169 protein-coding genes, 8 tRNA genes, 4 pseudogenes, 1 CRISPR repeat array and 1 riboswitch are annotated in these 208,875 nt (G+C 66.1%); of the genes and pseudogenes, 77 read left to right on the forward strand and 104 right to left on the reverse strand.

The annotated features are described in order from the left end of the window. Positions 1-106 precede the first annotated feature (106 nt). The 6 genes and pseudogenes from JDV75_RS02380 (at position 107) to JDV75_RS02400 (ending at position 6,292) form a co-directional block, all read left to right on the forward strand. The gene (locus JDV75_RS02380; protein WP_198737670.1) at positions 107-1,531 is read left to right on the forward strand and encodes a CHAT domain-containing protein; all 1,425 of its coding nucleotides are present in this window, start codon (positions 107-109) and stop codon (positions 1,529-1,531) included. A gap of 1,082 nt (positions 1,532-2,613) precedes the next feature. Continuing rightward, positions 2,614-3,009, forward strand: a complete 396-nt coding sequence (locus tag JDV75_RS11880; protein ID WP_232958122.1) for a 6-carboxyhexanoate--CoA ligase — start codon at positions 2,614-2,616, stop codon at positions 3,007-3,009. A 174-nt stretch (positions 3,010-3,183) separates the two neighbouring features. Beyond that, positions 3,184-3,675, forward strand: a pseudogene (locus JDV75_RS12085) (aminotransferase class I/II-fold pyridoxal phosphate-dependent enzyme); the annotation flags it as partial. An 82-nt stretch (positions 3,676-3,757) separates the two neighbouring features. Beyond that, positions 3,758-4,165 (forward strand): aminotransferase class I/II-fold pyridoxal phosphate-dependent enzyme, encoded by a 408-nt coding sequence (locus JDV75_RS12090; protein WP_336244275.1) that lies wholly within the window; start codon positions 3,758-3,760, stop codon positions 4,163-4,165. Positions 4,166-4,260: 95 nt separating this feature from the next. Then, complete coding sequence (locus tag JDV75_RS02395; RefSeq protein ID WP_232958123.1) at positions 4,261-5,277, forward strand: sugar-binding transcriptional regulator; 1,017 nt, start codon at positions 4,261-4,263, stop codon at positions 5,275-5,277. A gap of 91 nt (positions 5,278-5,368) precedes the next feature. After that, positions 5,369-6,292, forward strand: coding sequence for a YPDG domain-containing protein (locus JDV75_RS02400; protein WP_198737672.1), 924 nt, complete (start codon positions 5,369-5,371; stop codon positions 6,290-6,292). Between the two features lie 67 nt (positions 6,293-6,359). On the opposite strand, the gene JDV75_RS02405 is transcribed toward JDV75_RS02400, so the two are convergent. Both JDV75_RS02405 and JDV75_RS02410 read right to left on the reverse strand, forming a co-directional pair. Then, positions 6,360-7,574 carry a NupC/NupG family nucleoside CNT transporter gene (locus tag JDV75_RS02405; RefSeq protein ID WP_198737673.1) on the reverse strand — a complete coding sequence of 405 codons (1,215 nt, stop codon included), beginning with the start codon at positions 7,572-7,574 and terminating at the stop codon, positions 6,360-6,362. 54 nt (positions 7,575-7,628) lie between these two features. Further along, positions 7,629-8,042, reverse strand: a complete 414-nt coding sequence (locus JDV75_RS02410; protein WP_198737674.1) for a cytidine deaminase — start codon at positions 8,040-8,042, stop codon at positions 7,629-7,631. A gap of 173 nt (positions 8,043-8,215) precedes the next feature. Here JDV75_RS02410 and JDV75_RS02415 point away from each other — a divergent pair, with 173 nt between their 5' ends. From JDV75_RS02415 to JDV75_RS02460, 10 genes are all read left to right on the forward strand, one after another. After that, a complete protein-coding gene (locus JDV75_RS02415) occupies positions 8,216-9,508 on the forward strand; it encodes a thymidine phosphorylase (protein WP_198737675.1) in 1,293 nt (430 codons plus the stop codon). A 24-nt stretch (positions 9,509-9,532) separates the two neighbouring features. Continuing rightward, complete coding sequence (gene deoC, locus JDV75_RS02420) at positions 9,533-10,195, forward strand: deoxyribose-phosphate aldolase (protein ID WP_198737676.1); 663 nt, start codon at positions 9,533-9,535, stop codon at positions 10,193-10,195. A gap of 39 nt (positions 10,196-10,234) precedes the next feature. After that, positions 10,235-11,944: a phospho-sugar mutase gene (locus tag JDV75_RS02425; protein ID WP_198737677.1), complete on the forward strand. Its 1,710-nt coding sequence runs from the start codon at positions 10,235-10,237 to the stop codon at positions 11,942-11,944. A gap of 186 nt (positions 11,945-12,130) precedes the next feature. After that, on the forward strand, positions 12,131-12,805 hold the full coding sequence (locus JDV75_RS02430; RefSeq protein ID WP_198737678.1) for a hypothetical protein: 675 nt from the start codon (positions 12,131-12,133) through the stop codon (positions 12,803-12,805). Further along, positions 12,802-13,299 (forward strand): hypothetical protein, encoded by a 498-nt coding sequence (locus JDV75_RS02435; protein WP_198737679.1) that lies wholly within the window; start codon positions 12,802-12,804, stop codon positions 13,297-13,299. Before JDV75_RS02430 ends, JDV75_RS02435 begins: the two co-directional genes overlap by 4 nt. Before the next feature lie 755 nt (positions 13,300-14,054). Further along, on the forward strand, positions 14,055-15,461 hold the full coding sequence (locus JDV75_RS02440) for a SpaA isopeptide-forming pilin-related protein (RefSeq protein ID WP_198737680.1): 1,407 nt from the start codon (positions 14,055-14,057) through the stop codon (positions 15,459-15,461). Positions 15,462-15,505: 44 nt separating this feature from the next. Next, entirely contained in the window at positions 15,506-16,414 is a 909-nt protein-coding gene (locus JDV75_RS02445) for a fumarylacetoacetate hydrolase family protein (protein ID WP_198737681.1), read from the forward strand. 55 nt (positions 16,415-16,469) lie between these two features. Continuing rightward, positions 16,470-16,820, forward strand: a complete 351-nt coding sequence (locus tag JDV75_RS02450) for a DoxX family protein (protein WP_198737682.1) — start codon at positions 16,470-16,472, stop codon at positions 16,818-16,820. Between the two features lie 22 nt (positions 16,821-16,842). Next, positions 16,843-17,358 (forward strand): hypothetical protein, encoded by a 516-nt coding sequence (locus tag JDV75_RS02455; RefSeq protein WP_198737683.1) that lies wholly within the window; start codon positions 16,843-16,845, stop codon positions 17,356-17,358. Between the two features lie 158 nt (positions 17,359-17,516). After that, positions 17,517-18,443, forward strand: coding sequence for a ribokinase (locus JDV75_RS02460; RefSeq protein WP_198737684.1), 927 nt, complete (start codon positions 17,517-17,519; stop codon positions 18,441-18,443). On the opposite strand, the gene JDV75_RS02465 is transcribed toward JDV75_RS02460, so the two are convergent. Further along, the gene (locus JDV75_RS02465; protein ID WP_198737685.1) at positions 18,434-18,589 is read right to left on the reverse strand and encodes a hypothetical protein; all 156 of its coding nucleotides are present in this window, start codon (positions 18,587-18,589) and stop codon (positions 18,434-18,436) included. The genes JDV75_RS02460 and JDV75_RS02465 overlap by 10 nt on opposite strands. Before the next feature lie 115 nt (positions 18,590-18,704). Further along, positions 18,705-20,000, reverse strand: a complete 1,296-nt coding sequence (locus JDV75_RS02470) for an alpha/beta fold hydrolase (protein ID WP_198737686.1) — start codon at positions 19,998-20,000, stop codon at positions 18,705-18,707. Between the two features lie 53 nt (positions 20,001-20,053). On the opposite strand from JDV75_RS02470, the gene JDV75_RS02475 reads away from it, so the two are divergent. Together JDV75_RS02475 and JDV75_RS02480 are read left to right on the forward strand one after the other, a co-directional pair. Continuing rightward, complete coding sequence (locus JDV75_RS02475) at positions 20,054-20,839, forward strand: aldose epimerase family protein (protein ID WP_198737687.1); 786 nt, start codon at positions 20,054-20,056, stop codon at positions 20,837-20,839. An 86-nt stretch (positions 20,840-20,925) separates the two neighbouring features. Continuing rightward, the gene (locus JDV75_RS02480; protein WP_198737688.1) at positions 20,926-22,098 is read left to right on the forward strand and encodes a DUF418 domain-containing protein; all 1,173 of its coding nucleotides are present in this window, start codon (positions 20,926-20,928) and stop codon (positions 22,096-22,098) included. Here JDV75_RS02480 and JDV75_RS02485 read toward each other — a convergent pair. From JDV75_RS02485 to JDV75_RS02495, 3 genes are all read right to left on the reverse strand, one after another. Then, positions 22,079-23,770, reverse strand: a complete 1,692-nt coding sequence (locus JDV75_RS02485) for an ATP-binding cassette domain-containing protein (RefSeq protein WP_198737689.1) — start codon at positions 23,768-23,770, stop codon at positions 22,079-22,081. The two genes, JDV75_RS02480 and JDV75_RS02485, sit on opposite strands and share 20 nt — an antisense overlap. Next, complete coding sequence (locus JDV75_RS02490) at positions 23,767-26,259, reverse strand: ABC transporter ATP-binding protein/permease (protein WP_198737690.1); 2,493 nt, start codon at positions 26,257-26,259, stop codon at positions 23,767-23,769. Before JDV75_RS02490 ends, JDV75_RS02485 begins: the two co-directional genes overlap by 4 nt. A gap of 145 nt (positions 26,260-26,404) precedes the next feature. Further along, the gene (locus tag JDV75_RS02495) at positions 26,405-27,799 is read right to left on the reverse strand and encodes a YeeE/YedE thiosulfate transporter family protein (protein WP_198737691.1); all 1,395 of its coding nucleotides are present in this window, start codon (positions 27,797-27,799) and stop codon (positions 26,405-26,407) included. A 289-nt stretch (positions 27,800-28,088) separates the two neighbouring features. Here JDV75_RS02495 and JDV75_RS02500 point away from each other — a divergent pair, with 289 nt between their 5' ends. Then, a complete protein-coding gene (locus JDV75_RS02500) occupies positions 28,089-28,679 on the forward strand; it encodes a neocarzinostatin apoprotein domain-containing protein (protein ID WP_198737692.1) in 591 nt (196 codons plus the stop codon). Between the two features lie 73 nt (positions 28,680-28,752). Here the strand turns inward: JDV75_RS02500 and JDV75_RS02505 are convergent, their stop codons facing one another. The 7 genes from JDV75_RS02505 to JDV75_RS02535 form a co-directional block, all read right to left on the reverse strand. Beyond that, entirely contained in the window at positions 28,753-30,231 is a 1,479-nt protein-coding gene (locus tag JDV75_RS02505) for an NAD-dependent succinate-semialdehyde dehydrogenase (protein WP_198737693.1), read from the reverse strand. A 3-nt stretch (positions 30,232-30,234) separates the two neighbouring features. After that, the gene (locus JDV75_RS02510; RefSeq protein WP_198737694.1) at positions 30,235-31,020 is read right to left on the reverse strand and encodes an HpcH/HpaI aldolase family protein; all 786 of its coding nucleotides are present in this window, start codon (positions 31,018-31,020) and stop codon (positions 30,235-30,237) included. Beyond that, positions 31,005-31,790 (reverse strand): 2-oxo-hept-4-ene-1,7-dioate hydratase, encoded by a 786-nt coding sequence (gene hpaH, locus JDV75_RS02515; RefSeq protein ID WP_198737695.1) that lies wholly within the window; start codon positions 31,788-31,790, stop codon positions 31,005-31,007. Before hpaH ends, JDV75_RS02510 begins: the two co-directional genes overlap by 16 nt. 44 nt (positions 31,791-31,834) lie before the next feature. After that, positions 31,835-32,926 carry a 3,4-dihydroxyphenylacetate 2,3-dioxygenase gene (gene hpaD / locus JDV75_RS02520; protein WP_336244276.1) on the reverse strand — a complete coding sequence of 364 codons (1,092 nt, stop codon included), beginning with the start codon at positions 32,924-32,926 and terminating at the stop codon, positions 31,835-31,837. Between the two features lie 102 nt (positions 32,927-33,028). Continuing rightward, a complete protein-coding gene (hpaE, locus tag JDV75_RS02525) occupies positions 33,029-34,528 on the reverse strand; it encodes a 5-carboxymethyl-2-hydroxymuconate semialdehyde dehydrogenase (RefSeq protein ID WP_198737696.1) in 1,500 nt (499 codons plus the stop codon). Beyond that, positions 34,525-35,223, reverse strand: coding sequence for a GntR family transcriptional regulator (locus tag JDV75_RS02530; RefSeq protein ID WP_198737697.1), 699 nt, complete (start codon positions 35,221-35,223; stop codon positions 34,525-34,527). Before JDV75_RS02530 ends, hpaE begins: the two co-directional genes overlap by 4 nt. Continuing rightward, positions 35,220-36,719: a fumarylacetoacetate hydrolase family protein gene (locus JDV75_RS02535; protein ID WP_198737698.1), complete on the reverse strand. Its 1,500-nt coding sequence runs from the start codon at positions 36,717-36,719 to the stop codon at positions 35,220-35,222. Before JDV75_RS02535 ends, JDV75_RS02530 begins: the two co-directional genes overlap by 4 nt. Before the next feature lie 130 nt (positions 36,720-36,849). On the opposite strand from JDV75_RS02535, the gene JDV75_RS02540 reads away from it, so the two are divergent. The 5 genes from JDV75_RS02540 to JDV75_RS02560 all read left to right on the forward strand — a co-directional run bounded on the left by JDV75_RS02540 (position 36,850) and on the right by JDV75_RS02560 (position 43,971). Beyond that, on the forward strand, positions 36,850-38,223 hold the full coding sequence (locus JDV75_RS02540) for an MFS transporter (RefSeq protein ID WP_248095545.1): 1,374 nt from the start codon (positions 36,850-36,852) through the stop codon (positions 38,221-38,223). A gap of 129 nt (positions 38,224-38,352) precedes the next feature. Next, positions 38,353-40,248: an FAD-binding monooxygenase gene (locus JDV75_RS02545; RefSeq protein WP_198737700.1), complete on the forward strand. Its 1,896-nt coding sequence runs from the start codon at positions 38,353-38,355 to the stop codon at positions 40,246-40,248. A 188-nt stretch (positions 40,249-40,436) separates the two neighbouring features. Further along, positions 40,437-41,600, forward strand: a complete 1,164-nt coding sequence (locus tag JDV75_RS02550) for an imelysin family protein (RefSeq protein ID WP_198737701.1) — start codon at positions 40,437-40,439, stop codon at positions 41,598-41,600. Further along, the gene (gene efeB / locus JDV75_RS02555) at positions 41,597-42,886 is read left to right on the forward strand and encodes an iron uptake transporter deferrochelatase/peroxidase subunit (RefSeq protein ID WP_198737702.1); all 1,290 of its coding nucleotides are present in this window, start codon (positions 41,597-41,599) and stop codon (positions 42,884-42,886) included. The genes JDV75_RS02550 and efeB overlap by 4 nt, the downstream gene beginning before the upstream one ends. Positions 42,887-42,960: 74 nt before the next feature. Then, positions 42,961-43,971, forward strand: a complete 1,011-nt coding sequence (locus tag JDV75_RS02560; RefSeq protein WP_198737703.1) for a YeiH family protein — start codon at positions 42,961-42,963, stop codon at positions 43,969-43,971. A gap of 431 nt (positions 43,972-44,402) precedes the next feature. Here the strand turns inward: JDV75_RS02560 and JDV75_RS02565 are convergent, their stop codons facing one another. The 3 genes from JDV75_RS02565 to JDV75_RS02575 form a co-directional block, all read right to left on the reverse strand. Then, positions 44,403-45,734, reverse strand: a complete 1,332-nt coding sequence (locus JDV75_RS02565) for an MFS transporter (RefSeq protein ID WP_198737704.1) — start codon at positions 45,732-45,734, stop codon at positions 44,403-44,405. 63 nt (positions 45,735-45,797) lie between these two features. After that, positions 45,798-47,111: an AMP-binding protein gene (locus tag JDV75_RS02570; protein ID WP_198737820.1), complete on the reverse strand. Its 1,314-nt coding sequence runs from the start codon at positions 47,109-47,111 to the stop codon at positions 45,798-45,800. Between the two features lie 390 nt (positions 47,112-47,501). Continuing rightward, positions 47,502-48,116, reverse strand: a complete 615-nt coding sequence (locus JDV75_RS02575; protein WP_198737705.1) for a TetR/AcrR family transcriptional regulator — start codon at positions 48,114-48,116, stop codon at positions 47,502-47,504. Between the two features lie 329 nt (positions 48,117-48,445). Here JDV75_RS02575 and paaA point away from each other — a divergent pair, with 329 nt between their 5' ends. From paaA to JDV75_RS02620, 9 genes are all read left to right on the forward strand, one after another. Continuing rightward, on the forward strand, positions 48,446-49,447 hold the full coding sequence (gene paaA, locus JDV75_RS02580; protein WP_198737706.1) for a 1,2-phenylacetyl-CoA epoxidase subunit PaaA: 1,002 nt from the start codon (positions 48,446-48,448) through the stop codon (positions 49,445-49,447). Between the two features lie 83 nt (positions 49,448-49,530). After that, positions 49,531-49,821 carry a 1,2-phenylacetyl-CoA epoxidase subunit PaaB gene (paaB, locus tag JDV75_RS02585; RefSeq protein WP_198737707.1) on the forward strand — a complete coding sequence of 97 codons (291 nt, stop codon included), beginning with the start codon at positions 49,531-49,533 and terminating at the stop codon, positions 49,819-49,821. An 11-nt stretch (positions 49,822-49,832) separates the two neighbouring features. Next, positions 49,833-50,645, forward strand: a complete 813-nt coding sequence (gene paaC, locus JDV75_RS02590) for a 1,2-phenylacetyl-CoA epoxidase subunit PaaC (RefSeq protein WP_198737821.1) — start codon at positions 49,833-49,835, stop codon at positions 50,643-50,645. Between the two features lie 5 nt (positions 50,646-50,650). Continuing rightward, complete coding sequence (paaD, locus tag JDV75_RS02595; protein ID WP_198737708.1) at positions 50,651-51,178, forward strand: 1,2-phenylacetyl-CoA epoxidase subunit PaaD; 528 nt, start codon at positions 50,651-50,653, stop codon at positions 51,176-51,178. 1 nt (position 51,179) lies between these two features. Then, on the forward strand, positions 51,180-52,358 hold the full coding sequence (gene paaE, locus JDV75_RS02600) for a 1,2-phenylacetyl-CoA epoxidase subunit PaaE (protein WP_198737709.1): 1,179 nt from the start codon (positions 51,180-51,182) through the stop codon (positions 52,356-52,358). A 17-nt stretch (positions 52,359-52,375) separates the two neighbouring features. Continuing rightward, positions 52,376-53,158: an enoyl-CoA hydratase/isomerase family protein gene (locus JDV75_RS02605; protein WP_198737710.1), complete on the forward strand. Its 783-nt coding sequence runs from the start codon at positions 52,376-52,378 to the stop codon at positions 53,156-53,158. A gap of 51 nt (positions 53,159-53,209) precedes the next feature. Next, on the forward strand, positions 53,210-54,451 hold the full coding sequence (locus tag JDV75_RS02610) for a thiolase family protein (RefSeq protein ID WP_198737711.1): 1,242 nt from the start codon (positions 53,210-53,212) through the stop codon (positions 54,449-54,451). Next, positions 54,448-55,206, forward strand: a complete 759-nt coding sequence (locus JDV75_RS02615; RefSeq protein ID WP_198737712.1) for an enoyl-CoA hydratase/isomerase family protein — start codon at positions 54,448-54,450, stop codon at positions 55,204-55,206. The genes JDV75_RS02610 and JDV75_RS02615 overlap by 4 nt, the downstream gene beginning before the upstream one ends. 16 nt (positions 55,207-55,222) lie before the next feature. After that, the gene (locus tag JDV75_RS02620) at positions 55,223-56,083 is read left to right on the forward strand and encodes a 3-hydroxyacyl-CoA dehydrogenase family protein (RefSeq protein ID WP_198737713.1); all 861 of its coding nucleotides are present in this window, start codon (positions 55,223-55,225) and stop codon (positions 56,081-56,083) included. On the opposite strand, the gene JDV75_RS02625 is transcribed toward JDV75_RS02620, so the two are convergent. Further along, positions 56,080-56,433, reverse strand: coding sequence for a PaaI family thioesterase (locus JDV75_RS02625; protein WP_198737822.1), 354 nt, complete (start codon positions 56,431-56,433; stop codon positions 56,080-56,082). The genes JDV75_RS02620 and JDV75_RS02625 overlap by 4 nt on opposite strands. A gap of 221 nt (positions 56,434-56,654) precedes the next feature. Between JDV75_RS02625 and paaZ the strand changes: the two genes are divergently transcribed. Beyond that, the gene (gene paaZ, locus JDV75_RS02630; RefSeq protein WP_198737714.1) at positions 56,655-58,727 is read left to right on the forward strand and encodes a phenylacetic acid degradation bifunctional protein PaaZ; all 2,073 of its coding nucleotides are present in this window, start codon (positions 56,655-56,657) and stop codon (positions 58,725-58,727) included. Here paaZ and JDV75_RS12095 read toward each other — a convergent pair. Continuing rightward, a complete protein-coding gene (locus JDV75_RS12095) occupies positions 58,702-59,334 on the reverse strand; it encodes an MGMT family protein (protein WP_198737715.1) in 633 nt (210 codons plus the stop codon). The genes paaZ and JDV75_RS12095 overlap by 26 nt on opposite strands. Next, positions 59,335-59,452: riboswitch (SAM riboswitch) on the forward strand. 16 nt (positions 59,453-59,468) lie between these two features. On the opposite strand from JDV75_RS12095, the gene JDV75_RS02640 reads away from it, so the two are divergent. The 3 genes from JDV75_RS02640 to JDV75_RS02650 all read left to right on the forward strand — a co-directional run bounded on the left by JDV75_RS02640 (position 59,469) and on the right by JDV75_RS02650 (position 64,741). Next, on the forward strand, positions 59,469-59,873 hold the full coding sequence (locus JDV75_RS02640; protein WP_198737716.1) for a hypothetical protein: 405 nt from the start codon (positions 59,469-59,471) through the stop codon (positions 59,871-59,873). A gap of 421 nt (positions 59,874-60,294) precedes the next feature. Then, complete coding sequence (locus JDV75_RS02645) at positions 60,295-61,974, forward strand: alpha-keto acid decarboxylase family protein (protein ID WP_198737717.1); 1,680 nt, start codon at positions 60,295-60,297, stop codon at positions 61,972-61,974. 862 nt (positions 61,975-62,836) lie between these two features. After that, a complete protein-coding gene (locus JDV75_RS02650) occupies positions 62,837-64,741 on the forward strand; it encodes a protein-arginine deiminase family protein (RefSeq protein WP_198737718.1) in 1,905 nt (634 codons plus the stop codon). Between the two features lie 160 nt (positions 64,742-64,901). On the opposite strand, the gene JDV75_RS02655 is transcribed toward JDV75_RS02650, so the two are convergent. The 4 genes from JDV75_RS02655 to lepA all read right to left on the reverse strand — a co-directional run bounded on the left by JDV75_RS02655 (position 64,902) and on the right by lepA (position 70,148). Beyond that, entirely contained in the window at positions 64,902-65,567 is a 666-nt protein-coding gene (locus JDV75_RS02655; RefSeq protein WP_198737719.1) for a hypothetical protein, read from the reverse strand. 643 nt (positions 65,568-66,210) lie between these two features. Next, entirely contained in the window at positions 66,211-67,182 is a 972-nt protein-coding gene (locus JDV75_RS02660; RefSeq protein ID WP_232958124.1) for a diacylglycerol kinase, read from the reverse strand. A gap of 334 nt (positions 67,183-67,516) precedes the next feature. After that, positions 67,517-68,176, reverse strand: a complete 660-nt coding sequence (locus tag JDV75_RS02665; protein ID WP_198737720.1) for a hypothetical protein — start codon at positions 68,174-68,176, stop codon at positions 67,517-67,519. A gap of 124 nt (positions 68,177-68,300) precedes the next feature. After that, a complete protein-coding gene (lepA, locus tag JDV75_RS02670; protein ID WP_198737721.1) occupies positions 68,301-70,148 on the reverse strand; it encodes a translation elongation factor 4 in 1,848 nt (615 codons plus the stop codon). Between the two features lie 166 nt (positions 70,149-70,314). Here lepA and JDV75_RS02675 point away from each other — a divergent pair, with 166 nt between their 5' ends. The 4 genes from JDV75_RS02675 (at position 70,315) to JDV75_RS02690 (ending at position 73,139) form a co-directional block, all read left to right on the forward strand. Next, positions 70,315-70,878, forward strand: coding sequence for a type II toxin-antitoxin system PemK/MazF family toxin (locus JDV75_RS02675; RefSeq protein ID WP_336244277.1), 564 nt, complete (start codon positions 70,315-70,317; stop codon positions 70,876-70,878). A gap of 212 nt (positions 70,879-71,090) precedes the next feature. Further along, on the forward strand, positions 71,091-71,354 hold the full coding sequence (gene rpsT / locus JDV75_RS02680) for a 30S ribosomal protein S20 (RefSeq protein WP_198737722.1): 264 nt from the start codon (positions 71,091-71,093) through the stop codon (positions 71,352-71,354). 416 nt (positions 71,355-71,770) lie between these two features. Beyond that, positions 71,771-72,343 carry a hypothetical protein gene (locus JDV75_RS02685; RefSeq protein WP_198737723.1) on the forward strand — a complete coding sequence of 191 codons (573 nt, stop codon included), beginning with the start codon at positions 71,771-71,773 and terminating at the stop codon, positions 72,341-72,343. Between the two features lie 55 nt (positions 72,344-72,398). Beyond that, a complete protein-coding gene (locus tag JDV75_RS02690; RefSeq protein WP_198737724.1) occupies positions 72,399-73,139 on the forward strand; it encodes a hypothetical protein in 741 nt (246 codons plus the stop codon). Positions 73,140-73,157: 18 nt separating this feature from the next. On the opposite strand, the gene holA is transcribed toward JDV75_RS02690, so the two are convergent. From holA to JDV75_RS02730, 8 genes are all read right to left on the reverse strand, one after another. Then, positions 73,158-74,132: a DNA polymerase III subunit delta gene (gene holA / locus JDV75_RS02695; RefSeq protein WP_198737725.1), complete on the reverse strand. Its 975-nt coding sequence runs from the start codon at positions 74,130-74,132 to the stop codon at positions 73,158-73,160. After that, positions 74,120-75,637 carry a ComEC/Rec2 family competence protein gene (locus tag JDV75_RS12185; RefSeq protein ID WP_198737726.1) on the reverse strand — a complete coding sequence of 506 codons (1,518 nt, stop codon included), beginning with the start codon at positions 75,635-75,637 and terminating at the stop codon, positions 74,120-74,122. Before JDV75_RS12185 ends, holA begins: the two co-directional genes overlap by 13 nt. After that, positions 75,634-76,314, reverse strand: coding sequence for a ComEA family DNA-binding protein (locus JDV75_RS02705; protein ID WP_198737727.1), 681 nt, complete (start codon positions 76,312-76,314; stop codon positions 75,634-75,636). Before JDV75_RS02705 ends, JDV75_RS12185 begins: the two co-directional genes overlap by 4 nt. 76 nt (positions 76,315-76,390) lie before the next feature. After that, complete coding sequence (locus tag JDV75_RS02710; protein ID WP_198737728.1) at positions 76,391-77,224, reverse strand: DegV family protein; 834 nt, start codon at positions 77,222-77,224, stop codon at positions 76,391-76,393. Positions 77,225-77,326: 102 nt separating this feature from the next. Then, entirely contained in the window at positions 77,327-78,037 is a 711-nt protein-coding gene (locus JDV75_RS02715; RefSeq protein WP_198737729.1) for a histidine phosphatase family protein, read from the reverse strand. Continuing rightward, positions 78,034-78,501, reverse strand: coding sequence for a ribosome silencing factor (gene rsfS, locus JDV75_RS02720; protein ID WP_198737730.1), 468 nt, complete (start codon positions 78,499-78,501; stop codon positions 78,034-78,036). Before rsfS ends, JDV75_RS02715 begins: the two co-directional genes overlap by 4 nt. Before the next feature lie 202 nt (positions 78,502-78,703). Then, on the reverse strand, positions 78,704-79,387 hold the full coding sequence (gene nadD, locus JDV75_RS02725; RefSeq protein ID WP_198737731.1) for a nicotinate-nucleotide adenylyltransferase: 684 nt from the start codon (positions 79,385-79,387) through the stop codon (positions 78,704-78,706). A gap of 61 nt (positions 79,388-79,448) precedes the next feature. Next, positions 79,449-80,753 (reverse strand): glutamate-5-semialdehyde dehydrogenase, encoded by a 1,305-nt coding sequence (locus JDV75_RS02730; RefSeq protein ID WP_198737732.1) that lies wholly within the window; start codon positions 80,751-80,753, stop codon positions 79,449-79,451. 226 nt (positions 80,754-80,979) lie between these two features. Between JDV75_RS02730 and JDV75_RS02735 the strand changes: the two genes are divergently transcribed. Further along, positions 80,980-83,976, forward strand: a complete 2,997-nt coding sequence (locus tag JDV75_RS02735; RefSeq protein ID WP_198737733.1) for a PD-(D/E)XK nuclease family protein — start codon at positions 80,980-80,982, stop codon at positions 83,974-83,976. Between the two features lie 5 nt (positions 83,977-83,981). Continuing rightward, complete coding sequence (locus tag JDV75_RS02740; RefSeq protein WP_198737734.1) at positions 83,982-87,377, forward strand: UvrD-helicase domain-containing protein; 3,396 nt, start codon at positions 83,982-83,984, stop codon at positions 87,375-87,377. A gap of 18 nt (positions 87,378-87,395) precedes the next feature. Here the strand turns inward: JDV75_RS02740 and JDV75_RS02745 are convergent, their stop codons facing one another. From JDV75_RS02745 to obgE, 3 genes are all read right to left on the reverse strand, one after another. After that, positions 87,396-88,310 (reverse strand): D-isomer specific 2-hydroxyacid dehydrogenase family protein, encoded by a 915-nt coding sequence (locus JDV75_RS02745; RefSeq protein ID WP_198737735.1) that lies wholly within the window; start codon positions 88,308-88,310, stop codon positions 87,396-87,398. Positions 88,311-88,572: 262 nt separating this feature from the next. After that, complete coding sequence (gene proB, locus JDV75_RS02750) at positions 88,573-89,724, reverse strand: glutamate 5-kinase (RefSeq protein WP_198737736.1); 1,152 nt, start codon at positions 89,722-89,724, stop codon at positions 88,573-88,575. A 92-nt stretch (positions 89,725-89,816) separates the two neighbouring features. Continuing rightward, the gene (gene obgE, locus JDV75_RS02755; protein WP_198737737.1) at positions 89,817-91,331 is read right to left on the reverse strand and encodes a GTPase ObgE; all 1,515 of its coding nucleotides are present in this window, start codon (positions 91,329-91,331) and stop codon (positions 89,817-89,819) included. Positions 91,332-91,597: 266 nt separating this feature from the next. Between obgE and JDV75_RS02760 the strand changes: the two genes are divergently transcribed. Beyond that, on the forward strand, positions 91,598-92,476 hold the full coding sequence (locus JDV75_RS02760) for an SDR family oxidoreductase (protein WP_198737738.1): 879 nt from the start codon (positions 91,598-91,600) through the stop codon (positions 92,474-92,476). A 113-nt stretch (positions 92,477-92,589) separates the two neighbouring features. On the opposite strand, the gene JDV75_RS02765 is transcribed toward JDV75_RS02760, so the two are convergent. The 10 genes from JDV75_RS02765 to JDV75_RS02810 all read right to left on the reverse strand — a co-directional run bounded on the left by JDV75_RS02765 (position 92,590) and on the right by JDV75_RS02810 (position 106,475). After that, on the reverse strand, positions 92,590-93,759 hold the full coding sequence (locus JDV75_RS02765; protein WP_198737739.1) for a Fic family protein: 1,170 nt from the start codon (positions 93,757-93,759) through the stop codon (positions 92,590-92,592). A gap of 537 nt (positions 93,760-94,296) precedes the next feature. Beyond that, entirely contained in the window at positions 94,297-94,563 is a 267-nt protein-coding gene (gene rpmA / locus JDV75_RS02770; RefSeq protein WP_198737740.1) for a 50S ribosomal protein L27, read from the reverse strand. Positions 94,564-94,611: 48 nt separating this feature from the next. Then, a complete protein-coding gene (rplU, locus tag JDV75_RS02775) occupies positions 94,612-94,917 on the reverse strand; it encodes a 50S ribosomal protein L21 (protein WP_198737741.1) in 306 nt (101 codons plus the stop codon). A 206-nt stretch (positions 94,918-95,123) separates the two neighbouring features. Next, positions 95,124-98,720, reverse strand: a complete 3,597-nt coding sequence (locus JDV75_RS02780; protein ID WP_418884371.1) for a translation initiation factor IF-2 N-terminal domain-containing protein — start codon at positions 98,718-98,720, stop codon at positions 95,124-95,126. 938 nt (positions 98,721-99,658) lie between these two features. Beyond that, on the reverse strand, positions 99,659-100,069 hold the full coding sequence (gene ndk / locus JDV75_RS02785) for a nucleoside-diphosphate kinase (protein WP_198737743.1): 411 nt from the start codon (positions 100,067-100,069) through the stop codon (positions 99,659-99,661). Positions 100,070-100,118: 49 nt separating this feature from the next. Next, complete coding sequence (locus tag JDV75_RS02790) at positions 100,119-100,640, reverse strand: hypothetical protein (RefSeq protein ID WP_198737744.1); 522 nt, start codon at positions 100,638-100,640, stop codon at positions 100,119-100,121. 20 nt (positions 100,641-100,660) lie between these two features. Next, positions 100,661-101,098: a DUF4233 domain-containing protein gene (locus JDV75_RS02795; protein ID WP_198737745.1), complete on the reverse strand. Its 438-nt coding sequence runs from the start codon at positions 101,096-101,098 to the stop codon at positions 100,661-100,663. Next, entirely contained in the window at positions 101,095-102,672 is a 1,578-nt protein-coding gene (gene folC / locus JDV75_RS02800; protein WP_198737746.1) for a bifunctional tetrahydrofolate synthase/dihydrofolate synthase, read from the reverse strand. Before folC ends, JDV75_RS02795 begins: the two co-directional genes overlap by 4 nt. 2 nt (positions 102,673-102,674) lie before the next feature. Beyond that, positions 102,675-105,398 (reverse strand): valine--tRNA ligase, encoded by a 2,724-nt coding sequence (locus JDV75_RS02805; RefSeq protein WP_198737747.1) that lies wholly within the window; start codon positions 105,396-105,398, stop codon positions 102,675-102,677. Between the two features lie 102 nt (positions 105,399-105,500). Further along, positions 105,501-106,475: a malate dehydrogenase gene (locus JDV75_RS02810; protein ID WP_198737748.1), complete on the reverse strand. Its 975-nt coding sequence runs from the start codon at positions 106,473-106,475 to the stop codon at positions 105,501-105,503. Between the two features lie 559 nt (positions 106,476-107,034). Here JDV75_RS02810 and JDV75_RS02815 point away from each other — a divergent pair. Further along, on the forward strand, positions 107,035-107,772 hold the full coding sequence (locus JDV75_RS02815; RefSeq protein WP_198737749.1) for a TetR/AcrR family transcriptional regulator: 738 nt from the start codon (positions 107,035-107,037) through the stop codon (positions 107,770-107,772). Between the two features lie 91 nt (positions 107,773-107,863). Here JDV75_RS02815 and clpX read toward each other — a convergent pair whose 3' ends face one another. From clpX to JDV75_RS02845, 6 genes are all read right to left on the reverse strand, one after another. After that, complete coding sequence (clpX, locus tag JDV75_RS02820) at positions 107,864-109,138, reverse strand: ATP-dependent Clp protease ATP-binding subunit ClpX (protein WP_198737750.1); 1,275 nt, start codon at positions 109,136-109,138, stop codon at positions 107,864-107,866. 141 nt (positions 109,139-109,279) lie between these two features. Then, complete coding sequence (locus JDV75_RS02825; RefSeq protein WP_198737751.1) at positions 109,280-109,912, reverse strand: ATP-dependent Clp protease proteolytic subunit; 633 nt, start codon at positions 109,910-109,912, stop codon at positions 109,280-109,282. Positions 109,913-109,951: 39 nt separating this feature from the next. Beyond that, positions 109,952-110,551, reverse strand: coding sequence for an ATP-dependent Clp protease proteolytic subunit (locus tag JDV75_RS02830; protein ID WP_198737752.1), 600 nt, complete (start codon positions 110,549-110,551; stop codon positions 109,952-109,954). Positions 110,552-110,817: 266 nt separating this feature from the next. Continuing rightward, complete coding sequence (gene tig, locus JDV75_RS02835; RefSeq protein ID WP_198737753.1) at positions 110,818-112,188, reverse strand: trigger factor; 1,371 nt, start codon at positions 112,186-112,188, stop codon at positions 110,818-110,820. Between the two features lie 141 nt (positions 112,189-112,329). Further along, a tRNA-Pro gene (locus tag JDV75_RS02840) sits at positions 112,330-112,403 on the reverse strand. A 676-nt stretch (positions 112,404-113,079) separates the two neighbouring features. Then, positions 113,080-113,154: transfer RNA gene (locus JDV75_RS02845), tRNA-Gly, on the reverse strand. 608 nt (positions 113,155-113,762) lie between these two features. On the opposite strand from JDV75_RS02845, the gene JDV75_RS02850 reads away from it, so the two are divergent. Together JDV75_RS02850 and JDV75_RS02855 are read left to right on the forward strand one after the other, a co-directional pair. Further along, positions 113,763-114,005 carry a helix-turn-helix transcriptional regulator gene (locus JDV75_RS02850; RefSeq protein WP_198737754.1) on the forward strand — a complete coding sequence of 81 codons (243 nt, stop codon included), beginning with the start codon at positions 113,763-113,765 and terminating at the stop codon, positions 114,003-114,005. Between the two features lie 267 nt (positions 114,006-114,272). Beyond that, positions 114,273-115,076: a DUF1542 domain-containing protein gene (locus tag JDV75_RS02855; RefSeq protein WP_198737825.1), complete on the forward strand. Its 804-nt coding sequence runs from the start codon at positions 114,273-114,275 to the stop codon at positions 115,074-115,076. A 99-nt stretch (positions 115,077-115,175) separates the two neighbouring features. On the opposite strand, the gene JDV75_RS02860 is transcribed toward JDV75_RS02855, so the two are convergent. Continuing rightward, entirely contained in the window at positions 115,176-115,649 is a 474-nt protein-coding gene (locus tag JDV75_RS02860) for a ribose-5-phosphate isomerase (protein ID WP_198737755.1), read from the reverse strand. Between the two features lie 210 nt (positions 115,650-115,859). Between JDV75_RS02860 and JDV75_RS02865 the strand changes: the two genes are divergently transcribed. Then, positions 115,860-116,996 carry a TIGR04053 family radical SAM/SPASM domain-containing protein gene (locus tag JDV75_RS02865; protein WP_198737826.1) on the forward strand — a complete coding sequence of 379 codons (1,137 nt, stop codon included), beginning with the start codon at positions 115,860-115,862 and terminating at the stop codon, positions 116,994-116,996. A gap of 24 nt (positions 116,997-117,020) precedes the next feature. Here JDV75_RS02865 and JDV75_RS02870 read toward each other — a convergent pair whose 3' ends face one another. Then, a complete protein-coding gene (locus JDV75_RS02870; protein ID WP_198737756.1) occupies positions 117,021-117,665 on the reverse strand; it encodes a mycothiol-dependent nitroreductase Rv2466c family protein in 645 nt (214 codons plus the stop codon). 266 nt (positions 117,666-117,931) lie between these two features. Between JDV75_RS02870 and pepN the strand changes: the two genes are divergently transcribed. Together pepN and JDV75_RS02880 are read left to right on the forward strand one after the other, a co-directional pair. After that, on the forward strand, positions 117,932-120,553 hold the full coding sequence (gene pepN, locus JDV75_RS02875) for an aminopeptidase N (protein WP_198737757.1): 2,622 nt from the start codon (positions 117,932-117,934) through the stop codon (positions 120,551-120,553). Positions 120,554-120,579: 26 nt separating this feature from the next. Next, positions 120,580-122,517 carry an FAD/NAD(P)-binding protein gene (locus tag JDV75_RS02880; protein ID WP_198737758.1) on the forward strand — a complete coding sequence of 646 codons (1,938 nt, stop codon included), beginning with the start codon at positions 120,580-120,582 and terminating at the stop codon, positions 122,515-122,517. Here the strand turns inward: JDV75_RS02880 and JDV75_RS02885 are convergent. After that, a complete protein-coding gene (locus tag JDV75_RS02885; protein WP_198737759.1) occupies positions 122,514-123,230 on the reverse strand; it encodes an SDR family oxidoreductase in 717 nt (238 codons plus the stop codon). The two genes, JDV75_RS02880 and JDV75_RS02885, sit on opposite strands and share 4 nt — an antisense overlap. A 47-nt stretch (positions 123,231-123,277) precedes the next feature. Between JDV75_RS02885 and JDV75_RS02890 the strand changes: the two genes are divergently transcribed. Both JDV75_RS02890 and JDV75_RS02895 read left to right on the forward strand, forming a co-directional pair. Continuing rightward, positions 123,278-124,252: a mechanosensitive ion channel family protein gene (locus JDV75_RS02890; RefSeq protein WP_248095625.1), complete on the forward strand. Its 975-nt coding sequence runs from the start codon at positions 123,278-123,280 to the stop codon at positions 124,250-124,252. Continuing rightward, complete coding sequence (locus JDV75_RS02895; RefSeq protein ID WP_198737760.1) at positions 124,245-124,652, forward strand: globin; 408 nt, start codon at positions 124,245-124,247, stop codon at positions 124,650-124,652. Before JDV75_RS02890 ends, JDV75_RS02895 begins: the two co-directional genes overlap by 8 nt. 69 nt (positions 124,653-124,721) lie before the next feature. Here the strand turns inward: JDV75_RS02895 and JDV75_RS02900 are convergent, their stop codons facing one another. From JDV75_RS02900 to JDV75_RS02920, 5 genes are all read right to left on the reverse strand, one after another. After that, positions 124,722-125,369 carry a DUF8185 domain-containing protein gene (locus JDV75_RS02900; RefSeq protein ID WP_198737761.1) on the reverse strand — a complete coding sequence of 216 codons (648 nt, stop codon included), beginning with the start codon at positions 125,367-125,369 and terminating at the stop codon, positions 124,722-124,724. After that, complete coding sequence (locus tag JDV75_RS02905) at positions 125,366-125,851, reverse strand: acyl-CoA thioesterase (RefSeq protein WP_198737762.1); 486 nt, start codon at positions 125,849-125,851, stop codon at positions 125,366-125,368. The genes JDV75_RS02900 and JDV75_RS02905 overlap by 4 nt, the downstream gene beginning before the upstream one ends. Before the next feature lie 228 nt (positions 125,852-126,079). Next, entirely contained in the window at positions 126,080-127,750 is a 1,671-nt protein-coding gene (gene ettA / locus JDV75_RS02910; protein WP_198737763.1) for an energy-dependent translational throttle protein EttA, read from the reverse strand. Positions 127,751-127,877: 127 nt separating this feature from the next. Continuing rightward, complete coding sequence (locus tag JDV75_RS02915) at positions 127,878-128,447, reverse strand: single-stranded DNA-binding protein (protein ID WP_198737764.1); 570 nt, start codon at positions 128,445-128,447, stop codon at positions 127,878-127,880. Between the two features lie 143 nt (positions 128,448-128,590). Then, a complete protein-coding gene (locus JDV75_RS02920; RefSeq protein ID WP_198737765.1) occupies positions 128,591-130,942 on the reverse strand; it encodes a bifunctional copper resistance protein CopD/cytochrome c oxidase assembly protein in 2,352 nt (783 codons plus the stop codon). Positions 130,943-131,080: 138 nt separating this feature from the next. Between JDV75_RS02920 and JDV75_RS02925 the strand changes: the two genes are divergently transcribed. Beyond that, positions 131,081-131,154: transfer RNA gene (locus tag JDV75_RS02925), tRNA-Arg, on the forward strand. 224 nt (positions 131,155-131,378) lie between these two features. Here the strand turns inward: JDV75_RS02925 and JDV75_RS02930 are convergent. Next, complete coding sequence (locus JDV75_RS02930; RefSeq protein WP_198737766.1) at positions 131,379-133,049, reverse strand: hypothetical protein; 1,671 nt, start codon at positions 133,047-133,049, stop codon at positions 131,379-131,381. A gap of 281 nt (positions 133,050-133,330) precedes the next feature. Between JDV75_RS02930 and cmrA the strand changes: the two genes are divergently transcribed. The 4 genes from cmrA to JDV75_RS02950 all read left to right on the forward strand — a co-directional run bounded on the left by cmrA (position 133,331) and on the right by JDV75_RS02950 (position 136,264). After that, positions 133,331-134,131: a mycolate reductase gene (gene cmrA / locus JDV75_RS02935; protein WP_198737767.1), complete on the forward strand. Its 801-nt coding sequence runs from the start codon at positions 133,331-133,333 to the stop codon at positions 134,129-134,131. 78 nt (positions 134,132-134,209) lie between these two features. Then, the gene (gene orn / locus JDV75_RS02940) at positions 134,210-134,791 is read left to right on the forward strand and encodes an oligoribonuclease (protein WP_198737828.1); all 582 of its coding nucleotides are present in this window, start codon (positions 134,210-134,212) and stop codon (positions 134,789-134,791) included. A gap of 69 nt (positions 134,792-134,860) precedes the next feature. Continuing rightward, positions 134,861-134,933, forward strand: a tRNA-His gene (locus tag JDV75_RS02945). A 173-nt stretch (positions 134,934-135,106) separates the two neighbouring features. After that, positions 135,107-136,264, forward strand: a complete 1,158-nt coding sequence (locus JDV75_RS02950) for an FAD-dependent monooxygenase (protein ID WP_198737768.1) — start codon at positions 135,107-135,109, stop codon at positions 136,262-136,264. Between the two features lie 677 nt (positions 136,265-136,941). Here the strand turns inward: JDV75_RS02950 and JDV75_RS02955 are convergent. The 6 genes and pseudogenes from JDV75_RS02955 to JDV75_RS02980 all read right to left on the reverse strand — a co-directional run bounded on the left by JDV75_RS02955 (position 136,942) and on the right by JDV75_RS02980 (position 141,317). Beyond that, complete coding sequence (locus JDV75_RS02955; protein ID WP_198737769.1) at positions 136,942-137,502, reverse strand: isochorismatase family protein; 561 nt, start codon at positions 137,500-137,502, stop codon at positions 136,942-136,944. 147 nt (positions 137,503-137,649) lie between these two features. Continuing rightward, positions 137,650-138,114: a 6,7-dimethyl-8-ribityllumazine synthase gene (gene ribH / locus JDV75_RS02960; protein WP_198737770.1), complete on the reverse strand. Its 465-nt coding sequence runs from the start codon at positions 138,112-138,114 to the stop codon at positions 137,650-137,652. Positions 138,115-138,161: 47 nt separating this feature from the next. Next, a pseudogene (locus tag JDV75_RS02965) lies at positions 138,162-139,371 on the reverse strand (bifunctional 3,4-dihydroxy-2-butanone-4-phosphate synthase/GTP cyclohydrolase II). Next, positions 139,368-139,970 carry a riboflavin synthase gene (locus JDV75_RS02970; protein WP_198737771.1) on the reverse strand — a complete coding sequence of 201 codons (603 nt, stop codon included), beginning with the start codon at positions 139,968-139,970 and terminating at the stop codon, positions 139,368-139,370. Before JDV75_RS02970 ends, JDV75_RS02965 begins: the two are co-directional and overlap by 4 nt. A gap of 29 nt (positions 139,971-139,999) precedes the next feature. Further along, a pseudogene (gene ribD, locus JDV75_RS02975) lies at positions 140,000-141,000 on the reverse strand (bifunctional diaminohydroxyphosphoribosylaminopyrimidine deaminase/5-amino-6-(5-phosphoribosylamino)uracil reductase RibD). Positions 141,001-141,241: 241 nt separating this feature from the next. After that, positions 141,242-141,317: transfer RNA gene (locus JDV75_RS02980), tRNA-Lys, on the reverse strand. A 349-nt stretch (positions 141,318-141,666) separates the two neighbouring features. On the opposite strand from JDV75_RS02980, the gene JDV75_RS02985 reads away from it, so the two are divergent. Continuing rightward, positions 141,667-142,884 (forward strand): L,D-transpeptidase, encoded by a 1,218-nt coding sequence (locus JDV75_RS02985; RefSeq protein ID WP_232958126.1) that lies wholly within the window; start codon positions 141,667-141,669, stop codon positions 142,882-142,884. 77 nt (positions 142,885-142,961) lie between these two features. On the opposite strand, the gene JDV75_RS02990 is transcribed toward JDV75_RS02985, so the two are convergent. Then, positions 142,962-143,243, reverse strand: a complete 282-nt coding sequence (locus tag JDV75_RS02990) for a DUF3618 domain-containing protein (protein ID WP_198737772.1) — start codon at positions 143,241-143,243, stop codon at positions 142,962-142,964. Between the two features lie 170 nt (positions 143,244-143,413). On the opposite strand from JDV75_RS02990, the gene bcp reads away from it, so the two are divergent. Then, entirely contained in the window at positions 143,414-143,914 is a 501-nt protein-coding gene (gene bcp, locus JDV75_RS02995; protein WP_198737773.1) for a thioredoxin-dependent thiol peroxidase, read from the forward strand. Between the two features lie 13 nt (positions 143,915-143,927). After that, positions 143,928-144,593: a TetR/AcrR family transcriptional regulator gene (locus tag JDV75_RS03000; RefSeq protein ID WP_198737774.1), complete on the forward strand. Its 666-nt coding sequence runs from the start codon at positions 143,928-143,930 to the stop codon at positions 144,591-144,593. Positions 144,594-146,781: 2,188 nt separating this feature from the next. Further along, a CRISPR array of direct repeats spans positions 146,782-149,182; the repeat unit is 36 nt; unit sequence ACTGGGGTTCATTTCTCCTTACCCCTGATATACTTC. Positions 149,183-149,233: 51 nt separating this feature from the next. On the opposite strand, the gene cas2 is transcribed toward JDV75_RS03000, so the two are convergent. The 7 genes from cas2 to JDV75_RS03035 all read right to left on the reverse strand — a co-directional run bounded on the left by cas2 (position 149,234) and on the right by JDV75_RS03035 (position 164,343). After that, entirely contained in the window at positions 149,234-149,563 is a 330-nt protein-coding gene (cas2, locus tag JDV75_RS03005) for a CRISPR-associated endonuclease Cas2 (RefSeq protein WP_198737775.1), read from the reverse strand. Next, a complete protein-coding gene (gene cas1 / locus JDV75_RS03010) occupies positions 149,544-150,473 on the reverse strand; it encodes a type II CRISPR-associated endonuclease Cas1 (RefSeq protein ID WP_198737776.1) in 930 nt (309 codons plus the stop codon). The genes cas2 and cas1 overlap by 20 nt, the downstream gene beginning before the upstream one ends. Before the next feature lie 4 nt (positions 150,474-150,477). Continuing rightward, on the reverse strand, positions 150,478-153,795 hold the full coding sequence (gene cas9 / locus JDV75_RS03015) for a type II CRISPR RNA-guided endonuclease Cas9 (RefSeq protein WP_232958128.1): 3,318 nt from the start codon (positions 153,793-153,795) through the stop codon (positions 150,478-150,480). Between the two features lie 207 nt (positions 153,796-154,002). Beyond that, positions 154,003-154,404 carry a holo-ACP synthase AcpS gene (gene acpS, locus JDV75_RS03020; RefSeq protein ID WP_198737831.1) on the reverse strand — a complete coding sequence of 134 codons (402 nt, stop codon included), beginning with the start codon at positions 154,402-154,404 and terminating at the stop codon, positions 154,003-154,005. A 135-nt stretch (positions 154,405-154,539) separates the two neighbouring features. Further along, positions 154,540-163,677, reverse strand: a complete 9,138-nt coding sequence (locus JDV75_RS03025; protein ID WP_336244279.1) for a fatty acid synthase subunit beta domain-containing protein — start codon at positions 163,675-163,677, stop codon at positions 154,540-154,542. 90 nt (positions 163,678-163,767) lie between these two features. Next, the gene (locus JDV75_RS03030; RefSeq protein ID WP_198737777.1) at positions 163,768-164,190 is read right to left on the reverse strand and encodes a hypothetical protein; all 423 of its coding nucleotides are present in this window, start codon (positions 164,188-164,190) and stop codon (positions 163,768-163,770) included. Positions 164,191-164,261: 71 nt separating this feature from the next. Next, a tRNA-Leu gene (locus JDV75_RS03035) sits at positions 164,262-164,343 on the reverse strand. A gap of 126 nt (positions 164,344-164,469) precedes the next feature. On the opposite strand from JDV75_RS03035, the gene JDV75_RS03040 reads away from it, so the two are divergent. Then, on the forward strand, positions 164,470-164,859 hold the full coding sequence (locus tag JDV75_RS03040; RefSeq protein ID WP_198737833.1) for a hypothetical protein: 390 nt from the start codon (positions 164,470-164,472) through the stop codon (positions 164,857-164,859). Positions 164,860-164,873: 14 nt separating this feature from the next. Continuing rightward, the gene (locus JDV75_RS03045) at positions 164,874-165,233 is read left to right on the forward strand and encodes a DUF3817 domain-containing protein (RefSeq protein ID WP_198737778.1); all 360 of its coding nucleotides are present in this window, start codon (positions 164,874-164,876) and stop codon (positions 165,231-165,233) included. A 126-nt stretch (positions 165,234-165,359) separates the two neighbouring features. Here JDV75_RS03045 and JDV75_RS03050 read toward each other — a convergent pair. Further along, a pseudogene (locus JDV75_RS03050) lies at positions 165,360-165,995 on the reverse strand (non-canonical purine NTP pyrophosphatase); the annotation flags it as partial. Between the two features lie 6 nt (positions 165,996-166,001). After that, positions 166,002-166,745, reverse strand: a complete 744-nt coding sequence (gene rph, locus JDV75_RS03055; RefSeq protein WP_198737780.1) for a ribonuclease PH — start codon at positions 166,743-166,745, stop codon at positions 166,002-166,004. 351 nt (positions 166,746-167,096) lie between these two features. Between rph and JDV75_RS03060 the strand changes: the two genes are divergently transcribed. Next, positions 167,097-168,146: a zinc-dependent alcohol dehydrogenase family protein gene (locus JDV75_RS03060; protein ID WP_198737781.1), complete on the forward strand. Its 1,050-nt coding sequence runs from the start codon at positions 167,097-167,099 to the stop codon at positions 168,144-168,146. A 131-nt stretch (positions 168,147-168,277) separates the two neighbouring features. Here JDV75_RS03060 and JDV75_RS03065 read toward each other — a convergent pair whose 3' ends face one another. Beyond that, positions 168,278-168,505 carry a hypothetical protein gene (locus JDV75_RS03065; RefSeq protein ID WP_198737782.1) on the reverse strand — a complete coding sequence of 76 codons (228 nt, stop codon included), beginning with the start codon at positions 168,503-168,505 and terminating at the stop codon, positions 168,278-168,280. A 3-nt stretch (positions 168,506-168,508) separates the two neighbouring features. On the opposite strand from JDV75_RS03065, the gene JDV75_RS03070 reads away from it, so the two are divergent. Next, positions 168,509-169,135: a hypothetical protein gene (locus JDV75_RS03070; protein ID WP_198737783.1), complete on the forward strand. Its 627-nt coding sequence runs from the start codon at positions 168,509-168,511 to the stop codon at positions 169,133-169,135. Positions 169,136-169,215: 80 nt separating this feature from the next. On the opposite strand, the gene JDV75_RS03075 is transcribed toward JDV75_RS03070, so the two are convergent. From JDV75_RS03075 to clpS, 7 genes are all read right to left on the reverse strand, one after another. Further along, the gene (locus JDV75_RS03075) at positions 169,216-169,362 is read right to left on the reverse strand and encodes a hypothetical protein (RefSeq protein ID WP_198737784.1); all 147 of its coding nucleotides are present in this window, start codon (positions 169,360-169,362) and stop codon (positions 169,216-169,218) included. A 397-nt stretch (positions 169,363-169,759) separates the two neighbouring features. After that, entirely contained in the window at positions 169,760-170,527 is a 768-nt protein-coding gene (locus tag JDV75_RS03080; RefSeq protein ID WP_198737785.1) for an MBL fold metallo-hydrolase, read from the reverse strand. A gap of 73 nt (positions 170,528-170,600) precedes the next feature. Beyond that, positions 170,601-171,446 (reverse strand): glutamate racemase, encoded by an 846-nt coding sequence (gene murI, locus JDV75_RS03085; protein ID WP_248095777.1) that lies wholly within the window; start codon positions 171,444-171,446, stop codon positions 170,601-170,603. Positions 171,447-171,728: 282 nt separating this feature from the next. After that, positions 171,729-172,640, reverse strand: a complete 912-nt coding sequence (locus tag JDV75_RS03090; RefSeq protein ID WP_198737786.1) for a serine hydrolase — start codon at positions 172,638-172,640, stop codon at positions 171,729-171,731. Then, positions 172,637-173,332 (reverse strand): rhomboid family intramembrane serine protease, encoded by a 696-nt coding sequence (locus tag JDV75_RS03095; RefSeq protein WP_248095675.1) that lies wholly within the window; start codon positions 173,330-173,332, stop codon positions 172,637-172,639. The genes JDV75_RS03090 and JDV75_RS03095 overlap by 4 nt, the downstream gene beginning before the upstream one ends. A gap of 53 nt (positions 173,333-173,385) precedes the next feature. After that, on the reverse strand, positions 173,386-173,925 hold the full coding sequence (locus JDV75_RS03100) for a DUF2017 domain-containing protein (RefSeq protein ID WP_198737787.1): 540 nt from the start codon (positions 173,923-173,925) through the stop codon (positions 173,386-173,388). A gap of 18 nt (positions 173,926-173,943) precedes the next feature. After that, positions 173,944-174,237 (reverse strand): ATP-dependent Clp protease adapter ClpS, encoded by a 294-nt coding sequence (gene clpS / locus JDV75_RS03105; RefSeq protein WP_198737788.1) that lies wholly within the window; start codon positions 174,235-174,237, stop codon positions 173,944-173,946. Between the two features lie 135 nt (positions 174,238-174,372). On the opposite strand from clpS, the gene JDV75_RS03110 reads away from it, so the two are divergent. From JDV75_RS03110 to JDV75_RS03125, 4 genes are all read left to right on the forward strand, one after another. Beyond that, positions 174,373-175,695, forward strand: a complete 1,323-nt coding sequence (locus JDV75_RS03110; RefSeq protein WP_336244282.1) for a nicotinate phosphoribosyltransferase — start codon at positions 174,373-174,375, stop codon at positions 175,693-175,695. Between the two features lie 265 nt (positions 175,696-175,960). Beyond that, positions 175,961-177,925 carry an ATP-dependent DNA helicase gene (locus tag JDV75_RS03115; RefSeq protein WP_198737790.1) on the forward strand — a complete coding sequence of 655 codons (1,965 nt, stop codon included), beginning with the start codon at positions 175,961-175,963 and terminating at the stop codon, positions 177,923-177,925. Further along, on the forward strand, positions 177,922-179,352 hold the full coding sequence (locus tag JDV75_RS03120; RefSeq protein ID WP_198737791.1) for an AMP-binding protein: 1,431 nt from the start codon (positions 177,922-177,924) through the stop codon (positions 179,350-179,352). Before JDV75_RS03115 ends, JDV75_RS03120 begins: the two co-directional genes overlap by 4 nt. Positions 179,353-179,440: 88 nt before the next feature. Continuing rightward, positions 179,441-179,995, forward strand: coding sequence for a GNAT family N-acetyltransferase (locus tag JDV75_RS03125; RefSeq protein ID WP_198737792.1), 555 nt, complete (start codon positions 179,441-179,443; stop codon positions 179,993-179,995). A 22-nt stretch (positions 179,996-180,017) separates the two neighbouring features. Here JDV75_RS03125 and JDV75_RS03130 read toward each other — a convergent pair whose 3' ends face one another. Then, positions 180,018-180,263: a helix-turn-helix transcriptional regulator gene (locus JDV75_RS03130; RefSeq protein WP_198737793.1), complete on the reverse strand. Its 246-nt coding sequence runs from the start codon at positions 180,261-180,263 to the stop codon at positions 180,018-180,020. Positions 180,264-180,274: 11 nt separating this feature from the next. Further along, positions 180,275-180,721: a hypothetical protein gene (locus tag JDV75_RS03135; RefSeq protein WP_198737794.1), complete on the reverse strand. Its 447-nt coding sequence runs from the start codon at positions 180,719-180,721 to the stop codon at positions 180,275-180,277. Positions 180,722-180,887: 166 nt separating this feature from the next. On the opposite strand from JDV75_RS03135, the gene JDV75_RS03140 reads away from it, so the two are divergent. Beyond that, on the forward strand, positions 180,888-181,061 hold the full coding sequence (locus JDV75_RS03140; RefSeq protein WP_198737795.1) for a hypothetical protein: 174 nt from the start codon (positions 180,888-180,890) through the stop codon (positions 181,059-181,061). A gap of 229 nt (positions 181,062-181,290) precedes the next feature. Here the strand turns inward: JDV75_RS03140 and JDV75_RS03145 are convergent, their stop codons facing one another. The 4 genes from JDV75_RS03145 to nrdF form a co-directional block, all read right to left on the reverse strand. Continuing rightward, on the reverse strand, positions 181,291-182,112 hold the full coding sequence (locus JDV75_RS03145; RefSeq protein WP_198737796.1) for a YwiC-like family protein: 822 nt from the start codon (positions 182,110-182,112) through the stop codon (positions 181,291-181,293). Positions 182,113-182,364: 252 nt separating this feature from the next. Beyond that, positions 182,365-183,657: a phosphoserine phosphatase SerB gene (serB, locus tag JDV75_RS03150; RefSeq protein WP_418884370.1), complete on the reverse strand. Its 1,293-nt coding sequence runs from the start codon at positions 183,655-183,657 to the stop codon at positions 182,365-182,367. Between the two features lie 145 nt (positions 183,658-183,802). Beyond that, positions 183,803-185,530 carry an aa3-type cytochrome oxidase subunit I gene (gene ctaD / locus JDV75_RS03155; protein WP_198737798.1) on the reverse strand — a complete coding sequence of 576 codons (1,728 nt, stop codon included), beginning with the start codon at positions 185,528-185,530 and terminating at the stop codon, positions 183,803-183,805. A gap of 418 nt (positions 185,531-185,948) precedes the next feature. After that, positions 185,949-186,962 carry a class 1b ribonucleoside-diphosphate reductase subunit beta gene (nrdF, locus tag JDV75_RS03160; protein WP_198737799.1) on the reverse strand — a complete coding sequence of 338 codons (1,014 nt, stop codon included), beginning with the start codon at positions 186,960-186,962 and terminating at the stop codon, positions 185,949-185,951. A gap of 621 nt (positions 186,963-187,583) precedes the next feature. Here nrdF and JDV75_RS03165 point away from each other — a divergent pair. Continuing rightward, positions 187,584-188,087 (forward strand): ferritin, encoded by a 504-nt coding sequence (locus JDV75_RS03165; protein ID WP_198737800.1) that lies wholly within the window; start codon positions 187,584-187,586, stop codon positions 188,085-188,087. 72 nt (positions 188,088-188,159) lie between these two features. Here JDV75_RS03165 and JDV75_RS03170 read toward each other — a convergent pair whose 3' ends face one another. Both JDV75_RS03170 and JDV75_RS03175 read right to left on the reverse strand, forming a co-directional pair. Continuing rightward, entirely contained in the window at positions 188,160-188,729 is a 570-nt protein-coding gene (locus tag JDV75_RS03170; protein ID WP_198737801.1) for a gluconokinase, read from the reverse strand. A 10-nt stretch (positions 188,730-188,739) separates the two neighbouring features. Continuing rightward, entirely contained in the window at positions 188,740-190,140 is a 1,401-nt protein-coding gene (locus JDV75_RS03175; protein ID WP_198737802.1) for a GntP family permease, read from the reverse strand. 345 nt (positions 190,141-190,485) lie between these two features. Between JDV75_RS03175 and JDV75_RS03180 the strand changes: the two genes are divergently transcribed. Further along, a complete protein-coding gene (locus JDV75_RS03180; RefSeq protein ID WP_198737803.1) occupies positions 190,486-191,208 on the forward strand; it encodes a FadR/GntR family transcriptional regulator in 723 nt (240 codons plus the stop codon). A gap of 75 nt (positions 191,209-191,283) precedes the next feature. On the opposite strand, the gene nrdE is transcribed toward JDV75_RS03180, so the two are convergent. The 4 genes from nrdE to ykgO form a co-directional block, all read right to left on the reverse strand. Beyond that, positions 191,284-193,440 (reverse strand): class 1b ribonucleoside-diphosphate reductase subunit alpha, encoded by a 2,157-nt coding sequence (gene nrdE / locus JDV75_RS03185; protein ID WP_198737804.1) that lies wholly within the window; start codon positions 193,438-193,440, stop codon positions 191,284-191,286. Between the two features lie 69 nt (positions 193,441-193,509). Then, positions 193,510-193,968: a class Ib ribonucleoside-diphosphate reductase assembly flavoprotein NrdI gene (nrdI, locus tag JDV75_RS03190; RefSeq protein WP_198737805.1), complete on the reverse strand. Its 459-nt coding sequence runs from the start codon at positions 193,966-193,968 to the stop codon at positions 193,510-193,512. A 205-nt stretch (positions 193,969-194,173) separates the two neighbouring features. Continuing rightward, the gene (gene nrdH, locus JDV75_RS03195) at positions 194,174-194,407 is read right to left on the reverse strand and encodes a glutaredoxin-like protein NrdH (protein WP_198737806.1); all 234 of its coding nucleotides are present in this window, start codon (positions 194,405-194,407) and stop codon (positions 194,174-194,176) included. 457 nt (positions 194,408-194,864) lie between these two features. Continuing rightward, complete coding sequence (gene ykgO / locus JDV75_RS03200) at positions 194,865-194,987, reverse strand: type B 50S ribosomal protein L36 (RefSeq protein ID WP_012732041.1); 123 nt, start codon at positions 194,985-194,987, stop codon at positions 194,865-194,867. Positions 194,988-195,247: 260 nt separating this feature from the next. On the opposite strand from ykgO, the gene nadE reads away from it, so the two are divergent. After that, positions 195,248-196,096, forward strand: a complete 849-nt coding sequence (gene nadE / locus JDV75_RS03205; RefSeq protein WP_198737807.1) for an ammonia-dependent NAD(+) synthetase — start codon at positions 195,248-195,250, stop codon at positions 196,094-196,096. A gap of 24 nt (positions 196,097-196,120) precedes the next feature. Here nadE and JDV75_RS03210 read toward each other — a convergent pair whose 3' ends face one another. The 4 genes from JDV75_RS03210 to JDV75_RS03225 form a co-directional block, all read right to left on the reverse strand. Next, on the reverse strand, positions 196,121-196,909 hold the full coding sequence (locus JDV75_RS03210) for a fructosamine kinase family protein (protein ID WP_336244280.1): 789 nt from the start codon (positions 196,907-196,909) through the stop codon (positions 196,121-196,123). Then, positions 196,887-197,309, reverse strand: coding sequence for a pyridoxamine 5'-phosphate oxidase family protein (locus tag JDV75_RS03215; RefSeq protein WP_198737808.1), 423 nt, complete (start codon positions 197,307-197,309; stop codon positions 196,887-196,889). The genes JDV75_RS03210 and JDV75_RS03215 overlap by 23 nt, the downstream gene beginning before the upstream one ends. Positions 197,310-197,462: 153 nt before the next feature. Then, on the reverse strand, positions 197,463-198,470 hold the full coding sequence (locus JDV75_RS03220) for an MDR family oxidoreductase (protein ID WP_198737809.1): 1,008 nt from the start codon (positions 198,468-198,470) through the stop codon (positions 197,463-197,465). Positions 198,471-198,534: 64 nt separating this feature from the next. Continuing rightward, positions 198,535-199,947, reverse strand: coding sequence for an MFS transporter (locus tag JDV75_RS03225; protein ID WP_198737810.1), 1,413 nt, complete (start codon positions 199,945-199,947; stop codon positions 198,535-198,537). 159 nt (positions 199,948-200,106) lie between these two features. On the opposite strand from JDV75_RS03225, the gene JDV75_RS03230 reads away from it, so the two are divergent. After that, positions 200,107-200,763, forward strand: coding sequence for a TetR/AcrR family transcriptional regulator (locus JDV75_RS03230; RefSeq protein ID WP_198737811.1), 657 nt, complete (start codon positions 200,107-200,109; stop codon positions 200,761-200,763). 89 nt (positions 200,764-200,852) lie between these two features. Here JDV75_RS03230 and JDV75_RS03235 read toward each other — a convergent pair. The 5 genes from JDV75_RS03235 to pgm all read right to left on the reverse strand — a co-directional run bounded on the left by JDV75_RS03235 (position 200,853) and on the right by pgm (position 204,448). Then, positions 200,853-200,925 (reverse strand) — tRNA-Ala (locus tag JDV75_RS03235). 79 nt (positions 200,926-201,004) lie between these two features. Next, a tRNA-Ala gene (locus JDV75_RS03240) sits at positions 201,005-201,077 on the reverse strand. 124 nt (positions 201,078-201,201) lie between these two features. After that, positions 201,202-201,963: a thioredoxin domain-containing protein gene (locus JDV75_RS03245; protein WP_198737812.1), complete on the reverse strand. Its 762-nt coding sequence runs from the start codon at positions 201,961-201,963 to the stop codon at positions 201,202-201,204. Positions 201,964-202,107: 144 nt separating this feature from the next. Then, positions 202,108-202,551 (reverse strand): MauE/DoxX family redox-associated membrane protein, encoded by a 444-nt coding sequence (locus tag JDV75_RS03250; protein ID WP_418884372.1) that lies wholly within the window; start codon positions 202,549-202,551, stop codon positions 202,108-202,110. A 238-nt stretch (positions 202,552-202,789) separates the two neighbouring features. Next, positions 202,790-204,448, reverse strand: coding sequence for a phosphoglucomutase (alpha-D-glucose-1,6-bisphosphate-dependent) (pgm, locus tag JDV75_RS03255; protein ID WP_198737813.1), 1,659 nt, complete (start codon positions 204,446-204,448; stop codon positions 202,790-202,792). 261 nt (positions 204,449-204,709) lie between these two features. Between pgm and JDV75_RS03260 the strand changes: the two genes are divergently transcribed. The 4 genes from JDV75_RS03260 to JDV75_RS03275 all read left to right on the forward strand — a co-directional run bounded on the left by JDV75_RS03260 (position 204,710) and on the right by JDV75_RS03275 (position 208,556). Then, positions 204,710-206,128 carry an alanine/glycine:cation symporter family protein gene (locus tag JDV75_RS03260; protein ID WP_198737814.1) on the forward strand — a complete coding sequence of 473 codons (1,419 nt, stop codon included), beginning with the start codon at positions 204,710-204,712 and terminating at the stop codon, positions 206,126-206,128. Positions 206,129-206,378: 250 nt separating this feature from the next. Next, a complete protein-coding gene (locus tag JDV75_RS03265) occupies positions 206,379-207,797 on the forward strand; it encodes an alanine/glycine:cation symporter family protein (RefSeq protein WP_198737815.1) in 1,419 nt (472 codons plus the stop codon). A 61-nt stretch (positions 207,798-207,858) separates the two neighbouring features. Further along, the gene (locus JDV75_RS03270; RefSeq protein ID WP_198737816.1) at positions 207,859-208,212 is read left to right on the forward strand and encodes a fluoride efflux transporter family protein; all 354 of its coding nucleotides are present in this window, start codon (positions 207,859-207,861) and stop codon (positions 208,210-208,212) included. Further along, positions 208,209-208,556: a FluC/FEX family fluoride channel gene (locus JDV75_RS03275; RefSeq protein WP_198737817.1), complete on the forward strand. Its 348-nt coding sequence runs from the start codon at positions 208,209-208,211 to the stop codon at positions 208,554-208,556. The genes JDV75_RS03270 and JDV75_RS03275 overlap by 4 nt, the downstream gene beginning before the upstream one ends. The last annotated feature ends 319 nt before the right edge of the window (positions 208,557-208,875 follow it).

Here is a 208,875-nt window from a genome sequence, read left to right on the forward strand (position 1 = left end):
CCCACAACACCGCACAACACCCGACCAGGCCCCTCCTCGCGGAACTCACCGCTGAACTCACCCCGGCATAACCCCCACCACACAACCACCCCAAGAACGGAAAACCATGAACACCCCCACACAACAAACTCCTTCTGCGCCAGATTCCAACGGCGAACCGACCATCAGCGTGCTGGTTCGGATGGCCGACGCCGGAGACACCTACTTGTCATGGATAGTCATGGAACCTCCGTACACACAACACGCACAGATAATAGATTCCGATTCGATCTCAAGTACCGTAAATGAACTGGACAACTGGCTCACCGCCATTCAACACGCAGATGCTTATAACGACTGGCTCGACAATGGATTGTTTACGAGTTTAGAGCGAGAATCAAGATTCTCGGAAAAGCTCGGCGAGGCCTTGTTACCCGAGGAGCTGTGGCTAAAACTTCTAGAATGGTACCATCAGAAAAGGAAGGTGCAATTACGCATCACGCCAAGTCCACGCCTTGCCAGGGTACCGTGGGAGCTCCTATGGCGCAGGAACCACAACGGATCCGCCGAAAGACGTCTAATTGAACTAGCGACCATCATCAACGATCCCCCGTCTGTTGTCCATGTCGATCGTCCCTGCCGCCCGAAGACGTGGACGGAAATTCGGGATTGCCCTGCGCTACACATAATTGATCCGCGTTTGCCCAATACGTCGGGTCTCGATCAAGCACTTGGCACTCAGACAATCTATCAGCGGGCTTTCAATAATTTTCTTTCGTCGGATGATTTAGCTACCCTAAAGAAGAGAATTCCTAAAACCCCAGTTTTATCTTCTCGGTTTACCCGCCGCGACCTTTCGCAGATCCTGTGCGATAGCGACCACCCTATATCACGTTTGTTCTACTTCGGGCATGTCTCCTCTTCGTTGAATGAGCCCGGTTCAGCCAGCCTCCACCTGTCCGATGAAGAGTGGAACGACGACAACAATCCCACAATGTCCCAGACGTGGGGATATACCAGCCCGATCGGGCATAGGATAAACGGAAATCGACACTTGCCCTTCAGTGCGATGGATTTGCTATCAGGGACGCTCGATTGCCAGGACGAAAAGGCGCGAGTCCTCTACGGAGTAGGTCAGGCAGCCGGTCACGAACTCTGGCCAATGCCGCCCCGGGTGGCTTTGATAGCCTGTGAAGGCGGCATCGACTTCCGCTCGACCGAGACGTTCGGCCTCGTTATCGTGATGCTCAGAAACGGAGCAGACACCGTAACCACGACGAGGTGGCCACTACCGACCGATTATCTCCTACACACGCTCGACGCCACCCTCCCGAAAGACACACTCCCGACGTCAGCCCTGGCCTTCGCCGTAGACAAGGCACACCGTAGCGACGACCCGATACGAACTCTCCGGGGTTGGCAGTTGGAAGAGTTAGCCAGATGGAGAGAAACTAGCGCACTCGAGAATTCACCTGTGCTTTGGGCGTCCCTGTCAACCATTATCGCACCGTGGCGTGACGACATAGAAAACAGCCCGGATGTTCAAGAATAGTGGATTTATCCCTAGCACCATAGATGTCACTAATATAGATCAGGATTGACCTTCCCCCGACGTCTACCGTCGTTCCGGTTTCTGGAAAGCGTCTTGCCGCAGCATTCCTCTACCTCAAAAATCGAATCACCCAAGCAAAACACGGAACAGTCACGTGCCATAGGCATTCCCAGCCAGTTTTTAAAGACTTTTTTGAATTGATAATCATTTCCATTCAGGCGTGCATGCCGGAATGGAAATACCCCCGGATGCGTCACTCTTCCAAGAATCTAGATGCTTTCGATCTACAACCAAAGCCACTGTGCTACCATAGGTTTAAGTTACACAGAAATGAGGTAGGCATGGCTGAAGTAGCATCCCCCCATCGTTCAGGTGAGTACACGGAGCCACACAAATGCAGGAGCTGTGGAAGGGCTTTCTGGGCGAAACTATCATGGAATCGGGTCACCGTAATTTGCCCCCACTGCCATACCGGCAACTGACCGCTATACCGAGATGTGAATAGTTAGTAGAATGTACCACCGCTTAAACGGAAAGTGGTGGTACTTTCCGGAATATCCAAGGCGATTCTTATTTTTTCTATGGATCCAATTTAGTTGTCGCAAGATCACCTAATTTTAGTCAACTTTATCGCGATTGATATCCAGGCTAGGAAGACGGTGGACTTAGTATTCGAAACACATTATGATATTATCTTTCGTAATAGCATTTGCAGCTTCCCCCAAGATTGATCTTTATTTGTGCCATAGCTATCCCTCGCTTATTGACAGTTTCTCCACCTACCACCGGTAGGATCTCCAAATTCCGTAGCATAGATTCAAGACGCCGCGCTTCACCCATTTGCGAGATGGGAGATTTACCGATGGAGTTGCGTTACATATCTACGGTTGATTCTCGGAACGCATCTCAACCGGACATGGGTGATTCAACAAAATCGTGACCACCCGGCATCGATAATAACGCATGCCCCATACGTTTAATCTGCAAACTCTTAGGAAAGAAAAACCTTTTGATGGTTGCTGATGCTTCTTTTCTGAAACTTAGTCAGCTGGAGCTGAAGAGATTGTTCGGTAAATTCGTCAATGCGATCACCAACAACGGGTTCTGTCGTCTTATTTGGCCCGTTGGATTGCACTTTGCTCACGGCGGGGCACGTACCGGGTGCGAAGCGTTCCCGGCCATTTCTCCGTGTCAGCACTACTGTTAATTCCACTACAACGCACCACAGCAAAGCGGTGGTACCGGCCATCAAGGTCACGGCGTATCCGCACATCATCGCCGAGGTCTGCATCTCCGATGACCCCGACTACACCACCGGTTATCTCGCCTGCCGGGGCACGTACACGCGGATCACCGCGATGAAGGAGCCCGGCTCACCGGTGGGCACCAGGGTGTTCCTGTACGACGGTCCGGCATCGGACGTCGCGGAGTGCATCAAATGGCTGGAGAACCGGGTCGTGCTGGTGGAAGGCTTCTAGGTGGGCTCGCTCGACGATCTCGCCGCGGACCGGAACGCCGCCTGGGCGGGTGCGGGTCTGTCCCGTACCCTCCGGGAATTCACGGGGCCACAGGAGCCGGTCACGCGTATCGACGGCCGCAGGCTCCTGCTCTTCGCCTCGTCCAACTACCTGGGGCTGGCCACACACCCCGGTGTGACCGGGGCCGCGCGTGCCGCGCTCGAGGTCTACGGTGCGGGGTCCGGCGGTTCGAGACTCACCACGGGGACAACTGACCTGCACACGGGACTCGAACGTCGGCTGGCGGAGGTTTTCGGCGGCGACGGGCACGAGGACGCGGTGTTCTTCGCCACGGGCTACCAGGCGAATCTGGCGGTGCTGCAGACGATCGCGGGACCGGACGTGACGGTATACTCGGACTCCCTGAATCACCCGAGCATCATCGACGGCTGCAGGTTGGCGCGGGCGGTGGTCCGGGTTTTCCCGCACGACGACCTCGCCGCCCTGGACCGCCTGCTCGGCGAGTGTGCGACCCCACACGCGCTCGTGGTCAGCGACGGGGTGTTCTCGATGGACGGGGATCTGGCTGACTTGCCGGGTCTCGTCGCGGTTGCGGAACGGCACGGGGCATGGACGATGATCGACGACGCCCACGGCGTGGGCACGCTGGGCCCGACGGGACGCGGCAGCGTCGAGCACCACGGGGTGCGCCCGGATCTCCTCGTCGGCACCGCGAGCAAGGCCCTGGGGGGGCGAGGGCGGTTTCGTGGTGTGCTCGTCGACGGTCGGCACGCTGCTGCGCAATCAGGCACGCGGGTTCGTCTACTCCACGGCACCTTCTGCACCGACCGTCGCGGCTGTGTTGGCCGCGGTCGATGTCCTCGACGGGGCACCGGAGTTGGTGGACATGCTCCGCGCCAACGTCCGCGAGTGCGCGATGTGGCTGGGTGTTCGGGGGCAGGTGAGTCCGATCATCCCGGTTCCGGTCGGTGACGAGGTACGTGCCGTGGAGATGTCCGGGGGGCTGCGGAACCGTGGTTTCTTCGTGCCAGCCATCCGGTGGCCCACCGTCGCCCGGGGTGCGGCGATCCTCCGGGTCACCGTCACCGCGGAGCACACCGCACACCAGATCCAGGCACTCGGTCGGGCGCTGCAGGAGCTGACCTCCCCGCGCTGATTCCGTCCCACTGCTCCGGTGCGGCAGAATCGTCAGCCCGGCCGCCACCTGGGTGCGGGATGCGGAAAACGCGGCGGCTACGATGAAGATGCAGCATGATCCCTGCACCCCGACCTGACCCCGAGGAGCTTCCCGTGGACGCACGCGACGAACAGGCACTGACAGCGGTGAAGCTGTATTTCGAGCGCGGTATGTCCCAGGCCGAGGTCGCCGCGGAGCTCGGGGTGTCCCGTCCCACCGCGGCGAAGCTGATCCAGTTGGGGAAGCAGCGTGGTTTCGTCACCATCGAGATCCATGATCCCCGCGAGGTCGACTCCGCCCTGGCGAAGCAGCTCGCCTCCCGGTTCGGCCTCGCCGATGTCCGTCTGGCGCATCTCCCCCGGGACACCGACGCCGATCTGCTCCGCGAACTGGGGAAACTCGGCGCAGCCGCACTGCAGGAGCTCGTCACCGACGGCATGAAGGTGGGGGTTTCCTGGGGCGACACGATGTACTCGGTCTCGGCGCAGTTGGAGCACACCGACCGGCGTGGCGTCGAGATCGTGCAGCTGAAGGGCGGAACCTCGCATTCGGAACGGTCCACCTTCGACCTCGAGACGATCAACTCCTTCTGCCTCGCCTTCAACGCGACCGCCCGGACGCTGCCCCTGCCGGTGATCTTCGATTCCGAGGAGACGAAGCGGATCGTGGAGCGGGACCGGCACATCTCCCGGATCCTCGCCGCCGGCCGGGAGACCGATCTGGTCACGTTCACGGTCGGTGACGTACACAGGGGTTCGCTTCTGCTGAATCTCGGGTACCTCTCGGAGGCTGAGGTCGACACGCTGCTCGAGCGGGCCGCCGGTGATGCGTGCTCCAGGTTCTTCACCGCCGATGGCGGGGTCGCGTTGCCGAGCATCGACGACCGCACGGTCGGTATCACCCTCGATGAGCTCGCGTCCCGGCCGATCCGGTTGCTCGTCGCGGGTGGCGCGGCGAAGACCACGGCTATCGCGACCGCGCTGGACATGGGTCTGGCGACGCATCTGGTGATCGACCGCCCGACGGCGCTGCGGGTGCTGGACATCGCGGGTTCGACCGGATCAGGTCACCCGGCAACTGACGATAAATGAGAATGTTTTCCGGAAGTCTTGTTGGAAACTTATTTCATTAGTAGGCTTACGTCCGTCCCTCATCCACCGAGAAGAACGGAAGTATCCCTCTGTGAACACCTCCCCCAACCGTCGCCGCCGCTCGCTGTGCGCGGCGGGCCTCGCACTCGCCCTCCTCGCACCGATCACCACCTCGGTCGCCGTCGCCGAGGAAGGTGCCGACACCGCACTGACCGACCGCTACGAGCCGCTCTTCGGCGAGGCACGGGCGAAGGTCGGCGCGGACACCACCAGCACGGCTCCGACGTTCGACGACACCACCACCGATCAGCTGGACGAAGCTCCGGTCCCGGAGAATACGACCTTCGCCCTCGGGAACGACGCCCCGAGGAACGCCAGGATCGACGCCGCCACCGGCGCGATCACCTACACCGCCACCCACGATGACGCGGGCAAGGTCATCGCTGTACCGGTCACGGTGACCTACTCCGACAAGTCGACCGACGAGGGTTCCGTGTACTTCGTGGTGACCGACCCCCACGGCGGCACCGCGAAGAAGTACACCGTCAACTACGCCACGACCCACTCCCACACCGGCGAGAAGGCCGTGTCCAAGGCTCCGACGTTCGACGACACCACGACCGAGGCCGTCGAGACCCTGCCCGCACCCGAGGGCGCGGTGTTCAAGCTCAGCAAGAAGGCCCGGAACGCCGAGATCGACGCCGCGACGGGCGTGGTCACGTTCACCGCACCGGAATCGGACGCGAACACCACAGTCAACGTTCCCGTCGTGGTGTTCTACCCGGATGAGAGCCACGCTCACGCCGACGCCCCGTTCGAGGTGTTCCACCACGATCACGGGCATGACGGCGATAAGCCGAAGCCCGTCAAGCCCGCACCGAAGCCCTTCGGGAGCAGCGGCAGCACCGGTAGCGCACTCCTCGGCACCGGTGCACTGGTCGCGCTCGTCGCGGGCATCGTGCACTTCTTCAAGACCCATCCGCTGACCATCCCGGGACTTCCCCTTCCCCGGTAGTGGATGAATGAGTGAGGCCGGGAAGGAGAGTCGATCTCTCCGGCCCGGCCCTTCGTCGTGTTCCGGGTCAGAGCGCGACGACACCGACGATGGCGGCGTTGAGCATGTTGACGGTGAATCCACCGAGCAGAGCCCAGGGGCCGAGCTTGGCGACCTCGCCACGGCGCTCGGGGACGAGACCACCGATCGCGCCGATCTGGATGGCGATGGAGCTGAAGTTCGCGAAGCCGGCGAGGGCGAAAGTCGTGATCATCACGGTCTTCGGGGTGAAGGAGTCGATCTGGGGACCGAAGGAGGAGAATCCGACGAACTCGTTGATCACGGTCTTCTGCCCGATGAAGTTGCCCACATCGAGGGCTTCCGACCAGGGCACGCCGATCAGCCAGGCGACGGGTGCGAAGAGCACCCCGAACACCGCCTCCAGCGACCAGTTGTCCTGGCCGAACCAGCCGCCGATTCCGCCGAGCATCGCGGAGAGCATGGTGATCAGTGCGATGAAGGCGATGAGCAGGCAGCCCACGGCGACGGCGATCTTACCGCCCGCCATCGCCCCGGAGCCGATGGCGTCGATGATGTTCTTGGATTCGGTGTCGCGGACGTCCCGGATGCTGGCGTCGAGGTCGGATTCCTCAGTCTCGGGCATGAATGCCTTGGCAACGATGAGCGAGCCGGGCGCATTCATCAGGGAGGCCGCGAGCAGGTACTCGAGAGGTGCGCCGAGGAGCGAGTATCCGATGAGCGTGGATCCGGCGACCGAGGCGAATCCGCCGGTCATGCAGGCGAAGAGCTCACTGCGGGTCAGTTTCGGGAGGTAGGGGGCGACCACCAGTGGGGCTTCGGACTGGCCGAGGAAGATGACGGTGGAGGCGAAGACGCTCTCTACCTTGGATGTTCCGAGCAGCCACTTGAGTGCGCCGCCGAGAATGTCGACGAAATACTGGATCACCCGGAGGTAGTAGAGGGAACCGATTATCGCGCCGAGGACGATGATGACCGGCAGGACATTCAGCGCGAAGACGAAGCCGTTGTCGCCGCCGAACAGTCCGCCGAACACGAACTGGGTGCCCACGTTGGTGAAGTCGGTGAGCTTCTCGAGTCCGTGGGCCACGGACTTCAGGGCGTTGAAGCCGACGTCCCATTTGAGGACGAGGAGTGCGAAAGAGATCTGGAGAAGCAGGCCGACGCCGAGAGTGCGCCACTTGATGGCGGATCGGTGTCGGGAGAAGAGTATGGCGAGGCCGAAGATGACAGCGATGCCCAGTAGTCCCTGGAAGCGGTCCATGGGGTCTCCTAGTGGTCGAGGTGGTTGATGGGGAGAGGTTTGCGGGGAAGGCGCCTAGAGGGAGTCCGGCCCGAAGGCGTGCGGCAGGAGTTCGGTGAACGCGATGCTGACCGGGTCGCCGGAGGAACCTTCGACGATCACCCGGTCGCAACTGAATTCGCCGAGCACCTGCCGGCACGCGCCGCAGGGATGGCAGGGGGCGGCCTTCAGTCCGACGACGGCGGCGGCGACGATGTGTGGGCGTTCCCCGGGAGGCCCGGACTCCCGCTCGACGATCATCCGGCCCGCGGCGGTACGTTCGGCACAGATCGTCAGACCGTAGGAGGCGTTCTCCACGTTGCAGCCGGTGACGATGCGGCCGTCCTCGAGGAGGAGGGCCGCCCCCACCGGAAAACCGGAGTACGGGGCGTAGGCGCTGTGGGCTGCAGCGCGGGCGCGGTCGAGAAGTTCTGCGTCGGAGGCGGTCATGTCGAATCCTTCGGGGCGGGGACGGAGATCACATGAACAGTTGTCAACTTTTTCATTGACATTTGTTCATGTGCTTATGATAATCGGGCTGTGGACCACCACACAAGGGTTTGCCGGATTTGATCCCGGTCACACCGCGGCCGGCATCCGTGGACAGCACAAAGGAGTACGACATGGCAACGACATTCGACACAGTGGACATCATCCGGACCAAGCGGGACGGAGGTGAACTCAGCGGAGCCGAGATCGACTGGGTCATCGACGCCTACACCAACGGTGGTGTCGGCGACGAGCAGATGGCAGCGCTCGCGATGGCGATCTTCCTCAACGGGATGACCACCGAGGAGACCAGCCGGTGGACCCGGGCGATGATCTCCTCCGGCGAGCGACTGGATTTCTCGGGGCTCGGCAAGCCGACGACGGACAAGCACTCCACGGGCGGTGTGGGCGACAAGATCACGCTCCCGCTCGCTCCCCTCGTCGCGTCGTTCGGAGTCGCCGTACCGCAGCTCTCCGGCCGTGGCCTCGGACACACCGGCGGTACCCTCGACAAGCTCGAGGCGATCCCCGGATGGCAGGCCGACATCTCCACGGAACGCATGATGGAGATCCTCCGGGATCCGGGTTGCATCGTCTGCGCCGCCGGAACCGGCCTCGCCCCGGCAGACCGCAAGCTCTACGCACTGCGCGACATCACCGGTACCGTCGACTCGATCCCGCTGATCGCCAGCTCCATCATGAGCAAGAAGATCGCGGAGGGGACCTCGGCCCTGGTCCTCGACGTCAAGGTCGGCGACGGCGCGTTCATGAAGGACCTGGACACCGCCCACGAGCTCGCCCGGACGATGGTCGAACTGGGCCGTGCCGCGGACGTCGATACCCGCGCCCTGCTCACCGACATGTCCACTCCCCTGGGCCGCACCGTGGGCAACGCCCTTGAGGTGCGGGAATCCCTCGAGGTTCTCGCCGGCGGCGGACCCGCGGATGTCGTCGAGCTCACCGTTGAGCTCGCCCGGGAGATGCTCGACGCCGCCGGCGTCCGGGACGCCGACGTCGAGGCCGCGCTCACCGATGGCCGGGCCATGGACACCTGGCGGAAGATGATCCGCGCCCAGGGGGGCGATCCGGACGCGGAGCTGCCCACGGCCGCCCACACCCACGTGGTCACGGCCGACAGGGACGGCGTCCTGGAGCGTCTCGACGCGCTCCCGGTCGGTGTCGCCAGCTGGCGCCTCGGCGCCGGGCGCGCCCGCAAGGAGGACAGCGTCCAGGCGGGTGCCGGCGTGGAGATCCACGTCGCCCCCGGGGACGCTGTCACCGCCGGCCAGAAACTGTTCACGCTGCACACCGACACCCCCGAGCGCTTCGATCGCGCCATCGAGTCCCTCAACGGGGGCTACAGTCTCGCACCGGCAGGAAGCGATGTCCCGGCACGCGATTCCGCCATCCTCGACCGCATCAACTGACCCATCCAAGGAGACCTGAAAGACATGACCGCACACACCCGCGCAGAGATCGCCCGCATCATCGACCACACCCTGCTCAAGCCGGAGGCCACCGGGGTCCAGGTCGCAGACCTCGTCGCAGAGGCGGCACGACTGAACTGCTACTCCGTCTGCGTCTCCCCCTCCCAGCTGCCCGTCGAGGTACCCGAGGGGCTGCATGTCGCCACCGTCGTCGGATTCCCCTCCGGCGCGGTCAAGCCCGAGATCAAGGCGGCGGAGGCCGCCCGCGCAGTCAGCGACGGCGCCGAAGAGGTCGACATGGTCATCAACATCGCACTGGCGAAGGAGAAGCGCTTCGACGACCTCGAGGCCGAGATCCGCGCCGTTCGAGAGGCCTGTCCCGCACCGGTCGTCCTGAAGGTCATCATCGAGTCCGCCGCACTCGACGACGACGCGATCGTCGCGGCCTGCCGTGCCTCCGAGGCCGCCGGTGCCGACTTCGTCAAGACCTCCACAGGGTTCCACCCGGCGGGCGGCGCCAGCGTGCACGCGGTGAAGCTCATGGCCGACACCGTCGGTGGCCGGCTCGGGGTCAAGGCCTCCGGTGGCATCCGCAACGCCAAGGACGCCGTCGCGATGGTCGAGGCCGGGGCAACCCGTCTCGGACTGTCCTCCTCCGCCGCCGTCCTCGACGGACTCACCGACTGACACGAACAACCCCCATTCCGCCAGAAAGGCGTGATCTGCATGACCATCATCGACCGTGCCCGCGACTGGGCGTCCCACGACCCCGATACCGCGACGCGGGAGGAACTCAACCAACTCATCGACTCGGCGACGAACTCCGCCGCGGACAGCGCCGCCAGGACCGAGCTGGGGTCCCGTTTCACCGGACCCCTGATGTTCGGCACCGCCGGACTCCGGGGAAGGGTCGGAGCCGGGGAGACCCGGATGAACCGTGCGGTGGTCACCCGCGCGACCCACGGGCTGATGTCCTGGTTGAACGATCAGGTCGACGACACTCCCACCGTCGTGATCGGCTGCGACGCCCGCCACGGTTCCGCGGACTTCCGGAAGGCCGCGGCGGGTGTGATCGCCGCGGCGGGGGGACGCGCACTGGTGCTGCCCGCGCAACTGCCCACCCCGATCACCGCGTTCGCGGTCCGGCACCTGGGTGCCGATGCGGGAATCATGGTCACCGCGTCCCACAATCCCCCGGACGACAACGGCTACAAGGTGTACCTGGGTGGCCGGGTCGCCTCGGGGCCCGCGGAAGGTGTCCAGCTGATCAGCCCGGCGGACACCGAAATCGCCGGGGCCATCGCAGCGGCACCACCCGCGGACGAGATCGCTCTGGCCTGGGAGAAGTCGGAGCATGTCGATGTCCTCGACGCCTACCTGTCCCGTGCCGAGGAGATCGGTCGGGCATTCCCGGCGACGGATGCGGCCCGCTCGGGCCTCCGGGTGGTGCTCACCCCGATGCACGGCGTCGGTGGATACACCGCTGTCCGCGCCCTGGAAGCGGCCGGGTTCACGGACGTGCACCTCGTTCCCGGCCAGGCAGAGCCGGACCCCGACTTCCCCACCGTCGCGTTCCCGAACCCGGAGGAACCTGGGGCACTCGATCTGTCGATGGAACTGGCCCGGGAGATAGACGCCGACATCATCATCGCCCTCGACCCCGACGCCGACCGCTGCTCCACCGCCATCCCGGACTCGGACGCGCCCGGCGGGTGGCGTCAGCTCACCGGCGACGAGATCGGGGCCCTGCTCGGCGAATTCCTCGCTTCCCACCGGGAGAACGGTGACACCGCCGAGCCTCCGGTGCTGGCGAACTCCATCGTCTCGGGACGCCTGCTCGCGCGAATCGCCGCGGCCCATGGTCTGCGACACCAGGCGACTCTGACCGGGTTCAAGTGGATCGCCCGGACCCCGGGCATGATCTTCGGCTACGAGGAAGCGATCGGCTACTGCTGCGACCCCACCCGAGTCCGTGACAAGGACGGTGTCACCGCTGCGGTGACGATGTGTTCGTTGGCCGCCGGGCTGAAGGCCACTGGGCGGTCCCTGCAGGACGAGCTGGATGATCTCGCCCGGCGGCACGGTCTGCACGCCACGGCACCCCTGACCTTCCGGGTGGCGGACACCTCGCTCATCGCGGAGGGCATGCGCACCCTGCGTTCCGCTCCGCCGAGCCAGCTCGCGGGATCCCCCGTCGTCGAGTGCGTGGATCTCCTCGATGGCTACCGGGATCTCCCGGCCACGGACGGCATGCTCCTGGTCACCCGTGACGACGATCGCGTCATCGTGCGGCCTTCCGGCACGGAACCGAAGCTCAAATGCTACCTCGAGGTGGTCTTGCCCGTCGCAACCGACGGTGCCATCCCGCGTACGACCGCTGCGGAGCGGTTGGAGCAGATCAGGACGGACATGGCGAAGGCCACCGGAATGGGCTGATCAATCCAACCGCCATACAGGCCCTGACCAGCCTCTTCACAGCCCGGCCCGGATGGGACACAGTCCTGTTCAGGGTCGGGCTTTTCCAGAGGACCTGCCCTATAGTGTCCCGTAGACGAAGTCGGCACCGGGAAGGTCCACAGGCCCGAGCCCCGCGCCCGACGGTGACGAGAGAGGACAGCCGAGATGACGACGCCCCGCGGCCGGCACGCCCGTAGCGATGACGACGCCGTCTCCCCCGCACCCGTCGTCCGGCTGAACACCGAGTCGTTCCGGGTACCCACCGGCGCCGACTTCATCGCGATAAGTCAAGGGGCCCCGGCGCCCTCGACCTGGCCCCCGCGGAGATCTTCCGGGAATTCCGCCGGTACCACCGCCAGCACCCAGGCGGGCACGGAGCCCGCCGAGCTGTTCCGACGGAAGGTGCACTCCCACCGGGCCACCGTGCACGATATGCCGCACCGCCCCGTCGTACCGGAGTCGGTCCCGGAGCCGGACGAACAGCGCACCGCTGACCCCGCCCCAGACCCCGTACGCCCCCGACCGGCGAACCACCGCCAGGAACCACCGGGACACCGCCGCTGGTCGCGTCCCGGTGCGGCGTTCTTCAGCATCTGGAGCCTGCCGTCAGGCACCGAACCCCACCTCCTCCGCCCCACCGCGCAACGGCAGCTGACGTACTGGGTCGTCGCGACATTCCTCTGCTGCGTCGGCCTGGGGATCGGCCTGGCCCTGCTCATCCACGGCCTCTCGGACGGCCTACGGGCAAGCGTGAACAGTGGATGCCTGCTGTCGACGGTGGCACTGTGCCTGTTCTTCGGCACCAACGCCTTTCTCCGGCCCGGGGATGTCCTCCGATGACCGGATACATCGCCGTGGCGGTCTTCGCGATCGGTCTCTCACACGTGCTGGTTACGCTCATCAGCCTCATCGGGACGCGAAGCACCGCGCAGCGGGCATGGGCCGCCGCCTCAAAGCTCCGGCCCGTTGACACGGTGGCAGAGTTCGAGCTGCTGAGCAGGTGCGATTGCCCCCCACTGCGGGACTTTCCCGCACTGGACAACTACATCGCCGGGCGTGATGACGAGACGATCCCGGACGCCGAGTTCGGGATGATCCGTTCGGATCTGCGCCGTCGTGCCCATCTGTGGGGAACCACGGCGAAGGTGTTGTGGACGGTCATGCTCGTGCTCTCCGCGGTCAGCGCGCCCGCACTGATTGCAGGCGCAGCCACCGACCGGGGCGGGATCATCACGTGCCTGATAACCGTCGCCCTCGCCGCCGCAGCGTCCTGGGCGACCACAGCCGCCTCCGTGCTCCGCAGTCACGCGGTCAAGGTTCCTGCGCCGTTCTGAATCAGTCGCCGGGTCACGACGGGCCAGATCCCGGGATTTCTGCCCGGCAGCGCATCATCACCACGTCGAGAAACCCGAGGCAATCCACCGAAAGAACCATTACCTTTACGGACAAAGTAGGTGAGAACGCTCCCAGTAGTTTATCAGCGGAGAATACTCCCGATATTTGAACTCACAGCCAATTTCCAGCGTTCTCCATTTATTTTGACAGCATGGGTTACATCCAACAAATTGTGTGCTTCATATCACATATTTATTTAAGAGAGTATCTTTACCCACCCCCCTCAAATAAAAACGAGTTCATTAATATACTCCCCTGAGCCACCCCCGAAAAACAGGATCGCAAGGCAAAAGTCCGGCGCAAATCTGAATAAATTAGCTACTGGGTAGCGTTTTACACCTTCACATGGCAGCGAAATAGCGGGGGTGGCGACCTCTCACAGCGGACATACAGCTAACGCTAAACACCCGAACCTCAAACAGAGAAAAGGGGGCACAATCATTATTTGCTTGCAAACATATAGTCCTGCAGTTTCCCTCTTAAACCTCTCGGCTTTTTGTTTTTCAACGCTTTCCGTGTTGCTTCTCAATCGTTATTTTCTTTACGATCCACACAGCCCCGGGACAGAATCCACTTAACCCAGATCTTCCCTTGCGATTCCTCCCGGTCGGGCCCAATCCCAGCGAGCCGACCCCGGTCTGCGGCCCTTCGCATGGTCCGGATCAGCTCAGCGACCACAGAAAGCGAGATCCGGATGGCACAAACCACCCGACGCCTCAGTGCCCTGTTCGTGGCACTGGCGGTGATCATGTCGACGGTGGTGGCCCTGGCCACCACCGTAGGCGCTGCCGCAGAACCCACCGACACCCGCACATACGAGGCCTACGCCGACGGACCATACGACGGCCTGTTCAACCTCCGGGTCGCGGACGGCTCCGAGGCCGCCTTCCCCGTCTACTGCTACAACTACGGCTACCCCAGTGCTCCGCGGCTGAGCCCGGGAACCAAGCTCCCCACGTACAAGAAAACCCCGATCACCAGTGCACGGAAACGCTCCCAGGAGGGACAGGAGTTCGGCAACACCGCCGACATCCTGGATTCCCAGAAGGTGGGCCTGATCATCCGTGCCGGATATCCGCGCAACAAGGAGGGGGTCCTGGACAACTATCCGCAGCTCGGCGACGCAGAGAAGAGGGTGGCGACACAGCTCGCCGTGTGGCGCGCAACCAACGGAGTCACAATCGACTGGCTCCCGGTCCTCGACCCATCCGGAGTAGTACAGAACGGGCTGGGGCAGGGTGCGGCCGACGCACTCATCCGCGCCCTACGGGATGAACTCTACGAGAAGGCGGCAAACGGTACGTTCACCGCACCTGCCCAGTTCGAGGTCCACTACTACGCGCTGACCCCCGACACCCAGACGCCTCCCGGCAGCACCGCCCCCTACCAGGATTTCGTCGGCATCAGTGAAGGCGTGATCCCGGAGATCCCGAACGTCGAGTTCTCCAAGGTTGACGCGACCGGCGGCGAGGAACTCGAAGGCGCACACCTGGCCATCACCGACGCCGACGGAGAGACCGTCCACGAATGGGTCTCCGGCACCACACCGACAACCCTCGCGCTCATCCCCGGCACCTACACACTCACCGAGACCGCGACCCCCGACACCACCCTCTACCCGACCCCGGCCGAGTCGATCATCTTCCGTGTCACCGACACCGGCACCGTCGAGGTCAAGACCGGAGACACCTGGGACACCGTCACGACCGTCATCATGAAGAACACCCGCGCCCCCGAAACCCCGGTCGCGTCGTCCACCACCCTCCCCTGGTGGGTACTTTTGCTGATCCCGCTCGGAGTCATCGGAATCACCGGTTGGGCGGCGTCAAGCTCCCCGTCCGGCGGCGCCACCGTGCCCACCGTTCCCGCGTCCACCGGTGGTGGCTCTACCTCGCCGGTGCCCTCGCCCACTCCCGGGGCCCCTGTGAAGGGCATCAGCAGGAAGGTCAACAACGAACAGCCCGAACAGCAGCCGACCGAACAGCCCGTCACCGGGCGCGGACTCGCGAACACCGGTGCCAACGTCACGACGCTCGTACTCGGTGCACTCGTCCTGATGGTCCTCGGCGGAGTATTCCTGATCCGCCGTCGGCGCGACTGACGGACCTTCCCGACACCCGGAACCGGATGCTATAGGATCAGCGCATGCAGCTGCTGACCTTCCGTACCTCTGACGGTGGCACCCTTCCGGGACGCGTCGTCGATCCCGAAACCGCGGAGAGGACCCTCACCGACGCACTGGACTCCGGTGACGTCGCCTCCGCGGTTTTCTCGATTCACCCGATCACGGTAGCCGGGGTGAGGGACGTCGGTGATCTGCTGCGGCACGACGACTGGCGGGAACTGGCGTCCGCGCGACCCGGGGAACCGGTTGAAATCACCGGATCCGACATCGCACCCGTCATCCCGCGCCCCGGAAAGATACTGTGCACCGGCCTCAATTACGCCGATCACATCACGGAGATGGGACATGAGCTGCCTGATGTCCCCACGCTCTTCGCGAAGTTCCCCGATGCACTGACCGGGCCCTTCGATCGGGTGATCGTCCCCACAGCGAACGCCGGAGCCCTTGATTTCGAGGGTGAACTCGCGGTCATCATCGGCCGGCATGTACCACTCGGTGAAGCACCTGACACCGCAACCGCCGAGACCGCGATCGCCGGGTATGCGGTGTTCGACGATTTCACCATGCGGGATCTGCAGTACCGGACCGCCCAGTGGTTACAGGGGAAGAACCTGGCGTCCGCCTCCGGCTTCGGCCCGTGGCTCACCACCGGTGACGAGTTCAACCCATCCGGTGCCACTCTGGTCACGCGGGTCAACGGCGTGGAGAAACAGCACGCGAACATCCGGGAGTTGGTGTTCGATCCGGCGGCCCTGGTGCAGTTCATCACCACCTTCATCGATCTTCACCCCGGTGACGTCATCGCGACGGGAACGTCCGGAGGGGTCGGCTGGGCCCGATCCCCCAGGCAGATGCTCACGGACGGTGACACCGTGACCGTGGAGATCAGCGGACTCGGCGGAATCTCGAACCGTATCGAAATCCGCTGAACCACCGGGGTTCGCCCGGTTCCCCGAAACACCACCGGAGGTAGGCTCGGAACCCATGAGACGTTTCCTGATCGCACTGTTCAGCTTCGCGGGGATCATGCACTTCCTGCGCCCGGAAGGTTTCGACAGGCTCGTTCCCGAGCAGCTGCCCGGCGACCGCCGCGCCTGGACATACGGATCGGGGTACCTCGAACTCGGCACAGCTCTCCTCCTCGCGATTCCGAAGACGCGACGACTCGGGGGACTCGCGACCGCGGTCCTGATGACGGGGGTCTGGCCCGGAAACATGAAGATGGCGTGGGACTTCCGGAACAAGGCACCGTGGCTGCAGGCCATCGCCTACCTTCGTATTCCCCTGCAGATCCCGTTGATCCGCGCCGGACTCAGGATCTGGCGGGAGAAGTAGTCCCCGTGCGGTCGGTGAGCCCATGAGCCGTTACTTCGTCGTCGATGTCGAGGCCACCTCCGCGACCCCGTTCTCCGGTGTCATGATGGAGTTCGCGGTGGTCCACTTCCGGGACGTTCCCGAGATCGATCGATGCCGCGACACCTTCCATGCGGTCCTCGTCGAGACTCTGCCCACCGACGGACCGGTGCCGGTTCCTGATCCGACTGCGCCGACCATCGACCCACTGCCGGTCGCCTGCTCGCTCGAGCGGTGGCTCGTGGCCCGTACAGATGCCCATCCGACCCTCGTCAGCGACAACCCCGCCTTCGACTTCATGTGGATCGCTTGGCTCTTCGACGCCCTCGGCCGGGACAACCCCTTAGGGTTCTCCGCCCGCCGGATCGGGGATTTCCACGCCGGACTGACCGGGGCCTTCGACGACGCCCACCGGTGGAAGAAGCTGCGTAGCACGCCGCACACCCACCATCCGGTGGATGACGCCGTGGGAAATGCGGAGGCCCTGCACGCGCTGCTGCACCAACCGGCCGGAAGCTGACGGAAGCGCGCCCGGTGGGCCGGTCACCGCAGCCGAAACCGGGAGGCATACCCGGGCCAGGTGCCGTCGCGCTGGCACAATGGTCCTCAACGGTTGAGGATCCAACCCCTGCCGGAATCCCCTGATCCGGTCCAGCTCCCGAGGCCCCGAGGAAACACATGAATAAGCAGCCACTATCCATCACCGTGGTCGGTTCGATCAACGCCGACCTCACCGTCTCCGTCACGCGGCGACCGGGGCCCGGCGAGACCGTCATGGCATCCGGTGGTGGCATCTCCCCCGGCGGCAAGGGGGCGAATCAGGCGGTCGCCGCCGCGATGCAGGGCGCGGACGTCCGGTTCGTGGGAGCCGTGGGCGGTGACGCGTACGCTGCACCGGCGACAGCGGTCCTCCGTTCCTCCGGAGTGAATCTGTCCGCGGTGGAGGAGGTTTCCGGCGCGACGGGCCTCGCGGTGATCACCGTGGATGAGACCGGGGAGAATTCGATCATGGTCATTCCCGGCGCGAACGGCGCCGTGGACGCGAATCTCGTCGGCAGGTGGCGGGGGACGGTGGCGGATGCTGGGATCGTTCTGCTGCAGGGCGAGATACCGGCGTCCGGTTTTCTCGCCGCCGTACGGGCGGCCACGGGACGGGTCGTGGTCAATCTCGCTCCCGTGGTGGAGGTCGACCGGGCGGCCCTGCTGCGCGCCGATCCGCTGATGGCGAACGAACACGAGGCCGGACTGATCCTGACGCAGCTGGGGTGCGACGGTGCCGCCGCGGTTGCTGCCGGCCCGGATGCCTGTGCCCGGGCGCTCGTGGAGGCGGGTTTCGCCTCGGTCATTCTGACGCTCGGCGCGGAGGGTGCCCTGGTGGCGACGCCCGGCGGATGTGAGCGGGTCCCGAGTCCGTCGGTCACCCCGGTGGACACCACGGGGGCGGGGGACGCGTTCGCCGGGGCGTGCGTGGCCCGGCTCGCCGCGGGCGATGATCTCGTGACGGCCGCGCGGCACGCGGTGCGGGTCGGTGCGTACGCGGTGACGGGGCACGGGGCCCAGGACTCCTATCCGGGCCCGGGCGCGGTGCTTCCCGGTCAGGAGTAGGCCTGGGGCGGCGCCTCATCGAGGTGGAGCACGTGCTCCTCGTCGACACGGAAGCCGTCGAACAGGCCCTCGAGTTCTTCCGGGATGTCGGCACCGTGGCCGGTGCCGTCGAAAGCCCCGGTGTTGAGGTGGTCCTTGTCACTCACGTGGTGTGTCCTCCGTGACGGTGTCTGTCGTCTCCGAATCGTCCCCGGTGTGCGGGTGCCTCCACCCTAGCGCGTGAAAGCGCCCGCCTATCTCCCCCACGTCTCTCCCGGCGTCTCAGTGGTCGCGGACCAGCTCGATGAGGCGACCGAGGATACCTGCGCCGTCGTGGTGGATACCGTCGTGCTGGAACCGGTTCGTGATGTGCGGCCGGAGGTCCCGGTAGATCTCCGCGGTCTCCAGCGACAGCTGCATCGGGACGTAGATGTCGTCGACGTAGATCGCCGCGGCGGCCACGGACGGTGACGAGGCGATCGCGTCAGCGTCGTAGAGGCTGGACCAGTCGTCCTTCGCCGCGAGATCCTCCGCGACGTTCCGGAACGGAATCAGCGCCGGGTCCTCCTCGAACTGCCAGGGGTAGACGTGTTCGCCGGTGAGGTAGAAGGGCACGGAGCGGTCGCGGGGGTCGGCGTCCTCGGCGAAGCCGTCGACCTCGGTGCGCATACGGTGCGCTGACCACGCGGTCGCACCGGGGACCGTGCCACCGTAGATCGACTCGTGGATCACGGCATAGAGCGGGTGCCGCTCCAGGCTGACGCGGGCGCCGACGTCGTCGAGGAAGTCCCGGCGCAGCCGTTTCTCCCCCTTCACCTCGTGGAAGGGTTGCTCGAAGAGGTAGGACAGGGTGTCGAATCCGGCGCCCCGACCGAGATCGGTGCCGATGAGCCGGAGTCTGCGGGAGCTGAGGCGTTCCCCGGTGGGGAGCCGTTCGTCGGAGTTGTCCAGGTGGTGGCAGACCTCACGGATCCGATCCTCGACCCCGTCAAAGCGCGCGTAGAAGTCCCGGTGGCGGCGGGCGAGTTGCGTGTAGGTCGCGCGGTAGACGTCGTCGATGCCCCGGCTGATCGTCGGCAGCCCACCGGTGAGCAGCGCGGTGTCCACGCGCTCCGGGTGGCGGGAGAGGTACGTGGTGATGCAGAATCCGCCGAAGCTCTGCCCGTAGAGCGACACACGCTCCACCCCGAGGTGCTCGCGGAGCCGCTCGCAGTCCTCGACGATGAGGTCCGCGCGCAGGAGCGTGAGGCGTTCGGTGAGGTCCGTGGCGTCGATGTGCGGGCAAGCCGCGTCGATCCGCCCGGAGCGGCCGGTGCCGCGCTGATCGAGGAGAACGAGTCGGTGGGTCTTCAGGATCTCCGCGATCCAGCCGTTGATTCCGGTGGGTCGGGGTGACGGGTTGCCGGGTCCGCCCTGCAGGAAGATGAGGACGGGGAGGTTCTCCCCACCGTCGGGGATGATCTCGCGGGCGTAGAGATCGAGGGTGCCCTGCCCCGGGTCCGCCGGGTCCCAGGGGACCGGGAGGGTGTGACTGCGGAAGGTGTGTCCGAACCGTCGGCTGGTGGTGGTGACCGTCATAGGGCCCCAGACTACCGGCCGGACCGGTGCCCGGAGGACTACATTCGGGAGGTATGGATGCACATGATCTGATCACCTCGAACGGCCTGACGTTCCACCCCGCCGGCGCCCACCTCGTGTCGGTGGGGACCCCGGGCGGCGAACTGCTCTTCGTCAGCTCCACCACCGGCTGCGGGGTCGGCACCCCGATCCGCGGCGGGGTGCCGCTGCTCGCCCCGTGGTTCGGGACGTTTCTGGGGGAGGAACCCGCCCACGGGTTCGCGCGGCGCATGGCGTGGGACTGCCGGGAGACGGGGACGGGTCTCGCCGCGACCCTGGACCACGACGGCTGGCACCTGTCGTTCAGCGCGGACCCGACGACGAACGGCGTCTTCGTGGAGCTGTCCGCCCGCAATGACACCGACGCCGACCGACAGCTGCAGCTGGGCTTCCACCCCTACTACCTGATCGACGACATCGATCAGGCGACGGTGACCGGTCTCGACGGCTCCCCGGCACTCGACCGCGTCGCCGAACACACCGGCACCGTCGACGGTGCGATCTCCTTCGACGGCCTCTACGACACCATCGTCACCGCGCCCGCCGGCCGGACCGCGACCCTGACCGACGGCACCCGGACGGTGGACGTGACGGGACGGGGCACGGACTCGATCATCGTCTGGAATCCCGGCGCGGAGAACGCCGCGGGCATGCGCGATCTGGGCGAAGGCGAGTGGCGGCGCTTCGTGTGCGTCGAACCCGCCCTCCTTGGCCCGGATCACGCGGGCGTTCCGGTGGCGCCCGGGGAAACGGTGACCATCGGCATGACCGCGCAGCTCACCGTCCCCGAGCTCGACTGAGGGGCACTCTCAGGCGCTGGTAAGGTTCCACTTCGTCGGCCCGCCCGCTGCGTCGAAGCAGGGGAAGCAATCGAAGGAGAACCATCGTGCCCCAGGTCAGCGCCGTGACGCAGTCTGTCCCCGTCCCAACCGGCGGGTCCGGAGCGCGGGTCGCGGGCATCGACGTCGCACGGGCACTCGCGATCTTCGGGATGATGTTCGCCCACATCGGTGCGGCCGCGGACTCCCCCGCCGGTGATGCGGCGCACCTCCTGGCGACGGGTCTGCCGTCCTCCCTCTTCGCGGTGCTCGCCGGCGTCTCCCTGGGTTTCATGGGCAGCGCGGGGGCCGCGGCGGGAGGTCAACGGCTGGCCGCCTCGCGGAGCAGGCTCTACGTCCGGGGCATGCTCGTTGTCGCGATCGGGCTGGGGCTGACGTACGTGCAGTCCCTGATCGCCGTGGTGCTCATGGCCATCGGTATCGAGATCATCCTGCTCGCCCCGGCCGTGCGGTGGCGGACCCGGACCCTCCTGATCTGGTGGGCGGTGCTGTTCCTCGCGGGCGCGGCGGTGACCACCCTGCTGCGACTGGGGGGCTTCTATTCGGTGCTGATCACCCTCGGTTATCCGCTCCCGGCCTGGCTGCTCTACGGGATCACCGGGATCCTGCTGCACCGCCATCTCATCCATGCCGGGCCCCGGATGTGGACGGTCGCCGCGGTGACCGGGGCGGTGGTCGCGGGGGCGGGTGTATGGTGGTGGCGCCTCGACGTGCTCGACATCGGGCACGACTCACCGCCCTTCGACTTCCACGATCCGGATCTCGCCGTCGCCCGGGAGCTGTTCCTCTCCGCGGCCCCGCACAGCGGTGGTCTGGGGGATGTGGTGGTCAGCGTCGGTGCCTCCGTCGCGACCGTCGGGCTCTGTCTGCTGGCGTGCCGCGTCCACTGGGTCGGGGTGCTGCTCTACCCGTTGCGTGCCACGGGTTCGATGGCGCTCACGGTCTATGTCGCGCACGTGCTCACCGCGACGATGCTCACGGGGTTCTCCCTCATGGCGTTGGTCGGGCACTGGGCCCCCTCCCACGGCGCCCCCCTGCCGGAGACCGGGAGCGGGTTCGACCCGGACGGCTTCGCGGTGACTGCCCTCGCGGCGCTGCTGTTGACCTCCCTGTGGCGGTGGCGGTTCCGGCGGGGCCCGCTCGAGGGTCTGCTGCGGTGGATCATCAGGAAGGCGACCCGCACCGATCTTCCGCCCCGGGTCACACCCGCCAGTCCCTGATGTTCCGCCACTGCCGCTCCATCCGGGCGAAGATCCCGCCCGCTGCGCTCAATTCCTCCCGGGTCCCCGACTCGACGATCCGGCCCTCCGACATGACCACCACCCGGTCGGCGATCTCGAGCACGGCGGGCCGGTGGGTGACGACGACGGTGGTGCGCCTCCCCTTCACCCGGGCGAGCGACGAGACGATGGCGCGCTCGTTGAGGGCGTCGAGGTTCGCCGTCGCCTCATCGACGACGAGCAGATCGCCGGGCGCGGCGAGCGCCCGGGCGATACCGACCCGCTGACGCTCACCGCCGGACAACCGGTTCCCCGATTCCCCGACCCGCATGTCGGGCCCGTCGCCGGAGGAGCCGGGCACCGAATCCAGCTGGGCGGCACTGATCACTTCGTCGAGTTCCGGACCGGTGATCCGGAGGTTGTCCCGGATCGTCGCGTTTCCCAGCACGGTGTCCTGGAACACGGCTGTGGTCATTGCTCGCAGGTCGGCGGCGCTGACCGGCCGCTCCCCCACCGACACGGTGCCGGTCGTCGGTTCGACGAGACCCGCCAGCACGTCGAGGAGCGTGGATTTACCGCACCCGGAGGCGCCGACGATGACGGTCATCGTCCCGGGTTCGAGATCCAGGTCCACCCCGGCCACCGCGACGGTGCCGTCCGGGCGGGTGACACCGATTCCGCGGGCGCGGAGTGTCCCGGGTGCGGGATGTCGCCCGGGGACGGTTGCTGGACGCTCGACGAGCTCACGGAGCTGACGCAGCGTCATGCCGACGGTGTGGAGGGAGCTGGCGAGCATGGACACCGCCGTGATCTGTTCGATGACGCGCATGAGGACGATGACCATCACAGCCGCCTCGACGCCGTCCAGTCGTCCGTCGTCGTACGCCAGCCAGGTCGCCGCACCGAATCCGAGAAGAGTCAGCTGCAGGGCGGTGCTGGTGAGCATCTGTCCCGGGATCTGCCAGAGCAGGAGTCTGCGTACCGCGCGAACCCCGCCCGTGACGGCGTCGTCGACACGGGTCGATCCGCGCCCGACCCGTCCCGCGGTGCGCAGCGCCGGCTGGGCGACGGCGAACTCGACGAGCCTCTCGTCGAGTTCGAGGGTGGCCCGGGTGAAGGCATCGTCGGCACCGCGTTCGATCTTCTCGGACATCAGTACCGCACCGAGGAGGAGCACCGCTCCCGCGATGGTGACCGGCGCGAGGCTCCAGTCGATGAACAGTAGCGCGACCGTGAGGAAGCAGGTGAAGGACACGGCGGTCAGGATGGGTGTGATGAGCAGGACGACCATGCTGGTCAATTCGACGCCTCCGCCGCCGATGAGGGAGCGCAGTTCCGATTTCCGTGCCGGTGTGAGCTCATCGAGTGGGGTGTCCCGGATAGCCCGGACCCCGTGCCGCCCCACGGCCCGCATGGCCTGCAGCCCGAGCTCGACACCGGTTCCGGCTGCGCTGCGTTCGATCATCCAGATGGCGGCGGTGACCACGATCAGCGCCGCGGTCCAGGGACCCGCGCCTGCGACGTCGTGGTCGAAGATGTGGTGCAGCAGGGGTATGAGTAGAACGACGGCGGCGACCTGCAGGCCGGAGGAGAGAACGGTCATTGCGGTGAAGCGGCGGAACGCAGTGGTTCCCGCGGTGCCGGTGATGCGGCGGATGTCGGTGACGATCATCGTGTGCTCCCTGCCTTCCAGAGATCGGCGTACGTTCCGTCGGCGGCGATGAGTTGGTCGTGGGTACCGGATTCGGTGATGCGTCCGTCCCTCATGACGACAATCCGGTCGGCACCGGTCACGGTGTGCAACCGATGGGCGATCATGAGTACGGTCTTGCCTGCCAGCAGCCGGTCAAGTCCCCGACGGATCGCCCATTCGCTCTCCGGGTCTGCGGAGGCCGTCGCCTCGTCCAGCACCACGATGTCAGTGTCGGCGAGCAGTGCCCGCGCCACACCGATCCGTTGCCGTTGCCCGCCGGACAGGCGGTTGCCGTCGATGACGGTGTCGTAGCCGTCCGGGAGCGTTTCGATGAAATCGGCGATGCCGACCGCCTCGGCGGCGGCGATGATGCTGTCCCGGTCCGCACCCGGTGCGGCGAGTGCGATATTCTCCGCCACGCTGGTGTGCAGCAGTTGCACGTCCTGCAGCAGTACGCTCACCCTGCCGTAGAGCTCCTTCTGGCTGAGGTCGCGGATGTCGCGGCCGTCGATGCTGACGGATCCGCCGTCGACGTCCCACAGCCTGGCGAGCAGGGAGGCGACGGTGGATTTTCCGGCGCCCGAATCACCGACGACGGCGGTGACCGTTCCGGGTTCGAGGCTCAGCGAGAAATCCGGGAGGACGGGCCGACCGGGCCCGTAGCCGAAGCGGACGTGGTCGAAGACGACGTGGCCTGGACGCCCCGGACGGTCCGCGGGTTCCGCGAGGGTGGGCGTGGCGAGCAGGAGATCGAGTCCGGCTACCGCGTTTAGGCCCTGCTGGAGGGCGCCGATGCTGTGGGAGACCGCGAGCAGCTGACCCGCGAAGGAGGTCCCGAGGATGAGGAAGGGAATCAGGTCCGACGGGTCGATCCATCCGACGAGGAGGAACAGCCACGCCGCGGTGCAGAGTAGGGCGATGACGGTGGCCGGGCGGTTGAGCATGACCATCGTGACCTTCGCCGGGGCGGTGTCGTGTTGCCAGGTGCTGACGAATTCGTCGATCTCGCGCATGGCGCCGTCGACGTCGACGATCGCGTCATCCCCGAATATGCGGGATTCCCGTTGGGTCTCGAGGTGTGTCTGCACCACGGCGTTGGCCTCCGCAACGAGACGTTGGGAGGTCTGGAACCGATCCCTGTCGCGGTTCATCATGCGTGTCATGACCACGATGAAGAGCACGACGGGGATGAGCAGCACGAGGCCGAGTCGCCACTGCACGCTCATGAGGTAGACGAGGACCGCAACGGGTGTTACCGCTGCTGCGACGACCTCCGGGACGGCGTGGGTGACGAGGTGGTGCAGGGCGGCGACGTCGCCACCGATCAGCTTCCGCACACCCGCCGATTCCCGCCGGTTGAACCATCCGAGGGGTAATCGCGTGACCTTCTCCATGAGCCTGAGGCGCAGGGCCGCGGCGAAGTGTGCGTCATAGAAGTGGAGGGCAGTGGTCAGACTCACGGTGCCCAGGCCGCTGAGTCCCATCACCACGAGGGCGATGACTGCGGCTCGGAAGAACTCCTGCTCGGGCGCGCCGTCCAGGAACATCTGCGCGATGTGGGCGAACAGGATCAGCGGGACGATCTGCAGTACCGACAGGCACCCCTGGGCGATCCCGGAGAGAATCAGGGCGGTCTTCGCGCCGGCGAGCACACCCCGTGTCGGTGTCGCGGGTGTCATGGCTGCGTCGTGGGGTGATGCGTACTGTTCCGGTGCGTCGGTGTCGCGGTAGGAACCCATGGCCCGCCCGCGGATCCAGTAGCCCTGCGCGTGGAGCAGCGCCTTCGTCGCCCCGCACTCCCGTCTGAGATATGTCCGGGCGTGCCTGACCGAGGTGGATTCCGCGGTGAGCCAGGTGAACCAGCCGGACCAGGTTCCGCCCAGGATGGCCTGCACGAGCGCCTGTCCGTCGGGGAGGGGGTCGATCCAGGTAGCGGTGATGTTGTCCCCCACCGGAAGCGGGAGCTGTTCGTCCGGGTCGCTGTTCTTCTCCAGGAGGATCACGACGGGCACCGAGGGATCGATCGCGGCGGCGATGTCGCAGATCGCGGGATAACCGGAAGCGTCCCCTAGGAGCAGATAGCCGGGTGGCTGCGGATCGAGTTGGACGAAGGGTTCCTCCGACATCCGCATCGCGCTGATCTCGGCACCGACTTCCGCGTGTCTGGCCCAGTGGGAGGCGGGACCGGCGGGTTCGTGGAGGACGAACTCGAGGGTGAACTCGCCGGTGGCCGGATCTGCGTCCCTGATGGTGTAGCCGCGCTGGAATTCCTTCGCTCCCCCGTCCGGATCCGGGAACCATGCCCGGATCCAGGCACCCGGCTTCTCCCCCTCGGGGTTGAGCAGGGTGTCGGACCGGAGTCGGAGCCGGAGGTAGTTGTCGGTGACCCACTCTCTGTCGATGAGGCGGACCCTGTGGTCCTTCGCCCCCATCGCCTTCATGATCGAACCGGATACGCCTTTGCCCATGGCTGGTCTCCTGTGTGCGCTGCGGAGCTGGATTCACCGCAGATTTCTTGCATTGTGAGTGCAAGAATACACAATAGGCGAGCCTCGCCTCATCTTTCGGGGATTCACGGGGCACCCGCCCGGCGGAGCGGCGGGTGCGGTGCGATCAACCCTTCCGCACCTTGATCCGCCAGCCGGCGTCCCCGGTGGCCCGGAACTCGGTCACCTCGTGCCCCGCCTCGGCGGCCCAGCGCGGAATCGCGTCGGTGGCCTGGGTGCAGTCGAAGTCGATGACCAGCGTCTGACCCGAGCGCAGCTCATCCATCGCCGAGACCGCCTCGATCAGCGGGAACGGGCACACGGCGCCGAGAGTGTCCAGGGCGAACTCCCCCGGCGCGGTCTCGGCGAGTCCCGCCGGAGCGGGCTGCGCCCCCCGGACCTTCAGCGCGACCGGCGCGACGGCGTACGCGGGGACGGCCACGGACGTGGTGGCGGCCTCCGGGTGGGCGGCGCGCCCGTCGACGCTCTCGTCGGTGCTGCAGGTCCCGGCCGTCGTCTTCCGCCCGGAGGGCTTCAGCCAGATCTTCGCGGCGACGCCGACACCGACGGCGAAGAACGCGAGCGCGACCCAGCCCTGGTAGGTGAACAGAGAGGTCTGAACCATGCCGTTGCCGACCGTGCAGCCACCGGCCCAGCTGGCCCCGACGCCCATCCCGATGCCGCCGACCACGGCACGCGACGAGGTCCGGGCGTCGGGCACGCGGACGCGAAACTCACCGGAGACCTTCGCCGCGACGAGCGCCCCGACGAGGATCCCGAGGACGAGGAGCGCACCCCAGTCGAGGAAGGAGCTGTCCCCGGTGACGATGTAGTTGGCGACGTTCTTCGACGGCGTCGTGATACCGAGACCGTCATTGCGGCCGGTCGCGGCGGACAGCGGCCAGGCGATGACGCCGATGATTCCGATGATCACCGCCGCGAGGTACACGTGCAGCGGCCTGCGGTGCAGCGGCTGAGCGAGGGAGACCGGCCGCGGGCCGGAGAACTCCGCCTGGAGGAAGCGCGCCGCAAGGTAGGCGGTCAGCACCCCGAGGCCGATGGCGAACCACCAGGGGGAGAGCCCGAAGGTGGCGGGCACGGTGGTCTGATCGACAGTGAACTGCCGGAGCCAGGCGTTGACCCCGCTCAGCGGGCCTGTCTTCATCGCGGCGGCGGATAGCGCGTACCCGACTAGGGCGAGCCAGGAACCGACCAGCCCCTCCCCCGCGCGGTACCACGTGCCCGAGGCGCAGCCGCCGGCGAGGACGATGCTGACCCCGAAGATGAAGGCGCCGACGATGACGGCGGCAGGCGCGAAGGGCGAGTATTCGGGCGTGATGATCCCGGCCGAAGTGAGGGCCGTCAGCCCGATGGCGTGCACGGAGATGACGATGAGCAGTGCGGTGAACGGGCGCCACGTGCTGCGGGTGAAGATGTCACGGAGCATGCCCGTCACGCAGAACCTCCCGCGCTGCATGACCGCGCCGAGTACGGCGCCGAGGATGAGTCCGGTGATGAGCATGGGAACCTCCTGTGGGTTCTTCTGGTGTGTCTGTTGCCGCGGAGTCCCGTCCGTGGGGAATCCGATACCGGAACCATACAGATCGGTCTATTATTTGTGAACCTTTCTGTTCATTTTTTGTCCCCGGGCGGTCCACCGACGGAGCGTCGCCCGTGCTCGTCGGGAAACCGGCCGGTCCGGTAGACGATAGAATTCGGGCAGAGCCCCGTCGGCGGTACTCGTGCCGCCCCGCGGGTACCGACGGACACCGTCCCCCGGAGTCCGTCCCACCAACGACGAAAGGCATCCCATGTCCAGACTCTTCACCGCGCGAACCGCCGCGTTCGCCGCCGCATCCCTGATCCTCGTCGCCCCCCTCGCGGCCTGCTCGAACTCCGAGACGGAGTCGACCACCGATCCGACCAAGGTCGACGCCAGCATCTCAGAGATGAGCGAATCCGCGTCCGAGGGAATCTCCGAGATCGAGTCGGAGCTGTCCCCGGAGCCGTCCTCGACCTCCGCGGCCGCGCCGTCTGACGTTAAGGTCACCGTCGACAAGGCCGAGGGGATCAAGGCCGGTGACACCCTCACCGTGGAGGTCACCGGACTGAACCCGAAGGCCGGGTACTACGGCGCCATCTGCGCGGCACAGACCCCGGGCGGTGCACCCGTTCCGGTCTGCACGGGCGAGATGGGCGACGTCGAGAGCCAGGCCTGGCTGCAGAACGAGCGCGGCACGGCGAAGATCGCCGAGGACGGGACCGCGTCCTTCACCCTCACCGCCAAGCCCACCGGTGAAGGCGTCGACTGCGCCACCGACGAGTGCGTGCTCAAGGTCTTCGGCGACCACTCCGAGGGCTTCAAGGACGTCGCCGAGGTTCCGGTCACCTTCGCGTCCTGACCCCGGATCGGCACAGACGAACAAGGGGCCGGCCACCGCACGGGTGGCCGGCCCCCTGTTCCGTCGGAGAACCTCAGGCGTAGGGGTCCGCGACACCGATGTACTGGACACTGGTGTACTCGTCGAGCCCCTCGGCGCCACCCTCCCGGCCGAGGCCGGACTGCTTGACCCCGCCGAACGGAGCCGCCGCGTTCGAGATGACCCCGGCGTTGAATCCCATCAGACCGAAGTCGAGGCCGTCGGCCATCCGGTACATCCGTGACGCGTCGGCGGTGAATACGTAGGACGCGAGACCGTACTCGGTGTCGTTCGCCAGGGCCAGCGCCTCCTCCTCGTCACGGAAGGTGATGATCGGCGCGACGGGTCCGAAGATCTCCTCGGTGAGCACCCGCGCACACGCGGGAACGTCGACCAGGACGGTCGGCGGATAGAACCAGCCGGGCCCCGGGACGGGGCTCCCGCCGGTGAGCGCCTTCGCCCCACGCCCGACGGCGTCGTCGACCAGCTCCGCGACCCGGTCCCGGGCCTGACGGGAGACCAACGGACCACAGGTGACGCCGGGCTCCAGCCCGTCGCCGAGCCGGACGGTATTCATCCGCTCGGCGAACAGGGCGGCGAACCGCCCCGCCACGCTCTCGTGGACGATAAACCGGTTCGCGGCCGTGCACGCCTCACCGATGTTGCGCATCTTCGCGGCCATCGCGCCCTCGACCGCGGCGTCGATGTCGGCGTCGTCGAAGACGATGAACGGGGCGTTCCCACCCAGCTCCATGGAGGTGCGCAGCACGCCGTCCGCGGCCTGCCGCAGCAGCAGCTTGCCGACGCGGGTCGACCCGGTGAAGGAGACCTTGCGCAGCCGGTCGTCGGCGAGCAACGGGGCCGACACCGCCGCGGGGTCAGCCCCGGGAAGCACTGCGAGAACACCGGCCGGCAGGCCCGCGTCCATCATCGTCTGTGCGAAGAAATAGCTGGTGAGAGGGGTCAGATCGGCGGGCTTGAGGATCATCGTGCACCCGGCGGCGACCGCGGGGGCGATCTTCCGCGTCGCCATGGCGAGCGGGAAGTTCCACGGGGTGATCAGCAGACACGGGCCGACGGGCTTGCGTCGGGTGAGCATCCGCAGACCGCCCTCGGGTGCGGCGTCGAAACGGCCGTGGTCCCGCACCGCCTCCTCAGCGAACCAGCGCAGGTACTCCGCACCGTAGGTGACCTCGCCGCGGGCCTCGGCCAGTGGTTTGCCCATCTCGAGGGTCATCAGCGTGGCGAAGTCCTCCGCCCGCTCGTGGACCAGCGCGAAGGCCCGGCGGAGGATCTCCGACCGGTGCCGCGCCGGGGTCCGGGCCCAGTCACCCTGGACCCGGCAGGCCACGTCGAGAGCCTCGCGCGCATCGTTCTCCCCCGCCGAGGCGAGCGTCGCGAGGTGTTCCTCCGTCGCCGGGTTGAACACGTCGAAGGTCGCACCGTCGGCTGCGTCGGTGAAGCGCCCGTCGATCAGCAGGCCCGTGGGAACGCTCCGCACCAGGGCGGAGGCACCGGTTCGGTCGATGGCCATGCTTCAGCCCTCCCGGGTGAAGTCGCCGAGCAGCCTGCGTGATGCGGTGGCGGCGAGTTGGACGTCGGCGCCGATGTTGACGAAGTCGGCGCCCGCCTCGAGGTACCGGCGCGCCTGGTCGGTGTCGAAGGCGTTGACGCCGACGAACGTACCCGCGTCCTTCGCCGCCCGCATGGCGCGGGACACCGCGTCGAGGACCTCCGGATGAGACTGCTGACCGATGACCCCCATCGAGGCGGCGAGGTCGGATGGGCCGATGAACACGGCGTCGACGCCGTCGACGGACGCGATCTCGGCGGCGTTCTCCACCGCCTGCAGCGACTCGATCTGCACGACGCAGCTCACGGTGTCCGAGGCGGTGCCGAGGTAGTCCGGTACCGCGTTCCACCGGGAGGATCTGGCCAGCGCGCTGCCGACGCCGCGGACACCCCGGGGCGGGTAGTGCATCGCGGCGACGGCCGTCTCCGCGTCCTGTCTGGTGTGCACCATGGGCACCATGATCGACTGGGCCCCGAGGTCGAGGTACTGCTTGATCAGGGCGGTGTCGAGCACCGGCACCCGCACGACGGGCGTCGCCGGATAGGCGGCCACCGCGCGCAGGAGATCGGCGATCGTCTCCAGTCCGATCGGGGAATGCTCGCCGTCGATGAGCAGCCAATCCGCCCCGCTGCAGGCCATGATCTCGGCCATCGCGGGCGAACCCGAGCAGACCCACAGTCCGGTGAGCGGCGTGCCGGCGGCCGCGAGGCGGCGTCCGAAAGGTTCGGGGAGGTTCACTCGAAACGACATGTCACGCTCCCCAGCTCGCCGTAGTCGGCGTGGACGGTGTCCCCGGGTTCCACCCACATCGGGCGGGTGAAGGAACCCGCGAGGATGATCTCCCCTGCCTCCAGGGCGTCGCCGTGTTCGGCGAGCTTGTTCGCCAGCCAGGCGACACCCGTGGCGGGGTGCCCGAGGATCGCGGCCGCGACGCCGGTCTCCTCGATGGTCTCGTTGCGCTGGAGCAGCGCCGGGATCCAGCGCAGATCCACCGCGTCCGGGGCGACGGGGCGCCCGCCGTAGACCATCGCCCCCATCGCCGCGTTGTCGCTGATGGTGTCGACGATGGTGCGCCCCTCCATCTCGATCCGCGACGAGAGAATCTCCAGAGCCGGCACCACGTACTCGGTGGCGCGCAGCACGTCGAAGATGGTGCAGCCCGGGCCCCGCAGCCCGTCCCTGAGGACGAAGGCGAGTTCGACCTCGATGCGGACGTTGGAGAACTGTCCGTGGTCGATCACCGACCCGGACTCGTGGACCATGTCGGCGAAGATCGCGCCGTAGTCGGGTTCGGTGATGCCGGTGGCGACCTGCATCACCTTGCTGGTCAGCCCGATCTTGCGGCCGACCGGGCGGCGGCCCTCGGCGATGCCGCGGCGTCGCCACTCATTCTGCACGGCGTAGGAGTCCTCCACCGTCATGTCCGGGTGGCGGGCGGTGAGCAGCGGGATCATCGTTCGGTTGTTCTCGGCGTCGCGGAGCTCGTCCGCTATCGCCTCGATGGTTTTCTGGTCGAGCATGGTGCCTCCTGCGTGGGCCGGTCGTTCGGGGAGTCGGTGGGGATCTAGAGCTGGTGCCCCAGCTTGTACTCGCCCTTCTTCCAGTCCGGCATGTCGTCGTCCTCGGGCCGGGTGTAGGAGAATCCGTCGGCGCCGATGGTCTGGGACAGCTCGGAGGCGTCGGTGCGTTCCACGAGGGGAACGAGGTTGCCGTCTAGGTCGAGGACGCGGGAGGCGTCGGTGTACCAGCTCGGGACGACGGGGGTTCCCCACCAGTCGCGGCGCTGGTTGTCGTGGACGTCCCAGGTGACACGGGGGTTATCGGGGTCACCGGTGTAGTAGTCCTGGGTGTAGATCTCCACGCGGTGGCCGTCGGGGTCCCGCAGGTAGAGGTAGAAGGCGTTGGACACGCCGTGGCGTCCGGGACCGCGCTCTATGCGGTCGGACAGTCGCAGGGCGCCCATCTTGTCGCAGATCGCGAGGATGTTGTGCTTCTCGTGGGTGGCGAAGGCGACGTGGTGCATGCGGGGGCCGTCGCCACCGGTCATGGCGGTGTCGTGGACGGTGGGCTTGCGCCGCATCCAGGCCGCGTAGACCGTTCCGTCGCCGTCCTGGATGTCCTCGGTCACCCGGAACCCGAGATCCTCCATGTACTTGACGGCCTTCGGCACGTCCGGGGTGACCTGGTTGAAGTGGTCGAGCCGGACGAGGGCGCCGGGAGTGTAGAGGTCGTAGCGCCAGCAGAGCCGCTCGACGTGTTCGACGTCGAAGAAGAACTCGTAGGGGAATCCCAGCGGGTCCTGGACGCGCACGGAGTCGCCGATGCCGCGGACGAATCCGTCCGGGTTGCGTTCGACCCGGCAGCCGAGCTCCCGGTAGAACGCCTCGGCGCGGTCGAGGTCCTCGGGGCTGCGGACGCGGTAGCTGAAGACGGACACCGCCGCGGTCTCGCCCTTGCGCAGGATGAGGTTGTGGTGGATGAACTCCTCCATGGAGCGGAGGTAGATCGCCTCATCGTCCTCGTAGGTGACCACGAGGTCGAGGACGTCGACGTAGAAGTCGCGGGAGCGCTTCAGGTCGGTGACGACGAGTTCCATGTACGCGCAGCGCAGGACGTCCGGCGGTGGTGAGGTCGGGGTGGTGATCGGGTTGGACACGGTGTTCTCCTTGGTGTCGGGGGCGCCTGTCGACGTCCGTCCCTCCCGCAGCGGGTGCGGTCCGGAGCGGCGTCTGACGGCTGTGGTGGTGGGTGAGTCTGTTCAGTCCTGCTTGCCGAAGACGGGGTTGTGGACCTCGCCGAGGTTGATGTGGACGGCCTGCTGGTCGGTGTAGAAGTCGATGGAGCGGTATCCGCCCTCGTGTCCGAGTCCGGAGGCCTTCACGCCGCCGAACGGGGTGCGCAGGTCGCGGACGTTGTTGGAGTTGAGCCAGACCATTCCGGCCTCGACGTTCTGGGCGAAGTTGTGGGCACGCTTCAGGTCGGCGGTCCAGACGTAGGCGGCCAACCCGTAGCGGGTGTTGTTGGCCAGCTCCAGGGCCTCCTCGTCGGAGTCGAAGGGGGTGATGGCGACGACGGGGCCGAAGATCTCCTCCTGGAAGATGCGGGCGTCGGCGGGTACGTCGGCGAAGACGGTGGGCTGGACGAAGTTGCCGTTCTCGAGGCCCTCGGGGCGGCCGCCACCGGCGACGAGCCTGCCCTCGGACTTGCCGAGCTCGACGTAGGACATGACCTTGTCGAAGTGCTCGGGGTGGACGAGGGCGCCGACCTCGGTGGCAGGGTCGGAGGGCAGGCCGACCTTCACGCGCTTTGCTTGGGCGGCGTAGCGCTCGACGAACTCGTCGTAGATGGAGCGCTCGACGAGGATGCGGGAGCCGGCGGTGCAGCGCTCGCCGTTGAGGGAGAACACGCCGAAGATGGTGGCGTTGATCGCCTCGTCGAGATCGGCGTCGGCGAACACGACGGCGGGGGATTTGCCGCCGAGTTCCATCGACAGTCCCTTGAGGTGGGGCGCGGCGTTGCCGAAGATGATCTGGCCGGTGCGGGACTCACCGGTGAACGAGATCAGGGGAACGTCGGGGTGCTTGACCAGGGCGTCGCCGGCGTACTCGCCGAAGCCGTTGACCAGGTTGAACACTCCGGCCGGCACGCCGGCCTCCTCGAAGATGCCGGGCCAGAGGCTCGCGGAGAGCGGGGTGAACTCGGCGGGTTTGAGCACCACCGTGTTGCCGGTGGCCAGCGCGGGGGCGAGCTTCCAGGACTCCAGCATGAACGGGGTGTTCCAGGGGGTGATCAGCCCGGCGACGCCGATGGGCTTGCGGTTGACGTAGTTGACCTGGCGACCGGGTACCTTGAACGCGTCGTCGGTCTGGGCGACGATGAGGTCCGCGAAGAACCGGAAGTTCTCGGCGGCGCGCCGCGCCTGGCCCTTGGCCTGGGTGATGGGGAGACCGGAGTCGAAGGACTCCATCTCGGCGAGCTCGGCGTCGCGGGACTCGACGATGTCCGCGATGCGCATGAGGACGCGGGCGCGCTCGCGCGGGAGTATCTGCGGCCAGGGCCCCTCGTTGAATGCGGTGGTGGCGGCGTCGACGGCGGCGTCGATGTCGGCCTGCTTGCCGGATGCGGCCCGGATGTAGGTCTCGTTGGTCACGGGATCCAGCACGTCGAAGGTGTCGCCGTCGACGGAGTCGACGAACCGGCCACCTATGTAGTGCTGGATCTTGTCGGGCAGGGTGGCGGGGAGTCGGTCGTTGCTCATCGGTCTGTGTTGTCCTTCTTCTTGTCGGCGTTGAGGTAGTGGTCGAGTGTGTTGAGTCGGTGCTGGCGGACGATTCTCTCGATGTAGTCGGCGTCGGCGCCGGCCTCGATCATGGTGAGGATCCGGTAGTGCTCGGCGACGGATTCCTCGGCACGGTCGGGGACGAAGGCGAAGATCGATTCCCGAAGGTGGTTGAGGCGGCCCCATTCATGGGTGACCAGGTCGACGAGGTGGCAGTTGGGGCACCGTCCGACGAGGGTGCGGTGGAACTTGCGGTTGAGGGTGGTGAACTCGACCGGGTCGAAGTCCCGGAGGGTCGATTCCATCTTCTCGTTGAGTTCCCTGGCCTTGGCCAGTTCCCCGGCGGTGAGGAACGGCGCGGCGAGAGCCGTGGCGGAGCCCTCGAGTACCGCGAGGCTCTGCATGCAGTCGAGGTACTGACGCTGGTCGATCATGCGCACCTTCGCACCGACGTTGCGTTCGAAGGTGACCAGCCCCTCGGCCTCGAGCTGTCGCAGTGCCTCGCGGACCGGTACGACGGACGTCCCCAGGTCCTCGGCGATCGCGGAGAGGATCAGCCGGTGTCCGGGGGCGAACTCCCCGGAGGTGATCTTCGTCCGGATGAGCCGGTGGGCCTGTTCCGTCTTGGACAGTTTGGTCAGGTCGGACCTGTCCGCGGAGGATGAGTCGATCATGGTGCGGTGTTCCCCTCCCGGTTTCCCTCCGGGGCGGCGGTATCGGCGTTGTAGCGCTCGCGCCACTGACCGGTCGGCGGGAACAGGCCGTCCACGGGGTTGCCCTCGGCGACGCGCTCGGCGACCCACCCGTCCTCCCGTTCCTTGGCGAGTGCCGCGTCGGCCACCTCTTCCGCGAGATCCCGGGGGATCACGATCACGCCGTCGTCGTCGCCGACGATGATGTCGCCGGGCAGGACGGTGGCGTTGCCGCAGGCGATCGCGGTGTCGGACTCCCAGGGGACGTGCCTGCGTCCGAGGACCGCGGGGTGTGCGCCGCGGCCGAACACCGGCAGGCCGATCTCCCGGACCGGTTCGTGGTCCCGGATACCGCCGTCGGTGACGATGCCGGCGGCGCCGAGGCATTTCGCGCGGAGGGCGAGCACGTCGCCGAGGGTCCCGGACTCGGGTTCGTTGCGGGCCTCGATGACGAGGACCTGCCCCGGTTTGAGCGCATCGAAGGCGCGTTTCTGGGCGTTGTATCCGCCGCCGTGGGACTTGAACAGGTCCTCGCGACCGGGCAGGAAGCGCAGCGTCTTGGCGACACCGACCATCTTCGTTCCCCGGGTCTGCGGGTGCACCCCCTCGATCACGACCTGGTTCAGGCCACGGGAGCGCAGCTGCGCGGACAGTCCCGCGGTGGGGGCCTCCATCAGCTTCGCGCGGAGTTCCCCACTGATGGCGGTGGGGTCGTCGGGCAGGCCGGCGGCCTCCCTGGACCCCCATGCCTCCTCGCGCTGTTTGTCGTCGATGGCGGGGGTCATGCCGATCTCGGGATCGACGCTCCCCTCCCCCTGCTTCACGGTGGTGCGCAGCTTCCCGGAGGTGGGGTGTCCGGGGGTGTCCGGGGCGTCGACCTCGACCTCGACGACGTCTCCGGGGACGATGACCGTCGAGCCGGCGGGGGTGCCGGTGAGAATGACGTCCCCCTCCTCCAGGGTGAAGTGCTGCGAAAGATCGGCGACGAACTGCGCCAGGGGGAAGATCAGATCGGCTTCCGTGGTGCCGCCCTCCTGGACGAGTTCACCGTTGACCCAGGTCCGGATGCGCAGCGCGGTGGGGTCGACGGAGCGGGCGTCGATGAGGTCGGGCCCGATCGGGGTGAATCCGTCCCGGCTCTTGGACCGGGTGTTGGACCCCTTGTCCTGGGCCCGCCAGTCGTAGACGCCGAGATCGTTGGAGGCGGTGACCGCCGCGACGTGGTCCCACGCCTCATCGAGGCTGACGTTTCGGGCGGGCCGGCCGATGACCAGCGCGATCTCGCCCTCGAAGGCGAGCAGTTCGCACCCGGCGGGCCGGGTCACCACGTCACCGGAGGCCCCCAGGGAGCTGGGGGCCTTGAGGAAGTAGGAGGGGCGGGCGGGACGTCGGCCGCGTTGATCCGCACGGGAGAAGAAAGCGGTGTGCACCGCGATGATCTTGCCGGGTCTGACCGGTACGGGCTGGGGGTGATTCACAGATTCTCCTTAATTGGGTCTTGATCCCTCACACGGATCGTATATGATTCCGTGTCAGAGCAGCAAGTAACCCAGGACACATTTTCCGCGGATCATGGTCCGAGACACTTTCACCCCCGGAGGAGACTCAGTGCAGAATTCACGACCGGAAGAAATCATTCCCCCCGCCAAGGACCCCGAACACAGGCGCGTTGCGGCGGCGACGATCATCGGAACCGCGATCGAGTGGTACGACTATTTCCTCTACGCCATGGCCGCGGCCCTGGTCTTCCGCCAGCTGATGTTCAACGGGCTCAGCCCGGCGGCCTCGACCATCGTCGCCTTCCTCACCGTCGGGATCAGCTTCCTCTTCCGGCCGCTGGGAGCCTTCCTCGCCGGGCACTACGGTGACCGGATCGGACGGCGCAAGGTCCTCATGCTCACCCTGATCGTGATGGGCACCGCGACCGCCCTCATCGGACTGCTCCCCACCTACGACACGATCGGCGTGGCATCGCCGATCCTCCTCATCACCCTCCGCGTCATCCAGGGCATCTCCGCAGGTGGCGAGTGGGGCGGCGCGGTTCTCATGGCCGTCGAGCACGCACCGGTCAAGCAGCGCGGCATCTACGGCGCATGCCCCCAGATCGGCGTCCCGGCCGGCCTGCTGCTCGCCTCCGCGATCCTCGCCGTCATGAGCCAGATCGCACCGGGCGACGCCTTCCTCGCCTGGGGTTGGCGCGTGCCCTTCCTGCTGTCCTTCGTGCTGATCGGCGTCGGCGCGTGGATCCGGCACAGCATCGAGGAATCTCCCGTGTTCGTCGAGATCGCGGAGCTCGCCGAAACCGAGTCCGCACCGGTCAAGGTCCTGTTCCGGGACCACTTCCCGCTGGTCATGGTCGCCGCCCTGATCTTCGCGGGCAACTCCGCGGTGGGCTACATGACGACGGGCGGCTACATCCAGGGCTACGCCACCGACCCCGACGGTCCCGTCGGACTCTCCCGGGACGACGTGCTCTGGGCCGTCACCGGCTCCGCGGTCACCTGGCTGCTGTTCACCCTGCTGGCCGGCTGGTTGAGCGACAAGGTCGGCCGCAGGACCTCCTACATCATCGGATTCATCCTCCAGTTCATCGGTGTCCTGGCGGTGTTCCCGCTGGTCAACACCGGAAGCGTGACGCTGTTCTTCGTCGGCATCGCGTTCCTCACCCTCGGCCTGGGCCTGACGTACGGGCAGCAGGCGGCGCTCTACGCCGAGCTGTTCCCCGCCTCCATCCGGTTCTCCGGTGTCTCGATCTCCTACGCGATCGGCGCGATCATCGGCGGCGCCTTCGCCCCGATGATCGCCGCCTGGCTGGTCCAGGCCACCGGCACCACCTCCGCGGTGACCGTGTACCTGGGCGGCATGACGATCATCGGACTCGCCGCCGTCCTCTCCCTGCGGGACCGGAGTGGCATACCGCTCGGCCCCGATCACGAAGCGGAACAGAGCGTCAGCCCCATCCGTTGGTTGAGCCGCGCCTGACACCCCCTTTCGGGGCTCCACCCCGAAAGCGCAATCTGAACCTCCCAATTGTCGGATCATATCTGATCCAGGCTCCCGGTACTCCCCACACCGACCCACCGGCCCCGTCACCACCACAGGAGAAACACCATGCAGTTCCACCACCACGGATACGTCTCCGGCGATCCCCGCCGACACCCCGCGGCGGGCACCGGCCTCGACCGGCCCACCGAATTGCCCGACACGATGGACGTCCTCGTCGTCGGTGCCGGTCCCGCCGGAATGATCACCGCAGCCCAGCTCTCAATGTTCCCGGACCTGTCCACCAGGATCATCGACCGCCGCCCGCACCGCCTCGAGGTCGGCCAGGCCGACGGCATCCAGGCGCGGAGCGTCGAGACCTTCCAGGCGTTCGGCTTCGCCAGTGAGGTCACCGACGAGGCCTACCGGATCACCGAGATGGCGTTCTGGAAACCCGATCCCGCCAACCCGGACCACATCTACCGCGCCAACCGCGCCATCGACGACGAGGTCGGCATCTCCGAATTTCCCCACCTCATCGTCAACCAGGCCCGCGTCCTCGACTACTTCGCCGAGTTCATGGACAACTCCCCGTCCCGGATGCGCCCGGACTACGGGTGGGAGTTCGTCGACCTCACCGTCGCCGACGATCCCGACGCCACCGACCACCCGGTCGAGGTTCGGCTGCGGCGCACCGGCGACGACAATCCGGACGCCGGCACCGAGCGAACCGTCCGTGCCCGCTACGTCGTCGGCTGTGACGGCGCCCGCTCCGGCGTGCGCCGGTCCATCGGCCGCAAGCTGGAGGGCGACCAGGCGAACCACGCCTGGGGCGTCATGGATGTGCTCGCCAGCACCGACTTCCCCGACATCCGCCTGAAGTGCGCGATCCAGTCCCGCTCCGGCGGCAGCATCCTGCTGATCCCCCGCGAGGGCGGGCACCTGTTCCGCATGTACGTCGACCTCGGCACCGTCACCGAGGAACGCAAGTCCACCATCCGGTCCACGACGATCGAGGAGATCATCGCGAAGGCCAACGAGATCCTCACCCCCTACAGCGTCGATGTCCGGCACGTCGCCTGGCACTCCGTCTACGAGGTCGGCCACCGGCTGACCGACAAGTTCGACGACGTCGACGACCGCGAGCGGACACCGCGCGTCTTCATCACCGGTGACGCCTGCCACACGCACTCCGCGAAGGCCGGCCAGGGCATGAACGTCTCGATGCAGGACGGCTTCAACATCGGATGGAAGCTCGGGGCCGTTCTCTCCGGAACATCCCCCGCCGAACTGCTCCACACGTACTCCGCCGAGCGTCAGGTGGTGGCGAAGGACCTCATCGACTTCGACCGCACCTGGTCCACCCTCATGGCCACACCGCCGGAGGAGTTCGACGACCCGTCCTTCCTCGAGAACTTCTACGTCAAGACCGCCGAGTTCCCGGCGGGCTTCATGACGGAGTATGCCCCCTCCCTCATCACCGGCGACACCGAGCACCAGGAACTGGCCGCGGGCTACCCCGTGGGCAAGCGGTTCAAGTCCGCGATCGTCAGCCGCGTCTGCGACACCAACCCGATCCACCTGGGACACCAGGCGACCGCCGACGGCCGCTGGCGTGTATACGTGTTCGCCGACGGTGCGGCCGCGGGGACACCGGACTCCCCGGTGGCGAAGTGGGCCGAGTGGGTGGCCACCGACCCCGACTCCCCCCTGGTGTGGGGCCCGAAGCCGGGGCCGGACGATGACAGCCTCCTCGATCTCCGGGTGATCTACCAGCAGCTCCACGCGGACATCCTGATCAACGAGGTCCCGGGCGTGTTCTTCCCCGAGGTCGGACCGTTCCGGCTCACCAACATGGAGAAGGTCTTCGGTGTCACCACCACCGACGACATCTTCACCGAACGCGGGATCAGCAGGGACGGTGCGGTCGTCGTCGTGCGGCCCGACCAGTACGTCGCGGCGGTCCTCCCCCTCGACGAACCGGAGGCTCTGGGTGCGTTCTTCCGCCCGGTGTTCGGCGGCTGAAGGGTAGTTCATATCGAGCGGAAGTGCCCGGGTGTTCCGCCCGCCCTGGTGGTCCACGGTGGGTACGCCCGCTCCGTTGATGACCGCCCCGCACCGTGCGGATGACACGCGGAGGTGAGGTGTGCGTAACCTGAGAGGTGTAGAACTTCTTCTGTCGTACCCGAACCTCCGAGAAAGTCCCCGGTCCCATGCATCGACGAGTCATCCGACCGACGACGGTCCTGCTGACGACTGTCCTGTGGTCGGCGGCGGGCTGCTCGGGTGACGATGCCCCCGAACAGGCCGCATCTCCACCACCGGGGGTATTCACCGTCGCGGCGGGCCCCGACAACTGCCGCATCAACGCGGACGCGGCGCAGGCGACCACCGGAGAGCTCACGTTCACGGTCCGCAATGACGGTAGAGAGTCGACCGACTTCACCGTCACCGGGCCGGACGGAACACCCGTGGGAGAGGTCACCGGGATAGATCCGGAGCGGTCCCGCAAACTCATCGTGGTCGCCGCTGTTCCGGGTGACTATGTCCTGGACTGTGCACCGGATTCCGGGTCCAGGGCGACATCGACCACCATCACCGTGACCGGCGACGCCCTGCCGCAGGAGGACACCGATCCCGTCGCCGCGGAGTCCGTCGCCCGCTACCGGGATTACGTCGCCGGGCAGCTCGACAGGTCCGCGGAGGCCGCCGACGAGCTACGGGAAGCCATCCGGGACAGGGATCTCGAACGTGCCCGTGGCCGGTTCCTGGCGGCCCGTGCCCCGTACATGCGGGTCGCACCGGCCATGTCCGCCACGGCGGAGCGGCTGGGTATCTCCGTCGACGCGCGGAGAACGGACCTCGAACCGGGTGACCCGTGGGGCGGCATGCACGAGCTGGAGGAGGATCTGTGGCGACCGGGAGCGGGACTCTCCGACGGGGTATCGGCCACCGCCGCCGGGTTCCGGGATGACATCGCCGCGCTCGCGGAGGCCATCCGGGCAGATTCCCGCATGACGACCGTGGACATCGCGGACCATGCGCAGGACTTGATCGACCGCCTCTCCGATGCCGGGCTCCACGGGGAGATGGACGTGCACAGCCACACCGAACTCGCCGATTTCCAGGCTTCCCTCGACGGGTCACAGGCCGCGATCGAGACCCTCGTACCGCTCATCGAACCTGAATCCCCGGCACTGCTGGACCAACTCGACGCCAGCTACTCGGCCCTGCAGGAGCAACTCGACCTCTTCCGTGATGGGGACGGGTTCATCCCCTTTGACCGGGTCGGGGTCCGACAGCGGCGTGACCTATCGGACGGACTCGATGAACTGACCGCACGGATCGGTTCCGTGCAGGAGGTGGTGGCACGATGAGCGGAGACAAGAAGGACCGGAAGAACACCGGGGGACGCCCGCTGTCCCGGCGAGGTTTCCTCGCCGGTGCCGGGATCGGTGCGGGCCTCGGCGCGGCCGGCGCCGTCGGCGCCGGCAGGTTCCTCGGTGCCCCCGACGGGGAGCCCGCGGGTGGGGAGGACACCCAGATCGTGCCCTTCAACGGCGAACACCAGTCCGGCATCACCACCACGCAGCAGGAACGCATGTACTTCGTCGCGCTCAACGTCGTCACCGACAGCCGCAACGAGCTGCGGGACCTCCTGCGGAGATGGACGGCGATGGCCCGCCGGATGTCACAGGGTCTGGAAGCCGAACCCGACGGGTCGGTCGGGGTGGAGCGGAACGCCGTCGCCACCGACACGGGCGAGGCGGTGGGGCTGCGCCCGGCGCGCCTCACCGTCACCGTCGGTTTCGGCCCGTCACTGTTCGACGACCGCTTCGGGCTCGCCGCGGCCCGGCCGGAGGAACTGGAGGACCTCCCCCACTTCGCCGGCGACCAGATCATCGAGGAGATCTCCCGCGGGGATCTGTGCATCCAGGCGTGCGCGGATGATCCGCAGGTCGCGGTACACGCCGCCCGGGTACTGACGAAGGCCGGCAGCGGGCTCGTGACGGTCAAGTGGGCGCAGCTCGGGTTCGGACGCACGGCGTCGACGTCGATCACCCAGGGCACCCCGCGCAACCTCTTCGGCTTCAAGGACGGCACGGCGAACCTGAAGAACGAGTACACGAACCTCATCAACGAACACGTCTGGGTCCACGACGGCTCCTGGATGGACGGCGGATCGTATCTCTGCGTCCGGCGGATCCGCATGCTGCTGGAGAACTGGGACCGGCAGACCCGCCGCGAACAGGAGGAGGTGTTCGGCAGGACGAAGGACGAGGGCGCCCCCATCGGCCGGGAACGGGAGGAGGACCCGATGCCCTTCAGCGAGTGGCACGGGACCGACGGCCCGCTCATCCCGGCGCACGCCCACTCGCGGCTCGCGAGCGCCCCCGCGAACGACGGTGCCCGCATGCTGCGTCGCGGCTACAACTTCGTCGGCGGTGTCGACGAGTACGGTCACCTCGATGCAGGCCTGTTCTTCCTCGCCTTCGTCGCCTCCCCGTGGGACGACTTCATCGCCGTCCAGTCGAATCTCTCCCACCACGACAACATGAATGAGTTCGTCCGGTACGAGAGCTCGGCGATCTTCGCCTGCCCACCGGGCCTCGCCGACGATGAAGACTGGTGGGGCCGGGGCCTGTTCGAGCGGACCGCCTGAGTCCGCGACGCAGCCGTCCCGCCACGGGTGAGGGAACTGAGGTGCTCCAGCAGCTGAAGCGCTAGGGTTGTCCCATGAATAAAACCCGAGCCGCGGTACCCGGACTGTTGTTCTGTCTCATCGGAGCCGCCGTGTCCTTCGGGGTGGACGCGGTCATCGAGCGGGCCACGGGCATCAGCGTGCTCCTGCTGGTCGCGATCATTCTCGGCAGCGTCGTCGGCAACGTCCGTCCCGTCTCCCCGCGACTGCTCCCCGGGTTCGCCGTCGCGTCACGGACCGTGCTCAAGGTCGGTGTCGCGCTCCTCGGACTCGGTGTCCCGGCCGCCACCGTCCTCGCCCTCGGGTGGCCGGTCCTGGTCGTCGCGGTCCTCACAGTGACTCTCGGGTTCGCCGCGACGGCGCTCTTCGCCCCTGTCTTCGGCCTACGTCGTCAACAGGCGCTCCTGATCGGTGCCGGCTGCTCCATCTGCGGGGCGGCAGCCATCGGTGCGGTCGACGGGGTCCTGACGAAGAAGAAGGAACACGAGTTCGTCACCGCGATCGCGGTCATCGCGCTGCTCGGCACGATCCTGCTGGCACTGGCACCCGTCATCGGTCACCTGGCGGGGTGGGATCCGCGGCAGGAGGGGATCTTCATCGGCATCAGCGTCCACGAGGTCAGCCAGGTGGTCGCGGCCGGCGGTATCGCGGGCGCGGCGGTGCTCCCCATCGCGGTCACCGTGAAACTCGGCCGTATCCTCCTGCTGGCCCCGATGATGATGATCATCGCGGCTCTCGAACGTCGGCACGCGGCACGGGCCGCCGCCGGCGGGGACACCTCGGTGGTGCTCCCTCCGCTCGTTCCGGCGTTCGTCGCGGCCTTCATCGTTCTCGTCGCTGTCCGTACCCTCGTGCCGTTGCCGGAGGGACTGATCGACGGTGTCGGTTCCCTCCAGCACTGGATGTTCGCCGCGGCGATGTTCGCGCAGGGAACGGGTATGACGGCCGCGACGATCAGGAGCGCCGGGGCGAAGCCCTTCCTCTTCGGCCTCGCCGTCACGCTCATCGTCATCACCGCCGGGGTCGCGGGCGCGCTGCTGGCCTGACCGGGGTCCACGTCCCCCATCGGTTGATGTCCCCGACTGCCACGCTTCCGGCCGCGGCTTCGACCCTCGGATCAGGACACCGGACTGGGTTGAAACCACTTCCGCCATGGCGCGTACGCGGAGGGAACTTCTCCCGAGGGGAGACCCGGTTCCGCCCCGGCCCCTCACCGCCCTCCGCGGGCATCACCACCGGCCTGTTGACGGTGCAGCAGGCCGGGCCCGGGGCGCGTCTGCAGTTTTCGTATTCGGTGGCAGTCGTTTCACCCACCCGGAGGGGCAAACGGGACTGTCCGCCGCCGAAATCGCCCGGGTGGGTCGCACGGGGGTCGTCACCGACGCACCGTGCGACCCACCCGACGACACCGAAGCGGTCCGCGAACGGCGGAAACCTCCCACGCGGCTTCGCATGGGAGGTTTCCGGACGGAGGCGATCAGTGCAGGCTGCTCTTCTCGACCTTGGGGTTGACCATCCGGACACCCCACAGGGAGAACAGCGAGATGAGGATCAGATAGACGCCGATGGACATCGACGTCCCCGTCTTATTCAGCAGCAGCTGGGCGATCATCGGGGCGAAGGCACCGCCGATGATCGATCCGATCGCGTATCCGATGGAGATGCCCGACAGCCGGACCTTCGCGGGGAACATCTCGGCGTAGAGCGCGGCCTGCGGTCCGTAGGTGGCACCGAGGAGCTGTCCGAGGATCACGACCGCCAGCCCGAAGAGGAAGACGTTCGCGGTATCGATCATCATCCACATCGGGACGGCGAACAGGGCCATGATGATGTAGCCCCAGGTGAAGACCGTCCGTCGACCGACGCGGTCGGACAGCGCGCCGTAGAAGATCGTGGCCACGGTCCAGGACACCGCACCAGCCAGCGAGATGAACAGCACCGTCGACCGGGGCATGCCCAGTACCTTGGCACCGTAGGAACTGAAGAAGGCGATGGCGAGGTAACCCGCCGCATTGTCGGCCGCGAAGATCATCGCGCAGAGCATGACGGGCTTCTTGTGCCCGGAGAACAGGACCTTGAGTGGTGCCGAGGATTCCTTCTGCAGCTTCTCCAGCTCGGCGAAGACCGGGGATTCCTCGCACATCTTCCGGATCAGGTACCCGATGATGATCATCACGACGGATGAGAGGAACGGGATCCGCCAGCCCCAGTCCTCGAACTGGGCCGGGGTGGTGAGCTTGGTGAGGACCAGCATGAACAGTGTCGCGAGGATCATGCCGCAGGGGACGCCGACCTGGGGGAAGGAACCGAAGTAGCCACGGCGGTTGACCGGGGCGTGTTCGACGGCCAGGAGTGCCGCGCCGCCCCACTCGCCGCCGGCGGAGAATCCCTGGAGCAGTCGCAGCCCGATCAGCAGGAGTGGTGCGGCCATGCCGATCTGTTCGTAGGTGGGCAGGAATCCGATGGCGACCGTGGCCCCGCCCATTCCCAGGAGGGTGAGGGTGAGGACGAACTTTCGCCCCTTACGGTCCCCGATGTGCCCGGCTACAACGGCGCCGAGTGGCCGGACCAGGAAGGACAGTCCGAGGGACGCCCAGGAGATGATCTGTGCGAGAGTCGGTGAGTTGTTTCCCGCGGGGTTGAAGAACTGTGAGGCGAAGATGAGGCCGGCGGCCTGGGCGTAGATGAAGAAGTCGAACCACTCGACGGTCGTTCCGACCATCGAGCCGGCCAGGACCTTCTTGTGTTCCTTCGTCAGGGGACCGGAGAACGAGTTCTTCGGTTCCCTGGTCGTGGTGTTCGTCGTCATGGTGGAGCCTTCCTGGCGGATGGGATTCTCGCGCCCGGGCATCGGCCCGGGCGCGGTGTTCAGTCAGTCTTTCGGACGGTTGTCCACGAGACGCTTGGCTTTTCCTTCTCCACAGTCGACGTGCTCGTGCACCTCGACGATGACGCTGATCCCGATCCGGTTCTTGATCTGCCGGATCAGGTGCTGCCGGGACTGCTCCCGCTCGTCCTCGGTTCGGTCGAGCGATGATTCGACCAGCAGCCGGAGTGCGTCCATGCGACCCTTGCGTTCGAGGACGCACTGGTAGCGGGGTCGGAGGTTGGGGTCCTCGGTAATCAGTTCCTCGAACTGGCTGGGGAAGCAGTTCACGCCGCGGAGGATGATCATGTCGTCGTTTCGGGCGGAGATCCGCTGCAGGCGGCGCATGGAGCGGGCGGTGCCCGGGAGGAGTCGCGTGAGATCGTGGGTGCGGTAGCGGATGACGGGGAACGCCTCCTTGGTCAGCGGCGTGATGATGAGCTCACCGAACTCGCCGTCCGGCACAGGTTCCAGGGTCTCGGGGTTGACGATCTCCGGGTAGAAGTGGTCCTCCCAGAGGGTCAGGCCGTCCTTCGTCTCCACGCATTCCTGGGCGACACCGGGGCCCATGATCTCGGACAGGCCGTAGATGTCGGTGGCCTCGATGCCCAGTCCCTCCTCGAGTTCGCGGCGCATGCCCTCGCTCCAGGGTTCCGCACCGAAGATGCCGTGGGTCAGCGAGGTGGAGGCCGGGTCGATGCCCTCCTTGCGCATCTGGTCGACGACGTTGAGCATGTAGGACGGTGTCGCCATGATCGCGTCGGGCTTGAAGTCCTGGATGATCTGGATCTGCCGCTCGGTCATGCCGCCGGAGGTGGGGATGGCGGTGGCACCGAGTTTCTCGACGCCGTAGTGGGCACCGAGGCCGCCCGTGAAAAGGCCGTAGCCGAACGCGACCTGGACCTTGTCGCCGGGTCGGACTCCACCGGCGCGCAGTGAGCGGGCGACGAGATCGGCCCAGGTCTCGATGTCTCCCCGGGTGTATCCGACGACGGTGGGCAGCCCGGTCGTTCCGGATGAGGCGTGGACGCGGACGAGCTGGTTGCGGCCGACGGCGAACATGCCGAACGGGTACTCGGCGCGGAGGTCGTTCTTGTCGGTGAACGGGAACAGTGCCAGGTCCGACAGCTCGCGGAAGTCATCGGGATGGACGCCCTTGGCGTCGAATTCCCGGCGGTAGTGCGGAACGTTGTAGTAGGCGTGTCGCAGGGTGTTCTTGGCCCGCGCGGTCTGCAGGGCGGTGATCTCGTCGCGGGAGGCGAACTCGATTCCGGTCTCCGGTCCGTGGTGGGCGGAGGTGATGTCGTACAGGGAGGTCACAGTCGCTTCTCTTCTCTGGGCGGGGAACTGCGGCGGCGGTTCGTCGCTGATCGTCAGATGGATTCTGGCCGCACCGGTCGCGGAGTCGGCGGTGGTGGTGCGGGGGTGTGTCGGGTTCCGGGTCACCGCGGGTGTGGACCGTCGCTGACCCTATTTACCGACCAACTGGTCAGTTGGTGTGACCCACGATACATAGGTGGAGTGACCTAGGCCACCGAATCGCGGGAAATCTCTGGAACCTTCAGGAAACCACCCCCAACCGTCACCCGCCCCAGGATCCGAAAAACTCCGTCACGCTGGCGATATCCGGAGAGACGACATAAAGCTCTCCACCCCCACGCACGGCGAAGGAACGTACGCCCAGATGACACGGTTCGACGTCGGTAAAAATCAGGAACGGGGAACGAGCCCGCCGAACGCCATCTTTCCGGTGAGCGCGGCGAGCTCTTCCGCGGACAACTCGCCGTCCGGCCGGTACCACTCGACCAGGGAGTTGACCATGCCGAACAGCAGGCGGCCGACGGTGGCGGGATCGACGTCGGCCCGCAGATCCCCGTCAGCCTGCGCACCGGCCACCAGGCCGGCGACGATGCGCGTGTACTCCCGCCTCCGGTCCATCGCACTCCGCTCGACCTCGGAGTTCCCCCGGAGCCGGAGCAGCAGGGTGACGTACGGAGCCTCCGCACACAGCGCCAGGGTCGTGCCGCGGACGAGGAGACGCAGCCGCTCCATGTCACTGCCTTCCAGGGACCGAACGTCGTCGATCACACCACCGAGCGCACTCAGCGCGCGATCGAGAGCTTCGCGGAGCAGCTCCTCCTTCGAGGAAACATGGTGGTAGAGCGCGGACTTGGTCACACCGAGGCGGACGGCGAGGGCACCCATCGAGGTCGCCTCGTACCCGGCCGCGTTGAAAGCGTCGACGGCCGCCAGGAGGACATCCTCCCGCGCATACCCCGGCCGACCCCGACCCACCCCGGTTTCAGAAGCTCGACCCCGTCGCATCTCACCCATCCTCCACTGCCGCCATCGAATCACTCCGCCCCTGGTCAGGGTATTGAATCGGCGGGCGGATCACCACCGTCCCGGACACTCCGCAGTGAACCGACACCAACGGATGCTGCGGTAATGCTGAAACTGGGGGTAATGGGTGAGTCGCAGATCACATGGGCCATTGACACAGATCACACCGATTCATATACTGACCGAACGATCAGTTTATCTGTGATGAAACCGTCGGGCACCGGCACCAGCCACTTGACCGCCCCGCTCCCGCGGCGAACGCCGCACCGCCGCCCGCGCCCCACCGCGCGGGACTCCCCGAGGAGAACACCGTGACCACCCCAACAACCACCCGCTTCCCGACCACCGCCCCCGTCGCCGATGACGAGGGCCAGCGCCACTTCGACCGCGTCATCGCCGAGGATTCACGCATCGAACCCACCGACTGGATGCCGGACGGCTACCGGCGCACCCTCACCCGGCAGATCTCCCAGCACGCCCACTCCGAGATCATCGGCATGCAGCCCGAGGCCAACTGGATCACCCGCGCGCCCTCGCTCAAGCGGAAGGCCATCCTCATGGCGAAGGTGCAGGACGAGGCCGGTCACGGCCTCTACCTCTACTCCGCCGCGGAGACCCTCGGTACGAACCGCGACGAACTCGTCGACCAACTGCTCACCGGACGGGCCAAGTACTCGTCGATCTTCAACTACCCGGCACGGACCTGGGCCGACATCGGGGCCATCGGCTGGCTCGTCGACGGCGCGGCCATCTGCAACCAGGTCCCCCTCTGCCGCTGCTCCTACGGCCCCTACGCCCGGGCGATGATCCGGGTGTGCAAGGAGGAGTCCTTCCACCAGCGCCAGGGCTGGGAGATCCTCTACTCCCTGTCCCACGGCACCGCCGCCCAGAAACAGATGGCACAGGAGGCGATCAACCGCTTCTACGGTCCCGCGCTGCAGATGTTCGGGCCCCCGGACGAGGATTCCCCGAATTCCCAGCAGTCCATGTCCTGGAACATCAAGCGCTTCTCCAACGACGAGCTGCGCCAGCGGTTCGTCGACATGATCGTCCCCCAGGCCGAGGCACTCGGCCTCCACTTCGAGGACCCGGACCTGAAGTGGAACGAGGAGCGCGGCCACTACGACTTCGGCGAGCTCGACTGGACCGAGTTCAAGGCCGCCATCCGTGGTTCCGGCCCCTGCAACGTCCAGCGCCTGCAGCGCCGCCGCCAGGCATTCGACGACGGTGCCTGGGTCCGCGAGGCCGCCGCCGCCTACGCGGAGAAGACCGCCTCCCGCTCGACGCCGGAACGCGGCCTCCACGTCGCCTGAGATCACCGCCTGAGATCATCGCCACCGCCGGCAGCCACCGGCGAATCTGACCCCCAGCTCAGCCCACCCGAAAGAAGAACACCATGTCCGACTCAACTGTATGGCCCCTCTGGGAAGTCTTCATCCGGTCCTCCCGCGGGCTCTCCCACGTCCACGCGGGATCCCTGCACGCCCCGGACGCCACCATGGCACTGCGCAACGCGCGCGACCTCTACACCCGCCGCAACGAGGGCTCCAGCGTCTGGGTGGTCCCGGCCGACGCGATCACCGCGTCCGACCCGGACGCCAAGGGCGGGTTCTTCCAGTCCGCCCAGGGAAAGAACTACCGGCACGCCACCTACTACACGCGCAGTGAAGGGGTGAAGCACCTGTGAACACCCCGAACATGGAAACCGCCACCCACCACTGGATGGGTGACGCCATCACCGCCGAGGACATCCAGGCCTCCGGCGCGCAAGCCACCGACGCGGTCGCCCGTTACGCCCTGACCCTCGGCGATGACTCACTCATACTCGCCCAACGACTCGGCTGGTGGGTCTCGCGCGCCCCGGAGATGGAGGAGGACATCGCACTGACGAACATCGCCCTCGACCTCCTCGGACACGCCCGCTTCCTCCTGTCCTACGCCGGCACGGCCTGGGACAAAACGGAGGACGACCTCGCCTACTTCCGCAACGAGGAGGAGTTCCGCTCCTGCCGTCTCGTGGAGCAGGAGAACGGGGACTTCGCCCACACCATCGCCCGGCAGCTCCTCTTCTCCTACTACGCCTACGGCCTCTACACCCGCCTGCAGAACTCCACGGACGAGATGCTCTCCGCGATCGCGGAGAAGGCGATCAAGGAGGTCGAGTACCACGTGGATCATGCGAGCCAGTGGCTGCTCCGGCTCGGACACGGTACGGAGGAGTCGCACGAACGGATCCAGATGGGACTGAACTACATGTGGCCCTATCTCGACGAACTGTTCGAGGATCTCCCCGTCCACGCGGAACTCGAGGGCATCGCGGTGGCACCGTCGACACTGCGGCCCGAGTTCGACGAGCGGATCGCACACATCATCGGTGAGGCCGGACTCGAGGTCCCGACCTATCCGCAGGCCCGGTCCGGCCAGCGCTCCGGGCGGTACTCGGAGCACCGTGGCTTCATCCTCGCCGAGATGCAGTGGCTCGCCCGCCGGCACCCCGGCGCGACCTGGTGATCCCGGTGTCCACCACACACCCGGCACACCCACTGCGCCCGACCGATCCGTCAGCCGCGCACCTGTGGGACGTCGCGGCGACCATCCCCGACCCGGAGATCCCCGTGATCTCCATAGCGGATCTGGGAATCCTGCGCGGCGCCCGCTTTGACGGCGACACCCCCGTCATCGTGATCACGCCGACGTACTCGGGGTGCCCCGCGATGGGCACGATCACCGCGGACGTCACCGCCGTGGTCACCGACGCCGGCTACCCCACCCCACGCATCGAGACCGTGCTGCGACCGGCCTGGTCCACGGACTGGATCACCGAACTGGGCAAACAGCAGCTGCGGGAGTACGGCATCGCCCCTCCCGTGGCACGCGAGCGCAGCTCGGGTCCCATCCCGATCACCCTGACCCCCGCGATCCGGTGCCCGCACTGCGGATCAATGAACACCACAGAATCCAGCCACTTCGGTTCCACCTCGTGCAAGGCGCTCTACTCCTGCCGGGACTGTCGGGAGCCGTTCGACTACTTTAAGGGGCACTGACTTGTCCACGAGCACGACCGAAACCAGACGAAAGACGTCCTTCAACCCCCTGGAGGTCACGGAGGTCCGCCGCCTGACCGCGGACTCCGTCGAGGTCACGTTCACCGTGCCCGAGCACCTCGCCGACGACTACAACTACGTACCCGGCCAGTACGTCGCCCTGCGGGCGGACATCGACGGTCGGGAGGTCCGCCGCTCCTACTCCATCTGCGACATCCCGAACCGCGGGGTGATCCGAGTCGCGGTGAAGAAGACACCGGGCGGCGTGTTCTCCACCTGGGCCAACGAGGAACTTCAGCCGGGGACGACGATCGACGTCATGAACCCGCAGGGGGCGTTCACCTCCCGGGTCCACACCACCTCGATGAACAACCCGGCGGACATCGCGGAACGCGCCCGCGACACCGAGCGCACCACCGCGGGCGCCACCCACCTCGTCGCCGTCGCGGCCGGCTCCGGCATCACCCCGATCATGGCCATCGCGCAGACGGTGCTCGCCGCGACCGACGACGCCACCTTCGAACTCGTCTACGCCAACAAGGGCTCGGACGACGTGATGTTCGCCGAGGAACTCGGCGATCTCAAGGACCGCTACCCCACCCGCTTCGCGGTCCACCACGTGTTGTCCCGGGAGAGCCGCGTGAACCCGCTGTTCTCCGGGCGGATCGACGCCGGGAAGCTGGAGGTGCTGCTGGGCCGCGTGCTACAGCCGGAGCACGTCGACGAGTGGTTCCTGTGCGGCCCCTTCGAACTGGTGCAGCTCTGCCGGGACACCCTCACGGACACGGGTGTCGACGCCGCGAAGGTGCGGTTCGAACTGTTCACCACCGGGCAGTCCACCTCCGGGCCGCAGCCGGGTCAGACCGGTCGTGCCGTCGAGGCCGATCCCGACGGCGACAACTACGCCATCGAGTTCCGGCTGGACGGGTTGAGCGGGACCGTCGAGTCCCCGAAGTCGGCACGGGAGACGATCCTGAACGCGGCGCTGCGCAAGCGCCCCGATGTCCCGTTCGCGTGCGCCGGTGGTGTCTGCGGCACCTGCCGCGCGAAGGTCGTCGCGGGCGAGTACGAGATGGACGAGAACTTCGCCCTCGAGCCCGACGAGGTCGCGCGCGGTTACGTGCTGACCTGCCAGACCCGCCCCACCACGGATTCCATCACCGTCGACTACGACGCCTGACCCCGCGAGGACAACCAATGATCGAACTCGATTTCCACGCCGCCGGGGACGCCACCGTCGCCGTGGTCACCCTGAACAACCCGAAGGCGATGAACGCCCTCGACTCCGCGGCGGTCAGTGACCTCTCCGACGCCTACACCCGCGCCGCGGACGAGGGCGTACGCGCGCTCGTGCTCCGCGGGGAGGGCCGGGGGTTCTGCGCCGGCCGCAACATCGCCGGTGTCGACCCCGCCACCGACGACGCCACCGCCTACCTGGACGGGGAGGTCACGCCGCTGCTGAAGCAGATGTCCGCATTCCCCGCGCCGACGTTCACGGCGGTCCAGGGCGCGTGCCTCGGGGTCGGGCTGGGGCTCGCCCTGGCCACCGACATCGTCTACGTCGCCGGGAACGCGAAGATCGGTTCCCCCTTCGCGAACCTCGGCGCGACCCTCGACTCGGGCGGACACTGGCTGTTCGTCGAACGACTGGGGCCGCACCGCGCGATGGATCTCATCGTGACCGGTGACCTGATGAGCGGTGACGAGGCCGTCTCCTCCGGGCTGTTCTCCCGTTCGGTTCCCGCGGAGGAACTCGACTCCTTCACCCGCGCCGCCGCCGAGCGTGCCGCCACCGGCGCGACGCAGGCGTTCCTCGCGTCCCGCGAGCTGGTCCGCGCGATCCGCGACGAGCGGATCGGCCTCTGGGAGTCCGTCCACGCGGAGAACATCGCCCAGGGTGAGCTGTGCTCCTCCGCCGACTACGCCGAGGGATTCGCGGCGTTCAAGGAGAAACGGCGCCCCGTCTTCCACGGACGCTGATCCACCCCGCCCCAGTCACCGCACGACCAGCCCGCCTCTCCAGGAGAAACCATGACGACACCGCACCATGACGACGCCCCCGGCAACTCCGCGTTCATCGTCGCCGGAAAACGCACCCCCGTCGGCCGCTACGGCGGCGCCCTGTCCACCGTGCGCCCCGACGACCTCGCCGCCACCTGCCTCCGCGCAGTCATCGACGACACCGGCATTCCACCGGAAGCCGTCGACGAGGTGATCCTCGGCAACGCCAACGGCGCCGGCGAGGAGAACCGTAACGTCGCCCGCCTCGCGTGGCTGATCGCCGGCTACCCGGACACCGTGCCCGGAATCACCGTCAACCGACTCTGTGCCTCCGGAATGTCCGCCATCACCCTCGCCGCCACCATGATCCGCGCAGGCGACGCCGACATCGTCATCGCCGGCGGCGTCGAATCAATGTCCCGCGCCCCGTGGGTCATGGCGAAACCCGAAAAGCCGTTCGCCAAACCCGGGGAGATCACCGACACATCCATCGGGTGGCGGTTCACCAACCCGGTGCTCGCGGCACGGGACAAGGCGACGTTCTCCATGCCGGAGACCGCCGAGGAGGTCGCCCGGGTCTGCGGGATCAGCCGCGCCGACGCCGACGCGTTCGCCGCGCAGTCACAGCAGCGGGCCACAGCCGCCATCGAGGCGGGACACTTCGACGACGAGATCGTCCCCGTCGAGGTCACCGGGCGCAAGGGAGCGGTGACCGTGGTCGACACCGATGAGGGCCCGCGCCCGGGCACCACCACCGAGGTGCTCGCCCGGCTGAAGCCGGTCGTCGCCGGCGGCGAGGTCGTCACCGCGGGCAACAGTTCCTCGCTCAACGACGGCGCCTCCGCGGTGGTGGTGTGTTCCGAACGCGCCCTGAAACGCTTCGGCCTGACCCCGCGGGCCCGGGTCGTCGGCGGTGCGTCCGCCGGTGTCGCACCGGAGGTCATGGGTCTCGGCCCGGTCCCGGCGACCCGGAAACTCCTCGACCGCATCGGCTGGGGCATCGTGGATCTCGACGCCGTCGAGTTGAATGAGGCGTTCGCCACGCAGTCGCTGGCCTGCATCCGTGATCTCGGCCTGGACCCGGGGATCGTCAACACCTGGGGCGGGGCGATCGCGCTCGGTCACCCGCTCGGCTCCTCCGGGTCCAGGATCGCCATCACCCTGCTGAACCGGATGGAGCACGAGGGTGCCCGGCGCGGCCTGGCGACCATGTGCATCGGCGTCGGACAGGGCGCCGCCCTCGCTCTCGAACTGTGCGGGGAGGACCGATGACCTACTCCACCCTCGACGTCCGGCCCCGTGCCGACCGTCTCGTCGTGGCGATGAACCGCCCCGAGGTCCGCAACGCCATCGACGACCGGATGGTCGCCGAGCTGCACCAGCTGTGCGGGGAACTGGAACGCGAACCGAAGATCCTGATCCTCACGGGCACCCGGCTCGACGGGCGCGGGATCTTCGCCTCCGGCGCGGACATCGGGCAGCTGAAGGAGCGCTCCCGTGACGACGCCCTGCGGGGCATCAACTCGGCGATCTTCAATCGCATCGCCGCGCTCCCCATGCCGGTCATCGCCGCGTTGGACGGTTGGGCGCTGGGCGGGGGCGCGGAGCTCGCGCTCGCCGCCGATTTCCGGATCGCGACCCGGCACCTGAAGTTCGGGCAGCCGGAGACCGGTCTGGGCATCATCGCCGCCGCCGGTGGGCTGTGGCGGCTGAAGGAGATCGTCGGCCCCACCGTGGCCAAGGAGATCCTGCTCGCGGGCCGGATCCTGGACGCCGGGGAGGCACTGGACCTGCATCTGGTCAGCGAGGTCGTCGAGGACCCGGACGGGCTGATCGACGCGGCCGATGCGCTCGCCGACCGGATCGCGGAGCAGGATCCGCTGGCGGTCCGCCTGTCGAAGCAGCTGTTCGACATGCCGGCCTCGGCGCACCCCGCCATCGACAACATCACCCAGGCCATCTGTTTCGAATCCGAGCAGAAGCACGCCCGTATGCAGGCGTTCCTCGATCGCCGGAACAACAAGTAGTCAAAGGAACCCCTGAATGAACACCACACCACGTACCCCGAACCGCGTCGGCGTCCTCGGCGGCGGACGCATGGGCGCGGGAATCGCCCACGCCTTCCTCGCCGCAGGCAGCGACGTCACCGTCGTCGACATCAACGATTCCGCCGCCGAAGCCGCCCGGCAGCGGATCGAGAAGGCCGTGCACGGCTCCATCGAGCGCGGTGCCGAGGGACCGGCGTCGACGTGGCTCGACCGGTTGACGTGCGGCACCGATCACGCCGCCTTCACCGACTGCGACCTCGTCGTCGAGGCGGTCCCCGAGGATCCCGCCCTCAAGGCGGACGCCTTCGCCTCGATCCGGGCGCACGCCCCGGACGCGGTCATCGCGACGAACACCTCGTCGCTGTCCGTGACGGAGCTCGCCGGCGCCGTCGACGGCTCCGGCAACGTCATCGGCCTGCACTTCTTCAACCCGGTCCCGGCGTCGAAGCTCGTCGAGATCGTCGTCGCGGACACGACCGACGATGAACTGGTGGACACCGCCCGCGGGTGGGTCGAGGCCCTGGGCAAGACCCCCGTCGTGGTCCGGGACTCCCCCGGGTTCGCGTCCTCGCGCCTCGGTGTCGCCATCGCGCTCGAGGCGATCCGGATGGTCGAGGAGGGCGTCGCCAGTCCCCGCGACATCGACGCCGCCATGGTGCTGGGCTACAGGTTCCCGGTCGGGCCGCTGGAGCTGACCGACATAGTCGGCCTGGATGTGCGCCTCGGGATCGCGGAGTACCTGCACTCCACGCTCGGGGACCGCTTCTCACCGCCGCAGCTGCTGCGGGACATGGTCGCCCGCGGCGAGTACGGGCGGAAGTCCGGTAAGGGCTTCTACGACTACTCCGGAAGCTAGCCGCGGGGTTCGATGATTGCGTTGGTCACCCGGATGGTAGAGAGCCGTTTGCCCTCGTCGTTGAGCACCACCACCTCGTAGGTGGCCAGGGTCCGGCCCAACCTGATCGCGGTCGCCGTCGCGGTGGCGTAGCCGCTGACACCGGAGCGGTGGTGCGTGGCGTTGATGTCCACGCCCACGGCGGCCCTGCCGAAGGAGGAGGCGTAGATCAGCGCGCCCCATCCGGCCGCCGCCTCCCCCAGGGCGATCATCGCACCGCCGTGGAGGACCCCGTGGGACTGCCGGTTCCCGTCGATCGGGATCCGGGCGACGACCTTCTCGGCGGACTGTTCCAGCACCTCGATACCCATCTTCCGGTCGAACTCGCCCCGCTCAATGGTCCAGATCTCGTACTGCTCGCTCACCAGGTTCTCCTTCAGTTCAGGTGAATCCGGGTCGCGATCCGAACCGGATTGAATGTGATGCACGTTATACTCTAGCCATAAATACCCGACCGTTTGGTCAGTTATTCCGACGTTGTCCCGAGACCGCCCCCGTCACACCCCACCAGCCCGTCAACGAAAGGCCACCCATGTCCCCCACAACACCGCCCCTCGTCCCCAGCTACCTCAACGGCGGGTGGGTGACCCCGGAGAACCCCGCCACCGTACTCACCGCCACGGACCCCTCGACCGGCCGGCCCGTCGCACGCGTCAGCGCGGACGGACTCGACATCGCCGCCGCCGTCGAGTTCGCACGCACCACCGGCCAGCGGAGCCTGCAGCAGCTCACCATCCACGAGCGCGCCCTGAGAATCAAGCAGCTCGCGCTCCACCTCGACGAGCACAAGGCCGAACTGTACGAACTGTCGACCCGCACGGGCGCCACGAAACGGGACAACGGCATCGACATCGACGGCGGCATCGGCACGATGTTCGTCTACTCCTCGAAGTCCCGGCGCGAACTGCCCAACTCGACGGTGATCATCGACGGCCCCACCGAGCAGCTCTCCCGCGACGGGTCCTTCATCGGCGGACACATCTACACCTCCATCCCGGGCGTGGCCGTGCAGATCAACGCCTTCAACTTCCCCGTCTGGGGCATGCTCGAGAAGTTCGCACCCGCATTCATCGCCGGTGTCCCGACGATCGTGAAGCCTGCACCGCAGACCGGCTACGTCACCGAGCGCTGCGTCCGCCTCATGGTGGACTCCGGCCTCCTGCCCGACGGATCCCTGCAGCTGGTCTCCGGCGGGAGCGTCGACCTCCCGGAACACCTGGACTACCGTGACCACCTGGCATTCACCGGCTCCGCCCGGACGGCGAACATCCTGCGTTCCCACGACGCGGTCCTGCACGGCGGGGTCCGGTTCACCGCCGAGGCGGACTCCCTCAACGCAGCGGTCCTCGGGCCCGACGTCACCCCGGACTCCCCCGAGTTCACCGCCTACATCCGCTGCCTGTTCGGGGAGCTCGTCGCCAAGGCCGGCCAGAAGTGCACCGCCGTCCGCCGTGCCATCGTGCCCGCCCCGCTCGTCGGCGTCGTCGCCGACGCACTCGGCGCGATGATCGCCGAGAAGGTCACCGTCGGCGCGCCGGACGCGGAGGGCACCACCATGGGACCGCTGGTCTCCGCGGAACAGTGCGACGCCGTCACCGGCGCCCTGTGCGATCTGATCGCGGCAGGTGCAACGGTCCACACCGGTGGCCCGCAGACCGCGGACGGCGCGTTCCTCGAACCGACGATCCTCACGTTCGATCCCGCGACCGCAGCCGATCCCCAGGCCGCGGTCCACTCGACCGAGGCGTTCGGCCCAGTGGTCTCCATCCTGGGGTACGACACCCTCGACGACGCGGTGAAACTGACCACCTACGGCCGGGGATCGCTGGTGGCCACCCTGTGCGCCCACGAATCCGACACCGTCCGCGACTTCACCCGCGGCATCGCCGCCCACCACGGACGCGTGCACCTGCTCGACCGGGACGACGCCCGCACCTCCACCGGCCACGGCTCCCCCATGCCGCACCTCGTGCACGGCGGACCGGGCCGGGCCGGCGGCGGTGAGGAACTGGGCGGCGTGCGCGGCGTGAAGCACTACATGCAGCGCAGCGCCATCCAGGGCACCCCGAACCATCTCACCGCCGTCACGGGCGTGTGGCACACGGGTGCCGATGTCCGGCGGGTGACCCGCGCGGACGTGGACAACGGGACCGGCATCCACCCGTTCCGCAAGTCCCTCGCGGAGGTCCGCGTCGGTGACCAGTTCGCCTCCGAACTGCGCACCGTCACGCTGGACGACATCACCGCCTTCGCGGAGGAGACCGGTGACAAGTTCTACGCCCACACCGACGAGGAGGCCGCGACGGCCAACCCGTTCTTCCCCCGGCGCGTCGCCCACGGCTACCTGCTGGTCAGCTGGGCCGCCGGACTGTTCGTCGACGCCGCACCGGGCCCGGTCCTGGCGAACTACGGCCTGGAGAACCTCCGGTTCCTCACCCCGGTGACCTACGACGACTCGATCCGAGTGGAGCTGACCGCCAAGCGGATCACGCCGCGGGTCACCGACGATTACGGCGAGGTCTGCTGGGACGCCGTGCTGTACAACCAGAACGACGAGATCGTGGCCACCTACGACGTCCTCACACTCGTGGCGAAGGAGCGCTGATCAGCGCGCGCAGTTCGTCGACCTCCATCCGGCAGATCCGCGCCGCCCGACCCGCACCCGTGAACACCACGCCCTCCGCAGCGAGGAGGGAACGCGGATCCCGGTCGTCACCGTCATCCGCCCACCGGAACCCCTCCGACACCGTTCCGTCGGCCCGGAGGATCCGGTGGGCGCCCGTGAAACCGGAACCGGTGGCGAGCATGGTCCCGACCGCCCTGGCGCCCGTCCCGATCGCGGCGGCGACATCACCGTAGGACGCCCACATCCCCTCCGGGATCGATGCCGACGCCCGGCGCAGGCGTCGCAGCAGCGGCGGTTCCACACAAGCATTCGCGCAAGCCTCGCCCACACCGGGGCCACGCCCTCCCGATCCCTCCGCCCGTCCGTCACGGCGCGCGGAATCGCCGACCTCACCGGGGTCCCGGTCATCGACCAGCTCCCCCTCATCCGGTGTCGATCCGGAACCCGCGCGTCGTACGGCACCCATGTGTGGACACTCCCCGTCGATGGTCACTGGATCTCCGAGTCTAGGGGTGCCCCCGACGACAGGGGCACCCGCCAGCCTGCGGAGAACACGGGCGACGGTGCCGCTGCTATTCTGGGTCACGATCAAGAAGCTCGACGTACAAGACCCCCGGCTCGTCGACTGGCAACCGCGTATCGCGCACGGTGCCCCCGGAGGAAGATCCGCCACAGGACAATTCCGTCCTGCGGAAGAACGCGACAATCCCAGGAGTTCACATGAGTGGGTACACGAATCCCGAACACCGGAACATCACCGGAACCCCGGACTATCTGCCGGAGCTGGGGGCGACAGCGCTGCCCTCCGGTTGCCAGAACTACGGCACCGGACACGCGGTGCACTGGATCCGGATGAGCCACGCCGCGCGTGGCGGGTGGGTACCCGCGGACATCGGCGACGTGGACGGGCACTTCATCACCTTCACCCACGGCGACACCACGATCCGGCGCTGGAACCACGACGCGGACCGTCTCCGCGCCGTCGCCGACCTGGTCCTGCTCGAATCCGACGCCGACATCCGGTGGTCGGACCGATACAACATCCTCCAGGTCACCATCGGCGACAGGGCCTGGCTGTTCGGTCTCGAGGAGGGATCCGGAACCCCCTGCAGCTACGCCAGCTGACCCTGCGGCCCCGGCCCACGGGTCGATGGGTGGCAGGTGTGATTCGGGGGTCGTGGTCCGCCCCGGGCTTCGCCCGTACCCCCGTGCGGGACCCGGTTCCGACACCTGTGGCGGCCACGGCGGAACCCGGGACAGAGAGATCTCCGTGGTGCCTGCACGATCAATCACCGTCCCCCATGAAAATCCGAAGTGCCGTACTCCCTGGCACCCACGAGGGAACGGGGGCCAGTGGGGGTACTTCTGAACAGGTGCGATCACAACCTCTCGGGGCCGGGCATCGCAAACCGGGCACGACCCGTAATCTGGAAAAGTGATGCGTGCCACTTAGGTGGATATGTACCCATGCACAAACGGTGCGGTCCAAAAGCGCCGTCACCCTGCCAGAGAACCACTCCTACCCACCTTCAGATGGAGAGCACCAATGAGCCAATCCGGCAACAGCAACTACACCGTCTCGGACTACCTGTTCGACCGGATCGCGGAGATCGGGATCAACCACGTCTTCGGCGTCCCCGGTGACTTCAACCTCAAGTTCCTGGACACCGTCACCGCACACGACCGCCTGACGTGGGTCGGCAACTGCAACGAGCTGAACGCCGGATACTGCGCCGACGGCTACGCGCGTCTCAAGGGTGCCGCGGCGATGGTCACAACCTTCGGGGTGGGCGAACTCTCCGCGATCAACGCCACCGGCGGCTCCTACGCCGAGTACGTCCCGGTCCTCCACATCGTCGGGGCACCGGTCACGGACATCCTCACCTCCCGGAAGAAGATCCACCACAGCCTCGGTGACGGTGTGTTCACCCACTTCTACGAGATGGCCGGGCACGTGAACTGCGCCCAGTCCTGGCTCACGCCATCCAACGCCACCAGTGAGATCGACCGCGTGATCACCGAGATGCTCGCCCAGCGCCGTCCGGCATACCTCGTGCTCTCCCCCGACGTCGCCGCCGCCGAGGTCTACCCCTCGGACGTGCCCCTGGAGATTGATCACGCCCGCAGGCAGTCCTCCAGCGCCGCACTCAAGGCCTTCGAACGGGCCGCCACCGAATTCCTGGACGGCCACTCCGCCACCGTGCTCGGCGACCTCCTGGTCCACCGCGTCGGCTGCATCGGGAACTTCGACCGGATGATCAACGTAAACAACCTCCCCTACGCCACGCTCACCTGGGGTAAGACCCTCGTCGACGAGCGCAGTGACCGCTTCGCCGGCATCTACCTCGGTGCGGCCTCCGCCCCCCGTACCAGGGACGCGGTGGAGAACGCCGAGCGCCTGATCACCATCGGCGTCGAGTTCACCGACTCCACCACCGCCGGGTTCTCCATGAACCTCGGAGTCGACCGGGTCCTGGACATCTCCCCGACACAGTCCGTCATCGGCGGCCGCACCTTCGCACCACTCCAGATGGGCGACGCGATCGACGCGCTCGCCCGTGTCCTCGCCGAGGTCGACGTCACACCGTACGAGCTGAAGGCACACCACACTCCCGCGGAGGCCCAGCCGGATCCCGACGAGCCGTTGACCCAGAATGTGCTGTGGTCGAAGGTCTCGGAGTGGCTGCCCGAGGATTCCCTCGTCATCGCGGACCAGGGCACCAGTTTCTTCGGCATGGCCGACAGTCCACTGCCCTTCGGCGTCAGCTTCATCGGCCAGTCACTGTGGGCCTCCATCGGCTACTCCATCCCAGCGGCCCTGGGCGCCGGAATGGCGAATCCCGACCGGCGCATGGTCGTCCTCGTCGGCGACGGCTCGGCCCAGCTGACCGTGCAGGAGATCGCAACCATGTTCCGCGAGGGCATCAACCCGCTGATCATCCTGGTGAACAACTCCGGTTACACCATCGAACGTGCCATCCACGGGGCCGACGAGGTCTACAACGACATCACCCCGTTCAACTGGCAGGACATCCCCCGCGCCTTCGGCGGCAGCGATGACAACTGCCTGGTCCTCGACGCACCGACCCCGGCGACCCTCGACGCGGCCCTGGAACAGGCCGATCGGAACCGCGACAAGCTCGTGATGATCGAGGTGCACACCGACCGCGACGACTACCCGCAGATGATGCGCAGCTTCACGGAAACGCTGGGTAGGAAGGGCTAGCCCGGATGCGATTCCCGGCCCCGATCATGGGGCCAGGCCAGCGGCCCGGGGCCGGCCGACAGTGCACGGTGCACGTGGACGGCCCCCGAACCGCCGCTGTCTCAGACCCGACGCGAGACCGTTTTCCCGGCGTCTCGGGCACGTACACCTCTACGGAGCGTGTCCGCTGATCCCCACCCCAGGAGAGAACTCGTCCTGCTCATTTACACTGACGGTCGGGAATCCCATGTTTCCCCGCTACGGTGGCGTGACCGCTTTCCGCCGACAATCTCCTCCCCGCCACGGGACAGCTGTGTCCAGTGGCTATTCTGACAGAGGAGACAACATGAACACCACACCGGATCAAAACACCTACAGCACACCGGATTCACTTCCGGGATTTCCGGGAATACCCTCGTCCTTCCACTGCAGGGTCCACCGCAAAGCTCACCTGCACTACATCCCGCTGTTTTCCCCACGCTTGAGATCTGGGAACCGGCACGGATCACCGGTGTTGAAGGGCACTATCTGACTTTCAGCTACCTCGACACGACCGAACGGCGTTGGACCCATAACGCGGACCATCTGCAGGCGGTCGCGGACATCGCGTCCCTGGAACCCGAAGCGATGACGCTGTGGTCCCCCGGACGTCGCATCCTCAAAGTCTCCGTCGGGGATGTGGGTTTCCTCATCGATCTGTTCCAGGGGCGGGCACAGAACTGCCGTTTCGGGAAGGCGTCGTAGGAGTCCTCACCCCCGATAATCCGGAATCCACCGGTCTGCCAGTGGATTCCCAGTTTCCGTCCATTCCCCACCACAGTTGCTTAATGAAAAATCTTCGCAGTAGTCTAGGTTCACCACTACTAATGGAAAGGTTTTTCACTTGAATCTACGCCGATTCCGGGCCGGCACCACCCTCGCCGCGCTCGCCTGCTCCTCCCTCGCGCTCACCGCGTGCAACCCGGTCGACTACATCAACTCGGTCACCACCGTCACCGGCTCCAGCAACCTCTCCTCCGAATGGAAGGCACTCGCCGACCGTCTGACCTCAGGATTCAGCTCGGAAGGCTCCTCGATCACGCCGAAGCCCACACCGACGGCCCCACCGCTGGCCACGATCGTCGGTGACACGAACCGCGACGGGCACGTCACCGACACCGACCTCGACGACCGGGACCGCGCCGACCTCGAGGCCGGGGCGATCTTCCTCGCGAATCTCGACGACGACGCCGCACGATGCGCGTACAAGGCCGGGACACCACGCGCCGAACTCGCCGCCTGCAACGATGCCGCGGATGAGGTGGTCAACGGTGACGAGGACGCGCTCGATCTCGCCCGCCTGCAGGTGAAGGCAGCGGCGGAACTCACCGACGCCGCAACCGCGTCCCTCGACTACGACACCGACCGCGCCCGCGTCTTCCTGCTGCAGGACGGAACCTGGACACCGGTGACGGCGTCAACGACGCTGACCGCCCCGCAACTGCGCACCGGCGTCACCCTCGGAGTGGAGGGGCTGGACGTGATGCGGGACCGCACCGCGTGGGACGGTCGCCTCACCGTCACACTCACCACGACAGACGACGGTTCGTCCACCGTGGACCGCGTCCAGCTGCAGCAGGCACCACTGCGGGGGCACGACCACACCGAGAACCTGCAGACGGTGCTCACCCTGGATGACTCCTTCAAGAACGCCGCCCCCTTCAATGCCCGACTCGAGAAAGCCCTCGGCGATGTGGAGCTGCGCAAACTCCCCGGCATGGACGTCCAGTGGATCCAGGACGGTAGCGAGGTCTTCCACACCTCCATGCCCGGTGAGAACGGCCCGCACCACATGCGGATGGTGATGCGCGTCGACCAGGCCGAGGACGGCCAGAACGCCATGTACCAGCTCCGTGGCCGGGACATCGGCGTCGCGGAGATCAACGTGAAGCCCGGAACGTCCGACCCGAGTGCTGGCGGCAACCTCGAGTTCCTGCCGCCGACACCAGCTCATCCGAACGGCCGGGCGATCATCGGAGTTCGACAGAACCCGGATCTAGTCGCCGAGGACCACGGTCACGCACACGGTACCGACGCCCACCATGACCATGACCACGGACCAGTGGACCCGAACTCCCCAACCGCGGAACAGCTCGCTTTCCTGGCGGCTCAGGGCTACGACGATCCCCTGATCCTGGACACCAGTCACCTGGCCGTCGGGCACATCGATGAGATCGTCCACGTCCTGCCCGCCGACAACGCGGCCGGCTTCAAACTGCTGGTCGCGGATCCGGGCCTCGGGAAGAAGATGCTCGCCGACCTCATCGCCGAAGGACACGGTGACGTCCAGCTGGTCAACTACCCGAACAGCACCACCACACTCACGGAGGCCACCGACGAGATGATGCAGCGCCAGCACGCCGTCGCCATCGAGGTGAGTGACCGGAACATCGCGACCCTGAAGGCGGAGACCGGCCTGGGCGAGCAGGACATCATCCGCTACCCGGCCTGGTACCGGATGGACCTCCACGACGCCTACGACACGACGAAGATCTACCCCATGGCGTCGTTCAACCCGAACGCCGTCAACGGCATCCTCCGCGACCGGCAGACGTACCTCGCGCCGAAGACGTTCGGTCCGGACATCAACGGCACCGATGTCTTCGCCGATCACCTGAAGAAGGAGATGTCCAAGGCGGGGTACGAGGTCATCTTCGTCGATGACTACGACTACCTCCACCGCGGCACCGGGGAAATCCACTGCGGGACGAACCAGTTCCGCTCGATGACCCCCTGGTACAAGCACTAGCCACCGATGACGGGGCCCGGACGGGTTGATCCGCCGGGTCCCGTTCCGCTGCCTGCAGGCGGGTACCGTTGACCGCGACGACACCCGGAGCAGGATGAATGAATGACAGCGGGCGGGCCGGATCCACGATACGGATCCGGCCCGCCCCCGTTGTCCCGATCTAGCTGGAGAAGGACCCTCCGGTGATCTTGTTCAGGAAGGCACGCACGGCGTCGAGGATCTTGGCGATGACCCCGAGGACACCCCGGTCCTTCGGCTTTTCCGGGGCATCCTCCACCGGCTTGTCACCGGTGTCGGTGTCGTCGTCTGCGACGGGTGCACCGGTGTTCAGGTTGATCGCGGGAATCGTCTCCGCGGTGGTCCACTCGTACTCACCCTTGACGTTGTTCATGCCGTAGAGGACCCGGAACCTGGGGGTCTCCTCGTTGGTGTGTCCCGCGGCGGCGTCCGCGTCGGTGACGTTGGTGTACTGCTCGCAGTGGGCGATCGTGCCCGGCGCGAAGGGAACGGCACCGTCGATGCATCGGACGAGCATCTCCTGTCCCACCGCATCGTTGTAGCGTTTCCCTTCGGCGTTGTAACCGGGGCCCAGTGACTTGACCCAGACGTTGGAGTCGTTGGTGACCGTCCATGTGACCTTCAGCACCTTGCCGTAGCTGGAATCCTCCGGGATGTACTCGACGTCCGGGTGTGTGAATGTGACGGCACCGGCGCGCTCGCGGGTCTGGCCGTCATGGTCGACGATGGTTCCGGCGTTCGCCACGCCTGCACCGATGATGACGCACGCTCCTGCGGTTACCGCGGCGGTACGCAGAGTTCTTCTCATGGGGTCTCCTGAAGAGGTCGTGTGGATGGGTTGCTTCATCATAGTTCTTATTGCAATCCGTTTTCAATTATGGGTCAGGGCGCTCCAGCCGACGGTTCGCCACCGTACGCACCCCCACCCCCAGAAAGCTCTGAGCAGCCTGGCGTCCGCCTGCAAGTCACTCGGCACCCATCACAGCGACCGTTCACCCTGACGTTCACCCGCAGGTCGCCCGGTGACCAGCTAGCCCCTAATGCGAAAACCGGCCGAGACCCCGACATCAATGCCGGGGAAAGAGACCGTCACGGCTCCGCGAAAGAGAACGGGTCGATACCGTGCCCCCGTGCCGGTGCCGGTGGGATCCGCGACGATGTCGGACCTCCGGCTGAATCAGATACGTCCGGAGCTGCGTGAAACCGTCAGGACCCCGTGAAAGGGTCATCGACCAGACGCCTCCGGACCGCAATCCCGAATGCCCCCTACACATCCCCACTCCTCTAGACCCGCCGCCATCACCCGGTTCCCGGGCTCCATCATCCGGAGGCATCCGCCGATCGCACCCCCTCCCCGCATCCCGACGGTGGGACAGGAGAAGCACCGGGCCCGCCGTCAGCCCAATTCACCGGCCCCGCCATGACACGGCCACGACGACGCGAGGATGACGCTAGGGAGCAGGGACAATGAACTTCCCCGCAGTGGGCACCGCCTCGACCGTGACGGGCAGGTCGGCCATGCGTTCTCCGTCCGCGTACGCGTCCACACCGTGCACCCACACCCGGGCGCTCCGCACCCGGAAACTGTGTACCTCGGGCAGCTCGACATGCGTCCCCCTGAGGATCCTGGCCATGCACGAGGCGAACCGCACCCGGTTCACGGGATCCACCAGAGTCACCTCGAGGAGTCCGTCACGGTGGTTGGCGAACGGACAGACAGGCAGCCCGCCACCGTAGGTCCGGGTGTTGCCGAACGCCGCGAGCATCGCCGAACCACACAACTCCAGGGACGATCCCTCGACCAGACCGGTTTCCCCGGGAACCGCGTGCCTGCCGTGCAGCGTCATCGAGAAGGACAGGGGACGCAGGTTGATCAGTTCGGCGGCGATCGAGAGGTTGTACCGGGCGGAGCCGTGCGGCCAGGTCATCCGGTTCGCCCGATCACTGACGAGCGAATCGAATCCGGCCGTCATGACGGTGCCGAACCACCGCGTTCCTCCCGCGGCATCGGTGATCCGCCCCAGATCCGTTGTCACGGTGAAGCCGGCGGCGATGACCTCCGCCGCGGCCTCCGGGCTCGTCCTGGGCAGGTCGTGCTCGCGGGCGTGATCATTACCGGTGCCGGCGGGTATCACCCCGACCGGAATCTGCGTCCCCGCCGTTTCCTGGAGCACAACGTTGATCATGCCGTCGCCGCCGCAGACGACGATCGCGTCGAAGCGGCCCGATTCGACCGCCTCCCGGGTCAACCGTCGGGAATCCTCTGTGGTACGCCCCTGAAAAGTCAGGACCTCGACACCCGCGTCCCGGAACGTCGCCATCGCACGTTCCGTGGAGTGCCGGGCACGACCGTGTCCGCTGTCGGGATTCGTGAGCATGGCGACGGCGCCGATGTCGACGAAGCCCATCGGGTAATCGGTCATGTAATCGCTTTCGGTGGACGGATCTGAGTGAGGGACACCGGGTTGTCGCATAGCCCCCGGTCATCAACATGGATGTTCTGATCCTCCCACAGCCCGGCACGGACATTCACCTCGAGCCGGCCCCACACACGCGGGGATTTGTCGTCGATTCAGCTTCTACGGGAGCCTGGCGCATCCTGACCGAAGGACCGCCGGCTGTCTGTCACAGGCCCGTTGTAACGTTCACGGCTCCCCCGTCCGTCCCCCGGGCACATGCTCCCGCCGGCTATCAGGGAACCTCGGTCGTTTGCGGAGGTTTCCGGCGAGCCCCCGCAAGCGGAGGGGGCAGATGCGTTCACACCCGCACCGACAGCTGCGAGTAGATGCTCGCGGCCAGCCGGGTCATCTCGAAGGAGTAGACCGCGACGATGAGGGTGAACAAGGCCTTCACGCTGTCACCGAGCACGAAGAGGTCACCGCCGCGGGACCACTGGTAGCAGAGCAGGGAGACCACCAGTGTGAGGGCGTAGACCCCGATGGCGAAAACCCTGTTCCACTCGTGGATCAGGGTGTCCTTGTCGCTCTGCGGGATCTCCCGCCAGACGCGCTCCGTGACCAACCAGAAATAGAAGATGAACGCCGACGGAACCGCCATGAGGTTGATGACGAGGAACATCAACGGCAGCACTCCGCTGCCTCCACCGATGAACAGTCCCGCCGGTATCAGCCCCACGGCCAGGACGAGGACAAGGAACGGGAACAGCGTCGTCACCACCAGCGGGAAGAGTGAGCGACTGAAGTCCGAGTAGGTGATCGTCCTGATCAGCAGGTGGCGATGCTCCTCCCGCAGGGAGACCGAGGGGACCGGGTCCGGGCTCTTCGCCCGGAATCTCCGGAACATGACCACGGCAGTGACCAGCACCACCAGTTCGATCACCGCCATGAGCTCCACGGGAAACCCCTGGAGGAAATCCAGGGTCCGCTCGATGATCACCGGAACACTGTTGACTTCCATCTACGCGGCAGACGTCCCCTCTTGCGTGTCGTGAAACAGGTCAGCGGTACCTTAGCGCCATCACCTGACAACGGACTGTGTGCCGGCTGTAGACGTTGACAGTCGGCCACCTCCGGGATCCGGTCTACCCCTCGTCCGTCGAGAGTGCTGCGACGAAGGCCTCCTGCGGCACGGAGACGGAACCGATGTTCTTCATCCGCTTCTTACCTTCCTTCTGCTTCTCCAGGAGCTTGCGCTTACGGGAGATGTCGCCGCCGTAGCACTTCGCGAGGACGTCCTTGCGCAGGGCGCGGATGTTCTCACGGGCGATGATCTTCGACCCGATCGCCGCCTGGATAGGCACCTCGAACTGCTGGCGCGGGATGAGGTCCTTGAGCTTCACGGTCATCTTGTTGCCGTACCACTGGGCGTTGTCGCGGTGCACGATCGCGCTGAACGCGTCGACGGGCTCACCCTGGAGGAGAATGTCGACCTTGACCAGATCGGACTCCTGCTCACCGGCCTCCTCGTAGTTGAGGGAGGCGTAGCCGCGGGTGCGGGACTTGAGCATGTCGAAGAAGTCGAAGATGATCTCGCCGAGCGGCATGACGTAGCGGAGTTCGACGCGGTCCTCGGAGAGGTAGTCCATGCCACCCATCTGCCCACGTTTGGCCTGGCACAGTTCCATGGTGGTGCCGACGAACTCGGCGGGCACGATCACCGTCATCTTGACGATGGGTTCCCAGACCTCCTTCGGCTTTCCGCCGGGCCAGTCGGAGGGATTGTGCACGATCATCTCCTCACCGGACTCGGTGACCACGCGGTAGCTCACCGACGGCGCGGTGGAGATGAGGTCGAGGTCGAACTCGCGCTGCAGCCGGTCACGGGTGATCTCCATGTGCAGCAGCCCGAGAAACCCGCAGCGGAAACCGAAGCCCAGGGCGACGGAGGTCTCGGGCTCGTAGATGAGTGCCGCGTCATTGAGCTGGAGCTTATCCAGGGCGTCGCGGAGATCCGGGTACTGAGCCTGGGAGATGGGGAAAAGACCGGAGTAGACCATCGGGCTCGGCTCGGCGTAGCCCTTGAGGGGTTCCTCCGCGCCCTTGTTGGCCCAGGTGATCGTGTCGCCGACCTTGGACTGGCGGACGTCCTTCACTCCGGTGATGAGGTAGCCGACCTCGCCGGGCCCGAGTCCGACGCACTTCTTCGGGGTGGGGCTGACGATGCCGATCTCGAGGAGCTCGTGAGTGGCCCCGGTGGACATCATCCTGATCTTCTGGCGCGGCTCGAGGGTGCCGTCGACCATGCGGATGTAGGTGACCACGCCACGGTAGGTGTCGTAGACGGAGTCGAAGATCATGGCGCGCGCGGGCGCGTCGGGGCCCTTGCTGGAACTCGGCGGGGGAACGAGCTCACAGATGCGGTCCAGCAGCTCCGGAACGCCCTCGCCGGTCTTCCCAGAGACCCGGAGCACCTCCTCCGGTTCGCAGCCGATGATGTGCCCGATCTCCTCGGCGAACTTGTCGGGGTCCGCTGCGGGAAGATCGATCTTGTTCAGGACGGGGATGATCTCGAGGTCGTTCTCCATGGCCAGGTACAGGTTCGCCAGGGTCTGCGCCTCGATGCCCTGGGCGGCGTCAACCAGGAGGACCGCCCCCTCGCAGGCGTCGAGTGCACGGGAGACCTCGTAGGTGAAGTCGACGTGACCGGGGGTGTCGATGAGATGCATGACGATCTCCTCCCCCTCGTGTGCGCCGGAGCGGGGCACCCACGGCAGGCGGACGTTCTGCGCCTTGATGGTGATGCCACGCTCACGCTCGATGTCCATGTTGTCCAGGTACTGGTCACGCATGTCCCGTGCCTCGACCACGCCGGTCAGACCCAGGATCCGGTCCGCGAGCGTGGACTTCCCGTGGTCGATGTGGGCGATGATGCAGAAGTTACGGATCTGCTTGGGGTCTGTGTACGTAGCTTCGGCAAAATTTGCGGCCATGTGTGTGACGGTCCCTTCCTGGTTGGAGCTCTCCTGACACTACCCGACCGGGCAACCGCAGCCCACGCCCGTCGACCACATGATCGCCGACCGCGGTAGAACCCCTCGGACACCCGGCACGCGATCCCCGCCCACCGGCCCCCGGTAACGACTAGGATCATGAACTGTGGAGGATGGTGGACGAAGCGAGGAGAGCTGGTTCCACCGTGCCATCACTTCCGTCCTCGGCCGGGGGGACAGTGCACTCGATCAGGGACTCGAGGTCATCAATGACCGCCTCGGGCTGAACCCGGCGAGCCAGGCCCCCGCCCACCGGAGCACCAGGTCGGCGACCACCTACGCCACGCAGCCGACCGAGTCCATGGCGCGCAGCATCTACTACGCCCCGGACATGGACGGCCAGGCCGACCCCGGCGAGGTGGTGTGGATCTGGGTGAACACCGACGGCCCCGGCTCCCCCGCACGCGAGCGGGCGATAATCGTGATCGGCAGATCCAGGCAGCACATGCTCGGCCTGGTGATCTCGCCCAACCCGGAGCACGCCGAAGAAGACAACTGGCTCGGCATCGGATCAGGCCCCTGGGATGAGTCGGGCAGGCAGTGCTGGGTGCGCATGGACAAGGTGCTGGAGATCCCCGAGCTGGAGATCCGGCGCCAGGGTGCCGTCATCCCCAGGCACCGGTTCGAACGCATCGCCAACCGACTGCGCAGCAGCTACGGCTGGGGCTGAGCAGCCTTCCGCCGTTTTGGCCGGATCACCGGGTGCTGGTACTCTGTCAAGCTGTTATTCACTTTCCGGGCGTGGGTGTCGGAGCGGTCAGGACCTTGGGTCCGCTCAAGAGAACGCATCCACCGCGACCGTGATCCATCGCGATCACAGGTCTGGACGGTTCCGGCCGGTGGTTTCAGCACACCCGACCACGAGTTCAAGAGGTAGTTTCAATGGCTAACATCAAGTCCCAGATCAAGCGTGTCCGCACCAACGAGGAGCGCCGCCAGCGCAACCAGCACGTGCGTTCCGCAGTCCGCACCGAGATCCGTAAGTTCCGTGCGCTGGTCGAGGAAGGCAACAAGGACGAGGCCACCACCCAGCTGCGTGTCGCCTCCCGCGCCCTCGACAAGGCCGTCACCAAGGGCGTGTTCCACCGGAACAACGCCGCCAACAAGAAGTCCGCGATGGCCAAAGCACTGAACAAGATGGACTAGTTCCGCCCCTTCCACCCAGTGTGGGAGACCAAGAAGGTCCCTTTCCCGGAGTTTCACGGGAAAGGGATCTTTCTGCTTCCGCCCCACGGCGACCTGCCGCAGCCGGCCCCCGACACATTTCGATCACGCTACCGGACTCCCCCGGGGACCTGCCGGAGAACCCGTTGCCGCGCCCGACGGGGGCACCGGGGGTCTGTACTGGAGGTTCCCGCTCACCAGCGAAGGCTGGGCCGGTATCCTCGAATGGGTCCGGCTCCGCGATCCGGTGGCCGGAGCACCAGATCGACCGGTCGCCCGGTCAACCCCCACGTCTGGTTCAGAAGGGGCTGACGCGGCTACGCCGATCCACCGGTGGGGACACCGGTGAAACACCTCAGGCCCGAGACAGCGGGAACCAGTAGAAAGGCCGTACGCACATGCCCCCGGAATACTCGTGGGACGATTCCGAGATCAGTTCCGGATGGGTGTCCGATTCATCCGACGGGAGTGACTACGCCCAGCCCGCCCCCGCGAAACGGTCCCATCCGATGACGATGTGGGTGGCGGGAGCGGTCATCGCGCTCCTCCTCGTGGTCGTCATGGTCGGAGCCGTCTCGCGGATGGGTTCCAGCGCCGGCACGAACGCCTCCGATCAGGCCGCGTCGCGGTCAGCCGGCACCGGTGCGACCGGACCCGTCACCTCGACGGAGACGACGACCCGGACATCCACGAAACCGATCACCCCGCCGGCCGGCAGCACGGGGTGCGGCACCTCCGGCGACTGGGACGTCTACGCCGCGACGGAGCGGACCAGTTGCCCCTTCTCCATAGCCGTCGGAGAGAAACTGCGTGGCAGTCTCGACGGCACCGGGCGGGAGTCCCGGACCTCACTGCTGGTCTACAGCCCGGTCACGGAGAAGAACTACGTCGTCGTGTGCGATCCCTCGGGAGCAGAGAACTACGACTGCGCCACAACCACCGATGCGCGGGTTATCCTCATCAGGCGATGATCTCCCGATGATCGGATACGCGTGACCCTGCACAGATGTTGACCTGAGGACCCCCATGACCGACAACCAGGACTATCAGTGGGACTCCGCCGACGGTTCCGATGGCTGGGCGCAGCCGCACCCCGCGGGCTCGCCACCGGAACCGGAAACCACCGCGTGGATCAGCCGACCCGGACTGTCCCCGCAGGACACCCCATCTCCCTCCGGGCGCAGGTCCCCGACGGTTCCGGTCCTTCTCGGCGTGGCTGCGCTGGCGGTACTGACCACCGCGTTGGTCATGTACCTGCTGTTGCGCACCGGCGGCGACCCCGCGGACAGTGACGTGGTGGAGCAGGCTGCTCCCGCGCCCACCGCGCCGGTCACCGATGTCGTCTCCGGGAACACACCGGACGAATCGGCTGCACCGGCGACTTCCGCGGAACCGGTGGTGCGTACCGCCGCACCGGAAAAGGACTATCCGACCCAGTTCACCGGGTCAGGATGGGATCTCAAGGCAGACAGGCCGATAGCGGCGTGCGCCCCCGGCGAGGATGCCGTCCTGGCGGCGCGCAACGACTCGGTGTTCGTGACGATCTGCGGCAACGGCTCCGGGAACACGTACCACGGTTTCGTCACCGGAACCGGCGCACTCGATTGGGCGGTGGACGGATCCAGGTCCGATCCGGACTCCCACCGCTATGTCGTGGACACCGGCGACGCGGAGATCACCGTCACCCCGACCAGGCTCACGGTCTACGTCGGGAGCAGCCTCGAGATGGACGAGACGTTCGATGAATGGTGGATCGGCGCCTCCTAGTGGAGGGTGCCCACCGGCTCACCCGGCGAGCTCCGCTATCCGGCGCACCGCGTGTTCGATGGCGTAGCCGTCGTCGGCGGCCTGCCCCTTCACCGCCGCATCGAGGTCCGCCACGATGATCACGGCCTCCGACACGGCCTCACCGTTCCACGTTCGGGCGAGGCGGGCGGTCTTCTCGACCTTCCACGGCGGCATGCCCACGACCCGGGCCAGACTGTTGGCGTCGATCCGCCCGCGGGTGGAGTACAGGCGGGCGATGGACCCGACGGTGGTGGACAGTGCCGCGGCGAGCATCACGGGTGACAGCCCGAGCTGGAGCGCCCTGCGGGTGGAGGCGACGGCTCGTTGCACCTGCCCGGAGCAGGCGAGATCCGCGATGTCGAATCCGGATACCTCCGCGACGCCGACGTAGTATTCGCGGACCTTCGCCTCGGTGACCTCTCCCCCGGTGTCGGCGACCAGCTGACTCACCGCGCTGGCCAGTTCCCGCAGATCCGAGCCGACCCCCTCCAGGAGCGCGCGCGTGACGTCCGAGGTCACCCGCACCCCGTGGTTCCGGAACTCCTGGTTGACGAAGGCGGGGCGTTCACTGGGCTTGACCTTGTCCGCACGGTGGACCTCCGCAAGTTTGGACAGCTTCGGCACCATCGCCTTCGTCCGACCGGCCCCGGTGTGCAGGATGATGAGGTAGATACCGGGCGCGGGGCTGCCCGCCGCGGACAGGATGAGGTCAGCCGCGTCCTTTCCGGCGTCCTGGGTACCGGTGAGGATGAGGACCCGGTCCTCACCGAACAGGGAGGGGCTCAGGAGTTCGGCCAGTTCATTGGCGTTGACGTCGCCGGCCCGCATGGTGGTGACCGGGAGTTCGGTGCCCTCGGGGAGGGATTCCCGGACGGCGGTGGTGACCGCGATGCGGGCTCGCTCGGCGAGGAACTCCTCCTCACCGAGGATCAGGTGTACGGGGCCGGGCGCAGACGGTTTCACGCGCTCCATCGTGCCACAGTCCGGGTGACCGTCAGCCCGGTGGCGGAGGGGATGTGGACGGATGCATCCCCGGACAGCGCGCCCAGTACCGCGGCGACCACCGCGGCACAGATCAGCCACCGGACGTGCCCGGCGCAGACCGCCCAGACGATCCATAGGCAGCCGAGGATTACCCACGCGACCCCGAGCCACCCGTCCGCCACCGGAACACCTGCCAGTGGCAGTGAGGCGAGCAGTCGCGCGACCCCGGTGATCCACCGGGCACACGGGACGATCAGGAGCAGCGGCAGCCCTGCGAGTACGTCCCCGACGCCGGGTATCACGGCGAGAAGGGCGGCAACCAGCCCGAGGACCGTCACCGGGGCGACGGCAGGTGCGGCGAGGACGTTCGCGGGCACGGACACCAGCGGGACCCGGCCGGCCATGAGCGCGATGATCGGCATGGTGACCACATCCGCGGCGATCGCCACGGACAGCGCCCGGACGACGACCGCCGGCCATCCGGTCGCGGCGAGTGGACGGTGGAACAGCGGGTGCAGCGCGATGATCCCGACGGTGGCGGCGACCGAAAGGGCGAATCCGTACTCCACCGCCAGATCACTGCGCCAGCACAGCAGCACGACGACCGCGAGACACAACGCGTGGACCGGTTCGGTGCGGGTGGACGCCACGACGGCGACCAGCCCGACGACCCCGGTGGCCGCGGCGCGCAGCACACTCGGTTCGGTGCCGACGAGACTGACGAATCCGAGGAGAGTGACGACCGCGCCCGCCACCTGGACACGGGGCCCGAGTCCGAGGGTGCGGACGAGCAGAAACGCCGCGGTCGTGACGATCGCGACGTTCGATCCGCTGACCGCCGAGAGATGCGACAGCCCGGTGTCGAGGTACAGCTGCCGCTGCTCCTCCGACTGCCCGGTGGTGTCGCCCAGTACCATTCCGCGGACGAGTCCCGCGGATTCGGGGTCCAACCAGCGGGAAGCCGCGTGCACGAAGGTGCGGCGGATGTGACCGGCGAATCGGTCGACACCGGAGGGCGCGTGCAGCTGTTCCAGGGAGCCCCCGTTGAGCAAAAGCTGCCCCACCCCCGGTCGATTCCCCGGGGTGACCTCTGCGGTCACCCGCACCACGGACCCGGTGGACCCCAGCGGTGTGCCGCGGTCACGGACGAACACCGGGAGATCCGCCGGATACCCGTCGATCCGTAGCCGGAGCAGCCGGACACCGTCCCCCACGGATACGGGCGCGGCGACGACCCGCCCCTCGACCGTGGTGTGCCCCGCCGAATTCAGCGGGTGCCGGTCGGCGGCGATCACCCGCATCCGGGAGGTGAGCACCGCCGCTGTCCCGCAGGCCGCGATCAGGAGACTCTGCCCCGGAGCACGTAACGCGACCGCGATCAGCACCCCTGCGGCGACGGGCACGATCCCCGCCGAAACTGTCCTGGTCACCAGTACCGCGGCGACCGCCATCCAGACGATCACGGCGGACGGCAGTAGTCGAAGCTCCGTCACAGGGAGACAAGTCCCTCGAGTTGGGCGAGCTTCGCCGGCCCGATGCCGGGAACCTCCACCAGATCACCGATGGCGGTGAACCCGCCGTGCTCCGTGCGGTACGCGATGATCGCCGCGCTGGTGGCCGCCCCGACACCGGGCAGGGACTCGAGCTGTTCCGCGGTCGCCGAATTCAGCGGGACCGGCACACCCACGGTCCCCGCATCCGCCACGGGAGGTGCAGCCCCCGGTTCGGGAACCACCAGCTGCATACCGTCGACGAGACGGGCGGCGAGGTTGATGTGCCGGATGTCCGCATCCGGCAGTACCCGGGCCAGGGTCAGGGCGTCCGCCGCGCGGCTGCCAGCGGGAAGCTCGTGGAGGCCGGGATCCTCCACCGCCCCCACGACCGAGACCACGATCGGCTCCTCCACGGGTGTATCCCCCACCGGGATGCCTCCCGGCAGCTGTGCCGCGGCGACCACGGGCGGGGAAGGCTGTTGGGAAGCCTGCGGGGAAGGTAACGGGTCCCGGAGCATCAGCCATCCGAGGATCAGCACCCCGACCACGGCGAGGGCGAGCACCCCCTGCCGGAGCGTGACGTGCAGACGGGGAGGGGGAAACGGGACATCGAGAAGCTCCTCCTCACCGGTCGGGTGGGTGAGCTCCGCGAGTCTGTCGGTGATCCGCTGGCGCATGCCGTGAACCGTAGACCGCCCGCACCACCAGCGGTGGACACCGGCGCCAGGCTGTGCAGGGGGCGGATTTCGCCAGCTAGTCGCCTGTGGAAATCCCGCCGGTGAGCTCCGCGGCGTCCGCCGAGTAAACCATCGACACGGCGACCGCACCCGGCCCCGAGTGCACGGCGAGCACCGGGTCCATGTCGACGATCATCAGCGTGGAACCCTCCGGCAGTCTCTCGGTGAGCATCTGCGACAGGGTTCGCGCGGCCTCCCTGGCCTCGTGCTGCTGCACGGCGGCGAACACGGGGGTGTCACCGACGCCGTGGCACGCCAGTTCCACGAGCTTCGTCAGCCCCTTCGACTGGGTGCGGGTCTTCGCGAGGATCTCCAGCCGCCCGTCCTTCAGGTGCAGGATGGGCCGGTTCGCCAGGCCTGTCGGGACGGTGGAGATCAGCTGCGTCGTGGTGGACAGTCTCCCGGACCTGCGGAGTTCATCCATGCGGTGCACGTACAACCACATGTCGCCGCGGTCCAGGACATCGACTGCGGCGTCGTAGCAGGTCTCGAGATCCGCGCCCTCCTGCGCCAGCTTGGCGGCGGCCATGACCGCGGCCCCCACCCCCATGCCCATTGAGGAGCTGTCCACCACGCGCACCACGTCATCGTCGAAGACGGCGGCGGCGGTCACCGCGTTGGACCAGGTGGAGGAAAGTTCCTTGGACAGGTGCAGGGCGAGCACACCTTCGTCCCCGCCACGTTCCAGCTGCCGGGCGTAGATCGCCACCAGTTCCAGCGCCGAGAGACCGGAGGTCGAGCTGTCCTTGCCGTTGCGCATCATGTGCAGGTCGATGACGGTGATGTCCAGGTCATCGGCGACAGCGTCAGGCAGACAGGCCGCTGAATCTGTGACGACGCGTACGGGCATGGGGATGAAGGCTCCTCACAGTGGCGGTTCTCACAGTGGCATCTCAGGTTTTTGTTCACCTAAACGTAGCACCGGGAGTGGGCCGGCTCCGAACCGGGGAGATCAGCCCGCCGGGTAGTTGACCCCGGCGTTCCAGACATCGAGGTACCAGCGGGCCCGGGCTACGTTCTCCGGGGTGAAGATCGCCTCGGGTATGATCTGGTCCGCGTCACCGAGGGCGTCCCGGATCCCCGGATAGAACGGTGGCCGGGCGGTGAGCTTCGCCCAGTGGCAGTTGTCCGGCCCGTTGAGGATCGGCAGCTGCTCGGGGGCGATGTTGAGCAGCGAGGCCGTGAGCGCCTTGAGGGTGCCGCCGTGCGCAACGATGAGTACGGCGCCGGAGTCCCAGTCGTCGTATCTCGTCATGAGCTCGTCGACGACGGCCCGCGCGCGGGCCCCGACCTCCAGGTGGGTCTCCCCGCCGGGCGGGGCCCAGTTGACGTCACGCCGCCAGATGGCACGCGCACCGGGGTGCGCGGCGTCGACCTCGACGCTGGTCTTCTCCTGCCACTCCCCCAGGTCCGTCTCCCGGAGGCGACGGTCCTTCTCGACGGGCAGCCCGAGTGCCTCGGCGAAAGGTGTCGCCGTGTCGTGCGCCCGGGTCAGGTCCGAGGAGAGGATCCGGGTGATGCCGAAGGAACGGAGCGGTTCGACGACGGCCCGGGCCTGGGCGCGTCCGACGTCGGAGAGCGAGGAGTCGTAGTGCCCCTGCATCCTCCCGGTGGCGTTGTAGTCGGTCTGTCCGTGCCGGAGCAGGATTAGTCGGCGGGTCACAGCTCGTTCGCGTCGGGTTCCTCGGACGCGAGCGGGATCTCGTCGATGGAGCCGACGGTGCGGACATCGACGTCGTTCGACCAGGTTTCGGGGCGTTCCGGGGTCTCGATCCCCTCGACCTCGATGAAGGGGCAGTCCCGCCAGAGGCGGTCCAGACCGTAGAACTCGCGTTCCTCGGTGCGCTGGACGTGGACGACGATCTCGCCGTAGTCGAGGAGCGCCCAGCGGCCCTCGCGGACACCCTCGCGGCGGATCGGCTTCGCGCCGACCTCGCGGAGCTTCTCCTCCACCTCGTCGACGATGGCGCCGACCTGGCGGTCCGTCGCCGCGGAGGCGATCACGAAACAGTCGGTGATGATGAGCTGACCGGACACGTCAATGACGGCGATCTCTTCAGCGAGCTTCTCCGACGCCGCCTGGGCGGCGACGGTGGCGAGCTTGATGGAGGCGGTGGTTGCAGGCACAGGTTCTCTTCCGTGGGGTTCTTCTACTTCTGGTGCGCATACCCGGTTGAAACTGGTCTCAACGTCGCGGGGATTGTCGCGCGGATGCGCACTCTCGGCTTCAAGTGTCCCACGGTTTGCCCGTTACGGCACATTTCCTCGTGGTCACCTGAGTGGGAGGCGCAACTCTACCGCACCACCGGGGCGTGTTCGAATCGGCGTCTCAGGGGGTGGGGTCGAGGGCGGCGTCGGCACCGCTCGGGCGGTAGAGCTGGCGTTTCGCGATGTACTGGACGATTCCGTCGGGGACGAGATACCAGAGGGGCCTGCCTTCGGCGGCGCGCGCACGGCAGTCGGTCGACGAGATCGACATCGCGGGGATCTCGATCAGGGACAGCCGTTTCCGGTGCATCTCGGGGAGGATGGCGTCATCGAGCTCGTATCCGGGGCGGGTCACCCCGACGAACTCCGCGAGGGAGAACATCTCCTCCCAGTCCCGCCAGGTGACGATCTTGGCCAGCGCGTCGGCGCCGGTGATGAAGAACAGTTCGGCGGTGGGGAACTGCTTCCGCAGGTCCCGCAGCGTGTCGACGGTGTAGGTCGCTCCCCCGCGGTCGATGTCGACCCGGGAGACCGTGAAACGGGGATTGGAGGCGGTGGCGATGACCGTCATCAGGTAGCGGTCCTCCGCCTCGCTGACCTCACGTCCGGCCTTCTGCCACGGCTGCCCGGTCGGCACGTACACGACCAGGTCGAGGTCGTGTAGGTCGGCTACCTCACTCCCCGCGACGAGGTGCCCGTTGTGGATCGGGTCGAAGGTGCCGCCCATGATCCCGATTCTCCGGGGACCGGACAGTGGCCGGGCGTCACCCGCAGGACTCCCGTGGTGTGGTGCGGAGGTGGTCATGGCGACAGATACTACCCGGCGGGGCACCCGGGCGACGCCGGCCGCGCCCGCGCGGATCGGGTCAGGGCCGGGTCTGGCCGTCGCCGGTGAGCACCCACTTCGTGGTGGTGAGTTCGGGCAACGCCATCGGCCCACGCGCGTGCAGCTTCTGCGTGGAGATGCCGATCTCGGCGCCGAATCCGTACTGTTCCCCGTCGGTGAACGCGGTCGACGCGTTGACCATCACCGCGGCCGAGTCGACACCCGCCACGAAGGCTTCCGCCGCCCTGATACTGGTGGTGACGATGGCGTCGGTGTGTCCCGAAGACCAGCGGGCGATGTGCTCCACCGCCCCGTCGACCCCGTCGACCACGCCGACGGCGATGTCCATGGAGAGGTACTCGTCCGACCAGTCCGCGTCGGTCGCGGGTTCGACGTCCGTGACGCCGAACGCGGCGAGCACGTCGACGTCGCCGTGGATCCGGACGCCGGCCTGCTGCAGGGCCTCGACGACGCGCAGCTTGTCTGCGTCGGGGATGGCGACGTCGAGGAGCACCGTCTCCGTGGCGTTGCAGACGCTCGGGCGGCGGGTCTTGCCGTTGATGGCGATGGCGATGGCCTGCTCCAGGTCCACCGCACCGTCGATGTAGACGTGGCAGTTGCCGGTCCCGGTCTCGATCGCGGGCACCGTTGCGCCGGTGACCACGGCCTCGATCAGACCCGCCCCGCCGCGCGGGATCACGAGATCGACCAGTCCACGGGCGGTGATGAGGTCCTGCACACTGTCGTGGGTCTCGCACGGAAGGAGCTGCACCGCCTCCCGCGGCAGTCCCTGCTGCGCGAGGATGTCCTGCAGCACGCCGACGAGGGCGGTGTTGGAGTTGCGGGCGGACCGCGAGCCGCGCAGGAGCGCGACGTTGCCGGATTTCAGGGCGAGCCCGAAGGCGTCGACGGTGACGTTGGGGCGGGCCTCGTAGACCATGCCCATCACCCCGAGGGGCACCCGGACCTGTCGCATCCGGATGCCGTTCGGCAGTGTCTTTCCGCCGGTCACGTCGCCCACGGGGTCCGGCAGGGCGGCGACCTGGCGGAGCCCGCCGGCGATCCCGGCGATGCGGTCCGCGTCGAGGGCGAGCCGGTCGATGAGGGACTCGCTCATTCCGGCGTCCCGGCCCGCGGCGATGTCGCGCGCGTTCGCCTCGAGCAGCTCCTCGGAGCGGGCGACGAGTGCGTCGGCCGCGGCCAGCAGTACCTCGTTCTTGGTGTCCGTCGTGGCCTGAGCGATGGTCCGTGCGGCGGCTTTCGCCGCGCGGGCCTTCGCCAGGACCTCCTCGCGTTCCCGTTGCCGGGGGGAGGAGGTCGTGTCGGCGTTGTCAGCGGGGTTCATGCCGCCGAATCTTAGCAGCGCACAAGTATCCGTGCTGGGTGATCCGCCCCGGCTCGAGACATCTCTACCTGGCCCCGTACCGCCCCGGGGGATGGGAATCGAACACCCCGTCGATCCGGGACGGGGTGTGTGTCCCGCCCGCCGCTAAGCTCGTGGACATCGAGTCACCGTCCCCCGCCGCCCGAGGTTTCGACCCCGGAGGCGCAACGACAAGGATCACCACCGCATGAGCGCCACCAGCGTCGCAGCCCAGCTCGCCACAGCCATCGGGAAGGTACGCGAGAATTCCCCGCTCCGCCCGGTCACGATAATCTGCGGGCCGCGGGCCCGCGGCGACATCCTCGAGGAACTGACCTCGGCCGGCACCGTTCTCGGGGTGAAGGTCACCTCCTGCACCGGGTACATCCTGGACAGGGCTGCGGAGCTGACGGAGGGGAAGGACGGACGTCAGCTGCTCGACCGGTCCCGGATCACCGGGTCGGTCATGCGGCTGCTCACCGACACGGACAACGAGTTCGTGCGCCACGGTACCGCCGATCAACCTGCGACGCGGCGCGCACTGGTGACCATCGTGACGGAACTCCTCAGCCTTCCGGAGCACCTGCGGGGAAACACCGACGGCCGGCTCCTGCCCGGCGCGTGCCTCGACATCGCACGCCGGGTTCGGGACCTGAATCCCGACTGTTTCACCTGGCAGGATGCGTGCCGCCACGCCCTCACCCCGCCGCCCGACGGTGCCGCCGTCATCGTCGTCGATGTTCTGCCCGCGGATCCGGCGCAGCGGTGGTTCCTCGATCGCATGGATGCCATCCGGATTGACAGCGTCTCCTCGTCCACGGGCCCGCAGCGTGCCCCGGAGGACGGTCCGCAGAACGATCGACAACCCGTCGTGTGGTCCTGCAGCGACGAGAACGATGAGGTGATGCGGGTGGTCCGCCACGTCCGGCGACTCATCGCGGAGGGCACCCCACCGCACCGGATCGCCTGCGGATGGTGCAGCCCGGACTACGGCCGGCGGCTCGCCGATGCCCTGCGTTCGGCATCGGTGCCCTTCACCGGGTTCTCGGATCTGAGGTGGTCGGACGCCCCGGAGATCCGCGCGCTGCTGCGCATTCTGGAGCTCGATCCGGACGATCTGCCCCGCCGGGGGCTGGCGGCGGTCCTCGGAACCGGGGTCATCCGGAACCCGGCCGACGACGCACCGGTCCGCCTGACCGCGTTCGACCGGGCCACCCGACGCGCCCGCCGCCTCGACACCGTCGCGGACTGGGAGTCCCTGGAAGAACCGGAAACGGAGCCGGGCGCTGATCCGGGGATGGATGAGGTACACCGGATCCGGCGGTGGGTCCTCTCCCTCCGCGATGACCTGGGCGGGTTGTGGGGGACGACGACCTGGGACGGGTTCACGGAATCCCTGCGCGGTCTCGCGGCCGCTCATCTACGCCCCGCGAGCGATCCGGGGAGCGCTGCTGCGCTGGCCACGATCACCAGGGCCGTGGACGCGCTGGCGACGATGGGCGCCCAGCTGCCGCAGTTCCGGATGGATCTGGCGACCGAGCTGTTCGCCACCTTCTTCGACGAACTCCAGCCGGTCGAGACACCGGTGAACGGTGTCTCCATCGGCGGGATCGATGATCTTCCCGGCAGGATCCTGGATGCCGTGATCATCCTCGGAGCCACGGAGGCTGCGCTGCCCGGTTCCGTGAACGAGTCCAGCGCCATCACCTTCGCGCAGCGGGGGCAGACCCCGGAGGAGATCCAGAACACACGCACCGAGGTGTTCCGGCGGGCGTGCGCAACCGCCCCCGGACACGCGGTGATCAGCTATCCCCGCAGCCACTGCGACGGTTCCGGCGGCGTCGGCCGGTCCCGGCTCCTGGACATCGAACCGACGCTGGTCTCCGGGGGCCTGGTCGGTTCCCTGTCCGGGGAGGGAGCAGACACCATTCCGGCGGACCCGCAGGAACTCCTGCTGGCGCAGATCCTCGCCGGTGGGAATCCCGATCCGAAGATCCACAGATCGGCGGACATCATCCGGGCCCGTGGCACCGGCGCCGCGGCAGGAGAACCCTTCAGCACGTACAACGGGTGGATCCCCGGGTTGACCACCGATCTGTTCGACCGGGAGCTCTCGGCGACGGCGTTGGAGAGTTATCCGGTCTCTCCCCTGACGTTCTTCATCGAGCGGGTCCTCGGCTGCCGGATCCTCGAGGACGCTCCCGCGGGGGCCGGTATCGATCCCCGCGACCGGGGAACCGTCTACCACCGGATCTTCGAACTCTGGACCAGGGAGATCTGGCTGGACACCGACCCCCGGCCGGCCTGCGCCGCGGACATCGACTGGGATGCGGCCCGGCGTCGGTTGGACGCCATCACCGATGAACAGCTCACCGACATGGCTCCCGCGTCCGGGGCAGGTGCCCGCTGGAACCTATTCCGCTCCGAGGTGCACACCACGGTGGGAGCCTGGTTCGTGGAGGAACGCGCCGATGCCGTCGACGGGTGGGTGCCGGTCGGTGCCGAGCTAACCTTCGGCGGTGTGCACCGGGACGAAGGGGAGGCGGCACCGCCGCTCGAGGTGACGCTGCCCGGTGGCCCGGTCCTGAAGTTCCGTGGATCCATCGATCGGCTGGACTACCACCCCGCCCGCCGGATCCTCCGGATCACCGACTACAAGTCGGGCAGACAGCTCTACTCGGGGAAGATCAACCAGGAGCACCCCACCGGCGAGAGCATCCTCCGGCTGCAGCTCGCCCTGTACGGCGCGGCGGTCCACGCCGCGCTCGACGCCGCGACACCACTCTTCGCCGACCTACGGATGCCGGCACGGGCCGCGACCGGAGCTCCGCTGGTGGCGCTACCGGACCTCGACCCACCCGGCATCGAGTCCCGGTACCGGTTCTTCACCGACCGCACCCCGCAGGGGGAGACGCGAACGTCATCCATCACCGTCGACGGCAGTGTGCTCGCGCATCTCGTCGAGAAGCTCGGCGCCCTGCACTCGCTGATCGGCTCCGGGGTGTTCCCGCCCCAGAGTCGGACCGGAAACACCGGGGACCTGCCGCGGCCGAATTATCTGCGGCTGGGTGCCGCGAACTACGACAGGGCGGCCGCGGCACTGGCGGAGCGGGGATTCGACCCACTCCCCCTCGTCCCCGGAAACAACCCGTGGGACCACGCGAATGCCGGAACCACCCCCACCGCAGACCCGAGGAAGCAGTGATCACGATGACCGCACCCACGCTCCAGGACGACGCAGCACGGCGGACCATCACGACCGCCACCGACACCAACCTCTTCGTCGAGGCCGGCGCGGGATCGGGGAAGACACATCTCCTCGTCCAACGCCTGATCACCCTCATCGCGGAGGAAGGAGTCCCCGTCGACCACATCGCGGCGATCACCTTCACGGAGAAGGCCGCGGGCGAGCTCGCCGAACGGCTCCGCCGCGCACTCGAATCCATCGCCTCGACCGGCGTGCACGACTCGGGCATCGCGGTCCGGCGCTTCGCCGACACCGACACCGCACGCCGGAACGCCCGGGCCGCCCTCGAGCAGCTTCCCGCGGCGGCCATCGAGACCCTGCACGCCTTCTGCCTGCGCATCATCACCCTCCATCCCCTCGAAGCGGGTGTCCCACCGACCATCAGGGTCGCCTCCGACTTCACGAGCCTCCTCGCGTCCGATGAACTCGCCGCCGGGTTCCTCGCTCTCTGCGACGAGACGATCAGCGGCAGCATCCCGGATCTGACGGAACTGCCCAACTGCCGGGTGAGCGGCGCGCGGTTCGCGGAGAGCCTCGCCGCCCTGTCGGTTCACGGGGACTGGTTGACCGCCGTGCGGGACCGTGTCCGGTGGATGGACGAGCACTGGGGCGACCTAGGCCCCACGATCGCAGCTCCCCTCGTCAAACCCGAACCGATCGGCTCCCGGGACGTCGACGACTACATCCGGCGCCTCCGCGAACTCCTCCGGAACTGCACGAACGGCGAGGACAAGTTCGCCGTCACCGTGGCCACGTGCCTCAACAACGCGGAGGCACTGCTCGCCCACCCCGACCCCGCACCGGAGGACCTGGCACCGCCGTCGTTCTCCAGCGGCCGCGGCGGCAGGACCGCCGACTGGTCGATCCCGATCCAGGACGCCAAGGACCGGTTCCGCGACATCGGCGAGGACTGGGCGGCCAGGTACGCGGAGATGCCGGCGTACCACGTGAGTGTGGTGCGCCACGTCATGGCCTGCCACGTCGTCGACACCGCGCAACGCCGGATCAACGGCGGCACACTCGACTTCCACGACCTGATCTACGTCGCCGACCGACTGCTCACCGGACAACCGGGAGCGGTCGGGGACATCGCCGCGGACACCCGCGAGACCGTCCGCGGCGAGCTCCACCGCCGGTTCACCCACCTGCTGATCGACGAGTTCCAGGACACCGACCCCGCGCAGCTCCGCATCATCCGGGCGATCGCGGGCAACGGCGGAGATCCGCTCCCCGGCCACCTGTTCACCGTGGGCGACCCCAAGCAGTCGATCTACCGTTTCCGACGCGCCGACATCGACTCCTACCTCGATGCACGAAACACCGGACGGTCCGAGCTCGTCGAGCTCACCACGAACTTCCGTTCCTCCGCCCCGGTCATCGACTGGGTCAACGGTGTCTTCTCCACCCTGTTCGCCGACGCCGGGACCACCGGCGAGGGACAGGGGAACACCGTCCCCTTCGCGGCACTGACCGCGCGCCCGGGTGCCCCGGTCGAGGATTGCGGCGTCGTCGTGATGAACAACAACCGCGACAACGAAGAAGAACTCACGCCCGAGGAAGCGGAGAACAGGGACATTGTCACGGCCGTGCGTGCTGCCCTGGCAGGCCGGTGGCGCCACCACCCGAGAGGATCCGAACCGGGTGAGTCGGCTCCGCTCCGGCTCCGCGACATCGCCGTCCTGTCCGTGACGCACAAGGCGGCCCGGGCGACGATGGCCGCGCTGCGGGACGCCGGTATCCCCTGCATCAGCGAGAATTCCTCGCTGGTCTACCAGGGCACCGAGATCGTCGACCTGCACACCGTCCTGCGGGCGATCGCCGACCCGGCGGACGAATTCACCGTGGCTGCGGCACTCCGCACCGGCCTCATCGGTTGCTCCGACGGGGACCTCGCAGACTGGCGGGCCGACGGTCACCGGTTCCGGTTCCCCCGGAACTCGAACGACGGCGACGAGGGCTCCGTCTCCCCGTCAGCCGTGGCGGAGGGACTCGACCTGCTCGGGACACTCGCCGGGGCGACGTCCGGGCAACCCGTCGGCCGAATCGTCGCCACGACCATCGACGCGCTGAACATGGACGCCGTAGCCGCCGAACTCCGACGCGACCCGACCCCGGCGCTCCACCGGATCCGCACTGTACGGGACAACGCCCACGAGTACAGCCGGGAGGTCGGCGGAGACCTGCGCGGTTACCTCGAGTGGTCCGATACCCAGGCGATCACCAGCTCCCGGGTCGCTGAGCCGGTCATCGACACCGAGGACGTCGACGCCGTCCGGGTGCTCACCGTGCACGGCGCGAAGGGACGCGAGTTCCCGATGGTGATCCTCGCCGGACTCAGCGGCCGGAAACGTACCCACACCGCGGACATCGGATTGAACAGGGCGACCGGCGGCACGGTGGCGATGCGGCTCAGCGCCAGCTGCACGCAGCTGCGCACCCCGGAATGGGAGGCCTGGTCCGAGACAGAGAAGCTCGCGTCGGAGGCGGAGTGGATCCGACTGCTCTACGTGGCGGCGACCCGCGCGGAATCTGTCCTCCTCATCCCGCTGGAACCCGCCCTGACCGCCAAGGGGAAACCCCGCAGGGACTGCGCCGGATACCTCCTGCACGAACTGCTGGACCCCGGGAAAGTAGAATTCGCCGGACTGGCGGACATCGCACCCGCAGCGACCGCGGGCTCTCCGGCCGCCCGACGGCCGGACGAACTCGAGCGCGACACCCGTGAGGTGGACGCCGCCGTCCTGTCGGCCGTGAGCCGTCCGGGCCGGGCGGCGGTCACCCGACTCGCCCACGGCGATCCCGCCCTCACCGACCTCCCGGACGACTATCCGGCCCCCGCCGACGGAGGCACCGGATTCCGGCTCGCCGGGGCACCCGTGTCAAAGGACCACGGCACCGCGTTCGGTACCGCGGTGCACCGGGTCATGGAGCGCGTCACCGATCCCGGCGAAGTCGAGGAACTGGCCGCCGGTGCGGCACGGCTGACGGGACTCACCGACCTGGAGACGGCCTCCGTCCGTGGCGCAGCGGAGAGCTTCCTCTCGTCCCCGCTGATCCGGCGCGCGCTCGCTGGCGAACACCACCGGGAACTGGCCGTCGCCGGGTGCGTCGGGGACATCACCGTCGACGGCATCATCGACCTGATCTACCGCGACGACGACGGCTGGGTGATCCTCGACTACAAGACCGACGCGGGGCTCAGCGCGAGCACCGCCGACGAGTACTTCCGGCAGCTGGGGCTCTACGCCCACCTCATCGGCGAGGGGCTGGGTGCCCCGGTGACCAGGCTGGAACTGGCGGTGGCGCGGAAGGGACAACCCGAGATCATCACCCGGTACAGGGCGCACCTTCCCGGGTGAGCGGAACCCCGCGGTGGGTCAGTAGCCGCGGTCCGGGTCCACCTCGGTGGGCATCCGCTCCCCCGCTTCGAGGGCGTCCAGGTTCGCAAGCACCGCGTCCGGCATGAGGCGCTGCATGCTCCTGAAGGTGTTGGCCGTGTGCGGGGTGATGACCACGTTGTCCATCCCCCACAGCGGATGGTCGTCGGGCAGCGGCTCGGGATCGGTGACGTCCAGGCCCGCCGCCCGGATCTGCCCCTCCTCGAGGGCGGTCACCAGATCATCGGTGACCACCAGCGGTCCGCGTCCGACGTTGATGAGTACCGCGGTGTCCTTCATCAGCCCCAGGGTCCGGGAGTTGATCATCCCGCGGGTGGCCTCCGTCAACGGTGCCGCGAGGATCACGTGGTCCGCACGGCGCAGAACATCGTCGGTGTGCTCCGCGGTGACGGTCTCCGCTGCGCCCTCCACGGGCCGCCCGGAGTTGTTCACCGCGATGACCTCGCACCCGAATCCGGTCAGCATGGGAATCAGATCATGCCCGATTCCACCGGCACCGATGACGGCGACGGTCGCGCCGAACAGCCATCCGGTCCCCTCGTGGACATCGGGTGCGGAGTCGAACGTGCGCTCGCGGGCGACGTGCACGTGCATGTGCAGCGCGGAGAGCAGCAACGCGACCGCGGACTCGGCGACGGGGCGCCCGTAGACACCGGAGGCGTTCGCCCAGCGACGGGTGTCGTCGATGAGACCGGCGTCGAAAAATGCGTCGATGCCCGCGAGACACAGCTGGACGAAGCGGATGTTGTCCGGCAACGACTCGGGGAAATCACCGGGCACGCCGTTGAACACGAGGAAATCGGCGTCGGCGAGATCCTCCACGCGCTGGTGCCCGCGGCCGGACAGCGCCTCCACGATGCTGTCCCACTCCCGTGTCCCCATGACGTACTTCATCTGTGGCCGTTCCTTTCCCACGCCAGGATATGCCCGGCGCGGCGTCGAATCGTGTGTTGTCGCTCCAACCTAGCCGCTTCCCCCGGCAGCAGGTGCGCGTTTTCACCCCGGCACTCGCGACGGGGGTTCCCGGGTTCCGGCGCCCCGACGCCGAGGCACTCGGGCGGACACCGCCGCAGGTGCGGGGCGTGTGTGGTGGATTCCGGCCACCGGGTTCCGCCGGAGCCTGTGTTGCGCGGGTGGCGACGGAATCGAGCGCCATTCAGGCCCGTGAGGCGTAGTCCGACAGGTAGTCCGCGTGCACCACGGGGCGCTGCATGCCCTCCGGGAGCTCGGAGGTCTGCTTCCCCAGCATCGGGGCCAGCGTGTGGGCGTCGTAGGCGACCTCACCGCGACCGATGACCTCCCCGTCGGGGCCCACGATGTCGACGATGTCTCCCGAGTGGAACTCCCCGTCGATGCTCGTGATCCCGACAGCGAGCAGCGAGTTGCCGCCCCCGGTCACCGCGCGCACCGCTCCTGCGTCGATGCGCAGGGTACCGGCGGTGTCCGCGGCGTAGAGCGCCCAGAACTTCCACGCCGAGATCCTCGTCGTCTTCGGGTGGAACACCGTGCCCACGTCGCCGGTGTCGAGTGCGGCGCCGATCTGCTCCGCGGAGGTCAGCAGGACCGGTACCCCGCACCGGGAGGCGAGGCGCGCGGCCGAGACCTTCGACGCCATTCCCCCGGTACCGACCCTCCCGCCGTCGCCGGCGACGACGTCACGCAGGTCGTTGCCGTCGCGGATCTCACCGATGAACCGCGCCGCCGGATCGACCGGGTTCCGGTCGTAGAGTCCGTCCACGTCGGACAGCAGGTAGAGGGCCTCCGCACCGGCGAGGTGGGCTACGATCGCCGCCAGCCGGTCGTTGTCGCCGAAGCGCATCTCGGAGTGGGCGACGGTGTCGTTCTCGTTCACGATGGGCGTCACCCCGAGCAGGCGCAGCCGGTCCAGCGTGCGCTGCGCGTTCCGGGTGCGGTCGCGGCGACCGGCGTCGGAGGCGGTGAGCAGAACCTGCGCGGTGGTTCGCCCGTAGCGGGCGAAGGACCGGCCCCACTCGTGCGCGAGATACACCTGGCCCACCGCCGCGACCGCCTGCTTGCCCGCGAGATCGGTGGGTCGCTCGGTCATGTTCAACGGACCCATCCCCGACGCCACCGCACCGGAGGACACGATGATCACGTGTGTTCCCGCCCCCTGGCGCGCCTGCACCGCATCGACGATGCGGTCGATCGCAGCCGGGTCCACCCGGTTGTCCGGCCCGGTGAGGGATGAGGAACCGATCTTCACCACCACACGGCGCGCGGCGGTGATCCGGGTCCGCAGAGCGGTCTCGGCGTCGGATCGGGAGGGGGAAACGGAAGTCCTCGTCATGTTGGACAGTCTAGAGCCAGTATCCGGATACGCCGGACGCCTGCCCTCGGGAAGTGGACCTCCGGGAGGGACGGGCGTCGTCATGTGGTGGGTCAGCCCTGCCAGCGCTCGCGGTCGGCTTCCTCGCCGTCGCCGAAATCGAACTCGTCGATGAGACCACGGCGCACCTGGGAGGCGCGCTTGCGCTCCGCGGCGGACACGCGGCCGGTCTGCTCGAGGCGGCCGTCAGTACCGCGACCGGTCGGGGTGAGGTCCACGCCCGCGGCGGTCATCGGTTCCCACTCGAAGGACAGCTCGCCGATGGTCACGGTGCAGCCGGCCTTGGCACCCGCCTTGAACAGGGCGTCCTCGACGCCGAGCTTCGCCAGCCGGTCGCCGAGGAATCCGACGGCCTCGTCGTTCTCGAAGTCGGTCTGCCGGATCCAGCGCTCGGGCTTCTCGCCGCGGACGAGGAAGGCCCCTTCCTCCGTGGGATCGGCCTCGATGACGAAGTCCCTGGTCTTACCCTTCGCGTCGACGGGCTGCGGACGCACGATGGTGCGGGCGTCGGACTCCGCGATCGGGTTCTCCCGGCGGTGGTTCTCAACCATCTCCATCAGCTTGTACTTCAGGGGCTCGAGACCCTTCTGGGCGACGGCGGAGATGACGAACACAGGCCAGCCGAACTGCTCCTCCAGGTCGGCGCGGACGAACTCGGCGAGCTCCTCCGCCTCCGGGATGTCGGCCTTGTTGAGGATGACGATCCGCGGCCGATCCCGCAGATCCCCCAGACCGGTGTCATTGTCGAGCGCGGACTCGTACGCGGCGAGCTCCCCCTCGAGCGCCTCGATGTCACTGGCCGGGTCGCGGCCCGGTTCGAGGGTGGCTGCATCGACGACGTGGGCGAGTACCGCGGTGCGCTCGATGTGCCGGAGGAAGTCCAGGCCGAGGCCCTTGCCGGTCGATGCACCGGGGATCAGACCCGGTACGTCGGCGATGGTGAAGGTACCGTCGCCGACGTTGACCACACCCAGGTTCGGGCGCAGCGTGGTGAAGGGGTAGTCCGCGATCTTCGGCTTCGCCGCGGAAAGCACACTGACCAGAGACGACTTGCCCGCCGACGGGAAACCGACGAGTCCGACGTCGGCCATCGACTTCAGCTCCAGGATGACGTCGTGCTCCTCACCGGGCTCGCCCTTCAGGGCGAAGCCGGGGGCCTTGCGGGCACGGGACGCCAGCGCCGCGTTACCCAGGCCGCCGTGCCCGCCCTGGGCCGCGATGTAGCGCATCCCGTTCGAGGTGAGGTCGGCCATGACCTCACCGTCCTCGTTGAGGACGACGGTGCCGGCGGGGACCTCGAGGACGAGATCCCCGCCCCGGGCACCGTTGCGGTGGTCACCGGCGCCGTTGCCGCCGCGGGAAGCCTTGATGTGCGGACGGAAGTGGAAATCGAGGAGGGTGTGCACCTGGGGCGACACCTCGAGGATGATGTCCCCGCCGTGCCCGCCGTTGCCGCCGTCGGGGCCGCCGAGGGGCTTGAACTTCTCACGGTGGACGGAGGCGCAGCCGTTCCCGCCGTCGCCGGCGGACAGATGCAGGACCACGCGGTCCACGAAACGGTTGCTCATAACGTTGAAAGGCTTTCTTGTTGAAGAAAAATGCTCCCTCCAACCTACCGAACACGCGGTTCACGGCCTACTTCCGAAGGGACGCGGTACTCCGGGACTCCCGGTGCCACCCGACCCGGCGGTGGTGCCGCCGCCGCTCGCTCGGCCGTTTGACCGGTGGATCCCGCCGCTCGTCCCCCTCCTCCCGCGTCGGTGACCGGACCGTTCACCCGGTGCCCGGGCGTAGGCTCGGTCCCGTACAGCAAATTGGATCACGGGAGTGGAAAATGCCTGATCGACCGGTCACCGTCGTCGGAGCGTCCGGGTACCTGGGACGTCATATCGTCGCGGACCTCGACAACCGCGGGCACCACGTCCGTGCGGTCGTCCGCGATCCCCACCGCGCCGCTCAACCGGGCCCGCACGGTGCGCCCGCTCTGACCGGAACGCACACGGAGCTGGTTCGCGCCGACGTCACCGATCCGGCGCAGGTGACCGGAATCCTCGGAGGTTCGGGCCGGGTGTTCTCCGCACTCGGGGTGACCCACCAGAAGGCGAGCCCGTGGGACGTCGATTTCCGGGCGAACCTCGCGGTCCTGCGCGAGGCCGAGCGCAGCGGGGTGGAGTCGATGCTCTATGTGGGCGCGATCGGGATGGAACACGGAACCTCGCTGGTCGCGAGGTCCAAGACCGCCTTCGTCGCGGCGTTGGAGTCCTCTCCGGTGGGCGGTCGGATCGTCAACCCTTCTGGGTATTTCTCCGACATGGCCGCCTATGTCACGCTCGCCCGGAGGGGAGTCGTGTTCCGTCCCCCGGACCCGGGCCTCCGGCTGAATCCGATCCACGGGGCGGACCTCGCCGCATTCTGCGCGGACCTTTCCGGGGCGCAGACGGGCCGGGACCCGATCCGGGTCGAGGTTGGCGGACCGGATGTTCTGACCGCCAGGGACGTCGTCCGACTCGCCGCGGACGCTGTCGGAACCGAACCACTCACGCTGCGGATACCCGGGTGGGTTCTCGACGGGGCGGTCTGGACCGCGACCCGGATCAGCGAGCGCCACGGAAACCTGGCCCGGTTCTTCGCCGAGGCGATGACGGGTGACGCTGTCGGACAATGCACGGGGACCCACCATCTGGCCGACTGGTTCGCGGAGGTCTCAAGATGAGGTGAACCACGACGCCTTGTTCAGCCGGTCACCCCAGTTCCACCCGGATCCCGCAAAATTCGCAGACTGCCAGCTCCACGATTGGTGAAGCAACGCGGAGGCCGCGCAATGGTCTAACGTTCGACATCTCGTTCCAGAATACCGAGTACCTCGGTCGCCTCCCAGTATTCCGCCGCTCCACGACCGAACTTCCCCCTACTCGTGATCCAGGCATACTCCGGGGAGGACGCGAGGTTGAGTACATTTCGAGCTCCTTGATTCGAAATGCCGAGTTCATTCTGCACCTTTTTCACGGTCACGATCGGCATACCGATCAAAATGTCAGCAAGGCCGTACAGATTGGGTTTTCCGCTGCCCCTCGCCTGTTCTCGGAATCTCTCCCGGACTTCCACTAGGCCTTGTGCGCGCTCGACGGCATCAATCGACTGATCTCGGACAGCCTCAAGGAAGAACCGCAGCCAAGGAACCACGTCTCCTTCCTCTCGGACAGCCTGGAGTGTCTCGTAATATCGATCCCGGTTTCTCTCAAAATAGCCTGAGAGATAGAGCAGTGGCTCGTTCAACCTGCCCGAACTCTTGAGAAAGAGATTGATCAGGAGTCGTCCCATTCTCCCGTTCCCGTCAAGGAAGGGGTGAATCGTCTCGAACTGATAGTGCATGAGGGCCGCTCTGATGAGTACCGGAATGTCGTTGCGCTCCTCATTGACATAACGTTCCCAGTCAGTCAGCAGAGCAGGTAGTTCATCGGCGACGGGAGGGACGAACCGAGCGGTATTCAAAGTCGCTGATACTCCACCTATCCAAACTGGGCTTCGTCTCAGTTCACCTGGATTCCTTTCAGCTCCCCTTACATCGCACATTAGGTCAGCGTGCACCTGACAAATCAAGCGCTGACTAATCGGTAGTGACTCCAACAACGTATAGGCGAGTTTTGAAGCTGAGAGATAGCGCTGGACTTCTCTCGTATCGTCACTGTTCTGGCTCTGCGACAACTCGCTCTTCAGAACATCTGAAATGGTCGCTCTCGTACCTTCAATCCTGGTACTCGCCACTGCCTCAGCCTGCTGATACGGACGTATCAGCAGGCTGACATCTTTAACAATCGAGCCCAGTCCGTCAAGTCTCCCGAGCGCTGCGTCCGCTTCTGACAGGATCGCCATCAATTCCGCCGATTCAGGCAGCTTGCGTGGTATTTTCTTGGGGAGATAATAATCGAAGGGTGGACCTATCCGGCAGGTACGAACCTCTCCAAATTTGGAGGCCCGGTACTGTTCCCTATCCATCAATTTCCTTCTTCGGTAGTTTGGTGCGCTGCCTTACAGGCCCAGCGCCCGGGAAAATACTGCACAGCGTCTCCAGACGCTCACTATCTGCTCTGGGGCATCCGGGATGCCCATGGAACGAGCCTACCGAGGACGCGGGATCAGTGGGAGTACCGGCGAACCATCCAATCTATTTCTCCGATCACGTCCATATCCAGAGATGCAACACAGTTACCCATGGCCCCTCCGACTCCGGACCCCGACCCCAGCTTCCCAACCGTTGGGAAGTTCCCCACCACGCTCCCAGAAAAACCCCACATCGTGGGAAGTATCACCTCAACTTCCCAACCGTTGGGAAGTTCCCCACCACGCCCATCGGAATACCCTACATCGCGGGAAGGCGATATCGGTCAGCCACCTTGAAGGCGAAGGTGTCGGAAGCCCATCGACGACCGCCGCTCGCTAGCGACGAATGTCATGGAACGCGAGAACGGCACCCACCCCCTTGCCGGGGAGCGGGTGCCGTTGAAACGCTTCGTCGGGAAGCCGATCGGGGTACTAGACCGCTGCCGGAACTTCCTCGACGATGTTGATCAGGCGACGGTTGCGCTTGGTGGAGAACTGCACGGAGCCCGCCTTCAGAGCGAACAGCGTGTCGTCGCCGCCGCGTCCGACGTTCTCACCGGGGTGGAACGAGGTACCGCGCTGACGGATCAGGATCTCGCCGGCCTTGACCCGCTGACCACCGAAACGCTTGACGCCGAGACGCTTTGACTCGGAATCGCGACCGTTGCTGGAGCTGGAAGCACCCTTCTTATGTGCCATTGTCTGTCTCCCTCCTTCAAAGGAAAAGATCGATGAAAGCCGGCAGGCTTACTTGATGCCGGTGACCTTGATGACGGTCAGCGGCTGACGATGGCCCTGACGCTTCTTGTATCCGGTCTTGTTCTTGTACTTGAGAATGCGGATCTTCGGGCCCTTGGCGTGCTCGACGATCTCTGCGTTGACGCTCACCTTGGCGAGCTGGTCAGCGGCGGTGGTTACTTCGGCGCCGTCGACGAGCAGAACCGGGGTGAGAGCCACGGACGAACCCGGCTCACCCTCGATCTTCTCGACCTTGACGAGGTCACCTTCGGCAACCTTGTACTGCTTGCCGCCGGTCTTGACGATCGCATACATAGGAGGGCTACCCCTTTTTCTAAAACTCGGATGAGTGCGCCGCCGGTGGGCGGCAGCACCTTCAATGGACTGTGTTGAACACTTGCGTACCAGACCTCACGGCCCGCGGTGAGGCGGCCGTGCGCACGGCGGATAGTGCACGCCGACACGGTCTGGAACAGCGACTGTCAAAGACTACCGCCCCGGACAGTCAAAAGACAAACCCACTACCGCTTTCCCGGGGCTTTCCGGATGACACGCCGACGACCGCGCTGTCCCCGCTTCGGGCTTTCAGCTGTGGAGCTGTCCTCGGTGGGTGTCTGCGACGCGGCACTGTCGACGGATTCACCGGTGGGGGTGTCCCCCTCCGGATCCCGTGCCTCGGCGGCGGGGGCGGCGATCCGGCGGACGATACGGCGTCGGCCCCGACGCAGCTTCTTCACCTGGACGCCGCCACCGGTCGATTCCGCGGGTGCCTGTGCCGCCGGAGCGTCCGCCGTCGGAGTCTCTGCGGCTGCGTCCGCCTCCGTGTCGCGGGTCCCGGATTCAGCTTCGGCTTCCGCCATCTGCTTCTTCGTCAGGCGCTTCGTCACCCTGCGGCGACCACGGCGCCCCGTCGTGCCCTCATCCGTGGATGCGGTGTCCGGGTCCTGCGCCACGGGCGTGGCGGTGTTGCCCTCGGCAGGCGTCTGCTCATCCTGGCCTTCGTCGGCCGTGGGGCCACCGGTGTCGGTGTCGTCCGGGATCGGCCGCACGTTCTTCGCGATGCGGCGGCGTTCCCGGCGCGCCGCGGACGCGGAGCGCTCCTGCCGGGTCCCGTCGGAGTCCTGCTCCTGGTCCGCGTTGCGACGGGCAGGCTTCTCGGTGGGGTCACCGTCGCGGTGCACCTCCTCGATGTCCTCATCGGCCAGCGGGCCCGAGACGTAGTCGGAGCGCTTCGGCGGGAAATCGGACACGGAGTTTCCGCGGGTCCGACGCTTGCGGCGCGGCGACGCCTCGAACGCGTCCAGCGCTTCGCGGTAGCTGTCCGCGGGCAGGTAGTCGGAGCCCGACGGCTCGTCGGGGTCCTCCGCACCGGCCAGTGCGACCGCCGCCGCAGCGATGGACTCGACGCTGTTGGTCTCCTCCGCGTGATCATCGTCCCGGTCGGACCGCTGCGCGGGTTCCCGGCGGGATTCCTCCCGGGAATCGGAGCGCTCGTCCTCTTCGTGCGGTGTGCGGGTGGTACGCCGGCGGGTGCGGCGACCACGGCGCGGTCGGTTCTCCCGGTCCTCGTGGGCGTCGGTTCGATCCTGGTCTTCCCGGGAATCGCCGTCGGTGGCGCTGTGCGTGTCAGCGACGACCTCATCGCCGGACTCTTCGCCGCTGTCCCCGCCGGTGCCGGTACCGGAGCGTCGGGTGCCACGGCGACCGCGGCGGGAGGAACCGGAGCGGGTGTGCTGCGTCCCGTTGTCCTTCTCCTCGTCGTCGGTCGCGACCACGGCATCAGCGAGTTCCTCGATCGACGGAGACGTGGCGTCCCGGTCATCGTCGTGCTCTGCTTCGCTGTGATCCTTGTGCAGGGCCACGGCTGCGGGGTGCTCGGCCGGGCGACGTACCGGCTGTTCCTCGGAACCCGCGCCCTTGCGGCCACGGCGGGAACGCTGCGGCTCATCCTCGTGCTCGACGGGATCGGCGTGGATCACGAGACCACGGCCGTCACAGGTCTCGCACTCGGTGGAGAAGGTCTCCAGGAGTCCGGTGCCGAGCTTCTTGCGGGTCATCTGGACCAGGCCCAGCGACGTGACCTCGCTGACCTGGTGGCGGGTGCGGTCACGGCCGAGCGCCTCGGTGAGGCGGCGCAGCACGAGATCCTGGTTTTCCGGGAGGACCATGTCGATGAAGTCGACGACGATCATCCCGCCGATGTCGCGCAGGCGCATCTGGCGGACGATCTCCTCGGCCGCCTCCAGGTTGTTCTTGGTGACGGTCTCCTCGAGGTTTCCGCCCGACCCGGTGAACTTCCCGGTGTTGACGTCGATGACGGTCATGGCCTCGGTGCGGTCGATGACCAGGGAGCCGCCGGACGGCAGCCACACCTTGCGGCTCAGTGCCTTCTGCAGCTGCTCGTCGATGCGGTAGTGCTCGAACACGTCGACGCCACCGTTGGCGTTCGCGTCGTAGCGCTTCATGCGCTCCTCGAGATCGGGCGCGACGGAGCGGATGTAGGCGTTGACTGTGTTCCAGGACTTGTTGCCCTCGACGACGAGCGCGTCGAAGTCCTCGTTGAACAGGTCGCGGACGACCTTGACCAGCATGTCCGGCTCCTCGTAGAGGGTGACCGGCTTCGAGCCCTTGGACTTCTTCTCCTGCTTGATCTTCTCCTGGATGTCCTCCCAGAGGGAGTGCAACCGGTTGACGTCCGCCGCGATCTCCTTCTCGTGGACACCCTCGGCGGCGGTGCGGATGATCGCCCCACCGCTGGAGGGAACGACCTCCTTCAGGATCGCCTTGAGACGTTTGCGTTCGGTCTCCGGGAGTTTCCGGGAGATACCCGCGCTGCGGCCACCGGGTACGTAGACGAGGAAGCGTCCGGCGAGGGAGATCTGGGTGGTCAGGCGGGCACCCTTGTGCCCGACCGGGTCCTTGGTGATCTGGACGAGTACCTGGTCGCCGGAGTGCAGCGCATGCTCGATGCGGCGGGAGCGGCCGCCGAGACCGGCGGACTTCCAGTCGACCTCACCGGCGTAGAGCACGCCGTTGCGACCCTTGCCGATGTCGATGAAGGCGGCCTCCATGGAGGGCAGGACGTTCTGGACGCGCCCGAGGTAGATGTTGCCGACCATGGACGACTGGGTCTCGGACGTGACGAAGTGCTCGACGAGCAGATCATCCTCGAGGACACCGACCTGGGTGACGGATCCGGGGTGGTCCGTGCGGGCCTTCTCCCGCACGACCATGGTGCGCTCGACGGACTCGCGGCGGGCGAGGAACTCCGCCTCGGAGACGACGTGCCGCTTCTTGCGGCCCTCCTCGCGTAGTTCGGTCCGCCGGCGTCGTTGCGCCTCGAGGCGCGTGGATCCCTTCAGCGCGACGGGTTCATCGGGGAGATCCGTCGTGTCGTCGGTGTCGTCGCCGTCGCCGGATTTCTTCGATGCCTTGTTACGGTCGTTGCCGTTGTCGTTGTCGGCCTCGTCGCCGCCTCGGCCGCGGCCCTTTCCGCGGCGGCCACGGCGCTTGCGCTTGCCGCCTCCCTCGGAGTCGTCGTCGCCGGAGTCGTCGTCCTGGTCTTCCGCGTACCCACTGGTCTCCGCGGGTGTGGGCGGCAGGAACACGGGTGCGATGAACGCCGGGGTCTCCGGGGCCGGGGTGACATCGGAGACGACGTCCCGGAGCAGCTCGGCCCCCTTCTCCTCGCGGACCGCTTCCTCGATGTCGATGCGTGCGGCCGTGGCTGCGGGTGCCTCTCCGTCGTCCTCGGTGTCGGGCTCGCTGTCGGCGAGTTCGCGCTCGACCTTCTCCTCGATCTGGTGGATCTCGTTGGCGACGTTCTTCTCCACCCGTGCCCGGATCTTCTCGACGGGTTCCCCGCTGGGGGGTTCGGGGGCGTCTTCGGCGGGGACCGCCAGAACATCGAGCAGACGGTTCGCTTCCTCTGCGCTCAGCGAGGACTGCGCGACCTTCACCAGACCCATCTTGTCGAGGGTGAGGATGAGGTCCTTCGACGTCGTGGCGAGGAGCTTCGCCAAGATGTGGACGCGGGTCTTCGGCCCCAGTTTGGACCGGTCGAACTCGGCGGCGAGTCGCGCGGTCGCGTCGGCGGGCACGTCGGCTGCAGCCGCGATCTCCGCTGGGGCGGGCGCTGTCCCGGGCTTGCGGGTGACGCGCCGCCGCGCTGCCTTCTTCGGCTTTCCGGCGGATTCTTCAGCTGCGTCCGGTGCTGCGGCAGCGGCTTTCCCCCGCTTTTTCGCGGATGCCGGGGAACCGGTGCTCTTCCGGCTGTCGCCTGTCTCCTTCGCGGTCGCGCCGTTCTCTGCGGCCGTGTTCTCGTCTGTCGTCGCCTTCTTCGCGGCGGACTCTTTCCGGGGGGCCGCCTTCTTCGTGGCCGATTTCCGGATGGAGCGCTTCTTCGCCGGGGCTTTTCCGGTGTCGGTTTCGCCTGCGGTACCTGTGGAGTCCGCGGCCGGGGTGGTTGCCTTCCGGGTGCTCTTGCGGACACGCTTGGCGGGGGCCGCGGTCTCCTTCACGGAAGTGTCACCGGAATCGGTGGTTCCGGTGTCCGCGGACTGTGCCTCAGCCTTCGCGGGAGCTGCCTTCTTCGTCGTCCGCTTCGCGGTCCGGCGGGTTTTCTTCGGTTCTGTACCGGTGGTCTCGGCCACGGGGTCTCCTCTGGTATCGACTTCCCCGGGCGCTGGCAGGACACATGTGTTCATGTTCGTCTCGTCTGGTGTTCCTGCCGCCGCCGCGCGGGGTGAAAAAGTCTTTAATTGTCGTGTGCTCATCTAAAAGTGTGTCTCTCGCGGCATCCGCTGCGTTCCAGCGATACCCGTCAGGGCGCGAACGAAGCAACGCGGAGCCGGGTCCATTGTCGCACACATCCGGCACCCGTCCCCTCATTCAGAGCGCTCCACGTACGGAGTGGGGCACGACCAGCGGGTCAGTTTCTTAAGCTGCCCTTCGTTCACCCCCGAATTCCGGTGGCCGGATCGGATGACGAAACGAACGCCCCGCACCCACCGTGGTGACGGGGGAACGGGGCGGAGGTTCTACGGGAGCGTTCGGATCAGAGGTTCGGGAACCAGATGCCGATCTCGCGCTCTGCGGACTCGGGGGAATCGGAGCCGTGGACGACGTTGGTCGCGACATCCAGGGCGAAGTCACCACGGATGGTGCCCGGGGTGGCCTTGGCCACCGGGTCGGTCCCGCCTGCGAGCTGGCGCCAGGCCTCGATCGCGCGGGGTCCCTCGACGACACCGGCGACCAGCGGAGCGGAGGTGATGAAGTCGACGAGCTCTCCGAAGAAGGGCTTGTCGGTGTGCTCGGCGTAGTGCTTCTCGGCGGTCTCGCGGTCGGTGACGCGAAGATCCATCGCGACGAGCTTGAGGCCCTTGCGCTCGATGCGGTTGATGATGTCGCCGACGAGGCCACGCTCGACGCCGTCCGGCTTGATCAGGATGAGTGTACGTTCAGTCATGCCGCGAATCCTACCGAACCGAAACGGAAAAAGACGCACCGCAGGGGTGTCAGAGGTCCTTGACCACCCGGGCGGCGTCCGCGATGGTCAGCTGCGGGACCTTCTCCCTCAGTGCCTTCGCGGCCTGTGGGATGTCGCCCCCGTCGCGGATCCGGGTGATCTCCCGGTAATCGGTGGTGATCATTCCTACCTGATCGGTCTCCTCTCCCGCGGCACCCTTACCGGGGGCCGCGGGGAGGGAGTCGACGATGGTCTCCGCGGTCTTCAGGTTCGGCCACGGCGGAGAGTTCCGGAAGACGGCGATCGCCGGGTTCCTCCGCCCCTCGCCCTTCAGCCGGATGGCTTCCTCGCGGAGCGCGGGATCCAGGGGAACACCGACGGCGGCGACGGCGGCGGTCGATTCCCGCTTCCTGCGCCACCCCTCGAGGGCTCCCATGGCGACGCCGCAGGCGAGGAACATGGCGACGCCAATCCCCCGGTGACCGTCCAGCATGAGATAGCCGCCCCACAGGCAACCGATACCGAACACGAAATAAAGGACGCCGATCAGGCGCCGGATGGAAAGGCTCATGAATCCAGTCTATGCCCCGACTACGTGTGCTGGGTGACCAGGAGGCCGCGACGCATCCTTTCGAGGAGGACCTTGCGCAGATGCATGATGTAGAGCCAGACGGCGACGAAGATGAGCGCCATGACACCCATGGAGTAGTGCACGAAGAAACCCGCGACCGCGGCCATCTGCAGCACCCAGTTGACGGGCATGGCCCAAGAGCGCTTCTGCATGAAGGCCACGAGGAACATGGCCACACCGACGACCGTGACGTACACCCAGTTGAACGTGGTCCAGTGGGAACCGTTGTCCACCCGCGCGATGACGGTCAGGACGAGGAGCAGGGAGATCGACTCCATGACCAGCGTGCCCGCCATGACGCCCCGCAGGCCCTTCATCGGGTCCTTCGCGGGAGCGTGCCCCGGGCCGAGGGGACCGTATTCGATCTCCTCCCCGCCCTTCTTCCTCTTGTCCGTCATGACGGTTCCTTTCCGAACAGCGTGCGGGCCTCGCCTGCGGTGACGACGGAGCCCGTGATCAGGACGCCGGAACCGGAGACCGCCTCACCGGGGGCGTCGGTCTCCTCGGCGAGCGCCACCGCGGTCTCCACCGCGGCGGGCAGGTTCTCGTCGACGTGGACCCGTTCGTCGCCGAAGATCTCCCGGGCGTATTCGGCCAGCTCGTGACAGTCGAGTGCGCGGGGCGACGTGGACTGCGTGCAGACGACCTCGCTGACGTGGGGTTCGAGTTCGGTGAGGATACCGCGGGCGTCCTTGTCCCCGAAGCACCCGATGACGGCGATGAGGCGGCGGAAGTCGAAGTCCCGGTCGAGTGCCTGCCCGAGGGCCTTCGCGCCGTGCGGATTGTGGGTCGCGTCGACGAACACCGTCGGCGTCGAGCGGACCCGTTCGAGCCGTCCGGGCGAGGCGACGGTTCCGAACCCCTCCCGGACGGTGTCCTTGTCGAGTTGACGCCCGGCACCGGCACCGAAGAAGGCCTCCACCGCGGCGAGCGCACAGGCGGCGTTGCGCGCCTGGTGGGCGCCGGACAGCGGCAGGAAGATGTCCTCGTAGTCGCCGCCGAGGCCGCGCAGGGTGAGCTGCTGGCCGCCCACGGCGACGGTGGATTCGACGACGCCGAACTCGAGGCCCTCGCGGGCGACGGCGGCGTCGGTCTCAACGGCCCGCCCGAGGACGACCTTCAGTGCCTCGGGGTGTTGTTCGGCGACGATGGCTATGTTCTCCCGCGGGGAGAGCACGTCGTCCTCGTCGACCGTGCGGGGTTTGATGATGCCGGACTTCTCTCCGGCGATCTCCGTCAGCGTCTCCCCCAGGTAGTCGGTGTGGTCGAGGCCGATCGGGGTGATCACCGCGACGTCGGACTCGATGACGTTCGTGGCGTCCCAGGTCCCGCCCATGCCGGTCTCCACGACGGCGACATCGACGGGGGCGTCGGCGAAGGCGGCGTAGGCCATGGCGGTGAGCACCTCGAACTTGCTCATCTGCGGCCCGCCCTCCTTCTTCGAGGCGGCATCGACGATCTCGACGTAGGGTTTGATCTCGCGCCACAGCGCGCAGTAGGTCCGGGGGTGGATGGGGGCGCCGTCGACGGCGATGCGTTCGGTGACGAGCTGCAGGTGCGGACTGGTGGTGCGCCCGGTCCTGCGGTGGAAGGCACGCAGCAGGGATTCGATCATCCGGACGACGGAGGTCTTTCCGTTCGTTCCGGCGACCTGGATCGCGGTGAAGCTGCGCTCGGGGTTGCCGAGCAGATCCATCAGCCGGGTCATCCGGTCGAGTGTGGGATCGATCTTCGTCTCGGGCCAGCGCAGGTCGAGTTCGGCCTCGACGGCCGCGAGGTCGGCGAGGTCCTCCGGGGTGATCGCGTCATCCGCCGGGGGATTCGTCGGGGCGTGGACGTCGATGGGCAGGACGAGGCCAGCCTCGTCGACGCCGAGCTCACCGGCCTGCGCCGCGGCTGCGGCGTCGGCCGGGGTGTCGCGGGGCCGGGTGCCCTCGAAGCCGGAGCCGGTGGGGTCGATGGTGTCGGACATGTCTACCCGAGCTCCTTCAGCCGGAGGGTGATGCGCTCGACTTCCTCGGCGGCGACGCGCTGCCGTTCGCGGATCTTGTCCACGACGGCCTCGGGTGCCTTCGCCAGGAAGTTGTCGTTGCCGAGTTTCTTGCCGGTGGTCTCGAGTTCCTTCTGCGCGATGGCCAGATCCTTGTCGAGGCGCTTGCGCTCGGCGGCGACGTCCACGGTCCCGGAGGTGTCGAGTTCGACGGTGATGGTGGCCTGTGACAGGCGTACCTCGAGGGACGCGGACGGTGTGAACCCGGCGTCGGGCTCCTCGACGCGCACGAGTGAGCGCACGGCGGGCGCCAGGGCGTCGAGGTCGGCGGCCGCGAAGTCGATGCGGGCCGGGACCTTCTGCGAGGGCTTTAGTCCCTGGTCCGAGCGGAAGCGGCGGATCTCGGTGATGAGCTTCTCGGCGTCCGCGATCCGGCGCGCGGCGGTCTCGTCGACGGCCGCCCCGTCGGTGGTGTCCGTCGCGGTCGGCCAGTCCGCGATGACGAGGGACTCGCCGTCGGTGAGGGCCTTCCAGAGGGTCTCCGTGACGAACGGGATCGCCGGATGCAGCAGGCGCAGGACGACGTCGAGGACGGTGCCGAGGACGAGCTGGGTGTTCCGGCCTCGGGTGACCTCCTCCCCGGAGGCCGCTTCGAAGTCCCGCGGGATCTGGACCTTGGCGATCTCGAGGTACCAGTCACACAGTTCACCCCACGCGAACTGGTACAGGGCCTCGTTGGCCTTGGCGAACTGGTAGTCGTCCAGCTGGCGGTCCACGTCGGCGCGGACCTGCTCGAGGCGGTCGAGGATCCAGCGGTCGGCGTCGGTGAGTTCGGCGCGTGCGGGCAGCTCACCGACGCGGGCGCCGTTCATCAGCGCGAAACGGGTGGCGTTGAACAGTTTGGTGGCGAAGTTCCTGGAGGACTGCGCGGAGTCCTCGCCGATGGGCAGGTCCGTACCCGGGTTCGCACCCCGGGCGAGGGTGAACCGCAGGGCGTCGGCGCCGAAGCGCTCGACCCAGTCCATCGGGTCGATGCCGTTGCCGAGGGACTTGCTCATCTTCCGTCCCCTCTCGTCGCGGACGAGGCCGTGGAGGAAGAGATCGGTGAACGGGATCTGGGGCCGGCCGCCGTCGGCGGTACCCAGGTCGCTGTCGTCGAGAGTGGCGGCGAAGGTCGCGAACATCATCATCCGGGCGACCCAGAAGAACAGGATGTCGTAGCCCGTGACGAGGACGGAGGTCGGATAGAACTTCTCCAGCTCCGGGGTCTTCTCCGGCCAGCCCATCGTGGAGAACGGCCACAGTGCGGAGGAGAACCAGGTGTCGAGGACGTCGGGGTCCTGGACGTAGCCCTCGGGCGCGGTCTCGTCGGGTCCGACGCAGACGACGTCGCCGTCGGGGCCGTACCAGATCGGGATGCGGTGGCCCCACCACAGCTGGCGGGAGATGCACCAGTCGTGCATGTCGTCGACCCACGCGAAGTAGCGGGGCTCCTGGCTCGCCGGGTGGATGGTGGTGTCGTGCTCACGCACCGCGTCGCCGGCCATCTCCGCGAGCTTGTCGACCTTGACGAACCACTGCTCGGACAGTCGCGGCTCCACGGGCTCACCGGAGCGCTCCGAGTGGCCGACGGAGTGGACGTAGGGGCGCTTCTCCGCGACGACGCGGCCCTGTTCGGCGAGCGCCTCCCGGATCTTCACCCGCGCTTCGGCGCGGTCGAGCCCGTCGAACTCCGTGCCGGTGCCGGCGATGTGCCCGGTGTCGTCCATGACGTCCGGCATCGGCAGATCGTGGCGGAGGCCGAGGGCGTAGTCGTTCGGGTCGTGGGCCGGGGTGATCTTCACGGCGCCGGTGCCGAACTCGGGGTCGACGTAGTCGTCGGCGACGATGACCAGTTCGCGGTCCGGCAGCAGCGGGTGCGGCAGCGTCGTGCCCACGAGACCGGCGTAGCGCTCATCGTCGGGGTGCACGGCGACGGCGACGTCGCCGAGGATAGTCTCGACACGGGTGGTGGCGACGACGACGTGCGGCTCGGAGTCGTCGAGGGAGCCGTAGCGGATCGAGACCAGCTCGCCCTCGACGTCCTTGTAGACGACCTCGATGTCACTGACCGCGGTCTGCAGGACCGGGGACCAGTTGACGAGGCGGTGCGCGCGGTAGATCATGCCGCGGTCGTAGAGGTTCTTGAAGATGGTCTGGACCGCGCGGGACAGCCCCTCGTCGAGGGTGAACCGCTCCTTGGACCAGTCGACGGAGTCACCGATGGCGCGCATCTGGGAACCGATGACCCCGCCGTAGCGGGACTTCCACTCCCAGACCTTGTCGACGAACTCGTCCCGGCCGTAGTCGTGCCGGTCCTTCCCCTCGGTCTCCTTGAGGTGGGCCTCCACCTTCGTCTGGGTCGCGATGCCGGCGTGGTCCATGCCGGGGAGCCAGAGGACCTCGTAGCCCTGCATCCGCTTGCGGCGGGCCAGGGCGTCCATGAGCGTGTGGTCGAGGGCGTGGCCCATGTGCAGCTGACCCGTGACGTTCGGCGGGGGCAGAACGATGGAGAATCCCGGTTTCGGCGAATCGGCGTCGGCGGTGAAGTAGCCGGCGTTCACCCAACCCCTGTACAGCTCAGCCTCGACCGCTTTCGGGTCCCAGCTCTTCGGGAGCTTGTCGGCGCGGTTGTCCTGGTTCTCATTCTGTGAAGTCACACCGCCCATCTTAGAGGGTGACCCGGGGTACGCAGCGAAGCAGGGCGAACGCCCCGCCGACCCGGGAGAACCGGATGGACGGGGCGTTCATGGAACGGACGGAGCGGCGGATCAGAGCAGATCGGACACGGCATCGCGCTCGCCGAGGAGTTCCTCGATGTTCGCGTCGATCCGGGCGCGCTGGAAATCGTTGATCTCGAGTCCGTCGACGATCTCCCAGGCACCGTTGCGGCTGACCGTCGGCAGGCCGAAGAGCAGGCCCTCGGGCACGCCGTAGGAGCCGTCGGAGGGAACCGCGGCACTGGACCACTTGTCGGTGCCGTTGATCCAGTCGTGCATGTGGTCGACGGCGGCCGATGCCGCGGACGCGGCCGAGGACTTGCCGCGGACCTCGATGATCTCGGCGCCGCGCTTGGCCACCCGCGGGATGAACTCGTCGACGTACCAGTCACGGTCGACCAGCTCGCTGACCTTCTCCCCGCCGACGGTGGCGTAGGTGATGTCGGGGAACTGGGTTGCGGAGTGGTTGCCCCAGATGACCAGGTTCTCGAACTCGGTCGAGGACCGGTCGAGCTTGGTGGCCAGCTGGCTCAGCGCACGGTTGTGGTCCAGGCGCATCATCGCGTTGAACCGGTCCGCCGGAACATCCGGCGCGGCGGCCTTGGCGATCAGGGCGTTGGTGTTGGCGGGGTTGCCGACGACCAGGACGCGGATGTCATCGGCGGCGTGGTCGTTGATGGCCTTGCCCTGCGGCCCGAAGATCTTGCCGTTGGCGGTGAGCAGGTCACTGCGCTCCTCGCCCTTTCCGCGCGGCTTGGCGCCGACGAGGAATGCCGCGGAAGCACCGTCGAAGGCCGTGGCCGCGTCATCCGTGATGCGGATGTCGCGGAGCAGCGGGAACGCGGAGTCCAGGAGCTCCATGGCGACGCCCTCCGCCCCACCGAGGGCCGGGGTGATCTCCAGGAGGTTGAGCTCGATCGGGGTGTCCTTGCCGTAGACGTCGCCGTTGGCGATCCTCCACAGCAGCGAGTAGGCGATCTGGCCTGCGGCACCGGTGACGGTGATCTTCTTGGCTTGAGTGGTCATAGGTTGAATCATCCTCTTCTCGTCGTCGCCCGGGCACCGGATTTTTCCGGCGGGGCGCGGTTAAAGTCTGTGTGACGTCAGCCCACTGAAAGCCCACTGAAGGTCCACTCGGGCGCGCCGCCGGTGAGGACGGTGGCACGGGCACACGCGGCGGGAGGGCGTCGCACACCATCCAGGGTAACCCTGAAGCTGTGGTTCCGCCGTCGATGAGCCGATGCCGGCCGTGTGAAGGTGCACACCCCGGTCGCCGCAGGATCGACGGTCCCACGGCCAGCCACCCCCACCCACCCACGATCCCAACATCTTACCTGCGCTTTTCGGGATTCCGGCAGATCAGCGCACCCCGCCAACGGGATTTAAGGCACGATGAAACATAGCGACCCCAACTGCCCGGTACGCCTGCACGGGCACACCGCTTTTACCGCCGGCGCGTCTCCGCATCCGCGAGTGGGGTTGATTCACGTTAACGGCGCACTGACGACCGGGGCCGTACCCGGAAGGTCAGGCGCGCGTACGCCGTGGCACGGTGTACGCCACTTTTCTGGAAAGGACTACGGGAATGAGCCGTCCCCCCGCTGACACCGAAACCCCCGGCACGACCGCGGAGCAGGTCGTCGCCGTCGCGATGGAGAGCTTCGCGCGAAACGGATTCGAGGACACCCGGCTGGAGGCGATCGCGCAGGAATCGGGCATGTCCAAGCGGATGATTCACTACCACTTCGGGGACAAACGTAACCTCTACGTGCAGGCCCTGCTCCGGGCGGTCACCCTCATCCGACCCGACGCGAGCGAGATGGAGATGCCGTCCACCGTCCCCGTCGACGGCATCCGCAAGGTTGTCGGGGTGATCTGCCGCCGGATGTTCGCGGAGCCGTCCGCCGCCCGGCTGATCCTGCTGGAGAATCTCTTCGGCCACGCCGACATCACCGCGGCATCACCACTCGCCGACCAGTCTGCCGTTCTGCTCGCCCTCGACCGACTGCTGATGCTCGGTCAGGATGCGGGGGCCTTCCGCCCCGGAATATCGGCCCTCGACATCTACACGATCATCTCTTCCCTGTGCGCCTTCCGCACCTCCAACCGGGACACCTACCTCAACCTCTACGACGTCGATCTCGCGGACGGCGTGAACACCGCCGGGCTCGAGCGCCTCGCCGTCGACACGGTGCTGTCATTCCTCACCTCGAACATGTCGGGTGCCGGGACGATGAGCTACCTGTCCGTCGGCGCCCGGGAGTTCTCCGATGAGCACGACTCCGGAACCTCGAGCATCTACGGCGAGACCGACACGCTCTAGGCGGAACTCAACGCGGGACAGGGCCCCACGATCGGAACTGATCGTGGGGCCCTGTCTGTCGCTCTGGTCGCTCTATGTCTCCGTCACCGGTTCACGCGGTTTTCTCACTGGAACCCGGGATGAGCTCCGGGGTCGCGGTGCCGCGGGCGACCTCGGCCGTGATCACGCATTCGGCGATGTCCTCGCGGTCCGGGAGTTCGTACATCACGGGGACGAGGATCTCCTCCATGATCGCCCGAAGACCGCGGGCCCCGGTCTTGCGCTCGAGGGCGAGCTCGGCCACCGCGTCGAGGGCTTCATCGGTGAAGGTGAGCTGGACGCCGTCCATCTCGAACAACCGCTCGTACTGGCGGATCAGTGAGTTCTTCGGCTCGGTGAGGACCTTGACCAGCGAGGCCCGGTCCAGGTTCGTCACCGTTGCCACCACCGGCAGCCGCCCGATGAACTCCGGGATCAGGCCGAATTTCACAAGGTCCTCGGGCCGGACCTCACGGAAGATGTCCACCGACTCGTCCTCGTGGAGGGAGCGGACCTGCGCACCGAACCCGAGGCTGCGCTTCCCGACCCGGTCCTGGATGACCTGTTCGAGACCCGCGAAGGCGCCGGCGACGATGAACAGGATGTTGGAGGTGTCGAGCTGGATGAACTCCTGGTTCGGGTGCTTCCGACCGCCCTGCGGCGGGATGGACGCCGTCGTCCCCTCGAGGATCTTCAGCAGCGCCTGCTGCACCCCCTCCCCCGAGACGTCACGGGTGATCGAGGGGTTCTCCGACTTGCGGGAGATCTTGTCCACCTCGTCGATGTAGATGATGCCCCGCTGGGCACGCTGCACGTCGAAGTCGGCGGCCTGCATGAGCTTCAGCAGGATGTTCTCCACGTCCTCGCCGACGTAGCCGGCCTCGGTGAGGGAGGTGGCGTCAGCGATGGCGAAGGGCACGTCGAGCAGTCGCGCCAGAGTCTGGGCCAGGTACGTCTTGCCGGAACCGGTGGGACCGAGCAACAGGATGTTCGACTTCGCCAGCTCGATCTCGTCGTCCCGACCCGAGTTCGACCGGGACTCCTCGGCGCGGATCCGTTTGTAGTGGTTGTAGACCGCGACCGCGAGAATCCGCTTGGCATCGTCCTGGCCGACGACGTAGGTGTCCAGGAACGCGGAGATCTCGGTGGGGCGGGGCAACCGCCCCTCGTTGTCGTCGGTGGCTTCCGCGGACTGGCCCATCTCCTCCTCAATGATCTCATTGCAGAGTTCGATGCACTCGTCACAGATGTAGACCCCACCGCCGGCGATGAGCTTCTTCACCTGTTTCTGGCTTTTCCCGCAGAAAGAACACTTGAGCAGGTCCGAGCTTTCTTGCATATGTGCCATGGCCTTCGGGTAGTCACTCGCATTCTTGAGCCGGGGTACGCGGGATACCCGCGCACATTCGATCCGTCCGCCTCACTCTAGTACCCGGCCCCCACCCCCTTGTCCGAGGCGCGGCCGGGTACCGGTACGAAATATTCGGTCCTAGAGCTGCTTCGACAGCTTCCGGTAGTCGAAGACCTGGTCGATCAGACCGTACTCGACGGCCTCAGGAGCGGTCAGGATCTTGTCGCGGTCGGTGTCGATGCGGATCTGCTCCGCGGAGCGACCGGTGTGTTCGGCGAGGGTGGTCTCCATCAGGGTGCGCATCCGCTCGATCTCCCGGGCCTGGATCTCCAGATCGGAGACCTGCCCCTGCACGCCACCCGTCGCGGGCTGGTGGATCAGGATCCGGGCGTTCGGCAGCGCGGCGCGCTTACCCGGCGAGCCCGCGGCGAGCAGCACGGCGGCTGCGGAGGCGGCCTGCCCGAGGCACACCGTCTGCACGTCGGGCCGGACGTACTGCATCGTGTCGTAGATCGCCATCAGCGAGGTGAAGGACCCACCCGGGGAATTGATGTACATGGTGATGTCCCGATCGGGATCCTGGCCCTCGAGGACCAGCAGCTGCGCCATGATGTCGTTCGCCGAGGCATCGTCCACCTGCGTCCCGAGGAAGATGATCCGCTCCTCGAACAGCTTGTTGTAGGGGTTGGACTCCTTCGCGCCGTAAGCCGAGTGCTCCACGAAGCTGGGCAGCACATAGCGGGCGGAGGGCATCTGCATTCCGTTGCTCATAACTCTTGTCGTCTCCTGGATATCCCGGTGCGTGCCGGACTAGTTGGCGATGGAACCGTTGGCGGCGGTGATGACGTGATCGACGAAGCCGTAGTCCTTCGCCTGCTGGGCAGTGAACCAGCGGTCGCGGTCCGAGTCCTCGGTGATCTGTTCGACCGTCTGCCCGGTGTGCTCGGCGATGAGTTCGGCCATCTCGCGCTTCGTGTACGCGAACTGCTCGGCCTGGATCGCGATGTCGGCCGCGGTACCGCCGACACCGGCGGAGGGCTGGTGCATCATGATGCGGGCGTGCGGCAGAGCGAAACGCTTGCCCTTCGTGCCCGCGGAAAGCAGGAACTGACCCATCGATGCGGCCAGCCCCATGCCGTAGGTCGCGATGTCGCACGGCGCGTACTTCATCGTGTCGTAGATGGCCATGCCCGCGGTGACGGAACCACCCGGGGAGTTGATGTAGAGCGAGATGTCGCGGGTCGGGTCCTCGGCGCTCAGGAGCAGGATCTGGGCACAGAGCTTGTTTGCGATCTCGTCATCCACCTGGCTCCCCAGGAAGATGATGCGCTCGCGGAGCAGACGCTCGTAGACCGAATCGCTCAGGTTGAGCCCGCTGGTGGGGGCCGACATCCGGGTGGTGTCAGTCATGGGTTCCAAAACCTACCTTCTCGTCGCCCCGGGGCAGGCGCTGCGGTTCGAGCTGCGGCGCGGCGTTCCGGGGTGGACATACTGTGTGGTGACGTTCTCGTTTGTATTACGTACCCGCCAGGGTACCGCCGCCCGGGCCGGTCACGCCGCTCTGTTCGCTGTCAGCTTTGCTCGCGGCCCGGGAGGTGAACGTACTCCGCTCTGAAAAAGCCCGGCCACCGGACGTGGTCGGGCTCTCTCACCGGCAACCTGGCGCCGCGGTGCTGCTACTCGGCGGCGTTGTCGCCGTCGGCGGAATCGCCGGACTCCTCGACTTCTTCCTCACCGAAGTAGACGGAGGGGTCGATCTTGTTGCCCTCGGAATCGGCGACGGAGACCTCGCAGATCGCGGCTGCGAGAGCCTTACCGCGGCGGACGTCGCTGAAGAGATTGCCGATCTGGCCCGCCTGCTGCAGCTGCTGGACGAACTGGTTCGGATCCATTCCGTAGCGCTGCGCGGTGAAGATGATGTGCTCGGTCATCTCCTCCTGGCTGACCTCGGGCTGGACCTTGTCAGCCAAGACGTCGAGGAAGAGCTGGGTACGGACGGCATTCTCGGCCTGCTCACGGGCGTCCTTGTCGAACTCCTCGCGGGAGCTGCCCTCAAGCTTCAGGCGCTCGTTGAGCTTCTTCTCGTCGCCACCGAACTGGCTGACCAGCTGCTGAACCTGGTTGTTGACCTGCTCGTCGACGATGGACTCGGGCAGCGGGAACTCGGACTTCTCAAGTGCCGCTTTGAGCACCTCGTCGCGGATCTCCGCGGCCTGCTGGGCCTTGCCGCCCTCCTCGACGCGCTGAACGAGGGACTCACGGAGCTCCTCGACGGTGTCGAACTCGGAGGCGAGTTGGGCGAACTCGTCGTCCACCTCGGGCAGTTCCCGCTCCTTGACGCTACCGACGGTGACCGTCACGAGGGCTTCCTTGCCCTCGTGCTCACCGGCGAGCAGTTTCGTGGTGAACTCGCGGGATTCGCCGACCTCCATGCCTACGAGCGTCTCGTCGAGCCCCTCGATGAGCTCGCCGGAGCCGACCTGATGGCTGAGGCCCTCGGTGGTCGCCTCGTCGATGGTCTCACCGTCGACGGTCGCCGAGAGATCGACGGTGACAAAGTCGTTCTCGGCGACGGCACGGTCGACGTTCTTCAGGGAACCGAAGCGCTCACGCAGCTTCTGCATCTCGGCGTCGACGGCCTCGTCGTCGGTAGACAGCGGGGAGACCTCGACGGAGATGTCGGAGAAGTCGGGGAGGGTGATCTCGGGGCGGACGTCGACCTCGGCGGTGAACTCGACGAGCTCACCGTCCTCGATGCGGGTCACGTCGACGACAGGCTGTCCGATGACCTTGAGGTCGTTCTCCTCGACGGCGGCACCGTACCGGCTCGGGAGCATGTCGTTGACGACCTGCTCGAGAACGGGACCGCGGCCGACGCGGGCCTCGATCAGCTGACGCGGGGCCTTGCCCTTCCGGAAACCCGGAATGGACACCTGCTGGGCCAGCGCCTTGTATGCCTGGTCAAACTCCGGCTTGAGGTCCTCGAAGGGAACCTCGACGGTGATCTTGACGCGGGTGTCATTCAGCTGCTCGACGGAACTCTTCACGAGTCACTCTCCTGGAATAATGTTTGTATTGATTCGTCTAACGGGTCCTTCGCCACTACGGGCATCCGGCTACGGCACCGGGCATCACCGTGTGGGCGATGTCCGTGCCGGGTGCCGGACGCCTCAAGGGGAGGATCCCTGTCGGGGTAACAGGATTTGAACCTGCGACCCCCTGCTCCCAAAGCAGGTGCGCTACCAAGCTGCGCCATACCCCGTAGTTAATGAAGCGACACGACCCTTGTCGGGCCGTTGCCAGTGCAGTCTACCGACTACCGCGTGCGGGGGTTCAACAGACCCCCGTTGTTCCGGATCACGCTGGTGGCGGGACCGCCCGAAGGGGCCGCAACCGGAGAGGTTCCGGTATGTCGCGACCGGGGCCACACCGCCCGACGACGCGACCCGTCGCGCCGAACGGCACACACCGCGCCCGGGAACCACACGATCCGAGATCCGGCATGCTCCCGCGGTGCCCGAAACCCCAGCCCCGACCATCAGGGGAACGCCCGCCGCGACCCGGACACTACGGCGTCAGAACACCTGTTCCCCTTTACAAGACGCAGAACGCCCCCGTGCACGGACTCCCCCCAATGGCACTGGTATCACTTCACCGGTTCCGTCAACGGCAGACGATCCCGGCGGGATCTCGGCCGACACACCGACGCCATTCCCCCTGACAGCTCGGCGGGTAATGCGCACGGCCGGCGCCCCGTACGAGTGGGACACAGCATCTCCCGTTCGCGGGCGTTCAGACGGGCGCAGGAAAGGTGACGCCAACGAGCATCGCCCAAGCAACCACCACAGGGCCCCACGTTTCCGCCGGGCAGCCCGGAAGTGCCCGCAAAAAGAAGCGCCCCTACCAGCCATTCTCACCGGTAGGGACACTTCCCAAAATGGAGGGAACGACGGGAATCGAACCCGCGTCTTCAGCTTGGAAGGCTGAGGTATTAGCCACTATACGACGTTCCCAGCTCTGCCCGTCCACCCCGTATCGCCGGGACCGAACCGCAGTGGTTATCATTCTAACGCAAGCCCGGACAGATGAAAAATGCCGCGGTGACACCCAGATCATCCAACCCGGGAACAAGGACCGGTGAGGGCATTCATCCCGGAGCGGACCGGTGGATCCCCACGCGCCGCCCGGCTCCCTAATCCGGGACAACCGCCGACACCCCCGGAAGTGCCGACCCCGGCCCCAATCGTGGATAATCAGACCATTCGACAGCTTCACTCGCACGTTCGAACCCCGATTTTTCACCGCATACAGAAAAACTTGCGAAGAAATAACGCCCGCTATCTTATTCTTTTATCAGCAGCACAGCCCCGACATATCGGGATAGCCTACCCTTTCACGGTTATATATTTGCGTTTGAAAACGCTTTCGGGGGTAGACCTAACCGACCATCGTCACTGATAGGACAGCGTGCCCGACGGAAAACGGGATGTCCATGTTTTGACACCTCTCAAATGTTGGTTTCGCCGCCAGTTTTCCCGGCTGAAACAGGTACACGAACGAACATTCTTCAACCGTCATTTTTCTCAGGACTCCGTTAGCTACCTACCGTATCGTTGCCGTCATGCAACCTAAGATCATTGACTCCGACTCCGGCAGAGAGCTCTGGACTGCCATCGAGTGCGCCAAGTTTTCCGGGACTGCGCGCGGAACCTTCACCAGCTACGCAGGCCGCGGACGTGCCCCGAAGCCCGTGGCCAAGATGCACGGACTGACCCTCTGGGACTCAAAGACCATCCACGAATGGGTCGAGGAACGCAAGAACGGCCGTAAGTCAGCGAAGTCGCCCGAAAACTCCGAAGCCTGAACAACCCGCTCCGCCCGCCACCCGCCAGTCCCACCCCAAAAAACCTGAACCTGCAACGACCCCGCAGCCCACTGTCGTGGGCTGCGGGTTTTCCAGCTTCCGGACCTCAACCGGGCCCGGGCCCGGCGGATCGCGTCCGGTTCCTCGGGACGGGGAACCCCAGAAACCGGTGAAACGTTGTCCCTACAGAGCGTGGGCGGATCAGAACCGCCGTTCCCGACTCTGCCGAACTCCACTCCCCGCCGTACCCGAAGGTTGCCGATGAACATTCTCCCCCTGCTCCTGATCGCCGTCGTCATCGTCGGAGTCGTCCTCCTGTTGTCGAGGAACGGATCCGCGGGCGGGCGTCCGACCACCGGCGCGGAACTCGACGACGCCGTGGCAGACGCACGCCGGTGGATCGAGCGTCTCGGATCCCAGGTGCTCAGCCTGAGCGGTAGCGACACCGCCTCGACGCAGGCGCTCGCCGATGCGTCCGAGCGGTACAACGCCGCCTCCGGGCAGATCGGCACCGCGCAGACCATCCGCCAGGCCGAACTCGCCCGTGAGTCCGCGCTTGAGGGACTCCACTACGTGAACGCGGCCCGGGAGATCATGGGGATGCCCGCCGGCCCGGAGCTTCCACCCCTCGAGGGCCAGCGACGGGCCGGCGCCGTGACTGAGCAGCGCACCATCGACCACGAGGGAAAGCAGATCACGGCGTCCCCGACAGCCTCCCCGGAGACCCCGAACTACTACCCGGGTGGAATGGTCGCCGGGCGTCCCGTGCCCGCCGGCTGGTACTCCGAACCGTGGTGGGCGACCGCGCTGCGCAGCGGCATGTGGACCGCGGGCTCGGTGATGATGTTCTCCATGCTTTTCGGGGGAATGTCCGGGGTCCATTACGGTCCACAGGAGTTCGAGCAGGGCTACGGTGACGCCGGAGCTGAGGGACTGGACGGAACCGCGGGGGACGCGGGTCAGGATCTCGGGGACACCGGGGCCGGTGGCGACGGGGGTGACCTGTTCGGCGGCGGTGGGTTCTTCGGCGACGGCGGCGGCGGAATGGACTTCGGTGGCTTCGATTTCTGACGCACGATGGCCCGTAGGCCGGACATGACAGGTGAAGCGGGCCCCGACCGGTGGACGGTCGGGGCCCGCTTCACTGTGTGGGAGAGCTGGTCCGGAGGATCAGGCCTCGGGCAGTGCCGGGGCGATGCCCGTCTTCTCGTAGTCGGCGAGGATGTCGATACGGCGCTGGTGACGCTCGGCTTCGCTCCACTCCTGATCCAGGAAGGCGTCGACGATCGCGAGCACTTCCTCCTTCGAGTGCATCCGGCCGCCGATGCCGATCAGCTGGGCGTTGTTGTGCTCGCGGGCGAGGCGGGCGGTCTCCTCGGACCAGGCGAGGGCGCAGCGGGCGCCCCTGACCTTGTTCGCGGCGATCTGCTCACCGTTGCCCGATCCCCCGAGGACGATGCCGAGCGAACCCGGATCGTTGACTGTCCGGGAGGCGGCCTCGATGCAGAACGCGGGGTAATCGTCTTCGGCGTCGTAGGTGTGGGCGCCGCAGTCGATCACCTCGTGTCCGGCGTCGCTGAGATGTTGGACGATGACATTCTTCATTTCGAACCCTGCGTGGTCCGCTCCAAGGTAAACGCGCATGGGACCAGTGTAGCCCGGGAGAGCCACGTGGAGTGGCCACATAGCGCGGCCACTCCACACAGAGCAGCCACGGACCACATGACGTGAGATGTCGCATAGCACGCCTCATGACGCTGAATTTCGCCCCGCCCGGGGCTAGCGTCATAGGGAGTGAACACCCGCCCGGAAGGAGTCCGCGGAACCGTGTCCCACACCCATCCCAGCGTCCGGATGATCCGTCACGATGTCGGCGCCAAACCGTTCATCGTCATCTGGGAGGTGACCCGCGCCTGTCAGCTGGTCTGCCGGCACTGCCGAGCGGACGCCCAGACCCGGGCCGATCCCCGGCAGCTCACCACGCGGCAGGGCTTCGAGCTGCTCGACCAGCTCGCCGCCTACGACCACCCGCACCCGCTCGTCGTGCTCACCGGCGGGGATCCCTTCGAACGCGACGATCTCGTGGACCTGGTCCGGTACGGCACCGAGCGCGGGCTGTCGATCTCCCTCTCCCCCTCGGTCACCCCGAAGCTGACCAGGGCCCGACTGGAGGAGCTGCGGGCGGCCGGCGGCAAGGCGATGTCGATGTCGCTGGACGGCGCGACCGCCGAGACCCACGACGCCTTCCGCGGATTCCCCGGAACGTTCGACGCGACGCTCGCGATGGCCCCGGAGATCCTCGACGTCGGGTTCCGGCTGCAGATCAACTCGACGCTCACGCGCTCGAACACTCACGAGGCGCCCGCCCTGCTGAAGACCGTCATCGGGATGGGTGCGAAGATGTGGTACACGTTCTTCCTCGTCCCGACCGGGCGCGGCGCACGGCTGAACTGCCTGGATCCGGACGAGCGGGAGGACGTGCTCAACTGGTTGGCCGACGTCTCCGACCGGATCGCGATCAAGACGACGGAGGCACCGCAGTACCGCCGCGTGGTGCTCCAGCGGGAGCGCTCCGACACCCCGTACCGGGGCGGCGAGCTCTACCGCACGCTCACCGCGGAAACGACCCGACTGCTCGGGGCACATCCCGAGCATCCCCGACGCCCACGGCCCCCGATGGCCGTGAACTCCGGATCGGGCTTCGCCTTCGTCGACCACATCGGCGACGTCTACCCCTCGGGCTTCCTGCCCGTGCACTGCGGGAACGTCACCGAGACCCCCTTCTCGGAGATCTACTCCCGCTCGCCGGTGTTCACCGCACTCCGCGACCCCGACAACTGGCACGGCAAGTGCAGCGTCTGCGAGTTCCACGGGGTGTGCGGCGGTTCCCGCTCCACGGCGTACGCAATGACCCACGACTACCTCGCGTCGGATCCGACCTGCGCGTACGTCCCGGAGGCATGGGCGCGGGCGCGGCGGCTGGGCGCCTGACCCAGCCGGCGTCCCTCCGCCGGATCAGTCGAACTCGGGGCGTTCCGTCCGCGAGCGCTTGAGCTCGAAGAAGTGCGGGTAGCCGGCGAGAACCACGGCGCCGTCGAACACCCTTCCGGCATCTTCCCCACGAGGGATGCGGGTCAGCACCGGCCCGAAGAACGCCGTTCCGGCGACCTCGACGACCGGGGTACCGACCTCGTCACCGACGGCGTCCATGGCCTGCTGGTGGAACGCGCGCAGGGCGTCATCCCAGTCGGTTCCGGTTCCCGTGTCGGCCAGGTCCCTGTCGAGCCCGACCTCCACGAGGGCCTCCCTCACGAGGGGGATCAACGCGTCGGAGATGTCCCCGTCGCCGGCGCTCTCCCGAAGTTCCTCGCCCCGCCCCTCGGTGTGGATCCTCGTCCCGAGTGCGGTGTAGAGCTCCCCGACCTTGTCGGGGTGCTCGGTGGCGATCCGGGCGAACACACGCGCCGGTGCCCACGTCGTCGTCATCATCCGCCGATACTGCTCAGGAAGCTCGTCGCGCCCCTCGTTGAGGACGCCGAGGCTCATCGGGATCCAGGTGACGTCCACGTCGCGGACCTTCTCCACCTCGGTGACCCAACGGGACGTGATCCACGCGTATGGGCAGGTTACATCGAACCGGAACTTCAGGGGCTGACTCACGGGCTGTCTTCTTTCTCTCGGGTTCTGCCGGCCGGCGTTCCCGGCGGGAACCAGGCGCGACGGTCGTGCCGCCCAGGATAGGTGCTTTCCCGGCCCACGCACGCCCGGTTCCCCGCGCGGCCCGTATCCTGGGCCGTATAGCGCCGCCACCCCCGACGGGCGGAGACGTCCGCGGTGCCGGTGCACTGTTTTTCGTCCACCACCTGATAGAGCGGCCCGCCGTCGGCGGCACCGCAGCAGCCCACACAGACAGGAGTTCGGGTTACGTGACCTCGACCAATCTCACCCATGCGGAAGCCCAGGCACGATCGTCGATGCTCGACGTCGACAACTACGGGATCGACCTCGACCTGACCGGCGGAGAGAAGGAGTTCTCCTCCGTCACCACCGTCGACTTCACCGTGTCCACCGCCGGCGACACGTTCATCGATCTGCGGGCCGCCCGGGTGTCCGAGGTGCTGCTGGACGGTGCGGACATCACGGCGGACGCCGTCACCCTCGGCGATGACGGCTACGACGAGGACGCCGGGGTGGCCCTCAACGGACTCGAACCCGGCGCGCACTCGCTGCGGATCACTGCGGACTGCCGATACTCCCGGACGGGGCAGGGCCTGCACCGCTTCGTGGACCCCGCCGACAACGAGGTCTACATGTACACCCAGTTCGAGACCGCGGACGCGAAGCGGATGTTCGCCTGCTTCGACCAGCCCGACCTCAAGGCCACCTACGACCTCACGATCACCACACCCTCCGGCTGGCGGGTGATCTCCAACGCGGATCAGACCGTGACGGAGAACCCGGACGGGACAGCCACCCACGTCTCCCGCATCGACTACCGGCTGTCGACCTACCTCGTCGCGATCTGCGTCGGTCCCTACCACGAGGTGCGCAACGAGTGGACCGGCGAGCTCACCCACCACCCGGAGACCCCCGCGGACCAGCCACACGAACTGACCGTGCCGATGGGCATCTACTGCCGGAAGTCCGTCGCGGACAGCCTCGACGCGGAGCGCCTGTTCACCGAGACGAAGCAGGGCTTCGATTTCTACCACGCGAACTTCGGCGTGGCGTACCCGTTCCACAAGTACGACCAGGTCTTCGTACCCGAGTTCAACATGGGTGCGATGGAGAACGCCGGTTGCGTCACCCACCGCGACGAGTACGTGTTCACCTCCAAGGTGAACCGCTACCGCTACGAGCGCCGCTGCGACACCATCCTCCACGAGCTGGCGCACATGTGGTTCGGCGACCTGGTGACGATGCGCTGGTGGGACGACCTGTGGCTCAACGAGTCCTTCGCCACCTGGTCCGCGGCGATCAGCCAGGCGGAGGCCACGGAGTACGACACCGCGTGGGTGACGTTCGCGAACATCGAGAAGTCCTGGGCGTACAGCCAGGATCAGCTGCCGTCGACGCACCCGATCACCACGGACGCCGGCGACATCGAGACGGTGGAGCAGAACTTCGACGGCATCACCTACGCCAAGGGGGCGAGTGTGCTGAAGCAGCTCGCCGCCTACGTCGGTCGTGAGGAGTTCTTCGCGGGTGTCCGCCGGCACTTCGCGACGCACGCCTACGGCAACGCGACCTTCGACGATCTGCTCCGGGCCCTCGAGGAGGCCTCGGGACGCGACCTGTCCGACTGGGCGAACCAGTGGCTCAAGACCACGGGCGTGAACACGCTCGCCGCCGAGTTCGAGGTGTCGGGAGACAGGTACATCTCCTTCGGTGTCCGCCAGCACGGCGCGGAACCGGGCGCCGGGGAACTGCGCGACCACCGCGTGGCCGTGGGCCTGTACTCGCTCTCCGACGGGGTGGTCCGACGCATGAAGCGCGTCGAACTGGACGTCTCGGGCGAATTCACGGAGATCCCGGAACTCATCGGTACCGAGCGCGCCGATCTCGTCCTCGTCAACGACGATGACCTCACATACTGTCTGACGCGGCTCGACGCAGATTCCCTGGACTTCGTGGTGCACAACATCGACCGCATCGAGGACCCGATGCCGCGTACGCTGTGCTGGTCCGCGACCTGGGAGATGGTCCGCGACGGACGCATGCGGGCCCGCGACTTCATCCGGCTGGTGGCCCGCGGCGCCTCCGCGGAGACGGAGATCGCCGTCCTCGAGCGGATCCTCACCCAGGCGTCGAGTGCCCTGGCGAACTACGCCGAACCGACCTGGGCGGAGGAGACCGGGCGGACGCTGCTCGCGGACGCCCTCCTCGACGGCGCACGGAAGGCCGAGCCGGGTTCGGACGCACAGCTGACGTTCCTGCAGGTGCTGTCCCGCCGGAAACTGGGCGGCGACACCGCCGAACAGATCGATATATTCACACAGCTCCGCGACGGGGTCTCCCCCATCGACGGCCTCGAGGTCGACAACGACCTGCGCTGGCGGGCACTGACCGCGCTCATCGCAGCCGGGGAGATCGCGGACCCGGAGGCCGCCATCGAGGCCGAACTCGCCCGCGACTCCTCCTCCGACAGCCAGAAGTGGGCGTGGGCCGCACATGCCGCGGTGAACACCCCGGAGCGGAAGAAGGAGATCTTCGACGAGGTCACCGATCCCGGGTCGGGTCTGTCCAACCTGGCGATCCGGCACAAGATCGAGGGACTGACCTGGGCCGGCGCCGCGCCGAACCTCCGGCAGTTCAACGAGGCCTACTTCGAGCTGGCGCCCGGCTTCTGGCGCACCGCCACCCCGGAGATGGCATTGGCCGCGCTCAACGGGATCTACCCGTCCTGGGACATCACCGGGGAGGGCATCGCGCGTGCCGGCGCATTCCTCGACGGCGAGCACCCGGCGGGCCTGAAGCGTGTCATCGCCGAGGGCCGGGACCGCGTTCAGCGGGCACTGCGCAACCGGGCGGTCGACGCCGGCGAGTGACCGGCCGGCTGGACTAGCCTGTCTGTGTGACTTCCCCGAATCCCGGTACCACGCAGTCGATCGCGATCATCGGCGCCGGGCCGCGCGGCACGTCGGTGCTGGAGCGGCTCGGCGCCGCCCTGCACCAGGCGGACGGACTCGTGCCCCTGGACGTGCACCTCATCGATGATTCCCAGCACGGCTCCGGCGAGGTCTGGCGCACCGACCAGGCAGGTGAGCTGTGCATGAACACCCTCGCCGGCGCGGTGACGATGTTCACGGAACCCGGCTCGACGGTGTCGGCCCCCGTCCGGCGGGGACCGACGCTCTACGAGTGGATCCAGCTGCTGCGCGGGGAGAACCCCGATGACGCGGGGATCGACCCGGACGTCGCCCGGGTGTTCCGGCGGCACCGGCCCGCCCCTGCGGTCGCGGTGGCCTTCGCCGACGAGCTGCGCGCCACGCGCCCCGAGTCGAACCCGAGCCGTCGCCTCTACGGTGCGTACCTGCGGTGGTTCCTCGACGTGACCAGACGCCGGCTTCCCCCTGAGGTCACGCTCCACCACCACCGCAGCCGTGCGGTGGCGCTCAACGCTTCCACCGACGGAACCGACGAGATCACGCTCGCGGACGGCTCGGTGATTCGGGCGGGTGCGACGGTCCTCGCTCCCGGTTGGCAGCTCTCGGTGCCGGACGACGCCGAACAGCTCACCGCGGCGGACGACACGGCGTGGATCAGGCCCGGCAACCCCGCCGACCAGCGGCTGGACCGGATCGAACCGGGCGACACAGTGCTGGTCCGCGGCCTGGGGATGGGGTTCTTCGACGCGATGATCCTCCTCACCGCGGGCCGCGGCGGGCGGTTCGTGGACGATCCCGCGGTGCGCTCCGGCCTGCGGTACGTCCCCTCCGGCGGCGAACCGCGGATCGTCGCGGCATCGGGCCGTGGCTACCCGCTGTTCCCGAAGTCCGAGTACCACTCGCTGCCGCCCCGGATGCCGCACACCAGGCTGCGTGCCGTCGTCCGGGAGCTCTCCGGCAGCGACTCGCCGATCGATTTCGACCGGCAGGTGTGGTCCGCCGTCGCCCGGGACGCCCACGAGGCGTACCACCGTGCCCTGCACCGGATACACCCCGACCTGACGGTGGACCCGGCGGACCTCGCCGAGCTCATCGACGACACCCCGGTGGCGGACCTCCCGCGGGTACTGGCCGCCCTGGTCCCCGGAGTACCCGTGTTCGACCCCGTCGCCGAGGCCGACCCGCTGGCCGCCCGCGGGATCACCGGCCCGCTGTCCCCCGGGGAGTTCACCGCCGCCGTGGCGGACGGCCTGGCGGCGGACATCGCCCACGCCGCGGCGGGCCGGGACAGCGCCTGGAAGGAGGGGATGTGGTCGGTCGCGTCGGCACGCAAGACTGTCTCGGTCCTCGGGGCGAACGGACGCTACACGCCGGACTCCCGGCGCGGCCGCTACGCCTGGATGATGGCGCTGGGCAGGATGGCGGGTTCCGGTCCCCCGGCCTTCCGCACCCGGGAGCTGCTCACCCTCGTGGACGCCGGCGTCGTGTCCTTCCTCGGGGCGCGCCCCACCGTCGCGGTGGCCGAAGGCGGGTTCCGGATGCACTCCCCCACGACGGACCGGGCGGTCACCGGGCGGGTGCTCCTCGACGCCCGCCTACCGGCGCCCGATGTGCGCACCACCGCCGACCCGCTCATGCGGGATCTGCTGCAGCGGGGCCGGATCCGGGTGTTCCGCCTGTCCGACGGTTCGACGACCCCTTCCCCGGAGGTCGATCCGGTGACGCAGCGGGTGGTCACCGCCGACGGGGCAGCGGATCCGCGGCTCCACCTCATCGGGATCCCCACCCACGCGCAGATGCCGGACACCACGATCAGTCCGATGCCGGGCACCGACGCGACGCTGCTGCAGACGACGGACGCCGCCGCCGTGCACGCCCTGGCTGCGGTGTCCGGGCGGGCCTAGCGGTCGGCCAGCTCGATGCGGGGCCGGACGGAGATGTCGGTGAGCTGCGTGGTCGGCCCCGCGGTGACGGCGAGGCGGACCGCGGCGGCGACCTCCGCGGGCTCGATGTAGTGGGCGGGGGTGTAGGTTCCGCCCGCGGACCCGACGATGCCCCGCAGCATCGGGGTGTCCGTCGGGCCGGGGGCGACACTGCTGACGCGTACCCCGGCGCCCGACTCCTCCTTGCGCAGGCTGTCCGCCAGACCGCGCAGCGCGTGCTTGGTGGCGGTGTACACGGTCGTGCCCGGATGCGCCCCGTGACCCGCCCCGGAGTTGATGAACACCACGGTCCCCCCGGCCGCCCGGAGTGCCGGCAGCAGCCGGCGGGTTAGTTCCGCGGGCACCACGACGTTCAGGTCGAGCATGCTCCGCCACTGGTCCGGGGTGGCCTGCTCCACCGAGAACCGGTGTCCGACCGCCGCGGCGTGCACCACGACGTCGACGCGGGGCAGGTCCAGGGCCTCCCGCAGCCCGACGCCCGGTCCGGCGTCGAGGAGTTCCGCGACGAGGTCGCAGCGCAGCGCGCGCACGTGGTCGAGCACGTCGAGTTCCGCCAGCGCGTCCTCGTCCCGGCCGAGGGCGAGGACGTCGAAGTCGGGCGCGAGGCTGTCGACGACGGCGCGGCCGATGCCGCCCGTCGCCCCGGTGATGACTGCTACAGGTCGGTTACTCATGGCCCCCACCCTAGTGTCCGGGCCCAGACCCGGTAGGTTCATTAGACGTGAAGGACACGTTGCGCGATATTTTCCGGGACAGGCACGGGCTGAACACCGAGGGGCTGGTCGAGATGGCCGTCGCGGTGGGCGTGATCCTCGTCGTGGCCGTCGGCATCCAGTGGGCGTTGATCATCCTCATCAGGCGGGTCTCCCGGCACGCGATCGAACGCGGGCCCGGCCACTCACTGTTCAGCGAGTCCGTGGCCCTCGCCCCGGAGGGGGCACGCGACCGGGAACGCCGGGAGGCCAGGATCACGACGCTGTCGTCGGTGGCACGTTCCGCCGTAGCGATCTTCGTGTGGACCTGGGCGGGGCTCGCGATCCTCTCCGAACTGGGCGTGCAGGTCGGCCCCCTGGTCGCGTCCGCCGGCGTCGTCGGCGTGGCCCTCGGATTCGGCGCGCAGTCACTGGTGAAGGACTTCCTCTCCGGGATCTTCATGCTCATCGAGGACCAGTACGGCGTCGGGGACTCCATCGACGTCGGGGACGCGGTCGGCACGGTCGAGGCCGTCTCCCTGCGCCTGACCACCATCCGCGACGTCGACGGCACCCTGTGGTTCGTCCGCAACGGACTGATCCAGCGGGTCGGCAACTCCACCAAGGGCCACGCCGTCGCACGCGTCGACGTTCCCGTGGGTCTGTCGAACGACGTCGAGGAGGCGAAGAAGGCCATCGGGGACGCCGCCCGCGCCGCCGCCGCGAGCGAGGCCCTGAAGGACTCCATCCTCAGCGAGCCCGAGGTCGACGGGGTACACGCGCTGGCGGTGGACCACATGCTCATCCGGGTCCGGGCGAAGGTCGTCGCAGGCACCCAGTGGGCCACGCGCCGCGAGCTTCTCGGCCGGATCATCACCGACCTGCAGAACCGCGGCATCTCGACGCCGTACCCCAACGGCATCGGCATCAGCGCCGAGCCGTCGGCCACCGAAGGAACCGCGGGCCCGACGGGCCCCGCAGCGAAGGAGAACCGACATGGCTGACACGGCACAGAATCATCCGACCAGCTTCTACGAGGCCGTCGGCGGTGAGGAGACCTTCTCGACGATCGTGCACCGCTTCTACCTGCAGGTGCGCGAGGACGATCTCATCGGCCCGATGTACCCGCACGACGACTGGGAGGGATCCGAGGCACGCCTGAAGTGGTTCCTCGCCCAGTACTGGGGCGGTCCGCAGACCTTCAGCGAGAACCGCGGGCACCCACGGCTGCGGATGCGCCACCACCCCTTCGCGATCGGTGTCGCGGAACGGGACAGGTGGCTGGAGATGATGGCCGCCGCCATCGACACCGTCGACGAGGAAACACTGCCCGCCCCGTACCGCGCGGCCCTGTGGGAGCACATGGTCCGCGTGGCGGACATGCTCATCAACCGGTTCGACTGAGGTTCCGGCCGGGTCCGGTCGGGATCGCGGTGCGGTTCGATCCGCCCCGGACACCACCGCACCGGCCGATCAGAGCTGGAGCACCGACTGCCGGGTGTTGCGGTAGACGCTGCCGAAGGGGGCGTCTACGCGCACCCAGCTCCCCGTGGTGGAGACCCGCAGGTGGCGGGGAACGGAATCCGGTGCGGCCGCGCCGGGAATGAGACCCAGGGACGTACAGGTGAACACCATCCGCATGGTGATCTCCGCGGCGTCGACGCCCGTCTCGGTGTCCTCCGGGGCGGTCACGGTCAGCACGGTCTGGTCCAGCAGGGACTGGGGCGGGCCGAGCGGACCGGAGAACTGGCGGGCCAGTGCCTGCCCCTGGTCGGCGAGCTGCCGCACGACCGTCACCGGGAGCGTGTCCAGCAGCTGGAACCCCTCGGCGGGTGGCAGTGCCCCGGGCCAGGAGATGTCGTGGGCCTGGCCGATCTCCGCACGTCCCTGGATGAGCGCCTCGAGGAGATCGCCGGCGCGGACGACCGCACCGTCCCGGCCGGGTTGCCCCCCGATCCGGCGGGTCGCGATGACATCGAACGGGGTGGTGACGAACACGTCGACGGTGTCGTCCGCGCGGTGCCGGAACCGGGCGTACGCATCCGGGTCGATGCCGGTGGCCCGCGACAGCAGGGCCCGGAGTCCGTCTCCGCCTGACGTGACGATGAGTGTCTCGGTCACTCGTGGACCGTCCCCTCTCCCGTCGCGTCCGCTTCCCCGGGGACGTCGGTGCCGGCGGCCCGGCTGAGCACCTTGAGTTCGTTGGCGGTGATGGCCCGTGGGGTGGAGGTCTTGAGATCGACGGCGATCTGGACGCATTCGATGACGCAGGCGACGGTACCGTGCCGGTCGATGATCGACTGGCTGGTGGTGAAGGATGTCCGCCCGACGCGGGTCACCCTGGTCTCGACGACGACGGTGGAGGTGTCCGGGAGGATCGGGCTCATGTAACTGGCGGCGAGGCGGCGGATGAACACGGCGGGCACGTCGTGGCCGCGACCGATGAACTCCTCCAACGCGAAGATGTTGCGCGCCTCCTGCGCCAGCTCGATGTAGGCGGCGTTGTTGAGGTGGCCGAAGCGGTCGAAGTCGGACCACCGGACGTGCACCTCTGCGGTGTGGACGGGGGCGTTGCCGGTGTTGCGGTCGCTGCTGTTGGCCATGTGTTCGGGGATCCTTCCGTGCGGGTGTGTCGCGGACCGGTGGGCTGCTGGCCCGACTGGCGGCCTCTGCGACACCAATCTATACCTGCCGAGGGATCGGCACGACGATTTCATTTCAACATCAAAAGCATACTGAACGCCTCCGGCCCCGTACGGTCGGGGGTATCTCCGATCGTGCGGGGCCGGTAGGAGGTGAACGCCGCCGGGTGGCGTCGCGTCACCGTGGGATCAGCGGGTGAGCTTGCGGTGCGTGACGCGCGAGGGACGGGCGGCCTCGGCACCGAGGCGCTCGACCTTGTTCTTCTCGTACTCCTCGAAGTTGCCCTCGAACCAGAACCACTGCCCCTCGGAGACGTTGCCCTCCCACGCGAGGATGTGGGTACAGGTGCGGTCCAGGAACCAGCGGTCGTGGGAGATGACCACGGCACAGCCCGGGAACTGAACGAGTGCGTTCTCCAGGGAGGACAGGGTCTCGACGTCCAGGTCGTTGGTGGGCTCGTCCAGCAGGATCAGGTTTCCGCCCTGCTTCAGGGTCAGCGCGAGATTCAGCCGGTTGCGCTCACCACCGGAGAGCACCTTCGCCGGCTTCTGCTGGTCCGGTCCCTTGAAACCGAAGGCGGACAGGTAAGCGCGGGAGGGCATCTCGTTCTGGCCGACGACGATGTGGTCCAGGCCGTCGGAGACGACCTCCCAGACGGTCTTCTCGCCGTCGATGTTCTCGCGGTTCTGGTCGACGTAGGACAGCTTCACGGTCTGGCCGACGATGACCTCACCGGAGTCCGCCTCCTCAAGCCCGACGATCGTCTTGAACAGCGTGGACTTACCCACACCGTTCGGGCCGATGACACCGACGATGCCGTTGCGCGGCAGCGTGAAGGACAGGTCCTTGATGAGGACGCGCCCGTCGAAGCCCTTGGTCAGGTTCTTCGCCTCGACGACCTGGTTGCCCAGGCGCGGCGGGGTGGGGATCTGGATCTCCTCGAAGTCGAGCTTCTTGTACTTCTCGGCTTCGGTGGCCATCTCCTCGTAGCGCGCGAGGCGGGCCTTGTTCTTGGCCTGCCGTGCCTTCGCGCCGGAGCGGACCCACGCCAGCTCCTCCTTGAGGCGCTTCTGCAGCTTCTGGTCCTTCTTGCCGGCGACCTCGAGGCGCTTGGCCTTGGTCTCCAGGTAGGTGGAGTAGTTGCCCTCGTAGGGGTACAGCTTGCCGCGGTCGACCTCACAGATCCACTGCGCGACGTGGTCGAGGAAGTACCGGTCGTGGGTCACGGCGAGAACCGCACCCGGGTACTTGGCCAGGTGCTGCTCCAGCCAGAGCACACTCTCGGCGTCGAGGTGGTTGGTGGGCTCGTCGAGCAGCAGCAGGTCCGGTTCGGACAGCAGCAGCTTCGCGAGCGCGACACGGCGGCGCTCACCACCGGAGAGGTGGGTGACGGGTTCATCGCCGGGCGGGCAGCGCAGGGCGTCGAGCGCCTGATCGATCTTGGAGTCGATCTCCCACGCATCGGCGGCGTCCAGCGCCTCCTGGAGCTTGCCGAACTCCTCCATCAGCTCATCGGAGTAGTCCGTGGCCATCTCCTCGGCCACGGCCTCGTAGCGCTGCTTCTTCTCGAAGATCTCGCCGAGGCCCTCCTCGACGTTCTCCCGGACGGTCTTCTCCTCGTTCAGCGGCGGCTCCTGCAGCAGAATGCCGACGGTGGAGCCCGGATCGATGAACGCCTCGCCGTTCGACGGCTGATCGAGTCCCGCCATGATCTTCAGGATCGATGATTTACCGGCACCGTTCGGGCCGACGACACCGATCTTGGCGCCCGGGTAGAAGGCCATGGTGACGTTGTCGAGAATGACCTTGTCACCGTGCGCCTTACGCACGCTTTTCATCGTGTAGATGAACTCGCCCATGTTTGTCCCTTAGTGCTTTCTACTAGATTGCGGTCCTGCCCCACGAGGTTACCCCACGGACCCGGGAGACCCGGAGACACACGGACCCGCACCCCGGGACCGCACCCCGCACCCCGCCCGCCGCCGGTCAGAACGGTGGATCCGCCTCTGCGTCAGCCCCGGTACCGGCACCGACGAGCTGCCCGTCCGACCGCGGGTGGGAATCATCCTGGGGCGACTGTCCCGGTGCCCCGCCCCGGGCCGCCGGACCGCTCTCCGCGGGTGCCGGGCAGTGCGCTGGGACGCACCCCGATGTCACCCATCCTCCGTTCAACGGTTGTGCGACGATCTCTCCACCGGGAGCCGTCGTGGTGGTGAGGTAGCGGTTCAGGTCCGGGCCGATGTGGCTCGCCTTCAGGACGATCCGCGACCGGTTGGTGTCCGTTTCCGCATCGGTCCACGTCTCCAGGATCACCGTCCCGACGACGAGTACGCTCATCCCCTTGCGGAGGCAGCGCCGCGCGTTCTCGGCCAATCTCCCCCAGCACTGCACCTCGATCCAGAGCGTGTCGTAGTCGATCCAGGTCCCCTCCTTCTCCCCTGGACGCCGTCGGTTAGCGCAGAGCCGGAACTTGGTGACTCCATTGCTCTCGCTCACACCATGATAGGTGGGATCTGCCCCGATGTTGCCGGTGAGGGTGAAACTGTGCTGAGCCATGTGGATGGTTCCTTTCGGGAGTGACTGCGGTGTCGCGTACACCACCACAGTCACACCACCCCACCGGTGGTGGCGTGCGCACGACCGTCCACTGTGCACAGTGCTCCCCCACGTCCGGTTCCCCACAGGCCGCGGAACTGGGTCTAGCGTCCGTCGCCCGGACCTCCCCGTTTCCCGTCCGTGCTGATGTCCTGCTCGTAGTAGTCGTTGAAGTAGTTCTCCCCGGCGTTCACCTTGGCGAGCATCTCGTTGTACGCCGTCATGTCCTCGTCGTCGGTCGCGTCCGCACGCCGGTCGTAGATCCGCATCTCACGGCGGTCGTGCCGCCACCACTCCAGGAGAACCGCGCCGAAGATGATCATCAGGGGGAACTGCCCCGACGCCCACGCGATACCACCGCCCACGTTCTGGTCCTTCAACAGGTCGATATCCCACGGCAGGCCGAGCGTGGAGTAGAAGTCGTAGGCGAGAACCGTCTGCATCTGCATCAGCGTCACACCGAAGAACATGTGGAACGGCAGGGAGAAGAACAGCCATGCGCCCTTCCCCATGGGACTTCGGCGCACCGGAACCGGATCGACGCCGATGAGCTCCCAGTAGTACATGAACCCGGACCACAGGAACACCACGTTCATGGCGAGGTGGCCGGCGTGCTCGGTCACCGCGACATCGTAGAGCGGCGTGAGGTAGAGGATGTAGAACAGCACCACGAACTGGACCGTGTTCACCGCGGGGTGGGTCAGGAACCGGACGGCGGGGTTGTCGATGGCGACGAGCAGCCACTCCCGTGGCCCCGGCTCGTCCGGTTCACCGGGCTCAAGCGCCGCCAGGAACAGCGTGAACGGGCCACCGAGCACCCAGAAAACCGGCACACCCATGGTGAGGATCATGTGTCCGATCATGTGCATCGAGAACGTCGCCGGCATATTCAGCCCGATACCAGAGCACATCGTGAGCACCAGCATCAGGTTTCCGAGCTGGAACCAGACGGTGCGGACCACCGGCCAGGCCATTCCGCGGCGGTGCAGACGGTGCACCGCCCAGGCGTACGCGATCGCGAAGATCACCCCGGCCGAGCCGAACACGATGTCGAAGCGCCACATCGTCCACACGTTCCACAGCGTCGGCTCCTCGAAGAGCTTGTATCCGAGCTGGATGTCCATGGTGTTCAGGTCCGCGGACCGCGGCGGCGGGGGCGGCGTCCGGCCGAGGGAGACGGCGACCCCGGTGATCGCCGCCATCACGAGGACCTCCACCACGGCCACGCGGCGGAACAGCGAGTGATCCGAGGGGTCCCGCCTGATCGCGGGGATGGTGGCCCTCCGGTGGAGATAGCCGAACAGGGCGAGAACCACGACACCGGCCGTCTTGGTGGTGATGAGCCAGCCGTAGCCCGTGGTGAGCCAGTCCGACCACTGGATCCGGATCGCCGCGTTGATGAGACCGGACACGGTCATCACCCCGACGGAGAGCAGGGCGATCGCCGAGTAGCGTTCCACGGCGAGGTCCATCCTGGTCCCCCGCCGACGGCCGTGGGCGATCAGTGCCATCAATCCGCCCACCCACAGCGTCATGAACACCAGGTGCCACAGGTACGAATTGGTTCCGTAGTCGTGATCGCCACCGGTCGCGGAGTGTCCCTCGAGCCCCAGCGGGACCACCATGCCGAGCGCACCGAGCAGGAGGAACGGCTGCATCACCCACCGGCTGGACAGAGCCCCGACCACCGCGGTGGACAACGCGATCACGGCCACCGCCAGCCAGGCCAGCGACGTCGAGACCTGACTGACCGCGATCACCCAGTTCCCGGGACGAAGCGTCCTGGACAACGGCTCACCCGACACGTCGGAGAGATACATCGGGATCAGGAGTAGCGCGATCATCCCGACGCATGCCGCGGCGACGGTTCCGGTGCGCGCGGCGATCGAGCCATCCACACCGAGCCGTGCCGCGTAGAGATTCTCCCGGGTCACCCGGTCGGCTTCCGACTCGACGGCCATCTCCTCATCGACCTCGGGGACGTCATCGACGATGTTCCGGGCGGCACCGGACTCATCCCCGGATTCCCGGACGGACTGATCCGACACAAACTCCTCCGCCGCACGAATCTCCCGGATCTCCCCTGTGGCCAGGGGGCGGGTCACCGGTGGGGTGAGGAAGGAACTGAATAGGAACGAACCGACCGAGAGGCACATGAGCATTACCGCCGCCGCACGAAGCAGCGGCAGACCTGCGGTCGTGGCGGGACCGGGATCGGGGATCCCCAGCGCGGCCAGGGATTCGCCGAGGAATCCCCATGAGATAACCGCCCCCACGACTCCTGCGGTCAGGAAGAAAAGAAGATACAGTCCGACCGATCCGCGTGCCCGCCCCCGGACTCCATGGGAAGCACGGGAGACTCCGTTGCCCGTGCCCGGAACAACCGGTGCCTCTGCGGCATCGACGGCAGCCTCGTCGGAAGCTCCGTGGGGGGAACTGTCGGGTTGTGCATCCATGGTTACAGACTATCGCTGTCCACGACCTCCCCCTAGACGTGCAGGCGACTGCGGGGGGTTTGGTGCCCCGGCCCTCCGGTGGGGTAGAGTTTCGCAGCGGAAGTCCAGGAACGAACATCACGTTCCAGCGATTTTCCCGCCTCCGTAGCTCAGTGGATTAGAGCATCCGGCTTCTATCCGGTTGGTCGCGGGTTCGAATCCTGCCGGGGGCACTATTTCAGAGACAGCCCCGGGAGCGTTGTGCATCGCTCCCGGGGCTGTCTCTTCGTCGTCTGCGACTCTCCCGTTCGACAATCAGCGGTCCGCTGCCCCCCCCGCACGAGAGAAGGGTGCCGTGCCGTGAAGATCACGGCGCGGCACCCTCGACTGTTGATCAGCGTTTCGACCAGATCAATCCTGTCCTCTCAACGGATCGTTTCCGGTCGAACAGTGAAAATCAGCGTGCGGTGAAGATGTTGACGCACTTGGCGACGACCCAGGTGACACCCGCGGTCAGGAACTTGAAGAACCCGACCGTACCGACAGCTTCACCGTCGACGTTTCCGGAGTTGTCCTTGTCGTCCTTGTCACCGTCGGTGTTCACGGAGGAACCGCCCTCTCCCTGAACAGCGCCGTCGGCTTCACCCTTGCCGCTGGAACCGGCGACCTTGTCCTTCACGGAACCGGTGTCAACGGAGGAACCGGCCTTGGCACCACCATCGGTGTCACCCTTGCTGCTGGAGCCCACCTTGTCCTTCAGGGAATCGGTGTCGAAGGAGGATCCGGCCTTGATCTCGCCGTCCTTGCCGTCGTTGCTGCTGGAACCGAACAGGCCCTTGATACGGGCAACCAGGCGGGCGAAGAAGGAGGATTCGCCTTCTTCCTCGCTGCTGGAACCGAACTTCTCCTTCACAGAGTCGGTGTCCACCGAGGAACCGGCCTTGGCACCACCATCGGCGTCACCCTTGCTGCTGGAGCCCTTGACCTTGTCGCTGGAACCGGAAACCTTGTCCTTCACGGAACCGGTGTCCACGGAAGAACCGGCCTTGGCACCACCATCGGTGTCACCCTTGCTGCTGGAGCCGAGCTTGTCCTTCAGCGCCGCGACGCTGGAACCCGCATCCGAAGCATCGTTGCTGCTGCCGGCACTGGAGCCTCCGAGGCTCAGGAGTGCGAGCAGACCGAGAACGGAGGAACCGACGACCGCCGGGACGATGACATCGGTCCCGCCGTTGCCGGGCTGCGGTACCGGAAGTGACGAACCTGCGGGAGCAACACCATTCGCGGAGCTCTGCGCCTGCAGGTCCGGCAGCTTCGGCAGCTCGAAACCACCGTTGCCGTTGCCGTTACCGGAGCTCTGCGCCTGCAGATCCGGCAGCTTCGGCAGCTCGAAACCACCGTTGCCGTTGCCGTTACCGGAGCTCTGCGCCTGCAGATCCGGCAGCTTCGGCAGCTCGAAACCACCGTGATTCGGAACGTTCGCGCTACCGGAGTTCAGCAGGGCGAGCAGGCCGAGAGCGCCGAGGACGGTGGAGCCGAGGACGAGTCCTCCGGTGCTTCCGGCGGCAGTTTCGGAAAGATCGGTGTCGACGTTCGATCCACCAACCTTGTTCGATGAGGTGGTGCCGCCCTTGTCGCTGGAACCGGAAACCTTGTCCTTCACGGAACCGGAGTTCACCGAGGAGCCGCCCTCGGTGTTGCCATTGGCATCGCCCTTGTCACTGGAACCCGTGACCTTGTCCTTCACGGAACCGGAGTTCACCGAGGAGCCGGCATTCGCGCCACCATCGGTGTCATTCTTGCCGCTGGAACCGAGCTTGTTCTTCACCGAATCGGTGTCGAAGGAGGAACCGGCTTTTCCGTTTCCTCCACCGTTCGCGGGCCCACTGGAACCAGCGGAGCTCAGGAAGTTCGAGACGGCCTCAAGAACGTTGTTGTAGGTGCCTTCAGCGTTTGCCTCCGCACCGAAGGACGACCCGGAGGAACCGAAGGAGGCCCCACCTCCGTTGCCCGTCGATCCCTCGATCTTGATTCCTGCTCCGGCCTCGGTGGCGTTGGCGGGAGCGATCATCGCCATCGGCATCGCGGTGGCGGTGAAGAGAACGAGGGCTTTGTTTCTGAAACTCATGAGAGAATCCTTATCTTATGGATCGAAGTTTGATTGCGGTTCGATAACACCCTAACCACTACCAAAGTCAGCACACCATCTGAGCCACAGTCCGGGGGTACCCAACGGAGCCGGAACTATTTTTTTAATATTGCAGGTAAAAATATGTTTGTCGCCCACTTTTCCGAGCATCCAGAGAACACTTCCCGGCATCCTCCGGGCCGGGAGGGCCGTGCCCGGTAGGTACGATTGGCCAAGTCAACCCGTTTCAGCTTCCGTCGTCCTGACCTTAAGGAGCCCCCATGGCTTTACCCTCCCCGCAAAAAGACTGCCGAGCCCTCGTCACCGGGGCGAGCCAGGGCATCGGAATGGCGATGGCACGAGATCTCGCACGACTCGGACACAATCTCATTCTCGTGGCGCGACGGGAGGAAGTGCTCCGTACCTTCGCTGACGAACTCGAAAGCACCCACGGCGTCACCGTCGAGGTACGCCCCTGTGACCTGGCCGATCCTGCCGCTCGCGAGAAGCTCATCGACGAGATCGCCGGGTCCAGGATCAACATCATCATCAACTCCGCCGGCATAGCCAGCTTCGGAGCGTTCATGGATCAGGATTGGGAGTACGAGACCAACCAGTTCCAGCTGAACGCAGCCGCCGTCTTCGAGCTGACGCGCGCCGTCCTTCCCGGAATGCTCGAACGCGGAAGTGGCGCCATCTGCAACGTGGGCTCCGCCGCGGGCAACATGCCGATACCGAACAACGCCACCTACGTATTCACCAAGGCTGGGGTCAACGCCTTCACCGAGGCACTCCACTACGAACTGCGGGGAACGGGCGTCACCTGCACGCTCCTCGCGCCCGGCCCGGTCCGGGAAGCGGTGATCGACGAGGCCGACAAGTCCATCGTCGACAAGGTGGTTCCCGACTTCCTGTGGACCACCTACGAATCATGCTCCCGGGAGACACTCCAGGCGATGTCGGGGAATCGGCGTCGCGTCGTCCCCGGACCGCTGGGTAAGGCGATGGACCGGATCAGCTCCATCATGCCGACGGCGATCAGTGCCCCGATCATGGGCTCGTTCTACAAGAAGATGGGTTGAGCAGTGAGTAACAGCACCTCTGGAAATTCCGGGAAGATACCGGCAAAGAATGACCGACTCGTCTGGATTGACCTCGAGATGACGGGCCTCGACCCGTCCGAGCACGTGATCGTCGAGGTCGCTGCGGTCATCACCGACGCCAACCTCAACATCCTCGGCGAGGGCGTGGACCTGGTCATCCACGCCACGGAGGATGAACTGTCGCGCATGGACGGCTTCGTGACGGAGATGCACCGTTCCTCGGGCCTCACCGACGAGATCCGGGCCTCGAAGGTCTCTCTCACAGAGGCCGAGAAGGCGGTCCTGGAGCTGATCGCGGAACACTGCGATCCGGAGCACCCCGCACCCCTGGCGGGAAACTCGATCGCGACGGACCGGGCCTTCATCAGGGCCCACATGCCGCTTCTCGACGCCGCACTGCACTACCGCATGGTCGACGTCTCATCCATCAAGGAGCTCGCCCGCCGCTGGTACCCGAGGGTCTATTTCCGGCAGCCCGACAAGGGGATGGCACACCGGGCGCTCGCCGACATCATCGAGTCGATCCGGGAGCTGGACTACTACCGGAGGGCGATCTTCGTCGACCACCCGGGGCCCGGAACGGAGGAAACACAGGCCGCGGCCGCCGAGTCAGAGCAGGCCTTCGCCCGATTTTTGTAAAGATCGCGTCCTGGGTTAAGATGTTCCTCGCTGCTCACACACGGGTCATACCGTTGGTGACAAGCGATGGTGGCTGTAGTTCAGCTGGTAGAGCACCAGGTTGTGATCCTGGGTGTCGCGGGTTCGAGTCCCGTCAGCCACCCCCAAGTAGAAGAACTCCCCGTGGTCGATGACCCGGGGAGTTCTTCATTTTTCCGTTCCTGCACCAATTCGTAGACTCTCTGATCTACGCACAGGTGATACTCTCGGCTATTCGAGTGCCTGAACGGACAGGACCCCGATCCATCCGGGGTATTCTCCGGGATTGGAATAGTGATGAGAATTGGGATCATCGGTGCCGGAATAGGAGGTCTAACCTCGGCGGTGGGCCTTCAGGCCAGCGGCCATGATGTCACGGTCTATGAACGTAGAACCGAGTCCGCTTCCAGCGGGACCGGACTGACCTTGTTCGCCAACTCACTGACCGCCCTGGATTCACTAGGAATCGGTGACCGGGTGCGGGCGATCAGTACCGCCGGTTGCCATAAGACATCGAGCATCCGAACGCCGGATGGACGCTGTCTCGTCTCGTTGGACACAGCTACGGCTCCCCCGCTTGCAGCGCTCCACCGCGCGGAACTTCACCAACTGCTCACCAGGATGCTTCTACCCGGAACCGTGCGGAATGGAGTCAACGCCGAGGTCAACGGTGACGGTAGTTCCTCGCTCACCATGGATTCGGGCCGGGAGACCTTCGACCTCGTCGTCGCCGCAGACGGTATTCAGAGCAACGCCAGGTTCCGGTGGCAGCTGGATCGCGGTCTACGCCACGCCGGATACAGTGTGCTCCGTGGCGTGTCATTCCGGAAGAGTTCTGAAGTAAACCACCTCAGTGAAACGCTCGGCCGCGGAACCCGGTTCGGAATCATACCGCTGACCGGTGACCGGACCTACTGGTACGCAACGGTCTCAGCAGGTATCACTGCTAGCGGAGATGATCCTCTCGAACACTTCAGGACCTGGCACGATCCCATTCCCGCGATTATCTCCGACATCAACCCCGACAAGGTGCTGCACCACGAGATTTACGATCTGACGGCTCTTCCCCTGACGTTCACGCGTGGGCGAGGTGTCCTACTGGGTGATGCGGGGCACGCCATGACACCCGACATGGGACAAGGTGCTGGACAGGCAATCGAGGATGCCGCAACCCTCACGGCTCTCCTTCACCGGATCCCCGATCCCCCGGACCCACGTTTCTCCACCACTCTGGAGCAGGCCCTGCACCGCTACAACCAGATCCGGAGGCCCCGGGTTCGCCGCATGTGGAGACAATCGCGAACGGCCGGATTCATCAATCAGAGTTCCAATCCGCTGACTGTCCGCTTCCGCAACGCGGCATACTCCGTGGTGCCTTCGAGGCTTCTGCAGAAATCAATGGCCGGTCTCACTCAATGGGAGCTCCCGACTACGGGGTCGCCGGACAGGAATTAGCTGGGTCCAAGGTTGAATCTTCCGGCTCTCCAACAATCGCCTGATCTCCACTGAGAGCGTGAGCGGGCACAATGACTCGGCACCGTCCCGGACGCATCCCGGGCGTAGTACCGGGACAAGTATCGGTTGGAGCAGTGGAAACCGCACCTCCGGGAAAACACACCGGCGATTCGCCGCCCCGGAATTCTCCGCCGCAGCCCAGATAGCGTGCTGTGTGGGCAGATGGCGGGAAGTGTTGATTGCCGGTCAGGTCTTGCCGCCGGCCGAGCGGGTTTTGTGGTGGCTGCGCAGTCCGCCGTAGCGTTTTCCGCAAACCCCCAGTTCTCATAGATCATTCCGGCAGAGACGTAGACAACGAGGTCTGCCGGCTCCTCAGATTGCCGGGCAGGATCATCTGCGCACGAGCCGGGAGAGTATCCCGCTGATGGAAGCGTTCCTCGATTTCGGCGGTCAATTGCCCGGTGGCGGGAAAACCCTTCCCACACTGAGATCGATCTTCACCTGAATTCTCTCGTTCACCGGTGGCCGGCTTCGTAGCAGTCTGATCACGGGGAGGATGACCGCAGATCAACCAGATCTCCGGACAGCAGGTGCACGGCCCCGAGATATACCGCGTTCCGGATCTGCGCGGGACCCGAGCTGATCCGGGACCGTCGTCGTCAGTCTGGGGTGATGCACTAGACGATCTCGGCCCCGGCGTTCTTCATGTCGCTGAGTGCCTGGGCTTCGGTGTCGGGGTGCACTGGCGAGCAGAGGTCAGTGAGTACCCGCACGGAGAAGCCTTCCTTGAGTGCGTCGAGCACGGTTGCTCTGACGCAGTAATCGGTGGCGATCCCGGTGACGTCGAGGTCGGCGATTCCCCTGCCGTGGAGCCACTGAGCCATGGTGATGCTGTCGTCTGTGGCGGCGTGACCTTCGAAGCCGGAGTAGGCGGCGGTGTACTCGCCTTTCCGGAAGATCTGGTCCAGTTTGTCCTCGTCGATTGCGGGGTGGAAGCCGGCTCCCCCGGTTCCGACGACGCAGTGCACCGGCCAGGAGTCTATGTAGTCGGGGTTGTCGGAGAAGTGTTTGCCGGGGTCGATGTGCCAGTCCTGCGTTGCGATGATCGCGTCGTACCTGTTGTCGGGATCGTGTTGGAGGAGGGCAATCTGTTCAGCGACGATGTTCCCGCGCTCTGTTCCCAGCGCGCCCCCGGGGCAGAAATCGTTCTGGACGTCGACGATGACGAGTGCGCGCATGGTGTTGTCTCACTTTCGGGTGGACCTGGTTACCTTTGATTCCCAGTGTAGGTCGGTTGCACGTAGCTGCACCGGGGAGCGTTCGTCATCGTGTGGTCCTGCGCATCGAGGGGACCTTGCGGCTGAGCGTCCGGTTCGGGTTCGCCGTCAGATTCGTCGTGGGAGGTCGGCGGTGTGGACGGCTGCGATCATCGCGTCCCGGCCCTTGTTTTCGGTGGCATCTTCCGCACCGGAACGGGCGAGCGCCTGGTCGTGGGTGTCGCAGGTGAGCACACCGTTTCCGATGGGCGTTCCGGTGTCGAGAGCGATGCGGGTGAGGCCTGCGGTGACCGCATCGCAGACGTAGTCGAAGTGGGGTGTTCCACCGCGGATGACACAACCGAGAGCGCCGATGGCATCAACCTCGGTGGCGAGCGCCTGGACGACGACGGGGATTTCCAGGGCCCCGACGACGACGTATGGGCGGGCTGTGGCTCCCGTTTCGGCGGCCGCAGCCAGTGCTTCTTCCTGGAGTCTGCCGGTGATGTCCTCGTTCCAACGGGAGGTCACGACGGCTACGGTGAGCCCGGCCCCATCCGGAATTCCGATTTCGGGCAGTCCTGCTCCACTCATCTGATCTCCTGTCCGGGTTATGTTGTGTGGTCGATTCGGTCGTCCAACTAGGGCAGGTCATGCCCCATGCGGTCGCGTTTGACCGCATGTAGCGCACGTTGTCGTCATTGACATCGACGGGCACCGGGATCCGGCGGGCGATCTGGAGTCCGTAGCCGCCGAGTCCGCTGCGTTTGTTGGGGTTGTTCGTCAGCAGAGCCATGGAACGGACTCCGAGATCACGCAGAATCTGGGCCCCGGTGCCGTATGCGCGGGCATCAGTGGGCAGTCCGAGCGCAAGGTTGGCGTCGACGGTGTCCGCTCCGGAGTCCTGGAGCTGGTAGGCCTCGAGTTTGTGCAACAGCCCGATACCTCGCCCTTCGTGTCCGCGCATGTAGAGCACGATGCCACGTCCGGTGCCCTGGATCATGCGCATCGCGGCGCGGAGTTGCTGGCCGCAGTCGCAGCGTCGGGAACCGAACACGTCTCCGGTGAGGCATTCGGAGTGGACCCGAACCAGGACGTCTTCTCCCCCGTTGTCGTCGATGCTTCCGGTGACCAGGGCGACGTGTTCGACTCCGTCGACGAGGCTGCGGTAGCCATGTGCGGTGAATTCCCCGAACTCGGTGGGCATCCGGGTTACGGCGACTTTCTCTACGAGGGTTTCACTGCGGCGTCGGTGTTCGATCAGCTGCTCTATGGAGATCAGGGCGAGATCGTGGCGATCACAGAATTCACGTAGTTCCGGGGTGCGCGCCATGCCGGTCGGGTCCTTTTCAGACACGACCTCACAGAGCACACCGGCTGGTCGCAGCCCGGCGAGGCGGGCAAGATCCACCGCAGCTTCGGTGTGTCCGGCGCGGATGAGTACTCCCCCTCCCCGTGCCCGGAGGGGAACGACGTGCCCCGGGCGGGTGAAGTCCGCCCGGGTCGCCGTGGGATCCGCCAGTCGTCGGATGGTGTGGGCGCGGTGGCGGCGGAGATCCCCGTGGTTCCGGTAGCGGCGTCCACGGTCACCGTGTAGGCGGTACCGCGGGCGTCTTCGTTGCTGGCAACCATGGGCGGCAACCCGAGGCGGTCGCAGTCCGCTCCCGTCAACGCGGCACAGACGTAGCCCGATGAATAGCGGACCATGAAAGCGAGGAGCTCCGGGGTCGCGAGGTCGGCGGCGCAGATGATGTCGCCTTCGTTCTCCCGGTCTTCATCGTCCACTACGACGACAGCTCTGCCTGCCCGGATCTCGGAGAGCGCGCGCTCGACGGTGTCTAATTCGGTCACAGTTCCCGCTCCCCGCGGCCGATCAGCTTCTCGACGTACTTGGCGAGGACGTCCACCTCCAGGTTGACCGTCGCCCCGGGGCCGAGTCTGCCGAGAATGGTACCCTCCAGAGTCGTGGGAATGAGGCTCACCTCGAACCAGTCTCCGCCCACGGCGGACACGGTCAGCGATGTCCCGTCGACGGCGATGGAGCCTTTCTCCACCACGTAGCGGGAGATCCGCCCCGGCAGGGAGATACGGACGACCTCCCAGCGCTCACCGGGCGTCCGGCTGAGGATCTCGCCGGTGGCGTCGACGTGGCCCTGAACGATGTGCCCGCCGAGGCGCCCGGTGACGGCGAGCGCGCGCTCGAGGTTGACGGTATCCCCGGGCTTGAGTGCTCCGAGGGAGGAACGGCGGAGGGTCTCCGGCATGACGTCGGCGCTGAATCCGTCGTCATTGAGTTGTGCGACGGTCAGGCATACCCCGTTGACCGCGATGGATTCTCCCTCGGCGGAGCCTCTGACGACGTCCGCGCACCTGACTGAAATACAGATCACATCGCCATCCGGTGTGATGCCGGCGATGTGGCCTAGCTCCTCAATTATCCCTGTGAACATGGTCCCCAGCGTAGCCGCGGCGCCGATGTTCAGCCGGCTGCTTTCCGTACGGCACGGATCAGGACGTCGTCTCCCAGACAATCGACCTGGGTCGTCCTGAAACGGGTGATGTCGGTGATGGTTGTCGAACTACCGGTGTGGACGGCGGCGGTTCCGGCCCCGAGTACCGCCGGGGCGATGTAGGACTCGATGGCGTCGACGAGGTCCGCACAGAGAAAAGCGCCCGCCAGGCGCGGTCCTCCCTCGATGAGCACGTCCATGATTCCGAGTTCCGCGAGTTCGGCGACGACCTCGGTGAGATCTCTGGTGGACAGGTGGATGAATCCTTCTCCGCCCTCGCGGATCGCGGCGTCCCGGGGTACCTCACCACGCCTGACAACGACGCGCAGGGGCTGATTCCCGGGTGGTGGGGCGTCGACGCCACGGGCGGTCAGCCGGGGGTCATCGGCCAGGATGGTTCCGGTGCCGACGATGATCCCGTCCCGTCGCGAACGATCGACGTGGACCCGCTTCCGGGCCTCCGGACCGGTGATCCACTGCGATGTCCCGTCGGTCGCGGCCGCGCGGCCGTCGATGGTCGTGGCCGTCTTCAGCGTGATGTGGGGGCGCCCCGTGGCCTGAACGTGAAGCCACGGACGCAGCGCCGCGTTCGCCGTCGCTTCCGTGAGAAACTCGCGGGTGACGGTCATGCCCCGTGCCTCAAGCCAATCCGCACCGCCAGCGGCGACGGGGTTCGGGTCGGTGACCGCGAAAGTCAACATCGCCACGCCCGCCTGCACGAGGGCCCCCGTGCACGGAGGCGTCCGTCCCTGATGGTGGCACGGTTCGAGGGTGACGATGGCGTGTCCTCCCCGCGCTAGGTCGCCGGCTGCCGCGAGGGCCTGAGCTTCTGCGTGGGGGGCCACCTGCGGGGTCGGTGGCGGCGACGGAACAGGGGGTTCCCCAGGCATCGAGGATCACACAGCCGACGGGTGGGTTGGGGCGGGTGGTACCCCCTGACCCGTTCAGCGGCGTCACCCGCGATCCTCATGGACTTCTCCACGGAGATCGGATGTGTCGGCAGCAGGTCAGGAAATAGTGGCACGATTGAACTACCTTCCTGCGGTTGTCCGGCACCGCACGCAACGGTTCTCGCTTTGCGGAGAAGGGAACGCTGGGCCTGCTGCCCCCCCCCCAACCTCTGTTCGGAAGCCTGGAGGACTGCCCCGGCTGACCCAATGCGACGGAAAAAGAAAACAGGCCGGAGATTTCATTCTCCGGCCTGTTCCAGGTGGTGCGCCATCAGGGACTCGAACCCCGAACCCGCTGATTAAGAGTCAGCTGCTCTGCCAATTGAGCTAATGGCGCTTACCGATATCGAGCTTTCAGCTCCCTCGGCAACGAAGTGAAATATTACAAGTGGTCGGTATGATTGTAAAATCGCCTGCTCATCAGCCAGTTCCGCCGATCCCGCCCGGCGGTCTACCCCGCTCGACCCGGGTGTGGGAGGGCCGCCTGTACGCAGGCCACGATTGGTGACGGTCGGTGAGGTCACGGCTCGTGAACAATCGGCACGAACGTTCCTACCCGACTGCACTACGGGAAGTAAGCTGGTAGCACCGTAACCCTGCGGACGCCGATGCCGATCTAATTGATCGGCTCAGTCGCTCTGACCGAACCGACACGCACGCAGAGACGAAAACCAATATGGAGCACAATGACCTTCGGACAGCACGCGTCAAAGACCGGGATGTGGACGAGCAGCTTTCTGGCTGTTGTCGCCGTCACCGGACTTCTCGCCGGTTGCACGATTGACAGCGAGGGCGGAGTCACCAACGCTGCGGGAGTGTCCAGCGCGACGGATACGGCTACGACCGCGGCCGAGCCCCTGAAACCTGCGGTGAGCATCCGTGACGGTTCCACGGACGTTGATCCGAAAGTGAAGGTCACCGTCAAGGCACTCGAGGGAACCCTGGAGAAGGTCGTCATGACCAACCAGGACGGTTACGAGGTCGAGTCCACGCTCTCTGACGACGGCACGACCTGGGAGACCGCCGAAGTTCTGGGTTACTACCGTACGTACACGATCACCGCTACAGGATCCAACGGGACGAAAAGCACGACCACCTTCAGTACCGCGCAACCGGCACAGACCGCATCGGTCGCGCTCGCTCCGCTGGAGGGCTCCACGGTCGGGATCGGACAAACCATCGCGTTCCGGTTCGGGCTCAACATCCCGGATCGGAAGGCCGCCGAGGAGGCCATCGAGATCACCACGGATCCGCCGGTGGACGGGGCTTTCTACTGGTTGAACAACCGTGAGGTGCGGTGGCGCCCGGAGGAGTTCTGGACGCCGGGGACCGAGGTCGAGGTGAAGGCCGAAATCTACGGCAAAGAACTCGGCGGCGGAATATGGGGCGCGTCGGACAACGCCACGAGTTTCACCATCGGTGATTCGGTGATCTCGTACGCCGACGACAACACCAAACAGCTCAAGGTCACCCGGAACGGCGAGGTACTCAGGAGCATTCCGATCTCGATGGGATCGGCACGCTTCCCCACTCCCAACGGCACGTACATCATCGGCGACCAGCACCCGACACTGGTCATGGACTCGTCGACGTACGGCACCCCTGTGGACGATCCGGACGGATACCGCACGAAGGTCCAGTTCGCGACCCAGATGAGCTACTCCGGAATCTACGTGCACGCGGCTCCGTGGTCCGTCTGGGCGCAGGGAAGCCAGAACACGTCCCACGGGTGCCTCAATGTGTCCACGGACAACGCCCAGTGGTTCCAGAACACGGTCAAACGCGGCGATGTCGTCATCGTCAGCAACACGCAGGGCGGACAACTGTCCGGCTGGGACGGCCTCGGGGACTGGAACATCCCCTGGGAGACCTGGAAAGCCGGAAACGCGGACGAGAACCAGTAGCCGCCATAAAGAAACATCAGGCCCGCCCCGGTTTACCGGGCGGGCCTGATGTTTTATATCTTGTCCAGATGTGGCGTCTACGAGAGACGCTCGGAGAGCATGCGCTGCAGCTCCTTGAGGTCGTTGCTCTTCTTGCGGGAGCGGTAGACCCCGAAAGCAACGGCCAGTACGACGGCACCGGCGACGCCGGCGAGGATCTTCTGCACCTTCGGATCGTTCAGCTTGTCGGTGGCGGAACGCTTCGCGTCGTCCACGATGTTCTCCGGACGGCTGCGCTCTGCGAGCTGGTCCAGGGTGGAGGCGAACTGTCGGCGGGTACGGTCCAGCTCGCGCTGGATGTCTTCGATGTCACGTGCCACGGATGAACTCCCGGGTTAAATGGTGGTGGTCAGTCTTACGATGCCTCCAACGGTAGTTCATGGGAGGGGTGCCGCGCACCTGGGCCATGGTCACGCAAGGGGAGGTGGGGTTGTCAGCGAGGCAGAATCCGGTCTTAACTCCGGAATCAGTGCCGGGTAAGGTGTTTTTCATGCCTTCGCCTTCGTCGCCCTCCACGAGCACCCCATCGACTTCCCGACGGCTGGAACCCGGCGATCCAGCACCGCGGCTGGCCCTTCCGGATCACACCGGGAAGACGGTTTCGCTGGAGGACTTCCCAGGACAACGGGTGCTGATCTACTTCTATCCGAAGGCCGGTACCCCTGGATGCACGAAGGAGGCGTGCGACTTCCGCGACAACCTGTCGGCTTTCTCGGAACTCGGCATCACGGTCCTCGGGGTCTCCCCCGACTCGCCCGACGCTCTCGCCACGTTCCGCGAGGATGAGGGCCTGACGTTCCCGCTGCTGTCCGACGAGTCGAAGGAGACGATGGCGGCGTGGGGCGCGTGGGGGGAAAAGAAGAACTACGGTCGCATCGTGCAGGGTGTCATCCGCTCCACGATCATCATCGGCGCTGACGGCAGGGTGGAATCCGCTCAGTACAACGTTCGCGCCACAGGTCACGTCGCCCGGGTTCTCAGGACCCTGTGATCGGACTACACCGATGACGCCTCGTTCCTCCACTCCCCCGGACGATCGGAATTCAACGGAGATCCTCGTTCCCCGTCGACGCCCCGCACAGCAGCGGTCTCGGGAGAGGTTCGATCGTATCCTCACGGCAGCGCGGAGCGTTCTGGTTGATGTGGGATTCGAGTCCTTCACCTTCGATGAGGTGGCTCGCCGCGCGGAGGTACCGATCGGTACGCTCTACCAGTTCTTCGCGAACAAGTACGTCCTCATCTGTGAGCTGGACAGGCAGGACACCGCAGGCGTCGTGGCCGAGCTCGATACGTTCGCCCACCAGGTACCGGCCCTCCAGTGGCCGGAGTTCCTCGACGAGTTCATCGAGCACGTCGCGAAGCTCTGGCACGATGATCCGTCACGGCGTGCGGTCTGGCACGCGATTCAGTCAACCCCGGCCACGCGGGCCACCGCCGCTGCGACGGAGTCCGAGGTGCTGGACATCATCGCGGAAGCGATGCGCCCCCTGGCGAGCCACGCAACCGACGAACAACGGGCCGAGCTCGCCGCAATCCTCGTCCACACCGCCAGCTCACTGCTCAATTTCGCCGTCCGCGACCCCGGCATCGACGACCGACGCTTCGACTACACCGTGAGAGAGATCAAGCGGATGCTGGTGGCATACCTGTTCTCGGTGGCGCAGGGCTAGCTGCAAAACGCAGCCCTAAAACGAGCACCAGAAGAACGAAGCTCAACACTGTGCCACAGGATTTGACTTGTCCGCTTCCCCTGGGCGAAAACCTGAACCTCAGAACAACTTGTTGCAAATGGCGCATGCGATGACCATCTCCGCGATCGACCCAAAGCCGCTCACAATCAACCTCAACATTCTTTCCACCTCACCCATGTCTCCACCTCCAAACCCAAAAATCTTTTAAGTGTTATAGCCCCATGCTACGGCAAGTGTTGAGAATCTGCTTCTACAACGAACCTAATCCCCGAGGCGACCCGGGCACCGCCCAAACATTCGGAATACAGCAATGCCGTGTCAGGCATTTACTTTTTGTCTATTTATACGCTATTTCTATATTAGGGGGTAAAGCCACCCGGATCCCAACGGTGGAGCCCACCCTGGGTTGCAACTACCCGAAAAAGTCGTATCCCGGGATCTTGCTAGACCGATGTCGCATATGCCTTCAGTCCAGAAGTAACACTGATCACATTCCAAGGACTACCCACGCAAAGCCAAAGATCCGAACTTCGATGCAAGCCCCCTAATCGTGCTAATCACAATGGACATCAGTCTGAATAAAGATGCAGCAATTCCTGAAAACTCTCAAAAATTTCAACACCAAAAACTGAGACCCCACAATAAAAAATCAGTTGACATCACCCAAATTTCCGACTTTATCGCGTCACACAATCCCTAGCCCGTCAATAACTTCGCTAGAGCGCCTTGACTGTTTTTATTGTGTATCAGAACAGGTAGCGATTGCTATACAGCCGGAACGACTTTGCCTTCCATGAACACCTCAAGCCGCGCCAAAGATCAACCATTCAAACTGGTTTCTCTTTCGACTGCAGTGGTAATACATATTCGGCCTCGGACAGAATAACTATACGCACCCCCTGCCACCCACAGTCGACAACAGTCGTACCACACCATCCCGAACGGAGACACCATGGCCACGGTACCATCGATCACACAAATCTCACCGCACCAATTCCAACCATCTGTTCCAGGCCGATCCATGTACTATACGTTTCACGAACTAGAATCCTACCGGGGATTCTCCGAATACTGGGGAAGCAACAGCTCACCCATAAAACTTCGTTCCAGACACCCAAGAACGGCCATCCTCCAAAAGCTACCAACATGAGCCGGCCCGATCATCCTTGACGCAATTGGATACCCCACAGCAATGCCGACCTACATAGTCTTTCTGACTACACAAAGGTAGAACGTGGATTCCGCGAGTCGCGCCTGGCGATATTAGTAGGCACACCGGATTGAACACCCCTGAGTCAAACTACTCGTCAATCACGCCCTCCTCCGACTGTTAAATGCGTCACGAATATTCCCGACTAACTAGGCCTCACCAGTTCCACAACACTGACCAAAACCTCTTCCGATGATCAACTGGCCAATACCGGACTCTCTTTTCCAGGTAGAAGCTGGTGGACACACCCAAAGTCAACGACATGACGTGTTGCACATGGAAAATCACGTAATTGCGCCTTTTTCTTTATTACCTGTCATCGAGGCAACTCCGCCAATCACAGTTGAGCTGATAATAAGTACCACCCCCAGTCAAATCCACTGTGTCGGGGTCACTGTCAAAGATATGATTCGTCGAACAGCGGGTACACCCCTTTTTCCCGGCAACTACGTTTAGACCACATGTAAGCATCAACGCAACCCGGAGCTTTCACTGCCCCGGTAGCCGGTACCAGTGTGCTCTCCTCTAGTATATTCACCCATATTTACGGTCGCAGCGGGTCTACATACACCAACCCGACCAGATAAACACAGAAGTCCTCCTACCAGCTTCGCCAACCACATGCCGCCCCTCACGATTACTTGACACCCGGACCACAACACCGCGTGACTTCTCGAACGCAAATAGGGATACAGCACGCTAATATGATTCCGGCCCAACCTAGCGGGTTAACCATATCGACTGGCACCAGACTCATATCAGATCCGGATCCCTAATCCACTAAACTCAATTAACAAAACACACAACCAGGGACGCCAGAAATCTCCACAACACTTTGCCGATGATGCAAATATGCTGACATAAAAATGGCAACACCCCCATTTAAATATTAAGTAAGACCATTTGACTAATATCTCAACATACTCTAGAATACACAATTGGTAAAGAAGTGTTATAGCTGGGGTTCATTTCTCCTTACCCCTGATATACTTCATGCCCTCGGCCTATCGGAGGTGAAAGCACTCGGGTTCATTTCTCCTTACCCCTGATATACTTCCAATCAGTGCGCACTACGACGCGGTGCTACTGGGGTTCATTTCTCCTCACCCCTGATATACTTCGTGACCGGCACCGTACTCGGTCGCGTCGACTGGGGTTCATTTCTCCTTACCCCTGATATACTTCATGGCGAACGAAGCGCGCGAGGACATAAACTGGGGTTCATTTCTCCTTACCCCTGATATACTTCACCAGCAACAACGCAAACGGCTCCTACGACTGGGGTTCATTTCTCCGTACCCCTGATATACTTCCGGCGTTCACGAGCGTCTTGGGCAGGTTACTGGGGTTCATTTCTCCTTACCCCTGATATACTTCCGTCGTCCCCGGACCGCAGCGGATCACGACTGGGGTTCATTTCTCCTTACCCCTGATATACTTCACTTCTCTCCGAGGCCAGACGCGAAAGCACTGGGGTTCATTGCTCCTTACCCCTGATATACTTCCGGTCCGGTGTGCTCGCATTTGACGAGTACTGGGGTTCATTTCTCCTTACCCCTGATATACTTCGCCCCGGACGACACGTTGACGATCACGAACTGGGGTTCATTTCTTACCCCTGATATACTTCACTGCTCGTAGATCGCGCCCTCGGCGGCACTGGGGTTCATTTCTCCTTACCCCTGATATACTTCGATACCGCCGCGGCTACAAGATCACATTACTGGGGTTCATTTCTCCTTACCCCTGATATACTTCCGCGCGGGGATCGGTGGCCACGCCAGCAACTGGGGTTCATTTCTCCTTACCCCTGATATACTTCCTCGATGAACGCGCCCTCAAGGTTGGCCACTGGGGTTCATTTCTCCTTACCCCTGATATACTTCACGGCGCGCCCCTGATCGCCGTCGCGGTACTGGGGTTCATTTCTCCTTACCCCTGATATACTTCGTACGCGCTGATCCTGTACCGCGACAAGACTGGGGTTCATTTCTCCTTACCCCTGATATACTTCTGGACCAGTCGGCTCCAATCACCGGCGGACTGGGGTTCATTTCTCCTTACCCCTGATATACTTCCCCTGAATCAGTAGGTGCTCCTGGGCGCACTGGGGTTCATTTCTCCTTACCCCTGATATACTTCCGCGCGAGTTTGGCGTGCAGATCCGCGAACTGGGGTTCATTTCTCCTTACCCCTGATATACTTCCGTTGATCTTAACCAGGTCGGCCTAGCGACTGGGGTTCATTTCTCCTTACCCCTGATATACTTCGAAGCACGTCGTTGCCCTTGTTTGCGGTACTGGGGTTCATTTCTCCTTACCCCTGATATACTTCTGTTTCCTTTCGAGGTGCGCGAGGTGGAACTGGGGTTCATTTCTCCTTACCCCTGATATACTTCCCTGCTGATCCTCCTCGATCGCCTTCTGACTGGGGTTCATTTCTCCTTACCCCTGATATACTTCCATCCGGATCGATCGCTCACGCCGTCACACTGGGGTTCATTTCTCCTTACCCCTGATATACTTCAGGTCCGGGTGCTGGTAGACGATTTCGCACTGGGGTTCATTTCTCCTTACCCCTGATATACTTCTCCGGAGCCAGAGACCGAGGACCCGGCCACTGGGGTTCATTTCTCCTTACCCCTGATATACTTCTGTCTGTCCCGTTGTGAGCCGTGTGGATACTGGGGTTCATTTCTCCTTACCCCTGATATACTTCCCGGCAGACCGACGAAACCGGCGACTTTACTGGGGTTCATTTCTCCTTACCCCTGATATACTTCACTGCCCGACTTCCTTCGCCTTCTCGACACTGGGGTTCATTTCTCCTTACCCCTGATATACTTCATGCCCCGGGGAACGTCGTGGTGTCAGGACTGGGGTTCATTTCTCCTTACCCCTGATATACTTCCCGCGCGGGTTGACCTGATCTGTGACGAACTGGGGTTCATTTCTCCTTACCCCTGATATACTTCATCCGCAAATGATCCGCGAGTTTCGAGCACTGGGGTTCATTTCTCCTTACCCCTGATATACTTCCTGGAAGTCTACCGGATGCGCCGTCAACACTGGGGTTCATTTCTCCTTACCCCTGATATACTTCAGACATTCCGCAACCTCCGCTCGGCTCAACTGGGGTTCATTTCTCCTTACCCCTGATATACTTCCATCCAGCCGACCGCAGCGCCGGGGCCGACTGGGGTTCATTTCTCCTTACCCCTGATATACTTCGCACGCCGTCGAGCGTCTCGTCGAGCTTACTGGGGTTCATTTCTCCTTACCCCTGATATACTTCCTGGCGAGTCAAAACTTCTGGCTGCTCTACTGGGGTTCATTTCTCCTTACCCCTGATATACTTCCGCATGCCTGAAAAATACCTGATGACCTGCAGTTTTCCCCCGTGCCGGGTGTCAAAAAATCGTTAACTGGGACGGCTCCGACTCCGGTTTCACCGCTACGGCGCTCGAAAACCGTAGAGCCTTCGCCCACTGTGTATCGGTCACACAAATAATCCTCACGTCACCACCCGACGGGAGCGCAGCCTTGACAGCAGCCCCGATCTGGCTCAGCCGTGCCGCAAGCGGAAGATACTGAACATAGACACTGAACTGCATCATACAGAAGCCAATATCAAGTAGCTCGTTCCGAAATCTCGTCGCCGCCGCCCGTTGCACCTTCGTTTTCACTGGAAGATCAAACATAACCAGACACCACACCTGTTCAGCCCCCTTCGCTGGCACAGACCTCTCCCTTCCAGATTGGTACCTCCAGCACTTTCCGCTGGCCCTCTACATAAAGCCCATACTGTTGACAAAAAGCGGTAAGTACGGTTGGAATCGTGGCGCCAGATTCATCAAACTTCGCATCAACTGCGGACACAAGGCCCGCACGCACATTCGGTAAACTCACGTCAAAACCAAGCTTAGAACCAAGATTCAGGACGCGAGCGTCTACAGCAGGCCTGAAGGGCTCAATCAAATCGTCTACAAGCGCATACGGATTGTCACGACCTCTGTGGAAGACAGCTAGGGTTCCCGATAAACCCGCAGAGACAGCGGCACGAACTCCGTATCCACGTAGAACGGTGTACGCATAGTCAAGGCATCCATTAAGTCCACCGTCACCGATTCCAGGATTCCTCCTAAACTCAGAATAGAGCAATGAGATTCCATGCCAATATCGTTTCGCCGCAAGTGCCTCGACGTTTTCCGGATCCCCCGATCGGACGCCCTTCGCTAACTCTGAGAGGCTATGAGACACAGTCGATGAGAAGGGTCTAACTGTAGCTGCCTGGCCCAGAACCTTTGCGCGAATAATCCGCGCCCAAGCATTTTTACGCCTGGGTAATGACAAATCTGCCTGCGCGCGCTGGCGGGCACCAATACGAGTATGATCTCGCCACGGCATAGCCCCTGCAACCGGAACACCACACCAATTGCAAATCAGAAGAGCTATATCGTAGTCACTCAGTTTCGCTAAGACAGCTCCAGAGATAGAAGTTTGGTTTCCGATGAGAACAACGGCAACTTGAGTGAGAGGCACGGAAGTTCTTTCACATTCACCATCTTTTAGTACAAGGATAGAGCCCCTGCGGTAATGTAACCGACCGCTAAATTCCGTGAAGTCAAGAACCCGCCAACCTGGATTCATCGAACTACGCCTTGATCTGCCAGGTCACAGGCAGATGTGCAGCACTATCCATCCGGGGATTTCCTAGCGCATCTCGACGGATCACAATAACGGAACCATATTCAAACAATTTGTTTACAGCAGGTCTCCAGCCTGGTTTTTTGAGGATTTTTCGAAGGTCTTCCTTGGATTCTTTATCCAGCCCTTCTGCACTCAGTTGTAACGGTTTCAGAATAGCTACCGTATTAGAATCAAATCCTACTATTTTCCATCGTCTAGTTTTCCCGACTTCTCGCTGAAACTCACCCAAAATGCCACTATCAAATGCTGAGGTATCTACGAGCATTTCGTCATCAGCAACCATCCACCCCAGATACTCTGCGGTTCCTTCTCCGATAGCTTTACGCAGCTTGGGCTCCGCATAACGGCAGGTTACTGACTGCGGCGGTAGTTCGACAGAAAAAAGATCCTGATCCCGGAAGCGGTGGAGATCGACAGTATAAACCCGCAACACCCCATACACAGCCTTCGTTCCAGAGAAGTAACGATAGATCCTCGCATGATGGAAAGACGATCCCAGTTCCACGAAGCCTCCACGCACTGCAAGACATGCAGCCTTCACTGGAAAAACGGTGATCGTGTCCTTGGAGTTCAAATACCTACCATGGATTCGTAGTGTTCTTTCCGAGTTTTCAGGAAGTCCATTTTTGGGATCATAATCCGGATGTCTCGTGAACGCACACCACAGTGCTTCACTAGAGGCACGATCAATATCTTGTACTGAAATCGCATCACCAACTTTTAGTTCTTTCAATGGATGAATCTTCGCTTCATGAACAGCTCCGTTTCCAAGACGGAGCCGAAGATTAGACATCACCACAATGCGGTCTTCATCCAATGCGTTTTGAACTATCCCCGCCATCGACGCCATCTTGAGCTCCCACTCAGCGAACTTCTTACGATGAAATGAGTCAACTCCCTTAAACTCATCCCACGTTTTCTTTTCCCTGCATATCCTTTGGGAATATCGCAGTTCATCCCTCTGTATGAGAATTTCAGCAATAGTAGCGGACATCAACGCAATTGTTGCGGCATCCACTACATGATGTCGCCGATCGAGACGTTTCTTAACATCTTTACGCCGATCTTGTTGTTTCCGACTGGCTTCGTCAATAAGGGTAATCCTGTCCTCAATGCCAGCAGCTTTGCGTGCTAGATGAGTCAGATAGCCCCGATAAACCCGTACTTGAGGAGATTCCTTCCCTTCACGATGGAGGCGCTGCCAGATGCGCGCACGAAGTTCGTTCGCCATCCATGCAACTGATTCAATAGAGCGATTATCTATTTCCTCGTCAGCCGTTTCCCTCTCAAATCTCTTACAGACCTCTTCTTTAAATTTCCTAAAATCTTTCTCCCGCATTCCGGGGTCCGTGATCCAATGCCTGACGCGTTCTACGACCTCTTCAACACTCACTCCTTCACGATCACTGGTCCGCGCCCATTGAGCGAAAGGGAGATTGCTCTTCGATCGGTTACACTCACGACATACCGCAACTAGGTTTTCTCGTTTATTTGTCGAACCTGGCCCTTTACGCGGCACAATATGATCCATCTCAAAATTGTCGAATTTGATCTCTGATCCACAGTACGCACAGTTCCCATTTTGCCTTTGGAAAGCCTGGTAGCGCCATAACGCTATTTTCTTCGAAAGCCCAGCATCTTCACCATTCCCAAGCTTTGCCTGCAATTCTGCATAGAGTTGTTCGTTTCGACTTGCACGCCGTTGCATGTCTCTATCAATTTTATCGCTCGTTGCTTTACTCGTGAACGCAGTTCGAACATGCTCGATGTTCACGCTCTGGGGTTCCCCCCAGGTATCAATTGCGGCTTCCAGCCACCGGGCGACAGTTTTGAGCACCCGGTCAACTGCCGGATTTCCGACAGGTTCACCGATCCGCGGTGCCGGCGGTCTCCAGTCTGGTCCTTTCCCGAATTCCCGGAGCCGGGCTTGATAGAGATCGACGCCTTCCTCCAACATGACTCTCGTGAGGCGCCGGAGCGTATCTTCCGAGTATGCTGCCCGTCCGATGGGGAGGTGGAATTTATCAAGTTTTTCCTGTTCTGGATCTTCAAGTGCCGTGAAGTACTCTTGGACCGCGACTCCTTCTTTGGAATCAAAGTCGGTCATCTCACCTTTCGCAAGTGCTTTGAGCATCACTGACCGATGCGCCTCGTCTGCTGTTTTCCACCAATTCGCGAGAGATTTCACCTGACAGGTGAGGAGCTGTCGGTTCGTGTCGTGCACGGGTGGTCGGGCACCCGCGCGTTCCCCATCATCCGTCATCGTCGCAGTACCGAGGAGTTCACCCCGGTCAATACCGAGGATCTCTGCGATGCTGTTCCAGTCAGCCTCCACCTTGGGCTTCAGGTTCACAAGGTGGTCATTGATCAGATTCCGTTCTTCGAGGGTGAGCAGCCTCTTCCCCCTGTCGGTACGAATCCGAAGGTTACCGATGAGCGCAGCGATCCGATAGCGCTGGAATGCATCCGACGCCTTCAACGCACGGTCTTTTTCAGGCTGGAGAGGATCCTTACCCACGCGTCCCGATGCCGATCCCTTTGGCGATTCTGCAGCAAAAACCTTCTCGATGATCTGTCGCGTCAGTACCCCATCGATTCCTTGCTTGGCGCAGATTTCGCGGATTTCCCGGGCGTGGTCAGATTGCAGTAGTCGAGAGCAGAGAAGCCCGCCTTCACCCCGCAACTTGTGTTGCCCGAAGCTCGTGGCCGCAACCATCTGTCCGACGGTCGCGGTTTCCGGAATCTTCACTCCGGTTGTCTTCGTGATTGTGGTCCTGATCTCTTCGAATGCGCTACTCGGGGAAGCGTCGACCATGAGTGACGAGACCTTGGAGTAGGGGTTCCGCCACCCTCGGTGGCGCGCAATGTGACGCAACGCGATCGATAACTTCTCGCCACGTTCTACAGGATCCTCGATCTTTCGTGCCGCGAGTTCTGCCCGCACTTTCCACGGAAGGTACGGGTCATCGTAGGACTCCATTGCGGACACCGGCCACCCCTGTTTTACCAGGAATTTGTCCAACTGGATGAGACGACGTCGGCGCTTTCGGAACAGTCTCCGAGTTCTACGAGCGATTCCAGATACCGCCAACCGGGTTAGTGCGTCTTTCTGATTACCGGGGTCGACTCCTGAATCATGAATGTGCGACACCGCGCTCAGCAACTCCGTGGGCATCCCGTCATCATCAATGGCGAGGGCTACCATCCCGACCGAGTAGGACCCGACGTCTATTCCGACGAGGTAGCGACGTTCTTCAGACATCTATCAAACCTTTCTTATAGAAAAAGGCCAATGAACATCGCTGTTCATTGGCCTTGAGAGCTGATAGCTCGGAGCATTCAACGTCAGAAACGAGCTGACGCTTACTGAGGTTCATTTCTCGCCTCTGAGTATAGATGACACGCATAGATTTGAACAGGGTTCTCCGCGTTTTACTCCATACCGGGGGCACCATTACCCCACCCGCATCTACCCAACCCAACACACTGCCGTGGCATAATCCCCGTCGTGGCTGATGGATAGGGTCACCCGTATCTTCCCCAGGGTTGAGGCAACGGCTTCTGCGACAGCTCCGTGGAGCATGAGTGTGACTCTCCCCCACCGGTCAGGTCGGACCTCGATCTCCTGCCAGTTCACTGTGTCCGGCTCAATGACGGGTGGTTGCCCGTAGAGCGCGGTCGACCAGGCTTTGATAAAGGCTTCTTTGGCGGCCCAGCGCCCGGCGAGGTGCTCGGCGCGCAGGTGGCCGGGTTTGCGGCCTGCGATGCGCTTCTCCGTGGCGGTGAAGACGTCTGTGAAGGTGCTACCCGGGGTGTCCAGTTGTTCGGCGAAGCCGGGGATGTGGACGAGGTCGATTCCGGTGGTGGGCAGGAGCGGTGCAGGCATGTACCCCAGCCTACCGGCCACGGCAGGGTGTGTGGAGGTGGTACGACGTGACAGAACCACCGCCCCACCTGTGTGAACGGGTGGGGCGGCGGTCATCGGTCGTTCAGCGGTACTCCAGCGCTAGATCTCTCCGCCGGTGCGCAGGACGCCGTCGACGAGTCGGGCGTCATCGTCCAGCAGGACACTCGCTTCGCGTTCCTTGGCCGCTGCCCCGGTGGCGCCGAGGTTGCGGTCGGTGGGCCTGGTGAACAGGGCCGGGCCGCCGTAGATGCCGCGGAGGATGCGGCGCAGGCCGGCTTCCTCGCGGGCGGTGGAACGGGCGGTCCAGGATGCGACGGCGTCGTCACCCCGTGCGTTGCGCAGCGCCTCGACGAAGGCGGCCGGGTGGACGATGGCGACCAGTGCGGAGACGTGGCCGAACCCGAGGGACGTGACCAGTCCGGCCTTCGGCGCGCGGGCGGCCAGGTTCAGCGGGCGGCGCAGCCACACGAGGTGATTGTGCTTCGCCAGTACCGGGTCGACGCAGTCGAGGGCCCGGTTGGCGGGGAGGACGCCGCTGCGCAGCACCTGCGTGAGGCCGATCATCTGGAAGGCCGCGGCTCCGCCCTTGGCGTGGCCGGTGAGCGACTTCTGGGAGATGACGTAGAGCGGGTTGCCGTCCGCGCGTCCGATGGATGCGGCGATCCGCTCGTGCAGGTCGGACTCGTTCGGGTCGTTCGCGGTGGTGGAGGTGTCATGCTTGGACACCACGGCGATCTCGTCGGCGGTCACGCCCACCGAGGCCAGTGCCCTGGTAAGCCGCGAGTTCACCCCGCCGCGGGCCGCGGACAGGGCGCCGAGTCCCGGTGCTGGGATGGAAGTGTGCGCACCGTCGGCGAAGGACTCGGCGAAGGCGATCACACCGTGAACCGGCAGTCCGAGTTCGGCGGCGACGCTCGCGCGGGCGAGCAGCAGCGTTCCGCCGCCCGCGGACGAGACGAAGCCGCCGCGGCGGCGGTCGTTGGCGCGGGAGAAGTACTTCTCCTCGATGCCCTTTCCGGCCATCTCCGCGGAGTCGGCGGTGGCCGCCATGTCACCGAAGCCGGTGATGCCCTCGACGGAGAGATCGTCGAAGCCACCGGCGACGACGACGTCGGCCTTTCCGAGCTTGATCTTGTCCACGCCCTCCTCGACGGAGACCGCCGCGGTGGCGCAGGCGGCGACGGGGTGGATCATCTGGCCGTAGCCGCCGACGTAGCTCTGCATGACGTGCGCGGCGATGACGTTGGGCAGCGCCTCCTGGAGGATGTCGTTGGCGCGGGGCTCGGCGAGCAGGCGGTCGATGTAGAGCGAGCGCATGGACTCGACACCACCCATGCCGGTGCCCTGGGTGGAGGACACTCGGGCGGGGTGCACGGAGCGCAGGAGCTCGGCCGGGGTGAATCCGGAGGACAGGAACGCGTCCACGGTGCAGACGATGTTCCAGAGCGCGACGCGGTCGAGGTTGTCGGCCATGTCGGCGGGGATGCCCCACACGGTCGGGTCGAAGCCCTCGGGGATCTGGCCGCCGACGAAGCGGGACATGGACATGCGGCGCGGGACGCGGACCGCGGACCCGGCGTGGCGGGTGACGTTCCACTCGCCGGTCTCCTCGTCGAACCAGGCGCTGGTGTTGTCCGGTTCGGAGTCTACGAAGGTGCGGGCGGCCTCGGCGTCGGAGACGCTGAAGGTCATGTCCTGGTCGAGGTAGACGGTGGTCAGCTCGGGGGCGAGGTTGTCCACCATGCCGAAGTCGTTGTGGTAGCGGCGCACGCCGACGCGTGCGAGCACCTCGTCGTGGAAGCGGTCGTGGATGTCGGCTTCCTCGACCTCGTTGCCCTCGGCGTCGTACCAGCCGGGGGTGGGGTCGGCGTCCCAGGTGATCAGGCCCATGGACCAGGCGAGTTCGATGACGCCGGCGGCGGTGAGGTCACCGGTGACCTCGGCGTCGAAGCGGGTGCGCGCGGAGCCGTAGGGGCCGAGCTCGCCGGTGCCGACGATGACGACCATGTCGTCGAGGTCGGCGGTGACCTGGCCCGAGAAATCCGGGGTGGTCTGCCGCACTCGGCGGTACGGGGTGGGCAGCGCGGTCAGTTCCCGCTTCGTGTCGTCGCCGTCGCGGTCGGTCTCGGCTGCGGCGGCGTCCCGGGCGGCGTTGCGTCCGAGTTCGGCGAGGTCCAGGTCGGCCTCGCCGAGTCCGCCGGTGAGGTCCACGGTGACGGGCGCCCGGGCGGCGGTGTCGCGCACGCCGGAGTCGATCTGGGTGAGCAGCTCGGCGGCGATCTCGTCCGTGGAGTAGGTGCGCACGCCGGCGGCCTCGACGGCCTCGACGAGGGGGTCGTTGCCGCCCATGAGTCCGGTTCCCCGGACCCAGCCGATCAGGGCGTGGACGAGCGAGGTGCGGTCGCCCCACACGGGTTCGGCGTTCCAGCGGGTGACCAGGGCGTCGAGTGCGGCCTTGGCCTCACCGTAGGCCCCGTCGCCTCCGAAGCGGCCCCGGTTCGGGGAACCCGGGAGGACGACGTGCATGCGGCGGCCGACGCGGACGTCGGTGCCGATGGCGGACAGCCCGGAGATGAGCCGCTCGACGGACCAGAGCAGCAGGCGCATCTCGTTCTCGGCGCGCGGGCCGGCGTCGTCGAGGCTGCCCATGACGCGCGGTGCGGCGAACGGGAACAGCAGTGTCGGGACGAGTGCCTTCTTGGTGACCTTCTTCTCACCGTTGACGGTGGCGGTCTGCTCGGAGCCGATCCAGTCGATGACGGACTCGAGATCCGCGTAGGAGGTGAGGTTCGCGGGCACGATCCACAGGGCGGCACCGCCGCGGGCGTTGTCGCGGTAGAGGCCCTTGTAGAACTCGAGGCGGTCGTGGTTGAGCGAGGAGGTGGTGGCGACGACGGTCGCGCCACCGGCCAGGAGCTTGGCGACGATCGCGGCGGCGATGGAGTTCGGCGATCCACCGGTGACCACGGCGACATCCGCGGCGTATTCACCGGGCGTGGTGTCGCGTGCCTGCTCCGCGAGGCGGCGCAGCGTGGCGGCGGTCGTCTCGTCGGCCCTGGTCGCGAGGTGGGTCGCGAGGTCGGCGACGGCTGAGCCGGTGCCGGTGACGTCGAGGTTCCCGCCGTCGGTCTCTCCCGCGGCGACGCGGATGACGTCCTCGCGGGCGGAGGCCCACCGGTCGTCGATGAGGACGGTGCGCTCGGCCTCGAAGGTCTCCGAGACCAGGCGCGGCCAGTCGGAGCCGAGTTCCTTGCTGACGAGCTCGAAGAAGCTCTGGTCGGCTTCCGCGTCGGAGAGATCCGCGGTGCGCGGGGTGTGGTTGAGGCCCAGCTGGCTGAGGATCGTCCGCGCCGTCGCTGCGAGGACGCCGGCCTTACCGGTGACCTGCTCCGCGAATTCGCCGAGCGCGGCGGAGTCGACGACCCCTCCTCCGGCACCACCGGCGGAGGGCAGTCCGATGGAGACACCGTGGTCGGCGGCGACCTGCTGGACGGCGGCGTCGATGAGCGCGTCGAGTTCACCGGTGTTGGACGGCGCGGCGGGGCTCAGGGTGGCGAGGTCGCCGCCCCGCAGGGAGGCACCCTCGCGGGAGCCGGTGACGACGGCCGCGGTGATGTGGTCGGCCCAGCCCTGGCCGAGCTGCCAGGTGCCGGTGACGCGTTCGCTGATGTAGCCGGGGCGCTTGCCGGTGGGGCCGGTGATGCGGCGCAGGGCGTCGGCGATCGCGTCGGAGAGCACCGGGCCGAAGGCGGTGTAGCCCTTCGCCATGCGGGAGACGGTGTTCTTCAGGTCGGCGATCTCCGCGTCGGCGGCACCGTCAATGGCGCCGAGCCCGAACTCGACGCCGAGGTCGAGCAGGAGCTGGTTGCGGCGGGAGGACACACCGTCGACGAGGGTCTCGATGGAGTCGGTGACCCCCATCTGCTCGGGTCGGACCTTCGTCCACAGGGCGATGAGCAGCGCGGTGGCGTCGGCCGGCCCGTAGGCGATGTCGTCGGGGCGGGGGCCTCCGGTCGGGGCGGCCGGGGCGGCCTGCTCGACCGGGGCGGCTGCCGCCGCGGGTTCCGTGGGGGCGGAGCCTTCGGCGGCCGGGGTTCCGGCGGCGGCACCGGTGTCGGTGTTCTCCTCCTCGGCGGCTGTCTCGTGGACGATCTCGTCGGTGGCGAACACGACGCTGCGGTCGCGCTCGATGTTGAGGACCTCGATGTCGCAGTGGGCGTACTGCGGGAGGCGCAGTGACTGGCCCATCATGTTAGCGATGGTCGGGGCGGAGCCCACGCCGACCTCGACGAAGCGCTCCACGCCGAGGCCACCGTGGGCGGTGTCGCGCAGGACGAGGTCCTGCGTCTCGATCCAGCGGACCGGGGAGGCGAACTGCCAGGCGAGGAGTTCGACGAGGATGGTGCGGGCGAGTTTCTGCTCGTTCGCGGCGGCCGCGTCGAAGTCCGCGAGGATCTCGTCGAGCAGCGGCGAGTCGACGACCTCGGTCATGGACTCGACGAAGTCGCGGGTGAGTTCGAACGGGCGGGCGACGAGGTTCGGGATGTAGCGGCCGACGAGGACGTCGAGATCCAGTTCCTGCGGCAGCAGGGAGTTGAGGTGGTCGCGGAAGTCGCCCACACCGTCGCGCAGGACCGACGAGTGGAAGGGCACGTCGATGCCCGGGATGAGGATGAACGCCCGCTGCCCGGGCGCGGCCTGTTCCGCGGCGGCACCGAGGGCCTTCAGACCGGTGACGGTGCCTGCGACGGCGTACTGGAGGCCGGCGAGGTTGTAGTTGACGATCTCGAGGAACTCGCCCGATTCCTCGGCGATGCGGGCGACGAACTCGCCGACGTTGTCGGCGGTGAGCCCCATCTTGTTGGGTCGCAGGGCGGCCAGCGCGTAGTTGGAGTTGCCGTTCTCGTCGCGGTCGACGAGGCGGTGCATGGTCAGGCCGCGGCGGTAGACGATCTCGACGACGGATTCCAGGGTGAGCGCCCGGGCGTAGGCGGCGAGGGCGTTGTACTCACCGACGGAGTGGCCGGCGAAGTAGGCGCGCTGGTTCAGGGCGTTGGCCTCGCGCATCTCGGCGACCTGGGCGACACCGAGGGTCGCCATGGCGACCTGGGTGAACTGGGTGAGGAACAGGACACCGTCCGGGTGGTGGAAGCGTTCGCCGTGGACGACGACCTCGGTCGGGTTGTTGCGGACGATCTCCAGGACGGAGAAGCCCAGCTTTCCGCGGGTGTGTGCGTCGGCACGGTCCCAGACCTCCTTCGCCGCGGCGGAGGACAGGTAGGCGTCCATGCCCATGCCCGGGGACTGGATGCCCTGGCCGGGGAAGGCGTAGAAGGTCTTCGGGGCTGCCATGACGGCGGTGGCGACGAGCACCGGGTTTCCGCCGACGGTGGCGGTGACGCTGCGGACCTCGCCGCAGCCCGGGCGGTCGTCGATGCCGGTGCGTTCGACGGTGAACTCGATCGTGGAGCCGGGCAGGACCGGGGCGAGCATCGTCGCGGTGTACTCGACGACGCGGCCCGGCGCGGTGGTGGTGCTGTCGTCGGAGTAGCCGGCGGCGGCGATGAGCTCGCCGATGGCGGAGGTCCACATGCCGTGGACGATGACGCCGGGCAGGCCGGCGAGCCCGGCCGCGGTGGGTGAGACGTGGATCGGGTTGCGGTCGCCGGAGACCACGGCGAAGGGCCGGAGGTCCTTCGGGGCGTTGACGGTGGCGATGGAGCGGAAGGAACGCGGGGTGTCGACGACGCTCGGCAGGACCGAGGTGTTGGTGTTCGCGGTGGCCCGGCCGTTGCGGCCGCGGATGGCGAAGCGCTCGGACAGGGTGCCCAGGGGTTCGCCGTCGGCGGTGATCTGTGCGCGGACGACGACGACCCGTCCGATGTCGGTGTCGGTGACCTCGTCGGCGGTGGCGGTGACGTCGAGCTGCACGGGCTTGTCCGCGGTGGGGACGGGCAGTTCACGGTCGAGCTTGAGGTGGTGCTCGAGGTGGACCAGCGAGAGCATGCCCTCGACGACGGACGCGGAATCGGTGCCGGGGATGACCGCGGAGTTCACTGCGGCGAACACGGCGGGCCAGGCGCGACCGACGAGGACGTCGGGTGCGGTACCTGCCGGGGTGAGGGTGGCGGGCAGGTAGCCGGTGGTCACGCCCTGGTAGTCGGCCGTGTGGCCGAGGTCCAGGGTGGTGGACCAGTGGGCGGTGTGTCCGTCGAGCTGGGCGAGGGTGCCGCCGGCGGCGACGCGGGTGAGCTCACCCATCGCCTCCTCGGCGTCGGCCTGGGTGACCTGCGGGACAGAGCCGGGGGCTGCGTCGGCGGGCAGGGTGAACCGGATGGTGAGGTCCGTGGTGGTGCCGGCCGCGGTGGATCCGGCGAGCGGGACGGTCAGCACCGCGTGGGTGTCGTCCTGCTCGAAGAGGGTGGACCCGGTCGCGGAGTGGGTGGCGGAGCGGCCGTCGGCGGCGGTCTCCCAGGCGTCCGGGGCCCCGAGGCGCCCGATGAGGGATGCGGTGTGGCGGCCGGCCCAGTAGGTGCCCGAGGCGGCGAGCACGCGCGGGACGGGGGCGGTGTCCACGGTGGCGGGGGTCTCCGCGGAGGTTTCCCCGATGCGCTCGATGGTGGCGGCGTTGAAGCGGGCGAGCAGGTCCGCGACGGGCTCGTTCATGCGGGTGATGCCCGCGACGGCGGCCGGCCCGGGGATGATGCACACCTGGTCGGCATCGTAGCGCTCGTCGTGGGCCTGCCACAGGGAGTCGGAACGCCACCAGCGGCGGACGTTCTCGTCGATGACGGGCACGAAGTTGACGGGCTTGCCCGGGGTGCGGCACAGCCCGAGGAACCAGGCGACGTCCGCCGGGTGCAGCAGCTCGGTCTCTACCTGCGGGTAGGTCTCGATGAGCTGCTCGACCGCGGTGCGCGGTGCGTCGGTCTCGGTCAGGGTGACGGCAGGGGTGAAGGTTCCGTGGTCGGTGTCGGTGAGACGGGCCTCGGTGCGGGCGACCATCTCCTCGAAGCGGTTGAACCAGGTGATGTCGGTCCACTCCCCCTTGTGGGGACCGGAGAGTTCCAGGTAGCGCTGCAGCCACGTGCGGTAGGTCATGTCGGTGAGGTCACCGAAGTACGGCTTGCAGGTGCGGCCGATCGCGGTGATGATCTCGTCGCGGCGGGCGGCGACGGCGTCGGCGTCGCCGGCAACCTCGTCGAGGAGCCTGCCGGCCTTCGCGGCGGAGTTGTCGATCTCGTGGATGTCCGCGCCGAGCTGGCTGCGGCCGGAGGCCATGCCACCGGCGGCGTGGCCGGCGCCGACCCAGCCGTCGATACCGGCGGTGTCGACGAGCAGCTGCTTGACCGACTCGGAGGTCTTCGCCTCCTTCGTCGCCATCGCGGCGGTGCCGACGAGGATGCCGTCTACGGGCATGGCGGGCAGGCCGTGGGCACACGCCCACTCACCGGTGATGTAGTCGGCCGCCCGCTCGGGGGTTCCGATGCCGCCGCCGACGCAGAGCACGACGCTCGGGTGGCGACGGATGTCACCGTAGGTGGCGATCAGCAGGTCGTCGAGGTCCTCCCAGGAGTGGTGCCCGCCGGCCTTGCCTCCCTCGACCTGGATGATGACGGGGATCTCCGGGACCGCGGCGGCCACGTCGAGGCTCTTGCGGATGTGCTTGACCGCTCCGGGCTTGAAGCAGACCCACGGGATGTTGGCCTCGCGGAGCTCGTGTACGAGCTCGACCGCTTCGTCGTGGTCCGGCATGCCGGCGGTGACGACGACACCGTTGATCGGGGCGCCGTTGGCGCGGGCACGCTGCACGAGGCGCTTGCCGCCGATCTGCATCTTCCACAGGTACGGGTCCAGGAACATGGAGTTGAACTGGGCGTTCACGCCCGGCTCGAGGAGGTCGGTGAGCTTGGCGATGTTCGATTCGAGGATCGCGGGCGTGACCTGTCCGCCACCCGCCATCTCCGCCCAGTTGCCGGCGTTCGCGGCGGCGGCGACGATCTCGGGGTCGACGGTGGTGGGGGTCATTCCCGCGAGCAGCATCGGCGAGTAGCCGGTGAGCTCGGTGAAGCGGGTGACGAGGATGTCGTTGCCGTCGGCGTCACGCGCGACGCGCGGGGCGAAACGGCTGAAGTCGGCCGGGGGTTCCATCGGCATACCCGGATCGAAGAGCCGGGACTGGCCGGCCTCGTCGTGCACGGCGAGCACGCCGACACCGCGGCCGGTGACGATCTTTCGGGTCGGCGCGGCGACCCCACCGTCGGGGCCGACCTCGAAGATCCAGCTGGCTCCCGCATCAGCCGCGCCGGTGACCTCGGCGACCCAGTCGACGGGGTTGACCATCGCGTCGGCGGCGACGGCGCGGGCGAGATCGGTGTCGATGCCGCAGGCACCCGCCCACTCGACGACCTGCTCCACGCCGGGGTTGAAGGCGGGATGGTGGAAGCCGGTCTGCACCTTCAGCGGTGTGAATGCGGGCGCGAACGGCTTGCCGCCGCGTTCCTTGTTCTCGATCGCCTTCGCGTCGCGCGCGGCGAACTTCTGCAGGAGTTCCTGCACCGCGGTCAGGTCCGAGGGCCGGCCGACGACCACGAAGGCGTCGATTCCGTTGCGTAGACCGATGACGGGGCGGACCCGCTCATCGACATCTCCACAGGTGGCGGCGATGGCTTTGTCCAGCTGCGCCCGGGTGACCCCCTGGATCAGGAGCATCGGATAATTCTCGCCCTGCTGGATGAGGCCGGTCATCCGGCCGGTACGGGTCACGGCCGCACCGATGAGTTCCGCGACGGCGAGGAGCTCCGCCGCGCGGGAGACGTCCTCCATCAGATGCACGCCGAGCACGCCCTGGGAGTGTCCGATGACCGCCGTGGCGCGCTCGATGTCGAGCCCCTGGGACTCGAGGGCGTCCAGAACCGCGAGCTGTGCGGTGAAGATACCCGGAACGCTCACCGCTGCCTGCGCGGGATCGAAGGTGGGGGCTCCGTCCGTACCAGCCCAGGCGACGGGATCGAAGCCGTGCGGGCGCGTGCCGACGAGTGCGTCGGCCACCGGTGAGAGGAGGGTATCGGCCTGTTCCACGATGTCGGAGATATTGGAGCCAGCACCCGTGGCGAGGGAGTCTCGCAGTGTGCTCAACCAGTCGAAACCCTGACCTGAGAAGCTCAGTGCGTAGCTCTGCCTTCCCAGGTTGTCGATGAGTCGGTCGCTGCCGAAGGTGTGCTGGTGCTCAGTCACGTGGAAACTCTCCTGTTTGCATGGATGTGGGCGGCCCGGGAGCCGCTAGTTTTGCCCAGGCAAATGTGCCACAGAATCATGAGGAAAGCGTCATCTTTTGCGAGCGTGTCCGTGCTTCACCTTCGCGAAACGGGGGCGGCGTCGACAAAAACCGTAGTTGAGCGGGAAAAACTGTTTCGCCCCCGGAACCGGATTAACCACCCCCGCAAAGGGGTGACCACCCCAGTCTTTCCGCACCGCCCCCGACGTATCCCGCCCCTCATTCAGGATCCCGGGCACCACATCCCGCGCCCCGTCGACCCCGCGGGGCACCTGTCCCCCGGAAGGTGCGACACAATCATCATCGAGCACCCGGGCGGGCCCCGCACCCGCCCCCGGGACGGGCAGGAACGATCCCGCGCATCCCTCCCCCACGGTTGATTCCCCGCCCGGATTCCGGTCCCCCTCGAACTCGACACCGAGCAACGTGCCGGTCTCCGCCAACCAGGCGTCGTAACTGCGGGAGATGCTCATGCGTCCAGCGTCCGCATACACCGGGAAAATGAAAAACCCTCCCGACAAGCCTGATCGGGAGGGTTGTACGGTGCGCCCGGGGAGACTTGAACTCCCACGTCATAAGACACTGGAACCTAAATCCAGCGCGTCTGCCAATTCCGCCACGGGCGCGGGGGTGTCCGCTGAAGGCACGCTGCGCGTCATCCTACAATCACCGGCCCACACGCTCCGAATCAGGTTCCCTCCGGGTGGCTGACGGCGTACCCCTGTGAGGTATCGTCGACAGGTGTGAACGAGATGGACAAGCCCGGCAAACAGACACGCCACCGCGTGCACGTCTTCCGGCTCCTGCTCCTCGCCGTCGCGGTTCTGGCCACCCTGTTTCTGGCGTGGTGGCAGTGGACCCGGTTCCGGTCCGGATCGGGATCCTTCCAGAACCTCGGGTACGCCCTCCAGTGGCCCGCTTTCGGCGCCTTCTTCATCTACGCCTACTGGAAGATCGGCCAGTACGAACGGGAGGTCCGGGAGACCGGCCAGGCCCCGGCCGAACGGGAGAGGGCCGAGCGTGAGGCCCGCGGTGAGATGACGGAGATCGACGAGGACTTCCTACCGCCCCGGCCGTCAATCGACATCGAGACGTTCAACGCCCTCAACACACCCCGTCGCCGCAGCGACAACACCGAGTGAAAGAGGTCTTTTCCGTGACTGCACCCTCCACCGACACCACCCCCCCGAGCGGTCGCCAGGACCGGATCCGGACAGCCCTCCGGATCTTCGTGGTCGCCGCCTGGGTGACCGGCATCTGGCTGCTGATCCTCACCGGCCGCATGATCCTCGACTACATCTTCCACGTCGACATGCCGAGCTGGGCCACGCTCATCGGCCAGCTGCACGGACTGTTCTACATGTGCTACCTCATGGCGACGATGAACCTCGGGATCAAGGCCCGGTGGGAACCGATGCGCTGGTTGACCACGGCGCTGGCCGGCACGATCCCTTTCATGTCCTTCTGGATCGAGCAGAAACGCCGCCGTGAGGTCACGACGGCGTTCGATCTCTGACCTGTTTCAACTGTCGCGGGATTCCTCCGCGCCATCTTCCTCCACTGTTTCAGCCTCCGCCTCATCGCCGGTGTCCACCGCGATGAGGCGTCCTTCGTCGGTACCTACGGCGGTACCTTCGAGTTCGGACCGGCGGGCGAGCTCCGCGAGCGCGGGCACCAGCGCGGCGAGCGCCTTGCCGCGGTGCGACAGTGCGTCCTTCTCCTCCGGCGACAGCTCTGCCGAGGACCGGGGCCGCTCATCACTGTCCGCGACGCGCTCATCCTCCTCCGCGGGGATGAACAGTGGATCGTAGCCGAAGCCGTTCTCCCCGACCGGGGTACGGACGAGCCGACCGGCCCAGGTGCCCTTCTCGACCCACTCCTCCCCGTCCGGGGTGACCAGCGCGCAGACCGATACGAATGCCGCCTTCCGGCGCTTCAGCGGGACATCGGCCATCTGCGCCAGAAGCAGTTCGTTGTTGGCCTCGTCATCGCCGTGCCTGCCGCACCATCTCGCGGAGAGCACCCCGGGCATACCACCGAGTTCCTCGACGGTGAGCCCGGAGTCATCGGCCAGGGTGGTGATCCCGGTGGCCGCGACACCGGCCCGTGCCTTGATCAGTGCGTTGTCGGCGAAGGTCCGCCCGTCCTCGACCGGCTCCGGGTATCCGAGGAGGTCCTCCGAGGACAGCAGCTCGATACCCTCGATGCCCGCGGCATCGAGCACCCGACGGAGTTCCTTCAGTTTCTTGGGGTTGTGCGATGCCACATGGAGAAGCACCGGCGCTCAGCCCTTCAGAGGGGTTTCGAGGGCGGCCTTCTGGGCGGCTATGAGCTGGCGGCAACCGATCTCCGCGGAGTCCAGCATCGCGTTCAGCTGGTCCCGGGAGAAGGTGCCGGCCTCACCGGTTCCCTGGACCTCGACGAAGTTGCCTGATTCGGTCATGACGACGTTCAGGTCGACCTCAGCCCGGGAGTCCTCCTCGTAGGGGAGGTCGAGACAGACGCGACCATCGATGATGCCCACCGAGACAGCGGCCACCGGGGGAAGGAGCGGATCCCCGGTCAGGACACCGCGCTCGCGCAGCGCCGCGACGGCGTCCGCGAGGGCGACATAGGCACCGGTGATGGCGGCGGTGCGGGTGCCGCCGTCGGCCTGTAGGACGTCACAGTCGAGGGCGATGGTGTTCTCCCCGAGCTGCGAGAGATCGATGGCGGCACGCAGTGAACGCCCGACCAGCCGGGAGATCTCGTGGGTCCGGCCCTTCACCTTTCCGCGCATCGATTCCCGGGGCATGCGGTCATGCGTGGCTGCGGGGAGCATCGAGTACTCGGCCGTCAACCAACCTTCACCGGAACCGACCTTGAAGCGGGGAATTCGCTCCTCGACCGACGCCGTGCACATGACCCGGGTGTTGCCGAATTCAACCAGGACGCTGCCCGCCGGATTGGTGGTGAAGCCTCTGGTGATGGAAACCGGCCGCATCTCATCGAGTGAGCGGCCGTCTGCGCGAGTGAAAGAAGAAGTCATGCCCGCCAGGATACCCGGCGCGCCACCGCTCCCCGCGGACGCACCCACGCCGCCCGGAACCGATCCGTTCACCCCGTCGGGGACGGTCTCCGCCGTCCTCCTACACGTCGGACAAAGCCCCTCCGGAGGTTTCTGCACCTAGCCCGGTGATCTCCACGATGACAGGTCGACCGGCCCACGGTCGTCGACCCCCGCTTTCCCCCCTGTCCGGAAATGCACCTCCGAACAGGCCGTTAAAACTGGCATCGAAACACACCCCTGTTGCAGGGTGAAAAAGTGGACTAGCCTCGTGCCATAAGATTCACCAAATCCATTCTAAGTGACAACCAATCTCAACAAGGAGGCTCCACCATGAAGGCACTCGTCTACCACGGACCGGGACAGAAGTCGTGGGAGGAAGTACCGGATCCGACCATCCAGGAACCCACCGACGTCATCTGCAGAATCGACGCAACCACCATCTGCGGCACCGATCTCCACATCCTCAAGGGCGACGTCCCCGCGGTGACCGACGGACGGATCCTAGGCCATGAAGCTGTCGGAACCATCACAGAGGTCGGGGACGCGGTCACCGAGTTCAAGGTCGGCGACCGCGTGATCATCCCCGCCATCACCTCCTGCGGCAAATGCAGCTTCTGCAAGGTCGGAAACTACTCCCACTGCCAGACCGTCGGAGGAATCGGCTGGATCCTCGGCCACCTCATCGACGGAACCCAGGCGGAGTACTGCCGGGTTCCCTTCGCCGAGACCTCCATCTACGCCGTCCCGGACGGACTGAGCGATGAGGACGTCCTGTTCCTCACCGACGCACTTCCCACCGGATTCGAGATCGGCATCCTCAACGGCAACACGAAACCGGGCGATACCGTCGCCGTCGTCGGCGCCGGTCCGGTGGGCCTGTCCGCCGTCATGACCGCAGGCCTCGCGGGTGCCGGACGGGTCATCACCGTCGACATGGATGAGAACCGAATGGACACCGCGATGGCGTTCGGAGCCACCCACAAGGTCAACGCCGGCGACCCGGACGCGATCGACAAGATCAAGGCACTGTCCAGCGACGGTCTCGGCGTCGATGTCGCCGTCGAAGCCGTCGGTATCCCGCAAACCTTCAAGACTTGTCTCGACATCGTCCGACCACACGGCAACGTCGCCAACGTAGGCGTCCACGGCAAGTCCATCGACCTGCCCCTGCAGGACCTGTGGATCTCAAGCATCACCATCAGCATGGGTCTCATCGACGGGTACTCCATCGACAAACTGATGCGCATGGTCGAGTCCGGCAAGTTGCCTGCCAGGAAGATGGCCACGCACCACTACACGATGGACCGGTTCATCGAGGCCTACGATCTGTTCGCCAACGCCGCGGAGAACAAGGTGGTGAAGCTGGTCATCACACCGTAGTTCCACGGGTACGTACCGCGTCCGTCGGTCCACGACGGAGGTGATGCCCCAGCGGACGTCCGGCAGGAAACGATCTCCCCGGACGGCTCCCCTGGGGCGTCATTCATTCACCCGTACCCCGTCAACGAACCTCAGCGACGCCGTCGGCTGACCCGCAGTGCTGTAGCTGCGAGCACCAGGACCCCCATGGCGAATGCGGCGGCCCACACGGCGACGATCCCGGATCCACCGTCCCCATCGGATGATGCCTGCTGAATGGCCGGGGTGGCCTCAGCGGATTCCGCAGCCGCCTGAGTGCTGACAGACCGTCCGGAATCACCCCGGGATTCGACGCTGTCGCGCCCCTTCCACTGGCGCACCGCATGGGAATGCCCCTCGTGGCTGTGACCGTGGTCATGGTCGTGGCCGGCATGATCGTGGCCGTGACCGGCATGATCGTGACCGTGATTGTGCCCACCGTGATCATGACCCCCATGCACATGATCGTGCCCGTGACCTCCGTGGTGATGGCCTGCATGGTCGTGGCCGTGTCCACCGTGGCCATGTTCCCCGTGATTGTGCCCCGAGTGATCATGTCCATGGTCGTGGCCATGCCCGGAATGATCGTGACCATGATCGTGCCCACCGTGGTCATGGTCGTGGTCATGCCCGTGGCCCCCATGATCGTGAACATGACCACCGTGATCGTGATCATGCCCGTGGTCCCCATGATCGTGATCGTGACCACCGTGGCCATGGTCGTGGTCCCCATGATCGTGATCGTGACCACCGTGGCCATGGTCGTGGTCCCCATGATCGTGATCGTGACCACCGTGGCCATGGTCGTGGTCATGCCCATGGTCCCCATGGTCGTGATCGTGGCCACCGTGGTCCCCATGGTCGTGATCGTGGTCATGGCCGTGACCCCCATGGTCGTGATCGTGGTCATGGCCGTCGGAACCGGGTTTCGGCGAGCTGGACCCGAATCCGGGGATAACTCCTCCGGATGACGATCCGATCGGCCCTGAGGACGGCGAGTCGGGACGATCGCCACCACTGTCCCGCTCGGGCGAAGTGGAACCGCTGGAATCTACCGGTCGATCTCCACCGCGCCCGCCATGATCGTGGTCGCCGTGCCCACCGTGATCTTCGTGATCTTCACCGGATTCGGCATGGTCGTGGCCGTCATGCCCATGGTGGTGGTCAGGGTCGTGGCCGTCGTGATCGTGGTGTGCATGACCATGGTCATCATAATCCGCGCTGTGGGAGGCATCGTCCGCGCCCGATGGCGTCGCAGGGCTGTGGTCTGCCTCAGTGGCATCCGAGGTACTCTCGGCGGCGGTTTCGGGCAGAGTTTCCTCGGCATTGACGATGGCGGGCGACATCACGGCAAGCGGCAGTGCAGACGCAAAGGCGATTGCCAGCGCCCGGTTCCTCAGGTACATGACCAACTCCAGAGTAGTAGACAATGATTCTCAACAAAGTTAGCCTGTTTTCCCGTTAATGGTTACTTTTTTCATTAGTGGGGGTCGTCACACCTCCACCTCACGAAAAAGAAACCCCGCCGAGCAGGGTTTCTTCAGATTCGGTCCGTAGCACCGGAGCAGAGCCGCCGCCACAGGTGATGCGTGGGATTAGATGCTCAGCTCCATACCCGCATGCCCCAGAAGGATCTCGCCGTCGAACTCCGACCGGGCGGCTTCAAGGGTGGCCTGATCATCGACCCACGGGGGAATGTGCACGAGGACGAGCTGCCGCACGCCTGCGAGCCTCGCCGCACGCCCGGCCTCCTGCCCCGAGATGTGCATGGCCTCAGGCTTTCCGGCGGGTTCATCACCCCAGGTCGCCTCGCACAGAAACACGTCCGCGTCGCGAGCCAACTCGACGAGGTTGTCGCACCATCCGGTGTCGCCGGAGTATGCGAGGACGCGACCCGTCGACGGTTCTTCGACACGCAGGCCGTAGGCCTCGATGGGGTGGACGACGGAGTACGGGGTCACGGTGAAATCGGCGATGGTCTCCGGCTCACCGTTTCTCCACGGCACGAACGCGAAGGAATCAGACATGTCGTCCACCTCGCCCTCGATGTCGGCCGAGAGACGCCCCATCCGGGCCGGCAGGTCAACGGGGCCGCAGCACAGGTTCCGCGCGGGAGCGGCTGACGCCGGGTGATAGCGACGCCACACCATGAGCGAGGGGAAGTCCATGCAATGGTCCGCGTGCAGGTGGGAGAACATCACATGGGCGTCCGCTGGATCCTGCACCTGCTGCAACGCCGCGAGGGTCCCGGGGCCGAAGTCCATGATCACCGCTGGGCCGCGGGTCCCGCGCAGAAGGTACCCGGAAGCGGGCCCTTTTGGGGCTCCCAGACTTCCGGTGCACCCGAGGATGGTCAACTTCATAGGAATCACTGTGCCATGACTCGGGGCCGCATGGGTATCTCTCAGGCTGAAATCGTGTCGTGTCCGGCGTGGATTACAGTCCGTCCAGGTGGCTTACCTGTGTCACATCCGGCCCCAGGAAACGTCCCGCGAGCTGTGTGAACAGTCGCGGATCGCCGGTGGACTCGAAGGTCCGGGAGGGCGTTCCGGTCTCCGCGAGCAGATCCATCTGGCTCAGGGTGCGCAGCACATCCTTGGCGGTTTCCTCGGCGGATGACACCAACGTCACGTGCTCCCCCATGGCCAACTGGATGACGCCGCTCAGCAGCGGGTAGTGGGTGCATCCCAGGACGAGGGTATCGACGCCCGCCGCCTGCAGCGGTTCGACATAAGCCTGTGCGACGCCGAGGATCTGCCGTCCGGAGGTGATGCCGCGTTCCACGAAGTCCACGAAGCTCGGGCAGGCGGTGGCGAAGCACTCGACGGACGGGGAGGCCGCGAACAGTTCCTGGTAGGCGCCGGAACTGATCGTTCCCGCGGTACCGATGACACCGATGCGTCCGTTGCGGGTTGTCGAGACCGCTCGCCGAACGGCGGGCAGGATCACCCCGATGACCGGGATCTCGTAGCGCTCGCGGGCGTCGCGGAGGAACGCGGAGGTCGCGGTGTTGCAGGCGATGACGATCATCTTGCACCCGCGGCGCACCAGTTCATCCGCGACCGCCATCGAGTGTTCCCGGACGCGACGGATGGGCAGGGGGCCGTAGGGTCCGTTGCCCGTGTCCCCGATGTAGATCATCGATTCGCTCGGGAGCTGATCGACGATGGTCCGGGCGACCGTCAGCCCACCGACACCGGAGTCGAAGATGCCGATCGGTGACTCCGCCGTCGGGGGGAAATCGGCACGGATCTTCTCATCTGCGGGGGGTTCCGGGTTAATCACGCCACCGATCCTATCCGGCCCGACCCGCGCCGGCGTCCGGGTGTTGTCACCGGAACGCGGAGCGGGACACCGCGACCGGCGTGTACCCGATGGGATCGACCCCTCGGCCACACCGGTACAGCACCGGTGGTCACACCGGAATTCTCCAGCAAGGAGCCTCGACACCATGCTCCCACACCACAACACCGTCAAGACGCCCGTGTCCCGGGCGGAACGGCGGTAGCGTCCGTCGACCCGTCCACTCCCCGGATCCCACCGTCCTTCCGGTCGGGGTTGCGGTTACTGCGGTTCCGATTCCGGGTGGGGCTCCGGTACACACGCGGCGGCATCCCCGAAACTGTCTTCGTCGATCGCGGTGTTCAGCCTGAGGGCCATCCGGTCGAGCATCGCCCGTCCGGTGTCGTAGGTGCCGTCACCCGGCTGCACCGCCAACGCGATGCCGACCTCCCCGTCCCGGGTCTGCAGGACACCGAACTGCCGGACCAGGTAGTCACCGGCGTCGTCCGGCCCCCACCCACCCTTGAAGGGAAGGTCCGGTATCAACCCGAGTCCGTAGGACTGGGCATCGGTGATCTGATTCATCGCGGTCAGTACAGCGCCCGCACCGGGTATGCAGGTCATCTGGTGGGCGAACCGTGCCTGATCGACGAGTGCCCAGGCGGTCTGACCCGCGGCGGAGAACCCGGACCTGGTGATCTCCGGGGGAACGGTGGTCTCATCCCCGGCCTTGCGGAGGATCTGTTCGGTGGCTTCCGCGGCATCGGTGCCGCCGCCGAGGGAGTACCACAGGGTGTCCAGGGCGGCGTTGTCGCTCACCGTGATCGCCCGGTCCACGGTCTGAGTGGTCTCGGTGCCGCGGTACAGGACCGCCATGGACACCGGGACCTTCACCGTTGACCACGCCGGGCCGACGGTGACCGATCCCGCCGCCACGACGGAGCGGCCGTCGGCTAGCGCGACGCCAACGGCACCGTCCGCGTCCGCGGCGGCGGCGATCTCGTCCGCCACGCGCTGCAGCTCCCGGGCCCCGGGTTGACCCTGCACCGTGGGGCCGGTCGCCCACGGGGAGGCACCCGTCGAGGCCGCCGGGGAATGCTGTTCACCGGTCATGCCAGAGTCACCGTCCTCCGTGGGAATCGTGCAGGCGGAAAGCACCGCCGCGCACACGAGCAGCTCTGCCAGTCTCTTCATGCCAGTCCGTCCCTTGTGCGGGGTGTTCGCCGGACCGGATCATCGGATGTGATGGTCGCCCCGGCGATGACCCCACCGACCGCGCCGAATAGGTGCCCCTGCCAGGACAGACCCGCCTGCGGCAGGAAACCGTAGACCATCCCGGAGAACGAGAACACGAGAATGACCCCGACGAGGATCTGTCCCAGCGAACGGTTGTAGAAGCCGCGGACCATGAGGTAACTCATCCAGCCGTACACCACACCCGAGGCACCGATGTGGTTCGTCCCCACTCCCCCCAGTAGCCAGGCACCGAGACCGCCGACAACCATGCAGATCATCGTGACCTCGAAGAACGTTCTCTTTCCGGAGAGGCCGATGAGGAATGCGGCGACGACACCGACGGTCGTGTTCCCCATGATGTGCGCGAAGTCGGCGTGCAGGAAGGGGGCGCTGAGGATCGTGGGCAGGAACGCGGGATCCAGCGGACGGATACCGAAGGAGTTGAGGTAGCCGCCACTGAGGATGTTGAGCAGGAACACACCCCAGATCGCGATCACCCAGCCGATGGTGAGGCGCAGCGACGTGCGGAGCCGCGCACGCCCTGTGGACACCGGTGAGGACGTAAACGGTGTCACCACGGGCGGCCCACCGGGGAATGCTGACCCGGGATCGGGGATGTGGAAGGCGGAACGGTCGGGGTACCTGGGCACGTCATTTCCTCGTCATTCGTGAGTCACGTCGGATTTTTCCGCACGTGGCTGGGTCACCCCATCAGGGCGGCGAGCAGGGAATCCTGGTTGAACGCCAGCCACTCGACGAGCGCGGCGCGCTCCTCCTCCGCAGCCTCGCCGTTGACGTCGCCGGAGGCGACGTAGAGGCGGATGTCGTTCAGCCCTGTGATCCAGGCGTTGACCTCGGATTCGGGTACGACCACGGCGACGTTGCCGTCCGGTCCGAGTGCTTCGGTGATCACCTGGAGGTTCTCGAGCTTGCCCCGGCAGATGTCGTTCTCGTGGAGGCTGCGCAGCAGGGAGTTGTCCCCCTCGTACTCCTCGTCACCCGCGCGTTCGAAATCAGGCAGGAGCCGGCGCAGCGCCGGATCCTCGGGGGCTTCCTTGTGCCCACTGGGCATTCCGGTGAGCTCCGCGAGTTCGTCCTTCGGGGCGGACTGCGCCCGGCGGATCAGCGCCTCCGCAACGGTGGCCGCGAGATCGCCGAGCACCTCCCGTTCCATGGGCTCGAACGTGGCGGTGAATCTGGCCCGACCGCGGATCAGGCCCTTCCTGCGTTTCCAGGGTTCCATGTCGCGTATCTCCCCCGCTCAGCCGGCCTGCTGCATCGTCGCCCAGAGGCCGGCGGTGTGCAGCTTCTTCACGTCCGCCTCGACCTTGTCCTTCTCCCCCGAGGAGACGACGGCCTTGCCCTCGGTGTGGACCTGCATCATCAGCTCCGTCGCTCGCTTACGGTCGTAGCCGAGCACCGTCTCGAACACGTAGGTGACGTAGCTCATGAGATTGACCGGGTCGTCCCAGACGATGCACATCCAGGGCAGATTCTCGCTCGTGAGGACGTCGACGTTCTCCGTCTCTACTGGTACCGGTGTGGGCGAACTCATGTCCACAAGACTATCCGTTTCCGTTCGGACATGCGGGACCGCCTCGGTTACGGCGGCACACCGGCACTCCCCCGGAAAAGTACCGTTGCTGTCGGTGCCCGAAACTATGGGACTACAGTGGACTGCGTGAATCACATCACCCCGGAATCAACAGACAATCACCGTTCCAGCGCACTGCTGACGGACATGTACGAGCTGACGATGCTGCAGGCGTCGCTGCGGGACGGAACCGCCGACCGCGAGTGCGCCTTCGAGGTATTCGCCCGCCGGCTCCCCAACGAGCGCCGCTACGGCGTCGTCGCCGGAACCGAACGCGTCCTGCGCGCGGTACAGGACTTCGTGTTCACCGACGAGCAGCTCGCATCGCTGGACTTCCTCGACGAACGCACCCTGGAATACCTGCGCAACTACCGTTTCTCGGGCCGGATCGACGGTTACCGGGAGGGTGAGCTCTACTTCCCGCACTCCCCGATCCTCACCGTCCGCGGCACCTTCGCCGAGTGCGTGCTCCTGGAGACGGTGATCCTCTCCATCATGAACGCGGACTCCGCTGTTGCGTCCGCCGCGGCCCGCATGGTCACCGCCGCCAACGGCCGGAAGATCATCGAGATGGGTTCGCGGCGGACCCACGAGTACGCCGCGGTCGCCTCCTCGCGTGCGGCGTACCTGGCGGGCTTCCACTCGACCTCCAATCTCGAGGCCGCGTTCCGCTACGGGATCCCCGCAGGCGGCACCGCCGCCCACTCCTGGACCCTCCTCCACGTCAACGAGGACGGGAGCCCGAACGAGGAGGCCGCGTTCCAGGCCCAGATCGATTCACTCGGCGTGGGGACCACCCTCCTGGTGGACACCTACGACATCACCAACGGCGTCGAGACAGCGGTGCGGGTCGGCGGCCCCAAGCTCGGCGCGGTCCGGATCGACTCCGGCGACCTGGGCATGCTGACCCGGCAGGTCCGGCGCCAGCTCGACGCGCTCGGCAACCACAACACCAAGATCGTCGTCTCCTCCGACCTGGACGAGTTCGCAATCGCCGGCCTGTCCGGCGACCCGGTGGACATCTACGGTGTGGGCACCTCGGTGGTCACCGGTTCGGGCGCCCCGACTGCGGGCATGGTTTACAAGCTGGTCGAGGTCGACGGCAAGCCCGTCGCCAAGCGTTCCCGCAACAAGGCCAGCCGTGGCGGCGCGAAGCGCGCGCTGCGCACGCACCGCGACACCGGGACCGCCGTCGAGGAGATCGTGCTGCCGATCGACGCGGAGACTCCGGACACCGGGACGCTGACCGCCCGCGAGCTGACCATCCCGATGATCCGGGACGGCAGGCCGGTGGACGGCCTCCCGACGCTGAACGAGGCCCGCGAGCACCTGGCCGCGCAGCTGGTCACCCTCCCGTGGGAGGGCCTCGCCCTGTCCCGGGACGAGCCCGCCCTCAGCGCCCGCTTCGTCGGGTTCTGATTCCCGCCCCAGCCTCACGGCCCCGGACCGCGCCAGCGTTCCGGGGCTTTCCTCTCGTCCGACCGTCGTACGGTCCCCGGTCCACTCCTCCCGCACGGGTCCGGGAATCGTGCACCGTCGGTGCAGGCTGTCCCCGGCACGGCACCGTGCCCCGGTCGGCCGGGGTTAGACTGCAGGGCAGCCCATTCCACGCGGTCTCAATCAGCCCGGTTCCCGGCCGCCACGGAATGCCCCTCTGACTCATCGACCCCCGCGGGAAGGATCCATGCCCGAAGCCGCGCTCTCCCCCGACACCGGTCAGCTCCTCGGGACGGCGGTGTCCGCGATCGGCGGTACCACGCGCCCCGGCCAGGTCGCGATGCTGAACGCCGTGACGAAGGCGATGCGGGAGGAGCGGCACCTGGCGGTGCAGGCCGGCACCGGGACGGGTAAATCTCTGGCGTACCTCATTCCGGCGCTCGCCCACGCGCAGGCCACGGGCACCACCGTCGTGGTGTCCACGGCGACGATCGCGCTGCAGCGGCAGCTGGTCGAACGCGATCTTCCCCGGTTGGCGGACGCGCTCGAGCCGGTGATGGGCAGGCGCCCGACCTTCGCGATCCTGAAGGGCCGCTCGAACTACCTGTGCCTGAACAAGATCAGCCAGCCGGAGGCCCCGGAGGAGGCGCTGATCGACGAGGCGGATCTCTCGTGGATGGGCCGGCACATCGTGCGGCTGAACGAGTGGGCGCAGGAGACGGAGAGCGGTGACCGGGATTCCCTGGATCCGGGTGTCCCCGATCTGGCGTGGAAACAGGTCAGTGTCACGGCCCGGGAGTGCCTCGGGGCGAACCGCTGTCCGCACGGGGAGGACTGCTTCGCGGAGTCCGCCCGCAGGAAGGCCCAGGACGTCGACGTCGTGGTGACCAACCACGCGCTGCTCGCGATCGACGCCCTGTCGGAGGGCACGATCCTGCCCGAGCACGACGTCGTGGTCATCGATGAGGCCCACGAGCTGGACGGGCGGATCACCGCGGTGGCGACGGCGGAGATCTCCGGCCCGGCGTTGACCCTGCTGGCCAAGCGGGCGGGGAAGCTCGGCGCGGAGGGACGCGACGAGAAGGTCAGCGCGCTCGCGGGCGACTGGGAGAAGCTGTCCACAGCAATGCCCGAGGGCAGGTGGAACGTGATCGATCCGTCAGCGACATCGCTGCTCACCGCACTGCGGGACGCGTTGTGGTCGCTGCGGCAGTCGATCGCCCGGAGCCCCGACGGAGAAGTCGCCAACGATCCGACGACGGCGGCCGAGCGACAGTCCGTGGCGACGGCGCTGCAGGAGACGCACGACTCGATCGTCCGGGTACTGGAGGTCTTCGCCACCGGCGACCCGACGAAGCAGCAGGACGTGGTGTGGCTGAACCGGGACGACCGGCGCGGCGACACCCTCCGGGTCGCTCCGCTGTCCGTCGCGGGTCTGCTCGCCGCACGCCTGTTCGCCGAGCAGACGGTGATCCTGACCTCCGCCACGTTGACGCTCGGGGGGCGTTTCGATGCGATGGCCGCCGCATGGGGCCTCGCCCGCGGCTCCTACGACAGCCTCGACGCCGGTACCCCCTTCGACCCGGCTAAGGCCGCGATCCTCTACACGGCCCGCAACCTGCCGGACCCCGGCCGGGACGGACTGCCGGAGCAGACACTCGACGAGATCGCGGATCTGATCACCGCCGCGGGCGGACGTACCCTGGGGCTGTTCTCCTCCCGGCGCGCCGCGGAACAGGCCACGCAGGCGATGCGGATGCGCCTGCCCTTCGACATCCTCTGCCAGGGGGACGACGGCACGGGCGCGCTGGTGGAGCGCTTCGCGAAGAGCGAGAACACCTGCCTGTTCGGCACCCTGTCGCTGTGGCAGGGCGTCGATGTCCCGGGGCGGACGTGTTCGCTGGTCATCATCGACCGGATCCCCTTCCCCCGGCCCGATGACCCGCTGCTGCAGGCCCGGAAAGACGCGGCTGACGCGGACGGGCGGAACGGGTTCATGGAGGTCGCCGCGAGTCACGCCGCGCTGCTCATGGCGCAGGGGGCCGGCCGGCTGCTGCGCCGCACCGACGACCGCGGTGTCGTCGCCGTGCTGGACAACCGCCTGGTGACCCGCCGCTACGGTTCCTTCCTGCTCAACTCGATGCCCCCGTTCTGGCGCACCTCGGATTCGAAGGTCGTGCGCGGCGCCCTGGAGAGGCTGGTGGCCCGGTGATCTACCCGGACTGTTCCCTGCCCGGGCTCCTGTTCACCGGCGAGCTCCCCGATACCCCGGCGATCACGGATCCGCGGCGCACGGTGACGTACCGGCAGCTCGCCCGGGAGGTGGCGGCCGCGGCCGGCGCACTCGTGGACCGCGGTGTCCGCGCCGGTGACCGCGTCGCGGTGCAGGTGCCCAACGGGATCGGGTTCGCGGTCGCGTTCCATGCGGTGCTGTCGGTCGGTGCCACGGTCGTCCCCGTCGGAGTGCAGGTCACACCGGAGGACCGGGAGTGGCAGATACGGCGCTCGGGTGCCGTTCTGCTCATCGACGCCGACACCGCGGCGGAGCTGCGCCCGGCGCGGGGCACCGCGATCCGGCCCCGTCCCGTGGATCCGGATTCCGTGGCGGTACTCCCCTTCACCTCCGGGACGACGGCACGGCCCAAGGCGATCCGGCTGACACACCGGAACATCGTGGCGAACACGATGCAGTTCGCCTCTGTGCTGCCGCTGGAGGCGGGCGAGACGTGCATGGCGGTACTGCCATTCACCCACGCCTACGGGATGACGTCCCTGCTCAACGCCCCGCTGCTGCTGCGCGGCCACGTCATCGCCGAGCCCTTCGACGCGGAACGCTTCCTGCTGGGCCACGGCACGCACGGCGTCGCACTCTCGTTCATCGCTCCCCCGCTCGCCCGACTCATGGCGCACCACCCGCTCGCCGCGGAGGTCGACTTCGACGCGCTGCGCACCGTCATCAACGGGGCCGCCGCGCTGGACCCGCAGATCGCCGCGGAGGTCCGGAAGCGGACCGGGGCACGGGTGATCCAGGGGTACGGGCTCACGGAGGCGTCACCGGTGACCCATCTCGCCATCGATCCGGACTGCCCTCCCGACACGATCGGGTACCCGCTCCCGGACACCGCGGACCGCATCGTCGACCCGGTGACGGGCGCAGACGTCGACGCCGGTGCCGCGGGCGAGCTGTGGGTCCGCGGCCCCCAGGTCATGGCCGGATATCTGGATGACCCGGCGCGGACCGCGGCCCGGTTCCGGGACGGTTGGCTGCGGACCGGGGACTGGGCGGAGCGCGACGCCGGTGGCGGGGTCCGCATCATCGACCGGATCGACGACGTGATCAATTCGCGTGGTTTTCAGGTCTCCCCCTCCAGGCTGGAGAACATCGTCACCGCTCTCCCCGATGTCGCGGACTGCGTGGTCACCCGGGGCCACACCACCGACGGAGACGAGTGCCCGGTGGCATTCATCATGGTGGCCGAGGGCGCACGGATCGATCCCTGTGCCGTGATGGACCATGTCGCCGCACGGACCGCTCCCCACGAGCGGATCCGTGCGGTCGAGTTCGTTGACGCCCTTCCACGCTCGGCGGCGGGAAAGGTGCAGCGGCAGCTGCTCCCCACACTGCGGGTCGAGGTCTGAGCGCCGATCCATCGAGTCCCGCGCCGACGGTGGATGCCCGCGGGAACACCGCCCGGCGCGTCCCCGTGCGCGCGGATAAGCTGTGGACATGGACGAGATGACCTGGCCCATTCCCCTGGACACCCTGAGCGACGGCGTGATCCGCTTGCGTCGTCCCTGTGCGGCAGACGTCGATGACGTCTACGCCACCGCAGTCGATCCGCTCTCGGTGAACTTCACCTCCGTTCCCGGGAACTACACCCGCGAGATGGCCGCCGAGTATCTGCGGAACTGCGAGGACAGTCCTGACCTGGCATTCTGGGCGATCGAGCTGGCCGGGGACCCCGGACACTACGCCGGGAACATCTCGCTGCGGCTCACCGATGCGGAGGTCGGGTCCGTCTCGGTCAGCTACGCGACGGCCCCGTGGGCGCGGGGCCGCGGCATCATGCCCCGCGCACTCGACCTCGTGGCCGATCACGCGCTGGCGCACGGTACCCACCGCATCGAGCTGAGCACGATCGCCGACAACGTACGCTCCAGGTCGGTTGCGGAACGGTGCGGGTTCACCTTCGAGGGGGTCAAGCGGCAGGCCGCCATCCACCGTGGCGGGTACGTGGACACCGCCTACTACTCCCTGCTGGCCACCGACCGCGGGCGCTGACCCCTGAAACTGCGCCCGTGACTCACCTGCCTGCGGCGGGGTCGCGAGCCACCGGGACGGCCGGCCGGGGCTCCTTTCCGTCGGGTGTGAAGATGTCCTCTATCCGAACCCCGAACACCCCCGCGAGCGCGAAGGCGAGTGGGAGCGAGGGATCGTATTTTTCGCGTTCGATCGCGTTGATCGTCTGGCGGGACACCCCCAGCAGATCCCCGAGCCGGGCCTGGCTCAGGCCCGCGGTCCTGCGCCGTTCCGGCAGGTTGTTCCGCATCGTCAGGTGCCCTACCTAGACCAGATACCGAGCCGGAGGTTCAACGCCGCGGTCGCGATGACCCAGGCTGTCGCGTAGACCGGCCAGACGAACATGTAGTTGATGTCGGGTGCGCCGAGGAACACCTGCGCACACCCGTAGCTGAACGTGACCGCGGAACCACCCGCGAAGGCGATCGCCAACGCCTTGAGCGTTATCCCGAACTCGAACTCGTCCTGGTCGCAGCACATCGCCGTCGCCCCGGCGAGAACGATCACGATACCGGTGACGATGAGGATCAACGCCAGCTCGCGGGCGAACGGCGCGGAGCCCTTGATGACGGCGAGTGCGAGCACCAGAAGTGCGAAGTATCCGGCCATGGACACAGCGAAGGCGCGCTGTCCCCGTCGGAGCCGGTTCCACCATCTCTGCGCCGGATGGATTCCGGTCCCCTCCCGATCTTCCCGGTAGGCGTTCATCGTTCCTCGGTTTCCTCTCTCGACCCGGAGGTGCCGGGACGACCACGGGCGATTGTGTCAGCGTGCCCTGACGTTAACCCCGGAGCCCCGGATCTATCAAGTGAGCTTGACACCCGGTACCGCGGTCGAGACCTCCTGAACCCAGGACTATCAGTAACACCCGCGCATGTGGGACCGCTTCGCGGAGGAATCCCGCTTCTCGGAGCCGGGGACGAGCGTGACGGACGGAACGTGCATCACCGCGTCGTACTGGTATCGACCGAGCCTGTCTCTGGCCCTCGACACCCAGCTGAAACACGATGTACCGAACCCGGCTGTCGGTGTCCGGACGTCGTACTGACCGGTTCCAGCCCCCCGCCACACAGATCCCGAGACGTGGAACGCAGCTCCCCGGCGGTGACCGCGATGTCCGGCCCGCGGTCGGTCACCCTCTCCCGGGCCGGGGGAGGGCGCGGTAGCCCGCCACGGGTCCGCCCAGGATCTCTCCCGCGGGCACCGTTATCTCTCGACCGCTCACGCAGGTTCCCCCGTCTCTTCACCGGGTGGTGACGCGGGCGCCGGCAAGTCGGCTAAACAACTCCCGGAGGCACCAGAGCCGCGATGAGGACGAGAACGGTCACGGCCATCTCACCGAAGCCGACGGTGCGCGGACGCCACGGTGTGCCGCGGCGTGCAGCCTGCCAGGGCATCCACCAGGCGCGCAGGGCGACGACCAGGAACGCCGGCACAGCGAGCCAGGTCGCCAGTCCAGCCACGGCGAGCACGACCACCACGACGGCGGCGGCGAGATGATAGGCCACGGCCCCGATGAACCAGGTCCGGTCCCCGCGTTTGCGGATCAGTGTCTTGACGTAGGGGATGGTGCCGCAGAAGTACAGGGCGATCACCGCGGTGGACACCCACAGGCGCGCCGTCATGGGGTCGCCGGCGGCCCAGGCGGTGACCGGAATCATCGCACAGCTTGCGAGCACGGTGGACTCCCCGGAAGCGAGGGACCGGGGGCGCCTGTTCCACGCCTCCCAGACCGCGACGGCGACCAGGGGGCCGAAGATCAACCCGAAGACGAGAATCGTGGGCTGCATTACGACGACCACTATCGAGGCGAGCACGCAGATGACGCCGTAGGTGACCAGGGGCGCGACGTAGCGCTGTTTGCGGGGACCGCGGGCCTTCATCCAGAGACCGGCGGCGAAGAAGGCGAAGTAGCCGACGAACCAGGCCACGGCGAGCGGGAGGTGGATCAGTGCGGGGCGGGCGACGGTGATCCCCACGACCAGCGGGATGATCACCATCACCCACGCGCCGTGCTGGTCCGGTACCCAGCCGGCGTTGCCGCCCTTCTTCTTCCGTGATTTCGCGGGTTTGTCCGTGTGCGCGGAGGGCTGGGTCATTTTCTACCGGTGTCCTTTCGGAAATGGGACGACGTCGCGGTTCCCCGTTCCCCGGGATCCGCGGCGCTGCCCATACCGTCCGCCGAACTGAACCCGGCACGAAAAAGAGGGTGTCGTCTCCCTGATCGTCCTCCTACGTGCGGAGGTCTGACTGCCGCGCCCGCCGCAGACGCGTGTCGGCGCGGATCAAGCCCCTGGCCCGGGGCCTGTACCCATGGTATCCGGTGAGGCTCCCCTCATCCAGCCCGTCGGTCAGTGCAGCGGCACACGCCGCAGTGAGCCGTCGGACAACCCGGCCTCGTCGATCTCCTCACGGGAGATGCCCATGATGTGCAGGACCTCATCGAGGAACGGATGGTTGACGGCCGCGTCGGCGACTTCCCGGAGCGCGGGCTTCGCGTTGAACGCTATGCCGAGGCCTGCTGCGGACAACATGTCGATGTCGTTGGCCCCGTCGCCGACGGCGACGGTCTGGTGCAGGCCGAGACCCGAATCGGCGGCGAACTCCGCGAGGAACTCGGCCTTCGCCGCGCGGTCGACGACCTTGCCGATGACGCGGCCCGTGAGCTTGCCGTCCTCGATCTCGAGGGTGTTGGCGCGGACGTAGTCGAGCTCGAGGTCCGCGGCGAGTCCCTCGAGCACCTGGATGAAACCTCCCGAGACGACCGCCGTCTTGTAACCCATGCGCTGCAGTGTGCGGATGGTCGTGCGGGCACCCGGGGTCAGGACGATGTCGCGGGCGACATCGTCGATGACGGAGGCGTCGAGTCCCGCCAGAACCGCGACGCGCTCCCGCAGGGACTCCTCGAAGTCGATCTCCCCACGCATCGCGCGGGCCGTCACCTCGGCGACCTCCTCCTCCTTGCCCGCGTGTGCCGCGAGCATCTCGATGACCTCCCCGGTGATGAGCGTGGAGTCGCAGTCGAAGCAGATGAGGTTCTTCGCGTAGCGGACGAGTCCGGCCCGCTCGATGGCGATGTCGACGCCGATCTCCTGCGTGAGGGTCGCCAGGGCCTTGCGTAGGGCGACGCCGCCGCCGGGCTTCGGATCGGCGACGGTCACCTTCAGCTCCAACCCGGTGACTGGATAGTCCGAGATTCCCCGGATCGTGTCGATGTTCGCCCCGTAGTCGGCGAGGGTCTGGCCGATGCGGGAGATGTGCTGGGCGGTGACCGGGTTGCCGAGGACGACGACAGCGTGCGTGGACAGTGCCCGGGTGGATCGCAGGGAGTCCTGCACCTCGACGGTCACGGTCTGTCCGTAGGAACGGAGCGTCCCCGACAGGCCTTCGGTGAGGGTCTCCAGGTCGTCGGGGCCACAGCCGACGAATGCGGCGAGGTTCAAGCGGCCCCGGAACAGCGACTGCTCGACATCGAGCACCTGGACCCGGTGGGCCGCCAGCACGCGGAAGAAGGCCGCGGAGACACCCGGTCGGTCACGTCCGACGACGGTCACGACCGCCGGGACCAGTCCCGGCGGGAGGGTCACCGTGATGTCCTGGACGGCGGGGGCTGCGGTACGGGCGGTTTGATTTGTCTGGCTCACGAGCCCATTGTTCCATGTCGCCGCACCCCGGAAAGACATCACCCCCGCGGGAACCTGGGTTCCTGCGGGGGTGATGGTGCGTATGTCATTCGGTGGTCAGACCTTTTCGGTCGGTCCAGTCTGACCGCGTCGTACCGGGGTCGACCTACCTGGTCTTCTCCAGCACCGGGGAGTCACCGGAGGGGCGACCGACGTGTGCCTCTGCGCGCATGCGCTCAACCATGTGCGGGTAGTGCAGCTCGAACGCGGGGCGCTCGGACCGGATACGCGGCAGCGAGGTGAAGTTGTGGCGCGGGGGCGGGCAGCTGGTGGCCCACTCGAGGGAGTTTCCGTAGCCCCAGGGATCGTCGACGGTGACGATCTCGCCGTAGCGCCAGGACTTGAACACGTTCCAGATGAAGGGGATCACGGACAGGCCGAGGATGAAGGCGAACACCGTGGAGATCTGGTTGTAGATGGTGAAGCCGTCGCTCTCGAGGTAGTCGGCGTAACGACGCGGCATACCCATGTTGCCCACCCAGTGCTGGATGAGGAAGGTGCCGTGGAAGCCGATGAACGTCAGCCAGAAGTGGATCTTGCCGAGGCGCTCGTTGAGCATCCGGCCCGTCATCTTCGGGAACCAGAAGTACACACCGGCGTAGGACGCGAACACGATGGTTCCGAACAGCGTGTAGTGGAAGTGGGCCACGACGAAGTAAGTGTCCGAGATGTGGAAGTCCAGCGGCGGGGAGGCGAGCATGATGCCCGTCAGACCACCGAAGAGGAACGTCACCAGGAAGCCGAAGGCGAAGATCATCGGCGTCTCCCAGGTCATGTGTCCGCGCCACATGGTGCCGACCCAGTTGAAGAACTTCACGCCGGTGGGCACCGAGATGAGGAACGTCATGAAGGAGAAGAACGGCAGCAGGACCGCACCGGTGACGAACATGTGGTGCGCCCAGACCGCCATGGAGAGGGCGGCGATGGACAGCGTCGCGAACACGAGACCGGCGTAACCGAAGACGGGCTTGCGGGAGAACACCGGGATGACCTCGGAGATGATCCCGAAGAACGGCAACGCCAGGACGTAGACCTCCGGGTGACCGAAGAACCAGAAGAGGTGCTGCCAGAGGATGGCTCCGCCGTTGGCCGGATCGTAGATGTGGCCGCCGAGCTTGCGGTCGTAGAGAACACCGAGCGCGGCCGCGGTCAGCATCGGGAAGATCATCAGGGCCAGGATCGAGGTGACGAAGATGGTCCAGGTGAATACCGGGAGGCGGAACATGGTCATGCCGGGTGCACGGAGGCACAGGATGGTGGTGATCATGTTGACGGCCGACAGAATCGTGCCGACACCGCCGGCACCGACGCCGACGATCCACATGTCCGCGCCGATACCGGGCGAGTGCGCGGCGTCGGACAGCGGCGAGTACATCGTCCAGCCGAAGTCAGCGGCACCACCGGGGGTCGCGAAACCGGACAGCATGATGATTCCGCCACCGGTGGTCAGCCAGAAGCCGAACGCGTTGAGACGCGGGAACGCCACGTCGGGTGCGCCGATCTGGAGCGGCATGACGAAGTTGGCGAAACCCCAGACGACCGGGGTTCCGTACAGCAGCAGCATCACCGTGCCGTGCATGGTGAACAGCTGGTTGAATTGCTCGTTGGAGAAGATCTGCATTCCGGGGTAGAACAGCTCCGCCCGGATGAGCAGGGCCATGAAGCCACCCAGGAAGAAGAAGCTGAAGGACATCATGATGTACATGACGCCGAGGAGCTTGTGGTCCGTGGTGGTGAGCATCAACCAGGCAAGACTGCCCTTTCGACCGGTTCCCTTCGGAGCCGGTCGTGATGGAGCGACGAGCTGGTCGCTCCGTTTCTCTACAGCGGTCATTTGGTTCCTCCTGACTACGCAGCGGCCCTGATCAGCCAGGGCCACCCATGTTTCACGCTGACTTGATAGTAAAGGATCGCTTCTGGGTGTTCCAGCCACCCGGAGAGCCCTATGTCCCAGCACACACCGGTTTTATACCGCCCAGTGGCTACCGTTTTCCGCGTCGTTGCCGGTGGGTGGCGTACCGGCCCCACGAACCTGAAACCGCCTGTGACTTCCGACACCTTTGTGACAGGTGTGGTAAACCCGAACTTTACCTCTGATCGGAGGTGCTTTTTCACCCCCGCCCGGGTTAGAGCTAAAGGTGTAGACGCCGACCGGAGGGTATGACTCTCCCCCTCAAATGGCGCGACCCGACACAACGACGGAGGGCCCCGCCCCGGCATTTCAGCCGGGGCGGGGCCCTCCGTCGGAACCGTCAGAAATCCCAGTCGTCATCTTCGGTCGACTCGGCCTTTCCTATGACATAAGAGGAACCCGATCCGGAGAAGAAGTCGTGGTTCTCGTCGGCGTTCGGCGAGAGCGCCGAGAGGATCGCGGGCGAGACCCGGCACTCGTCGGCCGGGAAGAGCGCCTCATACCCGAGATTGTTCAGCGCCTTGTTGGCGTTGTAACGGAGGAAGCGCTTGACGTCCTCGGTCCACCCCAGATCGTCGTAGAGGTCCTCGGTGTAGCCGATCTCGTTGTCGTAGAGGTCGTAGAGAAGGTCGAAGGTGTATTCCTTGAGCTCGTCCCGCTCCGCCTGGGTGAGCTGCTCCTGCCCCTTCTGGTACTTGTAGCCGATGTAGTAGCCGTGGACGGCCTCGTCCCGGATGATCAGCCGGATGACGTCCGCGGTGTTGGTCAGCTTAGCGTGACTCGACCAGTACATCGGGAGGTAGAACCCCGAGTAGAAGAGGAAGGACTCGAGCAGGGTCGAGGCAACCTTCCGCTTCAGGGGATTGTCACCCTCGTAGTACGAGAGGATGATCCGGGCCTTCTTCTGCAGCGCCTCGTTCTCCTCGGACCAACGGAAGGCGTCGTTGATCTCCTGGGTCGACGCCAACGTCATGAAGATGGATGAGTAGCTCTTGGCGTGGACCGATTCCATGAAGGCGATGTTCGTGTACACGGCCTCCTCGTGCGGGGTGAGCGCATCCGGAATCAGCGACACCGCGCCGACCGTGCCCTGGATCGTGTCCAGCATCGTCAGGCCGGTGAACACCCGCATGGTGGTCTGCTGCTCTAGCGCGTTGAGGGTGTTCCAGCTCTTGATGTCGTTGGACAGCGGCACTTTCTCGGGCAGCCAGAAGTTGCCGACCAGCCGGTCCCAGACCTCGAGGTCCTTGTCATCGGGAATCGTGTTCCAGTTGATCGCGGCTATCGGACAGGGCCGGGCCTCTGGATGCTTCTCCCGGTGCGCCGGGGTGGAGGGGGGACAGTCCTGGGCCATGTGCATTCCTTTACTGACGGATCTTCTTCTCTGCCGACGCGGCGCGGAGATCCCGCACCACGGGGCCAACCGGGGACACGGTCGCGGCGACCTGGCCCGAGAGTTCGGCGGTACGACATCCGCGATACCGGTTCCGGGTCGACCATACCGCTTCGGTGGGCCCGGGTGGGCGCCCACCCTCCCGCCATTCCTCTGCGTTTCCCCGGACCGGCGACGCTTCGCCGGTCGAGAACACACCTCCCAGTGCATCTCCAACCGCCGGATAAATATGATTTGCAACACATAGGTTGCCCTGACCTGCGCTTTTCCGAAGCCCGCCACAGTGCCGCCCCACCCATTGCGCTGCGCGCGTAGGATCGTCGCGGATGCAGGCAGTGTCCGGCATCAGAATTGCTATGGTATGACTTCCAACACCCCCGGTGTGCAGGACGTTTATACGGCAGACAAAGTGATGAACATCTCTCCCAAACCCCCCGGTTTGGGGTCCCCTAACGGACTTGTCGAGGCCATTTTTCAACCTCGGATCCGTCGCCAAACTAAGCCATACCAAACCCGAAAATACGAGTTAAGCTGGGCTTTACTTACATGCGAAGCCCAAGGGAGTGTCTTACCATGAGAAACATGAAAATCAACACGAAGCTTGAAACGGAAATGAACAAACAGGTCACCGCTGAGCTGGAGGCGGCGATGACCTACCTGCAGCTGTCCTACCTCCTGGACAGCCTGGGGCTGACCGGGATGCGGGACTGGATGAAGGCCCAGTCCGAGGAGGAGATGGGTCACGCGCAGCGTTTCGCCGACCACATGCTGGACCGCGACTGCATCCCGTCCGTGGGTGTCATCAGCGCCCCGGATCTGAAGATCGATTCCGCAGCCGACGCCTTCGAGGCCGCACTGAAGCACGAGCAGAAGGTCTCCGGAATGATCCGCGACCTCACCCGTCTCGCCGCCGAGGAAGGCGACCTCGACTCCCGCCCGCTGCTGGACTCCTTCCTCGCCGAGCAGGTCGAGGAAGAGGCCACCTGCAAGGAGATCCTCGACCGCCTGCGTCTCGCCGGCAACGACGGATCGGGCGTTCTCCGCATTGACGCCGAACTGGGCCAGCGCACCAGCGACACCCTCTGATCCCACTCCAGGCGACAGACGCCGGGCTCCGTCCACCCCAGTGTGGACGGAGCCCGGCTTTTCGTTTTTCCGTCACCCTCCGACGCGTCGACCGCGTGGACTCCGACCTGTGGCACGGCGGACGACCGAAACGACATCCTCCACAGTTCCGACATTCTCGACCGTGATTCCAGGTTCCCCGTCCGCGAGCGGTTCGAGCGTCTCCAGCTGTGACTCCAGCAGGGCCGCCGTCATGAAGTGCCCGGTCCGCTCGTCCAGGCGTTTTCTCGTGAGCGCGGGATCTGCGGTGAGGTGGATGAACCATACAGACCCCTCAGCCCCCGCGAGAATCTCCCGGTAGGAACGGCGGAGGGCCGAACAGGCCACGGCGGTCGACGCACCGGACGTCGCACGGGAGGTCATCCAGTCCCGTACCGCCAGCAGCCACGGATGCCGGTCCCCGTCGTTGAGCGGCTGACCGCACGCCATCTTCCGGACGTTCTCCGCACTGTGCAGGTCGTCGGCGTCGATCATCTCGAGGCCACAGGCTTCCGCGTAGGCGCGGGCCACCGTGGTCTTGCCGCATCCCGACACCCCCATCACAACGACGTGGTCCGGTGGAAGATGACCTGCGCGAACGACCGGTCCGGACTCGCCACGCATGGCCCCTCCCCTAAACAAGGTGTCCACCGATCAGGTAGACGGCTACGGCGCAGCCGAATCCGATCAAGGCGATCAGCGTCTGGTTGACCGTCCAGGTCCGCAGCGTCGTCGCGGGGTCCATTCCCATGAGCCGGCCGACCAACCAGAACCCGGAATCGTTGACGTGCGACGCCGCCACAGAGCCCGCCGCGGTCGCGAGAACGATGGCGGCGAGCTGTACACCGGTGAGCTCCGCCGCGGCCACCGCGGGCGCCATGAGGGCCGCTGCGGTGGTCAACGCCACCGTCGCGGACCCCTGCGCCACGCGAAGCGCCAGGGCCGCGAGGAACACCGCGAGAATCAACGGCACCCCGAGACCGCCGAGCGTCTCAGCGAGCGCATCCCCGATTCCGGTCGCCCTGAGAACGCCGCCGAACATACCGCCGGCCCCGGTCACGAGTATCACCGAGGCAACCGGGGCCAGAGCCCCGTCGAACACACGCTCGACGGAGTCTCGTGACATCCCCTGTAGAACTCCGAGCACGACCGCGGCGACGAGAGTCGTGATCAGCAGTGCGACCGGTGTGGAGCCGAGGAACCGCAGGGCCTGCACCCACACAGCACCCGGGTCGACCCAGCCTTGCGCACCCGCCATATCCAGGCCGGTGTTGCCGAAGATGAGGATGAGCGGCAGCACCAGGATCGCGAGCACCGTACCCGTACCGGCAGGCCTCCCGGGCAGCTCACCGTCGGGGGTCTCCGGCCCTCCGGTCAGGAGGTCCGGTACGGCGAGCGGGAATCGTCTGCCGCAGTACAGGCCCCACCTGTAGCCCGAGAGGTACCAGACGGGGAACACGACGATGAGTCCGAGGAGCAGGACGAGACCGAGGTCCGCGTCATACAGTTCCGCGGCCGCGATGGGACCGGGATGCGGGGGCAGGAAAACGTGCATGACGCTGAAGGCACCGGCTGCAGGGATCCCGTAGCGCAGGACCGGCTCCCCCAGCCTGCGGGCTACGGCGAACACGACGGGCAACATGACGATCAGGCCCGCATCGAAGAAGATGGGGAACCCCATGATCAGGGAGGCGATACCGAGAGCGAGTGGCGCGTGGGCGTCCCCGAAGGAACGGGTCAGCGATTCAGCCAGACTGCGGGCTCCTCCGGAGGTCTCCACGAGGCGACCCAGCATGGCGCCCAACCCGACGAGTAGCGCGACCCCGGCGAGCGTCTTCCCGAAGCCCTCGGTCATCGTGGGCAGAACGGCGGCCACCGGCAACCCCGCGGCGAGTGCGGTACCCGCCGATACGAGGATGAGAACCAGAAAGGCGTGCATCTTCAGTCGGATCACGAGGAAGAGAATGACCACTATCGCCGCCACCGCGATCCCCAGGAGCGGTACGGTACCCATCGTCTGCTGCCAGGTTTCCATCAGGATTCTCCATCATTGTCGCGCCTGTCGGGTACGTCACAACAGACGGCTTTCCCGTCTCATGTCTCCCCTTTACTGTCCGTTCTTGGTGGGAAAAACACAAGATTTAGTAGCATCATTTCCCAAAGTTCCCCCCTTTCGGGGCTGTTAAAATATCGGGTGACCAGCACAAGTGCACTCGCCTCCCCCATTGTGGGCCACCCGCCCCCCGACGAGTGATGGTCGAACCTGTGAGCCAGTTATGCTGAATCACACATTAATGACACCGGAGCTTGGTAATCACCCGAACGGTATGACACGGACGCCCGGACAACCGCCTTCCACGGAAGCAGAGAAGTTCCCACAATGACCGCACGCACACCGACCCGTCCACCACTGCTGGACAGCGTCCTCGACAAGCTCGGTTCCGAGATTGTCAGTGGCCAACTGGCCCCGGGACAGACCTTCACCCTGCACGACATCTGCAAACGATTCACCATCTCCCGGACCGTCGCCCGGGAGACGATGCGGGCGCTGGAGCACCTTCATCTGGTCTCCTCCTCACGGCGGATCGGCCTCACCGTGCAGGCACCGTCCGAGTGGGAGGTGTTCGACAGCAACGTCATCCGTTGGCGCCTGGAGTGCCCGACCGAACGAACGGGTCAACTCGCATCCCTGACGAGTCTCCGCGAAGCGGTGGAACCGGTCGCGGCCAGATCGATGGCGCAGTCCGGTTCACCCGCTGAGCGCGCCCGGCTCCGGGAGCTGGCGGCCACGCTGCGACGCCTCGGACACGAGGGCCGCGGCGCCACCGCGGAGTTCCTCGAGGCCGACATCGAGTTCCACACCCTCATGCTCGTCGCTTCCCGGAACGAGATGTTCGCGGCGCTCTCCCCGACGGTCGCCGCCGTCCTGGCCGGTCGCACCGATCTCGGCCTCCAGCCGGAGTATCCCAACGACGAGGCCATGGACATGCACGAGGCGCTGGCGGACGCGATCCTCCACGGCGATCCGGCAGAGGCCGAGCGCCAGGCCCGAGCCCTGGTCACCGAGGTCGGTACCGCGCTCGCCCTCCGGGAAGGTGCCTGACCCGGAACCACGCACGAAAAAGCTCCCCACCGGAATCAACCGGTGGGGAGCTCGCTCTGACGGCTCGGCCGCGGATCAGAGCATGCAGCTCACACAGCCCTCGACCTCGGTCCCGACGAGTGCCGTCTGGCGGAGACGGATGTAGTAGATGGTCTTGATCCCCTTGCGCCAGGCGTAGATCTGGGCTCGGTTGATCTCCCGGGTGGTGGCCGTGTCCTTGAAGAACAGCGTCAGGGAAAGCCCCTGATCCACGTACCTGGTGGCGACGGCGTAGGTGTCGATGATCTTCTCGTACCCGATCTCGTACGCGTCGGCGTAGTACTCGAGATTGTCGTTCGTCATGTACGGCGCCGGGTAGTAGACGCGACCGATCTTGCCCTCCTTGCGGATCTCGATGCGGGAAGCGATCGGGTGGATCGATGACGTCGAGTTGTTGATGTAGGAGATGGAACCCGTCGGCGGAACCGCCTGCAGGTAGCGGTTGAACATGCCGTGCTCGGCGATGTCCGCCTTCAGCTGCGCCCACTCCTCCGCGGTCGGGGTGTGGATCGTCGATGCGGCGAACAGCTCCTTGACCCGGGCGGTCTTCGGCTCGAACTCCGCCGGATCGTAGCGGTCGAAGAAGCTCCCGTCGGCGTAGTCGGAGGTCTCGAAGCCCTCGAAGGTCTCGCCGCGCTCGCGTGCGATCTCCATGGAGGCGCGGAGACACTCGTACATCACGGCCGCGAAGTACGCGTTGGTGAAGTCGAGGCCCTCCTCGGACCCGTAGTGGATCCGCTCACGGCCGAAGTAACCGTGCAGGTTCATCTGACCGAGACCGATGGCGTGTGCGGCCTCATTCCCCTTGCGGATCGACGGCACCGAGTCGATGGAGGTCTGCTCGCTGACCGCGGTCAGGCCGCGGATCGCGGTCTGGATGGTCGCGGAGAAGTCCGGCGAGTCCATGGCCTTGGCGATGTTCATGGAACCGAGGTTGCAGGAGATGTCCTCGCCGATGTGCTCGTAGGTGAGGTCCTCGTTGTACGTCGACGCCGTGGAGACCTGCAGGATCTCGGAGCAGAGGTTGGACAGCGTGATGCGCCCCTCGATGGGGTTGGCCCGGTTCACGGTGTCCTCGAACATGATGTACGGGTAGCCGGATTCGAACTGGATCTCGGCGAGCGTCTGGAAGAATGCACGCGCGTTGATCTTGGTCTTGCGGATCCGGGGATCCTCGACCATCTCGGCGTAGTGCTCGGTGACGGAGATGTCGGCGAAGGGTTTGCCGTAGACGCGCTCGACATCATAGGGCGAGAACAGGTACATGTCGTCGTTGTTCTTCGCCAGCTTGAACGTGATATCGGGGATGACGACGCCGAGGGAGAGGGTCTTGATCCGGATCTTCTCGTCGGCGTTCTCGCGCTTGGTGTCCAGGAACTTCAGGATGTCCGGGTGGTGCGCGTTGAGATAGACGGCACCGGCCCCCTGCCGTGCACCCAGCTGGTTGGCGTAGGAGAACGAGTCCTCGAGCAGCTTCATCACGGGGATGACACCGGAGGACTGGTTCTGGATCTTCTTGATCGGCGCACCGGCCTCACGGAGATTGGACAGCAGCAGGGCCACGCCACCGCCGCGCTTCGACAGCTGCAGCGCGGAGTTGATGGCACGCCCGATGGACTCCATGTTGTCCTCGATACGCAGCAGGAAGCAGCTGACGGGCTCGCCGCGCTGGGCCTTGCCGGAGTTGAGGAAGGTCGGGGTGGCCGGCTGGAACCGGCCGGTCATGATCTCGTCGACGAGCTCGCGGGCCAGATCCCTGTCACCGGCGGCGAGGGTCAGCGCGACCATGCACACACGGTCCTCGTAACGCTCCAGGTAGCGACTGCCGTCGAACGTCTTGAGGGTGTAGGACGTGTAGTACTTGTAGGCACCCAGGAACGTCTGGAACCGGAACTTGTGGGCGTACGCCTGCTTGAACAGTGCCTTGATGAACTCGAAGTCATACTGCTCGACGACCTCGCGCTCGTAGTAGTCGTTCTCGAGGAGGTAGCGGAACTTCTCCTCGAGATCGTGGAAGAACACGGTGTTCAGATTCACATGCTGCAGGAAGAACTGGTTCGCGGCCTCACGGTCCTTGTCGAACTGGATCCTGCCCTCATCGTCATAGAGGTTCAGTAGGGCGTTGAGCGCGTGATAGTCGAGCTTGTCCGCCTTCTGCACGGGTTCAGCCACGGTCTTTCCGATCTCTGACATGTCTCTCCTGGTGGGGCCGCGTCCGCGGCCGGCTATCGATATTGAATGGGAAAAAGAATATTGGGTGTACTAACCTGCGGCAGCCGCGGATCGGTCGTCCGTGTGCGGCACGAGACCGAGGGACGGCCCGTGCGCCTCGAGGCCGTGGCGCAGTGTGGCGACGTCCTCGGGGGTCCCCATGAGTTCGAAGCGGTAGACGAAGGGCACGCCACATTTAGCCGAGATGACGTCGCCCGCGCGGGCGTAGTCGGCACCGAAGTTGGTATTGCCGCTGGCGACGACCGCGCGGAGCAGCCCACGATTGTGCGGATTGTTGAGAAAGCGGATGACCTGGGAGGGAACCGGGCGCGACTCGTGGCCGGCGACCGAGGCTCCCCCACCGTAGGTCGGACAGATGAGCACGTACGGCTCATTGACGATCAGTGGTGGATCCGTCCGTCGGAGCGGGATGCGGGCGCTCGGGAGACCCAGATGGCCGACGAAGCGGTGGGTGTTCTCTGTGACGGATGAGAAGTAGACGACGAGCATCGTCGATGGTCACTCCCTTTCCGGTGCTGGCGACCGTGGACTTCCTGGAACTGTCCCCACTCCGGCGGGTCACCTTCGCCGGATGCTGGGATGGGTCGGTCCCGTGCGGGGCGGAGACTATGCGAAAGCCGCGCAGTGGGGCGGCTGTGACTGCCCTCCGCGCGGCTCTGTACCTTCACTCACATTCCGCGTTCCCGCCTGACCTTCAGGCCACCTGTGCCGCCAGGCCACGGATACGCTCCGGACGGAAACCGGACCAGTGCTCGCCGTCGACCTCGACAACCGGCGCCTGCAGGTAGCCCAGCGCCATCACGTAGTCGCGGGCCTCATCGTCGAGGCTGATGTCGACGAGCTCATAATCGAGACCAGCACGGTCCAGAGCCTTCTTGGTGGCGGTGCACTGCACACATGCGGGCTTGCTGTAAACGGTGATGGCCATGAGTGGACTTCCTTGTGTGTTCGAGGCTTGTTCGTCTGCGTCCGAGCGGTGGCTCACGCTGCCGTTGGGCGACTGTCAGGGTCTCCACCGGGATGTGCGGCGACGATCCGCCGGTCCAGCCGGTGACAGATACGAACACTATACTTTGTGGTCACCAAGGGCAAGTGGCCCACCATGTAGTAGTTCAACGCCCTAAACTCCCAGCAAACACATACCCGGAGACACAACATCTGCCCTTACTGCGGCGCGTGAAATTACACGCTTGTCGCCCACCCTGAACCCCCTCACGGCATTTCCCCAGCTCACCCCCGCGCACGTTATCAAAACGTTACATTTGGGCCTTCCCCCGAATTCTCCCCCGCGACAGTGATGAATACGGGACGAATGCGGAAGGACCGGGCAGACGACCGGATCACTCCAGCCGCCTGCCCGGTCCTCACCGGGATGACGCGTCCGCTCAGCCCTGGCGGGCCTTGAAACGCGGATCCTTCTTGTTGATCACGAACACCTTGCCGTGACGACGCACGACCTGGGCGCCCGGCTTGTTTTTCAGCGACCGAAGTGACTTGCGGACCTTCATCGGGCGCTCCTTTCTCTCCTGCGCGTGGACCGGCGGACAACCGGTTTATCTGCTTCTCTGGCGGGTTCCGGTCCCGTCACCGACTCAGCACTGTCTCTGAAATGATTCGTACTGCTGCCTGGTGACGTCGTAGGACGGCCTTGCCATGACACGAGGCATCATACTATCGGACAGGAACCCGTGGGACAAACCAGGGGCGGAGGCCCGGGCGCGGTCGGTGCCGGAGGCCCTCCACGCACCGCCCACTACACTGGGCTGTCATGAACCCAGAACAGCAACGCACCCGAGACTCCATCGTCGCCGCCCTGCACACGAAGCCGGAGATCGACCCCGCGCGGGAAGTCGAGGAGCGCGTAACCTTCCTCGCCGAGTACCTCCGTTCCACCGGGCTGCCCTGCTACGTCCTGGGAATTTCCGGGGGCCAGGACTCGACTCTCGCCGGCAGGCTCGCACAACTCGCCGTCGAACGCCTCCGGGATTCGGGCACGGAGGCCACGTTCTACGCTGTCCGCCTCCCCTACGGTGTCCAGGCCGACGAGGACGACGCGCAGACCGCACTGAAATTCATACGCCCCGACCATGTGCTCACCGTCAACATCGCGGACACCGTCGACGCCCTCGACACCGCGGTCTCCGCGGCTCTGGGCACGCCGGAACTGGGTGACTTCAACAAGGGCAACGCCAAGGCGCGCGCCCGGATGCTGGCACAGTACGCCATCGCCGGAGAGAAGGGCGGCCTCGTGATCGGCACCGATCACGCCGCAGAGAACGTCACCGGCTTCTTCACCAAGTTCGGGGACGGCGCAGCGGATCTTCTGCCCCTGTTCGGGCTGTCGAAGCGGCAGGGCGCAGCCCTCCTCGAGGAACTGGGCGCCCCGAGCTCGACCTGGACGAAGGTCCCCACCGCGGACCTGGAGGACGACCGTCCCGCACTCCCCGACGAGGAGGCACTGGGCATCACCTACCGGCAGATCGACGACTACGTCGAAGGCGCAGACGACGTCGATGTTCCGGATGCGGCCGTGCAGCGTCTGGAGCACCTGTGGCGGATCGGGCGGCACAAGCGGGCCCTTCCGGTGACCCCGCAGGACACCTGGTGGCGGGAATGACCCGACAGCGTTAGGGGAACCGTGTCAGTCGCCCAGCACCCGGAGGGTGTCTTCGGCGGCCCGCCGGAGTTCCGGCCCGTAGGCGGGCCCGTGGGTCTGGGCGTGTACCGCGAGCGGGTGCAGTTGGTGGATCGGGGTCGAGGTGTCGAAGTCCGGGTCGGCACCGGACTCCTCGGTGTAGCCTCGCCGGATCTCCCCCAGGTACGGGGCCCCGAAGAGAGCGAGCATCGCCAGATCGGTTTCCGGGTGCCCGCCGTGGGCGGCCGGATCGATGAATACCGGGCCGTCCACATTGAAGAGTAGATTTCCGGCCCACAGATCCCCGTGGATCCGCGCCGGTTCCACGTCCCAGCGGTGTCCGCGTATCGCACCGCAGGCCCGGTCGACCAGGTCGAGGGTCTCCGTCGCGATGTTGCCCTTCCGGTGCGCCGCGCGGGCGAACGGGAGAACCCTCTGGCCGGTGTAGAACGCCGCCCAGTCATCGGTGGGCTCACATTTCTGCGGGATCGACCCGATGTAGTTCGTGTCGGCCCAGGTTTCACCGTCCGGCGCGGGCGGGCAGCCGAAGGCTTCTGCGCCGGCGGCATGGATGCGCGCCAGTTCCCGTCCGGCCCGGTGCGCGGCCTCCGGGGTCGCCGGTGCCGCCTCGACGAGCCGGGTGGTGATCGTCGCGCCATCGGTACCGAGGACCTCGACGACGCAGTGGCTGGCCTCACGCAGCCACCTGAGCCCGGCGGCTTCCGCGCCTGCGGCGTCCGCCGACGGGGCGTGTTTGGTGAAGCCCACGGGATCAGTAGCGCTCGGGTTCGTCACCGAGGCGGAACTCCCGTCCGTTGATTTCCCTGGGGGTGATGCGGACGTAGTTGTACTTCAGGGTGGGCAGCCACGGCTTGAGCGGCAGGGTGTCCGCGTGCTGGACCTCCGCGTTGGTCTTCAGCAACTGACCGTCGCCCTTGACCACGACCGACCAGGCGCGCCCGTCGGCGACCTCGTCGGCCTCGAAGAGGACGTCGTGGTTGAGCTCGATCGTGAACAGCTTGGAGCCCTCGGCGGTACGGAAGTAGATCTGGCCTTTATCGATCACGAAGTTCACCGGGAAGATGTCCATGTCATCGGAGCGGCGTACGACGACCCGACCGAGATGGACACGCTTCAGACGCTCGGCGCACTCATCTTCGTTCAGGACCGTGATGACGTCATCGTTGTTTTTCATATCCCCATTGTTCCACCGAAACGACGCGCGGGGGTGGGAGGCATCTGTGACAATCGCCCCAACCGGGGGTGTGAATCCGGTCCGAGCTGCCGATGTCGCCCGTTCCGGCGGCGGAACAGGAGGTCACGATGCGCCCGAATGGGGGCCTGGTGTTCAGGCGCTGACATCTATGACCGTGCGACCGGCGAGCTTTCCGGCCAGCAGTTCCTCGCCTGCCTGCACCACGGAGGAGAGGGGGCGGACCGTGGTGATCCGGTCGAGTGCCGTCAGGTCGAGGTGCTCGGACAACAGCTTCCAGGCCTGCTCCCTGAGTTCCAGCGGTGCGTCCACCGAGTTGATCCCGAGGAGTTTCACCGCCCGCAGGATGAACGGCATGACGGTCCCGGGGAGATCTGCACCATGGGCCAGGCCGCAGGCGGTGACCACCCCACCCCAGCGGACCTGCGCGAGCGCGTTGACCAGCGTGTGGGAACCCGCCGCGTCGATCGCACCGGCGTAGCGCTCGGACTGCAGCGGGCGCCCGGGCTGCGCGAGTTGGGCCCTGTCGATTATCTCCGCCGCGCCGAGCTCCCGCAGCATGTCGGAGTGTTCCGTCACCCGGCCCGTCGCGGCGACAATGTCGAAGCCGAGGCTCGCGAGAAGGAGGATCGCCGTGGTGCCCACGCCGCCCGTCGCCCCGGTCACGAGTATCGGACCGTCCTGCGGGCGCACACCCGCGCCGGTCAGCGCGTCGACGGAGAGCGCCGCGGTGAATCCCGCGGTGCCGATCGCCGCGGCGCGGAGCGTGCTGATGTTCTCCGGGATGCGGACGGTCGAGGCGGAGTCGACCCGCAGTTTCCCGGTGTACCCACCGGCCCGGGTCTCCCCCAGTCCTGCGCCGTTGACGACGACGCGGTCCCCGGGGGCAAATCTGTCCGAACCACTGTCGACGACGATTCCGCAGGCGTCGATGCCCGGCACCAGGGGCAGCGTGCGCGCGACACCCTTCGTCCCGCGGAGAGCGAGCGCGTCCTTGTAATTGAGGCTGGAGTAGGCGACATCGACGAGGAGGTCACCGTCCCCGTACACGGTGTCATCCTCCGTGATCATCCGGGAGCTGACGACGGTGCCGTCCGGATTGTCTGGGTCGGTGCGACGGTCAACGATGATGGTGGGGGTCATGACTCCAGTCTAAGCCGGACATTTCCGCCGCGCCGCCCGGAATACCGCTCCGGGGCAGTCGGATTCACTCCTCGGTCCGGACCAGCGCCCACGCCACCACGGCGCCGACAAGAGCCATCCCGCACACGAAGATGTAGATCCTGCCGGTGGCCGCACCGAGCCCGTCCAGAAGACTCGCGTGGGGGCCGGCCAACACGCCCGTGAACACCGTGCCGAGGGCCACCGTGCCCACGGACGCCCCGATCGGGAAGAAGCTGTTGAGGAGTCCGGTCGCCATCCCGACCTGGTTGATCGGCACCGAGGTGGTCGCCACGTTCATCAGGGGCGTGTTGACCAGGGCGTTGCCCATTCCCCAGATGATCGTTCCCGGGATCAGCCACGGCGGGTCGTGCAGTGCGGTCACCTGCCACACGAACAGCACCGAGGCGACGGCTATGAGCACCCCGCCGACAGCCAGAACGCCACCGGCGGGGTACCTCCCCTGGAGCTTCCCGGCCGCGATGGATCCCACCATGGCGCTGGCACCGAGCGGGAAGAGCAGGAATCCCGTCTGCAGGGGCGTGTACCCGTGCCCCTGCTGCAGATACAGCATGAAATAGACGACGGCCCCACCGGTGATGAACCGGTTGATCACCGCGGTCAGGGAGATTCCGAGGAACGTGCGGTGGGTGAGCAGCCGGAGATCGAGAACCGGGGCGGCACACTTCAGTTCCCGGAGGGTGAACAGCGCCAGCAGGACGACGGATGCACCGAGCAGCGCGACCACCGTGCCGTGGGTCCAGCCGTCCTCCTGGGCGCGGGTCACCCCGTAGTTCAAGGCGAGGAGGGCGCCCGCGAGGAGTCCAGCTCCGACCAGATCGAAGGGGTTGGGGTCCCGCTCCCGGTCGTGGTCCGCGGGCAGGTAGCGGACGGCGACCAGTACAGTGAGCACGCCGAGCGGGAGGTTGATCAGGAACATGGAACGCCAGCTGAATGCGTCGACGAGCAGTCCGCCGATCACCGGCGAGAGCACCGCGGAGATCCCGACCGCCCCGCTCCAGATGGCGATGGCCATCGTCCTGCGCTCCCCGTCGAAACACCGCGCCATCAGCGGCATCGCGTTCGCGAACATGACGGAGGCGGCGATGCCCTGGACGGCCCGGAATCCGATGAGCGCCATCATCGACGGTGCGACACCACAGGCGACCGAGGCCGCGGTGAACGCAGCGATTCCGACCATGAACATCCGCTTGCTGCCGAGCCGGTCACTCAGTGCCCCGGCCGGCTGGATGAGTGCACCGAACGCCAGCGAGTAGGCCACGACGATCCACTGCATCCTGCTGAGGCTGGCGTCCGTGAGGTCTTCGGCGATCGCCGGAAGTCCGACCGCCACGATCATCATGTCCGCGACCATGAGCGAAGAAGCCAGAACCACCGCGGTGAGCGTCCACTTCTCGGCGGCGGTGTACCGGGTCTTCGCCGTCTGTTCCTGCGTCATCTTTTTCCCCGTTCTGCCGGGTGTCCCTCGCGACACCATTGCCCACAGGGTAAGGTAAGCCCTACCTATTTGCAATAGGATGTTTCAAATTACTCGTCACCCTTTGACGAAGGTAGAATCGGAGCCACGACACCCCACGGTGACGCAGTGAGGAGTTCCATGGGTACCAGAGGCCCCGGCAGACCGGCGCAGCTCAACCGGGCCGACATCGAACGCGCCGTACTCACCCTCGGATTCAACGACGCGACAACCACGGCCATCGCCCGACACCTCGGGGTCGACCAGTCCTCGCTCTACCGGCACATCGGTTCCCGCCGTGAGCTCCTCCGTAGCGCCGTCGACCGGGCCATCGCGGAACATCCCCGCGAGTTCACCCACACCACGTGGCGTGAATACCTCACCGGCGTAGCCGAACTGAACTGGTCACTACTCGCCGGCCACCCCGGAATGGCGGCCGCCCTCTACACACTCGAGGACACTCCCCCACGGAGCATCACCGAACTCACCGAGGAATCGACGCAGGTTCTGCACCAGACATACGGCTGGGCGATCCGCGACGCACTGCTCGTCCTCGATTCACTGACGGACATGACGGCGGACACCGTCAACCGTACCGAACGGCTGCTGACCTCAGATTCGGAGGCGGGAAACGACCGGACGGCCCACGATCTGCTCGACCGGTCCGGGTTGTCCCCGGCGCTGACCGAGGCGCTGGCACGGATCCTCGATGAGGGCCTGGAGCGGTGGTGGCGGCGCAAGGTTGAACTGCTTCTCGACGGTGCGCAACGCCTCGCCCCGCACAACGGCAACGGATGACGGAACTCCCGGCCCCCTGCCGGGCGGGCACGACGATGACTGGGGGCACCCCACCATTCGGCGGGGCGCCCCCAGTCATCGTCAAAAAGTGGAGCTAAGGGGACTCGAACCCCTGACCCCCACACTGCCAGTGTGGTGCGCTACCAGCTGCGCCATAGCCCCTCATATGAAATTGCCGCGTCCACGGACCGGAGTCCGGGACCGTGATCCGGCCGATCCGTGGATCGTTTCCGGTTCACAGTGGAGCTAAGGGGACTCGAACCCCTGACCCCCACACTGCCAGTGTGGTGCGCTACCAGCTGCGCCATAGCCCCTCATTGAGACTCCTCCAATCTACATGGGGGTCCTGCGGCGACCAAATCGCCTGTTCCGGATGGCCGGAACGAACAGATGGAAGGCTCCACAGGGAGCCTCCCACCTACTTTTCGGACCGGGGGATCACTTGGTGACCGTGTCCACCCAGTTCTTCAGGTCAACGTCCTTGCCGTCACGCACGATACGCGGGGAGGAAACCGTACCGGTCTGCTCCTTCAGCTTATCGGCGTTCGCGGAGGCGATCTTCTCGAACTCGTCCTGGCCTTCACCAGCCAGGATCTTGTCGGCGAGTTCCTCATCGGCTCCGAGCCGCTTGGCCGCGTCGGCCAATGTGACGTAGTTCCACTTGTCGAAGATCTTCCGCTGGTTCTCCAGCAGCGCCTTCCGGTAGTTCCAGTACAGTTTGGCGTCGCCGCTGTCGGCGACGATCATCGCGGCGGTACCGGAGATCGTGGAGTGTCCGTCGTCACCGCCTGCCACGAAGTTCAGGGGATGGATGTTGACGATCAGTTTGCCTGCGGTCACGGCATCCTTCATCTCACCGTCGGTGGCCTCAGCGAGTTCCGAGCAGTGCGGGCAGGAGTAGTCCTCGTAGAGATCGACAACCGGGGTGTCCCCGTCGGCCGAATCAGCGGACAGTCTGACATAGCCGTCGCGGTGTTCGATGTTGAACTCCACGGCCTCGGTGTTACCCGGCTCGATCTCAACGGCCTCGGTCTCCACCGCATCCGTTCCGTTGGCGGAGGTTGAGCTCGATGCCGGTGTCTTGCCGTCGCCGGAGGTGATGATGTAGCCGATAACGATTGCCGCGACGACCAGTACAGCCGCCAGCGCCCAGAGGAAACCGTGCCCCTTCTCATTCGGGGACTTGATCTTCGTACTCACGTTCTTTGAACCCTTACGGTCGAATTGGATGTTCGGCACACACGATGGGAGACCTGTGCACCCGGGCGGATCTCCCCGCATTCCTGGCCGTGGGGAGCCCCGTGGGAAGCGTCACGACACTCCCTGACCAAGCAGCCTAGTCGTTCAGCCGCGAAGGGCGAACCTCCGGAACGGCCAGCGAAACACCACCCAGGCCAGCACCAGGAACGCCATGTCCCGGAGGATCTCCGAGAGATAGGACCACCAGGTGACAGCCCCGTCGGCACCGCCGCCACCGAAACAACCGCAGTCGATGGACAGTCCACGGGCCCAGGCCGAGCCGATGCCCACGATGAATAAAAGAAGCAGGATCTGCGAGATGAAGGCGCTGAAGCGGAGGAAGAGTCCGATCAGGAGGAACACACCGAGAACGAGTTCACCGATGGGCAGGATGATCGCGATGAGATCCGCCGTGTCGTCGCTGAACAGTTCGTAGGAGCGCACGGCCAGCCGCGTCGACATGGGATCGGTGAGCTTCTGCCAGCCGCTGTAGAGCCACACGGCCGCGAGTGCCAACCGCGCGAGCGCCGACACCACATCGAGGGCGATCGAGCGGCTGTCGTATTTGGCCGGGACGAACTCCGGCTTCGCGGCCTCGATGTGTGCCGCAGGATTCACCGGAGTCTTCTTCATATTGTTGGTCACACCCGACAACACTAGCGCAATCCGTACCTCCCGCGCCGGACTCCGGCAGCCTCGACACCGACTCCGTCGCGGAAACAATCCCGAGATGAGCGGCCGGGAAGTGGCACGTGTCCACTCCCCGGCCGCGGAGACCGGGACCGGATCAGTCGCCCAGGACCTCGGCAACCAGTTCCTGCGCCTGAGCCTGGACCTCCGCCAGGTGGTCGGCGCCGCGGAAGGACTCCGCGTAGATCTTGTACTTGTCCTCCGTGCCCGAGGGTCGCGCCGCGAACCAGGCGGAATCCGTGGTCACCTTGAGGCCACCGATCGGCGCACCGTTGCCGGGCGCCTCCGTGAGCTTCGCGGTGATGGCCTCCCCGGCGAGCTCCGTCGCCGTGACGTCATCCGGCGAGAGCTTCTTCAGCACCGCCTTCTGCTCCCGGTTCGCCGGGGCGTCGGTACGGGCGTAGACGGGGCTGCCGAACTTCTGCTCCAACTCGGCGTACCGCTCGGACGGGGTCCTGCCCGTCGCCGCGGTGATCTCGCTCGCCAGCAGGTCCAGAATGATGCCGTCCTTGTCCGTGGACCACACCGAACCATCCCGGCGCAGGAAGGACGCGCCGGCGGATTCCTCGCCGCCGAAGCCGATCGTCCCGTCGATGAGGCCCGGGACGAACCACTTGAAGCCGACGGGAACTTCGACGAGGGTCCGTCCGAGATCCGCGACGACCCGGTCGACCATCGAGGATGACACGAGGGTCTTGCCGACGTTGATCCGCTGATCCCAGTTGTGGCGACGGCGGAAGAGGTAGTCGATCGCCACCGCGAGATAGTGATTCGGGTTCATCAGGCCCGCGTCCGGGGTGACGATGCCGTGCCGGTCGGCGTCGGCGTCATTTCCGGTCGCGAGATCGAAGTCGCCGCGGCTGGCCACGAGTGAGGCCATGGAGTTCGCGCTCGAACAGTCCATCCGGATCTTGCCGTCGGTGTCCAGGGTCATGAACCGCCAGGTCGCGTCGACGCGGGGATTGACGACGGTGAGGTTGAGGCCGTGTGCGTCGGCGATCGCGCCCCAGTAGTCGACGGCCGCGCCGCCCATCGGGTCCGCGCCGATGGTCAGGCCCGATTCCCGGATGACCTCCATGTCGACGACGTTGGGGAGATCGGCGATGTAGGTGTCCAGGTAGTTGTGCCGTCCGCACCGCCGGTCGAGCACACCGGAGACCGGCGTCCGGTGGACCCCGTCGAGTCCCGCTCGGAGAAGCTCGTTCGCCCGAGCCGCGATCCAGTCCGTCGCGTCGGTGTCGGCCGGGCCTCCGTTCGGCGGGTTGTACTTGAATCCGCCGTCCCGGGGCGGATTGTGGGACGGGGTGATGATGATCCCGTCGGCACGCCGTGGATCGGTGCCCGTCACACCGCCGTTGAGCTTGGCGTTGTGGGCGAGGATCGCGTGCGAGACCGCGGGCGTGGGCGTGTAGCGGCCGCGGTCGTCGACGAGCACCGGGATCTCGTTGGCGATGAGCACCTCCAGCGCGGAGACCATCGCGGGTTCGGACAAGGCGTGGGTGTCCCGCCCGATGTAGACGGGCCCCCCGATCTTCTCCTTGACGCGGTAGTCCACGATCGCCTGGGTCGTCGCGAGGATGTGGTTCTCGTTGAAGGCCGTGTCCAGCGACGAACCGCGGTGCCCCGAGGTACCGAAGGCGACCTGCTGGTCCGGGTCCTCCACGTCCGGGATTCGGGTGTAGTACGCGGTGACGACCTCCGCGATGTCGATGAGGTCACTGTCTAGGGCGGGCTGGCCTGCGCGATCATGTGCCATGGCGGTGGAGGGCTCCTTACATATTCAGGGTGTCGGGCGGGCGCGTCGGAGACAACGGTGGTGGCACCCGTCCCCGGGTCCACCTCAATCTTCCCCCTAATTGGTCCGACGCGCAGGAAAACACCCCCCGACCCGGCGCCCCCGGGCGCCATAACGGAAAGACTCCGACACACTACGGACACCACAGGGGTGTTATACGGGGGCGCCCCGTCCGGGGTTGTCCCTTTGATCAGCTGAACAGAACCTGTAGTTTCCTAAAACATGTCCACGCTCAATGATCTGCTCACGACACTATCCGGCATCATCTGGGGCCCCTTCCTGCTCATTCCGCTCCTTCTCGGAACGGGTCTCTATCTGACGATCCGACTCCGGGGCCTGCAGTTCCGTGCACTCCTGCTGGGCCTGCGCCACGGATTCGTCGATTCCAACGACAACGACGGCGAGGGCGACATCCCCAACTACCAGGCGTTGACCACGGCGCTCGCGGCGACGGTCGGCGTCGGAAACATCGTGGGCGTGGCGACCGCACTCTCTGTCGGTGGCCCCGGCGCCCTGTTCTGGATGTGGATGACGGGTCTCGTGGGCATGGCCTCGAAGTACAGTGAGGCCTACCTGGGCGTCCGCTTCCGCGTGACGGATGCGAAGGGCAACCAGTCCGGCGGCCCCCAGTACTACCTGAAGCGCGGCATCAAGGGATCGCTCGGCCGCTGGCTCGCACTCTCCTTCGCGGTCCTCACCCCGATCGCGGCCCTCGGCATCGGAAACATGACCCAGGCCAACGCCGTGGCCGCGGGCATGCAGGACACCTTCGGCGTGGACCCCTGGGTGTCCGGCGTGCTGATGTTCGTGTGCACCGGCACCGTCCTCCTGGGGGGCATCCGGGCCATCGGAACCATCACCTCGGCCTTCGTCCCACTGATGATCATCCTCTACATCGGCGGGTCGCTCATCGTGCTGTTCCGCAACGCCGCCGACATCCCCGCGGCAATCGGTCTGATCTTCACCGACGCATTCACGGGCACCGCGGCGGTCGGCGGATTCGCCGGTTCCGCGATCATCCTCGTGCTCCAGATGGGTGTCGCCCGCGGTATCTTCTCCAACGAGTCCGGTATCGGTACGGGCGCCATCGCGGCCGCCGCCGCGAAGACCTCGCACCCGACGCGCCAGGCGTTGGTCTCCATGACGCAGACCTTCATCGACACCATCGTCGTCGTCACCTTCACGGGCCTGACTATCATCACCACCGGAGCGTGGGATCTGGGCAAGGAGAACGCCAACATCATGACCGCCGAGGCCTTCTCCCGGGGCCTGCCCGGCCAGTGGGGCGGCACCATCGTTTCCATGTCCGTCGTGTTCTTCGCTTTCTCCACCATTCTGGGCTGGTACTACTACGGCGAGCGCTGCCTCCAGTCGCTCTTCGGATCACGCTCCACGGTCCCCTACCGGATGATCGCGACCGTGTGTGTCTTCATCGGTGCAGTGTCCGAACTGACCCCAATCTGGACGTTCTCCGATGTGGCGAACGGCCTGATGGCCCTGCCGAACCTCATCGGTCTGCTGATCCTCTCGGGCCTCGTCGCCAAGGAGACGACGGCCTATCTCAGGTTCGACCCCGATCTGCACAGGTCTCCCGAGGAATGCCAGGACTTCCTCGCGCGCCAGGGCATGGACTGGAAGTAGTCTCCGGCCACTGACACACCGGCCGCACGACGCCCCCGCACCCGGCAAAGGTGCGGGGTCGTCGACATGAGCGGGGGTAGCAGTTCATCTGCCCCCGGGTCATCACCGCTATGGGCCGAAAACACTCGACCACCCGTGACAACGCCGCATCTGGCCGCGGTCACACAGTGAGCACACCACCGCAACGAGGGGGTGCAGAATTTCTGAAGTAACTCGGCCCACTACCTGTCACACGGTAGGTTAGACCGTCATGACCAGCTTAAACGAGTTTCTGACCGCTCTGGACAGGATCGTCTGGGGGCCGTTCCTCCTGCTACCGCTGCTCCTCGGAACCGGTGCCTTCCTCACCTTCCGGCTCCGCGGAATTCAGTTTCGCGCCCTCGGGCGCGCGCTCCGCCACGCCTTCCTGGATAAGGATGAGGACGAGGGAAACGGGGACATATCGAAGTACGAGGCCCTCACCACCGCCCTGGCCGCGACCGTGGGCGTGGGCAACATCGTCGGCGTCGCCACCGCCATGTCGATCGGTGGCCCCGGATCACTCTTCTGGATGTGGATGACCGGGCTGCTCGGGATGGCATCCAAGTACACCGAAGCCTTCCTAGGATCTCTCCACCGAGAGACGGACACAAACGGCAAGCAGGCCGGCGGACCGCAGTACTACCTGCGCAAGACCATCAAGGGACCGATGGGCGGCTACCTGGCCACGTTCTTCGCCGTCGCCACCGCGATCGCGGCCTTCGGTATCGGGAACATGACGCAGTCGAATGCGGTCGCGGCGGGTATGGAGGATTCGTTCGGCATCCCGCCGTGGGTCTCGGGCGCAGTGATGTTCCTCATCGTCGGAGTCGTGCTGTTCTTCGGTATCGAGGCAATCGGCAAGGTCACCTCGGCGTTCGTCCCGCTGATGATCGTCATCTACATCGCCGCCTCGACATGGGTTCTCATCGCCAACATCGACCAGATCCCGGGGGCGTTCGCCCTCATCCTCACCGACGCCTTCACCGGTACCGCCGCCACCGGCGGGTTCGCCGGAGCGGGGATCATCATGGCGATGCGCATGGGTGTCGCCCGTGGTCTGTTCTCGAACGAGTCCGGAATGGGTAGCGGCGCCATCCCGGCTGCCGCCGCAAAAACGCTGCACCCCGTGCGTCAGGGCCTCGTCTCCATGACCCAGACGTTCATCGACACGCTCGTGGTCATCACGTTCACCGGACTGGTGCTCATCGTGACCGGTGTCTGGAACCACGGCGAGAACGCCGCCAACCTGATGACCTCCGAGGCCTTCGGTAACGGGCTCCCCGGCACCTTCGGAGATGAACTCGTCAGCATCTCGATCATCTTCTTCGCGTTCTCGACGATCCTCGGATGGTCCTACTACGGCGAACGCTGCATGATGAGTGTCTTCGGACCCCGTTCATCGATGTGGTACCGGCTGGTATTCACCGTCGCGGTCTTCATCGGTGCGGTCACGGAGCTGACCACCGTGTGGACCTTCTCCGATCTGGCGAACGGCATGATGGTGCTCCCGAACATCATCGGGATACTCCTTGTCTCCGGGTTCGTCGCGAGTGAGACCCGCGCGTATCTCCGTTTCGACCCGCAGCTCCGGGCCTCTGCCGCGGACATCGAGAAGTTCCTCGAACGCCGGGGAATGGACTGGACCTGACCGGCCGCACACCGACGGCCCCGGGGTTTTCTCCCCGGGGCCCGGTGTATCGTATTCCAACATGAAGCCAACCATCCAGGTGGCTGCAGGAGCGGCGCTCGGCGCAGTTCTGCGCTGGTTCGTGATCCTCGCCCTCGGCCCCGGCATGCAGCCGTTGATCGCCGTCAACACGCTGGGATCCTTCCTCATGGGATGGCGTAAACCCGGTCCCTTCCTGGGCACGGGGCTCCTCGGCGGGTTCACCAGCTTCTCCACCTTCGCCGTGCTCCTCACCGAATCGGATCCGCCGCTGGCCGCCGCCTATCTCACGGCGACCCTGGTCAGCTGCATCGGCGGCTGGCTGCTCGGTGATTTCGCCTCGGGACGCACCTTCAGCGGCCGTCCGACCACACACCCCGGGGAGGTCGTCGAATGAGCCTCGAATCGTTGCTGCTCGTCGCGGCAGGGGCCGCGTTCGGCGGTGTGGGACGCTACTGGCTGGGCAGGCTCCTCCCCGAGCTCTACGGCACGCTGGCGGCGAACACCATCGCCTGTTTCCTCCTGGGGATCATCACCTCGGCCGAGACGGTCCACCTCAGTCCGGGGACGACGCTCCTCGCCGGAATGGGCTTCAGCGGTGCGCTGTCCACCTGGTCGACGTTGGCCAAGGAACTCGGCGAACTGATCAGGACCGGACAGAACGTCCGCGCCCTGCGTTACGGCGTCGCGACGATCGTGCTCGGTATCCTCGCTGTACTGTCCGCGTCCCTCGTCTTCTAGCCGGCTGCCGGCTAGACGTTGTGTGGAATACGGGGATTCCCGGGAGCCGGGTTCGGGTGCGGGCCGGTGCACGCCGAGCCCCCTGCAAACACCAGACCGGGCCGGCCACCCCGACCAACCGTCACGCAGTCACCACACCCCGAACCCGCTGACCGACACCGGGCCGGCGCCACACAAAAACGCACAGCACAAAGCACCGGCCCGGGCGGACATTCCTGTCAACCCGGGCCGGTGCCCTTATTGTTCTGTGAAGTTGTAGTGTCGGCGGTGTCCTACTCTCCCACACGCTCCCGCATGCAGTACCATCGGCGCTGGTGGG

The organism is Corynebacterium meridianum (assembly GCF_016342265.1).
GTDB classification, from domain to species: domain Bacteria; phylum Actinomycetota; class Actinomycetes; order Mycobacteriales; family Mycobacteriaceae; genus Corynebacterium; species Corynebacterium meridianum.

Bases quoted from the DNA above. Each gene is read 5' to 3' on its own strand.
- JDV75_RS02380 (WP_198737670.1), top strand. From the start codon at position 107: ATGAACACCCCCACACAACAAACTCCTTCTGCGCCAGATTCCAACGGC.
- JDV75_RS11880 (WP_232958122.1), top strand. From the start codon at position 2,614: ATGCGATCACCAACAACGGGTTCTGTCGTCTTATTTGGCCCGTTGGAT.
- JDV75_RS02395 (WP_232958123.1), top strand. From the start codon at position 4,261: ATGATCCCTGCACCCCGACCTGACCCCGAGGAGCTTCCCGTGGACGCA.
- JDV75_RS02405 (WP_198737673.1), bottom strand. From the start codon at position 7,574: ATGGACCGCTTCCAGGGACTACTGGGCATCGCTGTCATCTTCGGCCTC.
- JDV75_RS02410 (WP_198737674.1), bottom strand. From the start codon at position 8,042: ATGACCGCCTCCGACGCAGAACTTCTCGACCGCGCCCGCGCTGCAGCC.
- JDV75_RS02415 (WP_198737675.1), top strand. From the start codon at position 8,216: ATGGCAACGACATTCGACACAGTGGACATCATCCGGACCAAGCGGGAC.
- deoC (WP_198737676.1), top strand. From the start codon at position 9,533: ATGACCGCACACACCCGCGCAGAGATCGCCCGCATCATCGACCACACC.
- JDV75_RS02425 (WP_198737677.1), top strand. From the start codon at position 10,235: ATGACCATCATCGACCGTGCCCGCGACTGGGCGTCCCACGACCCCGAT.
- JDV75_RS02430 (WP_198737678.1), top strand. From the start codon at position 12,131: ATGACGACGCCCCGCGGCCGGCACGCCCGTAGCGATGACGACGCCGTC.
- JDV75_RS02435 (WP_198737679.1), top strand. From the start codon at position 12,802: ATGACCGGATACATCGCCGTGGCGGTCTTCGCGATCGGTCTCTCACAC.
- JDV75_RS02440 (WP_198737680.1), top strand. From the start codon at position 14,055: ATGGCACAAACCACCCGACGCCTCAGTGCCCTGTTCGTGGCACTGGCG.
- JDV75_RS02445 (WP_198737681.1), top strand. From the start codon at position 15,506: ATGCAGCTGCTGACCTTCCGTACCTCTGACGGTGGCACCCTTCCGGGA.
- JDV75_RS02450 (WP_198737682.1), top strand. From the start codon at position 16,470: ATGAGACGTTTCCTGATCGCACTGTTCAGCTTCGCGGGGATCATGCAC.
- JDV75_RS02455 (WP_198737683.1), top strand. From the start codon at position 16,843: ATGAGCCGTTACTTCGTCGTCGATGTCGAGGCCACCTCCGCGACCCCG.
- JDV75_RS02460 (WP_198737684.1), top strand. From the start codon at position 17,517: ATGAATAAGCAGCCACTATCCATCACCGTGGTCGGTTCGATCAACGCC.
- JDV75_RS02470 (WP_198737686.1), bottom strand. From the start codon at position 20,000: ATGACGGTCACCACCACCAGCCGACGGTTCGGACACACCTTCCGCAGT.
- JDV75_RS02475 (WP_198737687.1), top strand. From the start codon at position 20,054: ATGGATGCACATGATCTGATCACCTCGAACGGCCTGACGTTCCACCCC.
- JDV75_RS02485 (WP_198737689.1), bottom strand. From the start codon at position 23,770: ATGATCGTCACCGACATCCGCCGCATCACCGGCACCGCGGGAACCACT.
- JDV75_RS02490 (WP_198737690.1), bottom strand. From the start codon at position 26,259: ATGGGCAAAGGCGTATCCGGTTCGATCATGAAGGCGATGGGGGCGAAG.
- JDV75_RS02495 (WP_198737691.1), bottom strand. From the start codon at position 27,799: ATGCTCATCACCGGACTCATCCTCGGCGCCGTACTCGGCGCGGTCATG.
- JDV75_RS02500 (WP_198737692.1), top strand. From the start codon at position 28,089: ATGTCCAGACTCTTCACCGCGCGAACCGCCGCGTTCGCCGCCGCATCC.
- JDV75_RS02505 (WP_198737693.1), bottom strand. From the start codon at position 30,231: ATGGCCATCGACCGAACCGGTGCCTCCGCCCTGGTGCGGAGCGTTCCC.
- JDV75_RS02510 (WP_198737694.1), bottom strand. From the start codon at position 31,020: ATGTCGTTTCGAGTGAACCTCCCCGAACCTTTCGGACGCCGCCTCGCG.
- hpaH (WP_198737695.1), bottom strand. From the start codon at position 31,790: ATGCTCGACCAGAAAACCATCGAGGCGATAGCGGACGAGCTCCGCGAC.
- hpaE (WP_198737696.1), bottom strand. From the start codon at position 34,528: ATGAGCAACGACCGACTCCCCGCCACCCTGCCCGACAAGATCCAGCAC.
- JDV75_RS02530 (WP_198737697.1), bottom strand. From the start codon at position 35,223: ATGATCGACTCATCCTCCGCGGACAGGTCCGACCTGACCAAACTGTCC.
- JDV75_RS02545 (WP_198737700.1), top strand. From the start codon at position 38,353: ATGCAGTTCCACCACCACGGATACGTCTCCGGCGATCCCCGCCGACAC.
- JDV75_RS02550 (WP_198737701.1), top strand. From the start codon at position 40,437: ATGCATCGACGAGTCATCCGACCGACGACGGTCCTGCTGACGACTGTC.
- efeB (WP_198737702.1), top strand. From the start codon at position 41,597: ATGAGCGGAGACAAGAAGGACCGGAAGAACACCGGGGGACGCCCGCTG.
- JDV75_RS02560 (WP_198737703.1), top strand. From the start codon at position 42,961: ATGAATAAAACCCGAGCCGCGGTACCCGGACTGTTGTTCTGTCTCATC.
- JDV75_RS02565 (WP_198737704.1), bottom strand. From the start codon at position 45,734: ATGACGACGAACACCACGACCAGGGAACCGAAGAACTCGTTCTCCGGT.
- JDV75_RS02575 (WP_198737705.1), bottom strand. From the start codon at position 48,116: ATGCGACGGGGTCGAGCTTCTGAAACCGGGGTGGGTCGGGGTCGGCCG.
- paaB (WP_198737707.1), top strand. From the start codon at position 49,531: ATGTCCGACTCAACTGTATGGCCCCTCTGGGAAGTCTTCATCCGGTCC.
- paaC (WP_198737821.1), top strand. From the start codon at position 49,833: ATGGAAACCGCCACCCACCACTGGATGGGTGACGCCATCACCGCCGAG.
- JDV75_RS02605 (WP_198737710.1), top strand. From the start codon at position 52,376: ATGATCGAACTCGATTTCCACGCCGCCGGGGACGCCACCGTCGCCGTG.
- JDV75_RS02610 (WP_198737711.1), top strand. From the start codon at position 53,210: ATGACGACACCGCACCATGACGACGCCCCCGGCAACTCCGCGTTCATC.
- JDV75_RS02615 (WP_198737712.1), top strand. From the start codon at position 54,448: ATGACCTACTCCACCCTCGACGTCCGGCCCCGTGCCGACCGTCTCGTC.
- JDV75_RS02620 (WP_198737713.1), top strand. From the start codon at position 55,223: ATGAACACCACACCACGTACCCCGAACCGCGTCGGCGTCCTCGGCGGC.
- JDV75_RS02625 (WP_198737822.1), bottom strand. From the start codon at position 56,433: ATGGGTATCGAGGTGCTGGAACAGTCCGCCGAGAAGGTCGTCGCCCGG.
- paaZ (WP_198737714.1), top strand. From the start codon at position 56,655: ATGTCCCCCACAACACCGCCCCTCGTCCCCAGCTACCTCAACGGCGGG.
- JDV75_RS02640 (WP_198737716.1), top strand. From the start codon at position 59,469: ATGAGTGGGTACACGAATCCCGAACACCGGAACATCACCGGAACCCCG.
- JDV75_RS02645 (WP_198737717.1), top strand. From the start codon at position 60,295: ATGAGCCAATCCGGCAACAGCAACTACACCGTCTCGGACTACCTGTTC.
- JDV75_RS02655 (WP_198737719.1), bottom strand. From the start codon at position 65,567: ATGAGAAGAACTCTGCGTACCGCCGCGGTAACCGCAGGAGCGTGCGTC.
- JDV75_RS02660 (WP_232958124.1), bottom strand. From the start codon at position 67,182: ATGACCGATTACCCGATGGGCTTCGTCGACATCGGCGCCGTCGCCATG.
- JDV75_RS02665 (WP_198737720.1), bottom strand. From the start codon at position 68,176: ATGGAAGTCAACAGTGTTCCGGTGATCATCGAGCGGACCCTGGATTTC.
- lepA (WP_198737721.1), bottom strand. From the start codon at position 70,148: ATGGCCGCAAATTTTGCCGAAGCTACGTACACAGACCCCAAGCAGATC.
- rpsT (WP_198737722.1), top strand. From the start codon at position 71,091: ATGGCTAACATCAAGTCCCAGATCAAGCGTGTCCGCACCAACGAGGAG.
- JDV75_RS02685 (WP_198737723.1), top strand. From the start codon at position 71,771: ATGCCCCCGGAATACTCGTGGGACGATTCCGAGATCAGTTCCGGATGG.
- JDV75_RS02690 (WP_198737724.1), top strand. From the start codon at position 72,399: ATGACCGACAACCAGGACTATCAGTGGGACTCCGCCGACGGTTCCGAT.
- holA (WP_198737725.1), bottom strand. From the start codon at position 74,132: ATGGAGCGCGTGAAACCGTCTGCGCCCGGCCCCGTACACCTGATCCTC.
- JDV75_RS02705 (WP_198737727.1), bottom strand. From the start codon at position 76,314: ATGCGCCAGCGGATCACCGACAGACTCGCGGAGCTCACCCACCCGACC.
- JDV75_RS02710 (WP_198737728.1), bottom strand. From the start codon at position 77,224: ATGCCCGTACGCGTCGTCACAGATTCAGCGGCCTGTCTGCCTGACGCT.
- nadD (WP_198737731.1), bottom strand. From the start codon at position 79,387: ATGACCACCTCCGCACCACACCACGGGAGTCCTGCGGGTGACGCCCGG.
- JDV75_RS02730 (WP_198737732.1), bottom strand. From the start codon at position 80,753: ATGAACCCCGCTGACAACGCCGACACGACCTCCTCCCCCCGGCAACGG.
- JDV75_RS02735 (WP_198737733.1), top strand. From the start codon at position 80,980: ATGAGCGCCACCAGCGTCGCAGCCCAGCTCGCCACAGCCATCGGGAAG.
- JDV75_RS02740 (WP_198737734.1), top strand. From the start codon at position 83,982: ATGACCGCACCCACGCTCCAGGACGACGCAGCACGGCGGACCATCACG.
- JDV75_RS02745 (WP_198737735.1), bottom strand. From the start codon at position 88,310: ATGAAGTACGTCATGGGGACACGGGAGTGGGACAGCATCGTGGAGGCG.
- proB (WP_198737736.1), bottom strand. From the start codon at position 89,724: ATGACGAGGACTTCCGTTTCCCCCTCCCGATCCGACGCCGAGACCGCT.
- obgE (WP_198737737.1), bottom strand. From the start codon at position 91,331: ATGAGCAACCGTTTCGTGGACCGCGTGGTCCTGCATCTGTCCGCCGGC.
- JDV75_RS02760 (WP_198737738.1), top strand. From the start codon at position 91,598: ATGCCTGATCGACCGGTCACCGTCGTCGGAGCGTCCGGGTACCTGGGA.
- JDV75_RS02765 (WP_198737739.1), bottom strand. From the start codon at position 93,759: ATGGATAGGGAACAGTACCGGGCCTCCAAATTTGGAGAGGTTCGTACC.
- rpmA (WP_198737740.1), bottom strand. From the start codon at position 94,563: ATGGCACATAAGAAGGGTGCTTCCAGCTCCAGCAACGGTCGCGATTCC.
- rplU (WP_198737741.1), bottom strand. From the start codon at position 94,917: ATGTATGCGATCGTCAAGACCGGCGGCAAGCAGTACAAGGTTGCCGAA.
- ndk (WP_198737743.1), bottom strand. From the start codon at position 100,069: ATGACTGAACGTACACTCATCCTGATCAAGCCGGACGGCGTCGAGCGT.
- JDV75_RS02790 (WP_198737744.1), bottom strand. From the start codon at position 100,640: ATGAGCCTTTCCATCCGGCGCCTGATCGGCGTCCTTTATTTCGTGTTC.
- JDV75_RS02795 (WP_198737745.1), bottom strand. From the start codon at position 101,098: ATGACGGACAAGAGGAAGAAGGGCGGGGAGGAGATCGAATACGGTCCC.
- folC (WP_198737746.1), bottom strand. From the start codon at position 102,672: ATGTCCGACACCATCGACCCCACCGGCTCCGGCTTCGAGGGCACCCGG.
- JDV75_RS02805 (WP_198737747.1), bottom strand. From the start codon at position 105,398: ATGGGCGGTGTGACTTCACAGAATGAGAACCAGGACAACCGCGCCGAC.
- JDV75_RS02810 (WP_198737748.1), bottom strand. From the start codon at position 106,475: ATGACCACTCAAGCCAAGAAGATCACCGTCACCGGTGCCGCAGGCCAG.
- JDV75_RS02815 (WP_198737749.1), top strand. From the start codon at position 107,035: ATGAGCCGTCCCCCCGCTGACACCGAAACCCCCGGCACGACCGCGGAG.
- clpX (WP_198737750.1), bottom strand. From the start codon at position 109,138: ATGGCACATATGCAAGAAAGCTCGGACCTGCTCAAGTGTTCTTTCTGC.
- JDV75_RS02825 (WP_198737751.1), bottom strand. From the start codon at position 109,912: ATGAGCAACGGAATGCAGATGCCCTCCGCCCGCTATGTGCTGCCCAGC.
- JDV75_RS02830 (WP_198737752.1), bottom strand. From the start codon at position 110,551: ATGACTGACACCACCCGGATGTCGGCCCCCACCAGCGGGCTCAACCTG.
- JDV75_RS02850 (WP_198737754.1), top strand. From the start codon at position 113,763: ATGCAACCTAAGATCATTGACTCCGACTCCGGCAGAGAGCTCTGGACT.
- JDV75_RS02860 (WP_198737755.1), bottom strand. From the start codon at position 115,649: ATGCGCGTTTACCTTGGAGCGGACCACGCAGGGTTCGAAATGAAGAAT.
- JDV75_RS02865 (WP_198737826.1), top strand. From the start codon at position 115,860: ATGATCCGTCACGATGTCGGCGCCAAACCGTTCATCGTCATCTGGGAG.
- JDV75_RS02885 (WP_198737759.1), bottom strand. From the start codon at position 123,230: ATGAGTAACCGACCTGTAGCAGTCATCACCGGGGCGACGGGCGGCATC.
- JDV75_RS02895 (WP_198737760.1), top strand. From the start codon at position 124,245: ATGGCTGACACGGCACAGAATCATCCGACCAGCTTCTACGAGGCCGTC.
- JDV75_RS02905 (WP_198737762.1), bottom strand. From the start codon at position 125,851: ATGGCCAACAGCAGCGACCGCAACACCGGCAACGCCCCCGTCCACACC.
- ettA (WP_198737763.1), bottom strand. From the start codon at position 127,750: ATGGGCGAGTTCATCTACACGATGAAAAGCGTGCGTAAGGCGCACGGT.
- JDV75_RS02915 (WP_198737764.1), bottom strand. From the start codon at position 128,447: ATGGCTCAGCACAGTTTCACCCTCACCGGCAACATCGGGGCAGATCCC.
- JDV75_RS02920 (WP_198737765.1), bottom strand. From the start codon at position 130,942: ATGGATGCACAACCCGACAGTTCCCCCCACGGAGCTTCCGACGAGGCT.
- JDV75_RS02930 (WP_198737766.1), bottom strand. From the start codon at position 133,049: ATGAGTTTCAGAAACAAAGCCCTCGTTCTCTTCACCGCCACCGCGATG.
- cmrA (WP_198737767.1), top strand. From the start codon at position 133,331: ATGGCTTTACCCTCCCCGCAAAAAGACTGCCGAGCCCTCGTCACCGGG.
- orn (WP_198737828.1), top strand. From the start codon at position 134,210: ATGACGGGCCTCGACCCGTCCGAGCACGTGATCGTCGAGGTCGCTGCG.
- JDV75_RS02950 (WP_198737768.1), top strand. From the start codon at position 135,107: ATGAGAATTGGGATCATCGGTGCCGGAATAGGAGGTCTAACCTCGGCG.
- JDV75_RS02955 (WP_198737769.1), bottom strand. From the start codon at position 137,502: ATGCGCGCACTCGTCATCGTCGACGTCCAGAACGATTTCTGCCCCGGG.
- ribH (WP_198737770.1), bottom strand. From the start codon at position 138,114: ATGAGTGGAGCAGGACTGCCCGAAATCGGAATTCCGGATGGGGCCGGG.
- JDV75_RS02970 (WP_198737771.1), bottom strand. From the start codon at position 139,970: ATGTTCACAGGGATAATTGAGGAGCTAGGCCACATCGCCGGCATCACA.
- JDV75_RS02985 (WP_232958126.1), top strand. From the start codon at position 141,667: ATGACCTTCGGACAGCACGCGTCAAAGACCGGGATGTGGACGAGCAGC.
- bcp (WP_198737773.1), top strand. From the start codon at position 143,414: ATGCCTTCGCCTTCGTCGCCCTCCACGAGCACCCCATCGACTTCCCGA.
- JDV75_RS03000 (WP_198737774.1), top strand. From the start codon at position 143,928: ATGACGCCTCGTTCCTCCACTCCCCCGGACGATCGGAATTCAACGGAG.
- cas1 (WP_198737776.1), bottom strand. From the start codon at position 150,473: ATGAATCCAGGTTGGCGGGTTCTTGACTTCACGGAATTTAGCGGTCGG.
- cas9 (WP_232958128.1), bottom strand. From the start codon at position 153,795: ATGTCTGAAGAACGTCGCTACCTCGTCGGAATAGACGTCGGGTCCTAC.
- JDV75_RS03030 (WP_198737777.1), bottom strand. From the start codon at position 164,190: ATGAGCATCTCCCGCAGTTACGACGCCTGGTTGGCGGAGACCGGCACG.
- JDV75_RS03040 (WP_198737833.1), top strand. From the start codon at position 164,470: ATGGACAAGCCCGGCAAACAGACACGCCACCGCGTGCACGTCTTCCGG.
- rph (WP_198737780.1), bottom strand. From the start codon at position 166,745: ATGACTTCTTCTTTCACTCGCGCAGACGGCCGCTCACTCGATGAGATG.
- JDV75_RS03060 (WP_198737781.1), top strand. From the start codon at position 167,097: ATGAAGGCACTCGTCTACCACGGACCGGGACAGAAGTCGTGGGAGGAA.
- JDV75_RS03070 (WP_198737783.1), top strand. From the start codon at position 168,509: ATGGGAATGCCCCTCGTGGCTGTGACCGTGGTCATGGTCGTGGCCGGC.
- JDV75_RS03075 (WP_198737784.1), bottom strand. From the start codon at position 169,362: ATGCACACCACGATCACGACGGCCACGACCCTGACCACCACCATGGGC.
- JDV75_RS03080 (WP_198737785.1), bottom strand. From the start codon at position 170,527: ATGAAGTTGACCATCCTCGGGTGCACCGGAAGTCTGGGAGCCCCAAAA.
- JDV75_RS03090 (WP_198737786.1), bottom strand. From the start codon at position 172,640: ATGAAGAGACTGGCAGAGCTGCTCGTGTGCGCGGCGGTGCTTTCCGCC.
- JDV75_RS03100 (WP_198737787.1), bottom strand. From the start codon at position 173,925: ATGGAACCCTGGAAACGCAGGAAGGGCCTGATCCGCGGTCGGGCCAGA.
- clpS (WP_198737788.1), bottom strand. From the start codon at position 174,237: ATGAGTTCGCCCACACCGGTACCAGTAGAGACGGAGAACGTCGACGTC.
- JDV75_RS03115 (WP_198737790.1), top strand. From the start codon at position 175,961: ATGCCCGAAGCCGCGCTCTCCCCCGACACCGGTCAGCTCCTCGGGACG.
- JDV75_RS03125 (WP_198737792.1), top strand. From the start codon at position 179,441: ATGGACGAGATGACCTGGCCCATTCCCCTGGACACCCTGAGCGACGGC.
- JDV75_RS03130 (WP_198737793.1), bottom strand. From the start codon at position 180,263: ATGCGGAACAACCTGCCGGAACGGCGCAGGACCGCGGGCCTGAGCCAG.
- JDV75_RS03135 (WP_198737794.1), bottom strand. From the start codon at position 180,721: ATGAACGCCTACCGGGAAGATCGGGAGGGGACCGGAATCCATCCGGCG.
- JDV75_RS03140 (WP_198737795.1), top strand. From the start codon at position 180,888: ATGTGGGACCGCTTCGCGGAGGAATCCCGCTTCTCGGAGCCGGGGACG.
- JDV75_RS03145 (WP_198737796.1), bottom strand. From the start codon at position 182,112: ATGACCCAGCCCTCCGCGCACACGGACAAACCCGCGAAATCACGGAAG.
- ctaD (WP_198737798.1), bottom strand. From the start codon at position 185,530: ATGACCGCTGTAGAGAAACGGAGCGACCAGCTCGTCGCTCCATCACGA.
- nrdF (WP_198737799.1), bottom strand. From the start codon at position 186,962: ATGGCCCAGGACTGTCCCCCCTCCACCCCGGCGCACCGGGAGAAGCAT.
- JDV75_RS03165 (WP_198737800.1), top strand. From the start codon at position 187,584: ATGAAAATCAACACGAAGCTTGAAACGGAAATGAACAAACAGGTCACC.
- JDV75_RS03170 (WP_198737801.1), bottom strand. From the start codon at position 188,729: ATGCGTGGCGAGTCCGGACCGGTCGTTCGCGCAGGTCATCTTCCACCG.
- JDV75_RS03175 (WP_198737802.1), bottom strand. From the start codon at position 190,140: ATGGAAACCTGGCAGCAGACGATGGGTACCGTACCGCTCCTGGGGATC.
- JDV75_RS03180 (WP_198737803.1), top strand. From the start codon at position 190,486: ATGACCGCACGCACACCGACCCGTCCACCACTGCTGGACAGCGTCCTC.
- nrdE (WP_198737804.1), bottom strand. From the start codon at position 193,440: ATGTCAGAGATCGGAAAGACCGTGGCTGAACCCGTGCAGAAGGCGGAC.
- nrdI (WP_198737805.1), bottom strand. From the start codon at position 193,968: ATGCTCGTCGTCTACTTCTCATCCGTCACAGAGAACACCCACCGCTTC.
- nrdH (WP_198737806.1), bottom strand. From the start codon at position 194,407: ATGGCCATCACCGTTTACAGCAAGCCCGCATGTGTGCAGTGCACCGCC.
- ykgO (WP_012732041.1), bottom strand. From the start codon at position 194,987: ATGAAGGTCCGCAAGTCACTTCGGTCGCTGAAAAACAAGCCGGGCGCC.
- nadE (WP_198737807.1), top strand. From the start codon at position 195,248: ATGAACCCAGAACAGCAACGCACCCGAGACTCCATCGTCGCCGCCCTG.
- JDV75_RS03215 (WP_198737808.1), bottom strand. From the start codon at position 197,309: ATGAAAAACAACGATGACGTCATCACGGTCCTGAACGAAGATGAGTGC.
- JDV75_RS03220 (WP_198737809.1), bottom strand. From the start codon at position 198,470: ATGACCCCCACCATCATCGTTGACCGTCGCACCGACCCAGACAATCCG.
- JDV75_RS03225 (WP_198737810.1), bottom strand. From the start codon at position 199,947: ATGACGCAGGAACAGACGGCGAAGACCCGGTACACCGCCGCCGAGAAG.
- JDV75_RS03230 (WP_198737811.1), top strand. From the start codon at position 200,107: ATGGGTACCAGAGGCCCCGGCAGACCGGCGCAGCTCAACCGGGCCGAC.
- pgm (WP_198737813.1), bottom strand. From the start codon at position 204,448: ATGGCACATGATCGCGCAGGCCAGCCCGCCCTAGACAGTGACCTCATC.
- JDV75_RS03260 (WP_198737814.1), top strand. From the start codon at position 204,710: ATGTCCACGCTCAATGATCTGCTCACGACACTATCCGGCATCATCTGG.
- JDV75_RS03265 (WP_198737815.1), top strand. From the start codon at position 206,379: ATGACCAGCTTAAACGAGTTTCTGACCGCTCTGGACAGGATCGTCTGG.
- JDV75_RS03270 (WP_198737816.1), top strand. From the start codon at position 207,859: ATGAAGCCAACCATCCAGGTGGCTGCAGGAGCGGCGCTCGGCGCAGTT.
- JDV75_RS03275 (WP_198737817.1), top strand. From the start codon at position 208,209: ATGAGCCTCGAATCGTTGCTGCTCGTCGCGGCAGGGGCCGCGTTCGGC.